The 230,686-nt window shown below is 35.9% G+C and carries 225 protein-coding genes, 7 tRNA genes, 5 pseudogenes and 1 other annotated feature (2 of these 238 only partly in view); of the genes and pseudogenes, 79 read left to right on the top strand and 158 right to left on the bottom strand.

Translation table 11 applies throughout. The annotated features are described in order from the left end of the window. The 13 genes and pseudogenes from BQ5367_RS10055 to BQ5367_RS10005 all read right to left on the bottom strand — a co-directional run. Window positions 1-1,301 carry the 5' portion of a heavy metal translocating P-type ATPase gene (locus BQ5367_RS10055; RefSeq protein ID WP_071442372.1) on the bottom strand. Its footprint begins 1,240 nt before the window's first position, so only the first 1,301 of its 2,541 coding nucleotides appear in the window; it begins with the start codon at window positions 1,299-1,301; the stop codon falls past the left edge of the window. Between the two features lie 76 nt (window positions 1,302-1,377). Next, window positions 1,378-1,593 carry a GrpB family protein gene (locus BQ5367_RS13990; RefSeq protein ID WP_268874453.1) on the bottom strand — a complete coding sequence of 72 codons (216 nt, stop codon included), beginning with the start codon at window positions 1,591-1,593 and terminating at the stop codon, window positions 1,378-1,380. Continuing rightward, window positions 1,544-1,951, bottom strand: a complete 408-nt coding sequence (locus BQ5367_RS10050; protein ID WP_268874452.1) for a GrpB family protein — start codon at window positions 1,949-1,951, stop codon at window positions 1,544-1,546. Before BQ5367_RS10050 ends, BQ5367_RS13990 begins: the two co-directional genes overlap by 50 nt. 9 nt (window positions 1,952-1,960) lie before the next feature. After that, the gene (locus BQ5367_RS10045) at window positions 1,961-2,437 is read right to left on the bottom strand and encodes an NUDIX hydrolase (protein WP_071442371.1); all 477 of its coding nucleotides are present in this window, start codon (window positions 2,435-2,437) and stop codon (window positions 1,961-1,963) included. 71 nt (window positions 2,438-2,508) lie between these two features. Beyond that, entirely contained in the window at window positions 2,509-3,933 is a 1,425-nt protein-coding gene (locus BQ5367_RS10040) for a 6-phospho-beta-glucosidase (RefSeq protein ID WP_071442370.1), read from the bottom strand. A 196-nt stretch (window positions 3,934-4,129) separates the two neighbouring features. After that, window positions 4,130-4,558, bottom strand: a complete 429-nt coding sequence (locus BQ5367_RS10035; protein ID WP_071442369.1) for a VOC family protein — start codon at window positions 4,556-4,558, stop codon at window positions 4,130-4,132. A gap of 20 nt (window positions 4,559-4,578) precedes the next feature. Further along, window positions 4,579-4,719: a hypothetical protein gene (locus tag BQ5367_RS13540; protein ID WP_154667091.1), complete on the bottom strand. Its 141-nt coding sequence runs from the start codon at window positions 4,717-4,719 to the stop codon at window positions 4,579-4,581. 79 nt (window positions 4,720-4,798) lie between these two features. After that, complete coding sequence (locus BQ5367_RS10030; protein ID WP_071442368.1) at window positions 4,799-5,083, bottom strand: hypothetical protein; 285 nt, start codon at window positions 5,081-5,083, stop codon at window positions 4,799-4,801. A 120-nt stretch (window positions 5,084-5,203) separates the two neighbouring features. Further along, a complete protein-coding gene (locus BQ5367_RS10025; RefSeq protein WP_071442367.1) occupies window positions 5,204-5,941 on the bottom strand; it encodes a sugar isomerase domain-containing protein in 738 nt (245 codons plus the stop codon). A gap of 12 nt (window positions 5,942-5,953) precedes the next feature. Further along, window positions 5,954-6,589: a DJ-1/PfpI family protein gene (locus BQ5367_RS10020; RefSeq protein WP_071442366.1), complete on the bottom strand. Its 636-nt coding sequence runs from the start codon at window positions 6,587-6,589 to the stop codon at window positions 5,954-5,956. Between the two features lie 9 nt (window positions 6,590-6,598). Further along, window positions 6,599-7,267, bottom strand: coding sequence for an MmcQ/YjbR family DNA-binding protein (locus BQ5367_RS10015; RefSeq protein ID WP_071442365.1), 669 nt, complete (start codon window positions 7,265-7,267; stop codon window positions 6,599-6,601). 17 nt (window positions 7,268-7,284) lie between these two features. Then, window positions 7,285-7,587 (bottom strand): DUF1905 domain-containing protein, encoded by a 303-nt coding sequence (locus tag BQ5367_RS10010; protein WP_071442364.1) that lies wholly within the window; start codon window positions 7,585-7,587, stop codon window positions 7,285-7,287. Further along, window positions 7,580-7,894 (bottom strand): annotated as a pseudogene (locus BQ5367_RS10005) (DUF2200 domain-containing protein); the annotation flags it as partial. The gene BQ5367_RS10010 and the pseudogene BQ5367_RS10005, both read right to left, overlap by 8 nt. 258 nt (window positions 7,895-8,152) lie before the next feature. Between BQ5367_RS10005 and BQ5367_RS10000 the strand changes: the two are divergent. Continuing rightward, window positions 8,153-10,270: a peptidoglycan-binding domain-containing protein gene (locus BQ5367_RS10000; RefSeq protein ID WP_071442363.1), complete on the top strand. Its 2,118-nt coding sequence runs from the start codon at window positions 8,153-8,155 to the stop codon at window positions 10,268-10,270. Window positions 10,271-10,294: 24 nt separating this feature from the next. On the opposite strand, the gene BQ5367_RS09995 is transcribed toward BQ5367_RS10000, so the two are convergent. Then, the gene (locus tag BQ5367_RS09995) at window positions 10,295-11,749 is read right to left on the bottom strand and encodes a DUF2779 domain-containing protein (protein WP_071442362.1); all 1,455 of its coding nucleotides are present in this window, start codon (window positions 11,747-11,749) and stop codon (window positions 10,295-10,297) included. Window positions 11,750-11,787: 38 nt separating this feature from the next. Then, window positions 11,788-12,732 carry a helix-turn-helix transcriptional regulator gene (locus BQ5367_RS09990; RefSeq protein ID WP_071442361.1) on the bottom strand — a complete coding sequence of 315 codons (945 nt, stop codon included), beginning with the start codon at window positions 12,730-12,732 and terminating at the stop codon, window positions 11,788-11,790. Between the two features lie 139 nt (window positions 12,733-12,871). Between BQ5367_RS09990 and BQ5367_RS09985 the strand changes: the two genes are divergently transcribed. Continuing rightward, a complete protein-coding gene (locus BQ5367_RS09985) occupies window positions 12,872-13,681 on the top strand; it encodes a putative ABC transporter permease (RefSeq protein ID WP_071442360.1) in 810 nt (269 codons plus the stop codon). Between the two features lie 20 nt (window positions 13,682-13,701). On the opposite strand, the gene BQ5367_RS09980 is transcribed toward BQ5367_RS09985, so the two are convergent. Next, the gene (locus BQ5367_RS09980; protein ID WP_071442359.1) at window positions 13,702-14,865 is read right to left on the bottom strand and encodes a helix-turn-helix domain-containing protein; all 1,164 of its coding nucleotides are present in this window, start codon (window positions 14,863-14,865) and stop codon (window positions 13,702-13,704) included. Window positions 14,866-14,989: 124 nt separating this feature from the next. After that, window positions 14,990-15,454, bottom strand: coding sequence for a methylated-DNA--[protein]-cysteine S-methyltransferase (locus BQ5367_RS09975; protein ID WP_071442358.1), 465 nt, complete (start codon window positions 15,452-15,454; stop codon window positions 14,990-14,992). Between the two features lie 204 nt (window positions 15,455-15,658). Here BQ5367_RS09975 and BQ5367_RS09970 point away from each other — a divergent pair. From BQ5367_RS09970 to BQ5367_RS09945, 6 genes are all read left to right on the top strand, one after another. After that, window positions 15,659-15,749: transfer RNA gene (locus tag BQ5367_RS09970), tRNA-Ser, on the top strand. Between the two features lie 18 nt (window positions 15,750-15,767). After that, window positions 15,768-15,843 (top strand) — tRNA-Asp (locus BQ5367_RS09965). A 1-nt stretch (window position 15,844) separates the two neighbouring features. Continuing rightward, window positions 15,845-15,918: transfer RNA gene (locus BQ5367_RS09960), tRNA-Gly, on the top strand. Window positions 15,919-16,083: 165 nt separating this feature from the next. Beyond that, a complete protein-coding gene (locus BQ5367_RS09955; RefSeq protein WP_071442357.1) occupies window positions 16,084-16,662 on the top strand; it encodes a helix-turn-helix domain-containing protein in 579 nt (192 codons plus the stop codon). A gap of 31 nt (window positions 16,663-16,693) precedes the next feature. Continuing rightward, window positions 16,694-16,924 carry a hypothetical protein gene (locus BQ5367_RS09950; protein WP_071442356.1) on the top strand — a complete coding sequence of 77 codons (231 nt, stop codon included), beginning with the start codon at window positions 16,694-16,696 and terminating at the stop codon, window positions 16,922-16,924. 334 nt (window positions 16,925-17,258) lie between these two features. Further along, entirely contained in the window at window positions 17,259-17,693 is a 435-nt protein-coding gene (locus tag BQ5367_RS09945) for a hypothetical protein (RefSeq protein ID WP_143052388.1), read from the top strand. A 170-nt stretch (window positions 17,694-17,863) separates the two neighbouring features. On the opposite strand, the gene BQ5367_RS09940 is transcribed toward BQ5367_RS09945, so the two are convergent. From BQ5367_RS09940 to cdaA, 8 genes are all read right to left on the bottom strand, one after another. After that, window positions 17,864-18,865 (bottom strand): ABC transporter permease subunit, encoded by a 1,002-nt coding sequence (locus BQ5367_RS09940; protein ID WP_071442354.1) that lies wholly within the window; start codon window positions 18,863-18,865, stop codon window positions 17,864-17,866. A gap of 12 nt (window positions 18,866-18,877) precedes the next feature. Next, window positions 18,878-20,386 (bottom strand): sugar ABC transporter ATP-binding protein, encoded by a 1,509-nt coding sequence (locus tag BQ5367_RS09935; RefSeq protein ID WP_071442353.1) that lies wholly within the window; start codon window positions 20,384-20,386, stop codon window positions 18,878-18,880. A 57-nt stretch (window positions 20,387-20,443) separates the two neighbouring features. Next, on the bottom strand, window positions 20,444-21,442 hold the full coding sequence (locus tag BQ5367_RS09930; protein ID WP_071442352.1) for a galactose ABC transporter substrate-binding protein: 999 nt from the start codon (window positions 21,440-21,442) through the stop codon (window positions 20,444-20,446). A gap of 129 nt (window positions 21,443-21,571) precedes the next feature. Then, window positions 21,572-22,549 (bottom strand): aldose epimerase family protein, encoded by a 978-nt coding sequence (locus tag BQ5367_RS09925; RefSeq protein WP_071442351.1) that lies wholly within the window; start codon window positions 22,547-22,549, stop codon window positions 21,572-21,574. Next, complete coding sequence (locus BQ5367_RS09920; RefSeq protein WP_083383234.1) at window positions 22,536-24,239, bottom strand: glycoside hydrolase family 2 protein; 1,704 nt, start codon at window positions 24,237-24,239, stop codon at window positions 22,536-22,538. Before BQ5367_RS09920 ends, BQ5367_RS09925 begins: the two co-directional genes overlap by 14 nt. A gap of 58 nt (window positions 24,240-24,297) precedes the next feature. Next, window positions 24,298-25,632, bottom strand: a complete 1,335-nt coding sequence (gene glmM, locus BQ5367_RS09915) for a phosphoglucosamine mutase (protein ID WP_071442350.1) — start codon at window positions 25,630-25,632, stop codon at window positions 24,298-24,300. Window positions 25,633-25,641: 9 nt separating this feature from the next. After that, on the bottom strand, window positions 25,642-27,018 hold the full coding sequence (locus BQ5367_RS09910) for a CdaR family protein (protein ID WP_071442349.1): 1,377 nt from the start codon (window positions 27,016-27,018) through the stop codon (window positions 25,642-25,644). Further along, window positions 27,018-28,229, bottom strand: coding sequence for a diadenylate cyclase CdaA (cdaA, locus tag BQ5367_RS09905; protein WP_071442348.1), 1,212 nt, complete (start codon window positions 28,227-28,229; stop codon window positions 27,018-27,020). Before cdaA ends, BQ5367_RS09910 begins: the two co-directional genes overlap by 1 nt. 185 nt (window positions 28,230-28,414) lie before the next feature. On the opposite strand from cdaA, the gene BQ5367_RS09900 reads away from it, so the two are divergent. From BQ5367_RS09900 to BQ5367_RS09885, 4 genes are all read left to right on the top strand, one after another. Beyond that, a complete protein-coding gene (locus BQ5367_RS09900; protein WP_071442347.1) occupies window positions 28,415-29,377 on the top strand; it encodes a zinc dependent phospholipase C family protein in 963 nt (320 codons plus the stop codon). Next, entirely contained in the window at window positions 29,364-30,299 is a 936-nt protein-coding gene (locus tag BQ5367_RS09895; RefSeq protein WP_071442346.1) for a dipeptidase, read from the top strand. The genes BQ5367_RS09900 and BQ5367_RS09895 overlap by 14 nt, the downstream gene beginning before the upstream one ends. A 104-nt stretch (window positions 30,300-30,403) precedes the next feature. Then, window positions 30,404-30,925, top strand: a complete 522-nt coding sequence (hpf, locus tag BQ5367_RS09890; protein WP_071442345.1) for a ribosome hibernation-promoting factor, HPF/YfiA family — start codon at window positions 30,404-30,406, stop codon at window positions 30,923-30,925. Window positions 30,926-31,017: 92 nt separating this feature from the next. Beyond that, window positions 31,018-32,343, top strand: coding sequence for a DUF308 domain-containing protein (locus tag BQ5367_RS09885; RefSeq protein ID WP_071442344.1), 1,326 nt, complete (start codon window positions 31,018-31,020; stop codon window positions 32,341-32,343). Window positions 32,344-32,398: 55 nt separating this feature from the next. On the opposite strand, the gene BQ5367_RS09880 is transcribed toward BQ5367_RS09885, so the two are convergent. The 4 genes from BQ5367_RS09880 to parE all read right to left on the bottom strand — a co-directional run bounded on the left by BQ5367_RS09880 (window position 32,399) and on the right by parE (window position 38,279). Further along, window positions 32,399-33,562: an AI-2E family transporter gene (locus BQ5367_RS09880; protein ID WP_071442343.1), complete on the bottom strand. Its 1,164-nt coding sequence runs from the start codon at window positions 33,560-33,562 to the stop codon at window positions 32,399-32,401. 4 nt (window positions 33,563-33,566) lie between these two features. Then, window positions 33,567-33,809 (bottom strand): hypothetical protein, encoded by a 243-nt coding sequence (locus tag BQ5367_RS09875; protein WP_071442342.1) that lies wholly within the window; start codon window positions 33,807-33,809, stop codon window positions 33,567-33,569. 80 nt (window positions 33,810-33,889) lie between these two features. Further along, window positions 33,890-36,355, bottom strand: a complete 2,466-nt coding sequence (gene parC / locus BQ5367_RS09870) for a DNA topoisomerase IV subunit A (RefSeq protein WP_071442341.1) — start codon at window positions 36,353-36,355, stop codon at window positions 33,890-33,892. Then, window positions 36,348-38,279 carry a DNA topoisomerase IV subunit B gene (gene parE, locus BQ5367_RS09865; protein ID WP_071442340.1) on the bottom strand — a complete coding sequence of 644 codons (1,932 nt, stop codon included), beginning with the start codon at window positions 38,277-38,279 and terminating at the stop codon, window positions 36,348-36,350. Before parE ends, parC begins: the two co-directional genes overlap by 8 nt. A gap of 97 nt (window positions 38,280-38,376) precedes the next feature. On the opposite strand from parE, the gene plsY reads away from it, so the two are divergent. Together plsY and bilS are read left to right on the top strand one after the other, a co-directional pair. Next, window positions 38,377-38,976 (top strand): glycerol-3-phosphate 1-O-acyltransferase PlsY, encoded by a 600-nt coding sequence (gene plsY / locus BQ5367_RS09860; RefSeq protein WP_071442339.1) that lies wholly within the window; start codon window positions 38,377-38,379, stop codon window positions 38,974-38,976. Between the two features lie 13 nt (window positions 38,977-38,989). Then, entirely contained in the window at window positions 38,990-39,499 is a 510-nt protein-coding gene (gene bilS, locus BQ5367_RS09855) for a flavodoxin family protein BilS (protein ID WP_071442338.1), read from the top strand. A 66-nt stretch (window positions 39,500-39,565) separates the two neighbouring features. On the opposite strand, the gene BQ5367_RS09850 is transcribed toward bilS, so the two are convergent. The 12 genes from BQ5367_RS09850 to BQ5367_RS09795 all read right to left on the bottom strand — a co-directional run bounded on the left by BQ5367_RS09850 (window position 39,566) and on the right by BQ5367_RS09795 (window position 52,901). Further along, window positions 39,566-39,784 carry a YneF family protein gene (locus tag BQ5367_RS09850; RefSeq protein ID WP_071442337.1) on the bottom strand — a complete coding sequence of 73 codons (219 nt, stop codon included), beginning with the start codon at window positions 39,782-39,784 and terminating at the stop codon, window positions 39,566-39,568. A 21-nt stretch (window positions 39,785-39,805) separates the two neighbouring features. Continuing rightward, window positions 39,806-40,180: a hypothetical protein gene (locus tag BQ5367_RS09845; RefSeq protein ID WP_071442336.1), complete on the bottom strand. Its 375-nt coding sequence runs from the start codon at window positions 40,178-40,180 to the stop codon at window positions 39,806-39,808. Between the two features lie 56 nt (window positions 40,181-40,236). Then, window positions 40,237-41,418 carry a SpoIIE family protein phosphatase gene (locus BQ5367_RS09840; RefSeq protein ID WP_071442335.1) on the bottom strand — a complete coding sequence of 394 codons (1,182 nt, stop codon included), beginning with the start codon at window positions 41,416-41,418 and terminating at the stop codon, window positions 40,237-40,239. Beyond that, on the bottom strand, window positions 41,411-43,087 hold the full coding sequence (locus BQ5367_RS09835; RefSeq protein ID WP_071442334.1) for a [Fe-Fe] hydrogenase large subunit C-terminal domain-containing protein: 1,677 nt from the start codon (window positions 43,085-43,087) through the stop codon (window positions 41,411-41,413). The genes BQ5367_RS09840 and BQ5367_RS09835 overlap by 8 nt, the downstream gene beginning before the upstream one ends. Further along, window positions 43,084-43,326 carry a (2Fe-2S) ferredoxin domain-containing protein gene (locus BQ5367_RS09830; protein ID WP_071442333.1) on the bottom strand — a complete coding sequence of 81 codons (243 nt, stop codon included), beginning with the start codon at window positions 43,324-43,326 and terminating at the stop codon, window positions 43,084-43,086. Before BQ5367_RS09830 ends, BQ5367_RS09835 begins: the two co-directional genes overlap by 4 nt. Before the next feature lie 11 nt (window positions 43,327-43,337). After that, window positions 43,338-44,795, bottom strand: a complete 1,458-nt coding sequence (locus BQ5367_RS09825) for a monomeric [FeFe] hydrogenase (RefSeq protein ID WP_071442332.1) — start codon at window positions 44,793-44,795, stop codon at window positions 43,338-43,340. 174 nt (window positions 44,796-44,969) lie between these two features. Beyond that, the gene (locus BQ5367_RS09820) at window positions 44,970-47,219 is read right to left on the bottom strand and encodes an InlB B-repeat-containing protein (protein WP_071442331.1); all 2,250 of its coding nucleotides are present in this window, start codon (window positions 47,217-47,219) and stop codon (window positions 44,970-44,972) included. Window positions 47,220-47,407: 188 nt separating this feature from the next. After that, window positions 47,408-49,051, bottom strand: coding sequence for an IS1634 family transposase (locus BQ5367_RS09815; protein WP_071440588.1), 1,644 nt, complete (start codon window positions 49,049-49,051; stop codon window positions 47,408-47,410). A gap of 152 nt (window positions 49,052-49,203) precedes the next feature. Continuing rightward, window positions 49,204-50,847, bottom strand: a complete 1,644-nt coding sequence (locus tag BQ5367_RS09810; RefSeq protein ID WP_071442330.1) for an IS1634 family transposase — start codon at window positions 50,845-50,847, stop codon at window positions 49,204-49,206. A 222-nt stretch (window positions 50,848-51,069) separates the two neighbouring features. Then, window positions 51,070-51,549 (bottom strand): DNA-deoxyinosine glycosylase, encoded by a 480-nt coding sequence (locus BQ5367_RS09805; RefSeq protein ID WP_071442329.1) that lies wholly within the window; start codon window positions 51,547-51,549, stop codon window positions 51,070-51,072. 14 nt (window positions 51,550-51,563) lie between these two features. Next, the gene (locus BQ5367_RS09800) at window positions 51,564-52,457 is read right to left on the bottom strand and encodes an SPFH domain-containing protein (RefSeq protein WP_071442328.1); all 894 of its coding nucleotides are present in this window, start codon (window positions 52,455-52,457) and stop codon (window positions 51,564-51,566) included. A 12-nt stretch (window positions 52,458-52,469) separates the two neighbouring features. Beyond that, window positions 52,470-52,901, bottom strand: coding sequence for an NfeD family protein (locus tag BQ5367_RS09795; RefSeq protein WP_071442327.1), 432 nt, complete (start codon window positions 52,899-52,901; stop codon window positions 52,470-52,472). Window positions 52,902-53,025: 124 nt separating this feature from the next. On the opposite strand from BQ5367_RS09795, the gene BQ5367_RS09790 reads away from it, so the two are divergent. Beyond that, window positions 53,026-53,973 carry a diacylglycerol/lipid kinase family protein gene (locus tag BQ5367_RS09790; RefSeq protein WP_071442326.1) on the top strand — a complete coding sequence of 316 codons (948 nt, stop codon included), beginning with the start codon at window positions 53,026-53,028 and terminating at the stop codon, window positions 53,971-53,973. Window positions 53,974-54,003: 30 nt separating this feature from the next. On the opposite strand, the gene BQ5367_RS09785 is transcribed toward BQ5367_RS09790, so the two are convergent. Both BQ5367_RS09785 and BQ5367_RS09780 read right to left on the bottom strand, forming a co-directional pair. Next, entirely contained in the window at window positions 54,004-54,792 is a 789-nt protein-coding gene (locus tag BQ5367_RS09785) for an alpha/beta hydrolase (protein ID WP_071442325.1), read from the bottom strand. After that, entirely contained in the window at window positions 54,789-55,049 is a 261-nt protein-coding gene (locus tag BQ5367_RS09780) for a glutaredoxin family protein (RefSeq protein ID WP_071442881.1), read from the bottom strand. The genes BQ5367_RS09785 and BQ5367_RS09780 overlap by 4 nt, the downstream gene beginning before the upstream one ends. Window positions 55,050-55,256: 207 nt before the next feature. Between BQ5367_RS09780 and BQ5367_RS09775 the strand changes: the two genes are divergently transcribed. The 5 genes from BQ5367_RS09775 to BQ5367_RS09755 all read left to right on the top strand — a co-directional run bounded on the left by BQ5367_RS09775 (window position 55,257) and on the right by BQ5367_RS09755 (window position 60,305). After that, complete coding sequence (locus BQ5367_RS09775) at window positions 55,257-56,594, top strand: TrkH family potassium uptake protein (protein WP_071442324.1); 1,338 nt, start codon at window positions 55,257-55,259, stop codon at window positions 56,592-56,594. Between the two features lie 16 nt (window positions 56,595-56,610). Beyond that, a complete protein-coding gene (locus BQ5367_RS09770) occupies window positions 56,611-57,261 on the top strand; it encodes a potassium channel family protein (protein WP_071442323.1) in 651 nt (216 codons plus the stop codon). A gap of 28 nt (window positions 57,262-57,289) precedes the next feature. Then, on the top strand, window positions 57,290-57,553 hold the full coding sequence (locus BQ5367_RS09765) for a hypothetical protein (RefSeq protein ID WP_083383232.1): 264 nt from the start codon (window positions 57,290-57,292) through the stop codon (window positions 57,551-57,553). Window positions 57,554-57,634: 81 nt separating this feature from the next. Beyond that, the gene (locus tag BQ5367_RS09760) at window positions 57,635-59,611 is read left to right on the top strand and encodes a DUF4118 domain-containing protein (RefSeq protein ID WP_235858762.1); all 1,977 of its coding nucleotides are present in this window, start codon (window positions 57,635-57,637) and stop codon (window positions 59,609-59,611) included. Continuing rightward, a complete protein-coding gene (locus BQ5367_RS09755; protein WP_071442322.1) occupies window positions 59,604-60,305 on the top strand; it encodes a response regulator in 702 nt (233 codons plus the stop codon). Before BQ5367_RS09760 ends, BQ5367_RS09755 begins: the two co-directional genes overlap by 8 nt. A 63-nt stretch (window positions 60,306-60,368) precedes the next feature. Here the strand turns inward: BQ5367_RS09755 and BQ5367_RS09750 are convergent, their stop codons facing one another. Genes BQ5367_RS09750 through BQ5367_RS09715 form a run of 8 tightly spaced genes read right to left on the bottom strand, consistent with a single transcriptional unit; the run spans window position 60,369 to window position 66,352 of the window. Continuing rightward, entirely contained in the window at window positions 60,369-60,893 is a 525-nt protein-coding gene (locus BQ5367_RS09750; RefSeq protein ID WP_071442321.1) for a peptidoglycan-binding domain-containing protein, read from the bottom strand. A 50-nt stretch (window positions 60,894-60,943) separates the two neighbouring features. Next, window positions 60,944-61,474 (bottom strand): hypothetical protein, encoded by a 531-nt coding sequence (locus BQ5367_RS09745; RefSeq protein ID WP_071442320.1) that lies wholly within the window; start codon window positions 61,472-61,474, stop codon window positions 60,944-60,946. Between the two features lies 1 nt (window position 61,475). After that, window positions 61,476-61,814, bottom strand: a complete 339-nt coding sequence (rbfA, locus tag BQ5367_RS09740; protein ID WP_071442319.1) for a 30S ribosome-binding factor RbfA — start codon at window positions 61,812-61,814, stop codon at window positions 61,476-61,478. Beyond that, the gene (gene infB, locus BQ5367_RS09735; protein WP_071442318.1) at window positions 61,814-63,646 is read right to left on the bottom strand and encodes a translation initiation factor IF-2; all 1,833 of its coding nucleotides are present in this window, start codon (window positions 63,644-63,646) and stop codon (window positions 61,814-61,816) included. Before infB ends, rbfA begins: the two co-directional genes overlap by 1 nt. A 9-nt stretch (window positions 63,647-63,655) precedes the next feature. Continuing rightward, the gene (locus tag BQ5367_RS09730; protein WP_071442317.1) at window positions 63,656-63,952 is read right to left on the bottom strand and encodes a L7Ae/L30e/S12e/Gadd45 family ribosomal protein; all 297 of its coding nucleotides are present in this window, start codon (window positions 63,950-63,952) and stop codon (window positions 63,656-63,658) included. After that, window positions 63,945-64,202, bottom strand: a complete 258-nt coding sequence (rnpM, locus tag BQ5367_RS09725) for an RNase P modulator RnpM (RefSeq protein WP_071442316.1) — start codon at window positions 64,200-64,202, stop codon at window positions 63,945-63,947. Before rnpM ends, BQ5367_RS09730 begins: the two co-directional genes overlap by 8 nt. A gap of 7 nt (window positions 64,203-64,209) precedes the next feature. Beyond that, on the bottom strand, window positions 64,210-65,865 hold the full coding sequence (gene nusA, locus BQ5367_RS09720; protein ID WP_071442315.1) for a transcription termination factor NusA: 1,656 nt from the start codon (window positions 65,863-65,865) through the stop codon (window positions 64,210-64,212). A gap of 19 nt (window positions 65,866-65,884) precedes the next feature. Then, the gene (locus tag BQ5367_RS09715) at window positions 65,885-66,352 is read right to left on the bottom strand and encodes a ribosome maturation factor RimP (protein WP_071442314.1); all 468 of its coding nucleotides are present in this window, start codon (window positions 66,350-66,352) and stop codon (window positions 65,885-65,887) included. A 266-nt stretch (window positions 66,353-66,618) separates the two neighbouring features. On the opposite strand from BQ5367_RS09715, the gene nrdI reads away from it, so the two are divergent. Together nrdI and BQ5367_RS09705 are read left to right on the top strand one after the other, a co-directional pair. Next, complete coding sequence (nrdI, locus tag BQ5367_RS09710) at window positions 66,619-66,966, top strand: class Ib ribonucleoside-diphosphate reductase assembly flavoprotein NrdI (protein ID WP_071442313.1); 348 nt, start codon at window positions 66,619-66,621, stop codon at window positions 66,964-66,966. Window positions 66,967-66,975: 9 nt separating this feature from the next. Beyond that, the gene (locus BQ5367_RS09705; protein ID WP_071442312.1) at window positions 66,976-67,557 is read left to right on the top strand and encodes a DUF3793 family protein; all 582 of its coding nucleotides are present in this window, start codon (window positions 66,976-66,978) and stop codon (window positions 67,555-67,557) included. A 71-nt stretch (window positions 67,558-67,628) separates the two neighbouring features. On the opposite strand, the gene BQ5367_RS09700 is transcribed toward BQ5367_RS09705, so the two are convergent. From BQ5367_RS09700 to BQ5367_RS09655, 11 genes are all read right to left on the bottom strand, one after another. After that, entirely contained in the window at window positions 67,629-67,817 is a 189-nt protein-coding gene (locus BQ5367_RS09700; RefSeq protein ID WP_071442311.1) for a hypothetical protein, read from the bottom strand. Between the two features lie 5 nt (window positions 67,818-67,822). Continuing rightward, a complete protein-coding gene (locus BQ5367_RS09695; protein WP_071442310.1) occupies window positions 67,823-68,410 on the bottom strand; it encodes an ISAs1 family transposase in 588 nt (195 codons plus the stop codon). A gap of 7 nt (window positions 68,411-68,417) precedes the next feature. After that, complete coding sequence (locus BQ5367_RS09690) at window positions 68,418-68,972, bottom strand: hypothetical protein (protein ID WP_071442309.1); 555 nt, start codon at window positions 68,970-68,972, stop codon at window positions 68,418-68,420. Between the two features lie 170 nt (window positions 68,973-69,142). After that, complete coding sequence (locus tag BQ5367_RS09685; RefSeq protein ID WP_083383230.1) at window positions 69,143-69,793, bottom strand: AEC family transporter; 651 nt, start codon at window positions 69,791-69,793, stop codon at window positions 69,143-69,145. A gap of 33 nt (window positions 69,794-69,826) precedes the next feature. Continuing rightward, window positions 69,827-70,078 (bottom strand): AEC family transporter, encoded by a 252-nt coding sequence (locus BQ5367_RS13280; RefSeq protein WP_083383229.1) that lies wholly within the window; start codon window positions 70,076-70,078, stop codon window positions 69,827-69,829. Window positions 70,079-70,139: 61 nt separating this feature from the next. Beyond that, the gene (locus tag BQ5367_RS09680; protein ID WP_071442308.1) at window positions 70,140-71,306 is read right to left on the bottom strand and encodes an iron-containing alcohol dehydrogenase; all 1,167 of its coding nucleotides are present in this window, start codon (window positions 71,304-71,306) and stop codon (window positions 70,140-70,142) included. Window positions 71,307-71,358: 52 nt separating this feature from the next. Beyond that, the gene (locus tag BQ5367_RS09675; protein ID WP_071442307.1) at window positions 71,359-72,405 is read right to left on the bottom strand and encodes a hypothetical protein; all 1,047 of its coding nucleotides are present in this window, start codon (window positions 72,403-72,405) and stop codon (window positions 71,359-71,361) included. Then, the gene (locus BQ5367_RS09670; RefSeq protein WP_071442306.1) at window positions 72,405-73,847 is read right to left on the bottom strand and encodes a glycoside hydrolase family 1 protein; all 1,443 of its coding nucleotides are present in this window, start codon (window positions 73,845-73,847) and stop codon (window positions 72,405-72,407) included. The genes BQ5367_RS09675 and BQ5367_RS09670 overlap by 1 nt, the downstream gene beginning before the upstream one ends. A gap of 103 nt (window positions 73,848-73,950) precedes the next feature. After that, window positions 73,951-75,255, bottom strand: a complete 1,305-nt coding sequence (locus BQ5367_RS09665) for a PTS sugar transporter subunit IIC (RefSeq protein ID WP_071442305.1) — start codon at window positions 75,253-75,255, stop codon at window positions 73,951-73,953. Window positions 75,256-75,268: 13 nt separating this feature from the next. Further along, complete coding sequence (locus BQ5367_RS09660) at window positions 75,269-75,577, bottom strand: PTS sugar transporter subunit IIB (RefSeq protein ID WP_071442304.1); 309 nt, start codon at window positions 75,575-75,577, stop codon at window positions 75,269-75,271. Continuing rightward, the gene (locus BQ5367_RS09655; protein ID WP_071442303.1) at window positions 75,571-75,882 is read right to left on the bottom strand and encodes a PTS lactose/cellobiose transporter subunit IIA; all 312 of its coding nucleotides are present in this window, start codon (window positions 75,880-75,882) and stop codon (window positions 75,571-75,573) included. The genes BQ5367_RS09660 and BQ5367_RS09655 overlap by 7 nt, the downstream gene beginning before the upstream one ends. A 166-nt stretch (window positions 75,883-76,048) precedes the next feature. On the opposite strand from BQ5367_RS09655, the gene BQ5367_RS09650 reads away from it, so the two are divergent. Further along, a complete protein-coding gene (locus tag BQ5367_RS09650) occupies window positions 76,049-77,956 on the top strand; it encodes a BglG family transcription antiterminator (RefSeq protein ID WP_071442302.1) in 1,908 nt (635 codons plus the stop codon). A gap of 149 nt (window positions 77,957-78,105) precedes the next feature. Here BQ5367_RS09650 and istB read toward each other — a convergent pair whose 3' ends face one another. The 3 genes and pseudogenes from istB to BQ5367_RS14025 all read right to left on the bottom strand — a co-directional run. Beyond that, window positions 78,106-78,855, bottom strand: a complete 750-nt coding sequence (istB, locus tag BQ5367_RS09645; protein WP_071442301.1) for an IS21-like element helper ATPase IstB — start codon at window positions 78,853-78,855, stop codon at window positions 78,106-78,108. Further along, window positions 78,842-79,150 carry a Mu transposase domain-containing protein gene (locus BQ5367_RS14030; RefSeq protein ID WP_408033458.1) on the bottom strand — a complete coding sequence of 103 codons (309 nt, stop codon included), beginning with the start codon at window positions 79,148-79,150 and terminating at the stop codon, window positions 78,842-78,844. Before BQ5367_RS14030 ends, istB begins: the two co-directional genes overlap by 14 nt. Before the next feature lie 87 nt (window positions 79,151-79,237). Further along, window positions 79,238-79,522 (bottom strand): annotated as a pseudogene (locus tag BQ5367_RS14025) (IS21 family transposase); the annotation flags it as partial. A 37-nt stretch (window positions 79,523-79,559) separates the two neighbouring features. Here BQ5367_RS14025 and BQ5367_RS09635 point away from each other — a divergent pair. Beyond that, window positions 79,560-79,847 (top strand): annotated as a pseudogene (locus BQ5367_RS09635) (transposase); the annotation flags it as partial. 26 nt (window positions 79,848-79,873) lie between these two features. After that, window positions 79,874-80,122: a hypothetical protein gene (locus BQ5367_RS09630; protein WP_143052387.1), complete on the top strand. Its 249-nt coding sequence runs from the start codon at window positions 79,874-79,876 to the stop codon at window positions 80,120-80,122. A gap of 124 nt (window positions 80,123-80,246) precedes the next feature. Here the strand turns inward: BQ5367_RS09630 and BQ5367_RS09625 are convergent, their stop codons facing one another. From BQ5367_RS09625 to BQ5367_RS09595, 7 genes are read right to left on the bottom strand one after another with little or no spacing between them, the layout of a single operon-like run. Next, entirely contained in the window at window positions 80,247-81,518 is a 1,272-nt protein-coding gene (locus BQ5367_RS09625; RefSeq protein WP_071442298.1) for a glucose-6-phosphate isomerase, read from the bottom strand. Beyond that, entirely contained in the window at window positions 81,505-81,873 is a 369-nt protein-coding gene (locus BQ5367_RS09620; protein ID WP_071442297.1) for a CvfD/Ygs/GSP13 family RNA-binding post-transcriptional regulator, read from the bottom strand. Before BQ5367_RS09620 ends, BQ5367_RS09625 begins: the two co-directional genes overlap by 14 nt. A gap of 37 nt (window positions 81,874-81,910) precedes the next feature. Continuing rightward, window positions 81,911-82,450, bottom strand: coding sequence for a phosphodiesterase (gene yfcE, locus BQ5367_RS09615; protein WP_071442296.1), 540 nt, complete (start codon window positions 82,448-82,450; stop codon window positions 81,911-81,913). Further along, the gene (locus BQ5367_RS09610) at window positions 82,447-83,133 is read right to left on the bottom strand and encodes a YjjG family noncanonical pyrimidine nucleotidase (RefSeq protein ID WP_071442295.1); all 687 of its coding nucleotides are present in this window, start codon (window positions 83,131-83,133) and stop codon (window positions 82,447-82,449) included. Before BQ5367_RS09610 ends, yfcE begins: the two co-directional genes overlap by 4 nt. Continuing rightward, window positions 83,130-83,606: a pantetheine-phosphate adenylyltransferase gene (coaD, locus tag BQ5367_RS09605; RefSeq protein ID WP_202615295.1), complete on the bottom strand. Its 477-nt coding sequence runs from the start codon at window positions 83,604-83,606 to the stop codon at window positions 83,130-83,132. Before coaD ends, BQ5367_RS09610 begins: the two co-directional genes overlap by 4 nt. Further along, window positions 83,575-84,150, bottom strand: a complete 576-nt coding sequence (rsmD, locus tag BQ5367_RS09600; RefSeq protein ID WP_071442294.1) for a 16S rRNA (guanine(966)-N(2))-methyltransferase RsmD — start codon at window positions 84,148-84,150, stop codon at window positions 83,575-83,577. Before rsmD ends, coaD begins: the two co-directional genes overlap by 32 nt. Further along, window positions 84,147-85,343: an FtsW/RodA/SpoVE family cell cycle protein gene (locus BQ5367_RS09595; protein WP_071442293.1), complete on the bottom strand. Its 1,197-nt coding sequence runs from the start codon at window positions 85,341-85,343 to the stop codon at window positions 84,147-84,149. The genes rsmD and BQ5367_RS09595 overlap by 4 nt, the downstream gene beginning before the upstream one ends. A 108-nt stretch (window positions 85,344-85,451) precedes the next feature. Here BQ5367_RS09595 and def point away from each other — a divergent pair, with 108 nt between their 5' ends. From def to BQ5367_RS09575, 4 genes are all read left to right on the top strand, one after another. After that, on the top strand, window positions 85,452-86,012 hold the full coding sequence (def, locus tag BQ5367_RS09590) for a peptide deformylase (protein ID WP_071442292.1): 561 nt from the start codon (window positions 85,452-85,454) through the stop codon (window positions 86,010-86,012). A gap of 77 nt (window positions 86,013-86,089) precedes the next feature. Next, window positions 86,090-87,889, top strand: a complete 1,800-nt coding sequence (rnjA, locus tag BQ5367_RS09585) for a ribonuclease J1 (RefSeq protein ID WP_071442291.1) — start codon at window positions 86,090-86,092, stop codon at window positions 87,887-87,889. 61 nt (window positions 87,890-87,950) lie between these two features. After that, window positions 87,951-88,811, top strand: a complete 861-nt coding sequence (locus tag BQ5367_RS09580; RefSeq protein WP_071442290.1) for a metallophosphoesterase — start codon at window positions 87,951-87,953, stop codon at window positions 88,809-88,811. After that, a complete protein-coding gene (locus BQ5367_RS09575) occupies window positions 88,811-89,230 on the top strand; it encodes a PPC domain-containing DNA-binding protein (protein WP_071442289.1) in 420 nt (139 codons plus the stop codon). The genes BQ5367_RS09580 and BQ5367_RS09575 overlap by 1 nt, the downstream gene beginning before the upstream one ends. A gap of 45 nt (window positions 89,231-89,275) precedes the next feature. Here the strand turns inward: BQ5367_RS09575 and BQ5367_RS09570 are convergent, their stop codons facing one another. The 5 genes from BQ5367_RS09570 to BQ5367_RS09555 form a co-directional block, all read right to left on the bottom strand. Next, on the bottom strand, window positions 89,276-91,108 hold the full coding sequence (locus BQ5367_RS09570) for a hypothetical protein (RefSeq protein WP_071442288.1): 1,833 nt from the start codon (window positions 91,106-91,108) through the stop codon (window positions 89,276-89,278). A gap of 96 nt (window positions 91,109-91,204) precedes the next feature. Further along, window positions 91,205-91,330, bottom strand: a complete 126-nt coding sequence (locus BQ5367_RS13985) for an adhesin (RefSeq protein WP_143052386.1) — start codon at window positions 91,328-91,330, stop codon at window positions 91,205-91,207. Window positions 91,331-91,423: 93 nt separating this feature from the next. Further along, window positions 91,424-91,888 (bottom strand): GNAT family N-acetyltransferase, encoded by a 465-nt coding sequence (locus tag BQ5367_RS09565; protein ID WP_071442287.1) that lies wholly within the window; start codon window positions 91,886-91,888, stop codon window positions 91,424-91,426. Window positions 91,889-91,896: 8 nt separating this feature from the next. Then, window positions 91,897-92,481, bottom strand: coding sequence for an HAD family hydrolase (locus BQ5367_RS09560; RefSeq protein WP_071442286.1), 585 nt, complete (start codon window positions 92,479-92,481; stop codon window positions 91,897-91,899). 1 nt (window position 92,482) lies between these two features. Beyond that, entirely contained in the window at window positions 92,483-93,877 is a 1,395-nt protein-coding gene (locus tag BQ5367_RS09555; RefSeq protein WP_071442285.1) for a class I SAM-dependent methyltransferase, read from the bottom strand. Between the two features lie 153 nt (window positions 93,878-94,030). Here BQ5367_RS09555 and BQ5367_RS09550 point away from each other — a divergent pair, with 153 nt between their 5' ends. Beyond that, window positions 94,031-95,491, top strand: a complete 1,461-nt coding sequence (locus tag BQ5367_RS09550) for a hypothetical protein (RefSeq protein ID WP_071442284.1) — start codon at window positions 94,031-94,033, stop codon at window positions 95,489-95,491. Between the two features lie 19 nt (window positions 95,492-95,510). Here the strand turns inward: BQ5367_RS09550 and BQ5367_RS09545 are convergent, their stop codons facing one another. The 5 genes from BQ5367_RS09545 to BQ5367_RS09525 form a co-directional block, all read right to left on the bottom strand. Beyond that, on the bottom strand, window positions 95,511-96,398 hold the full coding sequence (locus BQ5367_RS09545) for a beta-propeller fold lactonase family protein (RefSeq protein ID WP_071442283.1): 888 nt from the start codon (window positions 96,396-96,398) through the stop codon (window positions 95,511-95,513). Between the two features lie 7 nt (window positions 96,399-96,405). After that, window positions 96,406-99,537 (bottom strand): ABC transporter permease, encoded by a 3,132-nt coding sequence (locus tag BQ5367_RS09540; RefSeq protein WP_071442282.1) that lies wholly within the window; start codon window positions 99,535-99,537, stop codon window positions 96,406-96,408. After that, the gene (locus BQ5367_RS09535; protein WP_071442281.1) at window positions 99,537-100,241 is read right to left on the bottom strand and encodes an ABC transporter ATP-binding protein; all 705 of its coding nucleotides are present in this window, start codon (window positions 100,239-100,241) and stop codon (window positions 99,537-99,539) included. The genes BQ5367_RS09540 and BQ5367_RS09535 overlap by 1 nt, the downstream gene beginning before the upstream one ends. 80 nt (window positions 100,242-100,321) lie before the next feature. Beyond that, window positions 100,322-100,663, bottom strand: a complete 342-nt coding sequence (locus tag BQ5367_RS09530; RefSeq protein ID WP_071442280.1) for an AzlD domain-containing protein — start codon at window positions 100,661-100,663, stop codon at window positions 100,322-100,324. Next, window positions 100,663-101,364 carry an AzlC family ABC transporter permease gene (locus BQ5367_RS09525; RefSeq protein WP_071442279.1) on the bottom strand — a complete coding sequence of 234 codons (702 nt, stop codon included), beginning with the start codon at window positions 101,362-101,364 and terminating at the stop codon, window positions 100,663-100,665. Before BQ5367_RS09525 ends, BQ5367_RS09530 begins: the two co-directional genes overlap by 1 nt. A gap of 98 nt (window positions 101,365-101,462) precedes the next feature. On the opposite strand from BQ5367_RS09525, the gene BQ5367_RS09520 reads away from it, so the two are divergent. After that, window positions 101,463-102,128 carry a response regulator transcription factor gene (locus tag BQ5367_RS09520; protein ID WP_071442278.1) on the top strand — a complete coding sequence of 222 codons (666 nt, stop codon included), beginning with the start codon at window positions 101,463-101,465 and terminating at the stop codon, window positions 102,126-102,128. A gap of 52 nt (window positions 102,129-102,180) precedes the next feature. Beyond that, a complete protein-coding gene (locus BQ5367_RS09515; RefSeq protein ID WP_083383228.1) occupies window positions 102,181-103,530 on the top strand; it encodes a sensor histidine kinase in 1,350 nt (449 codons plus the stop codon). On the opposite strand, the gene BQ5367_RS09510 is transcribed toward BQ5367_RS09515, so the two are convergent. Continuing rightward, window positions 103,525-104,940 (bottom strand): sensor histidine kinase, encoded by a 1,416-nt coding sequence (locus tag BQ5367_RS09510; RefSeq protein WP_071442276.1) that lies wholly within the window; start codon window positions 104,938-104,940, stop codon window positions 103,525-103,527. The two genes, BQ5367_RS09515 and BQ5367_RS09510, sit on opposite strands and share 6 nt — an antisense overlap. Window position 104,941: 1 nt before the next feature. Further along, a complete protein-coding gene (locus BQ5367_RS09505; protein WP_071442275.1) occupies window positions 104,942-105,601 on the bottom strand; it encodes a response regulator transcription factor in 660 nt (219 codons plus the stop codon). 190 nt (window positions 105,602-105,791) lie between these two features. On the opposite strand from BQ5367_RS09505, the gene BQ5367_RS09500 reads away from it, so the two are divergent. The 4 genes from BQ5367_RS09500 (at window position 105,792) to BQ5367_RS09485 (ending at window position 108,134) form a co-directional block, all read left to right on the top strand. Beyond that, window positions 105,792-106,511 (top strand): amino acid kinase family protein, encoded by a 720-nt coding sequence (locus BQ5367_RS09500; protein WP_071442274.1) that lies wholly within the window; start codon window positions 105,792-105,794, stop codon window positions 106,509-106,511. A 47-nt stretch (window positions 106,512-106,558) separates the two neighbouring features. Beyond that, complete coding sequence (locus BQ5367_RS09495; RefSeq protein WP_071442273.1) at window positions 106,559-106,747, top strand: hypothetical protein; 189 nt, start codon at window positions 106,559-106,561, stop codon at window positions 106,745-106,747. 65 nt (window positions 106,748-106,812) lie between these two features. Beyond that, window positions 106,813-107,802, top strand: coding sequence for a LolA family protein (locus BQ5367_RS09490; protein ID WP_071442272.1), 990 nt, complete (start codon window positions 106,813-106,815; stop codon window positions 107,800-107,802). After that, complete coding sequence (locus BQ5367_RS09485; protein ID WP_071442271.1) at window positions 107,802-108,134, top strand: type II toxin-antitoxin system PemK/MazF family toxin; 333 nt, start codon at window positions 107,802-107,804, stop codon at window positions 108,132-108,134. The genes BQ5367_RS09490 and BQ5367_RS09485 overlap by 1 nt, the downstream gene beginning before the upstream one ends. Before the next feature lie 69 nt (window positions 108,135-108,203). Here the strand turns inward: BQ5367_RS09485 and BQ5367_RS09480 are convergent. From BQ5367_RS09480 to BQ5367_RS13975, 6 genes are all read right to left on the bottom strand, one after another. Further along, window positions 108,204-108,279, bottom strand: a tRNA-Asp gene (locus BQ5367_RS09480). 83 nt (window positions 108,280-108,362) lie between these two features. Beyond that, window positions 108,363-108,605: an RDAC family protein gene (locus BQ5367_RS09475; protein WP_071442270.1), complete on the bottom strand. Its 243-nt coding sequence runs from the start codon at window positions 108,603-108,605 to the stop codon at window positions 108,363-108,365. Further along, window positions 108,605-109,810 carry an FprA family A-type flavoprotein gene (locus BQ5367_RS09470; protein WP_071442269.1) on the bottom strand — a complete coding sequence of 402 codons (1,206 nt, stop codon included), beginning with the start codon at window positions 109,808-109,810 and terminating at the stop codon, window positions 108,605-108,607. Before BQ5367_RS09470 ends, BQ5367_RS09475 begins: the two co-directional genes overlap by 1 nt. Window positions 109,811-109,882: 72 nt before the next feature. Continuing rightward, window positions 109,883-110,986 carry an Mbeg1-like protein gene (locus BQ5367_RS09465; RefSeq protein ID WP_071442268.1) on the bottom strand — a complete coding sequence of 368 codons (1,104 nt, stop codon included), beginning with the start codon at window positions 110,984-110,986 and terminating at the stop codon, window positions 109,883-109,885. Between the two features lie 168 nt (window positions 110,987-111,154). Continuing rightward, a complete protein-coding gene (locus BQ5367_RS13980; RefSeq protein ID WP_202615294.1) occupies window positions 111,155-111,436 on the bottom strand; it encodes a response regulator in 282 nt (93 codons plus the stop codon). Continuing rightward, window positions 111,408-111,623 carry a response regulator transcription factor gene (locus BQ5367_RS13975; RefSeq protein ID WP_202615293.1) on the bottom strand — a complete coding sequence of 72 codons (216 nt, stop codon included), beginning with the start codon at window positions 111,621-111,623 and terminating at the stop codon, window positions 111,408-111,410. Before BQ5367_RS13975 ends, BQ5367_RS13980 begins: the two co-directional genes overlap by 29 nt. A gap of 232 nt (window positions 111,624-111,855) precedes the next feature. On the opposite strand from BQ5367_RS13975, the gene BQ5367_RS09455 reads away from it, so the two are divergent. Next, a tRNA-Arg gene (locus BQ5367_RS09455) sits at window positions 111,856-111,932 on the top strand. Between the two features lie 66 nt (window positions 111,933-111,998). Here BQ5367_RS09455 and BQ5367_RS09450 read toward each other — a convergent pair. Next, window positions 111,999-114,191 carry a leucine-rich repeat domain-containing protein gene (locus BQ5367_RS09450; RefSeq protein ID WP_071442267.1) on the bottom strand — a complete coding sequence of 731 codons (2,193 nt, stop codon included), beginning with the start codon at window positions 114,189-114,191 and terminating at the stop codon, window positions 111,999-112,001. A gap of 484 nt (window positions 114,192-114,675) precedes the next feature. Here BQ5367_RS09450 and BQ5367_RS09445 point away from each other — a divergent pair, with 484 nt between their 5' ends. After that, the gene (locus tag BQ5367_RS09445) at window positions 114,676-115,716 is read left to right on the top strand and encodes a hypothetical protein (protein ID WP_071442266.1); all 1,041 of its coding nucleotides are present in this window, start codon (window positions 114,676-114,678) and stop codon (window positions 115,714-115,716) included. 213 nt (window positions 115,717-115,929) lie between these two features. Then, window positions 115,930-117,111: a hypothetical protein gene (locus BQ5367_RS09440; RefSeq protein ID WP_071442265.1), complete on the top strand. Its 1,182-nt coding sequence runs from the start codon at window positions 115,930-115,932 to the stop codon at window positions 117,109-117,111. Between the two features lie 112 nt (window positions 117,112-117,223). Here BQ5367_RS09440 and BQ5367_RS09435 read toward each other — a convergent pair whose 3' ends face one another. The 3 genes from BQ5367_RS09435 to BQ5367_RS09425 all read right to left on the bottom strand — a co-directional run bounded on the left by BQ5367_RS09435 (window position 117,224) and on the right by BQ5367_RS09425 (window position 120,583). Beyond that, the gene (locus BQ5367_RS09435) at window positions 117,224-118,525 is read right to left on the bottom strand and encodes an MATE family efflux transporter (protein ID WP_071442264.1); all 1,302 of its coding nucleotides are present in this window, start codon (window positions 118,523-118,525) and stop codon (window positions 117,224-117,226) included. 65 nt (window positions 118,526-118,590) lie between these two features. Further along, entirely contained in the window at window positions 118,591-119,982 is a 1,392-nt protein-coding gene (locus BQ5367_RS09430; protein WP_071442263.1) for an alanine/glycine:cation symporter family protein, read from the bottom strand. Window positions 119,983-120,295: 313 nt separating this feature from the next. Further along, on the bottom strand, window positions 120,296-120,583 hold the full coding sequence (locus tag BQ5367_RS09425) for a hypothetical protein (RefSeq protein ID WP_071442262.1): 288 nt from the start codon (window positions 120,581-120,583) through the stop codon (window positions 120,296-120,298). Window positions 120,584-120,828: 245 nt separating this feature from the next. Here BQ5367_RS09425 and BQ5367_RS09420 point away from each other — a divergent pair, with 245 nt between their 5' ends. Beyond that, a complete protein-coding gene (locus BQ5367_RS09420) occupies window positions 120,829-121,074 on the top strand; it encodes a hypothetical protein (RefSeq protein ID WP_071442261.1) in 246 nt (81 codons plus the stop codon). 17 nt (window positions 121,075-121,091) lie between these two features. Next, window positions 121,092-121,556 carry an HAD family hydrolase gene (locus BQ5367_RS09415; RefSeq protein ID WP_071442260.1) on the top strand — a complete coding sequence of 155 codons (465 nt, stop codon included), beginning with the start codon at window positions 121,092-121,094 and terminating at the stop codon, window positions 121,554-121,556. A gap of 478 nt (window positions 121,557-122,034) precedes the next feature. Here BQ5367_RS09415 and BQ5367_RS13130 read toward each other — a convergent pair. After that, window positions 122,035-122,196, bottom strand: a pseudogene (locus tag BQ5367_RS13130) (hypothetical protein); the annotation flags it as partial. Between the two features lie 268 nt (window positions 122,197-122,464). Between BQ5367_RS13130 and BQ5367_RS09410 the strand changes: the two are divergent. The 4 genes from BQ5367_RS09410 (at window position 122,465) to BQ5367_RS09395 (ending at window position 124,477) form a co-directional block, all read left to right on the top strand. Beyond that, complete coding sequence (locus BQ5367_RS09410) at window positions 122,465-123,079, top strand: CPBP family intramembrane glutamic endopeptidase (RefSeq protein WP_202615291.1); 615 nt, start codon at window positions 122,465-122,467, stop codon at window positions 123,077-123,079. 12 nt (window positions 123,080-123,091) lie between these two features. Continuing rightward, the gene (locus BQ5367_RS09405; protein ID WP_071442259.1) at window positions 123,092-123,310 is read left to right on the top strand and encodes a hypothetical protein; all 219 of its coding nucleotides are present in this window, start codon (window positions 123,092-123,094) and stop codon (window positions 123,308-123,310) included. 389 nt (window positions 123,311-123,699) lie between these two features. Further along, window positions 123,700-124,239 (top strand): GrpB family protein, encoded by a 540-nt coding sequence (locus BQ5367_RS09400; protein ID WP_071442258.1) that lies wholly within the window; start codon window positions 123,700-123,702, stop codon window positions 124,237-124,239. A gap of 19 nt (window positions 124,240-124,258) precedes the next feature. Beyond that, entirely contained in the window at window positions 124,259-124,477 is a 219-nt protein-coding gene (locus BQ5367_RS09395; protein WP_071442257.1) for a nucleic acid-binding protein, read from the top strand. A 14-nt stretch (window positions 124,478-124,491) separates the two neighbouring features. Here the strand turns inward: BQ5367_RS09395 and BQ5367_RS09390 are convergent, their stop codons facing one another. The 5 genes from BQ5367_RS09390 to BQ5367_RS09370 all read right to left on the bottom strand — a co-directional run bounded on the left by BQ5367_RS09390 (window position 124,492) and on the right by BQ5367_RS09370 (window position 128,448). After that, on the bottom strand, window positions 124,492-124,971 hold the full coding sequence (locus tag BQ5367_RS09390; protein ID WP_143052384.1) for a hypothetical protein: 480 nt from the start codon (window positions 124,969-124,971) through the stop codon (window positions 124,492-124,494). A 77-nt stretch (window positions 124,972-125,048) separates the two neighbouring features. After that, window positions 125,049-125,531, bottom strand: coding sequence for a hypothetical protein (locus BQ5367_RS09385; RefSeq protein WP_004612617.1), 483 nt, complete (start codon window positions 125,529-125,531; stop codon window positions 125,049-125,051). A 334-nt stretch (window positions 125,532-125,865) separates the two neighbouring features. After that, complete coding sequence (locus BQ5367_RS09380; RefSeq protein ID WP_161940487.1) at window positions 125,866-127,029, bottom strand: DUF4825 domain-containing protein; 1,164 nt, start codon at window positions 127,027-127,029, stop codon at window positions 125,866-125,868. Window positions 127,030-127,406: 377 nt separating this feature from the next. Beyond that, a tRNA-Arg gene (locus tag BQ5367_RS09375) sits at window positions 127,407-127,481 on the bottom strand. Window positions 127,482-127,629: 148 nt separating this feature from the next. After that, on the bottom strand, window positions 127,630-128,448 hold the full coding sequence (locus BQ5367_RS09370) for a MerR family transcriptional regulator (RefSeq protein WP_071442254.1): 819 nt from the start codon (window positions 128,446-128,448) through the stop codon (window positions 127,630-127,632). 83 nt (window positions 128,449-128,531) lie between these two features. Here BQ5367_RS09370 and BQ5367_RS09365 point away from each other — a divergent pair, with 83 nt between their 5' ends. The 3 genes from BQ5367_RS09365 (at window position 128,532) to BQ5367_RS09355 (ending at window position 132,505) form a co-directional block, all read left to right on the top strand. Then, window positions 128,532-130,262 (top strand): ABC transporter ATP-binding protein, encoded by a 1,731-nt coding sequence (locus tag BQ5367_RS09365; protein ID WP_071442253.1) that lies wholly within the window; start codon window positions 128,532-128,534, stop codon window positions 130,260-130,262. Then, entirely contained in the window at window positions 130,255-132,036 is a 1,782-nt protein-coding gene (locus BQ5367_RS09360) for an ABC transporter ATP-binding protein (RefSeq protein ID WP_071442252.1), read from the top strand. Before BQ5367_RS09365 ends, BQ5367_RS09360 begins: the two co-directional genes overlap by 8 nt. 383 nt (window positions 132,037-132,419) lie before the next feature. After that, window positions 132,420-132,505 (top strand) — tRNA-Leu (locus tag BQ5367_RS09355). A 291-nt stretch (window positions 132,506-132,796) separates the two neighbouring features. Here the strand turns inward: BQ5367_RS09355 and BQ5367_RS09350 are convergent. The 7 genes from BQ5367_RS09350 to BQ5367_RS09325 form a co-directional block, all read right to left on the bottom strand. Next, complete coding sequence (locus BQ5367_RS09350; protein WP_071442251.1) at window positions 132,797-133,585, bottom strand: hypothetical protein; 789 nt, start codon at window positions 133,583-133,585, stop codon at window positions 132,797-132,799. Further along, window positions 133,575-134,321, bottom strand: a complete 747-nt coding sequence (locus BQ5367_RS09345; RefSeq protein WP_071442250.1) for a hypothetical protein — start codon at window positions 134,319-134,321, stop codon at window positions 133,575-133,577. Before BQ5367_RS09345 ends, BQ5367_RS09350 begins: the two co-directional genes overlap by 11 nt. A gap of 396 nt (window positions 134,322-134,717) precedes the next feature. Beyond that, window positions 134,718-136,454, bottom strand: a complete 1,737-nt coding sequence (locus tag BQ5367_RS09340; RefSeq protein ID WP_071442249.1) for an Ig-like domain-containing protein — start codon at window positions 136,452-136,454, stop codon at window positions 134,718-134,720. Window positions 136,455-136,502: 48 nt separating this feature from the next. Continuing rightward, window positions 136,503-136,685: a hypothetical protein gene (locus tag BQ5367_RS13400; RefSeq protein WP_071442248.1), complete on the bottom strand. Its 183-nt coding sequence runs from the start codon at window positions 136,683-136,685 to the stop codon at window positions 136,503-136,505. A gap of 93 nt (window positions 136,686-136,778) precedes the next feature. Further along, window positions 136,779-136,940, bottom strand: a complete 162-nt coding sequence (locus BQ5367_RS13535; RefSeq protein WP_154667090.1) for a hypothetical protein — start codon at window positions 136,938-136,940, stop codon at window positions 136,779-136,781. Between the two features lie 24 nt (window positions 136,941-136,964). Then, window positions 136,965-137,414, bottom strand: coding sequence for a GNAT family N-acetyltransferase (locus BQ5367_RS09330; protein ID WP_143052382.1), 450 nt, complete (start codon window positions 137,412-137,414; stop codon window positions 136,965-136,967). An 83-nt stretch (window positions 137,415-137,497) separates the two neighbouring features. Further along, window positions 137,498-138,835 carry an MATE family efflux transporter gene (locus tag BQ5367_RS09325; protein ID WP_071442247.1) on the bottom strand — a complete coding sequence of 446 codons (1,338 nt, stop codon included), beginning with the start codon at window positions 138,833-138,835 and terminating at the stop codon, window positions 137,498-137,500. A gap of 155 nt (window positions 138,836-138,990) precedes the next feature. On the opposite strand from BQ5367_RS09325, the gene BQ5367_RS09320 reads away from it, so the two are divergent. After that, window positions 138,991-139,449 carry an Lrp/AsnC family transcriptional regulator gene (locus BQ5367_RS09320; protein WP_071442246.1) on the top strand — a complete coding sequence of 153 codons (459 nt, stop codon included), beginning with the start codon at window positions 138,991-138,993 and terminating at the stop codon, window positions 139,447-139,449. A 33-nt stretch (window positions 139,450-139,482) separates the two neighbouring features. Here BQ5367_RS09320 and BQ5367_RS09315 read toward each other — a convergent pair whose 3' ends face one another. Next, window positions 139,483-140,034, bottom strand: coding sequence for a hypothetical protein (locus BQ5367_RS09315; protein WP_071442245.1), 552 nt, complete (start codon window positions 140,032-140,034; stop codon window positions 139,483-139,485). Window positions 140,035-140,199: 165 nt separating this feature from the next. On the opposite strand from BQ5367_RS09315, the gene BQ5367_RS09310 reads away from it, so the two are divergent. Continuing rightward, window positions 140,200-143,427 (top strand): ABC transporter ATP-binding protein/permease, encoded by a 3,228-nt coding sequence (locus BQ5367_RS09310; protein WP_071442244.1) that lies wholly within the window; start codon window positions 140,200-140,202, stop codon window positions 143,425-143,427. Between the two features lie 55 nt (window positions 143,428-143,482). Here the strand turns inward: BQ5367_RS09310 and leuS are convergent, their stop codons facing one another. The 4 genes from leuS to BQ5367_RS09290 all read right to left on the bottom strand — a co-directional run bounded on the left by leuS (window position 143,483) and on the right by BQ5367_RS09290 (window position 150,817). Beyond that, complete coding sequence (gene leuS / locus BQ5367_RS09305; protein WP_071442243.1) at window positions 143,483-145,879, bottom strand: leucine--tRNA ligase; 2,397 nt, start codon at window positions 145,877-145,879, stop codon at window positions 143,483-143,485. Between the two features lie 32 nt (window positions 145,880-145,911). Beyond that, window positions 145,912-146,083, bottom strand: a binding site (T-box leader). 94 nt (window positions 146,084-146,177) lie between these two features. Beyond that, a complete protein-coding gene (locus tag BQ5367_RS09300; RefSeq protein ID WP_071442242.1) occupies window positions 146,178-146,945 on the bottom strand; it encodes a DUF6612 family protein in 768 nt (255 codons plus the stop codon). Between the two features lie 141 nt (window positions 146,946-147,086). Further along, on the bottom strand, window positions 147,087-148,406 hold the full coding sequence (locus BQ5367_RS09295) for an ArsB/NhaD family transporter (RefSeq protein ID WP_071442241.1): 1,320 nt from the start codon (window positions 148,404-148,406) through the stop codon (window positions 147,087-147,089). Between the two features lie 140 nt (window positions 148,407-148,546). Then, on the bottom strand, window positions 148,547-150,817 hold the full coding sequence (locus BQ5367_RS09290; protein ID WP_071442240.1) for an InlB B-repeat-containing protein: 2,271 nt from the start codon (window positions 150,815-150,817) through the stop codon (window positions 148,547-148,549). A 301-nt stretch (window positions 150,818-151,118) separates the two neighbouring features. Here BQ5367_RS09290 and BQ5367_RS09285 point away from each other — a divergent pair, with 301 nt between their 5' ends. Continuing rightward, window positions 151,119-151,607 carry an MGMT family protein gene (locus tag BQ5367_RS09285; RefSeq protein WP_071442239.1) on the top strand — a complete coding sequence of 163 codons (489 nt, stop codon included), beginning with the start codon at window positions 151,119-151,121 and terminating at the stop codon, window positions 151,605-151,607. A 42-nt stretch (window positions 151,608-151,649) separates the two neighbouring features. On the opposite strand, the gene dnaJ is transcribed toward BQ5367_RS09285, so the two are convergent. From dnaJ to BQ5367_RS09230, 11 genes are all read right to left on the bottom strand, one after another. Continuing rightward, window positions 151,650-152,750: a molecular chaperone DnaJ gene (dnaJ, locus tag BQ5367_RS09280; protein WP_071442238.1), complete on the bottom strand. Its 1,101-nt coding sequence runs from the start codon at window positions 152,748-152,750 to the stop codon at window positions 151,650-151,652. Between the two features lie 55 nt (window positions 152,751-152,805). Further along, entirely contained in the window at window positions 152,806-154,614 is a 1,809-nt protein-coding gene (gene dnaK / locus BQ5367_RS09275; RefSeq protein WP_071442237.1) for a molecular chaperone DnaK, read from the bottom strand. A gap of 14 nt (window positions 154,615-154,628) precedes the next feature. Further along, window positions 154,629-155,189 (bottom strand): nucleotide exchange factor GrpE, encoded by a 561-nt coding sequence (grpE, locus tag BQ5367_RS09270; RefSeq protein WP_408033455.1) that lies wholly within the window; start codon window positions 155,187-155,189, stop codon window positions 154,629-154,631. Beyond that, window positions 155,182-156,198, bottom strand: coding sequence for a heat-inducible transcriptional repressor HrcA (gene hrcA / locus BQ5367_RS09265; RefSeq protein ID WP_071442235.1), 1,017 nt, complete (start codon window positions 156,196-156,198; stop codon window positions 155,182-155,184). The genes grpE and hrcA overlap by 8 nt, the downstream gene beginning before the upstream one ends. 130 nt (window positions 156,199-156,328) lie before the next feature. Beyond that, window positions 156,329-156,595, bottom strand: a complete 267-nt coding sequence (locus BQ5367_RS09260) for a winged helix-turn-helix transcriptional regulator (protein ID WP_328586481.1) — start codon at window positions 156,593-156,595, stop codon at window positions 156,329-156,331. Between the two features lie 302 nt (window positions 156,596-156,897). Further along, complete coding sequence (locus BQ5367_RS09255; RefSeq protein WP_071442234.1) at window positions 156,898-157,371, bottom strand: GNAT family N-acetyltransferase; 474 nt, start codon at window positions 157,369-157,371, stop codon at window positions 156,898-156,900. Between the two features lie 4 nt (window positions 157,372-157,375). Beyond that, window positions 157,376-158,479, bottom strand: a complete 1,104-nt coding sequence (locus BQ5367_RS13275; protein ID WP_083383224.1) for a GNAT family N-acetyltransferase — start codon at window positions 158,477-158,479, stop codon at window positions 157,376-157,378. 8 nt (window positions 158,480-158,487) lie between these two features. Next, window positions 158,488-159,444, bottom strand: a complete 957-nt coding sequence (locus tag BQ5367_RS13850; RefSeq protein ID WP_235858759.1) for a GNAT family N-acetyltransferase — start codon at window positions 159,442-159,444, stop codon at window positions 158,488-158,490. A gap of 49 nt (window positions 159,445-159,493) precedes the next feature. Continuing rightward, the gene (locus BQ5367_RS09240) at window positions 159,494-160,504 is read right to left on the bottom strand and encodes a DUF3592 domain-containing protein (protein ID WP_071442233.1); all 1,011 of its coding nucleotides are present in this window, start codon (window positions 160,502-160,504) and stop codon (window positions 159,494-159,496) included. Between the two features lie 115 nt (window positions 160,505-160,619). Continuing rightward, window positions 160,620-161,609, bottom strand: a complete 990-nt coding sequence (locus BQ5367_RS09235) for an alpha/beta hydrolase (protein ID WP_071442232.1) — start codon at window positions 161,607-161,609, stop codon at window positions 160,620-160,622. A gap of 1 nt (window position 161,610) precedes the next feature. Then, window positions 161,611-162,060, bottom strand: a complete 450-nt coding sequence (locus BQ5367_RS09230) for a MerR family transcriptional regulator (RefSeq protein ID WP_071442231.1) — start codon at window positions 162,058-162,060, stop codon at window positions 161,611-161,613. Between the two features lie 194 nt (window positions 162,061-162,254). Between BQ5367_RS09230 and BQ5367_RS09225 the strand changes: the two genes are divergently transcribed. Continuing rightward, a complete protein-coding gene (locus tag BQ5367_RS09225) occupies window positions 162,255-162,572 on the top strand; it encodes a hypothetical protein (protein WP_143052380.1) in 318 nt (105 codons plus the stop codon). Between the two features lie 121 nt (window positions 162,573-162,693). Here the strand turns inward: BQ5367_RS09225 and BQ5367_RS09220 are convergent, their stop codons facing one another. Then, on the bottom strand, window positions 162,694-163,227 hold the full coding sequence (locus BQ5367_RS09220) for a GNAT family N-acetyltransferase (protein WP_071442230.1): 534 nt from the start codon (window positions 163,225-163,227) through the stop codon (window positions 162,694-162,696). A 299-nt stretch (window positions 163,228-163,526) separates the two neighbouring features. On the opposite strand from BQ5367_RS09220, the gene BQ5367_RS09215 reads away from it, so the two are divergent. From BQ5367_RS09215 to BQ5367_RS09200, 4 genes are all read left to right on the top strand, one after another. Continuing rightward, complete coding sequence (locus BQ5367_RS09215; RefSeq protein WP_071440703.1) at window positions 163,527-164,711, top strand: IS110 family RNA-guided transposase; 1,185 nt, start codon at window positions 163,527-163,529, stop codon at window positions 164,709-164,711. Between the two features lie 343 nt (window positions 164,712-165,054). Further along, complete coding sequence (gene pgeF, locus BQ5367_RS09210) at window positions 165,055-165,825, top strand: peptidoglycan editing factor PgeF (protein WP_071442229.1); 771 nt, start codon at window positions 165,055-165,057, stop codon at window positions 165,823-165,825. A 4-nt stretch (window positions 165,826-165,829) separates the two neighbouring features. Next, on the top strand, window positions 165,830-166,324 hold the full coding sequence (locus BQ5367_RS09205; protein ID WP_071442228.1) for a flavin reductase family protein: 495 nt from the start codon (window positions 165,830-165,832) through the stop codon (window positions 166,322-166,324). Between the two features lie 301 nt (window positions 166,325-166,625). Beyond that, a complete protein-coding gene (locus tag BQ5367_RS09200; RefSeq protein WP_071442227.1) occupies window positions 166,626-167,141 on the top strand; it encodes a PD-(D/E)XK nuclease family transposase in 516 nt (171 codons plus the stop codon). 217 nt (window positions 167,142-167,358) lie between these two features. Here the strand turns inward: BQ5367_RS09200 and BQ5367_RS09195 are convergent, their stop codons facing one another. The 3 genes from BQ5367_RS09195 to BQ5367_RS09185 all read right to left on the bottom strand — a co-directional run bounded on the left by BQ5367_RS09195 (window position 167,359) and on the right by BQ5367_RS09185 (window position 176,820). Then, on the bottom strand, window positions 167,359-168,018 hold the full coding sequence (locus tag BQ5367_RS09195; RefSeq protein ID WP_071442226.1) for a DNA alkylation repair protein: 660 nt from the start codon (window positions 168,016-168,018) through the stop codon (window positions 167,359-167,361). 156 nt (window positions 168,019-168,174) lie between these two features. Beyond that, complete coding sequence (locus tag BQ5367_RS09190) at window positions 168,175-172,398, bottom strand: immunoglobulin domain-containing protein (protein WP_071442225.1); 4,224 nt, start codon at window positions 172,396-172,398, stop codon at window positions 168,175-168,177. Window positions 172,399-172,743: 345 nt separating this feature from the next. Continuing rightward, entirely contained in the window at window positions 172,744-176,820 is a 4,077-nt protein-coding gene (locus BQ5367_RS09185) for an immunoglobulin-like domain-containing protein (protein ID WP_071442224.1), read from the bottom strand. A gap of 180 nt (window positions 176,821-177,000) precedes the next feature. Here BQ5367_RS09185 and BQ5367_RS09180 point away from each other — a divergent pair, with 180 nt between their 5' ends. Then, window positions 177,001-178,452: a transposase gene (locus tag BQ5367_RS09180; protein ID WP_071441052.1), complete on the top strand. Its 1,452-nt coding sequence runs from the start codon at window positions 177,001-177,003 to the stop codon at window positions 178,450-178,452. 185 nt (window positions 178,453-178,637) lie between these two features. Here the strand turns inward: BQ5367_RS09180 and BQ5367_RS13530 are convergent, their stop codons facing one another. Further along, on the bottom strand, window positions 178,638-178,808 hold the full coding sequence (locus BQ5367_RS13530; protein ID WP_154667089.1) for a hypothetical protein: 171 nt from the start codon (window positions 178,806-178,808) through the stop codon (window positions 178,638-178,640). A 288-nt stretch (window positions 178,809-179,096) separates the two neighbouring features. Beyond that, a complete protein-coding gene (locus BQ5367_RS09170; RefSeq protein ID WP_071442223.1) occupies window positions 179,097-179,762 on the bottom strand; it encodes an ATP-binding protein in 666 nt (221 codons plus the stop codon). A gap of 75 nt (window positions 179,763-179,837) precedes the next feature. Here BQ5367_RS09170 and BQ5367_RS09165 point away from each other — a divergent pair, with 75 nt between their 5' ends. Then, a complete protein-coding gene (locus BQ5367_RS09165) occupies window positions 179,838-180,464 on the top strand; it encodes a Crp/Fnr family transcriptional regulator (protein ID WP_071442222.1) in 627 nt (208 codons plus the stop codon). On the opposite strand, the gene deoD is transcribed toward BQ5367_RS09165, so the two are convergent. Beyond that, on the bottom strand, window positions 180,461-181,168 hold the full coding sequence (gene deoD, locus BQ5367_RS09160) for a purine-nucleoside phosphorylase (protein WP_071442221.1): 708 nt from the start codon (window positions 181,166-181,168) through the stop codon (window positions 180,461-180,463). The two genes, BQ5367_RS09165 and deoD, sit on opposite strands and share 4 nt — an antisense overlap. Before the next feature lie 69 nt (window positions 181,169-181,237). Here deoD and BQ5367_RS09155 point away from each other — a divergent pair, with 69 nt between their 5' ends. Beyond that, the gene (locus BQ5367_RS09155; RefSeq protein WP_071442220.1) at window positions 181,238-181,621 is read left to right on the top strand and encodes an HD domain-containing protein; all 384 of its coding nucleotides are present in this window, start codon (window positions 181,238-181,240) and stop codon (window positions 181,619-181,621) included. A gap of 20 nt (window positions 181,622-181,641) precedes the next feature. Here BQ5367_RS09155 and BQ5367_RS09150 read toward each other — a convergent pair whose 3' ends face one another. The 3 genes from BQ5367_RS09150 to BQ5367_RS09140 are packed head-to-tail and all read right to left on the bottom strand — an operon-like array spanning window position 181,642 to window position 184,980. Next, window positions 181,642-182,754 carry a D-alanine--D-alanine ligase family protein gene (locus BQ5367_RS09150; protein ID WP_071442219.1) on the bottom strand — a complete coding sequence of 371 codons (1,113 nt, stop codon included), beginning with the start codon at window positions 182,752-182,754 and terminating at the stop codon, window positions 181,642-181,644. A gap of 19 nt (window positions 182,755-182,773) precedes the next feature. Next, window positions 182,774-184,300, bottom strand: coding sequence for a Mur ligase family protein (locus BQ5367_RS09145; RefSeq protein WP_071442218.1), 1,527 nt, complete (start codon window positions 184,298-184,300; stop codon window positions 182,774-182,776). Then, entirely contained in the window at window positions 184,297-184,980 is a 684-nt protein-coding gene (locus BQ5367_RS09140; protein ID WP_071442217.1) for an alpha/beta fold hydrolase, read from the bottom strand. The genes BQ5367_RS09145 and BQ5367_RS09140 overlap by 4 nt, the downstream gene beginning before the upstream one ends. Window positions 184,981-185,138: 158 nt before the next feature. Here BQ5367_RS09140 and BQ5367_RS09135 point away from each other — a divergent pair, with 158 nt between their 5' ends. Next, the gene (locus tag BQ5367_RS09135; protein WP_143052380.1) at window positions 185,139-185,456 is read left to right on the top strand and encodes a hypothetical protein; all 318 of its coding nucleotides are present in this window, start codon (window positions 185,139-185,141) and stop codon (window positions 185,454-185,456) included. Window positions 185,457-185,609: 153 nt separating this feature from the next. On the opposite strand, the gene BQ5367_RS09130 is transcribed toward BQ5367_RS09135, so the two are convergent. The 3 genes from BQ5367_RS09130 to BQ5367_RS09120 form a co-directional block, all read right to left on the bottom strand. Beyond that, window positions 185,610-188,231 (bottom strand): right-handed parallel beta-helix repeat-containing protein, encoded by a 2,622-nt coding sequence (locus BQ5367_RS09130; protein ID WP_071442215.1) that lies wholly within the window; start codon window positions 188,229-188,231, stop codon window positions 185,610-185,612. A 212-nt stretch (window positions 188,232-188,443) separates the two neighbouring features. After that, window positions 188,444-188,806 carry a heavy-metal-associated domain-containing protein gene (locus BQ5367_RS09125; RefSeq protein ID WP_071442214.1) on the bottom strand — a complete coding sequence of 121 codons (363 nt, stop codon included), beginning with the start codon at window positions 188,804-188,806 and terminating at the stop codon, window positions 188,444-188,446. Between the two features lie 294 nt (window positions 188,807-189,100). Then, a complete protein-coding gene (locus BQ5367_RS09120) occupies window positions 189,101-189,556 on the bottom strand; it encodes a GNAT family N-acetyltransferase (protein ID WP_074022015.1) in 456 nt (151 codons plus the stop codon). 104 nt (window positions 189,557-189,660) lie between these two features. Between BQ5367_RS09120 and BQ5367_RS09115 the strand changes: the two genes are divergently transcribed. The 12 genes from BQ5367_RS09115 to BQ5367_RS13840 all read left to right on the top strand — a co-directional run bounded on the left by BQ5367_RS09115 (window position 189,661) and on the right by BQ5367_RS13840 (window position 198,343). After that, window positions 189,661-189,960, top strand: coding sequence for a DUF6809 family protein (locus BQ5367_RS09115; protein WP_071442212.1), 300 nt, complete (start codon window positions 189,661-189,663; stop codon window positions 189,958-189,960). Window positions 189,961-189,965: 5 nt separating this feature from the next. Further along, window positions 189,966-190,148: a hypothetical protein gene (locus BQ5367_RS09110; RefSeq protein WP_071442211.1), complete on the top strand. Its 183-nt coding sequence runs from the start codon at window positions 189,966-189,968 to the stop codon at window positions 190,146-190,148. Window positions 190,149-190,150: 2 nt separating this feature from the next. Then, entirely contained in the window at window positions 190,151-190,531 is a 381-nt protein-coding gene (locus BQ5367_RS09105; RefSeq protein ID WP_071442210.1) for a TnpV protein, read from the top strand. A gap of 581 nt (window positions 190,532-191,112) precedes the next feature. Next, a complete protein-coding gene (locus BQ5367_RS13590) occupies window positions 191,113-191,271 on the top strand; it encodes a hypothetical protein (protein WP_161940486.1) in 159 nt (52 codons plus the stop codon). A 13-nt stretch (window positions 191,272-191,284) separates the two neighbouring features. Continuing rightward, a complete protein-coding gene (locus BQ5367_RS09100; RefSeq protein WP_071442209.1) occupies window positions 191,285-193,951 on the top strand; it encodes a GLUG motif-containing protein in 2,667 nt (888 codons plus the stop codon). Between the two features lie 684 nt (window positions 193,952-194,635). Next, the gene (locus BQ5367_RS09095; RefSeq protein WP_071442208.1) at window positions 194,636-194,929 is read left to right on the top strand and encodes a DUF6290 family protein; all 294 of its coding nucleotides are present in this window, start codon (window positions 194,636-194,638) and stop codon (window positions 194,927-194,929) included. Next, on the top strand, window positions 194,929-196,287 hold the full coding sequence (locus tag BQ5367_RS09090; protein WP_071442207.1) for a relaxase/mobilization nuclease domain-containing protein: 1,359 nt from the start codon (window positions 194,929-194,931) through the stop codon (window positions 196,285-196,287). Before BQ5367_RS09095 ends, BQ5367_RS09090 begins: the two co-directional genes overlap by 1 nt. Continuing rightward, window positions 196,284-196,541 carry a transposon-encoded TnpW family protein gene (locus BQ5367_RS09085; protein ID WP_071442206.1) on the top strand — a complete coding sequence of 86 codons (258 nt, stop codon included), beginning with the start codon at window positions 196,284-196,286 and terminating at the stop codon, window positions 196,539-196,541. Before BQ5367_RS09090 ends, BQ5367_RS09085 begins: the two co-directional genes overlap by 4 nt. 105 nt (window positions 196,542-196,646) lie before the next feature. Beyond that, window positions 196,647-197,783 carry a recombinase family protein gene (locus BQ5367_RS09080; protein ID WP_235858758.1) on the top strand — a complete coding sequence of 379 codons (1,137 nt, stop codon included), beginning with the start codon at window positions 196,647-196,649 and terminating at the stop codon, window positions 197,781-197,783. Between the two features lie 15 nt (window positions 197,784-197,798). After that, a complete protein-coding gene (locus BQ5367_RS13970) occupies window positions 197,799-197,933 on the top strand; it encodes a hypothetical protein (protein WP_268874451.1) in 135 nt (44 codons plus the stop codon). Between the two features lie 102 nt (window positions 197,934-198,035). Continuing rightward, the gene (locus BQ5367_RS13845; RefSeq protein WP_235858785.1) at window positions 198,036-198,254 is read left to right on the top strand and encodes a hypothetical protein; all 219 of its coding nucleotides are present in this window, start codon (window positions 198,036-198,038) and stop codon (window positions 198,252-198,254) included. Beyond that, entirely contained in the window at window positions 198,176-198,343 is a 168-nt protein-coding gene (locus BQ5367_RS13840; protein ID WP_328586472.1) for a DUF4368 domain-containing protein, read from the top strand. Before BQ5367_RS13845 ends, BQ5367_RS13840 begins: the two co-directional genes overlap by 79 nt. A gap of 93 nt (window positions 198,344-198,436) precedes the next feature. Here the strand turns inward: BQ5367_RS13840 and BQ5367_RS09075 are convergent, their stop codons facing one another. Genes BQ5367_RS09075 through BQ5367_RS09050 form a run of 6 tightly spaced genes read right to left on the bottom strand, consistent with a single transcriptional unit; the run spans window position 198,437 to window position 205,198 of the window. Then, entirely contained in the window at window positions 198,437-200,020 is a 1,584-nt protein-coding gene (locus tag BQ5367_RS09075) for an ABC transporter substrate-binding protein (RefSeq protein ID WP_071442205.1), read from the bottom strand. A gap of 4 nt (window positions 200,021-200,024) precedes the next feature. Continuing rightward, complete coding sequence (locus BQ5367_RS09070; RefSeq protein ID WP_071442204.1) at window positions 200,025-201,404, bottom strand: M14 family zinc carboxypeptidase; 1,380 nt, start codon at window positions 201,402-201,404, stop codon at window positions 200,025-200,027. Next, a complete protein-coding gene (locus BQ5367_RS09065; RefSeq protein ID WP_071442203.1) occupies window positions 201,404-202,402 on the bottom strand; it encodes an oligopeptide/dipeptide ABC transporter ATP-binding protein in 999 nt (332 codons plus the stop codon). The genes BQ5367_RS09070 and BQ5367_RS09065 overlap by 1 nt, the downstream gene beginning before the upstream one ends. Continuing rightward, on the bottom strand, window positions 202,395-203,369 hold the full coding sequence (locus BQ5367_RS09060) for an ABC transporter ATP-binding protein (RefSeq protein WP_202615290.1): 975 nt from the start codon (window positions 203,367-203,369) through the stop codon (window positions 202,395-202,397). Before BQ5367_RS09060 ends, BQ5367_RS09065 begins: the two co-directional genes overlap by 8 nt. A gap of 10 nt (window positions 203,370-203,379) precedes the next feature. After that, window positions 203,380-204,222 (bottom strand): ABC transporter permease, encoded by an 843-nt coding sequence (locus tag BQ5367_RS09055; RefSeq protein ID WP_071442201.1) that lies wholly within the window; start codon window positions 204,220-204,222, stop codon window positions 203,380-203,382. Between the two features lie 10 nt (window positions 204,223-204,232). Next, complete coding sequence (locus BQ5367_RS09050) at window positions 204,233-205,198, bottom strand: ABC transporter permease (protein WP_071442200.1); 966 nt, start codon at window positions 205,196-205,198, stop codon at window positions 204,233-204,235. A gap of 182 nt (window positions 205,199-205,380) precedes the next feature. On the opposite strand from BQ5367_RS09050, the gene BQ5367_RS09045 reads away from it, so the two are divergent. The 7 genes from BQ5367_RS09045 to BQ5367_RS09015 all read left to right on the top strand — a co-directional run bounded on the left by BQ5367_RS09045 (window position 205,381) and on the right by BQ5367_RS09015 (window position 213,989). Further along, complete coding sequence (locus tag BQ5367_RS09045; RefSeq protein WP_071442199.1) at window positions 205,381-207,357, top strand: prolyl oligopeptidase family serine peptidase; 1,977 nt, start codon at window positions 205,381-205,383, stop codon at window positions 207,355-207,357. Window positions 207,358-207,365: 8 nt separating this feature from the next. Next, window positions 207,366-208,757: a M14 family zinc carboxypeptidase gene (locus tag BQ5367_RS09040; RefSeq protein ID WP_071442198.1), complete on the top strand. Its 1,392-nt coding sequence runs from the start codon at window positions 207,366-207,368 to the stop codon at window positions 208,755-208,757. Next, window positions 208,747-210,117, top strand: coding sequence for a M14 family zinc carboxypeptidase (locus tag BQ5367_RS09035; protein ID WP_071442197.1), 1,371 nt, complete (start codon window positions 208,747-208,749; stop codon window positions 210,115-210,117). Before BQ5367_RS09040 ends, BQ5367_RS09035 begins: the two co-directional genes overlap by 11 nt. 12 nt (window positions 210,118-210,129) lie before the next feature. Continuing rightward, entirely contained in the window at window positions 210,130-211,281 is a 1,152-nt protein-coding gene (locus BQ5367_RS09030) for an amidohydrolase family protein (RefSeq protein ID WP_071442196.1), read from the top strand. Continuing rightward, a complete protein-coding gene (locus BQ5367_RS09025) occupies window positions 211,269-212,423 on the top strand; it encodes an amidohydrolase family protein (protein ID WP_071442195.1) in 1,155 nt (384 codons plus the stop codon). Before BQ5367_RS09030 ends, BQ5367_RS09025 begins: the two co-directional genes overlap by 13 nt. 218 nt (window positions 212,424-212,641) lie before the next feature. Then, on the top strand, window positions 212,642-213,190 hold the full coding sequence (locus BQ5367_RS09020) for a hypothetical protein (RefSeq protein ID WP_071442194.1): 549 nt from the start codon (window positions 212,642-212,644) through the stop codon (window positions 213,188-213,190). Next, the gene (locus BQ5367_RS09015; RefSeq protein WP_083383219.1) at window positions 213,150-213,989 is read left to right on the top strand and encodes an IS200/IS605 family accessory protein TnpB-related protein; all 840 of its coding nucleotides are present in this window, start codon (window positions 213,150-213,152) and stop codon (window positions 213,987-213,989) included. The genes BQ5367_RS09020 and BQ5367_RS09015 overlap by 41 nt, the downstream gene beginning before the upstream one ends. Before the next feature lie 283 nt (window positions 213,990-214,272). Here the strand turns inward: BQ5367_RS09015 and BQ5367_RS09010 are convergent, their stop codons facing one another. The 16 genes and pseudogenes from BQ5367_RS09010 to BQ5367_RS08935 all read right to left on the bottom strand — a co-directional run. Further along, window positions 214,273-216,129 (bottom strand): ABC transporter ATP-binding protein, encoded by a 1,857-nt coding sequence (locus tag BQ5367_RS09010; protein ID WP_071442192.1) that lies wholly within the window; start codon window positions 216,127-216,129, stop codon window positions 214,273-214,275. After that, window positions 216,122-217,852, bottom strand: a complete 1,731-nt coding sequence (locus BQ5367_RS09005) for an ABC transporter ATP-binding protein (protein ID WP_071442191.1) — start codon at window positions 217,850-217,852, stop codon at window positions 216,122-216,124. The genes BQ5367_RS09010 and BQ5367_RS09005 overlap by 8 nt, the downstream gene beginning before the upstream one ends. 15 nt (window positions 217,853-217,867) lie before the next feature. Further along, window positions 217,868-218,296: a MarR family winged helix-turn-helix transcriptional regulator gene (locus BQ5367_RS09000; RefSeq protein ID WP_071442190.1), complete on the bottom strand. Its 429-nt coding sequence runs from the start codon at window positions 218,294-218,296 to the stop codon at window positions 217,868-217,870. 71 nt (window positions 218,297-218,367) lie between these two features. Beyond that, a complete protein-coding gene (locus tag BQ5367_RS08995; RefSeq protein WP_071442189.1) occupies window positions 218,368-218,925 on the bottom strand; it encodes a sugar O-acetyltransferase in 558 nt (185 codons plus the stop codon). 51 nt (window positions 218,926-218,976) lie between these two features. After that, window positions 218,977-220,131 carry a DUF349 domain-containing protein gene (locus BQ5367_RS08990; protein ID WP_071442188.1) on the bottom strand — a complete coding sequence of 385 codons (1,155 nt, stop codon included), beginning with the start codon at window positions 220,129-220,131 and terminating at the stop codon, window positions 218,977-218,979. Between the two features lie 336 nt (window positions 220,132-220,467). Then, window positions 220,468-221,415: a hypothetical protein gene (locus tag BQ5367_RS08985; protein WP_071442187.1), complete on the bottom strand. Its 948-nt coding sequence runs from the start codon at window positions 221,413-221,415 to the stop codon at window positions 220,468-220,470. Between the two features lie 208 nt (window positions 221,416-221,623). Continuing rightward, window positions 221,624-223,095, bottom strand: a pseudogene (locus tag BQ5367_RS08980) (family 1 glycosylhydrolase). Between the two features lie 27 nt (window positions 223,096-223,122). Then, window positions 223,123-223,590, bottom strand: coding sequence for a PTS transporter subunit EIIC (locus BQ5367_RS08975; protein WP_161940485.1), 468 nt, complete (start codon window positions 223,588-223,590; stop codon window positions 223,123-223,125). Window positions 223,591-223,741: 151 nt separating this feature from the next. Continuing rightward, the gene (locus tag BQ5367_RS08970; RefSeq protein ID WP_071442185.1) at window positions 223,742-224,491 is read right to left on the bottom strand and encodes an N-acetylmuramoyl-L-alanine amidase; all 750 of its coding nucleotides are present in this window, start codon (window positions 224,489-224,491) and stop codon (window positions 223,742-223,744) included. A gap of 443 nt (window positions 224,492-224,934) precedes the next feature. Then, entirely contained in the window at window positions 224,935-225,501 is a 567-nt protein-coding gene (locus tag BQ5367_RS08965; protein ID WP_071442184.1) for a hypothetical protein, read from the bottom strand. A gap of 297 nt (window positions 225,502-225,798) precedes the next feature. Continuing rightward, complete coding sequence (locus BQ5367_RS08960) at window positions 225,799-226,275, bottom strand: hypothetical protein (protein ID WP_071442183.1); 477 nt, start codon at window positions 226,273-226,275, stop codon at window positions 225,799-225,801. Window positions 226,276-226,310: 35 nt separating this feature from the next. Beyond that, entirely contained in the window at window positions 226,311-227,261 is a 951-nt protein-coding gene (locus tag BQ5367_RS08955) for a hypothetical protein (protein ID WP_071442182.1), read from the bottom strand. Between the two features lie 9 nt (window positions 227,262-227,270). Next, complete coding sequence (locus tag BQ5367_RS08950) at window positions 227,271-228,863, bottom strand: MBOAT family O-acyltransferase (RefSeq protein ID WP_071442181.1); 1,593 nt, start codon at window positions 228,861-228,863, stop codon at window positions 227,271-227,273. Between the two features lies 1 nt (window position 228,864). Next, on the bottom strand, window positions 228,865-229,092 hold the full coding sequence (locus BQ5367_RS08945) for a phosphopantetheine-binding protein (protein ID WP_071442180.1): 228 nt from the start codon (window positions 229,090-229,092) through the stop codon (window positions 228,865-228,867). 2 nt (window positions 229,093-229,094) lie between these two features. After that, window positions 229,095-230,276, bottom strand: a complete 1,182-nt coding sequence (locus BQ5367_RS08940; protein ID WP_071442179.1) for a diaminopimelate decarboxylase family protein — start codon at window positions 230,274-230,276, stop codon at window positions 229,095-229,097. Then, window positions 230,273-230,686: the 3' end of an amino acid adenylation domain-containing protein gene (locus BQ5367_RS08935; protein ID WP_071442178.1), read on the bottom strand. 1,092 nt of this gene lie beyond the right edge of the window; only the last 414 of its 1,506 coding nucleotides appear in the window; its start codon lies off the right edge, out of view — the gene reads right to left on this strand; its stop codon occupies window positions 230,273-230,275. Before BQ5367_RS08935 ends, BQ5367_RS08940 begins: the two co-directional genes overlap by 4 nt.

Genomic DNA, 230,686 nt, shown 5'->3' with positions numbered 1-230,686 from the left:
ACCTTGTGGGCATGTTCCAATGCTTCACTGGACTTGATCAAAATACCATTAGAAGCTCCCTTACCCATGCCAACCATAATCGCTACCGGTGTTGCCAATCCTAAGGCACATGGACAGGAAATGACTAAAACACTGATTGCAATCGATAATGCAAATTCAAATGTCTGTCCAACAGCCATCCATACGATAAAACTGATCAAAGAAATGATAATCACTACCGGTACGAAGATTCCTGAAATCTGATCAGTAAGTTTCGCAATCGGTGCCTTTGATGAACTCGCTTCTTCTACCAGCTTGATCATTTGAGCCAATGTTGTCTCACTGCCAACCTTGGTTGCTTCAAATTTCACCGTTCCTTCCAGATTGATCGTTGCACAAGTCAAACGATCCCCATTTCCTTTCGCAACCGGCATGCTTTCACCGGTGATGGCACTTTCATCAAAACTAGAATTTCCCTCAATGACAACACCATCTACAGGTACGCTCATGCCAGGCTTTAGTACGATAATATCGCCAACCTTCACCTCTTCAATAGGCACACTGATTTCTTGACCATCTTTAAAAAGAATGGCTTCTTTCGCAGAAAGAGACATCAGCTTTTGAATGGCTTCGCTCGTCTTTCCTTTTGATTTAGTTTCTAAGTATTTACCTAAGGTAATCAGCGTTAAGATCATCGCTGCACCTTCAAAGTAGAGTTCCATATGATATCTCTCTACAATAGCCATATCCATATGTCCAAGCCCATAACCTAACATATAGATTGCATAGATACCATAGACAAATGAAGCACCTGAACCAATGGCAATCAGTGAATCCATGTTTGGCGAACGATGGAAAAGTGCCTTAAAACCATTGATAAAATATTTCTGATTGATAATCAATACCGGTAAACATAACAGAAACTGTGTAAATGCGAAAATAAGTGCATTTTCATGTCCCAAAAGAATAGACGGAAGCGGCAAGCCCACCATATGTCCCATTGATATATAAAATAGTGGAAGCATAAAGATTAAAGAAGCAATAAAACGTTTCTTCATACCCTCAGCCTCATCTTCTTTAATCACTTCTGATTTCTTTACACTATTTGAAGCGTTAGGCAAAGTAGCACCATAACCCGCTTTTACGACACAATCAATAATTTTCTGATCATCCAGCTTGCTTTCATCATAATTTACCTGCATATGATTTGTCAGCAAATTAACACTGACCTGTTCGACTCCATCAAGCTGTGAGACGCTTTTTTCGATCCTTGAGGAACATGCGGCACAGCTCATCCCCTGAACATCAAAATCTTGTTTCATACGTTCCCTCCTAACACCCCCATAGGGTGTCTATATTGTAACGCCCCTCTTATGATCTGTCAAATCATTTGATTCATTAATTATTCTTTTTTGCTTCTTCTAAAGCCTGATCCATGATTTTTGCCACGACTTCACTTTTCGCATCAGCATAATTCTGCACATATTTCCATTTCATCTGTGCCAGTTTCTTTTTTGTTTCTTCATAAAGCATTCTTGCCTCTGGATGAGCACGCAAATAATTTCTAAAAAATAAGATATTTATCAATTTCTTTCGAACCTTTTGAAAAAACATGTAAATTAATATCTGTATCCGGTCCTTTAAACATATGATGATTTTCAAAATCAGGCTCTTTGATCCTTAAAACATAACCCTGCTGACATAAAGCCTCCACATAATCTTCTTGCCCTGCATCTTCTACGACAAGCAGGATATCAATGATCGGCTTTGCACTTAAACCAGCAACGGAAGTTGAACCAATATGTTCGATCATCAACGCTTTATCTTTTAAAATTTGTGAGATTCTTTTTTTCTCTTTTTCAAATAAAATAGGCCATTGTTTATCATACCCTACTAAAAGAATTTTCTGATTGTGTTCCTTTTGACCACTTACAATACATTTTTCAATATATTCATCACTTAAAACTGACATAATATCCCCCTACTCATATTCACATAATATTTCCAAATGCTCCGGCAAATGAAATATTTTTTCCTTTAGAAATGACGGATATAAATATTCTTGACTAACTCTATCAAAACTGATCCATTCAAATCTGAAAAGATGTTCATGATCTTTAGAAATAAACGTATTATCTGTAAACAGGCCATCATTTTTAGAAATATCCACCAGATAATAAAGACACAATTCATGAAAATGCTCATGAGTAATATCTTCTTCAAAAAAACTTTGATTCAGCCATAGAGGGCGAATGATTTCACCATCAATTCCCAATTCTTCTTTTAATTCTCTCAAAACAGCCGTTTCAGCTGTCTCATTCATCTTGACTCTGCCGCCTGGAACATAAAAATATGAAGATCCTTCATCTTTCATCATCAACACTTTTTGCTCATGGATCATAATGGCTCCAACCCGATAATTAAACCTTCCCTCTTTTGTTTTAAATGAAATATCCATCTTTCTATCCTCCTTTTCTATAATTATATTAAAACAAAAAGAGTGCCGCAACACTCTTTACATTTGATCTTTTAATCTAAATCTTTACCATTAGAAGCAATCACTTTTTTATACCACTCAAAACTCTTTTTCTTGCTTCTTCTTAAGCTTCCCTTTCCTTCATCATCTTTATCTACATAGATAAATCCATATCGCTTACTCATCTCTCCCGTGCTTGCACTTACTAAGTCGATCGGTCCCCATGTCGTATAGCCTAACAGTTCAACTCCATCAATCTCAATCGCATCCTTCATCGCTTTGATATGTTCTCTTAGATATTCAATACGATAATCATCTTCCACATATCCGCTCTCATCTGCCTCATCTTTCGCTCCTAATCCATTCTCTACAATAAATAATGGCTTCTGATAGCGATCATATAAGTCATTCATCGTTATTCTTAATCCCATCGGATCGATCTGCCAGCCCCATTCACTCGCTTTTAAATATGGATTCTTTACTGACTCGAAAATATTTCCTGCTGTCTTCTCACTTTCATATTGATAAGCTGATACTCTTGAAGAATAATAGCTAAATGAAATAAAATCTACTGTATTCTCCTTTAAAATTTCTTGATCATTTTCTTTATATGGTATTTCAAAACCATTTCTTTCAAACTCTTTTAACGCATAATTTGGATAAGCTCCTCTTGACTGTACATCAATGAAGAAATAGTTTTTATGATTATCCTTTAAAGCAGCAAGCACATCTTCCGGCCTGCATGAATACGGATAATAGGAACCTGCTGCCAGCATACAGCCAATCTTGTTTTCAGGATCAATCTTATGACCAATCTTGGTCGCCCATGCACTTGCAACTAATTCATGATGAGCTGCTGTATATAGTGTCTGATAACGATCTTCACCTTCTTCAAAACAGATTCCTGCTCCCATAAAAGGTGCATGAATGAGCATATTGATCTCATTGAAAGTCAGCCAATACTTTACTAACCCTTTATAACGAGTAAATAAGACAGTAACGAGATTTTTATAAAAATCAATCATCTTTCGATTACGCCATCCTCCATATTCTTTGATCAGATGCATCGGACAGTCAAAATGAGTGATCGTTACTAAAGGTTCAATGCCATATTTATGACATTCCTTAAACAGAGCCTCATAAAATTTCAAGCCTTCTTCATTGGGTTCTTCTTCATCACCCTTAGGGAAAATTCTTGACCAGGCAATCGATAAGCGATAAGTTTTAAAACCCATTTCACCAAACAGCGCAATATCTTCCTTAAAGTGATGATACATATCGATAGCTTCTTTTGCAGGATAATAAAATCCTTCTTCAAAATCAAACATCTGTCTTTCACCACTGGCAACCTTCCATCTCTCACTGCCATGAGGAATCACATCGACATTGGCAAGACCTCTTCCGCCTTCATCATAAGCACCTTCACACTGATTGGCAGCGGTTGCACCTCCCCATAAAAAATTTTTTGGAAAGCTCATTTTAATTCCTCCTCATCTATTTCTCTACATCTTATGCTTTTTTTAACCATTCATTTCTATTATTCTTTAAATAAAGATCGCCTTGTTTTCTCATTTAATTACAATATTTATTCCTAAAACACTTATGTACAAATATCTATAATAAAACTAAATAAAAGATTTCCTGTAATCAGATATATGATGAAATACTCTTTCATTATCCATCATATGGACCACTGATTTCAATAATGTTACCATCCGGATCTATTAGATTAAAATAATAATATGGCATATGAACATTGACATATAAAATTTCAGAAACTTCGCCAATATTCAATTTTTTTATTCTTTCATATTCCTCTTTTAAATCATCTGTTTCAAAATTAAATATTACCATATTATTCATCTTTTTCTCTTCTGGCTTATAAAAGTCATCTAAATAAGCCTGATTAAAATGAATATGACCACCTTTTTCAATTAGCTTTTCATCGTATTTCTTATTGTATATCGATATAGAATTACCACAATGAAACGTAATCCAACGATCATCATTACAATAAAAAGGATCCTGCTGAAGTAATGCTTTATAGAAAGCTAAAGATTTTTCCATATCAGAAACACATATATAAGTCGTACCTAGCTTCATTTTTCTCCTCAATAACTTCTTTATGACTCAAGCAAAACTTTTACTAATGAAAGCTTTTTTCTTTTCGCATAAAATGCCGCTTTGATCAATCCTTCACATTCCTCACTTTTAACTTCAAAAATATTGACAGTCTCCCCATCAGCACTTTCCTGTTTTACCAAACTATTCTTTTTTCCCAGAATAAACAGATTGATTTCTTCTTCTAATTGAATCTCCCAGACTTTAGTTTCTTTAGGTAAATCAACACATTTTAATAAATATTCCGCATCTTTTTTTCACTTTTTCACAAAAAGGAGAAGATAAGATCTTTTCTTCATGATAAGAGTGAGCACATTTAATTAGATATTCATCAAGATGCGAAATATCAAGACCCACTTTTTTATATACATCTCCCATAAAATCAATCAAAAAATCATCTTTTACGATTTCATACATCAAAGCTTCATATTGATCGAGTTCATCAAGAGTCACCTTTTCTTTTTTTAAATCAAAACGTAGAATAATATTTCCTCCATAATAAGGCAAAACAATATATTCCTCATAAGAAACGACACCCTTTGTTTTCTCATAAATCTCTTGACTTATTTTTTTTTGATATTTCCTAGCAATTCATCACTTAGACAATACATCACTGTTTCTCCCTAATTATAAAATATCTACTCTTCCTTTATATTTTTTAATATATTCTGCATTAACGGCATCACCACGATCAAGATTACCGCTAACCCAAATTGGCGGATCGATTCCTTCATCTGCCAGATTTTGAATCGCCTGTCCCATGATGCCAATCAATAGACTCATTGCCACTACCGTAGAAGTTGAACAGAATTTCTCACTGACACGTTCGTCTTCAAGTACTGCATCTCCTTTAACACCACATATATCTAAGACAATATCACTGACATCTTTCAATAATTTTCCACTTGAATGACGAGAGGTTACTTGAGTCGAATAACCAAGCGAAGTAACACAGATAACTTTCATTCCCTTTTCTTTAGCTGCCAATGCCATATCGATACCTGCCGCATTACGTCCGGATACAGACACGATGATCATTGTATCGGCTGTTGAAGTCTGCATCGTATCTAAAACAGAGGCGGCCACGCCTTCACATCTTTCCATCACTTGTGAAAGACGTACCTTTGGATAGATATTATACTGAGGTATCATAATAGCATTAATCGGTACTAAACCACCTGTACGGAAACAAAGTTCCTCCCCAAACATCTGAGAATGGCCACAGCCAAAAACATGAACCAGTCCATCATGACGCACGGTATCACTAATTATACGTGCACACGCTTCTATCTTTTCCTCCTGTTGAAGCGCTTGATCCAATTGATCTTTCATGATCTGTGCAAATTCAATATATCTTTTTTTCATAATTCCTCCATCTTATTGAATATAACTCATATATTCTTTCACAAATTCTTTAAAATTCTCTTCACCCATCTCAAAGATTAATTCTTCTTCCGTATATTCCTTCGTAATACCATTAAATAAACCATTTTTACACTCATCAATGCCTAAAGTTCGAATCACTTCACAAGCAAATTCCCGATATGCGAAACCAATAGCCGTAATCACATTTTTATCTTTCACGATTGGCTGATGAATCATCTTTTCATAAGGAATAAAGTCTAAATATCTTGCGATTTCATCCCACATGCCACTTGTGAAATGAACCTCATCCAAAAGCCCGGCTTTCGCTAAAAGCATCGGCGAAGATGAAATACTCGCAATCAGAATATCTTTTCCTTTCAATGAACGCAAAAATGAAATATTTCGCTCATCAAACAAAGCTGGCAGGGGATCATAGATGCCTGGCAGTATCAAGCAGCCGTATTCATCATTAAATTCATCAAAAGTCTTATTCGCAACAACTTGAAAATTATCCTCTGTCTTAATCATGTTTTGAGTAGACGCAAATACATCTACATCAATATCAAAATATACCTTTAAACCATCCGTTAAACAAGAAATTTCCTGCATAGAAAAATAAGGATATATCATGATACCAATTTTTTTCATACCATCACCTCACTTACATGATAATCGATAACTATCATCAACAAAAGCCAAGATCTTTTCAATCTCTATGCTTCCATCAAGCAAGATCGTAATCCAATGTTTTTTGTTCATATGATAGCCTGCGAATATCTTTTGATCATCAATTAGCCCGGCAATACTTTCCTGATGAACTCTTACATCAATGATTTCACTGATTTCATCACTCTCCATTCCTAGTTTTCTTTTAGAAACTTTCATCAAAATACCATACCATTTTTGATTATTTTTATTTCTCCAAATCGCATTATCCGGAAATTTCTTCCACAGAAATTCTAACTCATCTCCATACTTCTCTTTCACATAGTGAATAACTTCTTTTGCCTGTTTTGTTTTAAACACATCCGGATCTGTACAAGAATCAACCATATCCATCAATATCTTTTCATATTCATCTTTGATCCTTCCGACAAAATCACCGCCAGCATCACTAATATCAGCTAAGACATATTCTTCATTATCTAAAACATCGATTACTTTAGAATACTGTAAATTTTCAGATAAGTATATGATCACCTTAAAAGCTCCATCACAAATCTTTTTTTCATAACAATATGCACCATCTTTTATCATAAAACCAAATTTTAGAAGCTTTTCCTCATCTATCGCTTTATTTACAAAATACTGTTCAAGCCTTCTCATATCAATTTCTCTTTTACTTATTCCAGATCAATTCGTACCTGTTCACTGACACATACCCATACCTTGTCATTGGGCTGTTTATGTATTTTATTTCGAATATCTTTACGAATTCCAATGATATAACAGATAGAGCCATCTGCATTTTTTACTCCCATGTTTACGATACTGCCATGATAGGGTTCACCATCAAAAGTAACATAGACCTTAACTCTTCCTTTCCCAAATTCTTTACGAATATCATATGGGAAACGCACATAGGCACCACCTTTTTCAGGAACAGCTTCGATTACTGCTTCAAATTCATAGATTTTATCATTCATCTTTTTTCCTCAAGATCTTTTCCATAGGTTTGCCCTTTGCCAGTTCATCTACCAGTTTATCTAAGTAGCGGATTTCTTTCATCAGACCTTCTTCCATCTTTTCCACACGTACACCACAAATACTGCCGCTAATCAATGCCCTATCAGGATTTAATACAGGTGCATTTCTAAAAAAATCGCCATAACTTACATCATTTTCTAAAGCATTTACGATATCCTCTTCACTATAACCGCATAGCCAGTGAATGATATGATCTACTTCTTGTCTGGTTCGTCCTTTCCTCTCTGCTTTCGCAACCAGCAAAGGATATACTTTTGAAGTTCTTTACAATTCCCATACTGACGTCCTATCTTTTCAGCATTCTTTAGATATTCCTCTACTTTATCAGACATAAATATCATTCCTTTACATACACCCTTGTGTGAACATTTTCATGTTTTCATTGTATCTTTTTATCATAAAAATATCAATATGGTCAAAATTATTTGATGGTTTATTTCTCTTATCTGGGCATTTGCCTACTATTTTTTTTGTTTGAAGAATAGGCTATTATAGGAGGTATTTATGCCAACAGGAACATTACAGATTTTTACCAGTCTTGCTGAAGAAGCATTGGCACTCAGCAATGTGATTGTCCGTATCTTTAAAGAAGAAGATGGTGTTATTATATTCGAAAAGTATTATATTACAGATATTGAGGGACAGAGTCCTGTGATTACTCTTGAAACTAAAAATAGAGATTTATCTTTAGAAGAAAATAATTCATTGCGTCCTTATGAAATTTATAGTGTTGAATTGTTTCTTGAAGGATATCTAAGCGAATTGATTCAAGGTGTTCAAATATTTGCTGATGAGTCAAGCGTGATCAATATAAATATGATTCCTGATATATTAGTCAATTATGAAACAGAAGTAGAAACCATTCCTGATCATCATCTATTGACCAATTATGGCGGAAATAACGTTTCTCAGTCACCAACCCGGATTCAGGGTGGCAATAGTGAGCAGGATTATAAAATGGATGAAGAAAATTATCTTACAACTCCTGAAAGAATCATGTTTGTTCAAAAAGGAGTTGTCATTCCTCGTCAGATTCGTGTTCATTTAGGAAGGCCTACGGCTAAAGCAGAAGATATCACCGTTGATTTTATCTATTATATCAAAAATGTATGCTCTTCCGAGATATACCCTACATGGCCAAAAGAATCTCTATTAGCCAATATCCATGCCCAGGTTTCATTAGCTTTGAATCGTGTTTACACAGAATGGTATCGTTCAAAGGGATATGATTTTGATATTACAAATAATACGGCTTTTGACCAGGCATTTGTAAAAAACCGTAATATTTTTGATAGCATTTCAGTACTTGTTGATGATGTGTTTAATCAGTTTTTAAGAAAAAGAAATTATGCAGAACCTTTTTATGCAGAATATTGTGATGGCAAAATTGCACAGTGTCCGGGAATGAAACAGTGGGGTACTTTGACTTTGGCAAATGATGGCTTAAGTGCTATTCAAATTCTACAATTTTATTATGGAGATGATGTACGTCTGGTTTCATCGGATCGCATTGAAGATGTCAAAGGATCTTATCCAGGAACACCTCTAAGATTAGGCTCACAAGGTCCGGATGTTTATCTGCTTCAACAGCAGCTTAATGCTATTGCTGTGAATTATCCGCTCATCACACCTATTTATCCAGTAGATGGTATATTTGGAACAATGACAGAAAATGCTGTTCGTATTTTTCAAAAGCAGTTCAATCTGACACAAGATGGAGTTGTTGGAAAGAGTACATGGTATAAGATCAATTATATTTATGTTGCTGTTAGAAAACTAGCGGAGCTGAGCAGCATTGGACGAGTTGAAAATGAACGTAGCGGTGAGTGGCCACAGGTCATTTTAAAATATGGAGATCGGGATCTTTATGTCCAGCAGATTCAATTTTATCTTAATACGATTGCCGCTTATAATAACGCTATATCGCCAATTTCGAATATTGATAGTTTTTTTGGGACTCAAACATTAAATGCTGTTCGCTCCTTTCAGAAGTTTTATGGACTGACAGTAGATGGTATTGTTGGTGAAACAACATGGAATCGTATCTTTTCAATTTATTCAGATATGGTCAATTCTACTAATCCTCCTAATCAGGCACCTGTATATCCGGGAATTGCTATTGGATTAGGTGCAAGCGGACAGGATGTATTAAATATCCAAGAAGCATTAAATACTGTAGGTATGGAATATCCTTCTATACCTATATTAGTAGAAGATGGTATTTTTGGCATTCGGACAAGCGAGGCCGTTGTTCGCTTTCAAGAACTTTTTGGCCTTGATGCTGATGGAGTTGTTGGACCAAACACATGGAATGCTTTGTTTGAAGCTCAGAATAAAATTATTAATGGTGATGCTTCTTCACCTGCATTTCCACCATATCCTGGTACTCCTTTACGTTTAAATTCAAGGGGTGATGATGTTGCTCTGATTCAAAATCGTCTTAATTTTATTTCTATTTATTATCAGAATATCCCTAATGTTACAGCTGATGGTATTTTTGGTGTACGTACCCAGCAAAGCGTCATCGCTTTTCAAAAAATGCTGGGTCTTGATCCTGATGGCATCGTTGGAGCGCAGACTTGGAATAGGATCAATGAAATATTTAATGAATTAAACGGTTAAAAAAAGAATGGTTTCTGACCATTCTTACATAGTTTCTGATATCTTATCTTTAAGAAAATGAAATAGCACATATTCTGCATAAGTATCCATGCCACAATATTCAAATAATGCCTTTTTTACTTCTTCTGCATGGGTAGCCTCTAATTCCTGATATTTCTTAACTGCTAATAGTCCCTGATTGATCTCAAGTTCATCATAACTTAAGTCAGAAAATAAAGATAACAGTTTTTTTAGATTATATTCACCCGCCATTCGGGTATCATAAATCAGCCCGCTTGAAAAAGGTAATGCCAAATCGACCATTCTCTCCCAGACAGAACGCAGTTGTTCTTCATACTGGCTAAATTGTTTCGCTAGCTGTTGAAGACGCAAAGCTTCAGCTCCCTGTGCATTGAACACAAGAATTGTTCCTTCTTTAGGAATCTTAGAAAGCAAATCTTCAATAAATGCAATTCGGCAATCACCATCGCCGATAAATTGTTCATGACGAAGTTTTTGTCCTTTTTCCTCAATATGCATCGAATATTGAAATACAAGTACATCGTATGGCTTCATTCCTTTATAAGGCGGATAAGCAAATGTCTGCCATTCAAAATCAAGATAGGTAATCGGATAACTGACTTTATCTACCCAAGTCTTTAAAGCCATTTTATCAATAAATAAACCTCTTTTCTTAGCGGCCATAACTTGTGCATACTGAATTCTAGTAGCTTCAATCTCATCACCATGTACCATGGCCATATCTGTGATCCCCATTTCTTCACATTCGTATTTTTTTGAAGACTGTACCAGATTTAAAATTGATGTATCATGCTGATTATCTGGAAAACATTCCTTAAAATATTCACATTTATAATGTGAAGTACAGATTGAACTGCGTTTTTTCTGAACCTGACTCATGTTGGGAAGTGTTTCGATAGCATCTAATATCTTATCCAGATCACGGCGCTGCTGTTCAATCAATTCACTTGCTTTACCACATTTTTTATTTTTGTCATTGTAAAACTCATCACTCAATGTCAGACACTCAAAAACATTCAATTCATCATCTCTTGTATATTGAGCGTTGATATGAATCAAATATATTTCATCGACATGCATCTTATTTTTAGCCATAACCTCAATTAAATCAGCTGCTTTCTGTGCTTCAGAAACTTTTGGATAACATTGTGAATATATCAAATATAATATATTTTTATGATCTTTTCTCACAAAACACGGTATTTTAACACGTAAATCACGATATGCTATACGTGCTTCTAATAAAGGCTGATTTTTTTCATATGCCTCAAGCGCTAATAAAGGATCATCATTTCTTTTTCCCCTAAATACATTTTCTAATCCTAAATATTCAGCCGCTAATTGAAATATATCATATTGAATCGTTGCAAATGAAAAAAAAGGTAAACTGTTTTGTTTTGAATACCAAAAGTATTTATCACATCTTGTAAACTTTCTTAAATCAGATTCATGAAGCATATAATCACCTTTTTCTATTATACATGAGTTTTCTTTTACTACAAATAGTTTTGCGCCATTTTCCTGATTTCTTCTTTCATTTCCTCTTTTAATCCTAAAGGAGATAAAATCACACAGCTGCTTCCTAAAGAACAAAGAAACTGCATTGCCTTCATTTTCCCTTCGAAAAGAGTTTTCACATGCAAGACTCTGTCTGAATCATATTTCATCGTTGGATTAACCCCCATTTCAGCTTCTGCATATAAAACGGCATTTTCTCCATAAATCAAAAACTCTGCTTCAATCGGTTCATCTTTCATTAAACCGCTTTTCCCAAGATAAGCATTCACATTGAAATCAAGATCACGAGTAAAATGCTTCTTTAATATTTTCATATTCTGCATACGTACCTTTGAAAATTTATAAGTTCTAAAATCATGTTTTTGAGGACAATAGCCAAGACAATAATAAGCCCCTTGAATATTTAAAACTTCATAAGGACATATTTCTACTTTTTGATATGATCTAGCGCGCAAAGAACGATATTCAAATGAAATGGCACAACTATCTTTTTTAGCTTGTTCACAGAGTTGGATCATCTTTTGTATTTCTTTATCTAAAAAATGATTTCTTCCTCGATAGACCACATCACTTTGATGATGGTTAAACACTAGGGATGACTGAATCTTTTCAAAAGACTGACGATACATTTCCATTGATAAAAAATCATGATGATTCTTTAAAAATGAATAAGCATCATTCATCGCCTGTTTTTCTTCCTCGCTCAGCTGGATCATAGATAAAGAGGCCTTATCTAATAATCGATAACCACCATATCTGCCTTTTGTCGTTTCAATCATATAACCGGCAATTTCTAATTCTTTCTTAAATTCAGCAATATTTCTAGGATTGGTTTCCAGTCGCTCAGCTAATTCTTTTTTAGTAACAAAATCATGAGCATTTAGAATCTGAAGCATTTTGATACACAATGCACTGCGGTTCATCCATATCCTCCTTTATATCGACATTATTTATGTTAATTAAAACATAAGCCGCTTACAAATTCAATTGATACACGATTTTAAGAACACTTTTTACAAAAAAAGATTGCTATTTTAAGTCATTTCAACCATAATAATATTCATGGACACTATAACTGTAATTAATTATTTTTTATATCTGATGATATATAGCTTTCTTGGATGGGCATGTGAATCTGCCTATATTTCAATTGGAAGAAAAAAACTCGTCAATTCCGGATTTATGCATGGACCCTTTTGTCCTATCTATGGATTCGGTGCCCTTTTTGTTATCTTGCTGATTTCACGGCTCGAAACGAATCCTCTATTAGTATTTTTATTGGGGATCATTATCACTTCAGTCATCGAATATTTTACTTCATGGCTATTAGAAATGCTTTTTCATGTAATGTGGTGGGATTATTCTCAACGGAAATTTAACATTAATGGACGTGTCTGCCTGCGCAATTCATTTCTTTTTGGATGTCTGTCCATTTTTGTTATCTATTTTTTACATCCTATGGTAATTACTTTTGTAGAGAACCTTTCGATATCTCTACGTCAATTACTGGCTATCGTTTTATTCCTTTATTTAATTACGGATGTTGTTTTATCTGCATTGCAGCTGATTTCTTTCAAACAGCAGCTATCTATGTTTGAATCCAAGCTTGAAGAAGTCAAAAGGATCCTTGCTTCCCAAATTCCAGATTTTAACTTTAATGTGAAAGAAAAAATTGAAAGTTTCCTAGAAAATACTCCTGAACTTGATGATTTAAAAAAACAGGTCAATCAGCATTATCAATCACTTCGTGAAAGTACAAGACAGGCACGTTTGCGAAACAGCTTTCCTTCTTTAAAGCTTTCTAATAAAAAACAGTTGCGAGACCTGGGTGAATATTTTAGAAAACAGTATGATAATTTTTCTCAAAAATAAAAAAGTGCACTGCACTTTTTTTATTTCATAAACGAAAGCAATTCCATCAGCTCATCATTCATCTTCCTGCTGAGATAATATCTGATAAGCGCATTCTTTGTCTCTGTATTCATAAATGCATAGAAATCACTTAAATCATCTTCTCTTTTCTCTTCGATATATCTTTCTACAAGCTCCTCTATCATATCCTCTTCCATATAATGTCCATAATCCGATATTTCATCGTACTCCATGGTTTCTATCGCCCATCTCAGCAGCTCTCTTCTCTGCACTGAATTAAAAAAAGGTATGATCTCGTCCAGATCGGTTTCTTCCTTTTGCGATGTGATCCAGGATACGATCCGTGACTTCTCTTCCGAATTGAAAAACGGCAGATATTCCTCCAGATCAAATTCATTTAATTCTCCTTCTGTCAGAAAGTCAATCACGAGCTTTTTCCCTTCATGATTGATAAACGGCAGAAACTCTTCCATGTTTTCCAGTATTTTCTGACGGTCTTCTTTCTCAAGATACGATTCAAGCAGACGGTTGATCTGAACCTTATTTAAAAACGGCAGCATCTCGCTGATATCCAGCCTTGTCATGTCGCTTTCTATGATCAGATCAAGGATCTTGTCCTTGCTCTCGCTATTGCATATCGGAAGCAGTTCCAGCAGCTGGTCGAATACTTTTTCATCTACATTCCCGATCGAATCGATCATGTCGCTGATCGTATCGGAATCAAAGTACTCGTAGGCGTTTCTGGAAAAGGATTCCAGCTTGATCTTCCTTCTGTTCAGTACCTTGTGGATCTTTTTAGGCTTCATAAAGGGAGCCAGATTCTCAAAAGCACTGGCAAAGGCATCATTCAGTTCCTTGTTGATATAGCTGGTCAGATCTTCTGAAAAACGCCCGGGATCAAACTTCTCTGTTTCATAAGGCTCGTCCTGTGTCGCTTCTTCCACGATCTCCTTGGCCTGCTCGACCTCTTCCTCTTTCATTTCAAAGCTGCCCCGCAATAGCTGGTCGATCGAAATATGGTAAAGATCGGCAATCTGTGGCAATAGGGCAATATCCGGAAGCGATTCATCTCTTTCCCATTTGCTGACAGCCTGATAGCTGACGCCCAGGATATCGGCTACTTCGCTTTGGGTCATGTTATTGGCTTTTCTCAGATCAGCAATGGTTTTTCCTATCTTGTTCATCTTTTATCTCCTCCCTTGTCTGGACACCTATATCGTAAATACAAAAGTCCTTTTTGCCAATAACCTGTTAGTTGAAAAGAGGTATTCAACTAATAGTTGAACAAAAAGCTCCTAAAATTAGGAGCTATAGACTTTCTAATACACTTTTTTCATAATCTAAAAGAACTTGTTTTTTAAAAATTCCTCCGGCATAACCCACCATTTTATTATTAGAACCAATAACACGATGGCAGGGAATCAAGATCATAAGCTTATTTTTATTGTTGGCCATACCAACAGCTCTTACTGCTTTTGGATGATCTACTTTTTGTGCAATATCCTTATAAGTACAAGTCTGCCCATAAGGAATCTGAAGCAAAGCATTCCAAACTTTAAGCTGAAAAGAAGTACCTTTCAGTTTTAGTGGCAAATCAAACGCTAAGCGTTTTCCCATAAAATATTCTTTTAGCTGTTTCTTTACTTCTGCTGACAAAGAACTTTCACATGCTTTTTCATCAATTTCATCCACAAATTCGCACTCTAAAACATATTCATCATCACATACGATCTTGATGAGTCCAATTAACGATTTATAATAATCTACATACATTCTATACACCTTCTGCAGATATTATAATACATAAATAAGATTTCTGCATCATTATATTTAACTTTTATATTCCATTTTTTTCCTTTTTTTACCATTTTATATCTTCTTTCGTCTTTTTAGATATTTTTATTTTTATTTAAATTTTATCTTGTCAAATGAAATGGTTTATGGTATTATACTTAAGCATGAACGAGTTCAAGCACTGCAGAAGTACTCAAGTGGTTGAAGAGGTGCCCCTGCTAAGGGTATAGGCCGGGAAACTGGTGCGAGGGTTCAAATCCCTCCTTCTGCGCCATTTCAAATTCATGCAAATGGTCTAGTGGTGTAGTGGTTAACATGCCTCCCTGTCACGGAGGAGATCGTGGGTTCGAGTCCCATCTAGACCGCCATGCAGATGTAGTTTAATGGTAGAACACAACCTTGCCAAGGTTGATACGGGGGTTCGATTCCCCTCATCTGCTCCATGTGTCAAATAAGTCCGAGAAATCGGGCTTTTTTTTATTTCTGAGAAAATTTTGAGAGCAAATGATAAAATTTTTATTAAAAAATAACTAACTGGACACAAATTCAACACAAATGTCCTGTATTTTTTTTAAATATTATGTTTCAATATAAGCGAGGAGAAACATATGAATCAGGAAAAATTAGGATTGCTCATCAGAAAAAAACGAGTTGAAAAAGGATTGACACAGGAACAGCTGGCCAGTCATCTTGGTGTCAGCCCTAAAACGATTTCAAGATGGGAAAGAAGCTTAAATATTCCGGATGTTTCCATGCTTGAAAGCCTGTCTTTAGAATTAGGAATCAGTGTAAAGGATTTGATCGTCGGAGAGGAAACTGTCGTACAGGATATAGACCCTTCTATCTTGACAATTCTTTATATGCAGAAAGAAGAAATCTTCAAAATTACAAAAAAGAAAAAAATCGTTTTGATATGTCTCATGATTTCTCTGATTCTTTTTTTGGATATTTCATATGGTTATTTCTCAACAAGCCTTTCGTGGCAGATCAGCGAAGGAATATTTTTCCCAAAAGGAATTGTTTGCACACTTATTTTTGGAACAGATACTACTTCAAATTATCAGGGACTTTTACTCACTCAGATGTTCTATCTGTTTCTTTCAACATTAGCTGTTAATGTTTTGTTGATCTTGCTGTATGTTTATTTGTCTTATATTCAACTAAAGAAAAGCATGAAAATAGATTAATTAAATAAAAAGAACAAAAGGAATGTAAATTATGAAAAAAAGATTGTTCATCATCACCTTGCCCATCTGTATACTAACCTTAATTTTTGGAATTAGCTTTTACATTGAAAATTCAAATAATCAGATTTTTTCTGAAGAAACCCAGGAATGGTTAAAATGGTATGAATCATTATCATATAAAGAACAAAAAGCTATTTCATACATGCCAAAAGAACTAATAGATGCAATGAAGAATGGTTACAAATATAAATTAAACGAATAACAAAGAGTGAGTGTTATATTATACATATTTGAGAATATTATAAATTGCTGAAAGAGAAGATAGAGTAATGTTTATGAAAAGGGAAAATTTTATGAAAGAGATTATTAAATTGATTATAACGGCCAACAGCCATTATAAGGAAAGTAAAAACATACTGAAAGAGGTAAGGATTCAAAGAAAGATTGTCTAGCAGAGGTAAGAACAATGGGAAATGTGAATAAAAAATATATTTTAGAATTTATTGTCTTTATCTTACTTATTATATTTTATACAGTTTTCTTTACAGGAACAAAAAAAACAGCCTTCAGGTCTGACAATAGATCAAATCAATGATATGTATCATACTTCTTTTCCTGATTCTATAAAAACAACTTCAACAGGAGAAATAATAGACAAATCTTTATTTCATAAAAAAGAATCAGTTCATGAAGTAGTTTTAGTTACAGATTATTATTTTTGTGAATTTGAAATGACAAAAGGTGACAAGACATTTTCATCGCCAAAAAATGAATATTTAAAACATGAATTTGAAATAAAAGTAGAAGATATTCCTATCAAAGTAAAACAGTATAACTATGCTAGACTAAATAATGAGAGCATCTATAAACCTACTTATATCTTAACTTTTGAATATCAAGATACTTTCTTCTATATAACCATCCGTTCTATGGATGACTCTTTGTTCACATATGAACAGAATGAAGCCATCAAACCAGAAGAATTAAACTATCTGAAAGATTTGATCAGGGATAACGTGCTTGGAATATAACAGCTTCATTTATAAGTGTTATCATCATAAACTACTGATAAGATAATAACATATACTGAATAGAAAATGTCTTAGTTTAATTTTGATCACAGAAAGTAATGTTGAAAATAGCGGTATATTATTCCGCTATTTTTTGAAAATTCAAATTGATAATGATCTGAAATATAATTTTATTTTTTTGCAAGATATTTTCTAATATCTAAAGCTACAGCTATGATAATTACTGCTCCTTGGACAATAAACTGATAGGAAGTATCAATTTTAAGAAACTGCATCGAAGTCTTTAAAAGTTCAAATACTAATACTCCTAAAAGAATTCCTGATACTTTTCCTACTCCTCCTGTTGTTGAAACGCCACCAATAGTACAGGCGGCAATTGCTTCCAATTCATAGCTCAACCCTAGATTGACCGAAGCTCCACCTGATTTAGCGGCTAATAAAAAACCCGCAATACCATACATAATTCCCGCAACAGTATAGATTTTAATCTTGGATAAGGTAACATTGACACCCGATACTTCTGCAGCATTTTCATTGCCACCGATGGCATACATGTACTTTCCATAACGTGTTTTATTGTAGAGAAACCAGAAAAGGATCCCTAATATGATCCCAATCAGAAAGAGATACTTAAAGCTGAATCCGCCGATTGAGAATAGTTCTCCGGTCGCTAGTGAGGTATAATCTTTCCGAAGTCCACCAATTGGATCAGCACCCGAATAAACAAGGTTGATCCCATAAACGATCGTCTGCATTCCTAAAGTTGCCAGAAATGGCGGTACCTTTAAAATTGAAATAACCATGCCATTCAGCAGTCCAAAGAAAGCCGTCGCTAATATAACTAGGATCAATACTGCTAGTAGTGGATATTGCTGCAAGCCTGGAAAGAAGCGATCAGCATAATCGGCTCTTTGAAGAAAGGTACAGGCAATGACACCACCCAATCCCACCATTCTTCCTGCAGAAAGATCTGTTCCTTTTGTAATCAGACAGCTGCTGACGCCCAAGGCGATAATAAAACGAGGCACTACATTGGTCATGATATTATTGAAATTTGGCCCGCTTAAGAATCCGGCCTGCGTCATTCCAACATAAAATACCAAAAGGATCAAAAGCAAAGTAATAGCATTATTACTCATAAAATGGATGATTCTCTTTTTTTCAATATTCATCTTTCTACTCCCTTACATATATTTTGTTGCTAGTGTCATAATGTTTTCCTGTGTAGCCACAGCTGCATCGATCAAACCGGTATTTTTCCCTTCACACATGACCATGATTCGATCACTCATACCAATCAGTTCACTCATCTCGCTTGAAATCATAATGATCGATTTCCCTTGTGATACCAAATCTTCCATAATCGTATAGATTTCATATTTAGCGCCAACATCGATTCCTCTTGTTGGTTCATCTAGGATCAGAATATCAGGACCATTTGCCAGCCAGCGGCTTATAATGACCTTCTGCTGATTCCCTCCTGAAAGGTTTTGAATGAGTGATTTAGAAGAAGGTGCTTTAATGCTCATCTTTTCAATACTTTCATGAACTACTTCATTCAGACTTTTTTTATTTAATATGGTTTTTAAGATCAAATGATGATCTAAAGAGGCAACTGTAACATTATCAAAAATAGAAAGAACTCCAAAAATACCCATAGCTCTGCGATCCTCACTCAATAAAGCTATACCTTTAGAAATCGCATCACGTGGACGCTTTATTTTTAAAACCTTATCTTTATAAATGATCTTACCACTTGAGATAGCTCTCATTCCAAAGATCCCCTCCATAAGTTCACTTCGTTGTGCTCCCACTAAACCGCCAATACCAAATATTTCTCCTTTTCTTAATTCAAAAGAAATGTTTTGAAAAGATTTGGGATCCGTTGAGGATAGATCTTCTACCTGAAGAATATTTCCTTGTGGTTTACTTTTTCGCTGTGGATAACGATTTGTCAGTTCTCGGTCTACCATTTTTTGAATGATCATATCAGTAGTTAGCTCTGAAGATGACCAGCTGCCCACATAAGTGCCATCTCGCATGATAGTTACTTCATCAGATATTTTTAAAATTTCTTCGATCTTATGTGATATATATATAATTGAGGTGCCTTTTTCTTTTAATCTCTGAATCATATCAAATAAAGCATTGACCTCATGTTCACTTAAAGATGATGTAGGTTCGTCCATGATCACAATTTTGGCTCTACATGAGATTGCTTTCGCAATTTCAATTGATTGACGCTGAGAAACCGATAAATCTGCTAACCTTGTTTTAGGAGATAATTTCAGATTGATCTCAGATAGAAGTTTTTCTGTATCTTCCATCATTTTCTTATGATCGATCATTTTCAAATAAGCCCTTTTTTTCATTGGATATCTTCCACAAAAGATATTTTCCGCTATATTACGTTCAGGTATCGATTGTAGTTCCTGATGAACCATGGCGATTCCTAATGATAATGCTTCCTGAGTATCTTTAATATTTACATGTTCATTTTCAAGCAATACTTCGCCACTATCTATCTTATAGATACCGAAAAGACATTTCATCAAAGTAGATTTTCCTGCTCCATTTTCTCCCATTAAAGCATGAACGCTGCCTTTTTTTATTTTCAGGGATACACGATCAAGCGCTTGAACACCAGGAAAGCTTTTACTTATTTCTTTCATTTCTAATAGAATTTCACTCATACTGGCTCCTTTTCACAAAATTAGGTGTGCTCTTGCACACCTAATTATCTTTTGATACTACTTAAACTGTGAAGCATTCTTAGGAGTTACCTTCACATAATCTACCCAGTAATAAGCGGATAGCTTTTCACCATTAACAGCGGATACTGCTGCATCTACAGCTTTATGCGCCTGTGTAATATGATCATTTAATACAGTACCGGTCATCATATCTGTTGAAACTAAGTCAACAGCTTCCGCAAGTGCGTCAACACCCACAAGATAAATATCCTTGCCTACGGTTCTTCCAGCTGCTGTAATTGCCTGTGCTGCACCTAATGCCATCGCATCATTGTTACAGAAAACGGCTTCGATTTTATCACCATACTGTGTCAATGCATTCGCAACGATTTCCTGACCTTTAGCCTGATCCCAGTCACCACGCTGCTCATCTAATTTTTCAACTTTATTCCCACTAACTTCCTGATACTGTTCAATCGAATACTGTGTACGATATTTCGCATCTACATTTTCCGGATCACCAACAACCATCACATATTGAAGGAGGCCATCACCATTCAGATCCCCTTTATTATCAAGCTCTGCAACCAGTTCACCCTGCATTTTGCCGGACTGGCGAGCATCTGCACCAACATAGCTGATCATTCCTTCATATTTTTTCATATCTTCTTCACTAGGCTCACGATTGATAAAAATACAAGGCGTTTCAGCCGCTTCGCATTTATCAATAATTGTTGCTGCTGAAGTAGACTGAACCAGATTTATAATCAAAACATCATAATCCTGAGCAATAAAATTGTCGATCTGATTGGTCTGCTCAGCCATGTCATTCTTACCGTCCTGAACGGTCACATTGTAAGTCACTTCATCCGTATTCAAACTCTTAAAATACTTTTCAATTTCCTGACGGTACAACGTCATAAAATTATCATCAAACTTGTAAATCGACACGCCGACATTCACGGTTTTCTTTTCATCTGCTGGTTCTGCATTTGTACAGGCAGTTAATCCAACAACCATCATCAGACATGCAAACAAAGATAATATCTTTTTCATGTTTTCCTCCTGGATTATATCCGTGCCTACTATACCACGAGAAGAAAGCGTTTACAATGATTAGAAATTTAATTTCTTTCTGATGTTTAGGTTAATCATACATAAATATCATGAATATCTTTTATTTAATTAAGATAACTCTTTTAACGTATATTTTATAAAATGTTTCATTGGCTGATTTGCTAATAAAATAGGTTGAAATACATGTTCATAATTAATTGCATTTGGATAATACTGACACTCAAAACAAATACCTGCATATTTCTGATAACATTGATTCTTTTTACCTTTTAACGTACCATCTAAATGATTGGCAGTATATAGATGCATGTCCGGAAGATCACTTGTTACTTCTAAAAGCAAATGATCATTTTTCAACATTGCCATCTTCTTCATATCAAAATTCTCAAATACATAATTATGATCATAGCCATCCACATGATAACCATCCCTTTTTAGACACTCTTTTATCTGATGAAATTCTTGAAAATCAAATACTGTTCCTTTCACATTTATTATTTTTTCTGTTGCTAGTGAATTTTCATCATTTAATGCAACACGATCCGTATTGATCTGCAATTCATGAGAAAGTATATCACCCTCTCCATTTAAATTAAAATAAGAATGATTCGTAATATTCATGATCGTATCTTGATCACTGATTCCTTTAAATGTATAAACAAGAGAATGATTTTCAAGACGATATTCTACTTCCAGTTTTAAATTGCCAGGATATCCCTCTTCATGATCTTTTGAAAAATAAGTTAAAAGAACTTTATTTCCCTCTTGTTTCGCATCAAAGATCTTAAATGAGAAATTCTGAATTCCTCCATGTAAAGAATGGGGTGCACTATTTTTACTTAAATGATATTCTTTCCCATTTAAGATAAAATGGCCATTTGCAATGCGATTAGCACAACGGCCAACAGTGGCACCCATATAAGAGCCTTGCTGATCTAAATAACCTTCATAAGAGTCAAATCCCAATACGATATCAACCCCACTTTTCTTATCAGCAAAAGATACAAGGGTTGCTCCCATATTCATGATCACAGCAGAAATATATTCATTTTCTAATGTGTAATAACAGATATTATTTTTCATCATCTTTTAGCCTTTCATTGATTTTCTTCATCACTTCAGTCTGAATTTTAATGGTTTTTCGATCATAACTGACAAGACCGTTCACTTCACTTTCAACATCACTCAATTGAGTATAAACACAGGCAGATAACCCTAATCTTTTAGCTGGAATGATCTGTTTTTCATAGAGCTGAACCAGATTTTCTTCTAGCTCTTTTTGACTTTCCATACGCTTATAACCAAAACTCTTTTTCACATCGTTTATGGCCCACTGATAGCCTCCAAATTCACTTAAAATAACACATCTTCCCAGTGTATCCTTTTTAAACTTATATGGTTTAAAATAAACATGCCAGCTTTTAAAATCACCCATTTTCTGATCATGCCAGCCGCTTGTAGGATCGATCACTCTTGTAGGATCCCATTTCTGAACAAGCATCAAAGCTTTTGAACTGTCAAACTGTCCCCATCCTTCATTGAAAATGACCCACATTGAAATACTGACACAGTTATACAAGTGATCGATCATGCCTTTTAGCTGTTCCAAGAAGCGTTTACGTTCATGTTCATCCTTTCTGCCAAAAAGTCTATAATGAGAATCTTTAAAATGAATATTGGTGATCAAAGGAGAACTAATCGTTAAAAGATTATAGTGAGATCCTCCATTTATCATATCCTGCCAGACAAGCATTCCTAAACGATCACAATGATAATACCAACGTAACGGTTCGATCTTAATATGCTTACGCAACATATTAAAACCCATTGATTTTGCTAATTGGATATCATCGATCATCATCTGATCATCTTTCCAGCTCATCAGCCCTTCACTGTTATATCCCTGATCCAGTAATCCGCTTTGAAAATAGGGTCTATTATTAAGAAAAAGACGCATGACGCCCTCATGATCTTTCATCACACTAAATTTACGCATACCAAAATAAGAAGTGACATGATCTTCTTTAAAGGTAACATCCAAATCATAAAGATAAGGGTTTTCAGGTGTCCATGGATGCATTTCATCCAAATGCAAATGAAGTGCAGCATTGCTTTCACCTTTAATACTTTGTTTGCCACATGAAATACATACCTTCCCTGAAGTATTTGTCTTTACAAAAATTTCAACATACTTCTCATCAAAATATGGAGTAATTTTAAGTGATTCAATATAATCAACAGGAACACTTTCTAGCCAAACGCTCTGCCAGATACCACTTTGGGCAGAATACCAAATTCCTTTTGGATGCAAAGATTGTTTTCCTCTTAATTGAGCACCACTATCACTAGGATCATGAATCACCATACAAATATGATTTACTTCTTTTAAAACATTTGTGATATCAAGAACAATTGGCAAATAACCACATTCACTCTCACCTGCTAAATGATCATTGATCCAGATCTTGCTTTGCCCATCTACCGCATCAAAATGAAGTAGTACTCTGCCAATATTAAATCCATCCGGGATCTCAAAATCTTTTTCCATCATCAAAGTTTCATTTGGTTTTAAAACTTCTCGATTTCCACCTAATTTTGATTCTATTGAAAAAGGAACGATCACTTTCCCATTTTCATTTCTTTTTTCACCATAAATCGAAAAATTCCATTCACCATTTAAACATAGATAACTCTCTCTTTTCATTTGTGGACGTGGATATTCACTGCATGGAAGCTGGTTCATATTATCAACTCGCTTTCTACTTTGATTATACATCAATTCCTTAAGAAAAAGTTATTAAAAAAAGCAATGTTGCTTCACATTGCTTTTCTCTTTATAGTCCTTTTTCCTTTACAAAATCAATTACTCGATAAACATAATCATGACAAAGCTCATCACTCTTTGCCTCAACCATGACTCTTAACAAAGGTTCTGTTCCACTTGGGCGAACTAAGATACGTCCTTCATTTCCTAATTCATTTGCGACTTCATCAATCACTTGATTAACTTCAGGATCTTTTAATACAGCTTCTTTATCCTTCACACGCAAATTTACCAGTAACTGTGGATAGATGAATAAATCCTCTCCCAGCTTCTTTAAAGAAGCCTTTTCATCGATCATCACCGCTAACAGCTGCAATGCAGTAAACAAGCCGTCACCGGTATTTTCATAATCTTTAAAAATGATATGTCCTGACTGTTCTCCACCAATTTTGTAATCATTGGCTTCCATGCTTTCAAAAACATATTTATCGCCAACCGCCGTCTGTACAGAATAAATACCATTTTTCTCAAAAGACTTATACAATCCAAGATTAGCCATCACAGTTGTCACAACTGCATTATCTTTCAACTTTCCTTTCGCAAGCATATATTTACCACAGATATGCAAGATATAGTCACCATTGATCAAATTACCTTCTTCATCCACGGCAATCAAGCGATCAGCATCACCATCAAAGGCAAACCCTACATCATAATTTCCTTCCTTCATCAGCTGTTGAAGCTCTTCAGGATGTGTTGATCCACAGTGATCATTAATATTAATTCCATTTGGTTCACTATGAATGACCTCTAAGGTTGCTCCCATTTCATTTAAACATTCCTGAGCAGTTGTCGTAGCACTACCGTTTGCTAAATCTAAGGCAATCTTCATGCCACTCAAATCCAGTGGATTCATTTCCCGCAGCCATGAAATATAAAGCTGTAGACCATCCTCAAAGTTTAAAACTTTACCAATCTTATCTTCAGTTGCATAAGGAAGTTCTTCATCTGATTCAAAATAAAGCTCAATTGCTTCTTCTACTTCAGGGTCCATTTTCTTCCCTTCACCATTAAATAACTTTATACCATTATCATAATATGGATTGTGAGAAGCACTAACCATAATACCACAATCGAAATTTTCTTTTCTGATCAAATACGAAACACTTGGTGTAGGACAAACTCCCAAAAGATAAACCGTAGCCCCACTGGCACTAGCACCTGCAGCCAAAGCCATTTCATACATACTGCTCGACTGACGAGTATCTTTACCAATCAAAATTCTTGCATGACGATTTTTTCCATAGTAATAGCCTAAATAACGTCCTATCTTCAGTGCATAATCTAAACGCAACGTATCATTGGCTTTTCCTCTGTATCCATCTGTACCAAAATATTTTCCCATTGTATCCTCCTATTTTGAAACATTCAATCTTACGCTTTGACGATCACTTTCAAAGGTCAGCATATTGTTGTTACCTTCAATATGAAGAGGCAATTCAACCACTCCGCTGCTATCCTCTGACAGTTCTGAAAAATCGATATATGCCTCAATACCAGAAACATCAAAACTATCAATCATCTCCTGAGTTCCGGTAATTGTCACACTAACAGTAGCACTTTCATCTTCACTGATCGTTGCTTTCCAATCACCACGATTACGATAAGTGATTTCAATATCATTCACAACTGTCTGTGTTTTATCTCCTAATACAACTGTAATGCTCACCACACTTGGATCTTTGCCACGCACTCCGCTAGGAAGATTGATTGGCATCGTCACAACATTGGTTTCATTAGTAAGATCATAGACAGGCAATTGAATCTCTATTTGATCAATCGTATCTAAAACATCTTGCGGACCATTGATCGTTACACTTGAATGGGTCAAAGAAATAGAAGCTATTGCTTTATCATTCGGTATTTCACCATTTGGTATCACCACGATCGGAACTTCTTTACTTGGCGTTGTCACACTTACTGTTGCTTTGATTGATTCTGGAACGATATCCACTTCCATACGATTACCATTTTGATCATAAGCCACCAATGGCGCATCTACCGTAAAATCACCAGTAATATTCGATACATCAATCAATGCATTAACAACTGAGATCTGATCGATTGTCTGTTGTGATGCACGTACGATCACAGTATCATTTTCAAATTCAGGCGTACCCAAAGCATAAATGTCATCCATTTTATTTGTATTAATAAACTGATAGCCAACAGTAAATTCCATTGATATCTTTTTCGTAATCGTCACTGTTACCTGATTTGGAACAATCGTTGCTCTTGTATTGCCGCTTAACCCTAAAGCTTGTAGTTCAACCGTATGGGTTCCTTCTGTTAATCCGCTCAAATCTGCAACAATGGTCTGCTTATCAGCAGTAGCCAATGAAATATCTGCCATTTCACCTGTTAAGATCACATCGACCGTTTCCGGTAAACCACTGACTTCATACACTGAATCATTGACTTCTACGCTCAATGGAATATCCTGAAATTCCTTACTATTTGACATTGAAGACGTAACACTGGAAATGCTGTAAGATGAATTCACTGATACATACAATAATACTGCCAAAAGCAAAGCAATTTCCTTTGAAAAACGACGATTAAATAATAATCTGTCAAACCAATTTGAAAACCAGCGGAAAGCTTTCACAAAGAAATTACCAAAATTCATATAAGAACGTGTAATCTTTTCACTTTGAGAGGCAATGGTCTTTGCCAGTTCCACTTTCTTTTCATCAATATTCGATGTTTTTTGTTTCTTTGGCTTAGCCATTACTCATTCCCTCCTTCACTATTACTATTTTCCTGAATCTGCTCCATCAAAGAATCCAGTTTATCTTCATCGGAAAGAGTTTTATCCTGTACATCATTCTTTTCTTCAGTTTTTATTTCTTCCTGTTTGATCTCTTCCTTTTTTCTTCTGCCACGTCTTTTCGGCTTTTCTTCTAATGCCTCAAAAACGATTTCTTCAGCAACTTCTTTTCCAGGTTTATTATTCGCTCTTGCTGCTTGTTTCTTATACGTTGACTTAACATCGCTTTCTTCATTTTCTTCCTTTTTGTCATCTACTTTGACCTTGGAATATTTCTTAGCATTCTTCAAAAGATAAGCTGTAATTCGTGGCCCTTTATGAGAACTTTTTTCATGACCATATTCAAATTCGATCTCATCATCTTTCTGCTGTGAAACTTTTTGATCAGATACGACATTTTCCTGTAAACAAATAGCCTGAAGCAGATACTCACGTAATTTTTCTTCATCAACTACAGTCAGTCTTCCACCTTCAGCAATCGATATCTTACCGGTTTCTTCACTTACGACAATACTGATGGAATCTGTAATTTCACTAATACCGATAGCAGCTCGGTGACGGGCTCCATAACTGGATGGAAAATCAAAAGTCGTTGGCGGAAAATAAGCACTTGCACAAGCAATCTTATCTCCTTGAATAATGACAGCTCCATCATGCAACGGTGTTCCCGGAACAAAAATCGAACATAAAAGTTCGCTTGTAACAATCGAATTCATCTTTGTTCCTGTTTTAATATAGTCAGTTAGTGAGTGTCCCTGTTCCAATGTGATCAAAGCACCTGTCTGTGTCTTTGAAAGCTCGCCGGCAGCCTTTACCAGCTCATCCACCAGATACTCACGTTCATTGCTTGTCAGCGTTGAAATTCTAGAAAGCACATTTGTCTTACCTATCTTTTCAAGAATACTTCTGATTTCTGGTGAGAACAAAATGATCAAGGCTAATGGTCCCCAATTCACAAACATATTTGCCAGCACTGACATCGTTCTTAAATTAAATAAATTTGCGATAGCCTGAATAATAATGACAAAAACAATTCCCTTAAATATTTGAATCGTACGTGAATTATTGCGTACAATTTTTAGTACATAATAGAAGACGACCCATGTACAACAGATATCTACGACAGCATTGAATATCTGAAGTAATGTTGATGGATTGAATATATTTAACATACGAAACTCCTTTCGCTTTTTATTATAACACATCCCTCACTTCTCAAAAACCCTTTTTTGCTTCTCTATCCATAATCATTTTTTTATATTGACACCATATACATCAAATCACCCTTTTAATGATAAAAGGACATTCCATGTCATAACCATAATTCTATGTTATAATTGAGAAAAAGGAGGATTCTATGCCAAATATTATTACTCACGGTTTATTTGCGAAAGCCGTTTATGATGAAATCAGTGATCAAAAGCTCAAAGAAATCATAAAAGAATTTCCAAGAGAATATATTATAGGAAGCAATGGTCCTGACTTTCTCTTTTTCTATAAGTTTTTTCAAAAAAAATATGCACCTGTACGTGAATTAGGAAGCAAGGTTCACGCAGGTCATGTAAATGAATTCTATGATCTTGCTTTTGACTTAATTCAAAATGAAAAAGATGCAACCCTTCAGAAAGCAATGATCTCTTATGTTGCAGGTCACCTATGTCATTGGGCCTTAGACTCTCGTGCCCATCCTTATATCTTTTATAAAACAGGTTCTTACAGCGGTTTATCAGCAAGTATGCATCATCGCTTTGAATCCATGATGGATGCCATGATGCTGATGAAAATACGTCACGAAACAATCAAAACTTTCAAATTCTATTTATTAGCGAAACAAAGTCCTTATAGCGTTCAAGCTGTTGCGGCTATTTATGTTCCTATCATAGAGACTGTGTTCCATGAAAAAATAACTGCCAAAGAAATAAAAGATGCTTTAGATGACTGGTACAGCCTTCAAAACTGGCTTTATGATCCAAAAGGTGTTAAGACTCGTCTATTAAAAGCTTATGAAAAGAAAGCAGGACGACCATGGCTTTTTAGCGGCAATGTCGTACCTTATAAGATTGATAAGACTTATGATGTCTTGAATGAGAAAAAAGAAGTCTGGTGTCATCCAACCGATGAAACAAAAATCAGTCATGAATCGTTTATGGAGATTTTTGATCGTGCAAAAAAAGATGTTTTAAATATCTTTGAACATCATAGTGAAAAAGAATTCGTATTATCACAGATTGGTAATGCCTCATATGATACACAGGAAAGTGAGCCGAAAGAAATGAAACATTTTAATCTGATTTATGGAGATATGTATGAGAATCTTTGATTTACATGCGGATATTGGTTCTGATGTTTTAAATCAGCATCATCTTGGAAAAGACAATGTCTTATTGACCAGACATAGTGATAAATGTCTTAAAGGTGAAGTCAGTGCAATTGCAATGGCATCATTTTTCAGCGGTAAAGAAACGTATGAAGAAATGCAGGAAATGATCTTAACGCTAGAAAATGAACTTGAGCACCAGAATGTATGGCAAAGAGTTCTTTCTGGCAATGACTTAAAAAGCGATCGTCCTTTAGCTTTAATGAGCGTTGAAGGAATGTGTGGTATTAAAGAAAACGAATGTGAAGCGATTGAATGGATGTATAAGCATGGTATTCGTTTAGCAAGTCTTTGCTGGAATGAAGAAAATGCATTAGCAAGCGGGGTAAAGGGCAATCCTGACCATGGATTGAGTGAAATGGGTCGCAATGTTATTTCAAAAATGGATCAATTGCATATGGTCATTGATGTTTCTCATGCGAATGAAAAGACCTTTTGGGATATTTTAGACTGTTCCAAAGGTTTCGTTATCGCTACTCATTCGAATGCCTACACCCTGTGTAATCATCCTCGTAATTTAAAAGATGAACAGATTCGTGCCATAGCTGCAAAAGGCGGGCTTATTGGTATGAACAGCTGTGCTTATTTTATTGACCATGATCTGACAAAGGTCAATGTAGATGCACTTGCTAAGCATGCCGCTTACATTAAAAATCTTGTAGGTATCGATCATCTCGCATGCGGTTTTGATTTTATGGATTTTTTTGGTGAAGAAGATGCTGATTATATTATTAATGATATGAAAGATGCTTCTTATGCCCAAAATTTCATTCAGGCATTAAAAAACAATCACTTTAGTGATTGTGAAATTAAAAAAATTGCTTATCAGAATGTTATTGATCGCTTTTCTCAATATCTTAGATAATAAACCCGTTAGCATCTATATTATACCATAATTTCACAAAAATAATAGACTATTTATCTGATTAGAATCCCGTATAATGTAGATATAGAGAAGGAGGGATTTTAATGAAAGTCCAAATCTATGGGAAAAATATTACAATTACACAAGGGATGCAGGAAAAAGTTGAGAACAAGCTAAAATTTCTCGATAAATATCTCATCATTGATGAAAATCTGACTGCAAATGTGGTAGTTAAGATACATCCTAATGATGTGAAAGTCGAGATTACTATACCAACAAAACTTGCTGTTCTGCGTGCAGAAGTTACACATAAAGACTTCTATGCTGCAGTTGATCTGGCAATCGATAAGCTTGAAGATCAGATTCGTAGACAGAAAACCCGTCTGGAAAGAAAGCATAAAGATAAACTTGCTTTATCATTTTTAGAAAATGAAAGTGAAAAAGAGGAAGATGTCTATGTAAGAACAAAATCTATTTCTGTTGTGGAAATGGATCTGGAAGAAGCTATTATGCGTATGGAAATGTTAGGACATGATTTCTTCATTTATCGAGATGACGAAACACATGAGATCAACGTTGTCTATGCTAGACATGATGGCGGATATGGATGTATTGAAGTTGAATAAAAAGCGGAGAAATCCGCTTTTTATTTATACAAAACCCTTAGAATGAAAAGGAACGATAGACAAGTTAAAAAAGATAGACTATAATATAGCCTATGGTTCAATTAAGTAAAGGATCTCAGCGTTTATTTGATATTGCGACAACCTTTCTATCCGGGGTTGTTACTTTTGCATTAGGTATTTTTATACTTACTGCTACACCAAATGATTATTACCGTTTCATCTATTTAACGGCTTCTATTTTGACCTTTATTGGTTTTTTTCATATATGGAAAGGATGGCGTAAGAAAAGCGAAAGAAAAGATCATTTTTTTAGAGCAATCGTAGAAATCATACTTGGTATATTTATTGTATCATTCCCAAATCTGCCACTCAATATGCTTTCACTCATCGTGGCAATTTACCTTCTTCTTTCTTCATTGATTTATCTCATTAACTATTTCATTCTGAAACAGCAGCATACAAGAGATAAATCTCTTGCATTGTCTATCATATCACTGATAGCCGGATGTTTTTTTATGATTTCATTTATTTATGACTGGGATGCTTCTGTTTATCTCATCGCTGGATACTTTATGATCTGGGGTGGAAGCATGATGCTGAATGCTCTTACTGATTTATTTTTTAAAAATGCGAATAATCCTAAGATCCGTGTCTGTTTACCTGCCATCATTGACTGTTTTATTCCAAACATGTGGCTCAATCGTGTTAATCGTTATTACCGTGATCAGCCAAATGAACCATTAGCTGAAGGATGGATCAATCAAAGCCATGATTTTGAAATATTTATTCACGCTTCACACAATGGATTTAATACTTTAGGACATGCTGATTTTATGTTTGATGGAACACTTTATTCTTATGGAAATTATGATGGTAAAAGCGAGAAGTTTTTTTCCATGATCGGTGATGGTGTTCTCTTTAAAACCAAAGATCGGGATGCCTACATTCGCTTTTGTCTGAAAAGATGTCATAAAACACTTTTTGTCTTTGGCTTAAAATTAAGTGAAGAACAAAAAGAAAGCGTTCGTGAACAGTTACATCATTTAGATGAAACAATCATCCCTTGGGATCCCGAATTTATTCACCATCCCTTAAAGAAAAATTCTCCTAGCATTGATCTTCATGTTCATCAAATTTACAATGAAGCAAAAGGTATCCTTTATAAATTTAAAAGCGGTCCTTTTAAAACATATTATGTTTTTGGAAACAATTGTGTACGCTTTGTAGATGATATCATTGGAAAAAATGTAGATATCGTAAAAATGGTGGGAATCATAACACCTGGAACTTATTTAGACTATCTCGAAGGTGAATTTAAGCGAGCTTCCAGTAATGTTGTCAGCAAAGAAATCTATAGTATCCATAACTATGATATTGGTGAAGATGATGATAATGACCCTTATAAAGAGTTCGAATAAAAAGATTAGTCATATTGAACTAATCTTTTTTGTATACATTTAATAATATTTTTCTTTAAACTATTTCCTGTTTTGAATCTTTTTCTTTTTTCGCAATACGCTCATATACCCAATCACGGAATAAGTCATATAAAATACTTGTAATAGGGATGAACAGCAGCATACCAAATAATCCCATCAGACTTCCTCCTACAGAGAAAGCAATCAGCACATACATTGGAGGTAAGCCGATTCTATTTCCCATGATATGAGGATAAATCAGATTGCCATCGATCTGTTGGATAATTACCATCATAAAAAGGAAGAACAGCGCTTGATATGGTGAAACAATTAACTGAATCAAAGTTCCGACAACAAGTGCGATCATGCTGCCAAACATCGGTATGAATGAACAAAGCGCAGCAATGACACCAACAACTGAAGAATAAGACAGCCCAAAAATCCAGCAGCAAGACCCCACGAGTGTCCCCAGTACAACTGCTTCTAATCCCTGACCACTTACAAAATTAGTAAATGTATCAAAAGACAATGCCAAAACACGTTCAACCTGTTGTTGTCTTCTTTCAGACAATACCGCTTTCATCACTAATCTTAGCTGTAAAGAAAGTTTTTCTTTTTGAATCAATAAATAAGTCGCAAAGATAAAAGAAATAAAGAATGAGAACAGGGTTCCAGCAAATGAAGATACTATATTGAATGCATTTGAAATCAGATCACTTGCAGAGCGGCTAAGAAAATTTGTCACCTGTCTAAACATGGCCTCATAATCTATATTAAGTGATTCAATAAAACGAACAGCATCCTCATTATCTGCAAGCAGTTTTTCAAAAAACTGCTGTGCCTGTGGTATGAAGATACTTAGTTGTTCCACGATCGCAATAATCGCCTCTACAAAGCGGGGAACTAATAAAAAGGCTACCACAAACAACACAAAAAGAACAATAATAATGGTAAGTACTAAACATATCGGACGTTTGAATGAACGGCCTTTTTTTGTTTGGAAAGATACATTTTTAAACAGTTTTAATTCTAGCTGACGCAGTACGACATTAAGAATAAAGGCAATGATACCTCCAACGATAAATGGATATGTAATAGAAAGGATCACATCAACCGTATTCATGATCACATCCATATGAAAAACAGCAGCTGTCAATAAAACTGTAAATGTTATAATAAATAAAATACGTCTTGTTTCATGATTTTTTAAGAAATTCATAGAGTTACCTCAAAATTTCATAGCATGCTAAAAGCTTGCTTTTTAACGATGCATTTTCAGATACCTTTACTGTTTTCACATCTTTTCTATTTTTTAAACGCACAGCCTGTTTTTCAGCACGATATAAAGGATGATTCTCCAGATCGTTTTTCATCATTTTCATCTCTTTATATTCTTTTATTACCCAAATGCAGCCAATAGCTGCAGCTGAGATAAGTACACATCCTGCTATGACACGTTTGTTCATACTATCACTTCCTTATTTTAATTATAAACCATTTCACTCTATATTTCCATGAGAAAAGAAAAAACTGCTCGATGAGCAGTTTAATCGAATAAAGAAGTCTGATTAATTTCAGATGATGTTTCCTCTTGTATATTTTCTTTTTTCTCAATTTTCAATACTTCATGAATCTGTTTTTGAATATAGAATGGCTGGTGAACCTTGATGGCCGATGAAAAAGTAGCTTCTTTACTCATCAAAGCAATATCTCTGCCATGAAGCTTTTCAGATTTATCCTGCATCAGCATGATTTCATCATTATTTTCACAGCCAAATCCATAACGAAGAACTGCAGGATTTGATTTTACTTTCTTAGCGATCAGATCTCCTCTGACAGGGCGCCCTGTAAGAGCAATATCGCTCGTTTTAAGTCTTTTCATAGCACCGTTTTGAGTAACACAGACCATGTGTGTCGCAGATGTATTGACAACAGCAACACAATCATCATTTTTCATGGCAATGATGCCCTTACCTCTACAAGAAGTTGGTGTGATCACCTCTACCGGATAACGTGCGCTATAACAATTTGAAGAGAGTACGATGATTTCATCATCATCACTAACAATACAGCTATCTACAATTTGATCTTCTTCTTTCAATCCCATTAATTGCATCGTTTTATTGTTGCGTGATACTTCCAGATCTGCAATCATCGTACGTTTGATCATTCCCATGCGAGACAATGTCACAAGCGATGCACCGGTATCAAAATCTTTTAATATATATGCTGAAACGATTTTTTCTTCAGAAGTCAAACTGATGCAGCTATTAAGGTGTGAACCAATATCTTTCCATTTTGCTTCATCAATTTCATAGATTCGGCAATAGCCATATGTGCCTTTGCTCGTCACAAACATCAAAGTATCCAATGTATTAACTTCTTTGACACCAATTAGCTCATCACCTGTTTTTAGACCCGTCATAGCATCATTAGATGAATTATAAGAGCGCATTGATACTCGTTTCACATAACCATCTTTAGAAACAGAAAGCATCACTTGTTCACTATTCACCATAGCCGTCCTATCAATCACAATTTCTTCGATCTGATCTTCAATCTTCGTAAGACGAGAAGAACCAAAATCTTTTTTCACTTGCTTACATTCTTCAATAATGACCTTTTTCATGATACGTGGATTATTTAGAATATCATTTAATTCTTCCATCTTATTCACAAGTTCTGAAAATTCATTTTTTAATTGAACGACATCCGTATTTGATAAGCGATATAACTGCAAAGTAACAATAGCTTCTGCCTGTGCTTCACTAAATTCAAAACGATTTATTAGCTTTTCTTTAGAATCAGCTTTCCCATTAGATGAACGAATGATGGCAATTACTTCGTCTAATACAGACATAGCTCGTATAAGACCTTCTAGAATGTGACACCTTTTCTCCGTTTTATCAAGATCATAACGGCATCGGCGTGTCACAACATCCTTACGATGATTGATAAAGGCATCTAGCATTGCCGCTAATCCCATCTGCATAGGGCGTTTATTAACAATTGCTACAACATTATAGTTAAAATAAACCTGAAGATCTGTATTTTTATATAAATAATTTAAAATCAATTGACTATTAGCTTCTTTTTTTAAATCAATACAGATACGCAAACCATTTCGATCTGATTCATCACGAACATCCAAAATACCTTCAATTGATTTATTCAAACGAATTTCATCTATTTTTTTTACTAGATTACTTTTGATAACATCATAAGGAATTTCATGCACAATGATCTGCTGATTCGTCTTCGTCTGTACTATTTCACACTTACTACGAACAACAACTCTTCCTTTACCGCTTGTAAAAGCTTCTTTGATTCCTTCAATTCCCTGCACGATACCACCCGTAGGAAAATCAGGCCCCTGTACAAACTCCATCAATTCATCCAATGAACATTCAGGATACTGTATACGATAAATGGTCGCATCTAATACTTCTCCCAAATTATGTGGCGGAATATTGGTCGCATATCCTGCGGCAATTCCGCTGATTCCATTGACTAAAAGATTTGGATATTGTGCAGGAAGTACCGTGGGTTCCATTTCTTCATCATCAAAATTCGGTGCAAATTCAACCGTATCCTTATCAATATCTGCCAGCATATATTGGCTGATAGGCGAAAGACGAGCTTCCGTATATCGCATGGCTGCTGGTGGATCATCATCCATAGAACCATTATTACCATGCATGTCAATCAAAGTTTCTCTTGTCTTCCATGTCTGTGACATACGAACCATCGCATCATAAACAGAGATATCTCCATGCGGATGATATTTACCAATGACATCACCGACGATTCGTGCTGATTTTTTATAAGGCTTATTATGAGTAATACCCAACATATTCATCGAATGAAGAATACGCCTTTGAACCGGCTTCAAACCATCTCTGGCATCTGGCAGAGCACGATCCTGAATAATATATTTCGAGTATCTTCCAAAACGATCCCCCATAATTTCTTCAAGAGGAGCCGTAATGATATGTTCACTCTGCTTATCCATTTATTTCCTCCTTGTAATCATCTTCCAATGTAAATGATACGTTTTCTTCGATCCATTCACGACGTACATCTGCACGATCGCCCATCAAAACACTGACACGTTTTTCCGCAAACATGCCATCTTCAATACTGACACGAATCAGGGTACGTGTATTCGGATTCATCGTTGTTTCCCACAGCTGGGAAGCATTCATTTCACCAAGTCCTTTATAACGCTGAATTTCATAGCCTCGGCCCATTTTATGTTTCAGCTCATTCAGCTCTTCATCATTCCAGGCATAAGCAATCTCTTTCCCCTTTTGAATCTTATATAAAGGCGGTAAAGCAATATAGATCATGCCCTCTTCGATGGCTTTGCGCATATACCGATAAAAGAAAGTCAATAAAAGACATTGGATATGTGCCCCATCTGTATCGGCATCGGTCATGATGATTATTTTTCCATAAGCACTATCCTCAGGTGAGAAATCAGCTCCTACACCCGCTCCTAGTGCATGAATGATCGTATTAAGTTCCTCATTTTTTTCAATACTGGCAATGCTTGCTTTTTCTGTATTCAGTACTTTTCCTCGAAGCGGTAAAATTGCCTGATATTTGCTGTCTCTGCCCTGCTTGGCACTTCCTCCCGCTGAATCACCCTCGACTAGATATAATTCTTTTTTAGAAGCATCTCTGCTCTGTGCTGCCGCCAGTTTACCGCTTAATATCTTTTCACTTTTTCCTTTAGATTTTCCTTTGCGGGATTCCTCACGAGCCTTACGAGCCGCTTCTCTTGCTAAAGAAGCACGCTGCATTTTTTTAATTAAGGAAACGGCCAAATCTTTATTTTCTTCTAAAAAATATGTCAGTTTTTCACTCACAACATTTTCAACAGCACTCTTAGCTTCCATCGTTCCTAACTTGCCTTTGGTCTGCCCTTCGAACTGAAGCAAACTCTCCGGAATACCTAAAGATAATACGACTGTTAATCCTTCACGAACATCGCTACCCTCAAAATTTTTATCTTTTTCTTTTAAAAGTCCGTTTTTACGGGCATATTCATTAAAGACTTTTGTAAAGGCACTGCGACAGCCCACTTCATGCGTACCGCCATCTCTTGTGCGAACCATATTAACAAAAGAAAACATATTTTCCTGGTACTCGTCTGTATATTGAAATGCACAATCAATCTGAATGCCATTGCTCATACTTGAAAAAGAGTATGGCATATGTAAAGTGGCTTTATCTTCATGCAGGTATTCTATAAAAGCTTCCAGACCATTTTCAAAATGATAAACTTCTTCTCTTTTACTCTCACCACGTTCATCGCTAACGATCATTTTCAAGCCTTTTAAAAGAAAAGCATTTTCTCTGGCACGTTCACAAATCGTTGAATATGAAAAATGTGTTGTTGAAAAAATTCTCTTATCAGGAAGAAAAGTAACCTTTGAACCTGTTTTATTTGTTTTTCCTAATTCTTTTAGCTTACTGACTTTCTTACCGCCATCACTAAAATTCATCTGATATATTTTACCATCTCTATGAATGATTACTTCTACCCATTCACTCAATGCATTCACAACGCTGGCACCTACTCCATGCAAACCTCCGCTTGTCTTGTAGCCTCCAGCTTCTGAGAATTTACCACCAGCATGTAAAATTGTAAAAATGACCTGTAGCGTCGATACTCCTTGCGCATGCATTTCTACTGGCATTCCTCTTCCTTCGTCTTCCACACTGACACTGCCATCTTTATGCAGCGTGATCTTAATTGTATCACCATTGCCATTCAGTGCCTCATCAATGGAATTATCCACAATTTCCCACACTAAATGGTGAAGTCCCCGCGAGTCTGTACTTCCAATATACATTCCGGGACGCTTGCGAACCGCTTCAAGTCCGTCAAGCACCTGTATACTTGATGCATCATAGGCTTTTGGACACATAAAAAACACCTCTCTAACCTGATTATTATAACATAGATTTCTAAAAATTAGTTTGTCATTTTAATGAAAAATGATACAATAGAAAAGGGGTGATGCAATGATTTACTTCTTATCAGTTTTATTTGGATATTTATTGGGATCCATTCCCTTTGCCTTAGTAATCGGAAAGGTTTTCTATCACACCGATATACGCCAGTTTGGGTCAGGCAATTTAGGAGGAACCAATGCCGGAAGAGTCTTAGGTAAAAAAGCCGGCATCAGCGTGATTATATTAGATGCATTAAAAGCTTTTATCCCTGTTGGTATCGTATCAATTTATTCCCAAAATGCTTCTATATGGTGCGGACTTGCAGTATGCGTAGGACATTGCTTTCCGATATTTGCTCATTTTAAGGGTGGAAAAGCGGCTGCCAGCATGTTTGGTTTTCTACTAGCCATTGCAATTTTCACAACTCACAACTGGCTATGCTTTGTATTACCTTTAGCTGCCTTCCTTATTACTTTGTTTATTTCTAAAATGGTTTCTCTGTCTAGCATGGTTGCAGCAGTTGCCAGCACGATTTCGCTGCTTATCATTCAGGCTTCTGCCTTGGTACTTACTGCCAGTGTCTTATTAGATATTCTCATTATTTATCGTCATATTCCGAATATTCAAAGAATCAGAAATCATACAGAAAATAAAGTTAAATGGCTTTAAAAAGGAGTTCAATATGAAAATAGCTATCATTTATGTCAGTAAGACAAAAAATACCGAGATAATTGCCAAGGCAATTTATGAACAGCTAAAAGATAAAGATATCGTCTATTTCGGTTCACCTAAACAAGAAACGATTGAAGCTGATCTTTATATTATTGGTTCATGGACAGATAAAGGAAATGCAGATAGCAAGATCCTTGATTCTATTCAAAAGTTAAAAAATAAAAAAATTGCCTATTTTGGAACAGCTGGTTATGGAAAAGACGAGAAATATTATCAGACTTTGTTTTCGAGAGTAAAAGAGCACATTGATGATTCAAATCAAATATTAGGATATTTTTTCTGTCAAGGAAAAATGCCCTTACAGGTAAAAGACAGATATGTTCAAATGATGAGAGAACATCCAGATGATGCAAGATTAAAAGTTAGTATTGAAAATTTTGATGAAGCTCTTGATCATCCTAATGATGATGATCGTAATCATGCAAAAGAATGGATTTCTTTAATAGTTAATAAAATCTAATCTAAATCCCATCTGAAATCTAAACAGATGGGATTTTATATATTAAGAAAAAAGACCTTTCGGTCTTTATCTTGCTTGTTCCATTGATTTCATGATCTGACGAATCTGTGCTTCTGATGGTTTTCTTCCCATCTGCAAGAACATTGCACGAATCATTTTTTCATTGATTGGAGGATGTTCTTTTAGCTGTTTGATAAAATATCTTCTGGTGAAATAGAATCCTAAACCTCCACCAATAACCAAACCAATCAATGTATACAGAATAGATGTCCAAATATCTCCCATAATACACCTCCGTTACCTATCTTATTTTACACAATTTTCTATGACTTTACAAGTCTTTATCCATACCACTTTACCGCTCTCATCCATACAGCACCAGATACGATGCACTCTTTTCATATAATCAAATAAAATATTTGTATAAATATCATCTGTTTCTATCTTATGTTTATAAAAAGCAAGCCAATGATTTTTATAATATATTTTATTTTCAAATATTTCTAAATATTCCTTTGTATAAAAATGAAGACACTTAGAAATCATTTCATAACTCACAAAAGAATATAAGAAAACATCTCTTTGTTCTTCACTCATTTCAAAAAGTAAAAATAAAGCTTTTTCTTTTCCTAAAAAAATGCCCATAGTGGTTTCACTACAGGCGATACATGTATAACTCATTCAATCACCCATCTCTATTTTAAAAAATAGAGATGAAAGATTTTGTCATGTTTTGCTTATATTTGCTCGTATGTAACAATTTTTCCTAATTTCTTCAGTTCATCACCAATTTTTTCTACCGTTCTTATCTTTTTACCTAATGAAATCGGTGAATAGTTAATCGAAGCATGAGCAATATTGTCAGCTTTTCCTTGGATAAAATGGATAGCAGAACAATCACAAATCAGCATATGAGTAAGAAGAAATGCACCATCTCCTTTTTCACCATCCATAAAGTTATTAAGATATTCTCTAGAAGCGTTACATTCCCTTAAATACTCTAATACTTTTTTTAAAGTAATAGCACCTTCAGTCACAAGATCAATGCCATCAATAAAAGCAATAGGCGGAATATCTCCAAGAAAATCCAATGCATCCGGCATACGAATTTCTTCATTTAAAACACGTGCAACCATCTGTGAAGTACTACCACCACAAACAATCTTCTTTCCAGTAGCCTTCATCAGCTTCATTACGACATCATTGTCATCTTCTTTGCTAGCTGGTGGCCCTACTACTACGATGCTTTGTTTAGGTGGCAGCATCTTAACAACAGCGACCGTTGAATCATCTCCAGGCAATCCTTGATAAAGATCATTTACAGCTAAAAGCAAATTCATACATGTTTTACGAGCTGTATCTGCTGAACGATGCATTGTTTCAATATGTTGTACGATTTCTTTATGATCCCATCCTAAATTTAAAATGCTTCCAATCCCCGCATGAACAATACCATCGGAGAAAAAAATGATACGGTCATTAGGTTCACATGTAAAACTGCAAGTTTTTACTTTTTTATCCTGCTGATAAAGTATTTCTTTTTCAAGTTTTAACTCCCTGCCATTTCTTAAAACGATAGCTTCCGGACCATCATATTCTGCCATAAATACACGTCCGTCATAAAAAACCTGACAAACCGTAAAGGTTGAGTAAGCAACCTTACGCTCACTGCATACTGGCAATGTATTGATGATCGTTTCAATGGCATCACTTAATTCTGCACCTTCATTCAACATTGTCGCAATAATTTCACTCGTTAGTGTTGCTAGCACATTGGCTTTTACACCACTTCCTAGACCATCGCTTAAAACAACGATGCAGCTTTTTTCATTACGTAAGATCTTAACTTTATCTCCACATAACTCTTCATTCTTTTTATTTAAAGAAGCATAATAGGTTTCAACATGTACCTTATCCATTCAGATCATCTCCATCAATTGCCTTATTAAGCTTTGTCAGCACGACTTTCGTCTCAGCTGTCGTCTCACCTAATAAGGATGCGATTTCTTGAACAACACGCATTTGTTTATCAATGACCTTTTGTGTAGATTCTATTGTTTCCTTACGCAACTTCTTCATTTTCTTTTCCTGCTCACGCTGATTGGTCAGATCCATCAGAATCAGTACATATGACTGTTCATCACCTAAAGGCAGTGCGGCAATATTGCAAACCTTTTCACCACCATGAATTTCTTCCACCATATAAGAAACATCCTGAACCTTTCGATGAAGAATATCCATCAGCTGCTCACTAGGTAAAATTGCTTCTATTTCAAAGCCCTTAACACTATAATTTTGAATACCTAAAAGCCGAACGGCACTTGGATTGATTTCTTTGATCTTATTGTCAGAATCAAGCACGATAATACCATTTGGCGAATGCTGAATGACAAGATTAGAAACTGATTGCGCATTTTCCAAAGCATATGGCAGACAATGCTTAGGATCGCTTTTGCCCTCTAATACAGCAATGGCTTTTGCACGGCATGTATCATATCCACAAGCTCCACAATCCAGTCGTTTCGAACGATCAGCTTTTCCCATACTGCAAAGTACTTCATGAATCTGATACTCAGAGAAAACAGGTTTTTTTACAGATTTATCTTTAAACTGTGCTGACGTAAATTCAGCCTTATCTGCTTTTATCTTAGTTCCGTTCTCATATTCACTGATTCTGCTTTGTGCAAGCCATTCGTTATCCTTATAAGCTAATAAATAAGGGCCACCTAAACAGCCACCTTCACAAGCATTTAATTCAAAAAAATATCCGTTTAAATGTCCATTCTTAATCGATTCTAAAACAGCCCGGCATCTTCTGATACCATCAACAGCCAGACTCTTATATCCATTAAAATCATCGATCGTTTTAATGATTCCACCACTAATAGGATAAATTCGCGCAATATTTTCCTCCTCATCCATTTCATATGAAATAGACTCATTACTATTCATGATCCATTCATCCATATCCGGCATTGAAATTACTGCATCCACTGCATCACTAAAACGCTCATCCATCACTTCATGCTGCTTCGCAATACATGGAGATAAGAAAACAATCTTAGCATTTGGATATTTCTTTTTCAACATTCTTCCATGTACGATCATCGGCGAAGCTACCGGTGCTAGACAAGATACTAGTTCCGGATATTCTTTTTCAATCATCTCAACAACTGTTGGACAGCAGGTTTCAATGATATTATTCATCTTTTTTTCATGCATCAATGCACCATACTGTGCTGAAACAACAGAAGCTCCTCTAGCTGTTTCTTCAACCGCACTAAACCCAAGCTTATATAGATTTTGCTTTAATTTTGCATAGTTATCCCAAATCACCTGATAACTTGGAGCAATAGAAATGACAACTTCTTCTTTCGCAGATAACCAGCTTTTCACAAGATCAAGATCACTTCTGATTTCTTTCGCCGACTGTGGACAGCATAAATAACAATTTCCACAATGAATACATTCTTCTTCTACAATATAAGGATGATTATTCTCAAAACGGATTGATTTTGTCGGACAATTGCGTACACACTTTAAACAACTTTTACAGTTATATTCAACAAGTGTAATTAAAGGCTTCATAGAGAATTTAATTCAATTTCAATTAAATCAATAGCGTTGGAAAGTGTGACACCTTCTAGAAGTTTGCCATCAACTCGAACTCCCAGTCCTTTTGCACATTGTCCCATACAGAAAGCACCCTTCAATTGAACTTTATCCTCAAGATGATTATCTTCAAGATATTTCTTAAGTTTCTCCACCAGTTCATTGCTTCCTTTCACAAAGCAGCTGCTTCCAACGCAGATTTCAATAGTATGCATAATTTTCCCTCCTATCGATGCATATTAACCTGACTAAAATCAACCTCTTCAAGAACAGATTGAATGGTCTTATCTTTAATGGCAGCATTTTCTTTTGCCATTAACTGCTTCACCTTTACCGGCGACTCTATAGTCGCAGGACCACTGACACAGCCGCCAACACAAGCCATGCCTTCTAAAATATCTTCATTAAATCTGCCAAGCTTCATCAGCAATAGATTCATCTTACATTCAGCAGCACCATCTGCATATTTGCTCGTCACTGCTTCCAGATTATTTTCTTTTAAAGATTCAGAAACTGCCTTGCTGACACCACCACCAACAGCAAAATTCTTACCATGGATACTAGCTATATTTTTATCGCTCGGTTCAAGATTTTCTACCGCAATCTCTTTCGCAATGATCATAGCTGCAATCTCTTCAAATGTTAAGACATAATCAACAACTGACCAATCATTCAAAGCTTCATTCTTTTTCGCTACACAAGGGCCAATAAAGGCAATCTTGCAATCCTGTTTACTTTTAATTTGACGGGCAATTGCCTCCATTGGTGAAACTACTTTGCTGACATTCTTTTCATAAACGGTTGGAAAATGAATACGGGCCATATTTACAAACGCTGGACAGCAGGAAGTTGTCATCTTAATACCTTCTGCTTTATGTTTCAACAGCTCTTTAGCTTCAAAATCAGCTACCGCATCAGCACCTACCGCTGCTTCATAAACATCTGCAAAACCTACTTCTAAAATTGCAGTTAAAATCTGTGGCAAAGTTGCCTGTCCCATCTGTCCTTGAATAGATGGCGCAACAATAGCTACTACTTTTTCTCCACGGCGAAGATCATCTGTTACCTGAGTCATAAATGAAATATCTTCAATTGCTCCAAATGGGCAACCAGCCTGACAAGCACCACAGCTAATACAGTTTTCCTCATTAATGACACACAAATCATTTTCATCCATCGAAATAGCATTTACCGGACAAGAGCGAACACATGGACGCTCGCTTTGAACGATCGCATTAAATGGACATGCTTTTACGCAAGCACCGCATGATTTACATTTATCATAATCAATATAGGCTTTGTCGCTACCCATTTTCATCGCATCAAACTTACAAGAAGCCTGACAGCTTTTAGCCATACATTTGCGACAGTTATCTGTTACCATGATCTTATGAATACTGCAGCCGTCACAAGCAGCTTCCAAAACATGAACGATCTGTTTAGGAGAATAGTTATCTTTTCTTATTGTATTTGGCTTTTTTCCTAATGCCAAACGGGTTCTTTCTCTTATAATTTCTCTTTCCTTATACACGCAGCATCTGAAATCTGCATGATTAGTGGGGATCAGGAAAGTTGCAATCTCATCAACCGTATCTTCATTGATCTTTCCCTCGAATGAGCGTCTTGCAACTTCTCTCAGAACATCAAATTTAAATTGACGTGCTTCATGTGTAAATAAACTCATATTCTATTTTCCTCTCTTTAAATCATGATAATTATATCACAATTCATCCTTATATAAATATCAACTTTTAAAATTATAAGAAAAAAGGTGAGATATGAACCTAGAAAGTCAAATCAACTTTTTAAAGATTCAAAATATCTTCTCACCTTTTCTTATTAACTGTTTTTTATATCTTTATTTGTTCAAACTTCTCTTTTTCGCTAATACAAGCAGAATCATACCACTTAACACGAACATCATACCATAACAAGCAACAAAGCTCATACCATTCGTATTTGGTGTTTCAGTTGTATTATCATCTGCTGGCTTTTCAGGATCAACAGGAACATTATTCTTTTCAAATTTAGCTGTCAATTCTAAATCACTCGTTACCGGTGTACTGAAATCATATTCCTCATCTCCAAGATACCATCCAATAAATGTATAGCCTTCCTTTTTTGGATCAGCTGGTTTTACAGCTGTCTTTCCATGTTCTACTTCCTGGCTTTCTACACCATCACTGAATGATACTGTATATTTTGTTACTTCATATTTAGCAGTTAATGTAATATCAGCTGTTACTGGAGTATTGAAATCATATTCTTTATCTCCATTAAACCATCCAACAAATGTATAACCTTCTTTGACTGGAGCTTCTAGAGCCTCAGCTAATCCGTTTTCTTTTACAAGCACATCTTTTTCTTCATTATCAATAACAAATGTTACTGTATGGAAAACACCTACTTCACCAGTATCAGGATTTACCTGTAAATTAGAGTTTTCAGGAAAATACTGAGTTACACTATTATCAGCAACACCATCAGAAAGATAAGTACCACCTTTTATATTAATTAATTCATCACCTGTGAATGTGAAGTAATTTAAAACAGTAATTCCATTACTATTAAACGTACCACCGCTAATCGTTAACTCCCCTAAATTATTTTTAGAAGAGTTCATAGAAGAAGCACCATTCAAAATACAGTTTTCCGCATCAGTTTCAAAATATCCACCTTCAATCGTAGCTTTATTCCAATTCAAAACTGCTGCCTGAGTCGTATTTGTGAAGTTTCCATCTTTAATTGTAAGAACACCACCGTCATCATTCTTAACAGTATTTAGGCCCCCAACAAATTCACCACCATTGATATTTAATGAAGGATTTGCCTCATTTACACTTGGATTATGTCCATTTCTTGTATTAGAACTATTATAACTGTAATATCCATTTTCAATCATACTACTGAAGCTTCCAGTATTTTTAACAGTTACGCCTTTATTGATCGTCATAGTACCATGATTACAAATCGTATACCAGCTATTACCACCACTGATATCAGCACTTTCACCACTCTCAGATGTACGATCATAAGTACCGCCATTTAATGTAACATTTCCATTATTGAATACTGCAGCTCTTCCATTGCTCTTATTATCAACAGTTCCTTCTCCAATAACTTTTAAAGTTGCACCCTTTTCCACAGTAATCGTATCGGATGTTACATTTGTTAATGTTTGTCCATTAAGATCTAACGTTACAGTTGCACCTGCAGGAATTACAACATCTTTTTGAACATCTTCGTTAAGTTTTACAGTCACATTTGCCTGATCAGCATAATATATTTCATCTAATGGTACAGAGAAAGTACCTCCGGAAACATTTCCTTCTACAGGGACTATTTCGTAACCATCATCAATTACTTTATCAAACGTTCCTGCTGAAATATCTAAGACAACAGCCCCTTCATTGCCATTTCTATTTGTTGGATATCTTTCAACTTGTACAACTCCAACCTTTACATTTGGAGAATCTACTGTTAATCTAGCATCAAAATTAGTATAATGTGCATTATAAACATCATTCGTAATAGCAAACTTTACATCACCATAAAAAGGAACTGGTGCTGTTGGTACTTCAGTATTACCTTTTAATGTCAAATCACCACGATTGTTGATAGTTCCCTCAACCTTATTTCCAGGAACAACTTTAATATTATCCAAAATCATTGTACCATAATTAACCAACATGAATTTCACATATCCACCGGCATCATTCAACATATCATTACTAGTAATGGTACCGTTTTTAATTTCGATTTTGCTATAAGATAATACTCTTAACCCATTTGTTTCTGTTCCTGTCGAACCTACCGCAGGCCCTAATGTTAGGGTATGTCCATTTAAATCCAGGATAACATTCTTTAATTCTACTCCTGATTTTCCAATATCAATTCCTGCATTTGTATCTTCAAGCAAGGTAATTGTTGTAGGAGTTTCAGGTGCTTGATGCGTTGAAAAAGATGTAGATTCTACTGCATCAACAGCATCTTCTAATGTTGCATACTCAACATTGCCTATTTTTGCTACATTGGTAGCCGCTTTCACTGGTATCATTAATGCGAACGCCATTACCAGAGAAAGAAAAGCTAAAGCAAACTTTTTCATATTTCCTCCTTGCGTATGATTTATGCTTTCGAATCAAAATATAGATATTATCATTCATCTGAAATAATAAAATACAAATGAATAATACTATATTTCTATCTATATTTATTATACTATTGGTGATTTAAAAAATCTAGTTTATTTCGTCAACTTCTCAAAAAATTATACATCTATATAAAATGGATATGTTAATTATTAACTAACATATCCATTTGTTCATTTACAAACTTCCTGTATTCTTCTTCTGTTGCTCCCAGTGCCTTTAATATCTTCTTTTGCTTATTTGTCAGTCGATATCTTATATGATATTTCTCATCCGCTAATTTAGTTACTCCCAGCCGTTCATAATCTTTCAATACTTTCGGTACTGTGTACTCTTTTCTATTCGTTTTATACAATTCCTTTAATGACTGATAAATCTCATTCCTGATAATCAATGCTATGAATGATACGAACACTTTGCTTTCAAGTTTCTCTTCCGAATGTACTCTGAATACATCATTCCCTAAATATGTCTTTTCCATCCTGAATATCTTTTCCACCGCATCCCTATCCCGATATGTTTCCAGCGCTTCTTCTGCACTCATCTTTTTTGACGTCACTATCGCAAAATATCCCGCTTTATTTATCAGCTTCATGATTTCGTTATCTTTTCTTTGATAATTCATGAAGTATCCATTCTCATCAAATCCCAATCGATAATATTTCTCATAGCTTTTCACATCTTCTGCTTTCTTTATCTTTTTCTCTTTCTTCTTCTCTAACTCCTCATCCATCTTATTGAATCTGTTATTGATCGTAATCTTTTCTTTTTCCGCTTCTATTCCATTATAATATACATGCACATATTCTTTTTTTCCTGTATTGAATAAATCCTTCTCTACTGTCATCCCGTACAGTTCGTATCCCTGCATATAATTTGAATATCCGTTCTTTAATACTGCTCCTGCTTCTTCTGCCGCTTCCTGTATGAACTTTGCATTCCCCTTCGTCATCAGTATATAGTCATAATTATGCTTTTCGAAATACCTTATATTCCGTAATGAAAAATATCCCCTGTCCAGTATGAATCCTATTTCCCTGCATCCGTACTGCCGGGCTCTCTCCACCATCTTTTCACATTCCGTATTGTCGATGATGCTTCCCGGAAACAATTCATAGAATAAAGGCACCTGATCCGTCTGATTATATCCTATTGATAAATTCACTTGCGGTAATTCATCACGATCCTTCGCATGTCCGTATTCTGCCAATTCAAGATTTCCTGCAGCACTGTTCATATTCGTCGAATCATAAGCTATATAGATTTGCTTCTCAACATGCATATGTACCCACGATCTGATGAACAAATCGATATCCTTTACTTTTATTTTTTTAAACAGTCTTCCTATCGCATTATCATCGAAGTTCTCTGCACTGAACAATGTGTGATTATATCCATAGTCTTCAAAATACTGCATTACGTTATTTTCGCTCATCATCATATATGTCGCTATATCCAGGATCTTGTCCGAATCATCTTTGAAAATCGTCTCCAGCAGTTCTTTTAATCCATTCCCAGCACTTATCTTGTCCGCCACAAAATGAGGTCCCGCAATAACGAAGTCTGCTTTATCTCCGGGTTCATTCTGTTCATATGGAAATATTTCAAAATAGTTCCTGTTTGGAATCAGCTTTCCTTCTTCGTTAAGTTTTCCAATAGCTACTCTTACTGGTCTGGTTTGTTTTAATTCTGGCGAATATTTAACCCTTTGTGTCAAGTACACATAACTGCCACTTCTGCCTTTTATGATGACTGTTCTTTCAGGTAAATCCACAGGATTTTGATGCATAAAATCATCCTTTCTATAGATGTATATTTATACATCTATTATATCATACTCTTTCCGAACAGAAAAGCTCAAATACGCTTATTTTATCACCTATTTGAGCTATTNTATCGTCAACTTCTCAAAAAATTATACATCTATATAAAATGGATATGTTAATTATTAACTAACATATCCATTTGTTCATTTACAAACTTCCTGTATTCTTCTTCTGTTGCTCCCAGTGCCTTTAATATCTTCTTTTGCTTATTTGTCAGTCGATATCTTATATGATATTTCTCATCCGCTAATTTAGTTACTCCCAGCCGTTCATAATCTTTCAATACTTTCGGTACTGTGTACTCTTTTCTATTCGTTTTATACAATTCCTTTAATGACTGATAAATCTCATTCCTGATAATCAATGCTATGAATGATACGAACACTTTGCTTTCAAGTTTCTCTTCCGAATGTACTCTGAATACATCATTCCCTAAATATGTCTTTTCCATCCTGAATATCTTTTCCACCGCATCCCTATCCCGATATGTTTCCAGCGCTTCTTCTGCACTCATCTTTTTTGACGTCACTATCGCAAAATATCCCGCTTTATTTATCAGCTTCATGATTTCGTTATCTTTTCTTTGATAATTCATGAAGTATCCATTCTCATCAAATCCCAATCGATAATATTTCTCATAGCTTTTCACATCTTCTGTTTTCTTTATCTTTTTCTCTTTCTTCTTCTCTAACTCCTCATCCATCTTATTGAATCTGTTATTGATCGTAATCTTTTCTTTCTCCGCTTCTATTCCATTATAATATACATGCACATATTCTTTTTTTCCTGTATTGAATAAATCCTTCTCTACTGTCATCCCGTACAGTTCGTATCCCTGCATATAATTTGAATATCCGTTCTTTAATACTGCTCCTGCTTCTTCTGCCGCTTCCTGTATGAACTTTGCATTCCCCTTCGTCATCAGTATATAGTCATAATTATGCTTTTCGAAATACCTTATATTCCGTAATGAAAAATATCCCCTGTCCAGTATGAATCCTATTTCCCTGCATCCGTACTGCCGGGCTCTCTCCACCATCTTTTCACATTCCGTATTGTCGATGATGCTTCCCGGAAACAATTCATAGAATAAAGGCACCTGATCCGTCTGATTATATCCTATTGATAAATTCACTTGCGGTAATTCATCACGATCCTTCGCATGTCCGTATTCTGCCAATTCAAGATTTCCTGCAGCACTGTTCATATTCGTCGAATCATAAGCTATATAGATTTGCTTCTCAACATGCATATGTACCCACGATCTGATGAACAAATCGATATCCTTTACTTTTATTTTTTTAAACAGTCTTCCTATCGCATTATCATCGAAGTTCTCTGCACTGAACAATGTGTGATTATATCCATAGTCTTCAAAATACTGCATTACGTTATTTTCGCTCATCATCATATATGTCGCTATATCCAGGATCTTGTCCGAATCATCTTTGAAAATCGTCTCCAGCAGTTCTTTTAATCCATTCCCAGCACTTATCTTGTCCGCCACAAAATGAGGTCCCGCAATAACGAAGTCTGCTTTATCTCCGGGTTCATTCTGTTCATATGGAAATATTTCAAAATAGTTCCTGTTTGGAATCAGCTTTCCTTCTTCGTTAAGTTTTCCAATAGCTACTCTTACTGGTCTGGTTTGTTTTAATTCTGGCGAATATTTAACCCTTTGTGTCAAGTACACATAACTGCCACTTCTGCCTTTTATGATGACTGTTCTTTCAGGTAAATCCACAGGATTTTGATGCATAAAATCATCCTTTCTATAGATGTATATTTATACATCTATTATATCATACTCTTTCCGAACAGAAAAGCTCAAATACGCTTATTTTATCACCTATTTGAGCTATTTATATTTTTTCTTTTTTATAGATGTATAAAACTAAATTAAGTTAACGTTATTTTACAGTTGATCATAAAAACTGTCTGAATCGTTAATTATAAAAAAACAGCAATTGCTATCTTTATTTTATTCTTTAATTTGTTTCCACTTTTCAATCAGCTTATCTAATGAGTAAGCCGCATTCGCCGGACTTGTAGAAGGAAGAGGAATACATGAAATCTTTGTTTTATCTAAAACATATTTATTATAGTATTCCTGTGCTTTTTTCCCATTTACGTATATTTTTTCAACAGCAGATTCATCAATGATCTTTTTTATATCATTAAGTTTGATATTTCTAATTGATGCGTCACTAGATCCTTCAATTTCACAGCTTTCAATCACATCCCACAAAGCAATATGATTTTTATGAAGAAACTGTTTTTTAGATTCGATATCCGTAAAATGAATATCATAAAGTTTTTCTAATACTTTCCAAAAACGATTTTGCGGATGTCCATAATAAAAATGATTTTCTCTTGACTTAACAGAGGGAAAAGAACCTAATATAAGAATTTTAGAGCTATGGTCATAAACAGGCTCTATTTCATGATAGACTCTATCCATAAGTAAAAAGTGACTTATTTCGTCACTTCTTTAGCACTGGCTAAAAGACCTGCCAGATTTTGAATTTCACTTGGAATGATCAATTTCGTAGCCTGTCCGTCAGCTACCTTCTGTAAAGCCTCTAAAGTTTTAAGTTTCAATACTTCATCCGAGATATTTGCCTGACTTAAAACAGTTAATGAATCTGCATAAGCTTTCTGCACCAGTGCAATTGCTTCTGCTTCACCTTGTGCTTCACGAATTTTCTGTTCTTTTACTGCGTCTGCACGTAAAATTGCTGATTCCTTTTCACCTTCCGCAATTAAGATTTCACTACGTTTACGTCCCTCTGCCTGTAAGATAGCTTCACGTCTTTCACGTTCTGCCTTCATTTGTTTTTCCATAGCATCTTGAATTTCACGTGGCGGCAGGATATTCTTCAATTCAACACGATTGACCTTAATTCCCCATTTATCTGTAGCTTCATCAAGAATCGCTCTCATCTGTGTATTGATCAAATCACGTGACGTCAATGTACCATCAAGATCTAAGTCACCAATAATATTACGCAGTGTCGTTGCAGTCAAATTTTCAACAGCCATCATCGGATTTGTGACACCATATGTATAAAGCTTAGAATCTGTTACCTGAAAATAAACTACCGTATCGATCTGCATCGTAACATTATCTTTCGTAATTACAGCTTGCGGATCAAAATCAACTACATGCTCCTTTAAAGATATATTCATAGCAACACGGTCAATAAATGGCACCAAAAAATGGACCCCTGTTCCCCATGTCTTATAGTAAGCTCCCAATCTTTCAATCACAACGCTCTTGCTCTGATTAACGATTCTTACATGACACGCTACAAATATGATCGCAAAAACTAAAATCGCAATAATAAATACCCATGTTCCAATTCTCATATTACTTATCTCCTACGCCTTTCTAACTAGACATTTTACTCCTTCAATTCTTTCTACGATGACTTTTTCACCTTTGTGATAACATCCTCCATCCAGACTTTTAGCCGCCCAATCCATATCATTGACTAATACTCGTCCTTCGAGTGAGTTTTCATCAAAATCTTTCGTTACAAGAGCAAGCTGTCCAACATTTGAATCAGCATTAGTTGGTATCGCTTCTCCTTTAACCAGTCGTTTGACCATTGGGCGAAAAGCAATAAGTGTCAATAATGAAAGAATCACAAATACGATTCCCTGAGCCTCTTCATTAGCACCAAAAAGTGAACAAATCAAAGCTCCGATGCTTCCAATTAAAAACCATATAGAAACGAATTGCTGAGTAAAGGCTTCAAGTAGTGTGAACAACACACATGCCACTATCCAAAACAACAATGCCTGATTCATCTACCTCGCCTCCTGAAATAATTATAACTAAATAAATCAAGATTAAAACACTTATGACAAATTTGTAACTGAACTCTTCCTTCCTAACACTATTTCAGTTATACTATTGCTGTGAGGTATATTTATGCAACATATATTTATTATCAATCCAAAAGCAGGAAAAAGCGATGCGACAAAGTTGATTTCTAAAATTGTCCATCAATTATTTATGGACAAGGAAATTGAGGGTACTTATCGTATCGAAAGAACGCTTTCTCCAAAAGATACACGAAAGATAGCACAAAAATATGCTCAAAGTGCTGAAAAAGTGATTCTTTATGCTTGTGGTGGGGATGGTACTCTTAATGATGTTCTTAACGGCTGTATGGGCTATGAAAATGTTGTTTTAGCACATCTGCCTATCGGTACCGGCAATGACTTCATCAAATTTTTTGGTTCAAATGCAAAAAAAGATTTTATGAATCTTAAAGAATTGATGAATGGTCAAATATGTGAAGTTGATGTATTGAAAGTCAATGATTATTACTCAATTAATATTGCCAATATTGGTCTTGACGCCATGATTGCCTTTAATGCCAATAAATTTAAACGTATTCCTTTTGTTAAAGGAAAAGGAGCTTACCAGATATCCCTTGCCTATTCTTTTTTCACATCTCTTCGTCATCATATGCGAATCATCGTTGATGGCAAGGAAGAAAAAGAAAGCTGTTTTTCTTTTGTCGTATGTGCCAATGCTTCTTATTATGGGGGAAGCTATTGTGCCGCTCCATATGCAAATATCCAGGATGGTTACATGGAAGTCGTTTTAATTCCTAAAATATCACGTCTAAAGATTCTACAATTAATGAAAATATATGAACAGGGACAACATTTAGATGGAACTCATGATGATATCGTTCATTATTATAAAGCAAAAAAAATAGAAATTTATGCAGAAAGTCCGCTAGCTGTCTGCCTTGAGGGTGAAGAAGCAATTATGCATAACCCTATTATTGAAATTGCAGACCAAAAAATAAAACTGCTGGTTCCAAAAAAATATGCTATTCACGGACAGATTCTTCAAAACAATTAAAAAGATGAAAAGCATTTACATTTACACTTTTCATCTTTTTTTATCATACACTTCATTCAGCCATTGAATGATTTCTTGACTAACTATTTTAAAATAATCATATCCATGAGTCAAAACATTAAAAACATGATCACATTCATCCATATAAATGACCCTGGAATTAGGATGAGCACTCGCATCAACGCTCATTCTTGAATAATTAGGATCTACGATTGTATCATGAAGCCCATGTATAGCAAGCGTTGGCAGATTTTTTTTTGAATAAATATCCAATACATCTGTATTCAACACATCCTCAAACCATTCCAAAGAAAGTCGAACAGAAGCCTTAAACCCTGGATCATACCATACATAACCATTTTCTTTCGCATATTCATAGTCTTCTTTATGAATCATTATCCGCATATTAGCGGCAGGTGCAAGTGCGATCACAGAACTGACATCCTCATTAGCACTTAAAAAAGCAATCGCTGCTCCCTGACTCCATCCTAATAGACAGATTTCATCATAACCCAGCTTTTTCGCATATTCAATGATTTCATTTGTGTCACTAATGGCACTTTTATATGTATAGTGAATATAATCCACATCACTGCTGCCACAGCCAACAAAATCAAAACGAATGGATGCATATCCATGGTCTGCAAGCTGGCGGCTTAAATATACATAAGCATTACCTGCCTCATTCATATCTGAACAGGTACCATGCAATAAAATAATACACACCTTCTTTTGCTTTTGAAAAGGTTTCGTTACGATCATATGTATATCATAGCCATTATGACTGTGTAAACTTTCTTTAAAACAGACAACGCTCATGAAATCGCCTCTTCTAATACCGCTTGAATGCTTTCTTTTGATGGAACGCCTTCATGAATTTTCTGGTTATTGACAAAAAAGGCTGGCACATACCAGTAATCGTAACCCCGTGTCTTTGCTTCGTCTTTAACTTCATCAATGACTTCGATCTCAACATTTCGATAAAGCATGTTTTCTTGTTTGAGCTCGTCAATATATTCAAATGCCTTTCGGCAGTGTGGACAGTGTTCCAGTACCATCATCTTCACATGTTTCATGATCATCACCCAGCTATAGTATATCTCAAATAATCTATTAAATAAAATAAAATGCAAAAAGATTAAATCTACTGAAAAAAGCATTTTATGATTCTCTTTTTTTATCTATTCATACCATCTTTATACAATCTTAATACGAAGAACAATCTGTTTACACTTTCTTAAAATCAGGGGCAATATAATAAGGGTGTGCAAAGGAGTGACACTATGACAGAACTAGCACATAAAAAAAGATGTCTGACTTCATTTCAGATTATTATTTTGGGATTTGCGGCAGTCGTTTTGCTGGGAGCACTGCTACTCATGTTACCAGTTTCCTCTAAAGATGGTGTAGTAACCCCCTTTAACGAAGCGTTGTTTACTTCCACCTCTGCTGTCTGTGTAACAGGACTTGTCGTGCAGGATACAGGAAGCTATTGGTCTTCATTTGGTCAAAGCATCATTATTACGCTGATCCAGATAGGAGGATTAGGTGTTGTAACGATTGCTATAGCCTTTACATTGCTTTCTGGAAAGAAAATATCGTTAAAACAGCGCAGCACGATGCAGGAAGCAATTTCAGCACCTAAGGTCGGTGGCATTGTCCGGCTTACCGGTTTTATCTTGAAAGCCACTTTTATGATTGAACTGATAGGAGCTCTTATCATGATGCCTGCCTTTTGCAGGGACTATGGGATAAAAGGTATCTGGATGGCAGTCTTTCACTCTATCTCTGCTTTCTGTAATGCAGGCTTTGATATTTTAGGCCGTGCCGATTCATTATACCCTTCACTGACAGCCTATGTGGGAAGTCCTTCAATCAATATTGCAATCATGCTTTTGATTGTAATAGGTGGTATTGGTTTTCTTACATGGGAAGATATAACAAAAAATAAATTTCATTTCAAGCGCTATCGCATGCAAAGCAAAGTAATTCTTATTACTACTGCTTTATTGATTTTTATTCCGGCTATATTCTTTTATTTTAATGAATTTATGGATATGCCTGCCGGTGAACGTATCTTAAGCTCTTTCTTTCAATCGATTACCCCACGTACTGCTGGATTCAATACGGTCAATCTTTCAGCCATGAGTGGAGCTGCCCAGGCAATCATGATCATTCTTATGCTGATTGGAGGTTCACCTGGATCAACTGCTGGTGGTATGAAGACGACTACTTTTGCAGTCATGATGTCGAATGCCATTGCCATTTTTAGACGTAAAGAAGATGCACAGTTTTTTGGCCGTCGTATTGAAGGAGGCGTCATTAAAAATGCCGCTACTATTTTCATGATGTATCTTACTCTTTTCTTTGTAGGCGGATTAATCATCAGCGTAGTTGAAGATTTACCATTAAGCGCTTGTCTTTATGAAACAGCCTCAGCTATCGGAACAGTAGGTCTTACTTTGGGTATTACCCCTGAATTAGGTATCTTATCTCAATGTATCCTGATCTCTCTTATGTTTATTGGCAGAGTAGGCGGTCTTACATTAATTTATGCGGCACTTTCAAACACAAACAAACACCTTTCCAAGCTGCCGCAGGAAAGGATCACTGTAGGTTAATTAGGAGGAAAATATTATGACAAAATCAATTTTACTTATCGGACTTGGAAGATTTGGAAGACATATCGCAACAACACTTAATGAATTAGGGCATGAAGTTATGGCCATTGATCATAATGAGGAAAGAATCAATGATATCTTGCCTTATGTTACAAGTGCTCAGATTGGTGACAGTACAAATGAAGAATTTCTTGAATCTTTAGGAATCAGTAATTATGATGTGTGTATTGTTGCTATTGCCAATGATTTTCAAAGTTCATTAGAAACTACATCGCTATTAAAAGAAATGGGGGCTAAACTGGTCGTATCCCGTGCAGAACGTGATGTTCAGGCAAAATTTTTATTACGCAATGGTGCTGATGAAGTTGTTTATCCGGAAAAACAGGTGGCAAAGTGGGCGGCTATCCGCTACAGTGCCGATCATCTTCTTAACTACATTGAGCTTGATGACACACATTCAATCTTTGAAGTGTCACCGCCAGCTTCATGGATCGGTAAAAGTATCGGACAGATCGATATTCGTAAAAGATATAATATCAACATCATGGCAGTAAAGGAAAATGGCAAAATGAATATGTCAATTACTCCTGAAACGATTCTGACTAAAGATGTTACGATGCTTGTACTTGGTGAATATAAAGCATTACAAAAATGTTTCCATATATAATTTTTTAAATTTTTAGGTGGTGAGCAACATGAAAGAAGCCATATTGATTTTGGCATTGTTAATGGTATTTATCTTCGTTTATTTTCTTATGAGAAAGCTTGACGTTTTTTTAAATGAAAACCGAACTTCTATTGAAAATGAATCTGAAAAGAAAGAGCCCTCTTTTGTAATGCTTACAGATGAGCTTTCAGACGAAGAAATCACCTCAGAGGTTCGTCGTTTTCGCTCTAAGCACCGAAAAACAAAAATTTTTCTTTATGAAAGTACCGATACAGAGCATGATGAATTATAAATTTACAGAATCTTTAGAATAAGTAGATTATTTTATAAATCTGTGGTATATAATTAGCTTGTGATCGTGAGGTGTGATTGTGTGATAAACCCGTTTGATGAAAAAATTCATGAACATATTCTTGTATGTCTTTCTTCTTCACCCTCAAACGCTAAAATCGTACGTACCGCAGCAAAAATGGCGGATGCTTTCGGTGCCTCTTTTACAGCACTCTATGTACAGACACCTTATGCTGATAAGATGTCGGATGTTGATAAAAAAAGATTACAAAGCAATATACGCCTTGCAGAACAGCAAAATGCTCATATCGTTACAGTATATGGTGAAGATATTTCCTATCAGATTGGTGAATTTGCAAGAATTTCAAGGGTAACGAAAATCGTACTTGGCCGTAGCAGTGTTACCCGCCGACATTTTTGGAGCAAGCCATCTCTTAGTGAAAGACTGACAGAAATCCTTCCGAATCTTGATATTTATATTATTCCTGATTCAACACTTAATACTCGTTATAAAGTCAAAAAAACAATATCGCAATCAATTATTCCCACTAAACAGGATTTGCTTATCACAACAATCATTTTAGGAATTGTTACTTTAATAGGATTTTTGTTTTTACGTTTTGGCTTCACTGAATCAAATACGATACCTGTATATATCTTAGGAGTTCTATTGGTTTCATTATTTACAAAAGGATATATTTGTAGTTTTGTAAGTTCTGTATTAAGTGTCATGCTGTTTAATTTTTTTCTCATAGAACCTAAGATGACCTTTCATGCTTATGATTCCGGCTATCCTGTTACTTTTATGATCATGCTTGCCACTTCGATCATAACGGGCACATTGGCTTCAAAGCTTAAAGATCATGCAAAGCTGTCTGCTCAGACAGCATTCAGAACAAAAGTTTTATTTGATACAAGTCAGCTGCTTCAAAAAGCTCAGGATGATCATGATATTATCAATATCACCGCCAGTCAGCTCATGAAGCTTCTTGACCGGGATATCGTTGCTTATCCAGAAATCAATGGAAAGCTTTCAAAAGGCTATTTCTTTTGTGTTTTGCCTGATACCTCTGCCGACTCTTTCTTTTCTGAAAAAGAAAAAAATGTTGCGGAATGGGTATTTGCGAATAAAAAAAGAGCCGGAGCTACGACAGCAGTATATAATGATGCGAAATGCCTTTATTTAGCTATCCGCATTAGTGATAAAGTATATGGAGTCATTGGCATTCGTATCACTGATGAACCGCTTGACTCTTTTGAAAATAATATTTTGCTCTCGATTCTTGATGAATGTGCATTAGCCATTGATAACAGTCATAATGCGAAAGAAAAAGAAAGAACAGCTGTACTCGCTAAAAATGAACAGCTTCGTGCAAATCTTCTGCGAGCTATCTCTCATGATCTTCGTACGCCGCTAACTTCAATTTCCGGTAATGCAAGTAATCTTTTATCAAATTATGATAAATTGGATGATGAAACAAGGCTTCAGATTTTTAATGATATTTATGATGATTCTCAATGGCTTATCAGCCTTGTGGAAAATTTACTATCTGTTACTCGTATTGAAGAAGGAAGGATGAACTTTAATATGTCTCCACAGCTCATGGATGAGATCATTGATGAAGCAATGAAACATCTCAACCGTAAAAGCTGTGAACATGACATCTCTGTTGAATATCAGGATGAGTTGATGTTAGCTAAAATAGATGCTAAACTTATTATGCAAGTGATTATCAACCTTGTAGACAATGCGATCAAATATACACCAGCAGGATCGAAAATCAAGGTTACAGCTGAAAAGAAAAGCGATTGGATTTATATCAGTATTGCCGATAATGGGACAGGTATTCCCGACAACATAAAAGAGCGTGTATTTGAAATGTTCTTTACCGGTAATAATAAGATTGCTGACAGCCTTCGAAGTCTTGGTCTTGGCCTGCCACTTTGCAAATCAATTATCAATGCTCATGGTGGTGAGATCACACTGACAGATAATGAGCCACATGGTTGTATTTTCACATTTACATTACCATCATGCGAGGTGAATTTCAATGAATAAAACACTGATCTTAGTCGTAGAAGATGATGCTCCTATACGTAATCTTATCACGACAACATTAAAGACTCATGACTATAAATATATTGTAGCTGCGAATGGAGAAAATGCCATCATGGAAGCATCTTCTTATAATCCTGATATCGTATTGCTGGATTTAGGTCTTCCAGATATTGATGGTGTTGAAGTGATCAGACGTATCCGTAGCTGGTCAAATATGCCAATCATCGTCATTAGCGCCCGAAGTGAAGATAGCGATAAGATTGAAGCATTAGATGAAGGAGCTGATGATTATCTGACAAAACCTTTTTCTGTTGAAGAACTGCTTGCAAGATTACGTGTTACTCAGCGACGTCTGGCTATCATGGATGCTTCCTCAACATCTAATGAAGCTATTTTTACCAATGGTCATCTTAAAATTGATTTTGCAGCAGGATGTGCCTATCTTGATAATGAAGAACTACATCTTACACCGATTGAATATAAGCTTCTCTGTCTCATGGCTAAAAATATCGGTAAAGTGCTGACACATACATATATTACCCAGAAAATATGGGGCAGCAGCTGGGAAAATGATGTCACTTCTCTACGAGTATTTATGGCAACATTAAGAAAAAAAATAGAATCAAAACCAAATTCTCCACAATATATACAGACACATATTGGTGTCGGATATCGAATGATGAAAGTCGAATAACACCATATAAAGCATTAGCAATACAGCTGATGCTTTTTTATTATAAAAGAACCCTCTCGGGTTCTATTTGCTAGGAGCTGGGGCTGGCTGATTTCTTTCATTCACAATATCATCCCAAGTTGCTTTTCCAATAGCACCATCAATAGGTAATCCCTTAAGATATTGATATTGTTGAACTGCCATACGTGTTGCATTACCATATTCACCATCTACTTTTACGCTTTTTAAACATGGATTCTTAGCTGCAAATTCATTCAAATATTCCTGCATTTTAAATACAGCTATACCATAATCACCTAAATATAAATAATATGAAACACTGGCAACAGGAATATTGGTTACTACATTGAGTCTTTTCAGCAATTCAAAGATTCCATCCCATGTAGCATTTCCAATGACACCATCTGGATTCATTCTCATATATGACTGAATTTCTCTAACAGCAGTCTGAGTTCTTGGACCATAAATGCCATCTGGCGTAAGCCTTGTTGTAATATAACCTGCATCTACAAACATATTTAAATAAGCCTGAATCTTATTCACTGCTATTCCTTTATCTCCGAGTCTTAAAACATATCTTGTGTACATTTTCTTGTCCTTTCAAACTAAAGTATGTGGAAATGAAAAAAGCGAATAGGCTAATGCCCATCCGCAAATACTTTATCATCTTCATCTAGAAATTCATATACTGCAGCATATTGCTTTTTCTTAAAAGAAGCTAATGTTTTCTTTGAACCATATGTCTGAAAGAATATCGATATAAGATTCATCAAAATAAATCCTACAATAAAAGCATCAAAATTACCATTTCCTATGATCAGCCAGAATAATACAAGTACCAGCACGCCAAATAAAAGAGATAATGGCAAAAGCCGAATACGTGTCTTTTCAATGGCTTCTTCCATGAAACTGCTTCTAGCATCCATAAAATCTTTAACTTTAAAAGGAAGATCAAAATGATTTTTTTCATTCAGCTCATAGCATTTTAAAACACAATAAGTCATCGCATCTTCTTTATTTCTATCTAAATAGTAGCGAGACATGATCCAGTAAACATAAAACAAATCTTCTTCACTTTCTATAGAATTCTGACATGAAAGCACTTCTTCTTTTGTAATACCTTTCCCTTGAAGAATTTTTTCTTGAATATTCGCTATATTCTGATTCATCTTACACCTGCTTCAGATCATTTAATATTTTATCGATCTTGTTTCCTTGTTCTAATGAATGATCAATTTCAAAAATCAGCTCTGGTGTCTTGCGAATCGTTAAACGCTTTGCCAGAGCACTGCGAATAAAACCTTTTGACTGATTCAAGGCTTTTAAGCCAGCAGCAGCTCTTTCTTCCTTGCCCAAGAATGAAACAAATATTTTCGCATATGAATTATCATTTGTTACTTGTACATCCGTAATTGTAATAAAACCAACTTTAGGATTTTTTAGTTCAAATTGAATAATTTCAGATACCGCTTTTTGGACAATATGATTCATCTTGTCATTTTTTGTCATTAGACCACCTCTACCTGCTGGTCTTCATATGCTTCTACGATATCATTTTCCTTGATATCATTAAAGTTTTCAATCGTTAAACCACATTCATAACCGCTTGCAACTTCCTTGGCATCATTCTGGAATCTCTTCAATGAATTCAGATTTCCTTCATAAACTACGATACCATCACGAATTAAACGAACCTTGCAGCCCTTACGGATACAGCCATCTGTAACCATACAACCGGCAATCGTACCCACCTTGCTGACCTTGAATGTCTGACGAACTTCTGCCTGACCAATAATAACTTCTTCATAAACCGGTGCCAGCATACCTTTCATAGCTGCTTCCATTTCTTCAAGTACCTTGTAAATGATATTATGAAGACGGATCTCAACCTTAACTTCTTCTGCTTTCTTTCTTACATTAGCACTAGGACGGACATTAAATCCAATAACGATTGCATTTGAAGCATTCGCTAAATCAATATCACTTTCTGTAATAGCACCTGCTGTTGAACGAATGACGTTTACACGAACACCCTCAACATCAATCTTTTCTAAAGAAGCCTTTACTGCTTCAGCACTTCCCTGAACATCTGCTTTGATGATAACATTGATCGATTGAATATTTCCTTCTTCGATCTGACGTGCTAAGTCATCTAATGTCAAAGCACTTGTTGCATTACGATCATGATCGATCTTGTTTTGTAAGCGTGTTTCCGCAATATGACGGGCTTTCTTTTCATTTTCAAATACTTTGAAAACATCACCGGCTTCCGGTACATCGTTCAAACCAATAATTTCCACCGGACTTGATGGACCGGCACTCTTGATTTCACGTCCATGATCATCCACCATTTTACGAACACGTCCTAAAGCACTTCCAACAACAACGATATCACTCGTATGAAGCGTTCCTTTTTGAACTAACAGTGTTGCTACAGGACCTCTTCCTTTATCTAATTTAGCTTCAATAACCGTACCTGTTGCCAAACGATTTGGATTTGCACGATAATCTTCAACCTCTGCCAAAATCAAGATGCTTTCCAGAAGTTCATTGACACCTGTTCCTACTTTAGCGGAAATCTTGCAGAACATCGTATCACCACCCCATTCTTCAGGCATGACACCATTATCCGCCAGTTCTCCATAGATGCGATCCAAATTAATATCTGGTTTGTCGATCTTGTTTACTGCAATAATAATTGGGGCTCCGGCCGCTTTAGCGTGATCGATGGCCTCCTTTGTCTGAGGCATGACACCGTCATCAGCTGCCACCACAATAACGACGATATCAGTAATTTGAGCTCCTCTGGCACGCATTGCCGTAAAAGCCTCGTGTCCTGGAGTATCTAAGAAAGTGATCTTCTTTCCTTTAACACTTACCTGATAAGCACCAATGTGCTGTGTAATACCACCAAATTCACCTGCTGTTACTCTTGACTTACGAATCGTATCCAAAAGTGTAGTCTTACCATGATCAACATGACCCATGATCGTAACAACCGGAGGACGTGGAAGCAATGAAGCCTCGTCATCATCATTTTCCCTTAGTTCTTCTTCAAGGTCACTCTCATCAACGACAACTTCTTTTGTTACTTTTACGTTGAATTCCATACATAACAGCTCTACCGTATCATCATCTAACTGTGAGTTGATCGTTACCATGTTTCCAAGCATAAATAATACTTTGATCAATTCACTTGAATTGCGGTGAAGCTTTTCAGCTAATTCTCCAACCGTAATCGGAGACGAATAAGTAATCTCAGTCACTTCCACCCTTTTTTCTCTTGGTGTAAAAGTCTTTTTCTGATTTTTCTTATTTTTGTTTGTGTTGGCTTTTGCCATCAATATCACCTAGCCTTTCCAGCATTTCATAATACTTTTTTTTAATCCTTCATCACAGATACCCACAGCCATTCGGTTTGTTTTTCCAATTGCCTGATTTAGCTTCATTGAGCTATCTATCATTATTAGATCAACACCATAAAAGCTGCATTTATCTGAATATCTCTTTTTCGTATTCTCACTTGCATCCTCACTAACGATCACAAGTGATACTTTTCTTTTGCGAATGGCCTCCAGCAGTTCCTCACCACTGACAACTTTTCTAGCACGCATCGCAAGACCTATCAGACTATAGATCCTATCCATTCATAAACTCCTTTAATTCTTCATATAAAGAATCATCAATTTCGCATTCTAACGCTCTTGCTAAAGCCTTTTTCTTTTTCGCAAGCTCAATGATCGATGGATCTTTTTTCAAATAAGCACCACGACCATTGGTTCTTCCTGTGCGGTCGATGACCACCTTTCCTTCAGGTGTGCGAACAACTCGAACCAGTTCTTTTTTTGGAAACTGCTCCTGTGTGACCACACATTTACGCATCGGTATTTTTCTCATAAATCACCTAATCATAATATTCATCGAACTCATCAAAGTCGATGTCATCATTGATCCAGTCATTCTCTCTTTCTTCAGCTTCACGTTTTGCGATTTCTTCTAATTCTTCTTCAGAATAAATCGGCTTCATCTCATAATCCTTTTTCAGATCAAAAGTTGGTTTACGAAGGATTTCTTCTTCTTCATTCTTTTCTTTATTTTTCTTTTTCTTAGGCGCCGGTGCCTGTGGCTTTGAAGTTACACCAGCAATTGATTCAAATTTAGATACATACTCCTGCTTGCTTGCAAGATCAATACCCTCTTTTGCCTTCTTTTCCTTAGCAATACGAGCCGCTCTTTCCAGATTAGTTTCTTCTCTTTCCTTGGCAGGCTCTTCTTCAATTTTCTCAACAGGTGCTTCAGCTTCTTTTTCTTCAGCTGTGACAGTGTCAATAGCCTCATCTTCATGAATATCATCATATTCAATTTCTTCAAAGAGCTCTTCATCAAATTCATCACTATTTTCAGAAGCTTTTCTTTCTTCAAAGTATTTCTGCTGTTCCAAAGCACGTTTTTCAGCTAAACGAGCCTGTAATTCTTCCTGCTGTTTCGCATAAATGGCACGATAATCAATACCCATCGCTTCAACTTCACTTTCAGCTTTGATATCAATTTTAGAATTTGTCAGTTTTACTGCCAAGCGGGCATTCTTTCCTTTTTTGCCAATAGCTAATGACAACTGAGAATCAGAAACTACTACCAGCAAGCCTTTCTTTTCAGGATTTGGAATGACAGCCAGGATCTGTGCCGGTGAAAGAGCATTTTTGATCAATTCGCTGACATCTTCGCTCCATTCAAAAATATCAATTTTTTCACCATGAAGTTCATCAATGATCACTTGTACACGGCTTCCTCTTGGCCCAATGCAGGCACCAATTGGATCAACATTTTCATTTTTAGAATAAACAGCCATCTTACATCTTTCACCAGGTTCACGTGCAATTTCTTTGATTTCTACGATTCCCTGATAGATTTCTGGTACTTCTTTTTCAAAAAGTCTTCTTACCAGATTGGCATCTGCACGGCTGACCAATACCTGTGCACCCTTTGTTTCCTTATTTACTTCACTGATAACAACACGAATACGCTGACCTTCTTTATAAACTTCACCTGGAATCTGGGCAACTCTAGGCATCAATGCCAGTGTCTTGCCAATATTTACAACACAGAATTTTTCTTCCACTGATTCGATCGTACCTACGACCATATCTTGCAGTTTATCGATATATTCATCATAAACCGCCTGTTTCTCAGCTTCTTTAATTTTCTGGCGTAAAACGTTTTTAGCAAGTATGACTGCAGCACGTCCAAAATCCGCAATATTGATTTCATTTGTAGAAATCGTATCGCCAATCTGTGCATCTGCTTTTAATTCTTTGGCTTCTTCTAAAGAGATTTCAAATTCATCATCTTCAACATTTTCCACTACTGTTTTTTGACGGAAAACCTTGATTTCACCATCATGTTCGTTAACTTCCACTTCTACAAGAGCATCCGGCATTTCCACATGCTTGCGGTATGCCTTCGTGAGAGCTTCTTTCAGTGCTGATGTAACGACTTCAACACTCAGTGAGCGATCTTCTTCGATCGCTTGCATCGCTTTCATTAAATCTTTCAGTTTCATCTTTCAATTACCTCGTTTACTAAATTTTTACTGCAAGACGAATCAGAGAACAATCATCGATATTCACTTTGATCTGCCTTTTGAACGTCTTGTCCATATACTCAATACAGCAGCAGTTATCTTCCACACTGATCAAAGTTCCTTTAACTTCATCCAGTTTTCCGATCGTCTTTTTGAATTTCGCATATACATACTTGCCAACTGCATTTTTAATTTCCTGAACATTTCTTAGCTTACGTTCAGCACCCGGTGAACAAACTTCCAGCATATACTCAAAGCTGATCACATCCATTTCATCAAGCTTGGCACCAATCACTTCAGCTACACTGGCACAAAGATCCACGTCTACGCTGCCATCTTCTCTTTCAATGGCAATCTGCAGGATCTTGTGTTTACCTTCATGTGTCCAAGTAATGTCATACAATTTTACTTGCATTTCTTCAAGTAGTGGCAATATGCCTTCTCTGATTTTTGCTTCCTGATCCATCTTATCTCCTTTTCTAACAAAATGAAAGTGGACTCTCGTCCACTCGTTTCTTTACAGTGATATATTAGCATAGATCTTAGTTGTTTTCAAGCGATTTCATCTATTTTCAAAGTCTTTCTCGTGCATATTTCTTCTCACATATAGATAAAAAGCAAGCATGATCATATATATGTTATCTATAGCTAACTTTTTATCTTGACACAAATCGTACCCCATGTTATCCTAAACATAAAGTTAGCTTTAGCTAATTTTAAAGGAGGAAAATCATGAAAGTTGTTTATGCATCCAGGACAGGCAATGTCGAATCTATTGTAAACCGTTTAGGAGCTGATGCTCTAAAGATTGAATCAGGTAACGAAACTTGTTCAGAAGACTATGTACTTTTCACTTATACGGATGGCTATGGTGATATACCAAGCGAAGTTGAAGACTTTCTTTCAGCTAACAGCGATCATCTAAAGGGTGTTGTTGTCAGTGGCGATACAGGATATGGTGAAGCTTATTGTCAGGCCGGCGACAAAATCAGTGAAATGTATGGTGTAGAATGTCTTTATAAAGTTGAAAATGACGGAACGGATGAAGATATCGAAATAATAAGTAATCTTTTAAAATAGCTTTCATCTATGCCTAAAAACACTTTAACTTTTCAAGAAAAACTTGCCTTATACAGTGCTCCAACACTGATAGGCATGAAAACCGCTAGTCTTTTCAGAATTCAAAAAAAAGATATTCCTGATTATAAAGAATGTTTGCATTATTATAATCAGCATTTTAATGAGTATGGCATTCAAATTTGCATCTTACATGAAAATAAGACCAGTGTTCTGATCTATATCTATGAACATACAAGTCTTAATCATATTCTATCAAATCCTCTTGTTTGGAATATTCTCAAGCAGTTTGATTATCCAAATCAGGATTTGACAAAAGCTTTAAATCATCTGCGCAACCGTCTTTTAGAAAATGAATTTCCACATGAAATAGGTTTTTTTCTTGGTTATCCGCTCCACGATGTCATTAGCTTTATGGATAAAAAAAGTAAATGTAAACTTATTGGTCATTGGAAAGTATACGGTAATGTGAAAAATACCCAGAAAACATTTCAAAAGTTTGAATGTTGTACCAAAATGGTTCACAAAAAAATCTCTAATGGTGAATCTATCTTTCAGCTTGTAGAAAGATCATTAGATAAAGCACCCAGCTAAAAAACTCCTTGAAGGAGTTTTTTTCATAAAGTGGGTTTCTAAAATTTAATTTATAGAGTCACTAATATTTTTTATTTCATCATTTTAGCGTAATGATCATACTCATCTTCAGAAATATTCAATAACTTCATTGCTTCATGCAAGTCAACCTTCATGTTCTCCATCAGTGAACTTAACGAAAGAAATAATCCCTGCTCCATTCCCTGAGCAATTCCTTTCTCTGTGCCCATCTTCTCTACATAATCTCCATAGTCACACATGCTTTTTACCTCTCTTTTACCGGAAGTACAAAATGACCGCCTTTCTGTTTTATTTTTTTTATGATAGACCGCTGTGTACCTATCGCATCAATAGTTATTACTCTATCCTTTATGTCTATATAATCCAGCACTTTCATGATTCCCGTCATTTCATTCTCTTTATGATCGACCTTCAGCTGCATTAATACCATCCTGGACGCTTCTTCAATCACATTCACAATATATGGAGTTCTCCCGTTTCTGTTCTTCATGGCTGCTGCCAGTATCCCTTTTCCGTCAATGATCAGCTGTTTCCCGTATGTATCGGTCAGACTGCCAAACCAGTCACAGATGGCATAGATCATCTGCATATTGTCCAGCTTCCTCATGATCCTCGAAAATGTGTCATGGGACGGGATTCCATTTTCCAGACTGATATAGTTTTTCAATTCGCTTTCCTGTTTTTTTAAACAATGCACCATATTTGTGAAATCATTCTTTCCGGTCAGAAAACCTATGATGGCAAGGAGAAGGATCTTTACCAGAGAATGTTTCTTTCCTCTGCTGTCTCTCGGATCGGGGATCGTGGACAGAATCCCGGCCAGAGACGCCACTGCTCTGTTACCCTTCTTCACCGCCTAGGCTTATATGATATTTCTTGATGATTAATTTATGTTTATCATTTATTTTAGAAACGGCCTCTCTGTCTTCGAAACAAAGCAGATAGATTGTTTTCAGTTCGGCCAGTTCATCCAGGGATACGCCTATCTCATCTTCAAGCTTTTTTGTCTGCAGCGATAATCTTGCGGATATGCTTTTAAATTCATAATTTCTCAACAGATAGGAATCAGGTGAATGTTCCTTTATGATAAGATAGAGAACATCCTGCCAGTCTTCTTTCAGATCGTTTTTCCATTTTGATGTGCATAATTCGCAAAGAGCTTTAGAAAAACCGTATTCAAAAACTTCAATATTCTCCAAAGAAACTTTTTTTCTGCTTTTTCGAACGACTCCATTAGGAGTAATAAGACCGATATAAGTATCGACAGCCTGTGGATACTTCTTGCCTGGAACCCTTCTGGAAGAATGCTGATACAGATAATAAGAATTGCCAACTTTTTTAATAGCAGTACCTTTCGTTCTGAATTTTTTAACCCATTCAGGATAATTCATCATATCACCTCTTTCTGTATATGTATATTATACAATACATATAGAAAATATTAAAGAGATTTTCGTATATCTTTTCATCCCCTTATCACATACAAAAATATCGTATTTCTACGATATTCTTTCACTAAACTAAAATTTTATGCAATTGCCCTGAGTTTTCATTACCCGTTTATCTATACAACAAACGATACGATCAGCACATAAGCAATAAGCGTCACGATCATATAAAGTGAAAGGTAGGTTGATAAAAAGCTCTCATCCGTTTCATCCTTAAATAAGGGCTGTACTTGAAGCTGATTCGCAAAACCTGTCGGACATGAAAAATATACCAAAACAGCTATCATAAAATATCTATTTTCCATCAAATGAGGAAACAAGAAGAAAATACCCAAGACGATCATAACGCTTGTCACGATACGAATAAGAGATAATCGTAAGATAGGCATCAACATTGAAAATTTTAAGCTTAGCTCATACCCCATTGAAAATAAAATCAATCCTGTCAAAGAAACGGTTGCCATCGAAACCGTATCTGTATAAATCGTTAAGACATTGATTTTATCCAATAATGAATATACACCCATGAAGTTTAATATAAGGCCGAAAACCAGTGCCAAGACAAAGGAATTTGTTAATATTTTCTTTATAATTTCTGATGAAGAAGCGTTTTTGGCTGACTCTTTTGATACAAGTATCGGAATCAGCACAAAGCCAATGATGATACCAGCCATATCAAAAGTAATCGTATTGATGGCATATCCCTCGCCTACGATTGATGTATATAGAGGCAAAGCTACACTGCCGCCTTCCACTGTCCATAACATATAGGGCACTATTTTGGAATAACGTTCACTGATTCATTTGCTGCATAATTTACCTATCACAAAAGCAGCGCACCATGCCAATAATGCATATAAAATCACTAAAAACAATGATGGCTGGATATCAGAGGTAAAAATTGCATTAAATACGACGATAGGCAAAACAATACTGAATAATACCTTCTTTACCCCTTCTTTTTGATCAGGACTGATCCAATGATACCTTCTCGATAAAAATCCCAGTAAAAGCATAAAAAATACAGGGATTATAGTTTCCAACACTTTCATGACATACCTCCTTTTTAAATAATATGGGGTACCCTCACATCAGGAAACCCCATTGATTCATTCACAGACTATTTTTATAAATCTGTATCAGTTCTTCTTTGCTGAGCTTGTGATATCCGGCATCATTGATCGGCGTATTATCAGCTAACTCTTCGATCATATCCTCGCTGATGCCTACCTCTTTGATGCTCATCGCAACGCCTAATTCAATCATCCAATCTTTTAAACGATTTAAACCTTCCTCAGCAATTTGCTCATTTGTTTTATTGCCTGGATCAACACCCCAGACATTTACGGCAAACCGAGCAAATTTAGGCGGATAATATTTAGCCATCAAACGATAATATGGAATGGAAATACATGATAATGTCATCCCATGAGTAGCATCCGTAAAAGCAGCAATTGCCTGACCCATCATATGGACCTCCCAATCACCTGTTTTTCCCATCGCAATCAAATTATTCAAGGCCCATGTGGCTGCCCACATCAGATTCGAACGTGCTTCATAATTTGTAAGATCACCCTTAGCAACCTTTGCATTTCGAATTACCGATCGCATCAGACCTTCTGCGATATCATCTGATACATTATCATCTTCATTGGAAAAATATTGTTCCATGATATGTGACATAATATCAAAAGTACCGGAAGCAAACTGATAATAAGATACAGAATATGTATATTCCGGATTCATGATCGCAAACTTAGGATAGGCATCCTTTCCAAATTTGTAACCGATCTTTTGTTTCGTTTCATGATTGGTTATCGTACCATTATCATTCATTTCTGAACCAGTGCCCACCATCGTTAAGATACAGCCAACCGGAATCACTTGATTCGTACACTCTTCCCTTCCAATATAAAACTTCTCCCAAGGATCACCGTTACAGTAAGCACTGCCGGCAACGGCCTTAGCATAATCAATTACCGATCCGCCACCCACAGCCAACAGCAAATCCGTCTTATTCTCTTTGACAACTTCAATACCTTCATAGACCTTCTGAATCGTAGGATTCGGCATGACACCGCTTATCTCACTAATTGATTTACCCGCCTGTTTCAAAATTGAAACGACTTCATCATACAAACCTATTTTTTTAATAGAATTTTTGCCATAGACCAGAGTTACATTTTGTCCATAGTTTTTTAATTCCGGTAACAGATGTTGAATCGCTTCTTTACCAAAATATATTTTCGTTGGATTAAAATATTCAAAATTACCTAACATAATTGCTCCCTTCTATTCTAAATAGAGGATGATCTTCATATCATCATTTAAATTAATAGACATTAAAACCCAATTCCTTTAATTGCTTTTCATAACAATCCTGAACCTCATTAAATGACATATACTCCCTATGCTGATATGGTAATGAACCTTCATACCAAGGGCCGACGACTTCTGCCTGTCCAACTTTTTCAAAGCGTGGATAACCCAGAAAGCCTTTTGTTCCCCACTTGCCTGTCATATGAATTTCTTTTCCGGCAAAACGGAACACAATTTCTTTATAGATACAAGTAGAATCATTTAGATATGGGATGCGATAAAAGTCTGCTTCAACCTCAACTTCATCAGCATACACCGGCTCTTCACCTTCCAGATGATAATAGGCCCATACCTTTCCATCAGCAATGATATCAATGACAGCTTCTTCCATACGGCCATCTTCCCGGATACCGATCAATTCATTATTCATATTGACGCTGCCATATTCCATAGAAAAACCAACATTTTTTTCCTTTTGAATCGTATAAGAATGAGAGCATCGGCCAACACCATGAATAGGTTTTCCTTCAAATTCTCCTGTAAATTTTGCCGCCTGATAAATCACACATGCATTAGGCCATGCATTAAAATGATCGATAACTGCCATAGGATAATATTCAAAATTCAACTGTAATATATCCGATTCCTTAACAAACGCATGATCGGTATAATATACAATCTCCATCTTACCATCCAAGGAACTACATCCATAAGCCGGTGGATCATCTGCTATCTTATGATAAGGAACGATCGCATCGTTCTTGCACGGAGCAGCCAACTGATAGGTATAACCCCCTTTTTGATAATCCAAGGGTCCATCTCCCAATTTAGAAATACCCACGAATCTATTTTTGTCCGGATCTAAATGGCGATAATAAAAGTAAGGCTGATCATCTACAAAAAACTGGCAGAATACAGGATTTAACGATAAGGAGCAATATCCATCACGTTCATTATGAAAGACATCCGGTTCCATCTTTAGATAATCCTCTTTAAAGGATGTAAATTCTGTATAAGGCGGGTATGTGGCATTACTTTTAAATACGATCTTATTTGCCATTAGGAAAGATCATCCCCATTCGTTTTGATTACCTTCTGATACCAATAAAAGCTATCCTTTCTGAAACGATCAAACGAACCATTTCCATAATCATCTGAATCAACATAAACAAAGCCATATCTTTTCTTCATTTCACCCGTTCCTGCTGATGTCAGATCAATACAGCCCCACATCGTATAACCAATCAAATCAACACCATCTTCAATTGCATCGCTCATGGCTTTGATATGTTCACGAAGATAGGCAATTCGGTATGGATCATGCACCGTACCATCTTCTTCAAGCTTATCATAAGCACCGATACCATTTTCAACGACCATAATCGGGATATTATATCTTCCATACAATACATTTAATAAATAACGCAAGCCGGTAGGATCAATGGCCCAGCCCCAGTCATTGCTTTTCAGGTATGGATTTTTTACACCGCCTAACATACTTTCAGATTTCTGTACGGAATCATCTGAGGTTAATACTAATGTCTGATAATAGGATAATGAAAAGAAATCAACTGTACCCTCTTTTAAAATCTGTCTGTCTTCTTCTGTAATATCAAGCGTCACTCCGCGATCCTGCCAATATTTTTCGGCAAAGAACGGATATTCTCCACGCACCTGAACATCTCCGCAATAATAAGTATCTGATTGCCAGTTTCTTTCTGCTTTAAAAACATCCTCCGGATTACATGAATACGGATAGGCAGGATTCATTGCAATCATATTGCCAATCTTAAATTCAGGATTAATCTCATGACCAATTTTTACTGCCCATGCTCCGGCAACAAGCTGGTTATGAAGTCCCTGAAGACGAACCTGAGGATCATCGACCTGATGTACATAATCTTTGGTTCCTTCATTTCTGACACCTAATACGAGATAATTGCCAATTCCATTATCCCAAGTAGCAAGATTGATTTCATTAAATGTCAGCCAATATTTTACCTTGTCCTTATATCTTGTAAATACCGTCGTAGCAAAACGTTTGAAACAATCAATAGCTCTACGATCCGCAAAACCGTTAAATTCATTCGTCATTGCAAGCGGGATTTCATAATGAGATAAAGTTACCAGTGGTTCAATTCCATACTTGCGACATTCATCAAATACCGCATCATAGAATTTCAAACCTTCTTCATTTGGTTCACTTTCCATACCTGTCGGATAGATTCTTGTCCATGCAATCGACATTCTATATACTTTAAAACCCATTTCAGCCATCAGGGCAATATCTTCTTTATAATGATGATAGAAATCACTTGCAATTCGATTTGGATAATACAGGCCTTCTTCTGTATCCTTGGTTATTCTTCTCGGCTGGGTATGAGAACCATTGGAAAAGACATCATCAATGCTTAATCCTTTTCCACCTACATCATAAGCTCCCTCAAACTGATTAGCGGCAGTAGCACCGCCCCATAAAAAATCTTTTGGAAATTTTGACATTTTTCTTCTCCTCTTCTTTTTTATAACAAAGGGATATCTGATATTTATGAATCATAAGCAGGTATCCCTTAACAAGCTCTAAACCTTCATCAATAATTTCTTATTATGCTTCAGCCTTTTCAGCTGCGTTTTCCTTTTCAAACAATTGTCTGTCATATGCCCGAACGAATGGCAGCCAGATCAGCGCATTAACAACGAGCATAACGATATGGCAGATCACAGCGGCTACAGGAGTCGTACTTGCTAAAGCTGAATTTAACAGCGGTGGTGTCGTCCAAGGAAGAACCAAACCACTGAATCTTCCAACCAAACCTGTGACAATCGCAACATACCAGCATGTTACATTCCAGAAGGTCGACAAGACCATCGGAATGATCATCAATGGATTAAACATACAAGGAAAACCAAATAGAATTGGTTCACCGATACCAAAGATTGCCGGAATAAAGCCTACTTTGGAAACCTGTTTAATTTGTTTTGATTTACAGAAGAACAATCCTAACAGACAAGGAATCAATAAGGATGCCTGTCCTCCCGGATCCATGATCATATTAAATTCATATTCAATAATATTTGGAAGTGTTTCCCCTGCCTGCAAAGCAGCTAAGTTTGCAGCACTTGCCGCAAGCGTCAATGGCTGAACAACACCCATGATCGTATTCGCATGCAAGCCTGGCCATAAGATTGCCGAAGCAATACACATGATGATGGCATATCCCCCATAAGACAAACCAATATTCGTAAGTGGTGCCTGTAACATAGCATAAACAAATCCGGCAAAGGTGACATAAGAAGTACCACTGAAAATTACATCGATCACACCTGCAATCACACATAAAATAATTGCAGGAACTAATATTGCAAAACCTTCTTCAACAAACTTTGGAACACTATTTGGCATTCTTATGAGAACCTTATGTTGAATAAGGAATTTAACTCCTAATGGAACCAGACAGCCTACAAGCATTGCTGTGATTAAATTAGAGGTTCCCACCGCATTCGCACTGATATTTCCATCTGTTAATGGTGAAACGATGAAGAAAACAGCAGCAGTCACAGGAATCGTAACGATATTTTGTTTTAAATTGATCCTGTTGCCATAGAAATAAGAAAGCAATAAAACCACCCATAATGAATATGCTCCTGATGTTAAAGTATTAATTTTGGTCAAAACACTCACTAATCCGGGAACCGAATTGATCCATGATTGCCAGGGACCGATATCAATACATAAAAACATGACAGCAAATGAACCAATAATGATCAAAGGCATCGTTGCCTGCATTGTTTCAGCAATAGCAGCAATCACATTATTTGCCTGTAATTTTTCTCCGATTGGAACAAGCCATTTTGATATTCCATCCGTTAGTGAATCCAGAAAACCTTTCTTTTTTACATCTGTAGACATTTTTACCTCCTTTTCAAGCTTTCACTTCGTTTAAAATCAGATTCAAGACATTTTCCCCATTCATCATGCCATAGTCCAAAGGTTCAATGACAATGATCGGCGTCTTTTTATCATCTAACAATTTTACGATTACATCTTTTTGATAACGCAGCTGCGGTCCTAATAAGATTACATCTGCATTTCCAACAACATTTTTCGCATCAGCAATGGAATACGCATTAATGACCATTTCAATATTTCTTGTATCCGCAGCCTTCCTGATGTTTTCTGCAAGCATACCCGTGCTTGCTCCAAATTGACAAAGTAATACTACATTTAGCATTTTTTAATCTCCTCTTTTAATTCAACAAACAATTCAGCCATGGTGATCAAAGTTTCCGCTACTGATAAATGATTTGATGCATGTACTACTAAAAGATTGATTTTAAGATTCTCATCTCTAGCTCCCAAAGCAATCAGATCCGTATGGTATCGATGTGCTTTTAAGGCCGACTCTTTTGCTTTTTCCAATTTTTCGGCAGCTTCATTAAACTTGAATTCTCTGGCTAATCCCACGCACTCCATCGCCAAGCTTTGGGCGTCCCCTGCATACGCGATAATATTTGCGGCAATTTGATTGATATCCAAATCATTACCTCCTTTCTAACCAAGCTAGCTTTTCTTTACGCTTACATTGTACATATTTCCTCATAAATATTCTTTCCACGCATTTGCACAAGGGTGTGCAAATCAATGCATTTTTATAAAAATAAGCATATACTATAATAACTATGTCAAAAGAGGTGCGATTAATATGGAAAAGAAGTATGAGATCTTAAAATACCTTCTCAATCAGACCACCCCTGTAAGCAGCAGCGTCATACAGGAAGTTTTTGGCATCTCCAGAAGAAGCATCATAAACTATACAAAGCAATTAAATGAAGAATTCGGAAATATCATAAAATCATCTAATTTGGGCTATGAGATCATCAACAAAGAAAAGGTTTCTACCATATTTAATGACATTTCAGACACTTCATTCTTTGACAGCTATGAAAAAAGAAGCAAATATATTCTAGAAAAGCTTCTTTTAAATAAAGAAGATGTAACCGTTGAAGATTTTATGAATGATCTCTATATTTCTGAATCTACCTTTAATAAAGATTTAGCGCGTTTACGAGCAGAATTGAAAAACAGTGATCTCTATATCAATACTAAAAACGGACGGCTTTTTATCGTAGGTGAAGTTAGAAAAAAACATAAATATCTTTTATCGTTACTAAATAAAGAATTGGTGGATTCGATGTTTTCAATCGTTTCTCTACAAAATTTCTTTGAAAAAGCAGATATTCAGAAAATAAGATCGGTCATCTTAAATAATTTAGAAAAAAATGATTATAAGCTTGATGACTACTCGATCCTAAACTATGTCCTTCATCTTGCCATTTGTATTGAAACAAGTCAAACGAACAATCCTATATCATTTTCCAGATCTGTCGATCTGCCTTTTGATACTCATTTTCAAAAGATCATCGTATCTATATATGAAGATCTAAAAAAGGAATATCCTGATTCTAACTTTACCTTGGATCAGATATTCGATGCTTCTGTTTTAATGTCGACACGAGCTACTTCGTCTAAAATGACAAATCTGACATTGGATGAAATTGATAATTATGTCGGTAAAGAAATTAAAGATTTGCTTATAACGATTATTCATAACGTATATAGCAATTACGGCATTGACCTTAATAACGATGATTTTATCGTAAGATTTGCTTTTCATATCAAAAATCTTCTGATTCGCCTTCATGAAAATATGCAAATCAGCTCAAACAACTTTATCAGCATAAAAAATGATTATCCGTTTCTTTATATGATTGCTGTTTACATATCTTCGCTCATATCACAAACAGCACATTGCGATTTACCCGAAAATGAAATATCTTATATTGCCCTTCATTTAGGTGTGCTTATGGAAACAGAAAGGCAGAACATTCAACATGTGAATTGTGAAATTGTTATTTACGATTATCATGATTTAGGTAAAAACATATTTGATAAGATATCTGCCAATGTGAATAATATTCATCTTACCGATATCGTATCTTCATATGAAGACATTGATAAATCAACCGATTTGATCCTAACTACTTTAGAAACAAATCCTGCTATTCACATCCGTCAGGTTCATATCAATGTCTTACCAACAAAAAAAGATATTGAAAATGTTGCTAATGCTGTAAGAAAAATTCAAGAAGAGCTCCAAGAAGAAGAATTTGCGAAAAAAATCAAACAATTCTTTAAAGAAGAACTAATGTTTTTCAATATAGATTTTTCATCCGGCAATCATGCCATCAGCTACATATGTGATGAAATGGAGAAGCTTGGTTATGTCAACTCTGATTTTAAAGAAGATATATACAGACATGAAAAAGAATTACCCACAGAATATAACAATATCGCCATTCCTCACCCTTTAAGTGACAGTGATGTTCATATCCATCAATCTGCCATTGCTGTCTGGATCAATAAGAAGCCCGTTAAATGGGTGAATAATGAAGTGAATTTTATATTCATGATTTCTCTTCGCCCAGAAGATCGATCATTATTTTTAGATATTTTTAATGTTATTACAACTGCTATGACAAATAAAAAGATAACGGAAGAACTGCTTGATTGTAATAACTTTGCTGATTTTATACGTTTAATCTATAAATAAACGTTGTTTACATAAATAAAAACCCTGTAATATAGGATCACTTCCTAATTACAGGGTTCATTTTAAACATTTTTATTTTACATGAATTTCCATCCAATTGGTAATTTCTTCTAATCTTCGATTTTGATCATATAAGAATGTACATTTTTTTAATTTTCCTGTTCCTCATAATAGTCCTTAAGTCTGTATGATCTACCAGTTATATGGACAACATGTGCATGATGCAATACTCGATCTAGTATTGCGTTTGCTATTACCGGGTCCATAAATACATCATCCCAATTTGAAAAGTTTATATTCGTCGTAATGATTGTGCTCTTCTTTTCATAGCGTTTGTCTATAAGCTGAAAAAACAGTTTCGAATCCTCTCTGTCTATAGGTAAATATCCTAGTTCATCTATTATAAGAAGTGAATAGCTTGAAAAATGCTTCAGTCTGTTTTCAAGTCTGTTTTCCAGCTTGGCCTTCTTTAACTGTGCGATGAGATCATGGCATTTTATGAAATAGGTGGACATTCTTTTTTTGGCTACGGATATCCCTATCGATGTTGCCAGGTGTGTTTTACCTACACCGCTGCTGCCAAGAAATATGATATTTTCTTTTTCATGGATGAACCTGTGGCTGAAAAAATCCATGATCTGCGCTTTATTTATATTTTCCTGAAAGTCAAAATCAAATTCACCAATTTCCTTGTGATGTGGAAAAGCTCCTGTTTTGACCATTGTTTTAATCAGCTTAGCTTCCTTCTGGTCGATTTCATAATTTGTCAGCTTGATCAGCCCCTGTTCAAATGAAAGATTATTCCTTGTAATGAAATCGGCAGTTTCGCTTAGATGGTTAATGATTTCATTCAGTTTTAGATATTCCAGGTTCTGTATAAGTTGTTCATGTTCTGTCATTTTTGAATCTTGCTCCTATATTTTCCAGATTTTCTTTTGCTATCTTTGATATTTTATCTCTATCATGAGGCAGTGTCATTGACAATATGTTTTCATAGTGCTCTCTATGATAGTTCATTTTTTTATGAGAAATAAGATGTACAGTTACAAGTTCCATGTTATAATGCAGGTGTAGCTGATTATCGTAGACCTGCAACTGTAATTGTTTTCCAATATATTCTGGTGGTACAGAATACATCTTTGATTTATAGGTGATCATCGAAGATTTATTAACCTTTACAGCTGTTGTTTCGATGCTATACTGCTTTCTTACGGACTGTGGTGGTAACGGCCCTAGGAAAGCTTTTTCATTTTCCAGATCAAGTATCGGGATCCCCTGATAACTCTCGTGAAAGGCAGTATTTTCCCTGTTGTTGATTTCTTTCAGTTTCATGGACAGTTCATCATACGACAGTTCTCCACTGTACGCCAGCAGTTCATCAAGTATCTTCATTGGAGATTCTACTTTCGCTTTAGTATTGGGTCTTCCCGCGATACAGGGGTGTACTGTGAATCCGTAATCCTGTGAGAACTGATAGAATTTATTGTTGATTTTTCCTTTACTGTAGGCTGTTCTTGGTTCATCCATGACTGTTTTCATGTTATCTGTAACGACGGTTTCTGGTACTGGTACTTTTTCTTGACATAGTACCAGGTATGATCCCCATGAAGGCGGAGATACGGTGCATGTTACTGAAAATGTTCTTGTATTCATAGGAAAACTGATTCAGCATATCATGCCTGCCCATTTCAAAAGCATTCGCTATGCAGGAATCTATGCGGCAAGGGATCATAAATACAGAGAAATGAAGAAACGCTACAAACAGAAACAGAAAATGGACAGCTTTATTCACCGCTTCAGAAATACGATCATTCAGGATTTCAGACGAGATCCGCTGAAATGTTCATGCGGGAGAGTCATGGAATTTGTCGAGGTCTTTATCTTCGGATGATACAGGATGGAAAGGAGCTGATTGCGATGATAAAGAAAGATAAAAAATTATTTGACGAAATGGATCTTATAGCCAGGGACGAATTTGTAAGGTGCAAGTGTCTTGCATGCGGACACGAGCAGAAGATTCCCTCATGGCTGATTGCGGAGATCAGCGAAATGAATGAAGAATGCGGTCTGGGTGATCATTTCTCATCGGCGTGCTGCAAATGTGAAGACGGTGAAGTTGTAACGATGGATTACTACAATAAAGTCAAGAAGAATAGAAAGCTTTAAAAAAACATTCTATCTATTCCTATTTTTAATGCACCCTTTTATATCGGGGTGCTTTTTTAACCTTTCCCTCCCTAAATTTGAAATTTCCTAATATATAAAAAAATGGGCTTTCACCCATTTTCATTTATTCCTTTCCCAAAAGCTTAAACATATTCTTCTTATAAACTTCTACACCTGGCTGATTAAATGGATTTTGTTCATTCAAATAAGTCGTCATAGCAATCGCTCTAAAGAAGAAATAAGCCATATAACCAAAACTATGAGCACTCATATCTGGAACAGTAATTTCAAGATTAGGAACATGACCTGTTTCTACATGAGCCTGTAATGTTCCAAGACAAGCCATCTGATTGATCCAGTGAAGTGATTTTCCAGCAAGATAATTCATATTATCTAAATTTTCACTATCACTTGGGAAAGTGATATCTAATGTAGGCTTTTCTACTTTGACCACTGTTTCAAACAAGCATTTACGTCCTTCCTGAATAAATTGACCCATAGAATGAAGATCCGTTGAGAAATTTACTGAACAAGGTAATAGCCCTGTTCCATTTTTTCCTTCACTTTCTCCAAATAACTGCTTCCACCATTCTGCTACCATTGCCATCTGTGTTTCATAAGAAACAAACATTTCCGCAACTTTTCCCTGATGTTCAAGGATACGGCGGCACACAGCATAACGATAAGCAATATTTTTATTCAAATCAGCCGTATCAAAATCTTTATAAGCTTCAGCACAGCCATCCATCAATGACTGAATGTCAATACCTGCAACCGCAATTGGCAAAAGTCCTACAGGTGTGATTACCGAGAATCTTCCACCAATATCATCAGGAATAACAAAAGTTTCATAGCCTTCCTTATCGGCCATCGACTTTAATGTTCCCTTATGCGCATCCGTTGTTGCATAAATATATTCATGGACCTTTTCACCATATTTTTTTGTCATATACTGTTTGATCAGACGGAAAGCTACGCTTGTTTCTGTCGTCGTTCCTGATTTAGAAATTACGTTGCAGACAACTTCTTTTCCCTCAATATGTTTCAACACTTGGGCAACATAAGTCGAAGAGAATGTATTTCCTATAAAAATGATTTCTGGTTTAGCATCATTATAAACTCCATTCACCATTTCAATTACTGCTCTGGCTCCTAAATAAGAACCACCGATACCACAAACAAGGAATACTTCACATTTTTCACGGATTTCTTTCGCCGCTTTCAAAATACGTGCAAACTCTTCCTTATCATAGCAGTTTGGCCATTCTACCCAGCCAACAAAATCATTTCCTAAACCTGTTTTATTCATCAGCTGATCATGATACTTGCTGACAGCAGGCTGATAACCCATAATATCTTCCTGTAAAAATGCATGTTCGCTACTAAATTTCAACATTCTGCTCCTCCTTATTCTGCTGTTGAATCCACTCATCTAAATGTTCTTGCAGAGTCTTAAACCCAATGACCATCTTCGGAACTTTAGGCTCTCTTGAACTCTTACGGTGGGATCTGTTGGACTGCAATGCCTTGAGTGATAGACGGCATTGATTTAAAAGTGGATCATAATCCAGAATCTTCACACGAACCCTTTCCCCAACATGGAGAAATTGAGCAACATCCTTCACATATCCCTTCGATATTTCTGAAATGTGGATCAAACCTTTTTCTCCGGAATCAAGCTGGACAAAAGCTCCATAAGGCTGTATGCCGCTAATGACTCCTTCTCTAACTTCACCAACCTTAGAATGCATGATCCACCTCCAAACTATTCATATTATATCACAATCTTTATTTGATTTTATAAGAGTTGACAATATTTTTATCTAAATCATAGATCGTAAATTCATCATTTTCCAATACAGCATAACTTGGCACGCTCTCCATCTTTGGAAGGGAGATACTTCCTGGATTAAGATAAAGTAATCCATTCATTTTTTCAGCAACCGGAATATGAATATGTCCAAAAAGCACCGCATCATCCTCTTTGATCCATTTCAAATTTTCATCATAAAGATGTCCATGCGTCATAAAAATCTTATAGCCATCAAAAGGTAACATCTGATAGTCCGCAGTTATTGGAAACTCCAGCACCATCTGATCCACTTCACCATCACAATTGCCTCGTACCGCAATGATTTTATCTTTTCTTTCATTTAACATCGCTGCTACTTTTTTAGGTTCATAGTTTGCTGGCAGATCATTTCGTGGACCATGATATAGAATATCCCCTAAAACAAGTAAATAATCCCCATCCTCATCAAATTGCTTCAATACCTTTTCAAGATTTGCACTACTGCCATGAATATCGGACACAATATAATATTTCACTTAAATTCCTCCCATCTATCAATTATTGAAGAAAGCCGATCAATTTCATGATCTGGTATAACATTCAAATCATTGATGATATGTTTTGGATTGAACCAGACACTAATACATCCGCTTTTTACTGCTCCTTTCATATCTGCACTCAATGAATCACCGATAAAAAGCACTTCTTCCGGGGAAACATTCGCTGTCTTAAAAATCGCATCAAAAAAGCCTTGATGAGGTTTTGCATGACCCACTTCTTCAGATATAAAAATATATTTAAAATATTTATCGATTCCTGATTTTTCAATCCGCCGATGCTGAGTCGTAGCTGTTCCATTTGAAGCAATGGCCAATTCTGCTTTCTTTGAACACCACTTTAGAACTCTTTCACTGTCTTCTAATAAAATAGCCTGTTCAGAAAGCATTTTAGGAAATAATGCATTTACTTTCTCAATATCAAAATCAAGCTGACTTTCCTTTTTCAATTCTTCAAAACGAATTCTCTGTAAAGCATATCTTTCAACTTCGCCCTTTTCAAGTTTTTTCCATAATGCACCATTGATTTTTTTATAAAGAAGATAGTCATCATGACTGGCTTCAACATTTTCTTCTTTCATCGTTTCATAAAAGGCAATCTCTTCTCCTTTATGGAAATCCATCAAAGTATCATCTAAATCAAAACAAACTAACTTAATCATAGAAACTTCTCCTCTAATTTTCCTTCCACATACTTGCTGACAAAACAGCTTAAATTTCCATGGTGCATTGCAATTTCTTTAACCGTTGAGCTAGATACGAAAGAATACTCCGGTTTACTTAAAAGAAACAATGTTTCAATTTCTTTTTCAAGCATCATATTGGCTGTTCCTATCGATACCTCATACTCATAGTCACTTGTGGCACGAATACCTCTTACCATAGCATTCACACCTAATTTTTTAGCCATATGAATTGTTAATCCATTACCAGCCAAGACCTTCACATTTTTTAAATGAGATGTTTCTTTTTCAATCATTTCAATACGCTCTTCTTCACTAAATAATGGTTTCTTAGCTGCATTTTTCATAATAACGACATACACTTCATCAAATAGCCTGCTACATCGTTCAATGACATCAAGATGTCCTTTTGTTACCGGATCAAAGGTTCCCGGAATCATTGCTTTTTTCATATCCATTCCTTTCATAATAACTGATTTTGGTAATACCATAATAAGCCTTCTTATAACACCTTAAATCAGCAATTTCTTCTTTAAATTCATCTTCTTTTCGACTTTCAACGATCAAAATACCTTCTTCGCTCAAAAGTTTTCTTTTCGCAATCATCGTCATCAGTTTTTCATTCTGCTGCTTCGCATAAGGGGGATCTAAATAAATCAGATCATATTCGCCTTTCAATTCATCCAAATGTGCCATCACATCTTTTTGATGAAGATGATATTGATTTTCAAGCTTAAAACGTTTTACGTTTGCCTTTATGCAGGCACAAGCCTTGCTGTCAATTTCAAAACCATCAACTTCATCTATACCTCTAGAAAGTGCTTCAAAACCAATATTACCGCTTCCTGCATAACAATCAAGCATCTTTCCCCCATAGAAATAAGGTCCTATGGAAGAAAATACCGCTTCTTTGACACGATCTGCCGTCGGCCTAGTCTTTTCACCTTCTATCGTTTCAATTTTCAATGACCGCAGTTTCCCGGCAATAATTCTCATACGCCTGCCCTCTCGCGATTTTCCCGAGCGATTGCTGCCTGAGCAATTCCAATGGCACTACAAATGCTGACAAGCGAACTGGCACCTGAAGAAATAAATAATAACGGAATACCGGTCAATGGAATCAGACCCGTAACACCCCCTACATTAAAGACAAAGTGAATGAAAAGATACATCGCTGTTCCGATATATAAAATTTTATAACCTTCTCTTTTAGACATTAACGCATATTTAAATAAACGATAGATCAAAACACCATATCCGCCTAAAATCACAAGAAAACCTAAAATACCAAATTCTTCAACAGTTATTGCCAAAATGTAATCAGTACTTGCCGCTGGCAGGTATTGCATTTTCTGAACAGACTGTCCAAAACCAACGCCCAGCCAGCCGCCACTGGCAAAAGCATAGAGCGAGTTGATCAGCTGAAGACCCGAATTATATTCATCCAGCCATGGATTTGCGGCCATCTTAAAACGATTGATGATATAATTACTAATAGGCAATTTCTCCAAAAGAGAGATACCGGCATCACTTGCTAAAAAAATGACTGCCAGACCTCCAAAAATCAAAAAGCCTCCAACAAATTTCTGGAATTTTTTAAGACTTGGATGAGAAGGAACCAAAAGACAAACGGCACAGATCAGGGATATAACGATGAGTGAACCTGTATCATTCTGCAGGAATATCACAATAACAGCAATCATATAAAAAGAAAGCGGAATTTTAACGATACTCCAGCAGTCCAGCTTTCTTTTACGCACTCTTTCAATAATGCAGGCCATTACTACGATCATAAAGACTTTCATAAATTCACTTGGCTGCAAGGTTATCTGTCCAAGACCAGGAATGCTTAAACGAATCCAGCTTTTTGCTCCTCCGGCTGCTTCAAAAAACAAACAGGCAACCAGCATGATAACGATTGCAAAACCAACGGGACGTATCCATTTCATCGCTCTTTCCATCGTAAAATAATTTGCGAAAAAAACCATTGCGAAATAAGCCACGAGCACAAACAATGCCTGTTTTACAATTGTTCGAATGACAACGGTATCATTAGTCGTGCCGCCTGAGATCGTTTCTCCGACACTTGTAGATGCGACCATCAAAGTTCCCAGCACGATCAAAATTATGACGCTGGCATGAATAAGCCGATCATATTTTTTTGGCATGTTGAATTTTATCTTTCGCATCAAATCGCCTCCAGATTCATTTTACACAATTTTATAAATGAATGGAAGAAAAAGATTCTTTTCAAGTGCACTAAAATATTATAAAATAGAAAGACAGAGGTGAATAATATGTTTTTTAAAGCAGAAGAAATCATTAAAGATAGTGATCATCTGATTCGTGAAAAATCTAAACCGGTAGAATTACCGTTAAGTGAAGAAGATAAAAAATTGGCCTTAAAATTATTAAGCCATGTGAAATGTTCACAAGACCCAAAATTAAGTGAAAAAGAAAATATACGACCGGCTGTTGGTATTGCCGCTGTTCAAGTCGGTGTTTTAAAACAGCTTCTTGGCGTTTGCATTCCAATGGGAGAAGATCAAGAAGATGTGGAATTGGCACTAGCCAATCCCAAGATCATTTCCAGTTCTGTGCAGATGGCTTACTTAAAAGAAGGTGAAGGATGCCTATCTGTCGAAGATGAGCATGCCGGTTATGTGCCACGCAGCGCACGCATAAAGATACGAGCATATGATTGTATTCAAGATAAAGAGGTTATTTTTAGACTTTCAGGTTATCCGGCAATTGTTTTACAGCATGAAATCGATCATTTCAGCGGTATTCTTTTCTATGATCATATCAATCCAATAAATCCTTGGCAGCCAGTTGAGGACGCTATCGTTCTTGAATAAAAAAATGCAAAAGCTACATTTTTTTGTTTTGATATGTTATACTAAGAGTAATCAAGTGCTAGTGAAAGGAGATATTCATGAAACAATATGAAAAAACGGCACTAAGAGAAAGCGGGAAAAATACTTATAATAGAGTCTCACCTAAAAAAACAGATACGTTAGTATTTGCTTTGGGCGGTTTGGGCGAAGTTGGTAAAAATATGTACTGCATTGAGCATGAAGATGAGATACTCATTATTGATGCTGGTGTACGTTTTCCTGAAGAAAGCTTGCTTGGTGTTGATTATGTTATACCTGATTACAATTATTTAGTCAGAAACCGATATAAAAGAAAAGTTCTTTTAATTACTCATGGTCATGAAGACCATATTGGAGGAATTCCTTTTCTGTTGAAAACGGTAGATATCGAAGCGATTTATGCGCCACGCTTTGCAGTTGCGCTGATCAATCGTAAATTAGAAGAAAGAAGAATGCTGAAACGCTGCAAGATCATTGAAATCAATGAGGATAGCGTTGTAAATACAAAACATTTCCGTTGTGGTTTTTTCAATACCACTCATTCCATTCCAGATTCTTTGGGAATTATTGTTAATACACCTAATGGACGCATCGTTACGACGGGTGATTTTAAATTTGATCTGACACCTGTGGGTACCAATTCAGATTATCAGAAGATGGCTTATTTAGGAGCTACGGGTGTTTCACTACTTATGAGTGATTCAACCAATTCCGGTATTGAAGATTTTTCTATTTCTGAAAAGAAAGTATCTGAGGCCATTTATGAAATCTTTAAGAAAACTCAGGGACGTTTGATCGTCGCAACATTTGCCAGCAACGTTCATCGTGTGGAACAGATCTTGTCTTGTGCAGTAGCTTGTGGACGTAAGGTCTGCATCTTTGGAAGAAGTATGGAAAATGTGGTAACGATTGCTCGTAAATTAGGATGGATCAAAGTACCTGACAGTTATTTCCTCACACCTGAGGAGTTAAACCATACACCTGAAGATAAGATATGTATTATTTGTACAGGAAGTCAGGGTGAGCCTTTAGCGGCTCTCAGCCGTATTGCTCAAGGAACACATCGTTATATCAAGCTCATGCCAAATGATACGATCGTATTCTCAAGCAATCCGATTCCAGGCAATGGATCAAGTGTCAACCATGTCATTAATAAATTATTTAGAGCAGGAGCAAATGTGCTAACCAACTCTATCTTCAATAACCTGCATACGACAGGACATGCATCTCAGGAAGAACAGAAGCTTATGTTACAGCTGATCAAGCCAAAATATTTCATGCCTGTACATGGTGAATATAAAATGCTGCGTCAGCATAAGCAAACAGCCATTCAGACAGGAATTCCAGAAGATAAGATCTTTACCTGTGCTAATGGTGATGTATTGATCCTACGTAATGAAGAAGTCTTTGAAACAAGCTATCGTATTCCAGCAGATGATATTTATGTCGATGGAAATGATATCAGTGGTTTGAGTACCGCTGTATTAAAAGATAGAAAGATCCTGGCAGATAATGGAATGTGTTCTGTTATCGTATGCATCGATTCCAGAACAAACTCTATTCTATGCCGTCCTGTAATCGTATCACGTGGCTTTGTATTTATCAAAGATTCACAATCACTTTTAAAAGAAGCAGAAGTAGTAGTCTATAATGCATTAAAAGAAAAAATGCAATCAAAGATTACTTTCAATGATATTAAAAACACGATTCGTGGATCATTAGAGCCTTTCCTTTACAACAAGACTCACCGTAATCCAATCGTAATTCCGGTCATTCTAAATTCAAAGGAAGCCATGGCTCAGATGCAGCAGGCACGTGCTGCAAAAGCAACTCATGCCACTCACAAGAAGGAAGCTTAAACCTCCTTCTTTTTTCTAAAAAAAACTTAACAGATATCATGAAAGATTGTAAAATAGAAATATGAAAAAATTCTTGAAAGTTCTAGCGGTTTTATTTTTGATAGTAGCTTTGATCATAGCCTTTATCTTTTATGGCACAACAGTCAGTGTTACAAATGTTACGATCGTCAATCAAACGATTGAAAGCAGTAAGATCAGTGAAGAAACAAGCAATCTAAAAATTGCTTTTATCAGCGATATTCATTATAACCATTTCATGAATTATGAACGTTTAGAAAATATGATTGAAAAAATCAATGCCAATAAACCGGATATTATTCTATTTGGCGGTGATTTATTTGATGATCCTTCAACATATCCGCCAACTGAAGAATCACAGCAGGAATTGATCACACTTTTAAAATCTTTGCAAGCAGATTTAGGAAAATTTGCTGTTTTAGGTGAAGAGGATCATGATCCTGTTGTCAGTGATCTTGTTGAAAATCTTTTATATCAGGCTGATTTTGAATTATTGACAAATGAACATCTGCTAATTACAAAAAACAATGCTACAGCTGTAAACCTAATTGGCATTGATTCACAGATAGGTGGAAATCCAGATATATCCCTTGCTTTTGAAAATGTTGATACAAGTGCTTATACAATCGTTTTAACACATGCTCCGGATATTGTAAATGAATTGCCCCTTAGCAACATTGATCTTGTTCTTGCAGGGCATTCTCATGGTGGACAAATTGCTTTGCCATTTATTGGAGCCCTTCAAAAAAAGGAAGGTGCCAGTGTATATTCCAATGGTGAATATACTATCAATCAAACCAAGCTGATCGTTTCAAATGGGCTTGGAACTACAGAAAGCGACATCAGGATCTTTGCGGATCCTCAATGTCATATGATTCGCTTAACAGCAATAGGAGGTAAATGATGGAATCAAGAAAATTCAACAACAAAATTGTCGTAAGACTGGATAAGGGAGAAGAAGTAATTGCTTCCTTAACTGAAATCGTAAAGCAGTATGATATCAAACTTGGAAATGTTCAGGCATTAGGAGCTACAAATCATGTAAAAGTAGGTCTTTTCAACATTGAAGAAAAGAAGTACTATTCCAGAGAATTAGATCAGGATATGGAGATTACATCTTTGATTGGTAATATTACTAGAAAAGATGGTGAAGTATATCTGCATTTGCATATCAATGTAGCTGATGGTAATCAGAATGTCTATGGAGGGCATTTAAATGAATGCATTATTTCCGCAACATGTGAAATGTTCATTGATGTCATTGATGGTGAAGTAGATCGTGTATTCGATGAAAACATTGGATTAAACTTATTTAAATTTTAAGAGTTTCCTAATAAGAAGCGCCCTGTTAATCACAGAGCGCTTTTTTTAATGATTATATTTCTTTTTGTAATCGTAAGCAACAAAGCTTATCAGACTCATTGCAGCACCTATCATGACCATGATCCATAATATGATAGAACTATGATCACTTGTTGATGGTGTCTGTGTATCTGCTGGTTTTACTTCCAATCCGGAAATCGCATCCAGTATAGCCTGTGCCATCGCATCGACTTCTTTTTGATGTGTGATATCAAGACCTTCTACAACAGATGCCAAAGCTTCTTCTACAGCTGTAAAATCTTTATATTGTTCTGAATCTAAAGCTTCTGCCTTTGCAATCGCATCATTGACGGCCGTATAATCTGCATCTTTATATTCTAAAGCACCAACGGCATCCTCTATAGCTTTAGCCATGGCATCTACCTCTTCCTGTTGAGTGATATCTAAATCAGAAACTACGGCAGCTAATGACTTTTCTACACCTGAAAAATCTTTATACAATGTCTTGTCCAAGCTATTTGTCTTTTCAATGGCTTCATTGACAGACGTATAATCTGCATCTTTGTATTCAAGAGCAGTAATGGCGTCCTCTATGGCCTGAGCCATCGCATCGACTTCTTTCTGCTCATCCAAACTCATATTTTCATCTATACTAATAAGCAAATTATTCAAAGCATTCACAGTTTCATCCGTATATAATGACAAATCTGTAGGAACTTTTTCTTTAGCAGCATCTACAGCTGAATAATCAGCACGAATTAAAGATGTTTGAGTTGCGTAAACTGGATATCCGTTTATTCCTAAAGCCCACAAATCTGGAGTCTGTGCTTTTGCGTTAAGTTCTTGGATTACATCTTCAGAAAAAAGCGTTACTGAATGTCCACATAAATTTTCATCAAAATTTGGATCAGCAGTTGCTTCACCTATACTCCAATCGACCACAAGCCGAACAACGCCAGTTTTTCCATCATCTGGCCAGATACAGTTTTCTACTTGTCCATACTCATCCAATGCTCCGATATGAAGAGCATTTTCTGCGGCTTCTTCAGGGACTATTAATGTACCATAAGAAACACATCCACTGATTAATACTACATTCCCATTAAAAGAAAGTGCTGCGCCAATAATTCCTGACGTTGAAGTAGTATTGTTCGCTACCTCAATCATTCCACCAAAGTAACAATCCATGATTTTTGCACCATTGGAAGCATTTTCCCACTGACCAATCAAGCCACCAACCATTGCTGGCAGATCTTCATTTACCACCGTTACTTTTACAGTTGACCAGCAATTTTGCAAAACTGAATTTCCTTTTGCAGAACCGATAAAACCTCCAATACAAGGCACATCAGAAGCTGTGACATCTGCTTTCAATACTCCAGATGTGCCACAGTTCTTTATTTCACTATTCTGTGTCCACCCAGCCAGAACACCTTGATAAAAGCTGTTATTAGTTGATAGCATATTTACATTCGCATTTTCAATAATAAGATTTTCCACAACCGCATTTTGCAGATACTCAAAAAATCCACTCTGGCCTGAATCTAATGCAACATACATATTTTTCACTTTATGATCATTACCATTAAAATTGCCCATAAACATGGCGATTGGTGTCCATTCAATATTATCAAGGTCTACATCTGTTGTTAAATTTAAAGATATTCCCTGAAATGTATTTCCTTCAGCGGCCAGTTTTGACAAACCTGCCAAAGCTTCAGCAGAATCAATTTCATAAGTTGTTTCTGTACCAGTATACCACGAAGTATCTGCCGTTCCATCCCACACATCTGCTGTTTCATTCGCTTTTATGCCCATTGGTGCTAATCCTGCTACCAGACATAATGCCATCAGTAAACTTAAAACTTTGTTTTTCATTTTAGCTCCTTTCCAAAATACAGAAAAAAAGCGCACTTATCCTAATGGACAAAATACGCTTGTATCTTTTTAGAGTTTGACTTGTGAAAAAATAAGCTAACTTGCTTGCTTGCTTGCTTGCTTGCTTGCTTGCTTGCTTGCTTGCTTGCTTGCTTGCTTGCTTGCTTGCTTGCTTGCTTGCTTGCTTGCTTGCTTGCTTAGAATTGTCGCAATTTCTACCATCCTTGTCAAGCTCCTTTCTGCATTTTTCTATGATTTTAATTTATCACAAAACGAAAGAAATGACAATAAAGTTATAGTTAAAAATTCACTCATTTAATCTTTTTTTACCATTCGATAAAACTCACCTTTACCAATGCCGCTAACTTGTTCAAAAGAGTTTCCATCAATGACAAATCCTGCTTTTTCATAGCATCGTATCGCTCTTTTATTCCATGATCTGACTTCTAAATATAAAGGCTTTTCTTTATATAAGCTTTTCGCAATCTTTGAAACATAATGTAATATTTCAGTGCCATAGCCTTGATTGCAATATAATGGGTTTACACCCAAACCAATAAAAACTTCTTTTTCTTCCTCAAGAATATTTGCAAATCCAACAAGCTGCTGATCATCATAAAAAGAATAAAAATTATTCACATGAGCCGGGTTCGCCAGTCCGCTTTTTTTCTCTTTCATTGCTTCATAAGACTCTAAATTATAAATTTCATATTCCTTTTCATATTTCCAATCACAGATGATTTTTTTCTCCTCTTCATTCATGATATGATATTTCAACATATATTCTCCTAACCTAAAACAGCCTTTTTAATATCATCTAAATTCTGATGATATACCATTGCTTCGATACCACACTCTTTTGCCGCTTCTACATTACATGATTTATCATCTATGAAAAAACATTCCTCTGCTTTTAATTGATATTTATCTAAAAGATAATAATATATTGCTTTATCTGGTTTAGAAAGCTGAATGCTTCCTGAATAAACAGCTCCATCAAACAGATCTGTAAAGGAATATGTATAGGCATATTCCTCAAATATAACAGGTGCATTCGATAGAATATATAAATGATATCCCCCTTTTTTTAGTTCATATACCCATTGTTGCATTTCTTCAATATCATCAAGCATTAAATACCATTGACTAAAAAATAAATGAATGGCATCTTCATCTTTTTGATCAGCTAAAGATAAAGCTTTTCCAATATAATCCTCATAACTGATCATACCTTTATCCAAAGCTTCCCAATCATAAAAGATAGCTTCTTTCATTTTTTCATCATAATAAGGCGTACACTTTTTCAATAATTGATCTGTATCAAAAACAGAAAGAACATTTCCAAAATCGAAAATGATATTTTTATATTTCATATTACTTAAACCCAATAGCACTTATTGTCAATGTTGAAAAAAAGAAATCCGGTTTCATAAACTTTTCTTCTAACTCATCTAACATTTCCTGCATTTTCATATGATTTTCCTGATAAAGAGGATTATCTGGATCTTTATTTAAAGTTCTTAAGGTATAGCTCAAACGGAAATCAAAGTAATAATGAAAAAAATCTTCTCTTTCTTCAAAAGTCATATGAGTCGTATCGTCCACTTGATATCTCATCTGAATATCTTTATATCCTAAAGAACATAGCATTGTATAGAACTTTCTTCCATGAAAACGATCGGATACATTCTCAAAAGAAATTGTTTCTTTTAATATTTTTTCCACAAGTCCACCATCATCATAAGCCAACATAGCTCCATCATCAACACCACGGATAATGATAGCTCCTCCTCGATTTAAATACTTTCTCAGTTTCATAAGAATACGCTGAGGATTTTTTAAGTGATGAAGGGTCAGAGCACTAAATATCACATCAAAACCTTCGATTTCGTGTTCATCCATAATTGCTTGTATTCTGTCATCGAAATCTTTTGCTTCTAAGTCTAACTGATGATAATAAAAATGTCCATGATCTTCCTGAGAAATTTTTTCAATAAGTTTTCCATTAAAATCAACGCCAATCACCATGTCAAAAGGATATTCTTTTTTAAATCTCAATTCCGTTACATAGCCGTCAGCACAGCCAATATCTAAGCCAATTAATCCTTGTTTCTTATCCATTCTATTTAATACATATTCAAAACACTGTGCATCAAATTCTTCACTATAACTCGACTGCAGCTTTAAACGTCTTTTTTCACGTACGCTTGAAGAATCATAATCTGAATTAACTTTTTCCTTTACTTTATCATAGATGCTGACTTCCTGTTTCTTTTCTTCTCCATTTAAGGATGTAAAAGCTTTTTCAATACCTCGATCCATTTCTTTATATCCAATAAAGCTTAACCAGTTTGTCAAAGCATCATAAGCAAGATTAGCTTCAGCCTTTGTACACATTTGATTTGCCTGATCATGAGTCAAACGGTTTCTCAAATCAACGATATAATCTAATGAAATGGATCGGATGATCCCCATATTTGATTGCGTATATTTTCCCCATCTTTCTAAAAGACGACTGCGATTGAATAAGCCCACTAATTCACCAAAACCAAATTTTGTATAGCTCTTGTTTCGGTTTCCTATTTTTTCTTCACTTTCAAGCAAAACAGTGCGATCTTCTATAGGAAGATCTGCCAAAGCCTGACGATAAACTTTTTTTAGTATTTCTTCTAAAAGCGCACAACTTTCTTTTACAGCTGAGTCATAATAGCCTAGCGCAATAAAATGTTCAATTTTGTCTAACTGGTCAGCACGTATAAAATCCTGCATATTCTCTCCTCCTTCGTCTATGTTTCTTTTATTTTATCATACTTCTTTTTAGATGTTTCTTTATTTTTTTAATTATTATCAAATATCATAAAAATATTTTCACATTTAAATGATGTGCGTTATAATTATAATATATAAAAATGGAGAAATATTATGTGTACTGTAAAAAAACATCATTCATGGATCATATATCCTCTTTTAGCAAATTACGAACAAAGCGTTGATTCAATAAAAAAGGCAACGTATTTAAATCACAAAAATAAGACATTGCCTGTTTTTGAAGAAACAGGCATAAAAACTCAAGATCTTAGAAAAGGTCTTCGCAGGCTTCTTAGCAAAGAAGATCATAATGCTAAGATCGGTCACGTTTTTTCATTAAAAAAACGTGATCTCTTTCAGTTGCCGCCACGTCCTAATGATTCATTGTATTTCTATGCCCGTACAGTAGAAAAACCTTTTGAAATTTATTTAAAAGATATGCGAATCGTTTTATTTGAAAGCGGCGTTGTTTTTTTAATGATGCGAGTCGATGCTAAAGACGAATGTTCTTTAGATACTTGCATGAATCTTATGTATTACCTATGTGAACCGAAAGATGCTAAAAACTATCTGGAAATCCCAAAGAAAATATGGAATGCAGAAACAAAAAGCACTACCTATTCTTTCCAAAAAATATCTCTCCAGCAATTTATTTCGCAGTTTATTTCTTATTTAGAAGGAGATATTGAATTAGGTCTTTATATTCAGGATACTTTACATCGAAAACCTATTATTTATTCTTATCTTATTACTGATCAGCATCCACAAAGTCATGACCTTCAAAATCTCGCAAGAAATTACCATTCAGCTTATCAATTAAACAATCAATCTGATCATGGGAATAATATTCTGCAGGTTTTTTCTAATCAATACTGGTGTGCTTCTATCAATGGTCTTTGTTCATTAACTGTTGAATCACATATAGAAAGAACAGATCGTTTTTTTGATCAAGGATTTGAATATAAATGGGAAAGTGATTATTTCTTTTTATTTTTAAATGCATTACATCAAAAACGTTCTCTAATCTATCTTCTTAATGAAATACGTCAATATAATTATCCTTTTAATGATTATGATATGATTGAAAATAAGCTGATTGAGTTTCAAAAAACAAATGAACTTTTCTCTTTATTTTTATTAAGATGCTTTTTTGATGTACCAAGTTCTGTTGAACATGTTAATCAAGTCTATAATCTGATAGAAAGAGCATTTAATATTAGTGAATATGAAAATGAATTCCGATCTAAATTTCAAAGCCTTATTGCCTATTATGATACAATTACAAATCGTAAAAAACAAATCGAGGAGAAGCAAAAAGAAATAAAAAAGAAGTATGTTCAAATTTATGTAGGTATCTTAGGAACACTTGTTAGTATCCTAACCATCTATGCTTCCCTCATCCCTATATTAGAATATTGGATAGGAGAAACAGCCAGCCTTGCTTCCATACCTTCCCTGATCTTGATTGTAATACTGATCATTCCTGTTATTACTGTCGCTGTAAATATTATAAATCAGCTCCAGGAAATTAAAGAAAACAAAGAAAGTATTGAAAAGCTAAAAAAATTATTATAAAAGGAAGCAAATGCTTCCTTTACTTTATACATACGATTTTATCGTATGCCACACTCTGAATAACCTCACCTATATACTGTCGCTGATCCAGCTGCAGCTTTTCTACCAGACAGCTTCCCTGATAACCAATAATCAAAAAGTTATCAAAAAGCTGAAAATCTCTAGGCTGTGAACCATTTAAATGAATACACTGAGCTTCTTTCCATTCCTTTTCATAGACAAAATGCTTAAGAAGATCCTGGCCTCTTGTCGAAGTATAAAGATGCTTTTCATCAGTACTTAAACGAATTGCGGCACCTGTTGTTGTCATTTCATTTTCTTTGATAGAAAATGTTTTTTCTATTTCTCCTTGATCATTCATAATGAATAATTCATTACTTAATTCACTTAATACCATAAGAGTTTTTTCATCTTTAGTATGCACCATATGACGTGGCCCGCTGCCTTTTGGGAATTCAATTGCATAAAGGAAATGAAAATCATAGTCATAGAAACAAATCAAATCCAACCCTAAACATACAACTGCAAATTTTTCTTTAAAAAAATCCACGTAATGACATTTGCTTCCTTGAGGATAATTAAGCTCATGCAGAAATATAAGATGCTCATCAAATATCTGAACACAGGCATCATGATAATAAGCACAATAGATACGATTCTTATATTTTTGAATAAAACATCCCGGCTTTTTATCAAATAAAAGTGAAGCTTTTTCGTTTCCATCATGATCAAAGACGGCAATACCGCCTCTGTCATCTCTTTTTAAAATCGTATAAATATACTGTTCATCAACATCAAAATAACTTGTTCCTTCATCATCACAAATCTGATGATGAAACGTCATATCATCATTTAACTGATAAATACCGCAATTCTTCTGAGCCGCATAGCCTCCAATATATATCATAACACTCCTATTCTACTGATTTTAAAGATTCAACCATAGGAATCTTTTTCAGTTTATAATGCATGACACGAGCAACGATCCATGAGAAAAACATCGTCATTATCAGTGAAATCAAATATGATTTAAGTTCGATCGTACGTCCAAACATTACATTATCAAGTTCTGCCAAAGCCATGATCAGACGATGTAATCCCATACCTAATGCTAATCCTGCCAAAGAACCGATAAGACTTAAAAGCAAATTCTCACGGAAGACATAGTTGCTGACTTCTCTATCATAGAATCCAAGTACTTTTAGTGTCGCAATCTCTCGAACACGTTCTGAAATGTTCACATTAGTCAAATTATACAGCACCACAAAGGCAAGCAAACCTGCAGAAATCACAAGAACAACCACCACAATTGAAAGTGAAGATATCATATTCTCAAATGATTCCGCACTGCCACGATAAAATACAATACTTTCTATACCATCAATACCAGTAAGTGCACTTCCCAAAGCACTGTCATTTTCTTCATTACTTTCATCCATACGAATTAATAATTGCGTCGGCTTGGCACTTAATCCAAATGTGTTTTTATACGTATCGCCATTCATGATAACTATATGACCTACATAATTTTCAAAAATGCCATCAACAGTAAATTCTACTGAAGTTCCATCAGAAGTACATCTAAAAGTACTGCCAACTTTTAATCCCATATCATTTGCCATCTTTTCACTGACAAGTACACCACTTTCCGGCATTTCAACTGTTGCGTGAGTTCTTCGGTCACGAAGTACATGAAAATCCTGATAAGCTTCTTCATCATCTACAATGATCAGATCGACCGATTGATCCTTATTTTTGATATTCGCACTGCCACTTTGCTGGGCAATCAAGATCGTTTCATCTACATGATCCAATTCATTGATCGTGTTAATGATTTCTTCTTTTTCAACAACATTCTTATCCTCATCAATTAAAACACTGACTTGATATTTTTGAAGTTCTTCATACTGATTTGAAACGATGCCGCTGATCGAATCCTGAATACCAAAACCTGCTACCAGCAATGCAGTACAGCCGCTAATACCAATGACCGTCATAAAGAAACGCTTCTTATATCTGAATAAATTTCTAAAGGTTACCTTACGGGTAAAAGAAAGTCGTTTCCAAATAAAAGTAACTCTTTCAAGGAAAATACGTTTTCCATTGGAAGGTGCTTTTGGACGCATCAACAAGGCTGGTGTTTCTCTTAATTCTTTATAAACAGCAAACCATGTTGCAATTAATACGATGGCTATACAACCGGCACTTGCCATTAAAGCAAGATCCCAATAGAAAGTGAAATGGGCATCTGGCAATGTATACATCATATTCCATAAATGTGTAATCAGTGTCGGGAAAACCGCAAAACCTACCAAAACACCAACAACACATCCACAAACACTAGAAATAAAAGCATAGCTTAAGTAACGTAAGGCAATGGCGCTTTTTGAATAACCTAAAGCTTTAAAAGTACCAATGACACTACGCTGTTCATCCACCATACGTGTCATTGTTGTCAAACAGATTAAAGCAGCCACAAGAAAGAAAAACAATGGAAATATTTTCGCAATTGAATCCATACGATCCGCACTGCTTCCATAATCCATATAAGAATAATGTGACTGACGATCCAATACGATCCATTCACCCTCTGACATATTTTCAATGTCACTTTTAGCTTTATCTAACTGTTCCTGTGCATCTGTCAGCTGTTCCTGTGCAATTCTACGGTTATTCTCAAGTTCTTGAACACCATTCTCATAATCAATCCTGCCTTGAGCTACCTGTTCTTCCCCCTGAGCAATCTGTTCCTCGTAGCTCGCCAGCTGCTGATTTAATTCTTCTTTCATTGAAGCAATACTCTCTTCCTGAGCCGTTATAGCTGCTTCTAGCTGTTCACGGGTCGCATCGCTTGTCGCAATTTCAATCATCAGTTCCAGCGACTGCTGACGCATTCGTAAATCAAAATAATCTTCATTGGTCAGCACTTTATCCTCTTCAGGCAACGCATCGATCTGCTGATTCACTTCATCTAACATCTTCTGCATTTCTTGTACCTGAGCATTGCTTTCGCCCATTGATAATTGGGCTTTTAGTAATTCTAACTGTGTTTGGGCGCTTTCCAGCTGCGCCTCTCCCTGTGTCTTAATCAATTCAATCGCTGATTTCATATCTTTTATGCGATTTTCATTGTAAAGCAGCTCTTCATAGCCTGCCTGCAGCTGTTTTTCAGCTTCATTCAGCTGATTTTCAACTTCCTGCTTCTGCTGATTAAATTCATCTTCACTTTTCTGATATTCTTCTAACGCCTGAGCTTTGATATCTTCTGTACGCAATGATGCCCGCTCTTTTCCTAACTGTTCGATGCGATTCATGACCGGATTGATCACTTCATCAAAATAAGCCTCATCATAAGAATTATATTCTTTAGCCCCATCTACAGTAATATAAACTTCAGTATAGATATCACTCTTAAAGTTCTCATCTAAAGTAAGCAGAAAACCGTCCAGTGAACCATCTCCTATACTACTGCTTCCTTTCTGATAAGAAAGATAATAAGGAATCTTGACCTTCCCGACAACGGTTAGCTCTGTATAGTTCAAAGTATCTTCAAGCGGATCATCCGTCCCGCTTGAAAGCTGAATGACATCTCCTACTTGAGGACCTTCAGCCATGATCTGACCTTCCTCTACGACGCATTCATCCGGTGATTCAGGAAGTCTTCCTTCAACTAAAACTGCCTGATTGATATAATCTTTATTTGACTCGCTCATATCTTCTGGAAGCGTCATGATCTTATAAACATATTCTGTCGTGTCCATCATGAAAACAGCATCTACGCTATTTGTTGCATGTACACCTTCGATGCCTTCAATCTTACGCAGCTCATCAATGTCCTCATCTACAAACCCTAGAGTTGAATAAACCTGAATATCCTGTAAATTATACTCATCGAAATAAGCGTCAGCTGTTTCTTTCATCAACGGCGCTGATGCCTTCACCCCAGCAAAAAAGGCAACACCGATAGCTACAATGGCAAAGATGGAAAAGAACCTGCCAAAGCTTTTTCTTATTTCTCGTAAAATATCTAAATATATTTTCTTCATTACCACTCAATACTTTCTACTGGTACTGGGTTTTCATTGATGGTAATACTGTCAATCTTACCACTTTTCACACGAATAACCTTATCTCCCATTGGTGTCAAAGCCAAATTATGGGTAATGACGATTACCGTCATATTGTTTTTACGACAAGTATCCTGTAACAGTTTTAAAATCTGTTTCCCTGTATTATAATCTAAGGCTCCTGTCGGTTCATCACAAAGCAAAAGCTTTGGATTTTTCGCTAAGGCTCTGGCAATGGCCACACGCTGCTGTTCACCACCCGATAGCTGTGCCGGAAAATTATCTTTTCTTTCAAGCAGACCTACGCTCTTAATCGTTTCAGTAATATCCAGCGGATCATCACAGATTTCACAAGCCAGCTCTACATTTTCAGTAACGGTAAGATTTTGCACAAGGTTATAGAACTGAAAAACAAACCCAATATCATGACGCCGATAAGTTGTCAGTCTTTTCGCATCATAAGAAGCAATATCTTCTCCATCTACATAAATCGTACCACTGGTTGGCGAATCCATTCCACCTAAGATATTCAAAATGGTCGACTTGCCGGCACCGCTGGCTCCGGCAATAACGACAAACTCTCCTTTTTTGATCTGAAAGTTAACACCATCCAATGCAGGAATATCTACTTCACCGACATGATATATCTTCTTTACATCATTGAATTCAATAAATTCACTCATAAACGCCTCCATTTAGCCTTATGTCTATAAACGCCATTTCATTCATTCTATATATATTTTATTTTAACACATATTTGTTCTTAAAATATGAAAAAATAATGGGAAGTTGATGTGAAGAGAGAAATTAACAGCTCTACTGCCAAAGCGCTCACTACCGCAGCACAGGCCACCTCCACTAAAGAGCGTGATTTCCATCCTAAAAAAATAGCTGTCACACTGCCTGCAAGAGAAGAGAAAACATTTTGTGTGCAAGTAAAGATAGCTGGAAATGTCATGCATGATAAAACGACACAAGGGATATACTCCATAAAGCTTTGAACATAAATATTGGTTATTTTCTTTTTAAATAAAACTAATGGTAAAAGGCGGATCAGATAGGTCACAACTGCCATCACGGCAACACTTAACAAAATTTCTTTCATTACATTTCCTCCTGTTTCCTAATAGGAAAGAAAAAAGCCATAAAAGCACTGACAGCAACACTGACAAAAATGATCATCCAGCCCTGTGAAATTTGAATCACTGACTGATAGGTCATCAGACAACTGCAGATCGTCGCTAAAACGACAGCAAGACGCTTCTTTTTATCCTGTTTTGCTGCCGGAAGGATGATTGCGACAAACATACCGTATAATGCAATATTCATCACATTCGATATACTTGCCGGTAATATGGATGAAAACAGAGCACCTAAAACGCTCCCCAGAGTCCATCCAACAAAAGCCGGACTTAAAATTCCCATAAAATAAGCAAGCGTTATTGGCTTTGTCCGAGTCAAAGATACCGCAAAAATCTCATCTGTAACTCCAAAAGCCATGATACAGCGTTCAAATGTGCTCATCTTTTCATCTAAACGCTGAGAAAGAGAAAGCGACATCAAAGCATATCGTAAATTAATCACTAGCGTTGTCAACGCCATTTCCGCATAACTGGCTTGTAATACAATCAGATTTAATCCGGCAAACTGACCAGCACTTGTCATATTTGTCGCAGATATCAAAAAAGCCATCCATACTGGTAATGAAGCATTTTTCACCATCATTCCAAAAGCAAAACTGACACATAGATAACCAATGCCGATGGGAATACCTAATTTAAATCCTTCTTTATAATCTTCATTCATAAAATCACCATTAAAGATTATAACATTTATTGAACTTTTTTTATTGTTTTCAGAAAAAATTCACAATGTTGTGTTAAACTAAACAATGAGGTGATATCATGCCAAAAATATTAATTGTTGATGATGAAGAAAAAATCCGTGGGCTTATAAAAAAATATGCCTTATATGAACATATGGAAGCAGATGAAGCCAGCAATGGTTATGAAGCTATTGAGGCTGTTCAAAAGAATCAGTATGACTGTATCATCATGGACATCATGATGCCCTTTTGTGATGGCTATACAGCAACCAGACGTATCCGAGAATTTTCAAATACACCGATCTTAATGCTATCTGCAAAAGGAGAAGAATATGATCGTATCCATGGCTTTGAAATGGACATCGATGATTATGTCGTTAAACCTTTTAGTATGCAAGAGCTGATGATGCGTATCAAAGCTATTTTAAAAAGAACTCAGAATAATCAGACAGATACATTTATCTATAAAGGACTTGTCATTAATTATTCTGCCCATACTGTTGACATTGATGGTGAAAGAGCTCATCTATCACCAAAAGAATATGATCTGTTAACTTATCTGATTAAAAATAAAAATATTGCTCTTTCTCGTGAACAATGTATTTCTGTTGTTTGGGGCTATGATTTTTTTGGGGATGATCGTACGTTAGATACGCATATCAAAACACTGCGTAAAAATCTTAAAGAATATGCTGACTGTATCGTTACTGTCAGAGGGGTAGGTTATCGTTTTGAAACTGAATAGGAAATCCATTCGCTTTAAAATCCCCTTTTATCTATTTATTTTTGTTATCGTAATGTTACTTTTATTATGGGTCATGGAGATTTTTCTTTTAGATTCTATTTATAAAAAGACAAAAACAGATGCCATCCTAGATGCCGGCAATTATATTTCTTCAAAAATTACCGATCCAAATATCAGTGAATATATCGATCAGCTGGCAGTTACCAACGATGCCTGTATCGTTGTAGCTGATGATAACGGAAGCTTTCTTTATCGAAGCAATTCTTCTACTTCAAGTCAATGCATTCGAGAAATATCCGATAAAGACCGTTTCATGGAAAGAATTTCTTCCGCATATGAAAACAATAATACTTATGTAGAAGAAGTACAAGCAACAGAATATATCGATTTAGGTATTCCCATACCTATACGATCTTACAATGAGATTCAATATACTCACATCATCCAAGAAGAAAGTAATTATTTTCTATTTATGAACTCAACGATATCACCAATCAATGCCACTGTAGATACATTAAAAACGATCTTAACGATTGTTACAGTGATCATGTGTATCATTGCGATCCTTCTAGGACTTTATATATCTAGAAAAATTATTACTCCGATTCAGCAATTAAATGTAAGTGCTAAAAATCTAGGAAAAGAAAATATTCATTTCAGTGGAAAAGGATATCTTGAAATAGAAGAACTAAGTTCTACATTAAATCAGGCCAATGAAGATCTTCATCAGGTTGAAAAATTAAGAAATGAACTGATCAGCAATATCTCTCATGACTTGCGTACACCTCTTACGATGATCAGCGGTTATGCGGAAATGATGCGTGATCTTCCTGATGAAAATAACGAAGAAAATCTTAATATCATTATTAATGAAACAAAATATCTTACCCGTCTGGTCAATGATGTACTGGATCTTTCTAAATTGCAGGCAGGCGCTCAGAAACTTGAAGAAAAAGAATTTGATCTGACTCAATTGCTGCTTGAGATGATCGACCGTGTTCGTTCTCTAAGTGATATTCAAATTGATTTTATTTATGATGGACATCTCCATGTTATTGCAGATGAGATGAAAATATCACAAGTATTCTATAACATTTTAAGCAATGCACTTCATTATACAAAAGAAAAAGTCATCGTCCGTCAGATTTTAAACAATGACATCATTCGTATTGAAATCCAAGACTTTGGCGATGGTATCGAAGAAAGTGAAATTGATAAGATATGGCAGTGCTACTATCGCTCCACGAATCATTCCCGCCAGGTCAGTGGCAGTGGTTTAGGTCTTTACATCTGTAAACAAATTCTTGATCTTCATCATGCAAACTATGGTGTAACAAGCAAACTGCATGAAGGAAGTACCTTCTATTTTGAATTAAACGTAAAAAAAGACGTGCACTCATAATGATGAGGACACGCCTTTTCTATTTTCATTTCTTTGTTTTCTGCGGGATTCCCGGCCTTCTTTTTTATGTTCACGATAAATTCTAAAAATTACACCATCCGGAACATTTTCACCACTAACGATATAACCATTTGCGGAAGTTACTTTATGAACAATTGATAAACCAATTCCAAATTGTCCTCCCTGACCCTTTTCAAACGGTTTAAACAGAGATGCCAGTCTTTCTTCAGAAATCTGTGAGCCATTATTATAAACACTCACTTCATCTTCATCAACTGTGATCTTAACATAATCCTTTGCATAACGCAGAGCATTATCCATAATATTCTCAATCGTAATTCGCCATGGCTCATAGCTTCCATAAAAATAAGCATCCTTTAGATCCGTATCAATCTGAATATCAGAACGAATCATGATAAGTGCCTGAAGCACTTCTTCCACCACTTCTTTCATATTTGTTTCTTTTTCGCCAGTATTTTGTGAAACCAGATATTCTACCCGATTCAGATACAGAAGAGAATATACTTTCTTTTCCAGACGCTCAGCATTTTTAATGATCACATCTACGCTCTTTTCCAATGTATCATATGGATAAACCCCATCTTTAATACTTTCACCATAGCTCTTGATTGTCGCAATCGGTGTTTTTAAATCATGAGAGATATTATGAATCATTTCTTCCTTGACTCTCTCCTGACGTAAAAGTTCCTGACGCATACTGATGATCGCTTCCGCAAGTTCACCAATTTCATCATTGCGATTCACTTTCAGTTCCGCATCCTCACCTAGCTTGACCTTTTCGATATAATTACGTATCTGATTCAATGGATGGATCAATGAAGCCATCCAAATCATCAATACCACAAAAAACAAGCCCACAACAAAGACCGTGATATTTACAACGGTACTCAATAATGTTTCCCTGTAATTCATACGATATTCATGTGTTACGACCGTTACAAAGGCAAAATCATCACTTAATATGTTGATTGCATAATAAGCTTTATTTTCGCCATTTTCATATGTATAATGATCCACCTGTTTCTGAAGCGCTGTCTGCTTTCTCATATTTTCAGAAATCTGGATCGATAGATTAGGCATGGCATTAATTTTTTCACTGGCAGTTGAAAAATTTCCCTCATCCGTATAAAAAATATTATACATCATCGATGTTTCATCTGTTTGTAAGTCCATAATGATCTCTGGATCAATATTACCACGATACATATTGGTAATCATTTCCTGTGAACGATCGATCACCGTATTCATCTGTTCACGGACAAAATCATCCACCTTGCCGCTCAAAAACACAAAGAAAAAGGAGGCAAAAAAAGTGATGAAAACAAAGATCAGCATAAAAAGCTGTTGAGACAAAGAAAGATTCTTTATCCACTCTCTTAAGCGATCCATATTATCCTAGACGATATCCATATCCATAAATCGTATGAATATGAAGCTTCGGAAGCTTTTTACGCAGACGGCGCAGTGTATCATCAACCACACGATCACTTCCAAAATAATTATCTTCCCAGACAAGTTCCAAGATCTTTTCTCTTGAAAAAGCCATTCCTTTATTACGGATAAACATCATCAGCAAATCAAATTCCTTCGTTGTCAGATCAATTTCCTGATCATTATCAAAGACTTTACGCTGTTCTTCATCCAACTCATAAGAATCAATCTGAATACGTGTATTTTCAGTCTTATATGTTCTTTTAATGACATTATTAACACGAAGTACCAATTCCTTAGGAGAAAAAGGTTTCGTAATATAATCATCACTTCCCTTTTCTAAACCGATGATACGATCAAATTCCTTATCACGGGCGGACATGAAAATAACCGGAATATCTTTCCCCTGCAAACGGATCTCTTCAATCAGATCAAATCCTGATTTATCATCTAGCATGATGTCTAAGATCCATAAATGAACATCATCATCTACCGTGTGCATGCTTGCTTGTTCATATGTATAATAGCTTCTGACTTCATATCCTTCTTTTTCCAGATAACGTTTCACTAATTCATTTAAATCTTTTTCATCTTCAACAACACAAATCACTTTTTTCATATTTTCACTTCCTTTATTCTATTGTATCAAAATAATGTGAAAGAATCATGAAATTTTAATATTTTTATACATTTTTTATCTCTTCTTTTCCAATTTATATTTCCTGCTTTTATCAAAATAAAAATAAGCATATGTTCACCAGCCCATTCCTCTTCATGAAACTTTCATAACCTAAAGTGTGGGTGAAATCATGACATGTAAGATATGCAAATTTGGCGGCACTTCCATCTCAAATGATGAAAGATGTCAATATGCTTTAAATATTGTGAAAAAAATGAGTCATACAAGCAAAGTTGTCGTAGTCATTTCAGCAATGGGCAGAAAAGGCGATCCTTATGCGACTGATACGCTAAGTGAACTGGGAAATGCCTATTTAAGCGAGCAGGAAAAAGCACGTCTTTTAAGTATGGGGGAACTTGTCAGCAGCATTTCCTTTTGCGCTAAATTAAGAGAAATGGGTTTAAATGCTTATGCATTAAGCTTTCGGGAAAGCGGGATCATTAGTGATGATAACTATGAATGTGCCAATGTCATCAAATTAGACAACAGTGAGATCAGCAAACTGTTAGAAGCCTATGATATTCTTATCGTATGTGGTTTTGTCGCAATGAATGGTCTTGGAGAAATTACCACTTTGGGAAGAGGCGGCAGTGATTATACAACGGTACTGGTGGCAAAGATGCTGGAAATAAATGAAGTTGAAATCTATACTGATGTTGACGGCATCTATGACAGTGATCCTAAAAAAAATATCCATGCAAAGCGTTATCAGGAAATCACCTATCATCATATGCTTTCTCTTCGTTGCCGAGTCCTTCATGATCAATGTGTTGAATATGCACGTAAAAACAAAATTCGCATTCATCTTAAAGGAACATTCTCCAATGAGGATGGTACAATCGTGTCTTAACGTTTATCTTTTTAGGTTTTTGTTGTATAATAATAGCGGAGGTTAACATGAAAAGGATTCTATTGTTTAGAAAGCTGGATGAAGCGGATAAGCAAAAGATTGAGTCTTTAATGGAAAATGAGCCAATCAAATATGAAATCTCTCTTGCCAGCAAGTCGATGTCTCTTGACGGTGGTAACGATGAACTGGCTTATGTTAAACGTCTTTTGCTGAGTCATCAGTTTGAAATTCTCTAAATTACCGGTAACGGTAATTTTTTTATTTTTCTTTCATAAAATAGAATGACTAAGGAGACCCATTTATGAAAAAGAAATATATTTTAATTGGTGCAGGAGCACTCATCATTATCGTCTGTCTTTTCCTCTTTCGTCCATCCTCCTTTACAAAAAAGGCTGATCAAGTATTCAATGATCTGAATTCCTATACGTTAAAAGGCGAAATGGAAATCAACAAAGGAGAAGATATTAAGAATTATCTGGTAGAAATCAATTTCAAAAAGGGAGAAAATGATCAATATTTCAAAGTTTCTCTATTTGATAAAAACCTCAATCAGGAACAAATATTATTAAGAAATAAGGAAGGCGTTTTTGTCATTACGCCCAGTCTTAATCAGATTTTTAAATTTGAAGGCGAGTGGCCACTCAATTCACCAAAACCTTATCTGATCCAAACGATGTATGACATCATCAAACAAGAAGATAGCATCAGTGAAAAAACCAAAGATGGAACACTTATCAAAAGTAAAGTGAATTATCCAAACAACAAAACTTATAAAACCCAGGAAATTTTATTTGATAAAGATTCCAAGCCTATCAGCGTGCATATCTATGATGATGAAAATACGTTACAGCTGCAAATTCTTTTCTCAAGCGTCGACTACAACAATGATATCAAAGATGAAATCTTTGATTCTCCAAAAACACTTGATAACACCGTATCCTCTTCCATTCTGACAGAAACCGATCTTCCTTTATATCCAGTCAGTATCTATGACAGTCAGCTTGTCAACAGCTCTACTTATGAAGTCAATGGGGAAACACGTCATATTCTGGAATATGATGGAGAGCATTCATTTACAGTCGTACAAACGCTCAAAAAAGCTCAAGGAGATACCCAGACCGTATTCAAATCCGGAGAAATGATCGATACGATTGAGATGGTTGGCTTTTATGATGGAGGAAGCTGTCTAGGATATTATCAGAACCTGGAAATGAATATTTATTCGCAGACATTAAGTGTTGATGAAATGATGAGTGTCATGAGCTCACTGCAAGTCGCTGTCATGAAATAATGATTGAAAGAGGCGATGTCTATTATGCCGATCTAGCAGGAGGTATCGGCAGTGAACAAAAAGGAATTCGTCCAGTGGTCATTGTTCAAAATAATATGGGAAATAAACATTCAACAACCTTGATCATTGTTCCCATATCAAAAAAACTGAATAAACCTCCCTTGCCAACCCATGTCATTTTTCAAAGTGAACAACTTGATTATATCTCAATGATATTATGTGAACAGCTTCGAACGATTGACAAGAAACGTTTAAAAAGCAAGATTACGCATCTGGATGAAAGTGTTATGTCATTTGTTGATCAGGCATTAAAAATATCTTTAAATATATAACAAAAGGTGCAATTTGCACCTTTTTACGATAAAAAAACTATGCCATAGCATAGTAATTTATATAAAAAATGGCGGTCTAGATGGGACTCGAACCCACGATCTCCTCCGTGACAGGGAGGCATGTTAACCACTACACCACTAGACCATTTTTAAACTGCTTTATTATGATACACTAAATGTGTATAATTGGCAAGTTTTTTTTGAATTTTTTGCCTAGCAGTTTAATTTTTATTTTAATAATGACTCTACACTCAAGGACAGATCATCTGACAGATGAACCTTCAGCCATTTTTCTTTGAAATAATCATTCATGATCGCTTCTAGCTGTTTTCGTTCAACAGTTTCCCCTTCACAGATAAGATAAGCACCACAAGAAGAGCATCCGCCAAATAAATGTATAGAATAGTCAATTTCCTTCTTTTTAAACAGCTGATTGATATCAAAAATATGACTAAAATTAATTTCAGCCATTAATTTTCACCCATACTTTGAACAAGTGCGTCCGCAAAAGCTTCTATTTCTTTTTGCTGAGCCTCTTTTAAAGAAGAAGTCATCGTCACTTTTTCTTCTAATACATGCATGTTTTTCATACCTTCAAAGAACTCTTTCATCTGTTTGCCTGCCGTACAAGCCCAGCTGCCATTTTCTATGAGCCCTACTGTACGATTCTGCAGGTTATGTGCTTTCAGATCATGAAGAAGGTGTTCCATATTAACAAATATACCGCTATTATATGTTATAGATGCCATAACTAGGTGAGAGCATCTAAATGCTTCTGATACAAGATAAGATGGATGTGTCTTACTGACATCATAAACTTTAATATTGCTTACACCTCTTAATGAAAGATCATTTGCCAATACATTTGCGGCATTTTCAGTATTGCCATATACTGATCCATAAACGATCATGACGCCCTTTTCTTCTGGCTCATAGCTTGCCCATTTCTGATATTTTTCAACATACCAGCCAATATCACTGCGATGCAGCGGTCCGTGTAAAGGAGCAATCAGCTGAATATCAAGTGTTGAAGCTTTCTTTAATACATTTAATACCTGCGGTCCATATTTTCCAACGATATTGGTGTAATAACGTCTTGCTTCACTTAACCATTCATTTTTAAAATTCACTTCATCATCAAATAGATTTCCATTCATCGTTCCAAAAGAACCAAAAGCATCAGCCGAAAATAAAATCTTATCAGTTTCATCATATGTCATCATGACTTCAGGCCAATGTACCATCGGTGCACTAATAAACTTCAAAGTATGACGACCGATATTTAACGTATCATTTTCTTTCACTTCCAGGTAATTATCTAAATTCAGCTCAAAAAAATGATTCAGCATTTTTTTAATCTGTGCATTCCCCACTATCTTTAAAGCAGGATATCTTTGCAGAAGATTCGCTGCCATTGAACAGTGATCTGGCTCCATGTGCTGAATTACAAGATAATCCAAAGTTTCATTTCCTAAAACACATTCAATATTTTCTAAAAACTGCTGACCAATTGAACGATCTACCGTATCCATCAGCACTTTTTTCTCATCCATGATCAAATATGAATTATAAGTAATGCCATTAGGGATTGGATATACATTTTCAAATAATTCAAGTCTGCGGTCACATCCGCCAACATAATAAATATCTTCATTCACTTTTCTTACACAATGCATAATTATCCTCCAACTTTTCCTTCAAAGCGTCTTTATTATAATCACTTCACTGTTTGATTTCAATACTTATGACTATTTAAACGGTAATATTTCACTCACATCCCAGATTACTTTCAACATATCAACCAATACTTTTTTACTTCTGCTATCTAATGCATTTATTTCTCGAATTGCCAGGATTCCTTTTGATAAGTCTAATTTTGTCAGATCACTAAGCGTATGAATATTTAATTTCTCAAATACATTAAATAAAGAAGCTACCAGTTCTTCACGCTGTCGTGGTGTGTATTCATCTAACATGCTATTTAATTTGGCAGCAGCTTTTTCACTTCCTAATGTCATATCCTCCTGATAAACAAAATGATGTGCTGTAACATGCCAGCTAAAAGCATCGTGTTGTAAAAGACCACTTTGATCACTCTTTATTATGCTGACTTTCTCCAAATGTGCAAACAATCGTCCAAAAACGCTCCCATTTGGTATATATGTATGAATCAAAGGAAGAATTCTTTGAAAAGAAGGCTGCTGCCACATTTCTTCATGAAATCCAGGACCGTCAAAATTATCAACCCGTTTCATTTTTTTCTGAATTTCTTCAGCAGCCGCTGCTGCCGCATACATCGCTAAATTCCCTCCTTTAGAATGCCCGCCAATATAAAGAATATCCCTTTTTAAAAGCTTGTTTAAAAAAGAAGTATCGCTATCAAGCCGATGAATATATTCTACTGCCCGATGCTGGGATGGAACCTCATCACGATAAGTCATAGCAAAATCTTCTTTCCAGCCCACAATCGTATCGTCAGTTCCTCGAAATGCCACATACTTCCACTCTTTATGACAAAATGTTACAGCCGCAAACTGAACCTCTTTTTGTTCATCCACCTCATTGATATAATTGCTCATCACAAGCTCTCCAAAACGTTTTGTATTAGCAGCTTCTTTTAATAATTCATAACTGCGATTTGTCAGCAATACCCTATTTTTTAATGTTTCTTCATCATATTTCTCAAAAAAACAATCAGCAGTTTCTTTTAATGTCTTATTCTCTTTTTCAGAAAGAATACCATCATAATTCTCATAAGCAAGAATACTTAAAATCAAAGAATCAATTTCATTTAATTTTCTTTCTTCAAAACTAAGATCTCCTCGCCATGCTATATAATCAAGTAAATTCATATTATCACGTCCTACATTTAATTTTATAGAATTTAAATGAGAAGTCAATGACTGTTACAACTATATTCATTCATCTAATAACTCTTGTATTTTCTCATTGCTGATAATAAATATCTAATACTGAAAAAATATGTTTTTCTACAAACTTTTTCATACTTTCTTTTTTCATTATAAGCATTTATAACTAAAGTAAATGAAACAACAATAATTCCTATGATCCACATCAGCATATAACTCAAGATTACCGACCTTTAACTTTCTTGACATCACAATATTGGCTCTTCGTAATAAAGCTCGAACCCGAAGTAAAAGCTCATCTAATTCTATCGGTTTGACCATATAATCATCGATTCCTAATCGAAAACCTTTCTGTTTTGAAGAAAGATCATCTTTAGCTGACATAAATAAAATAGGAATGGTTTTATTGATACGGCGAACAGATTTTCGCAAATTCAAAACCATCGATTTCTGGCATCATAATATCTGAAACAATTAAATCATACATATTATTATACATGGCATCATAAGCACTGGAAGCATTCAGACAGCCATGAACTTCAAAACCACTATCATTTAAATAAAAACATACGATTTTATTCAAATTAATATCATCTTCCACCACTAATATTTTGATCATTACTATTACCTCCTCTTTTTTGATTAACATCAATTAAAAAATAAGGCAAGAGAATTTCTCTTTGAATTATTTTATATTGAACGCATTTCTATAATATTATAGAAATGTTTCAGAATTGTTAAATCTGTATAAAAATATAACACCATTGAATCAATTTCTGTAACACCATTACTATAAAAGCAAAAAAATATGGTGTTATCGTATAAATTTTATGATATAATTTTAAAGCGATGTGTTAGTAGCTCAACTGGATAGAGCATCAGATTCCGGTTCTGGGGGTTGCGGGTTCAAGTCCTGTCTAGCACGCCATGAATAAAAAAAGCGGTGTCATCGACATCGCTTTTTCATTTAATGAACCTTGATAAATTTATTTATTTAAAATGTTTCTTTATTCTTTCTTTCCTTAAGAATAAATCCTGCCATAACAGCTATGATTCCTGATAAGAACCAGAAGCCAATATTCGCTGTATCACTTGTTTGAGGTGTCTCTGGATTTACAGGCGTTTCAGGCGTTTCAGGTTTCTCAGGGGTTTCCGGTGTTTGAGGCACATCTAATTTTGGAATTTCTACTAAATCTTTTTCATGTCCGCATACGTTGCATTCCTGATGCTGATAGCCAGTTTCTGTTTCTGTTGCTTCTTTATCAATGACCCATACATAGGTATGTGCCGTTACATCTGTCTTTGTTTTACATTCTGTGCATTCATGCCAATGATTTGTATCATCGGATAACCATGCTGTTCCATATGAATGAGGTAAGACATCAACATTTTCTAAAACTCTTGTCTGTTTTTCTGCCCAATCACTTGTAAATGTTGCTGAATAAGTCGTTTTCCCTTTTGTCGTACAAGTTGCCGGTGTCGTAATTTCACTGACTACTTCAACTGTTTCAGTTTCTACATGATTTTCATCCTCTAAGCAAATGCGTGTTGCTGTGACACTCTTGCCATCTTCTGACCAGTCATACACTGGTGTTCCCCATTCATGCTGATGTTCTTCAAAAGTCCATTGACCACGAGCATATACCACATGATCTACAACACTGATCTGCCATCCAGAGAATGTCCAGATTCCTTCTTTACCATCCTTTTCTCCTTTAATTACCGTAGAATCAGTATAAGTCGTATCAATTGACGCTTTAGCTTCATCAAGACTGTCATATATCGTTGAATCTGTTGGCAAAGATATACCTTCTGGTGCTTCTTGCTGCCAGTCATACTGAATGGTATATTCTTCCTTCGCTTTGACATATATACGTAGTCTTACTTGTCCAATTTTCACATCACCGTTTGATAGCGGAATGTCATATCTTGTTTTAACCGTGACCACATCATCACTAATGTTACTAATCGTAATTTGATTTGTCACTGGATCATAGCTTGCTTTAATATTGCCAACGTATCCATTGCCTTGTGTTACTTCCGCATTTTCAAAGGATATCGGCTGACCATGAATATCCTTATAAGGATTTTCAATAACAATTTTCTCATCTTCAATTATTATAGGACTACTGTCACTTCCATAATAAACCGTTTCTGTGAATGGAAAGGATTCGTTTCCCTCAGCATGTCGAATCGAATCACTTGTTAAGTATGGCAAATCTTTGATAAAAGAAAAATCTGTAACCTGATTATCTCCCAGTCCCAAAATCTTTAGATTTTTCAGTCTTTTAAGATTGTCCATATTTTTGATTTCATTTCCATATAATGACAAGGTTTCTATCTGAGAAGGCAAGTGATCACAAAAATCTGTCTTCGTAAGATCATTGATATTTAATACAAGTGTTTTAAGCTGTGTTAATGTAGAAAACATCTCTGTATCTTCATCTGTGATCCCGCAATATGGCATGTGTAGGTCTGTCAGATTGATAAGCGAAGAAATAGTTTCTTTATAATCTGAACGGTTTTCATCTGTGATTTCGATCTTTTCAATATCCAAATAACTTAATGAAGTATATCCTTTCAGTGAAGCAATATCTCTGATCTCATCTGAACTTTCAAGATCTAAAATCGTAAGATTTTTTAATTCAAAATTACTTAAAGCAGAAATATCACTTAACGCATTACATCTAGATGCATCTAACTCTATCAGATTTGGGAAATTTTCATAAGATAATCCATCTAAAGAAGTAAGATTATTTGAATAGTGAATATCAAGATTTTTAAGTAAAGGCTTTTCTCCCAATATTGAAAGGTCACTCAAATGATCATTATTATCAACCGTAAGTCTTTCCAGATTTTTTAAATCTGTCAATTCATCTAAATCAGTCACATCTCCACTCACTCTTAAAGTTTTAAGATTGACAGCATAATGAAGTCCCTCTAAACTTTTAACATCGTTATCAATATACAAATAATCAACACTTTTCATTTCTTCTACAGTAATATCGGTATCAGCTGGTCGAGTATCATCGATCTTAGCATTCAATAATTCTTTTAATTTAGCATCTGGAATATTGACGATATCCGTATATGGTGTTGGTTCAGTGGCAAAAACACCTAGTGCTGTGAAATTAAGGACTAGTGCAATCGCTAAAAATAGATTTAAGGCTCTTTTTCTCAATTTCATATTTTTCTCCTGTTATCAATAAATCAACTCTATCTTTAACTAGATTCTAGCTTTAAAATTAGTACTTGTCAATGTATTCACAAATTTTTTACTAAGATTTTATTTAAATTTGAGAATGTTTTCTTTTTATCCAATTGAAGTAAATAATGATGCATATTCTTTATGTTTTCCCTTCTTACATACAAGATAATAGATGAGCATTGCTTACTCGTCAGAAATTAAAACATTGATTCGTCCTGCCCCCACTTCGATATATTTTTCTGCCAGATCTGTACGAGTAAAGACGTTTCAGACAAATATTAAAATTAAAACGATCACTTTGTATCAAAACAGAAAATCAGATATTTTCTCAGTATTTTTTTAAATTATTCTCTTATTATTTTTTTATCAATCATAATAATGTGTATAGAAATTACAAATAAATCAGTTGAAAAAACCAAAAAAAGTGCTATATATATTTTGTATAAAAAGGAGGTATTTTGAAATGGAAACATACAAAGTAATTATTTGGGGCTTTGGTATGGTAGGAAAATCAGCCCTTAAAATCATTGATCAAAGAGAACAGTTAGAACTCGTTGGCGTCATTGATGTTGATCCTAAAAAGGTTGGACAGGATGCGGGAACTTTAGCTGGTTTAAAGGAAACAGGTGTCATCGTAAGTGATAATATTGAAGAAGTATTGTCATTAGATGCAGATGTCGTTATGTATTATTGCCCAACCAAATGGGACAAAGGAAACATTTCTCGAACTGGCGTAACTGGAAATGTTGATGATATTTGTCTTGCATTAAGTCATAAGAAAAATGTATTAACAACATTGCCAGTTTTCTATTCTAAAAAGAATGCTCCAGAATATTATGAAAGAATTGATAAAGTTGCTAAAGAAAATGGTGTAACCTTTACACAACAGGGAATCTATCCAGGATTATATACCCCTTATTTACCAACCGTATTAGGAAGCTTAAATAGAGAAATCGAATCGGTAGTTGTCTATGGTGGAGAAAATGATGAAACAAATAAAGCTCCTTGGGTATCTATTTTTGGATTTGGTAAAGATCCTGAAGGAGTAGACATCAGTGCTGTTACAAGTAATGTATTTACCTATTATGCTCCTACTGTCATTGAAATTGCTGAACGATTAGGCTTAGAATACGATGAATTTGTATGTACAAGTGAAACGATTTTAGCTGATAAAGAAACCAACTCCCAGTTTGGTGTCATTAAACCAGGAACGATCGGAGCACATATGTTATTAATGAGCTGTAAAAAAGACGGTAAAGAAGTAACAGGTTTCCATTTCCTTCACAAAGCTATTGATACGATTCTTGATGATTATCCGATTGAACAGCGAATCGAGATCAAAGGCAGACCGAATGTAACTGTTAAAATTGATGGACTCTTCGATCATGAGGAACCATTCTTAACAAGTGCTGCTCCTAATATCAATCTGATTGCTTCTGTCGTGAAAGCTGAGCCAGGATATAAAGATGCCTTAGATATCCCATTTGGATACGTTCCTAGATAATAAATATCCATGACAAGCAAGATGTGCAAATCATTGAAACTGATAACAATGTGGTCATAAAGCACAAGAAACAGTAAAATCATGAGCGCATCTTTTTTATTAACCAGACTAAATCTTCGTAATAATGCCTCATTGAATCAATCATCACTTGTAGTTTCTATTGTAAAGGTAAGTATTTTGCTATAAAACAAATATAGAAAGGATACATATCATATGAAAAGGAAAAAATTATTTACTTTGCTGCTAACTGCACTTTTATTTTCAGCTGCTGGTTGTGGTGGAAATAATGAAGAAACACCACCAGATCATCAACAGGAAGATAATGTTACTACTGGTAATTTTGAAACAGAAGATGTAAAACTGATCAATGAGTTGTATGATGAAGAAGACCTTGAACTAATCAATGCAATACAAGGACATATCACTCATTTAGATCATGGAGGAACCTTCCCTGTCCTTGTTGCGAATAACAAATTTTATTTTGAAGATTATGGATCTTTAAAAGAGATGGAGACTCTTCCTGAAGAACCTGACGACATCTTATATTTTGATAATATGGAAATTGGAGAGAATCTTTTATATTTTAAAGATAATACAGTCAGCCTTTATCCTATTAATGACGAATATGGAATTCAATTTAGTAACATTGAATTTAATAAAGATACTGATTTTGTTGCGGAAATCGGACTTAGCTCATATTTTATGATCGTCCGTAAAGTAAGTGATGGATATAATATACAGTATTATGAAATGAATGAAGAAACGGAAGAATTTGAATTAAATAATGAAGCCATGATAGAAGAAATAACGACTTCTGATTATACACCTCTAGATGTAAAAGAAATCGTTGTACTTCCTAGTTATCAATATGGTTACTGTATTTATGTCATCACAAATAATAATGAGGCATATTGGATAGACACTATCAATCACAGAGGAAGCATGACAGCCTTATCATCCGCTCCATACTTCACAAATGTAAGTCGTATCTTTGCTCCTGCTGATGTAGGAAATTATTTGACACTTCCAGTTTATAGTAAAATCGATGATTCCTCTGCTCTTTATTCAGGAGCACCAGGTGCTGATTTATTTGAAACAAGCGATAACTTTGAAATATCTTTCCTAATACCGGAAGGGCATACTACTGATGAGGTAGAAGATATTATTCGAGTTTCTGAACGTTTAGTATTTGTATTTGATAATGGAGATGTCTATACGATCGATGAACTTGAAGAAGAGGAAAAAACTTCTTATGAAATGGAAAAATTAGAGGATGTTTCTCAGTTAAATAAAGAGGATAAGATTCTTGATATGGCTGGCGCATCTACAATGGATGATAATCTCTACATCTTAATGAGTGATGGTAATTTATATTATCAAAGTTTAGATGAATAACTAGAAAAGAGGGTTTCAAATGCCCTCTTTTTTATATAAAAAGTCAAATAAACCTTTATAGGTATATTTGACATATCGATAGAAATTATATTCAACGAATATAATAAACTTATCAGTTCTTATTTACTTGTGTTTGTTTAGAAACATGTACAGATAAAACAAGACTCATCACTAAGATTGAAAACTGTGAAAGCGGTGTTGCCAGCCATGTTCCTAAAATGCCCCAAATAAGAGGTAAGATACAGACATAAACTAATAAAAATAAAGGTTCACAATAAATTAAAAGATAGGCATACAAATTTTTTTCTGTAGCATAAAAATATGATAATGTTGTTCGTGATATGCCGACAAATAAAAAACCAATTAAAAAGATAATAAAATCTTGCGCAAATAATATAACAACTTCTTCTGATGCCCCAAACAGATAGCCAATCTGATAACGAAAAGCATAACCCAATCCAATACATAAAGCAGCCGTCACTGTTGATGCGATATAGGCTAAATTCCGTATTTTTTGACTTTCATACAATTCATTTCTTCCGTAATGAAGACTAATCAATGGCTGAGCCCCATCACTCACTCCTTGAAGTAATAATAAAACTACACAAACTGCATAGCTGATGATCGCATATTCACTGACAGCCACATTCCCGCCTGTAACAATGGCACTCTTGTTAATAAAGATAAGTGTTAGATTAGGAATAAACGTTAGACCAAATGGTGAGATAGCTGATGTAAAGATCTTTGTTACTTGATATTTCCAATCAGCATTCCATTTCGCAAATAAATGCTGACGACGACGATAAAAGAAGAATATACAACAGATCATCGTCACTCCCTGCCCTAAAACCGTTGCAACAGCGGCTCCTTTCATTCCCATAGAATAGACCCAGACAAGCAGATAATCTAAAATAATATTGGTAACAAATCCACCAATCATGGCTAACATAGCTTGTACAGAACCATTCATATTTCGAATAAAAGGAACTAAGCCGGTTGCCATAATCTGAAAAAATGCACCTAACAAAATATAATGCAAATATTCTTTACCATAACTTAATAAAAGTCCTTCAGCTCCAAATAATTTTAAAATGGGTTCATTAAAAGGGATAAATACGATCATAACCAAAATCGTTATACTAATCAGACAACCTACTGAAATCCAAAAGTAACGATTCCTTGACTGGATCTGTCTGGCACCATCATAGATTGCATATTGAATTGCTCCACCCATTCCAATACCCGTTCCAATAGCTAAAATAAATGCTGTCACAGGATATGCGATATTAATGGCTGCCAGTCCTTGATCACCTAATGTATTACCAACGAAGAATCCATCAACGATTGCATACACACCTGAAAGGGCAAAGGCCAGCATGGAAGGAATCACATATCGAAAAAATGTTTTTGTCATTGTAAACCTCCATTAAATCCAGAAAGTAGTATATCAAATTTAAGTCTTTTTTCAAAGAGGATCTTTTACCAGCAATCTGTATGATCGATCCCACAATTTTTTGCCTCGAACACTGGATCTTTTCCCTCTTTCTTTTGTTTTTCATAATCACGTAAAACACGCAATGCAATTGGATGCAAGAACAGGATTACCACAATATTGACTAGTGCCATCAATCCCATCAGCAGATCCGCAATATTCCAGATAAAATCAAAGTCTGCCTGGGCTCCAAAATATACGGATAAGATAACAGCTATTCGAAAGACCATGAGCAATTTTTTATTTTCACTAATAAATTTTAAATTTGATTCCGCATAACTATAGTTACCAATCAGTGAACTAAATGCAAACAAGAAGATCGAGATCGTGATAAAATGAATGCCCCATTCTCCTAATTCTGAAGAAACAGCCATTTGTACATATGGCATTCCACTGAGGGAAGGATCTGCTTTTTCATAAACCAGCAACATAAAAGCTGTTGTAGTACAGATCAATAATGTATCAATAAAAACAGATAACGTTTGTACCATTCCTTGTTTGGCCGGATGCGTCACATCCGCTGTTGCACCAGCATTAGGTGCTGATCCCATACCGGCTTCATTGGAAAAAAGACCACGTTTCATGCCATACATCACACAAGAACCAGCAAATCCTCCAGCAATTGCCTGAAAATCAAACGCCTGTCGGAATACTTCTTGTAAGGCAATAAACAATCGATCAAAATTCATAAAAGAAATATATAGTCCAACTAAGATATACAATAAAGCCATGAGCGGAACTAAATACGATGTAATGATACCAATACGATGAATCCCGCCAAAAATGACCCAGCCTGTAAGAACCGCTAAAACAAGACCTACCATGATCGGAAATACAATAGCACTTAAAATGTCATTCGCATAATAGTTCACAGCACTGCTCACATTGTATGCTTGTAATGCATTGAAACCAAAAGCAAAACAAAGGATCAATAAAACAGCAAAGATAATTCCTAATTTTCGCATTCCAAGTGCTTTTTGAATATAATACGCTGGTCCTCCACGAAACTGTTCACCATCTTTTACCTTATAAATTTGTGCAAGTGTACTTTCCACAAAAGCCGAAGCTCCACCAATGATAGCTAATAGCCACATCCAAACAATTGAGCCAGGACCTCCTGTAGCAATGGCTGTTGCGACACCAGCAATATTCCCTGTCCCTACTCGTGAGGCTGTTGAAATCATCAAGGCCTGAAATGAAGAGGTACTATTTTTACTCTTCCCTTTTTCACTTAACAAGCGAATGCCTTCAGGCAATAAGCGAATCTGCACACATCGGCTTCTGATCGTAAACCAGACACCAGCAGCAACAAGCAAAATAATCAAGATATATCCATATAACATATCATTCAAACTAGCAATATATTCATTTAAATTCATCTTTTCACTCCTAAAAATAATATGGGCCTCATTGTATCAAAAATTTCATACAATCACAAATTTGTTATTTTTCTAGCAAATTCTATATTTATAAGTTTCACTCTATCAATAAGTATCCGTCGATTTATCAATCTGATACCAATTGAATAATCAATTTTACCTGTTAAGCTTATCCCTTGTTGCTTGTATATTTACTAATTGATCATTATTTATATTTTAAAAGCACAAATCATATTTGACCTGTGCCTATTTTAGTTAATTTTTTAATCATACAATAGATTGACTTAAAGAAATAGTACTCTATACTATAATTTTAATCCTCTAATCGTGCCCCACACTTATGGCAAATACCTTGCGATGACCATTTGAAATTTAATAGTCTTTTACAATGTGGACATCGTAAAAAAATAAATGCATACACAAGGTCACCAATAGCAAGAATGCCTCCTACATAAATCATGATTCTACGAATCAAATTAAAAAAAGGAACATAGGATCCAATAAATATTTCCAATACTAAGGGAATAAAGGATAGAATAGTTATTCCCAATAGCACTAAACCAATAACATTATGTATTCTTCTTACTTTCTCTGGTTTCATTACACTTTCCCCTTTCATACAACAAGCTGGTTTCCATTTTTATAATAGTTCATAGTCGTAAAAACCAATATCGTAATGCTGTATAATATATGTAAAAAATCATAAGTATCAAATTGATAATTGTTAAATACTATCTTTCGATTTAAAACAGCTATCTAAAGATTTTATAGATAAAACATGATAAAATATGTGCGTAAAATGTCAGAATAATCTATTCTGAAAATTTGACTATATGGAGATAGACTATGAAAAGACCGAAGATGATCATATTTGATGCTGGAAAAACTTTGATAAATTATTTGCCCAAAATCGATGATAAAGAAATGTTGTATCTTTCTACAATAGATGCAATCGAAAAATTAATGCCCTATATTACTTCAAATCCTAATCATTATGATGCACAAGATATTAATAGATTGACTAATGAAATTTTGAAGAATATTCTAAATGCAGAAAAGCATATTTTGAAATCAACAATCAAGTTATATTAAAAACAGTATTTGATTATTTGAATATAAAATTATCAATTCCCTTCTCCCAAGCTGAAAAGATTATTTGGAACCATTCTGCAAGCATTATTGCTGTTGAAGGTGTTTTAGAACTATTAGATTCTTTAAAATGTCTTGGAATAAGAAGTGCAGTAATCAGTAATCTTGATTTTAGTGGTTATTTATTAGAAGAAATGTTAAATGAACTATTTCCAAATAATGAATTTGAATTTGTTATTGCATCCAGTGATTACGGAATAAGAAAACCACAAAAGTTAATATTTGAGATTGGAATCGTTAAAAGCGGATTAGCTGCAGAAGATATTTGGTATGTTGGTGATAAACCGGCAGTTGATGGATCAGGTAGTAAATCAGCAGGAATGATACCAATTATTTTTAAGAGCAGCAAAAATCAATATAATGATATTTCAAAAGATATGATAATGATTGATGATTATAAAGAATTAATTGATATAAAAATATAGGATAAATCTGATAACAAAATTCCTATTTATATAGTTAATGGTACAGATCCCATTGTATGATTCATAATGATTGTACAATGGGATTTTTTATGCTTATTTAATTTTAACTTTTTTGGTGATTAATAATTTAATTAAAATATCATCTACTGCACCAGTATAGTACCCTTGACGTATTAGATGATTCTTTAAAGCAATCAAACTTTTAATAATCAATTCATATTCATCACTAGTTAAAATTAGTGATACTTCTTTTCAGACATATTTCCTTGTAGTTTTATATGCTGAAAGATATGGTAAAAAGACTATTTTTCTAAAATACCCTTTTTATTAGCAAAATCCTAAAATTCTTAGATATTTCTATTAGTTGCTAATCAATGATGTGATGATTTTAAATGTTCCTTTAACTTCGAAAAAAATAAAAATCGTCATCTTTGACGATATTCGTTTTAAAAACATTTAATTTTAATCTTGTACTGATTCAAAAAGAATATGCATAAAATTCTTCACCTTTAGAAAGCTCACTCATCAGTTTTAGCATAGCATGGATCTTTTCGTATTCCTCCATCTCGATAATGACATATCGACCTCTACCATTCTTAGTCAAAAATACAGGATCTCCAACCACGATATCTTTTAATACTTCGGCATAATTTCTGAATTATATTAAAAACGTATCGTAAATATTACCATTATATATAGTATATAGGATATAGAAAGCGTGTAGTGGATATGTTAAAATAAAAGTAATTAGATAATACTTACTGATTTTTTATATTAAATAAATATGGTTATCCCATAAATAGTGAATAAATGAACAAAATTTATGTAAATCATTAATAGCCAAAGAAGATTTAATATGATACAGAAAATACAGTATAAGCACTATATTGCAGAAAGGATACGATTTTATGAGTGTTATGTTAGTAAATAAAATAATAAGCAGCATTATGCAAATAATCTTATTTTCTTTAATTCCCCTAATATGGTGGTTAATAACTGCAAGAAAAAAAGAATCATTTTTTAAATGGATAGGATTAAAAAAAATAGAAAAAGAAAATAAAAAAAGTTCAGCAGTCAATATGTTAGTAATAGCGATAGGTTATCTTATCGTGTCATTTATTACAATTTATTTAATTAAAGATATTGAAACTGCAACATCTGAATTTGATGGAATGGGAATAAATGCATTATTGCCTGCCCTTATTTATGCAATTTTCAATACATCATTACCGGAAGAAATATTATTTAGAGGTTTTTTATTAAAAAGAATTGCCAATCAATTTGGTTATATGACTGCCAATATCATTCAAAGCATGATATTTGGATTATTACACGGTTTAATGTTTTTTAATGTATTAGGAGCTGTAAAAACAATAATTATAATATTCTTTACAGGAATGATCGCATTTGCTATGGGATATATAAATGAGAAAAAAGCTAATGGGTCAATTTTACCTAGTTGGTTTATACACGCACTTTCAAATATATTTGCTTCCATTGTAGCAATGTTCTCTTTGATATAGGAGGTAATTAAAATGTTAATTGTTGGAATAATTATAAGTATCATTGCAATTTTATTAGCAATATTCCCGAAATTCTTTTTGAATTTGAAATCACCAGATACTGCTTTTTTGCAAACAAAAAAACTTCAAAATAATAAAAAAGTAATTTTAGCAGCAAGAATATGGGGAATCATATTTTTTATAATTGGAATATGCTTGATAATAATAGCGACAAGGATATTTTCAGTTTAAAACTAAAAGAGATAAGAAGCGCAGATGCTTATCACAGACATATGGAAAAAGCGTAAGCATCAGTTCAATGAAAATACATAGAAACTAGCACCGTACTTATTTTCCTACATATGAATATGTGGTTGAAGATGAGGTCATCCAAATCAATTTTGGCACAAATGTTGACAATATAAAAGAGGCAATCAAGTAAAGATTTGGTATGATAAAAACGATTCAGAGTTTACCTATATAGACGGTTACAAAGAAGATATGGTTTCCTCTGTAGTCTGTTTGATATTAGGAAGCATAACTGTACTATGTGGTCTGCTGGATTTCTTGTGTGGCTTGGATAAATAAAATAGAATTTAAAAAGATATTCAACGGCTGATAATCATGCTGAGGAAAATATTATGATAGGTTTAAAAAGAGGAACAGTGGAATTATTGCCCCATCAAAAAGAATGGGAAGAAGAAGCTAAAAATAAAATCGAGTTGCTGAAACAGCTTTTAGGAAATACTGCTATTGATATTCAACATGTTGGAAGTTCAGCTATATTTTCTATCCATGCAAAACCCATTATTGATCTTGCTGTTGCAGTAAATGAATTAAAAGATGTATTACCTTATGTAGAAATACTACAAAAACATGACATTATTTATCGTGGCGAAATACTTGCTGGAGAAGTATTTTTTGTAATAGGAAATGAAGAAATAAGAACACATCACATTCATGTCGTGAAATGGAATGGAAAAGAATGGAATAATTACATTAACTTTCGAAATTATTTGAATACATACCCTGAAAAAGCGATGCTATATGACAGTCACAAACAAAGACTAGCACAAAAGTTTTCAAATGATAGAAAAAGTTATACAAAAAGTAAAGAAACAATGATTCAACAGTTACTATTAGAAGCAAATAATTGGAACATGTTTGATAATAACGATTAGATAATAAATGGAGGTAACTATGAGAAAATGTATAAGATGTAATACAGAGATGGTTGAAGATCTAGATATTAAAGTTGAGGGAGGAGCATACGGAATTAAAATTACACAGCAAGGTCTTTTCAAAGATAACTTAGGTAAGCTCAAATGTGCAGTTTGTCCGAAATGTGGTTTTGCTGAAACTTATATTCAAGATACATCTAAAATTAAAAAATTAACATTAAATAACAAAGAAAAGTAATTAAATTAGGATTTTCAAACCATCTTACTCATTATTAAAGCAATAATTAAAGCAATTATTGCAAATCCAACTATGGTTCCCAGCCATTTAACTATTTTCATTTTTGTAGGAATATAAGGTTTTAATTCTTCTGTATTGGGTATATCCCACGCTTTTGTATGTTCTACCCAATACCAGTCAACAAAAAATCTATCAAATAGTCCCATTATATACATTATTAATAAACTTTGAATAAAAATATCTCCAAACTCTCTTGCACCATTTATATAGCAAACCATCAATGGCACAAGAATAAAACAAGGCAAGTATAAAACTATAATTGATATAATGGTTTGTTTCTTTATTTCTTTTTGAGTAGTATATCCTAATTTTATTGCTTTTTCTTGAACATTCTTTTCGTAAAACACAGTAAATTTTTCAGGACCATTTGCTATACCAATAACACAAAACATTAAAAGTATAAAACATAATACTATACCTTCCATTAGTAACATTAGAATTAACATTAAAATCAACTCGCTTTCAAATTCTAATTTTCTGCTCTACAACTTCGGATTTACTTATACTATTCCTATAAAAGTGTCAATATATATCCGTCTATCAGAGCAATTAGCAGATACATAATAAAGGCTCTGATAAACGCTTCTATATGCTTTTTCGGATTTTGATACAATTCCTTTTCTGGTATTTTTCTTAAACGAACACGCTTTGTATTCCGCCACCATAAAAGGTCTACAATAAATAAGTCAAAGATATTCAATCCCTGTCCTATAATACTTAAACAAAGAAAATTATGTGTGAAGCCATTTTCTTTGATAAACAACCCTAATATAAATAGTACGAACAGAAATAACAGAAAATTGGATATAAATGTAACCACTTTGTTGCTTTCCTTAAATTTTCCTTGATATTCTGCAATACTCTTTATTCGATTTTGCACTTCATCTGGATAAGATGAATAGCTTTTTAAATTTTTGTTATCTGTACCTGTTCCCCAAAAACATATTAGAAAAAACGCGATACATAAAATTACGGTTTCGATTATTATAATCATTCTGTTTCACTCCAAATTCCAATTTACTCGCATCTATCGAATAGATTATAACATAAAATTATGTACGATTTATGAACATCATATGTAATTTGATAACTAGTATTTGATGATGCTAAATATTCTTATATGTGATTATTCAATAGAGTTAATGATCAAATAGGAATAGTCGAACGATAATACTATCACCTCATCAATTAGCTGATAAATGGTCAAGGTTCGAATAAAGAAAAAACCGAAAACCTCGATAAATAAAGGCTTTCGGTAATACTCAATGGCGTCCATAAGAGGATTTGAACCTCCGACCCCACGCTTAGGAGCGACAGTTCTGACAGCTTCAATCTACTTTAAATAATTTGATGATATTTGATACAAACATATTATCGTTTATTTTGTGATCAACATACTGATGAAATTTGTAAGTATCAATGATGTCTTCATTAAAAATAGTATTATAATTCGGATAGTTTTCTTCGATTGCATTACGAGTGATTGAATAGCTGCTTCCGCTGAAATTGAATGTGATATATTCAAGATTCTCTATCAACGTAAACAAAGAGACAGAATTATATACCAACGCTCTTTCTGTATATAGATCATCATTATCGTACCAATCTGTAAAATGATAATCGATAGTTAAACCGCAGTTTTTAGAGTCAATTTCAAATACATACCCATATTCCGCAAGAGGTAAAGCTCCAATAAGATTACCTGTGTTGCTGTTGTTACCAATGTATTTGTTTTGATATTGCAATAAATTCTCAATCGCGCTTATTTCTTGATTAAATGGGCTTGTAGGCACTGTATCAATATCGTATTGTTTTTTAGAATCTACATAATAATACTCGTTTGGTGTATCCGCATTGATGCGATACACATTATAAAATGGATTGCTATATTCGATGAGCTTGCTGCTGCCATTAAAAATCGTTATTGTCTTGTATCTATAAATTGGCGCACGTTTAAACTGTGTTACCCCAATATAGTCTGCCACAAAGAAGATGCCCAAAAGCAAAACAAACGCACAAATAGAGATTAATGCCTTTTTCAATAAAGAGAACTTTAATTCTCTAAAAATACCTGTGGCAATCATAAATAAACCGGCTAGTGAGAATAATGATCCCCAACTGCTTTCGGAGGGAAATATAGCAAAAGCACAAATACAGAATAAAATACCTACGCCCATAATAAATACAGATATGTTTTTATGTTCATTCTTGATCTTCTTATTAGAATAGTCGATAGTGCTAATGAGATTTTGTTCAGAATATTCAATAGCTTTATCTTCAGTTATTTCTTCTCCAGCTAGTAGCTCATTCAAAGAAATTTCCAATTCTTTGCTAAGCGGTTCTAATAATGACAAATCAGGCATATAATTACCATTTTCCCACCGGGATATTGTCTTGTTACTTACGCCCAGCTTTTCACCTAACTGTTCTTGTGTTAATCCTTTTTTCTTACGGTTTTTTGCAATGAATGCGCCTATCTTTTTGCTGTCCATAATATCAGCTCCTTTCAAGAAAAACATTAATCTTCCACATATAAATTTAACACCCCACAAATAGCGAATCACAAATTTTAGTATAGCTTTGTCTCAATGACCAAATAGGAAAACTCGAACTATAGTACTCTCGCCTTGTCAATTAGCTGGAAAATCAAAGGAAAAATACTTCGATTAGCTAGAAGGGCATTTTGATTAGCTAGAAAAGTAATTTTTTGCTAATTTTGATTAGCTGACCACTCAACTAAGAAGTATTTGTATATCTGTCAACCAATCACAAAATCAGCTGATTTTTCCAAGCGAAGCATCTGGAGGCTGATTAAGAAGTGAATAAAGAAAAAACCGAAAACCAGATAAAGGCTTTCGGTAATCTTCAATGGCCTCCTCAGTAGGAATCGAACCTACAACTAATCCTTAGGAGGGACTTGTTATATCCATTTAACTATGAGGAGAAGGGTGTGATTGATATGCCTGGATAACAGTATATTGACAGAAGGCGTTTCAATCATTTCAATGAACACAAGTATTATACTCTATTTTTTGAATGAAGTGAAGAAGTAAATGAGAGGATCAATAATCAGAAGGATTTTAGATGAAAAATTAATCAGGATCCATTTCCATACGAATATAAGTGACATACTGATCATGATCTCTCTGAGCAATTTCCGCAATCAGATATTCTTCATAAGCATACATACCTAGTTTCAATTGATGTAATGCTGCATAATCAATCATTTTTTGATAGGTTTGACCAATCGTATCATAATTACCTTTATGCCAGCCACACAGATATTTTCCCTTCTTACGAATATATGTATTTTGATCAAATTGTTGATCGATGATCATAAATAAATAAGAAAAATCTAAATAATCTTGATTTTTGATCTTATCGATTTTCAACATACAACCCACCGCTTCTTGAGTGAAAACATGATTTTCACGACAAAAATGAGCATACTCCTCCATAAATGAAGCAAAGTTTTTACTAGAAGAATTTTCAAGATCATTGCTGCAAAGCAAAATTTCTTCAGGATATTCTCTGATACAAATTTCCTCCTCTTCATGGGTCACCGCAAACAAAGTGCTCTCTTTCATTGATTTCATCATCTTTTTTAATGAGAGCAACTGTTGAATCTCATGATCGACTTCTTCAAACTTTTCATCGAGGAGCTTAAGAAATAAATGAGGATCACGTTGCTGAAGAAAGGATTGAATATCTTTTAATGACATACCCATTTTCTTTAAATTGAGGATGGCAGAAAAGGTATCAAATTGGTGATATGAATAATAACGATATCCATGCTCATTAACATAGATCGGTTGAAATAAACCAATATCGTCATAATGAAACAAAACATGTTTTGGAATACCGCAAATCTTGGCAAATTGACCAGCAGTTAAATATTTTTCTTTTTTCATCACAATTCCCCCTTGACTATCAAGTTACTTTATAGTTTATGATAAAAGAGTTTGTACAATTCGTCAAGAAAGGATGTGAAAGTTTGAAACTTATTTTTAAATATTTAAAACGTTATAAAAAATTATTTTTGATCAATGTTATTTCAGCATTTGGATTTGTGCTTGTAGAACTGGGAATTCCAACGATCATTGCCGATATGATTGATGTTGGGGTTCAAAATGCTGATACAAATTATTTAATCCAAATGGGATTGATCATGGCAATGATTTCTATTATCGGAGTCAGTATGACGGTCTTACTAGGTTATTGCTGCGCAAATATCTCAACAGCGATTACACGTGATATTCGAAATGATATTTTTGCTCATGCACAAACATTTACAGCTTACGAATTCAATCAATTTGGAATTTCATCGATGATTACAAGAACGAATAACGATGCCTTTCAAATTCAAATGTTTGTAAATGTCTTATTACGAACTGCGCTTATGACACCAATCATGTTTATTGCGAGTTTTTTTATGACTGCAAAAGCATCATTACCTTTAAGTGGGATTATTGCCGCAACAATTCCTTTAATCGTTTTAGGGGTGATACTTGTTGCGAAAATGAGTCAGCCAATTTCTGAAAAGCAGCAATCGATGCTTGATCGATTGAATCGTATCTCACGTGAAAACTTAAGTGGAATTCGTGTCATTCGAGCGTTTGATAACGATGCATATGAACAACAGCGTTTTGATGAAACCAATGAACAATTCACCGCTCAATCAAAGAAATTATTTAAGATCATGATGATGACATCACCTATTTTCTTCATGCTCATGAATATTGCGGGTCTATGTATTTATTGGGTAGCTTCTTTATTGATTCAAAATGGTCAGCTCTCGTTGGGACAACTTGTAGCCTTCATGGATTATTTGTTCCATGCGATGTTTTCAATCATGCTATTCTGTACTGTGTTTATGATGTATCCACGTGCAGCTGTCAGTGCAAAACGTATTCAGGAAGTCTTAGATACAAAACCATTGATTCAAAATGAAGGAAACATGAGTGGAAATGAACAGGACGGAACGATTACCTTCGATCATGTGACTTTCGTCTATCCAGATGGTGAAGAACCCGTCTTAAAAGATGTCTGTTTTACTGCGAAGAAAGGGGAAACGATTGCATTTATCGGAAGTACGGGTTCTGGAAAAAGTACCCTTGTTAACTTAATTCCTCGTTTTTATGATGTCAGCGAAGGGGCGATTCGTATCAATGGTATCGATATCCGCAATTATGATGTGATGGACTTACGATCTCATTTAGGAGTTATTCCTCAAAAAGCATTTTTATTCCACGGAACGATTGCGGACAATATCCGCTTTGGAAAACCTGATGCGACTAAGGAAGAAATCGAACATGCTGCCAAAGTTGCCCAAGCTTATTCTTTTATCATGGAAAAAGAACATGGCTTTGATGAAGAAATTACGGAAAGTGCAACCAATATTTCAGGGGGACAAAAACAACGACTCTCCATTGCTCGTGCTTTAGTAAGAAAACCTGAAATCTATATTTTTGATGATTCTTTCTCAGCCCTTGATTTTAAGACAGATGCGACATTACGTCATGAATTGAAAAAAGAAACTAAAGATTCAATCGTGATCGTTGTTGCTCAACGTATTTCTACGATCATGGATGCTGATCAGATCATTGTGCTAAACGAAGGAAATGTGATTGGTCATGGAACCCATAAAGAATTGTTGAAAAACTGTCAAATTTATCGTGAGATTGCATTATCTCAATTAAGTGAGGAGGAATTGTCTCATGAATAAGAAATTAGCGTCGATTACGAAAACGATTTCTGGAATCAGACCTTTTATCGCTCCTTATAAATGGCAGTTTATTGGAGCTATTGTCATGGTCATACTAAGTGTCGTAGCCATGGTTTCAGCACCAAGTGTTGAAGGTATGATCACTACTCAATTAGCAAATGACATAGCACTTGCGGAAAGCTTAGGCAGTTTACAGATTCATTTTGATGCAATTATCAGGATCATGGTGATTTTGGCTTTAATTTATCTTGTGAAAACACTCTCCCAAGTCTTTGCAATCACCTGGTTAACCAATGCAATCCAGCATGCAATGCGTGATTTACGAAATGCATTACAAAATAAAATACGTCGATTACCCGTTCGTTATTTTGATAATCACCCCTTTGGTGATGTATTAAGCCGTATCACCAATGATGTGGATGCGATCAGTAATGCTCTCCAGCAAAGTTTCGTCAATGTGGTCAGTGGTATCCTAACGATTACCTTAGCGCTTATCATGATGATCCGCATTTCACCTTTAATGGCATTGATTGCTTTTATGATCATTCCCTTATCGCTTTTGATTACGATTTTTATTGTTACTCGTTCACAAAAACGATTCCAGGCGCAACAAGATGCCCTTGGTGCCTTAAATGGAGCAATCACAGAAATGTATACGGGATACAATGAAATCTTGTTATTCAACAAACAAGAAGATTCAATTAAAAAGTTCAAAAAGCTCAATGATCATTTACGTAACAATGCATGCAAAGCTCAATTTATTTCAAGTACAATTGGACCTTTAAATTCATTAGTTACGTATTTAACGATCGGAACAGTTGCTGTTGTAGGAACTTTCCAGATTCTAGCAGGTAATATTACCGTTGGAAATTTGCAAGCATTTGTTCGTTATATCTGGCAGGTCAACGATCCTCTTTCTCAGATTTCTTCGCTTTCATCTCAAATTCAAGCGGCCTTTGCTGCCATGGAACGTGTGATAGATATTTTAAATGAAGAGGAAGAAATACCTGAACTAAATCCGCCAAAACACATCAAAGATATGAAAGGAAATATTTCATTTAATCATGTACGATTTGGTTATGGTGAAACCGATTTGATGAAAGATCTCAATATTGAAGTCAAAAGCGGTCAGATGGTGGCAATTGTTGGACCAACAGGTGCAGGTAAAACAACTTTGATCAACTTGCTATTACGTTTCTATGATGTACGTGGTGGAAGCATTTGTATTGATGGTGTAGATATTCGAGAAATGAAACGTGGAGAACTTCGTAGCATGTTTGGAATGGTTCTTCAAGATACATGGTTATTTTCAGGAAGCATCTATGATAATATTCGTTATGGCCGCTTAAATGCACGTAAAGATGAAATCATTGCGGCGGCAAAAATGGCTAATGTTCACCACTTTATCCGAACATTACCAGACGGTTATCATTCATTGGTCAATGAAGAAGCAAATAACATTTCGCAAGGTGAAAAACAGTTGTTAACGATTGCACGTGCTATTTTAAAAGATCCAAAGATCTTGATCTTAGATGAAGCAACCTCTTCTGTTGATACACGTTTGGAAAAAATGATCCAGGAAGCGATGCACCGTGTCATGGAAGGAAGAACAAGCTTTGTGATTGCACATCGTTTATCAACGATTCGTAATGCAGATTTAATTTTAGTCATGAACCATGGTGATATCATTGAACAAGGAACTCATGAAGAATTGCTAGCTAAAAAAGGCTTTTATGAAAAACTGTATAATTCACAGTTTGCGGATGCTGAATAATTTAAGATTATAGACAATTAAGAGTGAATATGATAACATACGATTCCCAAATAAATAGAAACCCCAGTGTTGCCTCACTGGGGTTTCATTTGGAGTGAGTGTCATAGCCTCTTAATGTTTAGTTATTCTGATATACAAAAACAGTCAAACAAAAGCATTCTTTTACAATCATCGTATATTCTTCTCCCTTTTTTTATGCCGCCTACTCTTATATATCCACAAAAAGATATTTTTCTCAAAAATAATAAAAGAATTTTGTTTTTATCATTATCTTATTACACTTCACTTTAAATTTTTGTTGGTAAATAGTAACTCAAAAAAATATAATTTCTAAAAAATCTCTTTACTTATTTTATAAAAATGAGTAATATATATAAGTACCTGCGGACGTGGTGGAATGGTAGACACGCTACTTTGAGGGGGTAGTGAGTGTATGCTCGTGTGAGTTCAAATCTCATCGTCCGCACCATTGGGAAATCTGTTCGAACAGCACGAACTTTTGATATAGGAATCAATCAGAAATGATTGATTTTTTCATTTATATAAAAACTATGACTTTGTATTATCGTTATTGTATCGATTTTATTCAATCATTTTATATTATCTATTATTTAAAATTTATATTTTAATTCATTTCCACTATATCAAGGATGGAAATATTATTACCTTTCCAATTCCTGTATTGACAACAACAAAAATATCTCCATCAAATTTTATCATAAAGACACTTATTTCTCTTAAAAAGTACTCATAAACAAAATCAACTGACAACCTTTGTAGTGATATCTGTTACAATTCCGAACAAACTATCTTTCCCTGGAATGATGCTAATATCTATATATTTTCCTGGGATCATATACTGCAACATCTTATCATTTACATATAGAGTACGACTCATAACACTGTCTCCTGCTATATTATCTGTAATACGCACAATCACTTCCGCTTCCTGATCTCCAGCTTCTTTTTTTCCGGTCAGCCGAAAACTTTCCAGTAGTGCCTTTTTAATCACACTGTTTCTGGCAAGTTCCATTCGCTGATCATAGGATAATTCCTCCGGATGCCTTTGACATTGATAACGGGCGATAAGCTCGTCTATCAATGCAATATCAGGGGCATTATCACCTATGGCATGAGAACAATTTTCCGGATCATAACGAATAGAAATCACCTCTCCGGGAGCAAGCATGGAAATTTGTATTAACGGTATGTTTTCTGTTACAGTAGTTTGAAAAAAAGTTCCATCTTTTGTTAAAGCATCCAGCACGAAACAAAATTCCGGGTTTTCGTTGATATATCTTCCCGTCTGTTTCATAGAGCGAATGACTCCTATTGTCTTTGCAGTATAGATATCATTTTGATACTGTTCTTGTTTCTTTTGACGTCTGTTGTATAAATTAAAGGATATAATTCCAGGCAGAATCACCATCACGAATATTAGCAAGACAATTATCAATACTGCCAGTATAGTCACTATTACTACTAATACTTGGGGAGTCTGTAAAATATAATTAACAAGCCAATCAAAAAATTCTCCATTATTGTTCATGATAAACTGCCTTCCTTAGACCAGATGCTACAGCAGTATCCAATGCGAAAGCAAAAAGATTTTCTTTGCCTGGAACGATGTACACATCCACATATCGCCCATTGATCAAATACTCCAATGCATCATTTGTCACATATAAGGTTCGTGCAATCGTAGGATCCTCTAGCCCCCCTTCTGATAGCTGAATAACAGCTTCTGCTTCCCAGTCCCCAGCTTCTTGCCTGCCAGTCAGCCGAAAGCTTTTCAACAAAACTTTTTTCATCACACCATTTTTCAATAAATCCATTCGTTGTACATAAGAAAGATCCTCCGGATGCTTCTGGCACTGATAGCGCACTACAAGTTCTTCAGCCAAGGATTGATCCGGATTATCATCCCACACAGCCTGGCTCCGGTTTTCTGAATTATATCGGATTGGGATCGCCATGCCAGGAATCATAGTCGCTATCTTTGTCAAAGGAATAATTTTCTGAACACTGGTCTGAAACACTGTTCCGTCCTTTGCTAAAGCATCTAATTCAAAAAGAAGCTGAGGGTTTTCATTGACATATATTCCAGTCTGCTGTTTAGTACGAATAAATCCCACGGTCTGTACTGTACAGTCTTTTTTTCTGACTTGGCCTTTCCTCATTCCGTGCATTACAAATAAAATGGAAATGACAACCATCAGGATAGTAAGCGCTGTGATAATCCAACTGATATAATGCGAGTATGTCCCTTCATAATTTACTCCCATAAAATACACACCTTCCATTGATATTTTAATTATATCTCGATCATTACCTAACTTCTATCATGAGCAAGTTAAGACTACATAAATTTTCAGTAAAATAGGAAGTTGCATATAAACATTAACTATTTTCAAGTGTTTTATCTTATTCTTACCACATTTTTATCACTTTCATATATCACTTTTTTCTAAAAGTTATCAATCATAAAAAAAGCCTAATAAAAGCAATATAATAGCTATAACAAAGACTGCTTGTTCGAACAAATACCTCTAGCATCAGTTACTAACAAAAATTACAGACATATGATAGATAAAAAGTTATCAAAGTAAAAAATAAACTCTTTTAAAAAGGCATAAACCCAAAATTTTATTTGAAGTTTATGCCTATTAGATAAGTTTTACTCACCCGATTTTTTTATATTTTCTTTTTAAAACAAATAGAAGTAAAGCACTTGCAGACAATAAGCTTACATAAACTCCTACTATACCGGTATCACTTGTTTCTGGTGTTTGAACTTCTGTATCTTCTAATACAGGTATTTCTACTGCCTCTTTCACATGTCCGCAGATACTACATTCTTCATGTTTCAGACCTGTTTCTGTAGCTGTTGCTTCTTTATCCGTTACCCACGCATATGTATGCACCGCTTCATTTATTTTTTCACCACATTCACAGGTATTCCAATGACTTGTTTCATCAGAATGCCAGCCTGATCCATCGGCAGTATGCTCCGTCAGCTTTGGAATAATAAGATCCTTTAATGTAAACTCATTTCTTCCGGCACCATCTTTAAAGTATTTATCACAATATTCACAATACCAGTAAGCAATATTCCCATCTTCTAAATGAGTAGCATCTTTAGCTTCGACATATTTCATATCGTGTCTTACTTCATAAGTTACTTCAAAGCGGGCATGATCTCTATAATTACCATCTTCACTTGTATAAGTGATAAAGCCTTTTAAGGTCGATCTTGTTTCAGCACTTAGACCATCTTTTAGTTTGATCGATACTTTAGCTTCTTCATTTGGTTTTAAAGTATTCTTATCAAGAGTGATGATAAGCCAAGGATTTGCTCCATGATCTTCTAAAAGGATTGTTTGATTGCCAGTATTTTTAATGGTTATATACTCTGGATCTTGCGGATCATAACCTTCCTTAACAGTAGGCAAGGTTATTTTAGAAGGAGTAACTGATACAGAATATACTTTATTTACTACGGTTATTTCACAAGTAGCTTTGATATTTGGATCAATTGTCGATGTAGCAGTGATTGTTGTTTTTCCCTCTTTAGTGGCAGATACCAAACCATTTGTATCAACTGTTGCCACTTCCTCATTTGATGATGCGTAAGTCACTGTTTTTTCATCATCAGGTATATCAGAGGGTTCATAATTAATTTGAGATTGGTAATCATCTCCGACATTCAGTTCTTTATTAGCATCAACAAAAGCAATTGAGTTAAGTTCGATCTTCTTGCCCCATGAGTCATTGTTTGAATGATTATATAAAGTTACATTTGATATAGGACTACTGCCTTCGGCAAGTTTTGCTTCATCGGTTACATATACAGTACCACCAGACGCAATCGCATATGTACCAGTTAATTTGATTGAGCCATTACCGCCGATCTTATATGTAGAACCCGCTGGTACATTCAGTGCATTTCTTCCTTGCCAAGTACCTCCTACTGATATCTCATTTTCACCTATGAGTGTCATATTGACATTTATTTGATTGAATTTACTGTGATTCCATGTAGAAAAATAATAAGCGTCATTATTCAAAATCTTAAAATTATTCAAAGTTATGTTCAGCGTAACCGGCTCTGGTAAATTTCGCAAGTTGTCATTGAAATTTACCGAAAAATCACCATCCATTATATTCCCGTTTGTTGTAAAGATCACTTCGTCATCAGCATCAACAACTGTTTCATTTGGCTCTCCGGTAGCAAATCTAACGATCACGTCTTCGCCACTATCATTTAAGAAGAATTCTACGTCAGGATGGGCACTAGAGATGGTGATCGTTATTTGATTGCCATTTTTGACAATAGTGTTACCACCATCGGCGCTTACTGGCGTCATTAACCCAAATACCATTAATACAGAAATAAACGATGTAAATAGCTTTCTCATTTTGTCTCCTTTCTTTCTACTTACTTAAAATATGCCAATTGCTTCTCATTAATGAAGAAAAGCTATACTTATACCTGACTTCAGGCAAAATATAGTTTTTAAATTTAGATAGTTCGTTATGAAAAAAGGCGTAATTACACTCTTGCTTGCTTGCTTGCTTGCTTGCTTGCTTGCTTGCTTGCTTGCTTGCTTGCTTGCTTGCTTGCTTGGAATTGTCGCAGCCTTCTTCATATCTGTCAAGCTCCTTTCTGATTTTTTTTCTATATCTTTAATTTATCATACTGATTTTTATTTTACAAGTAAAATTTTTTATGATAAGGATCATCAGCTCTTATGAATCGATTTTCCTATCCATCCGCCTATTAAGACACATACAAATGAAATTACTGCCGAGACAGCACTTTTTGTGAAATAAACGCAAATACCTGTAAGAAAGGCACCAGCCACAGCACCCATTAAAAATCCTATATCCTCATAATTTTTCATATGAACTTTGATCTTTTCCTTTTCTTATTTTTCTAATTTCATATATAGAACAGGATAAGGATTTCCCTGATCATCTAATTCATTTCTTTGATAAACCTTAAATCCCATATGTTCATAAAAACCTTTGGCTTGTGGATTTTGTTCATTCACTGCTAACTCATGGACATGATACTGTTCAATCCCATAATTTAATAACCGCTTCCCCAAGCCTTTTCCTCTTTCACTATTTTTAATAAACAGCATTTCAAGCTTTCCATCTTCAATTCCCATAAATGCAAGAGGATTTTTGTTTTCATCCGATGCAATGATCAGATGACCAATTTCTGATAATCCCATCGGAACATATTTTTTAATATTCTGTATTTCTTCATCTGAAAGAAACAGATGCGTTGCTCTTACAGAATCTTCCCATACTTCTAACAAAGCATTAATTAAATCATCATTCTTATCTTGTACTTCATATATATTTATCATATTTTCCCTCCGTATTTATAAAGCATTATATTTAAAACATTGCTATTATATCATAAATATTTCGATAACTTATTAAATAATCTTTATAAATAAAGCCTTTTTCTATGAATAAAATAATAAATGATACCTAAAACATCTGCCAAAAGCCAGCCAATAGGCACGGACCACCAGATGCCTATGACACCAATCTGAGGAATTGCTGAAAGTATATAAGCTAATAAAACACGTACGCCTAATGATACAATAGTCAGTATAACTGACATACCGGGTCTTGCTAAAGCACGATATAGACCATATAAAAGAAAGAGGATACCGATCATAAAATAGAAAACACCTTCGATATGTAAATACTGCATTCCAATAGCAATCACCTCTGCTCCTTCGCTCGCATCAATAAAAAGACTCATTAACGGTTTCGCAAAAATAACGACACATAAAGAAATCGCTAAGCTGAAAGCAACAGAAATAAAAGCTGCTGCTTTGATTCCTTTTTTGATACGATCACTTTTCTTGGCACCATAGTTTTGGGCAATAAAAACAGAAAATGCATTTCCAAAATCTTGAACCGGCAGGTACGCAAAAGCATCAATTTTTACGGCTGCCGCAAAAGCTGCCATAACTGTCGTTCCAAAGCTATTCACAAGTCCCTGTACTGCTAAGATTCCTAAATTCATAATTGACTGCTGTAAACAAGTTAAAGAAGAAAAATTTGTAATTCTGCGAATATTCTCTATTTTCAGCTTCACTTCTTTATCTTTTTGAAAAAGCTTTGGAAATTTAATACGGGTATATAAGGCAATACCGATGCCTGAAACATATTGTGAAATTACTGTAGCTTCGGCAGCTCCTGCCACACCTCGTTTCAGTCCTACGACAAACCACAAATCCAAAACAATATTTAAAATAGCAGATATTGCTAAAAAGATAAGAGGAACCACTGAATTTCCTAAAGAACGTAACAAAGAAGCAAAAAAATTATATAAAAAGATACCAATCATACCTGCAAAGATAACAATCAGATATTCACGCATCAGCCCACTCAGGTTAGCAGGTGTACGTAAAACCCAAATAATCCAGTCAATACCGGCAAATATAAGAATATTTAATACAATTGTAACAATACTTAAAAGAACAAAGGATGCAAGAATATCTTCTTTTAATCCTTGTTCATCCTTTTTTCCATAACGAATTGAAAAGACAGTACCGCTTCCCATCGAAAGTCCTAAAAGAATTGAAGTAAGAAAGGTCATCAAAGAGAAAGCTGAGCCTACAGCGGCTAATGCATTTTCTCCCAAATATTTCCCTACAATAAGCGTATCCGCTATATTGTAGCACTGCTGAAGCAGATCACCTAAGATCATCGGAATCGCAAAACAAAGCATTGTTTTTACGATGGGACCTTTTGTTAATTCATTTTCCATTGAAATATCACCAGATTTCCTTTCGTAAGTTTTTTATTAACAATCGTAATATATTATAGCTTTTTCTATAAACATATGTCAATATTATCTTTGCCTTATTATTGACGTCTTATTTTCTAGACTATATAATTATCAAAAAGAGAGGTGTATCTTTCATGTTTTTAAATGGACTTGACGAAACGGATCAAAAGATTGTCCAGCTTTTAATTCAAAATGCCCGTATGTCTTATTCTGAAATTGGAGCGCAAATCGGTATTTCACGCGTCGCTGTTAAAATGCGCGTCCAAGCCCTTGAACAAAAAGGAATCATTGAAGAATATACAACCATTATCAATCCTCAAAAAATTAGCGGGGCTGTTTCCTGCTACTTTGAAATTGAGACAAAACCGGATGCCTTAATGGAAGTTGCACAAATTTTGAATAACAATGATATTATTACCCAGATTTATCGTGTGACCGGTAAAAGTAAGCTCCATGTTCATGCAGTTGCTTCTTCTGGAGAAGAAATGGAAAACCTCATTTATAATACAATTGATAAGCTGCCCGGAATCATTGAATGTAGCAGCAATATGATCCTTTCTAGAATCAAAGATATCAAAGGACTAAGATTATAAAAAAATCCATGAGCTATGAAGCTTTTGGATTTTTTACAATAAAATTTGAATCAGCAGATCAATGACCCATGTTCCAATACCACAAAGAAAAGTAAGCCAGAACACCCATTTTTGATCACAATATCTTTCTACATAAGAAAATTTAGGACGATGAGGATCATAAAAGACATCGATTTCACTGTTTAATGGATATAATTCTTCCATAGGATTTTTATAAATACCTACAAAAGTATTCGTATGACGTTTGATGATCAGCCTCTGTTTCTCATCAGCTTCAACTTCCAATTCATTTTTATGAAAAGGAGTTGTTACATTTTTTACGATATATGCTTTAAATATCGGTCCTTTTACTTGATACTCTTTTCCATCCACCCAATAATTTACAATAGGTAAATGAACACCACTTCCCTTGCTTCCATATCTGGCCATTGTATATCCAGTTACGATTCCCTTTGTTTTTTTATTACATCTTTTATCTTGAATCAGATACTTATAAAAAAGGGTAAAGGAAAGGAAAATTAAAACAAAACCTCCTAATAATAAAAATATTCCAAATACTAGTTTTATCATTTCATGTTCGCTCATATTTTCTCCTTTAATGAATAAAATTATCGACATATCTATTTTATACAAATTAACGGTTTTATTCAAACTATGATTCTTTTTAATTTTAGATAAAGGTATACTATGATATAATATGTTGGATTATTTTGATCATCATGAGGGTGAACATATGCAAGGAGTGAGTACATGCTTCAGATCAAAAATATTTATAAGGAATATAAAACCGGTAATTTAGTTCAAAAAGCATTAGATGGAGTGTCTTTTAACCTTCGTGATAATGAATTTGTGGCTGTTTTAGGCCCTAGTGGTTCCGGTAAGACAACGATGTTGAATATTATTGGCGGTTTAGACCGTTATGACAGTGGTGATTTGATCATTAATGGTATTTCTACTAAAAACTATAAAGATAAAGATTGGGACAGCTATCGTAATCATACGATAGGCTTTGTTTTTCAAAGCTATAATCTGATTCCTCATCAAAGTGTTCTGTCAAATGTAGAACTTGCTTTAACAATATCTGGAATTTCTAAAAACGAAAGACGGAAACGTGCATTGCAGGCTCTGGATGAAGTTGGTTTAAAAGAGCAGTCCCACAAAAAGCCAAACCAGCTATCAGGAGGTCAGATGCAGCGTGTTGCCATTGCTAGAGCTCTTGTCAATGATCCAGATATTCTTTTGGCTGATGAACCGACAGGAGCTTTAGATAGCGATACGAGCATTCAGGTCATGGATTTATTAAAAGAAGTGGCAAAAGATCGTCTGGTCGTAATGGTAACACATAATCCTGAATTAGCTGAAGCTTATGCTACACGTATCATTAAACTTCGTGATGGTAAGATCTTATCTGACAGCAATCCATTTGCAGTTGATGAAAGTTCGCTAGAGAAACCTCAGCATAAAAATATGGGTAAATCATCCATGTCACTTCTGACAGCCCTGGCTTTAAGTTTTAATAACCTAAAAACAAAAAAAGGAAGAACTTTGCTGACTTCATTTGCCGGCTCGATTGGAATTATTGGAATCTCTTTGATTTTGTCTCTTTCAAATGGCGTCAGCACATATATCAGCAATATTGAGGAAGAAACTCTTTCTGAATATCCTTTAGAACTTCAAAGCAGCAGTTTTGATATGACTACTATGTTCTCAAATGCTTCCAGTCAAATTGATGAAGAGCAACAGGGTGAAATAAAAGTAAATGAAATGCTGACAAATATATTTTCAAAAGTAGGTTCTAATGATCTTGCTTCTTTAAAAAGATATCTTGAGGAAGATGAAAGTGGCATTGATGAGTATGTCAAAGCTATCGAATATGAATACAATATTGTCCCTCAGATATACAGCATCAACGATGGAAAAATAAGACAAGTCAATCCAGATAGCTCATTTGCAGCCTTAGGATTTTCTTCAACGAATACATCTAACAGTATGGTAGCTTCAATGACTAGTACGGATGTCTTTGCTGCCATGCCGGCGAATACCGATTTATTTGCAGATCAATATGATATGAAAGCCGGACATTGGCCTCAAAACTATAATGAGTGTGTGCTTGTTCTTAGTTCAAGAGGAAGTATCAGTGATTTTCTTCTTTATACATTAGGACTTCGTGATTATGATGATTTAGATGCGATGATTCGTCAGTTTGCCGCAAATGAAAACGTAACCGTACCGGAAAATACGACAGCATATGATTATGACGATATCCTTGGTTTAACTTTTAAGTTGATCAATGCTTATGATCAATATCAATATGATGAAGAATATCAGATATGGGTTGATAAGTCTGATGATGACGCTTATATGAAAGAAGTCGTTGAAAAGGGTGAAGATCTGACAATTGTCGGTATCGTTCAGCCAAAAGAAGGTACAACGGCAGCTATGCTGACAAGTGGTATCTATTATCCTGCTTCCCTGACCAGTCATTTAATTGAAGAAGCTGCCAATAGTCCAATTGTTCAAAGTCAGCTGGCATCTCCACAAATTGATGTATTCACCGGCAATGTCTTTGGTGAAGAAAGTGAAACTTCCTTTGATCTCTCTTCCATATTTTCAATCAATACGGATGTGCTGCAATCTGCCTTTATTATTGATGAAAGCAGAATCAATATTGATATGACCAGCTTAAATGAAGCTCTTGCAAATATCACTCTGCCATCTTTTGATTTAAGTCAGATCTTATCACAGATAGAATTTGATCTACCTGAAGATGCTTTGCAGGGTACAATGGAAATGATCATAACTGATTTTCAAAACTATCTTCTTGAAAACACAGATATTGCTTCCTTCCCTCAGCAATTTGAAGAATATCTCTCATCTCAACAAGTTATTGAAAAAATACAGCATGCTATTGAAGGCTTTATTGAAGAAAACGGTAGTATTAATATCACATCTGAACAACTACAAAGTCTTTTTATGGAAATACTGGAAGATTATCAAAAATATGCCAGTGCTAATGATATGTTTGATATTACTCAGTTAGATCAATATTTCTCTGATTATATTCATTCTGAAGAAACAAAGCAAATGCTTTCTTCTGAGTTAAGTACACTTCTTCAGGAAAGCGGTATTGAAGCACAGTTTGCAGCGGCTATGCAGCAGGCAGTCAATGAAGCTATGGCTTCACTTTCAACCACGATCCAGCAGGAAATGACAAATATGATGACACAGCTAAGTTCATCTATGGCTGATGCGATCCTTTTTGATGCTGATGTCTTTGCTGATGCGATTGAGATAAAAATGAGTGAAAATGATTTAGCACAGCTTCTTTCTTCAATGTCAACCAGAGAGAATGTTTCTTATGAAAATAATCTTCAAAAGTTAGGTTATGCAGATATAGATAATCCTTACAGTATCAATATCTATCCTAAAGATTTTGAAAGTAAAGAAGAAGTATTAGGGATCTTAGATCAATACAACACAAACATGGAAATGGCTGGTAAAGAAGATCAGGTAGTTACTTATATGGATTTAGTAGGCACTCTTATGACTTCAGTTACAGACATTATCAATGTTATCAGTTATGTTTTGATTGCTTTTGTTGCCATATCTCTAGTAGTTTCTTCCATCATGATTGGCGTCATAACTTATATCAGTGTATTAGAACGTAAGAAAGAAATTGGTATCCTACGTGCTATTGGTGCTTCTAAACGCAATATTTCACAGGTATTCAATGCCGAAACTTTCATTATCGGTCTATGTGCAGGACTGATGGGTATCCTCATTACCCTGCTCTTGCTGATTCCTGGAAATCAGATCATTCATTCTATTGCCGGTCAAGAAAATATCAATGCGATACTGCCTGTAGGCGCTGCGATCATTCTAGTTCTTCTCAGTGTAGTGCTCACATTAATTGGAGGTTTAATACCTTCAAGAAAGGCCGCTAAAGAAGATCCAGTCATTGCTTTAAGAACAGATTAATTTAAAAGCAGGTTTTCCATTTTGGATCAAACCTGCTTTTTTTATGCAATTATTACTATGCAACAATATTAACAATTTTACCTTTAATGACAATAAACTTACGAATTTCTTTGCCTTCAATCTGAGCCTGAACCGTTTTCAATGCGAGAGCATTTTCTTTAATTTCCTCTTCACTTGCATCCTTTTTAACTTTAATGGTTCCTCTCAGCTTTCCATTGACCTGTACAGCAATTTCTACACTGTCCTCCACTAAGAAAGATTCATCGTAAGCTGGCCAGCTTTCATAAGTAATACTTTCATGATGTCCTAAATGTTCCCAGATTTCTTCTCCAAGATGAGGAGCAAAACAAGATAGCATCTTTACAAAGCCTTCCGCATATTCACGATACAGCGTATCAGCTTTATAAGCATCATTGATGAAGATCATCATCTGTGAAATAGCTGTATTTAAATTTAAGCTTTCAATATCCTTTGTGACCTTTTTAACTGTGTAATGATAGCTCTTATCAAGAACATGATCATTTGTATCAGTAATACGATCCATTTCAACAATCAGACGATATACACGTTCCAGCCATCTTCTTGAGCCTTCAACACCCTGTTCGCTCCAAGGTTTGCTAGCTTCTAAAGGTCCCATGAACATTTCATAAAGTCTTAAAGTATCAGCACCATATTTTTCTACGACATCATTTGGGTTTACAACAAATTCAGGATAACGTTTTCCCATCTTAATACCATTGGCACCTAAGATATATCCTTGATGAACCAGCTTTTTAAATGGTTCTTTTGTTGGTACCAATCCTTTGTCATAAAGATAGTTGTTCCACATTCTTGAATAAAGAAGATGACCTACCGCATGTTCAGGACCACCAATATACAAATCTACTGGCATCCAGTGTTTCAACAGTTCATAATCAGCAAAAGCTTCATCATTATGCGGATCGATATAACGCAAGAAGTACCAGCTGCTTCCAGCACTTCCAGGCATCGTACTCGTTTCACGTTTTCCCTTAACACCATTGATTTCGACATTGACCCAGTCTGTTGCCTTTTCAAGAGGACTTGCACCACTTTTTCCTGGGGAATAATCTTCTAGTTCAGGAAGGATCAAAGGTAATTCATCATCGCTTAACGCAACCATATCGCCATTTTCAAGATGGACGATAGGAATTGGTTCACCCCAATAACGCTGACGGGCAAAGATCCATTCACGTAAACGATAATTCACATGTTTGCTTCCACAATGATGTTCTTCTAGCCATGCAAGCATTTTATCAATCGCATCTTGCTTATTCAAACCATCTAAGAATTCAGAATTCATATGAATTCCATCTTCTTCATGGGCATGTTCACTGATATCACCACCTGCAAGTACCTGGATGATTTCTAAACCAAATTTTTTCGCAAAATCATAATCACGCTGATCATGAGCCGGTACGGCCATGATCGCCCCTGTTCCATAAGTTGCCAATACATAATCACTGATCCAAATCGGTATCTTCTTTCCATTTACAGGATTGATTGCATATGCCCCTGTAAAGACACCTGTTTTCTCTTTATTCAATTCTGTTCTTTCTAAATCTGACTTACCAGCACAGACCTTCTTATAAGACTCTACATTCGCTCTACATTCATCTGTAGTGATCACATCAATAAGACGATGCTCAGGAGCTAAAACACAGTAAGTCGCCCCAAAAAGCGTATCACAGCGTGTAGTAAAAACAGTAAAGCTTTCATCATGACCATCCACTTTAAAATCTACATGAGCCCCAATTGATTTGCCAATCCAGTTACGCTGCATCTCTTTGGTTGATTCCGGCCAGTCAATTTCATCCAGCCCTTCCAAAAGACGTTCTGCATACTGAACAATATCAATGACCCATTGACGCATGTTTTTACGAACAACAGGATAACCGCCTCTTTCACTCTTGCCATCTACGATCTCATCATTCGCCAATACTGTTCCTAATTCTTCACACCAGTTCACTGGCATTTCAACACATTTCGCAAGACCATCATTAAATAACTGTTTAAAGATCCACTGTGTCCATTTATAAAAAGATGGATCACAGGTAGATACTTCTTTTGTCCAGTCATAGCTAAAACCAAGCATCTTCAACTGCTGGGTAAAAGTTTCAATATTTTTCTTCGTAAATCCATCTGGATGATTTCCTGTCTGAATTGCATATTGCTCTGCCGGCAATCCAAAACTATCAAATCCCATCGGATGCAAAACATTATAACCCTGCATCCTTTTCATTCGACAAACAATATCCGTTGCTGTATAACCTTCCGGATGTCCCGCATGCAAACCTACTCCTGATGGATAAGGAAACATATCTAAAGCATAAAACTTAGGTTTTGAAAAATCATGAACATCCGTATAAAATGTCTGATGCTTATCCCAGTATTGCTGCCATTTTGATTCCATCTTCTTATGATCAAATCCCATAACTCTCCTCCTAATAAATAAAAAAAGCACCCTCTAAGGACGCTTAGCGTGGTACCACCTTAGTTCACCAAAAGTGCACTCAATATCCATAACGCTGGATTAGCAGGCTCCTTAGCAAGTTCATCCATTGCCATGACTGATTTCCACCGTCCATCAGCTCTCTATCCATAACGCCGGATTACTACTCTAATTCATCGCCATTTACCTATTAAGAATATCAATTTTCAACTTTCTTGTCAACAGCCTAGAAAAAGATTCGTCTTTTTTGACGAATCTTCATTCAAATATAATATCATCCTCAATATTCTACTGATTCATATTCACTAGGATCAACCATTTCCACAGTTGTAGAATCAAAATTACTTAATTTTACACTTGCAGTAAAAGAAACTTTGACACCCTGATCTTCAGCTGTAAAACCAAACGACTCACTTTCAATATATCCATCTTCGTTAAGAATAATAGTAAATGAATCAAAAGTTAAAGAAGATAAGGCCGCCAGTGTTTCTTCATCCAAAGTAGATCCTTCAAGATTTCCTAACGTATCCATCAATTGTGTCAGTTCTTCCTGTGTTGGCTCAATCGTAACAACTGTTTTATCACCATCTTTAGTAGCCTTCATATTTTTAAATTCAGCACTCACTTCACCAACATCAGTCATCTGCTGTGCTTCAGAAACATCCATGGTCATCATCGTCTTCGAACCATCAACGTTTGTATAAACAGTTCCATCATAATATGTCTGTTCCGTTGATACATTGCTTCCAAACATAGAAGTTTCCACATTCATATGATACATCAGATCATCCTGCATTCCTGCCATCTGTACCGTCATTTGGATAGGCATATCTAATGAATAACCTTCAGAATCAGTACCACTCATTTCCATGTTAATCGAAATATCCATATCCATGCTCAATGAATCTAATTTTTTCATCTTTTCGTTAGCATTTTCTAGCAATGTTTTAGGATCTTCAGCTGGTTCTGAATGATTACAAGCTGCTAATGAAAATGATAGCATGATCGCAGCTGTAGCACATAGCAAATTTTTTATTGTCTTTTTCATATTGTCCCTTTCCGCTCATAGTTGAGCTTATCCTTGATTTTATTATATCATTGAATAATTACATCGACAAGATTTACAAAAACAATGACAATTCTGTAATAAAAGACCGTTTCATCCAAAACGGCCTTTATTTTAAACTTTTTACATTCCCCATACAAGCCAGATATAAATATAGCCAGCAAGTACGGCAGCAAGAGTAAAAGGAACACCGATACGCAAGAAATCACGAGTACTTACCGATTCCCCATTCTTACGTAAAATGCCGATAGCAGCAATATTGGCCGAAGCTCCAATAGGGGTTAAATTTCCACCCAAAGTAGCTCCAGTAAGTAAACCAAAATAGAATACATAAGGTGCCATCCCCGCTCCGCCATTCATCAAAGCAGCAATTGAAGAAACCACTGGCAGCATAGTTGCGACATATGGAATATTATCAATAAATGCTGAAAGAATAACCGAAGCAAAAACAATCAAAGTATAGAGAAGAAATGCATTATCACCAGAAACTTGATAGAAAAGGCTGGCAACCGCATCAATTACACCGGCTTTTGTGATACCTTCAATTACAATAAAGATACCAAACAGCAATAACAGCGTATCCTTATCTAAATCTCTAAGAACCATCTTGACAGGCTCAAAATTACTCTTTTTCACACAAGCCCGAATAACTCCGATCACACATAATGCAAAGCAGATCAATCCGCTTCTTAAATTATAAAAAGTCATTAAGCTGGCATTTGCTGGCTCTTGTAAGAAAGACGCACCTATTAATAGTCCAACTGTAGCAATCATTAAAAATGATGGAAAATAATCTTCGACCTTGGTCTCTACCTTAGCGCTGACTTTCTGATTTTCATTACGAAATAAATACAATAAAACAACAACCGAAGCCAAAGCACCTAACTGCACACCCCAGAAAATACCTGGTTTACCTAACATCCAAAAGAAATCAAGAAATGTCATACCAGCATATCCGCCTAAAAGAATACTCGTCGTATCCCCCACAAGCGTTGCAGCTCCCTGAAGATTACTTGAAACTGCAATGGCAATTAATACAGGAACAGGGGATATTTTTAACTTTCTTGAAATAGCCAAACCAATAGGTGCTACCATCAAAACAGTTGCGACATTGTCAACAAAAGCGCTGATAATTCCGGCAAATAAAGCCAAAGAAGTTACTGCCCATTTCACATCAGGAACTTTTGAAATCAGTATTTCTGCCAAACGGGCAGGCATTTTGCTTTCTACAAACAAGGTAACAGTTCCCATCGTACCGCCAATCATTAAAAGCACATTATAATCAACGGCACCCAAAGCATCTAAAAAACTCATATCATACATGCCTATGATTCCCAGAATCACAAATACTGATGCTGATGTTAATGCAATCCATGGACGATATTTTTGAAAGGCAAGCATCAAAGCATACGTTACAAGAAAAATAATCAATGCGAAAATCATATATCCTCCTATTATAATTTCTTTACTAAAGTAACCCTATTATAACATCACCCTTTTTCGCTATCAATGTAATCTTTAAGAGTTTATTCACAAATAAAAACATGAGCCTTCGCCAGAAGACCCATGTCCTAATTCAATACTTATTTCACAGATGCTTTTTTTCTTGCAAAGAAAATTCCCGCACAAGCAATCAGCATCAATCCATAATAGAAATACATACTTGTATCACCTGTATTCGGTGTCTGAGGTGTTTCAGTTGTATTATCATCTACTGGTTTTTCAGGATCAACAGGAACATTATTCTTTTCAAACTTAGCTGTCAATTCTAAATCACTCGTTACCGGAGTGCTGAAATCATATTCTTTATCTCCATTAAACCATCCAATAAATGTATAGCCTTCCTTTTTTGGATCAGCTGGTTTTACAGCTGTCTTTCCATGTTCTACTTCCTGACTTTCTACACCATCACTGAATGATACCGTATATTTTGTTACTTCATACTTAGCAGTCAACGTAATATCGGCTGTTACCGGAGTATTGAAATCATATTCTTTATCTCCATTAAACCATCCAACAAATGTATAACCTTCTTTTTCAGGATCATCAGGTTTTACAGCCGTCTTTCCATAATCAACGCTTTGTGCTGGCGCATCATCACCAAAAGATACAGTAAAAGCAATTGGTTTCCACTGTGCATAAAGATCAACACGGACGCCACCATTTCCATTATCATTTAATGCTATTGTTTCACCAGCTTTATAGCTTTCGCCACTTCCGTCAGCCTTCGTATTCCAGCCTTCAAAAGTATAACCTATACGTGTTGGCTGTGAAGCAGCAACTACGATTTCATTTGCATTTGTGAAATTATTTGTTGGTCCACCTTCACCACCATTAGCATCATAGTAAACGGAGTTAGCGGTTTTCATGATTTTTACTTTTTGACTTGCACTAGCAGAAGCAGATTTCTCTGTAACAATAACATTACTGCCATCTTTCTGAGCAGCTGTAACAGTAACACTGTACGTACCACTATCACTTACATTACCAGCAAGTCTAAGTGTTTTATCATTTTCACCCTCAATTTTTACACCATCTTTAAACCATTCATATGTATAATCAAAATCATTATACTCTGTAACTTCAGCTGTAAGAATACGTGTTGAATTTTTTGGATAATAGAACTGATAATTATCACCAATCTCTGTAGCTTCAGTTGTTAATATAATTTCCACAGAAGGTGCAAGCACCTTACGTGCCATGATCAAAGATAAAGAATCCTCAGTTTCAACAACTTTGCTCTTACCGCCTTTTACATAAAATTCACCTATTTGACCGTTATCATATAAATACCAGCCATCCTGGCTATATCCACTTAACGGTGAAGATGGGAAACTATAACGTTCACCATATTGAACAGTTGCCGGATCAATCGTATCACCGCCATTGGCATTAAAAGCAATGGTAACATCATTCATCTTAAGCCACTGAGCAGTTAAGACATCATCACCTTCAACTTTTGTTTTATCTTCAGTCAAATTATTATTCTGGCTTGTCCATCCGTTAAACTTATATCCAATGCGTGTTGGATCGTTACCAAAAACACTAAATGGTGTTCCAGCACCTGAACTTTCTAGAATGTGTACTTCTTTATCTGCGAAAATAGTTCCATTTAAGCCATCTTTAAAGGTTATATCATATTCCCTGTTAAAAATCAGTTGTGAGCGAACACCACCTGGATAATATGTACTATCTAAAATCCATCCTCCAAAAGTAGCTTGTAAATTTCCTGAAGAAGAACTTCCTTTATAATTTAATCTATTTATAAAATGAATTGTTAAATTTTCCTCAGGTGTTTTATCACTATTGAAAACATATGTATGACCATATTTTTCAGTCACTTTTTCCTCATAAGGCTTTATATCCGTAATAGTAACGGAAGCTGTCATACATCCTCTTTCTTCATTCCAAACAGTTTCATTGACCGTAAAGGTATCAGCAATCAAAGTGAAATCACGTAAATCAAAACCACCATACTGACGGAATTCGTCAGTTGCACGAATGGTTGCATGAACTGCTGTAGCGGCATCCAAATGATTTGGCATTTTCACCCAGCGAGCACTAAATGTACGATTTTTCGTAACCGTTTCTTTTGTCTGCTCACCGTTTTTATACGTTGCATTCCAAGTGGTGAAAACCCAGCCATCCCGTGTCGGTGTACCCTCAAAAGCAGGAACAAGATCACCAGCATTTACTGTATAAACCTGATCCGGGAAATACTTCTCAGAAGAGCTCCCATCCGTGTACGTTACTGTATACGTTTCTACGGCACGTACTGTTGGTACAAAACCAATAAACATAAAGCATGTAATGATTGAGACAAGTACTTTCTTCAAAAACCTACTGTATTTCATATAATTTTCTCCTTTTCTTTTACAGTTTCAGCATTTTAATATCTTGTCCTGCCTACTCCCATAGTAACATCTAACCGCATACATTACAACCATAATTTCCCATTAAATTTTAAGTAATTTTTATGTTTAGACTATATCATTTTATCAATCTCCTTTATTCTTACATCTATATCATAATTTCATCATGTAAAAGCATAAAAACTTATAAGTAAATTTAAAGTAATAAAGATACAAATTTTCTTATAGTCTCATTGCATGGAAACATTTCAATCTCTATAATAAAAATAGGAGGTGTCATAATATGGCAAATGAAAATAAAAAAGATTTTAATGCGATGTTACATAATAATAAAGATATGCCTAAAATACAGATTATTTCAGACAAAACTTCCATCGAGAAATATGGCGGAGAAAAAATGTTTTTTGCACCACCCATTGTTTATGATGAAATCATGAAAACTGTACCTTATGGAAAAGTCATAACAGTAGGTATTATTCGAGATTATCTAGCAAAAATGAATCATGCTGATTTCACAGACCCTATAACAGCAGGAATCTTTGTTTCTATTGCAGCATGGGCAAGCTACCAGCGTTCAGAAAATAAAACACCTTATTGGCGGACATTAAAGGCAAATGGAGAACTAAATGCAAAATATCCTGGCGGTATTGAAGCACAAAAAGAAAAGCTAGAATCAGAGGGACATACAATCATTCAAAAAGGGCGTAAGAATATCAGATATTATGTAAAAGACTATCAGAATTTCTTATCTAAATTAACCACCGTGAATTAACGGTGGTTATCTTTAAAAAAAACGCCTGAATGAAATCAGACGTTAAATATTAAATGATTTTTTGAACTTATCGAAAGCAGATTCTCTTTCTTTAGAATCACGTAGTTTTTCATATAACTTATGCTCTTCTCTTGAAAGTTTTGTTGGAATTTCAATACGAACTTCTACATACTGATCTCCCTGGGCACGAGGTCCTTTCACACCTTTACCACGTAGTCTAAATTGCGTTCCATGCTGTGTTCCAGCTGGAATCGTCAATTCTACATCACCATATACGGTTGGAACATCTACTTTACATCCAAGTGTTGCATCTACAGCACTGATAGGTATACTGATACGAATATCATTACCATCTCGAACAAAATTAGGATGACGATTTACTAAAATTTCAATATATAAATCTCCGTTAGGTCCACCATTGATGCCTCTTTCACCCTTGCCGCTAACTCTGATCTGTTGACCAGACTGAATACCAGCAGGAATCTTGATTTCCAGCTTTACACGCTTATGCTCATAGCCTCGTCCATGACATTTTGGACATTTGTGCAAAATTTTCTTTCCGCTTCCATTACATTCCGGACATACGCTGGATGACATAAATACTCCAAAAGGCGTACGATTCTGTGATTGAACTTGTCCTGTTCCATTACATCTGGAACAGCTTTGAATATCACTTTTACTTCTTGCACCGCTTCCTAAACATTCACTACACTGCTCATCAACTTCAATCGTAATTTCTTCTGTTTTACCAAAGATTGCCTCCATGAAGCCAATACGCATTTGCATGAAACGGTCGTTCCCTTTTCTTGGTCCATTTGAAGAACGTCTCTGACTTGCACCACCAAAAAATGAACCGAAAATATCATTAATATCCCCAAAGTCACTGAATCCACCAGTAAAGCCTCCTTGACCAAAGGCACCATCCATACCAGCATGACCAAACTGATCATAGTTTGCTTTCTTCTGAGGATCGCTTAATACTTCATAAGCTTCATTGATTTCCTTGAATTTCTCTTCTGCATCTGCTGCTTTATTCACATCGGGATGATATTTTTTCGCCATTTGACGATAAGCTTTTTTTATTTCAGCATCTGTAGCTCCTTTTTGAAGCCCCAGAACTTCATAATAATCTCTTTTTGCCATTCTTTCCCACCTTTCAGCAGTGAAATTCTAGCATAGCTAGAATTTCTTTTCAATATTAATTCTTTTCAGTGAAATCTGCATCAACAACATTATCATCATTGTTGTTTGACTGTTGAGCGTTTCCGCTTGCACCTTGCTGCTGATACATCTGTTCAGAAGCCATCTGAGCTGCCTTTTCCAAAGCATCCAGCTTTGTCTTTACAGCTTCCATATCGTTGTCATCCAAAGCTTTCTGCAATTCATCACGAAGTCTTAGAGTCTCTTCTTTCTGTTTTGCATCGATCTTATCACCAGCATCAGCTAATGTAGAGTCGATCTGATTGATGAAGGCTTCTGCCTTATTTCTCAATTCAGCTTCTTCACGACGTTTTTCATCTTCATTCTTGTGTTCTTCAGCCTCTTTTACCATTCTTTCAATTTCTTCATCACTTAATCCTGAAGAGTTTGAAATTGTGATAGACTGTTTCTTATTTGTACCTTTATCCAATGCAGATACGTGAACGATACCGTTAACGTCGATATCGAATGTAACTTCGATCTGTGGAATACCTCTTCTTGCAGGAGCAATACCATCCAGCTTAAACAATCCTAATGTCTTGTTGTCATTTGCCATTGGTCTTTCACCCTGAAGTACATGGATATCTACTGCAGGCTGGTTATCAGCAGCTGTTGAGAAAATCTGTGATTTACTTGTAGGAATTGTTGTATTACGTGGAATCAATACTGTCATGACACCACCCATCGTTTCAATACCTAATGACAATGGTGTAACATCCAGCAATAAGACATCTTTTACATCACCAGAGATAACTCCACCCTGAATAGCAGCCCCTACGGCAACTGCTTCATCTGGGTTAACAGATTTATTTGGTTCTTTTCCTAATTCATTCTTAACAGCTTCCTGTACAGCTGGAATACGTGTAGAACCACCAACTAACAATACCTGATGAATATCATTCTTTGTTAATCCGGCATCCTTTAATGCATTACGTACCGGTGTGATCGTACGTTCAACTAATGACTTTGTCATTTCATCAAATTTAGCACGAGTTAATGTAGCTTCAAAGTGTAATGGTCCGTTAGCACCAGCAGAGATGAATGGCAATGAGATCTGTGTCTGAACCGTTCCACTCAAATCTTTCTTTGCTTTTTCAGCAGCTTCCTTCAAACGCTGCATAGCCATCTTATCACTTGACAAGTCAATACCATTTTCCTTCTTGAATGTATCGATCATCCAGTTAACGATAACATTATCGAAGTCATCACCACCTAAGTGAGTATCACCAGAAGTTGACAATACTTCAAATGTACCATCAGCTAATTCAAGGATAGAAACATCGAATGTTCCTCCACCTAAGTCATATACTAAAACCTTCTGTTCACGATCACTGCTCTTATCCAAACCATAAGCCAATGCTGCTGCTGTTGGTTCGTTAATAATACGTTCTACTTCCAAACCAGCAATCTTACCAGCATCTTTTGTAGCCTGACGCTGAGCATCATTAAAGTAAGCAGGAACTGTAATAACAGCTTTTGTTACTGGCTCTCCCAGATAACCTTCAGCATATGTTTTCAGATACTGAAGAATCATAGCACTGATTTCCTGCGGTGTATATTCTTTTCCTTCCAAAGTTACTTTCTGGTTTGTACCCATCAAACGTTTGATAGATGATACTGTATCCTTATTTGTAACAACCTGACGTTTAGCTGCATCACCCACAATTCTTTCGCCATTTTTAAACGCTACAACTGAAGGTGTTGTACGGTTTCCTTCAGGGTTTGTGATAACCTTGCAGTCACTGCCATCCATAACAGCAACACATGAGTTGGTTGTACCTAAATCAATTCCAATAATCTTTGACATATCTTTTCTCCTCCTTATTCGCTTACCTTTACAAGTGCAGGACGTAAAATACGATCCTTTAACATATATCCTTTCTGAAGAACTTCAATGACGATCCCACTTTCTACGCCTTCCTTGGCCTCCTGCATGATTGCATGGTGGTAATTCGCATCAAATTCTTTATTCAAACAGTCAATTTCAACAATTCCCTGCTTCTTCAAAACTTCTACAAGCTGTGCATAGATCATTTCAAATCCTTTAGCATAGTTTTTCAACTCTTCAGAATCAGTATTTACCTGAAGGGCTCTTTCCAGATTATCGATGATCGGAAGAACTTCTTTTCCAAAATCCTGGAGCTTATATTTATTGCTCTTCTCAAATTCGTTCTGAAGTCGTCTTTTTGTATTCTCCGTATCAGCATAAGCCTTATAGAAAGCATTTTTACTTTCAGCAAGTTCTGCTTTTAGATTTTCAATTTCTTCCTTTAGCTTATCTGTTTCACTTTCCGCATTTTTCGTACTTTCTGTATCTTCAACAGCTTCAGCAACAATTTCTTCCTTTTCATTTCCATCTTTTTTCTTTTTCTTATCAGTCATCATTAAACATCTCCTCGATTCGTCTGCTGACATATTCCATCAGCGCCACCACTTCATTATATGGCATACGAGTCGGTCCTACGATCATCAGCTGACCTTCCTCATCACCATGGATTTTAAATTTACTGGCAACTACGCTTACGTCATCCGTATCTAAAAGTTTGACATTGTCTTTTCCAATACGAACAACAGTACCCGTATTTTCCTCAGCTATCTGACGCCACAGGGAACTGTCCTCAAGCATACTCATCATTTTCTTTAACTTTTCAATGTCCGCAAATTCCGGCTGATACAGCATATTGCTTTGTCCACTGAAATAAACCTGATCACTGGCAAATTTCACAAATGCATTGACAAAAGCCTCAAACAGCATTTCATGACGCTGTACTTTTGCCGCCAGCAAAGGCTGAATTTCTACCATTCGATCAACCACTTCATTCAACGGTACGCCTACCAAATTTTCATTCAACAGATTACAGCAGGTCGTCAAATCATTCATACTGACACTTTCTGAAAACTGGAAAGTCTTATTCTCAGTATGTCCGTGATTGGTGACAAAAATCGCCACCGCACTTTTTTCATTTAACGGAATCAGTGTGATATGCTGTAGTGCCTGATATCTGGCATCCGGCCCTAAAGCAACAGATGTAAGATTTGTCATCTGCGAAAGTATATCACAGCTTTGACGAACAACCTCCTCCATACTTGAATTGCGGGCATCAAAAATCGTTTGTAACGCATTCATCATCTTTGGTTCAATATGCTTTACCATCAGATGATCGACATAATAACGATAACCCTTGGTTGATGGTACTCGTCCGCTAGAAGTATGTGTTTTCTCTAGCAAGCCCATTTCCTCTAGAGCAGCCATTTCATTTCTAAGAGTTGCCGAAGAAACATGAAAGTCCAGTAAATTCATCAGCGTGTGACTTCCCACTGGTTCAGCTGTTCGAGTGAACTCTTCTACAATGGTCTTAAACACTTTAGTTTGACGTTCAGTAAGTTCCATAAGCCACTCCTTCCTAGCACTCTAAATCTCTTGCTGCTAATAGAATAGCACAACCAGTTAGCACTGTCAACACTTTAGTGCTAAAAAATAAAAAATTTCAATATTTCTTCACAAAATAAAACCGCATTTTCTACACACGGTTCTTTTCACCCCAGATGCACATTTCATCTAATACTTTCATAAGTGAAGACCCTCGTTCACTTAATGAATATTCTACCTTCGGAGGAATTTGAGAGTAAACTTTTCTATAAATCAATCCATCTTTTTCTAATTCTTTTAAATTTTGACTCAATGTCTTATCTGATATTTTTTTCAAATATCGTTGCAATTCATTAAAACGCACTGGTTGAAATTCCATAAGACAATATAAAATCACCATCTTATATTTTCCATTAATTCAAGATAGAGTATAACTAAATCCTGCATCTTCAAAATTTGCCTCTTCAATATATTTCTTGATCATACTTACCTTTATAATAGTACCTTACCAAAAAACAGGTACTTGCCTTTCTTTCACCATTGATTATAATGAAATTACCAGCATGCAGCATATGGATTCAGAGTATTAGGTGAAATCGTAAATGTAGTAGCTTAATCAATTTCAAAGCGGCTATTATGCCATCGGTGAAAAGGCTGGACAGGCATGGCAATCGGGTGTTAAATTTATGAAAAAAAGTCTCAGCTCGAGACTTTTATTTTTTATAGTTTTTCATATTGATTGATATCGATCCATATTCCAATATCTCTCATTTCTGAGTGTGCAACACTTTTATAAAAACGTTGCGCCTCATCATTAGAAGCCGTTAACGCAATCAGTGTATCCACCCCCTTACACTTCCATCTTTGAATCAATGCCATCAATAAGTTCTGTGCTACCTGTTGATGACGATGACTTTTCAATACACAGATCCAGTCCAGATATGCCTTTTTAGAACCATCAAAATGTGAGGCAATCATCGTAGAATCAATACGGCCGACAACATGCCCATCCACATAAGCCAGTAATGAAATTGATGTTTGAAATGCAGGATCATCAAATGACTTTTCAACTGATTGAACATAAGCCTCATCAATTTCCCAGCCCCAGACATCTTCCTCTTCTCGAAGTCTTTTTTCAAAAGCTAAAACATCACCCATTCTATCTTTTATATATTCTTTGATTTCTATCTTCATCTTTTTATCTCCAATTCTTTTCCATAATGATATAACTTGAAAAATCATTTGGTATTTCTAAACCTGTTTTTAGAAAGCCATTCTTTGTCCAAAAAGCTTCACTCTGTGGATTTCCCTTTGCATAAGCCAATCTAACTTTTTCAAAATCCTTTTCTTTTAAATAAGCAAATGCTTCATCAATGATCTGAGTTCCTATTCCTTTTCCCTGATAATCACGATTCATCATAAAGAAACCAATAAAAGCAGTCTTTTCTTTTGGATAGTCAAGAATAAGATCCATAAAAGCCACAAGTATTTCACCTTCAAAAAAACCAATATAATACTTATCTTTATATTCTTTACGTGGCGGTAATGCTTTTATATCATCTTCAATACTTTCTTTAGTAACAAAAGGTGGATGATATTCATAAAATAAAGGATTTTCCTTACATAGATCATAAATCTGATCAATATTCTCTTTTTCAAGCCTTCTTACTTCATAATGACTGGATAATTTCTGAATATCCAATTGAATCGCTTTTTGAGCCCACAAAGGATAAGCCTCAAAACAATAGGTCTTCCCCTGATATGGAAAAGAAAGCCTGCATGAAAAAAGCATCGGTGAAGCTACATCCGCCCTTGAACCATATTTATGATCACCCACAAGAGGAAATCCACGACTTGCAAACTGTACACGAATCTGATGACTTCTACCCGTATACAGTCTTACCCTTACCAATGATTGATCTTTTTCTATGGTTAAACGTTTATATTCCAATTTGGCTTGTTTAACACCCTTACGCATTTTCTTAACGACAAAAACTTTATTCTTTCTAGAATCTTTAAAAAGATAATCTTCCCAAACATCCCATTCAGTTGGTTTGCCATGCACCATTGCCACATATTCTTTGACCATTTCATTATTTTGAATCATCTTTGAAAATAAAGCCGCACTCTTTGAATGACGAGCATAAACCATGATACCACCAACATTTAAGTCTAACCGATGCAAAGGATAGATATCTCCTCCAAGCTGCTCTTTAAGGATTTCCACAACCTGTTTTTCTGAATCAAGTCCTACTGGCTTGATACATACGACTATATTTTTATCCTGATACAGTACTTCCATAATTACTCCTAAAACATCAATTTCTCCATGACATAATTTGTCAATAAGATTTTTTTTCTTTCTACTTGCTGTTTTTTTATGATATGATATCCTCTTTTTTCAAAAAAAGGTCTTGCGGTAATTGAAGCATGAACAACAATTTTTGGAACATGCACGGAACGTTCAAGCCGCTGACACAAAAGGGTCGCTATTTTTTGATGCTGATAATCTTTGTGGACATATAATCGATCCAGATATCCGCTAGGATCAATATCACCAAAACCTACAATTTTTCCATCTTTTAATGCAACATAACTGATATGTTTCAAAAAAGACTGATTCCATTTTTCCAAATCTATTTTACCATCTGCCCAGGCGTCCAGCTGTTCTTGAGTATAATCCTTCGCATTTACCGTATGCACACATTCATAAAACAACACTGCAACATCAGTAAGATCTTCTTCACGATAAAGGCGTATCATGACATGATTTGCTTTTTGAATGATCTCATCAGCAATCATAGAAAGCGATTTATGACTCGTATCAATCTTGATCGTAGAAAGTTTTTCATACAAAGGCAAACGTTCAAGACTTCTTTCTAGAATATCTTCACTCCTTTTACCCTCTTCAATATCTTTTTCTAATCTTTCTTTCAAACATGATTCATCAGCTATTAATGAATAAGAGCATACATCACAATCTCTAATATCCAGCTTTTTAATGATCATATCTATTATTGACTGCTCATGCATGACCCAGCAAAACAATATATGCTCATAAGCTGAACAATGAATAAAATTATTTAATAGATAAACGATATTATCAATGACCATCGTTTTCGTTTCTTCATTCACAACAAAAGGAAAACTGTCCCAACACCAGTCACCATCAAGAAAAACACAATTCGATAATTCTTTTTTTAAATACTGACATACAGATGTCTTGCCAACACCCATTGTCCCGCCAATTAAATATATTTTTTTCATATTTTTATTATATCATTGTAATAAATATAAAACCATTGATTAATCTATCTTATTGTTTTCTGTTTACAAATAAGCTTTTCACCAAAAGAAGACCTCCTACGATCACAAATAAAACAGGAATAAAGATCCAAAGCCCCATTGTATGGAACATTTCAACTAGAGATCCAGCTGTTCCTATCTGCATAACAAAAACACCTATTCCTATAATTAAAAAGACGGCTCCAACATATGTTCCCATAAAATCAAATTTAAGATGATCAAGATATCCCATATCACTTAAAAATGCAAACACGAATACCAAAGAAACTAATGTGAAAAAAGCACCTATGAATACTAATGCACGATTGCCACTTGTTCCTGAAAGAACTGCTTCTTGAGGATTTTCTGGATTATACCGTACTTCTCTTTTACTATTATACGATGGAATAGAACCTGTTCCATAATTAGTTTGAACCTGATAAGTCACGCCTTCTACCTCATAACGATAGATCAGTGAATAGGTTGTCCCATCTTCATCACTATCATAGATTTCATAATCATAAAAAGTACCTTCTATTGGAACATAGGTTCTTGTAATGATACTTTGTTCATAAACATCTTTGATTCCAAAAAAGAACATAAATATACCAATCACAAAGCATAAACCTACTAAAAGACCCCCTATGAGCAATCGAGGATCGAAATTTGACGTTTTCACCTCATCTTTACGCTTGAAAAATTTTCGATAAATCTGATAAATGATCATGATCCAAAAAGGAATCGTAATGATCAGATTAAAAAGATTGCCATTTCGAATACTTAGATAACTCCAATAAACAATAATGATAAAAAAGTAGATATAGTAGATCATTTTATATGATTTACTACATAGATCTGCCCATTTCTGTTTATGATTCATCAGTAAGATATTTTTTAATAGAATGATGACCACATTCATTGCGAAAGGAATTAAAATGACCTTCATTAATAAATTTTCTGATTTTATGATAATATTAAATAAAAGAATTGCGGAAATAGATGAAATCATTATCTGTTGAATATAATATGCTTTTTTTCTCATTTTAAGCTTCCTCATTTTTTTATTATATCAAACTTGCTTAGGAATAAGAAGATATACAAGCATAATAAATAAGACTGAAACAGAATTTATCCTGATTCAGTCTTATATTTATACTTTATTTTAAATATTCTCTAAAAAACTTTTCTATTTTATCAAATGGAATGATATCCAGCTGATCATATAAATCCGTATGTACAGCATTAGGAAGAATCATTAATTCTTTATTATCCGTATAAGGATTATCTTTGATCATGTTGGCATACGCATCTTTACTGAAATAACAGGAGTGTGCTTTTTCACCATGGATGAGCAATACTGCACTGCGGATTTCATTACTATATTGAAGAATCGGCTGATTTAAAAAAGACATGCAGCCAATGACATTCCATCCGCCATTTGAATTCAATGAACGAGGATGATAGCCTCTATCTGTTTTATAGTAAGCATGATAATCTTTCACAAAGAAAGGTACATCTGCTGGAAGCGGATCAGCAACACCGCCACCTAAAGCATAACTATCATTTATATAGTCTTTCACTCTTTGAGCATTCAAGACTTTCTTTTTTTCATATCGGGCATCAGCCGTATTTTCCGCATCAAAATATCCTTGAGCATTCACACGACTCATATCATACATCGTAGAAGTCACAGTTGCTTTAATGCGGGTATCTAGCGCTGCTGCATTAAGTGCCATGCCTCCCCAGCCACATATTCCTACGATACCCATTCTTTCTGGATCAACATTTTTTTGAACTGAAAGAAAATCGACTGCTGCCTGGAAATCTTCCGTATTGATGTCCGGTGAAGCCATATAACGTGGAATTCCTCCGCTTTCACCTGTAAAAGACGGATCAAAGGCTATTGTTATAAAACCTCTTTCTGCCAATGTCTGAGCATATAATCCACTTGCCTGCTCCTTAACCGCTCCAAAAGGTCCACAAACAGCAATAGCACTTAACCTTCCCTGTATTTCTTTTGGTTCATACATATCAGCTGCTAATGTGATACCATAACGGTTATGAAAGGTTACTTTATGATGATTTACTTTATCACTCTTAGGGAATGTCTTATCCCATTCCATTGTTAATTTTAATTGTTCCTGCATTTTATTCATCCTCTTTCTTATAATCTTTAGGAATTTCATCAATTTCCAGCGTTGGCATTTCCGCCGAGATATTTTCCACGACCTTCTCAGTTCCAGCCTCTAGCGCTGTTTTATAATACCATTCTTTATATTCAAATTCTTTATAACAAGTCTGCAGCTCTTTGATCTGATTTTCGATATTTCTTTTTTGTTCCAAAATCATCTCATATCTTTTTTGTAGGGTAGCATCACCCTGTTGAGCCAATATTACATATTCCTTGATCTTTTTAACCGGCATATGAATATTTTTCATACAATTCAGCACTCTAAGCCACTTAAAATCTTTATCTTCAAAAACTCTTTTTCCATTTACCCGTCTGATATTTGGAAGTAACCCTTCAGAATCATAATAACGCAAGGTCGATGTTTTAACTTTCATCATATCAGCTACTTCCTGAATAGAATATGACATATGATCTCCTCCTCGTCTTTTATTAGCATTATACAAGTTAAAGTAAACTTTAAGTCAAGTACAAGAAAATGATTTTGTAACCAAAATCATATGCAAATAAGCAACCCCCTATCTGCATACCCACCTGCCTTTCTAGCGGCGTGGTTCCACCGGCACCTTCACATCTCCTTCTTTTGCTTTCCGCTGAAATGTTCATGCGGGAGAGTCATGGAATTCGTCGAGGTCTTTATCTTCGGATGATACAGGATGGAAAGGAGCTGATTGCGATGATAAAGAAAGATAAAAAATTATTTGACGAAATGGATCTTATAGCCAGGGACGAATTTGTAAGGTGCAAGTGTCTTGCATGCGGACACGAGCAGAAGATTCCCTCATGGCTGATTGCGGAGATCAGCGAAATGAATGAAGAATGCGGTCTGGATGATCATTTCTCATCGGCGTGTTACAAATGCGAAGATGGTGAAGTTGTAACGATGGATTATTACAATAAAGTCAAGAATAGAGAGCAGTAAAAAACGTTCTATCTATTCCTGTTTTTAATGCGCCCTTTTATATCGGGGTGCTTTTTTGACCTTCTCCCCCTAAATTTGAAATTTCCTAATATATAAAAAAATAAATCAGCATGATACTGATTTACTTATAATCATCTTTTAAAAGCTCCATGAGAATGATATCGTGATATTCACCTAAGTGATATAGTGCTTTATGCCAGCGTCCACATTCTACAAATCCTGCTTTTTTATAAACATTAACAGCATGTGCATTAAAGCCAAACACTTCCAGATGAATGGCATTAAAACGCTGAGTATCAAAAATATAATCACATAATAATTTAATTGCTTCACTGCCATACCCTTTATGACGATACTGTTCACCAAGATAAATCCCCATCGTTACATGAAGTTCATGTGAAGCTATATTAAATAAAGAAATATGACCCATAAAAGAGTTATCTTCTAAAGAAACGATTGAAAATACAAACGGGCCTTCATTCCACCGGCTCATCATATCACTGATTTTATCTTTTCCCATAAGGCTTCCATAAAAACCATTAAAATAGGCAATATCTCGATCCTCATTCAGCCATCTGGTCATGATTTCTGCTTCATTTTCAATATCCATTGGAGAAAGATATAGATGCTGGCCTACTATTTTTTTATAATACATAAGATTCCTGGTATATTATAAATGACTCATTTAATAGTCATTTACAGTATACTTTTCCTTTCTATCAACCCTTTAAACCGTGGTTGATTACGGTTTTGTTAATCTGTAAAATTGAATAATGTGAATGTGGATTTGTATTATTCCTTGTGGCTTGACTACTTTAAGGAGGTTCTTACCACACCTTATTCCTAAATAATGATGAGTTAGATGAGTCTTTGAATTCGTATTTTGAACCAGGTTTTGTGGTTTAAGTGTTGTGGATACCATTTTCACGTATTTTAAAGAAAGGATTTTATATCATGAAATTAGTTGGAATCGACATTGGAAAGAATAAACACTTCTTTTGTATCATGGATAAAGATACCGGAGAACTTATCGTTCACCCTGCTTCTTTCTCTAATGATAAACATGGCTTTGATCTGCTTATTCAAAATCTTAAACCTTACTCTAAAAAATCTATCTTAATTGGTATGGAAGATACCGGACACTATCATTTTGCTTTGTTGAGATTTCTTCTGGATAGAAACTTCTCCGTTGCTCTTATCAATCCTACAACCACTGATTTTTCCCGTAAAATGCAAGGTGGTATTACCAAAAATGATAAGCTCGACACTTTGACTATTTGTGATGTCCTGGATACTCCAGAACGTAAAAAGCAGTATCGTATCACGAAAGTTAACAGCTTCGATCTTTATGAACAGAAACAGTTAACCAGACATCATCATAATCTGAAGGAAGAGCTCAATGTCTACTCAAACCGCCTGCAAAGGTGTATTGATATTGTATTCCCTGAATTCAACAGTCTGTTTGATTCCAAATATAGCCGTGTATATATGGCGGTGCTTAAAACTTTTGGCAGTGCTGAAGCTATCGCTAATGCTGATATAAGAAGGATTCGTCGATGCTTTGAATACAAAGGCAGAGGAAGACGTATTTCTTTAACCCCTGAAATGCTTAAGGATCGTGCAAAATCCTCTGTTGGAATTCCTTCATCAGCAGACGTTATTCAGATCAGACATCTGGTCGATCAAATAGAATTGATCCATGAGCAAATTACTGAAATAGATAAAAAAATAGAAGAGTTCTCGCTCAAGACAAACTCTCCTATCCTCTCCATACCAGGAATTTCTCATTTCTCTGGTACTTCTATTTTAGCGGAATTAGGAGATATAAGCAACTATTCTAATGCAAGAAAAATCATAAAGGCTGCAGGGGTGGCCCCTTACCATTACGAATCAAGTCAGTTTGCTGCACAGCATACAGCTATTGCCAAGAAAGGATCAAAGTATCTTCGAAAGACCTTGTATCAGATCATACTGACAGTTATTCGATGCAATCCTGTATTCAAGGAATACTATCAGCTTAAGATCTCTCAAGGCAAGGGACATCGCTGTGCTCAAGGACACTGTGTAAGAAAGCTGCTTAGAGTTATCTATCATTTAGTCACTACGAATCAGCCATTTAATCCTGATTTGTTAAGATAAATAATTAACTTCAAACAAATTTTAGAAATTCCCTTCATCAAGGTTGTTTTCATCATGCCCAAAAAGTACAAATCACTATTCACTTTTCAAAGAACAGCTCCAGCTAACATACAAAACTAGAAATTTTATATTTTCAAACTTTTTCATCTAATTCTCTTGATTTTTATATAGTTAGCTCCTTGATTCTTTCTCTCATTATAACATGTTTTACAGTCTGATTACGTAGCTTTTTAATCAACATGATTGCTTTTTCTCATAAAACCCGTATAATAATAGTATTAGATGTTTTAGGCATCATTGGGTACTATTTCCATATAATAATAGATAATGAAAGGTGATTTTTATGAAAAAATATATTATTGTCAGAGACAATGCACAGTATATCGCTGGAACTACGTTAAAGGTAGCTTCTCAGCCAGAAGCTTTTAACATGGCTTTACATGTATGCAAATCAGAAGAAGCGGTCTTGATCAACCGCGCACGTTTTGCAAAGGATTTAAATATTGATTTGAATCGATGTGTCTTTTCTAAGCAGACACATTCCGATCATATCAAAGAAGTAACGAAAGATGATTTAGGTAAAGGTGTCTTTGACTATGCCAGTGCTATTGAAGATACCGATGCGTTATACACAAAAGAAAAAGGTGTATGTCTGGGGGTTTTTCATGCAGACTGTGTGCCAGTACTGATTGCTGATCCAATTAAAGAAATTGTTTGTGCGATCCATGCCGGATGGCAGGGAACGGTGAAAGAAATAACAGCTAAATCCATTGCTTATTTAAAAGAACATGAAGGTGTAAATCCTGAAAACTTAAAAGTATACATCGGTGCCAGTATTACTCAAAGTAATTTTGAGGTAGGTATGGATGTCATTGAAAAAGTAAGAGCAATGAGCTTTGATACATCATCAACCTATTATTTCAATGAAACAACACAGAAAGGTTTCGTTGATAATAAAGAATTAAATCGTTTGCAGTGTTTAAATGAAGGCGTACCAATGAAAAATATTACAGTTGATAAAAACTGTACATATTCAAATGCGGAAAATTTCTTCTCTTTTAGAAGAGATAAAGATTGTGGCCGCCATATGTCATTCATTATGCTGAAAGGATAAGAAAATGAAAGAAATCAACGCCTCTGAAATCAGTAAAAACATGATTCAAATGATCAAAAAAGATTGGATGTTAGTAGGAGCTGGTGAAGATAAGTTTAATATGATGACAGCTTCATGGGGAATGATCGGACATCTTTGGAATAAGGATGTCATGAATGTTTATATTCGTCCTCAGCGTTATACTTATGAGTTCATGGAAACCAATGATACTTTTAGCTGTTCTTTCTTTGATGATAGTTATCGGGATGCCTTAAAACTATGTGGCAGTAAATCCGGAAGGGACATCGATAAAGCAGAGGCTTGTGGTTTTACAACAAATTTTATCGAACATGCGCCGGTATTTGATCAGACTGTATGCACGATCATTTGCCGTAAGATAGCCGTCTATGATATTGATCCAAGTCAGTTCATAGATGCTAGCATTGATAAAAATTATCCTTTAAAAGATTATCATCGTGTTTATACAGGTGAGATCATAAAAGTATTGGTAAAAGACTAAACAGCGATTGATGTCGCTGTTTTTTGTGAGAAATGATTAACCATTATAAAAACAAACGCTCTTTTCAAACAAATCGTTGATATATACATAAGTAAGGAAATTTAGATTTCTTTTGTCTTTATGAAAAAGTAAAGAATATTCATTATTTAGCAATCACAATAAATACTTTAAGTTTATGGTAAATATTAATGCAAAAGCTTTGGCATATAATGATCAACAGTATTCTTGAAAAGAATAAATTGTTTTTATGAATTTTGGGAAATTTGCCGATTTGATGGATATATAAAAGTAGGAGGTGTGTATGAGCAATCTCAACAAGCAGTATGACACATTTTGTAAACAGATCCTCGCTCGCCCTATCTTTCTCGCATATATCCTTAAACGCTGTATTCATGAATTCAGTAATGTCGATGTCTTTATCATTGCCAGCAAGTGTATCCATGACATCTCTGTCAATCAGAAAGAAGTTCATCGTCTTTCACCTTTCATTACCCAGTTTGAAGAGGATACTCTGGAAGAAGGAAAAGCTGTCTTTGATATCTTCTTTATGGCACATCTGCCTAAGCGTGATCAGGATATCGACTTCTACATCAATATCGAAATTCAGGATGACTTCTATCCCGGCTATCCTTTATCGGCAAGAGGAGTCTACTATGGCAGCCGTATGCTTTCCATGCAGTATGAGGATCAGATCAGAGGTTCCCGTTATGAAAATCTCAAGAAGGTCTATTCGATCTGGGTCTGCCTCAATCCTCCCAAGGAAGAAAGAGGCAGCATAACGGAAATCTCGCTGGACAAAAAGGTCCATGTTGGCTAGAAGAATAATGATATGAGTGTGGAAGAAGTATTTGATATGATGCAGATACCAGCAAAAGAGAGGGAAGAATATCTTACATATCTTAATAATATTTCAAAATGAAGAATATCAAAAAAACAAAGCAGCTACATATTAGACGCTTTGTTTTTTAGAAAATTTAAAACACTTTTTTTTCATCAAAAAATAATCAATTTTTGTATCATTACTAATTAAAAGACTAGATATACTTACTTGCTTCTTTAATACTTAATTTATTCATTTGATCCATATATTTATGAATAAATCCCCTTACCCAATCAGGATTTGTTTTAGAATAATCTCTTAAAGACCAGCCAATGGCTTTATTGATAAAAAACTCATCACTATCAAAATTATTAATTATAATTTTTTCTAATAATTCTTTATTTGTTTTCTCTTTTCTACATAATTGATGATCAATCGCTATTCTTCTTATCCAGAAATCATCATCTTTTGACCATTCTATCATCAAAGCATCCACTCTTTGATCTCTTAATCCGATTTCTCCGATTACACTATCTAAAAAATCAATGGTATCCCACCATGGTTTAGTTTGCGCATACTGTTTTATTTTTGGAATATCTTCATAAGTTAAAATATTATTCATCGTAATTAAATAGTCACAAACAAAATACTGAAATTCTCTATGTTCATCTTCATAACATTGATCAAGTAAATTCCAATCAATTTTTTTCTGTTTCTTTTCTTCTTTGAAAAAATCTTTATAGATAGCCTTTCTTATTGGAGTTGGAATTCCATAAAAGCTAAATAAATTTCTCATATATTTTGACATCAATAAGGCATTTTCTTTATCTTCCATTGATTCAAATCTTATTTTTATTTCCAAATACTTATCCATAACACACCTCTGTAAATTAGATTTTCTATCTCAATTATAACATTGCCTTATCATATTGTCTTTCCTATTTCATCATAAGAATTTTAACCTATCTTTCATTCTTACATAAAATATAACATTAACGTCCTGCATTTATTCGCAGGACGTTATTATTCTTTATCTTTTAGCTGTCTTTCTTTTATATATATAAGTACTCAACAGTACAGCACCTGTCACAAGTAATAATCCCAACCACAAGAAGATATAACTATCATCATTTGTATTTGGAGTTTCCGTATCCTCTGTTGGCTTATCTGGATCACCTGTTGCCGGTATTTCAACAGATGCTTTCTCATGACCGCAAACTGTACATTCTTCATGTTTCAGACCAGCTTCTGTAGCTGTAGCTTCTTTATCAATGACCCATGTGTATATATGTTCAGCTACATCTTTTTTATCATTGCACTCACTACATTCATGCCAATGACTTGTATCATCAGATACCCATGAATCTGAATAACTATGTCCTGTTGGATCTGTATAATTGGCTACATAAGTATCACCACAAATATCACAAGTATAGGTTGTATAACCTTTTTCTGTACAAGTTGGAGCGGTAACATTTGGAACATAAACATGATCCTCTACTGTAAATTCAAGAACTGCACTTTCAACTTCCGCAGAAGTTTTTTGGCCATCACTTGCTTTAACTTTTACCATATAGTTTCCACTCTCTGAAACTGTCAATGTACTCTTTGTTTCACCTTCAAGAACAACACCATCCTTATACCACTGATAAGTATATGTCAAATTATCTAATTCATGGGTAGCCTTTGCCTCTAATACAGAAGTTTGACCTTCATGAACATTCGTTGATGTTGTTTCAATGGATACAGTTGGTACATTCAATGACCAAATAGCAACAAGACGTGTAGTGTTCTTACTTACTTGATCATTTTCCATATCCCATACATCATCAGTTCCTCTTTCTTTCCATCCTGAAAGAGTATAACCTGTCTTGCTAGGAGTTGGAACATCATCACCATCAATCGTTTCACCCAGCACTACTCCATGGCGATATTCTCTATATTCCGTTTTTTCATCTTCATCATAGAAATAAACAATACTTGCTTCTGCCCAATTTAAATTCTGACCATCTACAACAAATCCATCAAATAAAGAACCCGAAATAAAATTATCACGATTTGGAGTTAGTCCATCTGCATAATTAACAGCTGGAATGTCATATAAAATATTACTTCTACTTATTTCAATCGGATTTACCGGGTTAAATTCATCTGTAACATAAATGACATAGCCATCCTCATAATCATTTTGATAGAATATATCACCATCTATTTGTGGCTGACCGCTTAACTCTAATCTTGGATATAAGATGCTGCCTTCATATCCGAATATAGTAATTGCATGCCCCATATTCTCTTCCGTAGAAACATTATCTTTGATTGTACCACCAGAAATCTTCGCTGTAACATCTCCATCATAAGCATATGTAAATATTCCTGCCCCTGTTATTGATGCAGTATTATCTGTAATAGATCCACTCTTCATTTCAAAAACAGCTAAATTGTTTAAATTTCCATATACATAGACACCGCCACCATATGTTTCGGCAGCATTATTACAAATCGTAGCTCCATCTAAAATAGTTGTACCATTTAGTGTTACGATACCTGCTCCTTGTCCAGCCGTATTGTTTTTAATTTCACCACTAGTAAGATTAACCATTCCTGAAGAATTAAAAATACCTGCACCCCAAACATCATCATGGTTACCAGAAATTTCACCGCCACTCATATTCAGATAGCTTCTATTTCCTACAAAAACTGCACTCTTATTGTTGTTAACAAGCTTTGCTCCTTCTTGAATATTGACTGTCGCACCATTTGTAACAATAACAAGAAAACTAGTACCCTCTATCTTCTTACCATCAATCGTTGTATTTGAAATTGTTAATACAGTATCACTTCCTGTTACAGTTAAAAGAGTTCCTTTATAATTACTTTCACGTTCAATATTTACACCATCTAACATCAATGATGAATCAATTGTTACTCCACCACAAATGTAGATCGTTCCACTTTCATCTACTAAATTTAAGGCATGTTCCAGCGTCCTGACAGCATGATCACGATCTTCACCACTATTTGTATCATTACCATTTAAACCATTCACATATACACTTGCCTTACGGGCAATCGTAAATGTTTCATCATTATTTTCAACAACACCTAATCCAGGGTAGATAAAATCAGGATTAGGATTATTTGAATAAGTTCCACCTTTAAGAACGATATTCTTTTCCCCAGTGGCACTACTATCCTCAAGCATCTGTACAGCTAAACCTTTTTCACTTGTAAAAGTACCATTATCTACATTAACCTGAATATCTCGATCATAATTTCCTTCAACATAGATTGCAGCACCCGTATCATTTACACCACTGTTAATTCCTGCTGTAGGATTCCGTCTTTCTCCAGTACCTATAATTTCAGCGTTATTAGTAATATTTACAGTTCCGCCTTTTATTGCTACAGCCGTTGTGCCTGTCACTTTCGTTCCATCAATCGTTAAAGTACTATCAGCTGCTGGGAAATAAATACCAATCATATCATTTGCAATTACTGAACCGCCTTTTAAATTGATATTGATTCCAGTGCTCACACCGTTACAAACAATACCATAATCTTCATTTGATGTACTATTTGCTATCAAATCAACATTTTCAAGGTTAAGTGTTACATTATTAAAATAAGTTACATTGCCACCTGGAGCACCTCCAGCAGGAATCCCCACTTCTGCTCCTGTGCCATCATTATTGATCATCACACCGTTTTTAATCGTCAATTCTGCATCGTTTGTATTTACACGAATGACAGAAATTCCATCGCTTGTAACTGTATGTCCATTTAAATCCAATGTTAAACTTATATTTTCTGCACTTAGTGAAATACCACCTTGATAATCATTTAATAATACGGCTGTATGATTTATATCATTTTCTGCTGCCTGTGTGAAACTTCCATGAATATATTGTTTTCCATCTGAATGATTAGATAAGAAGCCACCAACCGTAATATAAGAAGCAACTTTTTCATTATATTCTATATATGCACTTGTACCAAGTTCAATAAGCGTATTTTCACTATTTGATACAAGTTCAATATTTTCAGCTAATAAAACTGGCATTGCCTTTAAACTATTACCTGAACGTGCATATAAAGGAATATTTGCGCTAATACGAGAAATAGTACTTGAAGAATTACGAACAGTCACTCCAAGCTCTCCTTGTGCATCACCAGAATTCGAAGTAATCTCTAATCCATATCCATCCGTTGTACTATTAGTAATATTATGTCCATTTAGATCAATGATAGCATGATTTACAGTTACTTTAACATTTTGAGTTCCATTGTAATCTTTTAGAAGTACTAATACTTCACCATCTTTTAACTCTGCGGCAGCTTTAACAAGTGAGCCATAATATGTATCACCAATCATAGCCACAGCATTTTCTTGAGTTAATTGTGATACTTCCCAGTGACCATCTACTTCAGCACACATCATTCCAGCTGGTAAAACACCAGACACATCCTGTTCAAACCAACCATCCAAAACAAAACCGCTTCCTACAGAACCAGTTATTTTTCCAAATGTTCCGCTATACAATAAAATTGCCGCATCTTCTTTAGAGGAATTGATGCTGCTTACATATACTTTGCTAGCTTCTTCTGTTGTTTGTTTACTTCCAGCTGGTTTCGCTCCTACAATAACAGTTGAAGCAGATGCACTGGCTTTTATTCCATAAGAACCTTCTATTCTGCCTTCTATTACTTCAGCTTTGCCGCTACCCATAACATATAATACCCAAGTAGCATTACTATGAGTCTGTCTTGCGGTACCACCACTCATTATAAAATAATCACCATTTTGTATTCTAACAACAGCATTTCTGTATCCAGTGCCTTCCAATGTACCACTTTCAAATTTCACTGTATCAGCGCCACCGCCATTCATATCAATAATATAATTTGTACCTGTTAATTTTCCATTATCACCACTATCTTTAATAGTCACAGTGATAGGATTTTCCTGTGTACCTTGAATTTTAAATGAATAATTTCCCATTGTAATTGTCTGACCATTTAAATCCACTGTCACATCCTTATTGATCGTAATATGAGCAGTTAAGTCAAAACTAGCAGTGAGCTGAATCGTTTCACCTTCATTTAAATCATTTAATGCTTCTACTAGTGCTGATTCACTATCAACAGCATAAATACTATCATCCTGTCCATGAATCATCTGTGGAACATTCATAAATATCATCAATGTTGCTAATAAACAAGATAACCATTTTTTGAAATCCCACTTTTTCATAATTGCTTCCCTCCTTTTTTATGAATAAAAATACAGAAAACGCAGATTATCCGCTATAAAAACGAACAACCTGCGCTCTTTGCTTGACATGATGAATAGGACGACCATGTGATCATTAAATGATGAGTTATCTTTTTTATCATATGTCAAGCTCCTTTCTGAATTTTTAGTATATACTTATATTAGCATAAACACTATAATTTTCAAGGCGTTTCCTTACTTTTATATAAATTCAAAATTGATTTTTATTATTATATTTATCATTCATTTATAACGTTATAATTTAGTTAAGATCATTATTTTAAATTACATTATAAAAAGCAACGAATTGTTGCTTTTTATATATCATTTATTTAAATGATCTCTTTCTCTTTTAATTAGAAGTAAACCAGCAATTGTGATAGATAATACTACTGCAAATGAATATAAAACAATTTGTGAATGATCGCTTGTTTTTACAGAGCCATCATCTTTTGAATCATCATCGATTGTATCACCATCATCAATAGGAAGATTATCCTCTTCATTATCTTCATTATCAGTTGGAGGTGTTATCTCTTCTTTTTCTTTTACGATAACTTGAATTGTTTTTTCTGCTGTCTTACCTAAAGAATCACTTACCTGATACGTCACATAATAAGTTCCCGGTACTGTTGTAGATACAGTATTTTCAATCACTTGAATTGCTGTAGTCAGATCCTGATCCTCTGTATCAGTTGCATAAACTCCTTCCATTGGATCAAAAGAGTCACCCACTGTTAATAGCTGATCTTCTGCATAAATAACAGGTGCATCATTCTTATAATATACGTTAACAACCAAATCTTCAGATACAATACCCGATAATTGATCTGTATCGATTGAATCAAAGTGATATCCGGAAATAGCTACATTCACTGCTTCTGCAATATCATAAAAATCACCATTTGTTAATTCAACAACATAAGAAGGTTGAATTAGTTCATTAAGATCTTTGTCTACATATTGAACAGTAATTGTAGAAGATCCTGTTTCTTCACTCCATACTAAAGCAAATGGAGAGAATCCAGAACGAGGAATTGAGAATCTGATACCAAATTCAGTTGGTTCAAATTCAATTGTTTCAAGTTCACAATTACGTATCGCTTCTTCAACATCTGCTTGTCCACTGATTCCATATTCACGGTGAAGATCTTTGTAATGAACAAGTGAGAAGTCAGTTGTTTCATCAGTTCCTTCAGGATATGGTAAATACACTGTTGTTCCACTACTTGCGGAAACCCAGGCATTTCCATTATAAGCATCAACTAAATCTAAGTAATGGAAATCAAAATGAACGAATGTACCTAATTCATCTTGAATTTGTAGATATTCTTTTGCTTTTTCTTCCATCAATTCTTGACGGTTATCATTTTCATCTTCTAATAACAACGAATCATCCAATAATTGAATACCCGAAATATCTGAAACTGTTCTGGAACTATCGTTATTTATATAGAATCTTGGATTACTGCCATTTGCCATAGCTGTCGCATGTTCTACTTTTGAAGTTATTTCATCTTCTGTTACCAATGGATGAATAATTGTTCCTGAAATCGCTCCTTTTTTATCAGAAATATGGCGCACTATAACTGTACCGCCTTCATCACTTAGAGTCACGATATTACCATTGATAAGTACATCTTCATCTTTAAGACCATTCTTCCAGGAAAGGGTAGCAGTATATTCTCCAGCTTGTCTGTCATCAGTAACTACTTTACCATCTTCATCCGTATATGTAACTTCAAGATGATCCATCAATTGATCAATTAAACGTCCATCATCAGTAGACATTGCTTGTCCTTTGATTGTCAAAGATTTAAGTTCACCACTATAATTAACATCAACAGAATTAACAATTGTGAAATCTGGAAATCCACCATTATCATATGTTTCATCACCTTGTCCGCCACCTGTATAGATGGTAATATCATCAGGTACTAAAGTGTATTCATTATTATTGAAAAGCATTACTGCATAAGCTTGATTTTCTGTAAGATTCTTAAGAGTGATAGGAATCTGAGTAACATTTTCAACTTCTTCAATTGTCACATCAGCATTTTCTTGAGGTGTACCATCATCATTGACAGGCATATATACTACATATAATCCTGCTTTTCCTGGTGTTGATAACGGATCAAATTCAAAAGAAAACTCTGTTGCTGATGGCTGGATCCAAAGAGCACTAGATCCTACTTTAGACCATCCAGCATATCGTTCGTTGACTTCCTTTTCAAGTGCTGCTACCACTTGTGATGTAGCACGTCCTAAATTGACATCTGCATATCCTTCTGAAAGGATCACAGTTCCGGCACTTACATAAATTCCTCGTGTATCACCAAGAACATTTGAACTTATATGCGTATATTCATAACCACTTTTTCCATCACGTTCAGCTACGGCATAACCACCTGATGCAGAAATTTGATAATTGCCACTGCCATTTCCAGATATTGTTCCACCATTTAGTTCGACAAGTGATTCACCTGCAACAGTATAAGATATGCCAACTCCACCATTATCGGCAACAGTCCCGCCATTCATGATAAATGTAACGCCTCTCCAGTCAGCTTTTCCACTCACTTGTACACCATAACTAGAATTACGAGAAATTTCTCCACCATTCATAATTACTAATGAGCTATTATTCACACGAATTCCTAAACCAGTATTATCAATGATATGTGCTGTTGATTCAATCGTACATTCTGGAGTTCCACCGCCTTGGTTAGCCATATAAATGATAGCATTAGTAAGAAAACCTAACCTTAAGGATTTATTTTTTTGAATGGTGCCTCGAATGACATAATGTGAACCATTATTCGAATAGATTAATCCACCTGCATTACTTGTCTGGCAATTTTCAATCACTCCATTTTCACCTAATTCAATTAAACCATACCAGGAACGATATAACCAGGATTCACCAGAATTACAATCAGAAATAGTACCATCAAAAAAAATTTTATGTTTATAATCCTGACCTAAATCATCAAAATGTACTACCGGTATTCCATCAACCTTCGAAATGTATGATCCTTTATCCGCAGTAAAATTACAGTATTGTGACCAAATAGCACTATTATTACCACTGAATTTACCAGTAACATTATTGATTTTACCCGTACTCGTTAATGTAGCTTCACCACCAGAACGTAAATGGACAGCAATTCCATTTTGTCCCTGCCATGCTGCATCAGTTCCAGTAATATTTTGGATCGTTCCACCGATAGTTGCAGTTCCACCATCAACATAAACAGCTCTACCGTTCATTGCTGCTCCATCAGAACCACCAATGATACCACCCTTCATATTGAGTGTGCCACCCTGTAACCATAAAGCACCAGCGGGTCCAAAACTTCCACTTGTACCTTTTTCTCGAGTAATTGTTTTGTCATCTATGATCTGACTGCCTTCTTCCATCACTAGTACACCACTAGCTAAACGTACAGCAGACATACCACCATAATTTTTAAGTATTGCGCCATTACCTAATGTAATCGTTGCAACACCATTATAAGTTGCTATGATACCATCTTGAACGATGTCTGTATTTGGAACTTCTTTACTGCCCACTGTAGTATGTCCATCACCTTCTGAATCTGCTTGAACAAAATAACTGCCTTCTTTTTTACCAGCATCATCAAGAATAATATGAGTTAATGTTAATGATGCCGTATTTGGCCCATCTGTACTATCTACTTCTATTAATGCAGGATTATACGTAGAACGTGCAGCATCTTGAACCTGAGCAAAATCATCTCCACGTGTTAACGTATATGGTCCTCCATTACCACTTGTAATCGTAAGATCTTTCCCATAATAACGTGCAGTACTGTTCATTGTTAAGTCAGACATAACATAAATCGTTGCACCATCACTTGCTTTTTTAACAGCATAAGATAATGTTGCAAAAGGTGTACCTTGTGATCCATCTCCTGTTGTATCATCCCCATTTGCTGATACATACACAACATCAAGTGAGTCATCAGGCACTTCAACGGCATTAGATGGTACTTCTGCGACAGGAACATTAGACGGCACTTCTGTTTCTGTGATTTCAGTAACTTCAACTGAAACTGTTTCATATAAGATTTCTGATGTTTCTTCATCAATATATTCAATGTCAAACTCATAATTTCCATTATCGGTTACATCATAAGAATATTGGGTTAGATCATCTTTTACAATCATACCATCCGGCAAAGTAACCTGATTCACTTTCACCTGTTCATTTACATATAAAACAATAGTAACACTTGATTGATCTTTACTCAGTTTCTTATCAAACTGATAATCAACACTCTCTTGAACAGTGGCTAAAACACTTGGAGTTAAAGATGCTGTTATGCAACCAACTGCCATAAATATAACCAATAAAGCAATAAACAATTTTTTCTGCATTTTTTCCTCCTTTTCAAAAAAAGAGCGTGGTCGAAAACATTTTAACGGCTTGTTTACGCTCTTTTTTAATTGCCGTTTTTTTGAAATCCCCCCAACTTTTTTCACTTTTTGCTTGACAAATCGCCCTCGTTGCGGGCTCGCTTTGCTCGCCTTTCTGTAGTAAGTAGGTGGTGATCTTCAATGTTAATTTATTTCTCTTCGTCTCAAGATTACAAAGAATTTCTTAAGACAGAAAAGTCTTCTCTTTCAACTTCTGATCTTTTCAGACTTTCTTCTCCTAATTTTAAGTCTGCTATTCATAAGTTGTCTAAACTTGATGTCGACCTTGTCGCCGATATCATCTTTCCTTTATATTCTCCTTTGGGTCGTCCCGCTAACGATCCTGCTATCTATTTGCGTTCTGTCGTTTTGATGCTTCATCTTGGTTTTACTTCTCTTAAAAATTGGTGTTATGAAGTTCATCACGATAGGCTTCTTCAATATCTTATCGGTTCTTGGAATGTTCCTAACCATTCTTCTCATTACGATTTCATTAACCGTATCACTCATTCTTTTTCTCACCATAACGATCTTCTTCCTAAAGGCCTTTTTACGAATAAATCTAATTCTTCTAAACCTAAGAAAGGTGAAAAATTAATGAACTTCTCTAATGATGATACTTATTCTCTTTTCGATAATTACACTCATGATGGTTCTGTTTTTGACCGTGATCGTATGATTTATACTCTTCAATTACTTTTTAACGCTATTGCTGTCATTCCTTCTCATGACATGGGCTTTATTGATTCCTACAATCTTGTCTTTTCTGGTGATGGTTCTGCTTTTCATATTCATGCTTCTCCTTTTGGTCATCAAATCATTAAAGATGACAATATTTTAAACACTCATCGTTATAGCGCTAAAAACGCAGATTTTGGTTGGGACAGTGATCTTGGAATGTATTACTTCGGTTATACTCTCTATAACATTTCTTATCATAACCCTCTAATCCATACTGACCTTCCCGTCTTTATCGATTTAGAGAAAGCTTCTCGTCATGATGCTCTGTCTTCCATTTCCTCTACCGCTCGTTTCCTTGATATTAACCCTGAACTCTCTCCAAAATTCATGTGTTTCGATTCCGCAAGCGATTCTTCTGCCGTTTACCAATTTCTGCGTCACCATAATATTATCCCAATCATTGATTTCAATCAACGTAAATTGGGTAAAAATATTTATAAACACTTTGATTCTATTAGTGAAAACGGCAAACCAATTTGTGATTGTGGTGTTGAAATGTATCACTGTGGCTACGACTATCAAAGGCAAAGAAGAAAATTCCGTTGTCCTCTAAAAATGGGATTGATTGATTCTTGTCCACATGCAGATACATGTTCTCCTTCTCCATATGGTAGAACTGTTTACATTAACGATTCGCTTGATATGCGTCTTTTTGGCCCTGTTCCTTACAAAACAGATAAATGGAAAGAACTATACAAAAATAGAACTTGTACTGAGAGAATCAATAATAGAATTCTCAATGACTATCATCTTCATCAGATGAGAATTCGTGAAGACTCCAAAGCAGCTTTCTTTTCAATCTTTGCCGCCATCAATATTCATCTTGATGCTTGGATTAAAAATGAAACCTGATTTTCGCTAAATTTATTTTATTTCATTTGTGCACTTGTTTTTAGTGCGCTCATTTTTTTTATTTAACTTTTTTATTTAAAATCTCTTCTTTTTCTTTTCGATTAAGTACTACTTTTCGTCCTTACTCAAAAAATACACAGAAAAAGGCGTACCTGTCTCATTAGACAAAATACGCCTTATATTGATTACAATTTTGGCCGACTAAAAAATGCGCAGAACCAGCTGCTTGCTTGCTTGCTTGCTTGCTTGCTTGCTTGCTTGCTTGCTTGCTTGCTTGCTTGCTTGCTTGCTTGCTTGCTTGCTTGCTTGCTTGCTTGCTTGCTTGCTTGCTTAGAAATTGTCGCAGTTTCAGCCATTATTGTCAATCCCCTTTCTGCAATTTTTTCTATATATATATTAGCATAATTATCATAATTTTCAAAACTTTTTCATACTCAAATTTTTGGTCAAATTTAATTTACATTAACATAAAATACAATCCTCTAATATATTTATTCTATTCTTAACATTCATTACTCTCTTGCTTTCAGAAAGAACATCACAGTATGAAACAATGATTTTTGGGCTGATAAGATCATAATCAAATATATATTTCAACACTTTAAATCATTGTAAATAAAAGGCTAAGAATCAATTCCTAACCTTTATTCTATAATTTCACCATCTGCAGATATAGTAACGATTTGCCATGGAATCATCTTTCTGCTATTTCTTAAAGCTTCGATCACTGCATGTTCGATTCCACCACAACATGGTACTTCCATACGTACCACAGTCACACTTTTTATATCATTATTTTGAATAATAGCACTTAATTTCTTTGAATAATCGACATCATCTAACTTAGGACATCCAATTAAAGTAATATGATTTCTCATAAACTTTTGATGAAAATTACCATAAGCATAAGCTGAGCAATCAGCTGCTACCAAAAGACGTGCATCTTTAAAATAAGCTGCTTGAATCGGTGCCAATTTGATTTGAACCGGCCAGTTCCTTAATTCTCCATATATCTCCTCATGTTTTACAGATGCTTCTCTATGAATTGCTTTTGGTTGGGATCCTGGACATGAACATTGTTTTGATGCCAATACAGCGGTCTCATTGTAGGCTGGAGCTTCTCGCATTTCAAAGCTGATTGCATTCTGTGGACAGGCTGGCAAACAGTCTCCTAAACCATCACAATAATCTTCACGCATTAATTTTGCTTTACCATCAACTAAACCAATTGCTCCCTCATGACAGGCATCTACACATAAACCACAGCCATCACACTTTTCTTCATCAATCTTGATTATCTTTCTTAGCATATCATTACCTCCATGATTATTTTATATGATATGATAATAAAAATATGTTGTAATTACAACGAAAGGAAGTTTTTTATGAATTTAAATCAATGCCTATTATTTAAACAATATACACCAAATCAAATTACTATGCTTCTTCATGAAATCCACGCTTATAAAAAAACATATTCAAAAAATCATATCCTTGCTCATCCCCTTGATCATACTGATAAATTTGGCATTTTATTAAAAGGAAAGCTCCATATTAAACGCACAGATTATAATGGCAATCAAATTCTTTTAAGCGAAATCAGTGAAAATGATCTTTTCATGGAAACCTTTGCCCTTGCCCATGAGCCATTTCATGTGAGTGTCATCACCCAAAGCGAATGTGAAATTTTATGGATTCCTACAAACCATCTATTTTCAAATCAGATCGATAAAAGTTTTTTAATCAATCTTACACAGATCATGGCTCAAAAAAATTTATTTCTATCACAAAGAGTCAATCACCTATCTAAAAGAAAAGCAGAAGAAAAAATTCTTTCATTTCTCAATGACTATCAATTAAAAAATCAATCTTCTTCTTTTATGATTCCTTTTACACGCCAGCAGATGGCGGATTATCTAGGCATGGATCGCAGTGCTCTTTCTTTTGTCTTAACAAAACTGAAAAAGAAAAAGATTCTTGATTTTCACAAGAATCATTTTATCTTATATTAGCTAATGGCTGCTTCAAGTGCAATCTTCATCATGCTCGTAAAGCTTGTCTGTCTTTCCTCAGCTGTTGTTTCTTTATGAGTTACAAAAGAATCACTCACCGTAATCAGACATGCTGCATGTTTGCCTAATACTTTTGCATTGTGGAAAAGTGCAAAGCTTTCCATTTCCACAACATCACAGCCATGATTTTTATAGAAATCATCTGTGCTATCATCTTCATGATAGAAAACATCACTTGAATGAATTCTTCCTAAAGTTAAAGGAATATCCAGTTTCTTGGCAGCATCAATAATTTTCTGGTTCAGTTCAGGACTTGGTGTCTGAATATCTGACTCATCGCCACTCTGTACCTTTGCAAAGGTTGATTCGCTCCAGCAATCTTTTGCTAGAACTGTGTCAAAGAGATCTAATTCTGGTGAATAAGCACCAGCAGAACCGATACGAATAATATTTTCAACATCATAGAACTTATATAATTCATATGAATAAATACCGATACTTGGCATACCCATACCGCTTCCCATAACAGATACCTTCTTACCTTTATAAGTACCTGTGTATCCTAACATATTACGTACGGAGTTAAACTGTACAGGATTTTCTAAAAAGTTTTCCGCAATAAATTTGGCCCTCAGCGGATCTCCGGGCATTAAAACTGTTTTCGCAATTTCACCTGGTTTTGCGCTATTGTGTGGTGTTGACATCATTTGTCCTCCTTCTTAAATTCTACTTTCATTATACCTTTTTTTTATAAAAAATGATATACTTGAAGCATGAAAAGATTAGAAAGAGTCAAATCCGATATTTTCAAGCTATATGATACGATTGAAAATGATTTTAACCGTCAATTATGCCGTAATCATCATTTAAATGTTTATCATGAAATAGAAAAGCTTACAGACAATGAATGTCTGCATATCGCAGCACTTCTTCATGATATAGGCACCTATTTAGGATTTAAAGGTAAACATGCATTGACGAGTGCTAAGTTTGCGAAAGAATTTTTAGAAAAGTATCATTGTTTCAATGATGAAGAATTAAAGCTGATTTATGATGTGATTGCGTTACATAGCAATAAGGACAAGGTTGATTTTTATGAAGCTGAACTTTTAAAACAAGCGGATATGAATGCACATCACTTAGAAGATCTCTGGTAATATGTATGACAGCAAAGCTGTCATTTTTTTAAAAGATTTACATCCCATTTTCTTTTAAATATAAAAGAATCAATCTCTCTGATTTCTTTCATTTTCTTTAAATACTTTTCTTTAGCGCATCTTTTCATAATTTCAATCATTTCATGAGGTGTTATGATTCCCTTAAATAAGTAAACAGAATAAGAACCAGGAATAATATTAATTTCATTCATCATTAAATGATCACTATAAAGAAAATCAAAACGAACGACCCCGCTACATTCAAAGTCAATAAAGCTTTTTTTAGCTAATTCTTGAATTTCCTGGATAAGCGTTTTATCCAAATCAGCAGGACAAGTACGTGTTGCTGGTTTTTGTTTTACTAATGAGCCACCATATTTATCACTATAAGAATAATAGTCATGATCGATATGAATTTCTTCAATATGTGAAAGAATCTGTTCATGTTCATTACCAATCACTGCAATATTAAATTCCCGTACATTTTCTAGTTTTTTCTCAACAATTAATTTATTGTCAAAAGCAAATGATTCACATATCAATCGATCCATTCTTTCATCATCATACACACAATTGATGCCGATAGAACTGCCACCTTTTGCTGGTTTCACGATCCATGGTTTATCAATAGGAACTTCTTTTAAAAGGCTTAGATTATTTAAGATCATATCTTTATGAATGACGACTCCTTCATTATGTGGCACTTGAAATACTTGAAACATCCTTCTCATTAAATCTTTATCCATGAAAATAGCACAAGTAGCTAATGAACTTTGCGCATAAGGCAAATCTAAAAGTTCTAATAGTCCCTGAATGCTGCCATCTTCACCGCTAACACCATGCATCAAAGGAAATGCCATATCAATCATGATCTTTTGATTCCAGGCTCTTTTTACTTTTAGATATACATCCTGATAATTTTTCTCAAATGTTACTTCTTTGCATAAACGAAGATTTACATTGGCATAAAAATCAAAATCACGTAAACATTCTCCAATATAAAAACGATTTTCTTTACTTGTATAAACTAAGATCACTTCATCTTCTTTAAAATATTTGATCATCTGCAAAGCAGAAAGAATCGAAATTTCATGTTCTGTTGAGCTTCCGCCATAAATCAGTGCAATCTTCATAGAAACCTCCTACAATAACCTATGCCTTCTTTTCCGAAGCGTTCATTAAAATTTCAGGAATATCATTCTCTATTAACATCGTATCCCCCTCTTCAATCATCGCCCTCATCAAGATCAAAGCATCTTTCATCGTTACACAATAAGCAACATTTTCCATATCATAATGTACTTCTTTTAAGCCGGAAACAATATCACTGCATTCACCAATCAATACGATTTTCTCACAAAAAGCCATCTGCATACCAAAGAGTTTACTGTAATAGCCATGCAAGTCTCCTAAATCAATAAATCCAGGTGTCACGATCAAATGCCTTCCTGGCATCATTTTGAGCACCTCAAGAGAAATACGGGCACTCTCCGGATTTGAATTATAAGCATTATCAATACACATTCCCTTATAAAAAGGTTTTAATTCCATCCGATGTTCAATCGGCTTAGCACAAGCAATTGCCATTTGGATCAAAACAGGATCAACCTTTAAATAATGCCCTATTCCAATCGCAAAAAGACAATTCAAAATATTATGCTCACCTAAAAGAACCGTTGAAAAATGAACCAAATGATTTTCTAACATCACATCAAACTGACTTCCTAAATGATCACAGACAAGATTGACCGCTTTCAGTTGTGCTGCACTATGAAGTCCTACACGAGTCACTTCACATGCCAGATTCATTTCCTGCTCATGAAGATAAAAGTTATCAAAATTAAAAAATCCCATTCCCTGCTTTGGTAACGATTCTAACAGCTTCATCTTCTCATGAAGAATGTTCTCGATCGATTTAAAGGTAGAAAGATGTTGAGGACCTACTGCTGATACAATACCAATCACAGGTTCTACAAAAGTACAGAGATCTTCAATTTCATGCATATGATCAGCACCCATTTCACAGATAAAAACCTCTTGATCATTCATTTCTTCCAATATTGTTTTTGTGATCCCCATCTCATTATTATAAGAAGCCCTCGTTTTTAAACATAAATATTTCATTGATAATACATCATAAACAAGATTTTTAATACTTGTTTTCCCATAACTGCCTGTAATACCAATCTTAATTCCTTCAAATTGATCACATTTTTTCTTGGCTTTTAAAACATAACTTTTACGAATTGAAATTTCAATTGGGTCACAAATCCAAATATAAAGATAAAAAACAAAATGATGAAAAATCATCATAAATAACATAATTAACTGATTCAATACTTCCCAAATGATCAAAGATAAAGCCAAAAATAAAAAATCCAAAAAAACAATTAATAAAAAAAGCCGTATGATCCTCTTCGTTACCTTTAATTTATCTTGAAATATCTTTGTCTTTTTAATAGCTGCTGGCAGCATCATCAAAATAATCAAATAATAAAGAATAGCTACATCATAGATTTCAAGCAATATAACTCCAACAGATAATATAATCATCAATATCAAATCTTTGACCATGAGATCCATCGTATTCAAATAACGATCTTTTTGATAATGAATCTTCTGATAGAAACAAATATCATCTATACTTAACAAGTTCCAATAAATAAGAGCAGCAATCATAAATCAAGTCCCTCCAAAAACTCTTTAACAATAAAACAAAAACGGGCATATTCCTGATAATAAGCAAAATGATCACCATCTTTAAATACAATAAGACTGCTCTGTGATATCAGCTCATGCATTTTCTTTCCCATCCACAAAGGCGTTTCTTTATCATTTTTCCCCCATATAAGCAAAACAGGTACTTCAATCTTCTTCATTTCTTCACTTAGATCCTGATTCACAGCATCTATCAAAACTTTTCTTAAAAATCCTGAAGCTTTTTCATAATCATAACTGCCTTTCATTTTAAAGCCATTATGATGAAGATAGATACGTAATTTTTTTCTTAATGATAAAGGAGGCCGTATGCCGGCTGCTCCTGTCAGTATCATCGCTTTAACCGGATATTTTAAAGCATACTTAATAGCAATGCGGGCACCAAAGGAATGAGCGATGAATATCGGATCACAAATATTCTTTGATATAAGAAATGTATGCAATGCATCGACATAATCTTCAAATTTCTGATAATTTTCAATCTCATCGCTTTTCCCAAAACCAAACAAATCTAGATTAATACATTTATAATCATGAGAGAGTAATGCAGCATGAGGATTCATCATCTGCATATTAGCTCCCCATCCATGAAGAAATACAAGGGGCTGTTGATCGCCCGTAATAAAAGAATTGATATTCAATAGATCCCTCCACTATCATATTATGCAAGAAAATGATTTTGTAACCAAAATCATATGCAAATAAGCAACTCCCTATCTGCATACCCACCTGCCTTTCTAGCGGCGTGGTTCCACCGGCACCTTCACATCTCCTTCTTTTGCTTTCCGCTGAAATGTTCATGCGGGAGAGTCATGGAATTCGTCGAGGTCTTTATCTTCGGATGATACAGGATGGAAAGGAGCTGATTGCGATGATAAAGAAAGATAAAAAATTATTTGACGAAATGGATCTTATAGCCAGGGACGAATTTGTAAGGTGCAAGTGTCTTGCATGCGGACACGAGCAGAAGATTCCCTCATGGCTGATTGCGGAGATCAGCGAAATGAATGAAGAATGCGGTCTGGATGATCATTTCTCATCGGCGTGTTACAAATGCGAAGATGGTGAAGTTGTAACGATGGATTATTACAATAAAGTCAAGAATAGAGAGCAGTAAAAAACGTTCTATCTATTCCTCTTTTTAATGCGCCCTTTTATATCGGGGTGCTTTTTTGACCTTCTCCCCCTAAATTTGAAATTTCCTAATATAAAAAAAAGAGAAATTCATTTCTGAACTTCTCCTTTTTATCATTTCTTCATCTTAATACAATTATTTAGATAAAGCTCTCTTTTTGTTTAATACTACAAGAATTGCAAGACTTAGAACAGCCATCATTCCATAGCATCCAAGCAAGCTCATATCTGAAGTATTTGGAGTTTCTGTTGGTTTATCTTCAGTATCAGTATCTGGATCTGTCGGAACATTGCCACCAGCCTTAGTAACTGTAACTTTGATTTCTCTAGTTACACCGTTAGCATCTGCAACGATTACTGTTTCTCCTTCTTTAACAGCTGTAATCACACCATCTTTAACAGTTGCAACACTTTCATCCTTAGATGTCCATGTAATAGGAACTGGGTTACCATCATGATCTTTAGCCGTTGCTTTGACTGTTAACTTAGCACCTTCCTGTAATTCAACTTCAAGACTGTCAAGTTCAAATACATCTGTATCTGTATTCTTATCAGTCATATCAGCTGATACATAGTAAGTATCTAATGTATAATCAAAATCAGTATCTTCATTTGTAATCACTGTCTGAATATCTTCTACACCCCAGTAGTTATCTGAAAGATCAGCTTCACCTTCTACACCACCATCATAGAAACGAACAGCATATCTTCCATAAGTTGTATCATCTGGATATGAAACAAATGCATTTTCACTCAAATCAGCAATTGTTGAGCCATATTGGAAACGAACTCCATTTGATTTAATGAATGTATTACCTGTTACAGTAACATTATCAACACCACCAAAATAGACACCACTTAAAATATTTTCAAAAGTATTTCCTACATAAGAAATATTAGTAGAAGATGTTTCATCAGTATTTGCCCATACAGGATTATGATAACCACTGATTGTATAATTCTTAATGACATTATTTTCAACAAGCATACCATTGATACCTGCACCTGTAGTAATCGCTACTGTATAAGGAGCATTTCCTAATGTTTCTTCAAGAATCAATTCATTATCTTTGATAACTACATCTTTGTATTTACCCTGAAGATAAATTGTAGACGCATTTGTGTCAAGAGACACTACATTTGAAGCGCCATAGAAATGAATATTTTCAATCGTCAATCCTTCAAGTTCTTCATCTGTTGTGTTAACAGCAACGACACCAAATAATTCAGCGCCTTCTTCACCAACTAACTTAATGGCCTTATTTGAAATCTTAACTTCTTCTTCATGTCTGCCGCTAGAAACTACAACTGTTTCCCCATCTTTTGCAGCATCAACAGCAAGCTGAACACTCGAATACTTATCTTCACCAATTGTAGCAGCTACTTCACCATAAACACCGTTACCTAAATCTTCAAGACCAGTAACTGTTGAAGTTCCTGTACTATTGCTAACAAAAACAGGTAATTTTGTTGTATCACCACCGAATGTTACAACAGCGTTATCATCTACATTCAATGAAGCTTCCTGATCTCTTGCGTCAACATTGACAGCATACCAAGAATTAGCACCCGTAACAAATTCAACATCACCTTTTAATGTCACATCACTCTGATTTACGATCAAAGGTGCACCACTTTGTGCTGTTGTATGATCCAAAGTAACATTTTCAATAGTTAATGTCGTATCATAAACATCTAATACATGTTTTGCCAATTCATTAGTCTCTAAAGTAACATTCTCTAAAACAGCATTTTCTACCTTATCAAATTTCACAAGATTATTCTGTCCATATGAATTTGTATGGAATGTATCTGAAGCTGTAATTGTGTGTCCATTACCATTGATCGTCAGATTTTCTACAGGATTATCATCTTCTCCAACAAAATATAATCCTTCGTCTAATGTAATATCACTGGCTAATTCAATCGTAGTGTTATCTCTTACATCTTTTGCAATTTGTTGAGGAAGATTTGTTTTGTCATCAACCTTGATTGTCATGCTTTCAACATTGACATTACTTCCGCTAACTCCCGGATTCCAAGCATATCCATAAGTATCAGAATAATATCCAGCATAAGCATTATCGGTAAAATCAATCGTCAGATTTTTAACCGTTACATTACCTTCAGTAACTGTACCAGCACTTACCCATGCACTAAGAGTGACATTCTCCAAAACCGTATTTCCAGCATCTTTAGTATTAATATAAATAGAGCCACCAAATTTACCAGATTCGGATTCTAATGTTACTGTATCAACATCCTTAAGTGTCAGATCTTTTGCATTTACCAATTCAACAACCTTATTTGTACCATCATAATATGTGTTATAATTTGCCTTTAAGGTTACATTTTCAATGGTAACGCCGTTTCCACCAATTGTGACAAAATTCTGTCCGTTCCAATTACCTGTATTTGGATCATAATCACTTGTGATTGTTACATCACCTTCACCAACAATAGTAAGATTATTAGCTGTGATTGGGAATACAAAACCTGTTGCATTATTAATCTTAAGACTAGAATAAGTGTCTATCATGCCTTTTGTAAGAACATACTCTCCAGCTGAAAGCACCCAAGTCTGTCCATCTGCCCCGCCATCAGCCTGGCTAGCAATTGCTGCAGCAAGCTCTGTAGCATTACTGATCTCTACAACATTCTCATTTGTCGTAGTTGCCGTAACATTGGTAACATTCACAGTAGGAACACATACAGATGCTGCCAATGCTAAAGCTAAAAATAATTTAAGCCTTCTCATTTTTATCTCCTTCCCTATGCTTAATTGATCTAAATGAAGACTTTTACGTTCTCTAGTTTTATAATGGAAATGATTGGAAATGTAGCAATTTTCATCATAAAATCATAAATATTTGATTGATAGAAAATTTCTAGGTTTCCAGTCAAATTCTTACCATTTTTTTACATTTTTCGAAAAATGAAAAAAGCATCTGTATCATTTAATACAAATGCTTAATTAAAAGAAATCTTCTGAACCTGATAGCCGGCATCTTTGACTGCTTGACTTAAAGTATCTTCAGATATTTTATTTTTCATATGCACCTCCGCCATTCCATTATCAAGATGTACCTTTGCATATACGCCTTCTAAGGCATTTAAAGCATTTTCTACACGTACTTTACAATGCGAACAGGTCATACCATATATTTTTATTTTTGCTTCGAACGGATAGTGAGAGAGATTCTTATCTTTTATGCGTACTTTTTTAATCGGTTCACTTTCACCTCCGCAGCATCCGCTTTGTAGTTTTTTCATATAGCTCTTGATCGAATAAATACATATCATGATAATAATTAATATCAGAAAAACTTCCATGATGACTCCTCCTGAGTTAGTTTTAACTAACTTTATTATAATCCTACTTCCCTTCCTGTCAAGTCATTTTTATAAAGAAAAAGCTCTTCATAAGAAGAACTTTCATTTAATCGCAGTTATTGAATCTGTTCACTTAAATGCCTGGGTGTCCTTATCAATGCTGTTTCAAAAACACCCTTTTGGAGCGGATGATCCCCTATCAAAATCCTCAATCCAGATCAAGAACATATAAACGAACTTCTTCCATTCGATCACAATAGTCTGATAATTCTTTTCTGCGTGAACATTCTGTCTTTATGACCAACTCATCCACTCCATATATCTTCCCGGCATGTTGATGATCCAAAAAATGATCCGCCTTTCGAGATTCAATATAACAACGCAACCAATTATACTCTTCAATATTTTTAAATCCTTGTGATTGATACCAGCGATTGCCGCTTCATCCTGCTGAGTCCATACCTCACAATAATGAATACCTTTCTCTAAAAGCTTCTTCCTTGCTTCTTTCCATAAATCTAAAGCTATATGTCTGCGTCTGTATTGCGGCAATACCGCTAAATTCCAAATGACTGCCCCTCTATGAGATGAGGCAACGCATAATGTTTTTGGTTTCTTTTCAATCTCCACATCAATCAATCCAACGATCTTCTCATCTTCGCTTGCTACTAAACAAATCGCGTCATTTTCATACTTGACCCGTTTTGTCATCACATCATCATGATACGAGGTATCTAAAAAAGAGTACACGGCAAGGGAGACACTTCGTAAGGAAGTTGTCTCCCTTATGCTTTTGTAGTCAGCCAGTTTGATTGAATTAGTGGGATAATTGAATCGTAACGGAGGATTACATAATGAAAAACTTTATTGAAGAATTTTACTACGGAAACATCGAGCCGCAAGCGAGAAGCACAAAACAAAATAAGGCTGTTCAAAAACAAATGAAAATCCTGATGACGAATGAAGATTTTTTGACAACAGCGCTATCTGATAAAAACAAAAAGCAATTTCTCGACTATGTAAACGCTTGGAGCATTGTTAACGGAGAATCTAATTTAGACAGTTTTATTATGGGATTTCGCTTAGGAGCTAAATTTATGCTTGATACTTTCGTCACTTCCGAACCCCCTTTTGAAGATTTATTGAGGGAGTGACAGTGATGAAAGAAAAATATTACATAGTGCTTGAGGAATATGAGCGTAGAATGATTATTAACAGCCTGAACGAATTAAGAAACCGTTTGATTGCTGACGGAAGATACACAGAAGCAGTTGACGAAATTTTGCTTAAAATCATAAACGCAAAGAAAAAGAAGTTTAAAGTGATCTGCAAGGAGGCGTGATTATGCAAAAGAATATTTATAACGAGCAAACAGGTATCAGCTATACCTTACAAGGCGATTATTATCTTCCTGATCTCACATTACCCGCCCAAAAAGAAGAACGGCACATCGGCATATGGGGACAGCGGTATTTGCGGTATATCCGTGAGCATAAAAAGGCACTTTATACCAGCCTTTTAACAAGCGGCAAGCTGCAATCCTACCTTGCCGATGTTGAAGAACAGGCGCAGAGACTGTTTGACCGTCTTATGAAGCAGAGAGCAGAACTTGAAGGCATTACCGAAACACTGAAAGCCGGTAATCAGATGGAGTGGATACGCAGAATGAACGCCCTGCGGTCGGCGGTTACAGAAACCGTTAACGCCGAGGTGATCTTCGTATGAAAAGCGAAAGTATCGCCTTTACCTCACAGCAGAGGAACGGCGGTATCTTTTCAACGCACTGCTTGTCTGCCGCAACAAGCTGCTGAGCAGGTAAGAGATACAGGCCTTGTGGACAAGGTTATGATAAAGCTGCAAAAATGAGCCTGTAACGCTTTCTAACGCAAAAACGAGGGGCAAGGTACAAACACCTTGACCCTCAAAGTTCAGGCTCGGAAAACGGCTTAAAATCAGGCTTTTTTGACCTCTAAATGTCCACGCAGCAGGACGGACTGTTTCAGATGAAAGGTATGGATTGTCATGGCACAGTCTTTTTTTCTCGAAAACATATTGAAAATAAGCCGATTTTCTGATACAATATAGATGTATAATTATGTGAAGAGAGGGCTTGACAATGGATCAGAAAAGGAGGACAATGCTAACAGCCATCCGGCCGGCCATAATTCTGCCCTTTTTCCTGTCAAGAGCAAAGTTGCATATTCCTTCAAGGCGTATTCCGCCCGTTCTGAAACGGGCGGGGTGCGCCTGGTTTATTTGTCAGCCTTGTTGCCCTTGCAGCAAGGCGGTGAGGGGGGATAACAGTATTGTTTGTTGAAAATAATCCCGATATCCAAACGAAGCCCCAGCCGGTATGGATTGCAGTTCCTTGCCGCTGCTATCCGCAAAAAGAAAACCCATTATTTGGCGTTTGCGACCATGAAAAAATGCGTTTCGGTCAGGCAAATCAATGGAGCCCGGAATGAAGGAGGAAGTTTTATGAGGAAAAAATCATTTAAAAGCGCATTGACGGTATTGTTATCGCTCATGATGATACTTGTTATGTTTCCTGCAAATGCTTTTGCTATGGATGGGGAAGGCACAAAGGAAAATCCCTACGAAATCGCAGCAGCGGATGACCTTTACGAGTTTGCGACAAAAGTAAACGAAGGAGATAATACCGCCTGCGCCGTGCTGACGGCGGACATTACCCTAATCGACACGAACTGGACACCAATCGGAAATGACAGTAACCAATACAAAGGCACATTTGACGGCGACGGACACACCATTACAGGACTTAGTGTGGACATACAATCCGATAATACTATATACGCTGGATTATTCGGCTTTTTAGGCGAAGGCGGCACAATCAAAAATTTGGGCCTTGCGGACAGCAAAATCACTTGTTCAGGCAATCGTGTTTATGCCGGCGGCGTGTGCGGTTGGAATACTGGCACCATACAAAACTGCTACAACACAGGAGATGTCAGCGGAGAAGGCACACAATATGTTTTTGTCGGCGGTGTGTGCGGTTTGAATGATGGCACCATAGAAAACTGCTACAACACAGGAGATGTCAGTGGCACAAGCGAATACGGTTTTGTTTATGCCGGCGGTGTGTGCGGTTTGAATGATTACGGCACCATAGAAAACTGCTACAACACAGGAGATGTCAGTGGCACAGGCACACGCACAGACGCTTCTGGTCATGCCGGCGGTGTGTGCGGTTGTAATGATTACGGCACCATAGAAAACTGTTATAACACGGGAGAAGTCAGCGGCACAGGCACAAGCACAGACGGTGCTGGTTATGACGGCGGCGTGTGCGGTCGGAATACTGGCACCATAGAAAACTGCTACAACACAGGAGAAGTCAGCGGCATATATGGTTTTGTTTATGCCGGCGGCGTGTGCGGTGCTAATGGGAACAGCGCCACCATAATAAACTGCTACAACACAGGAGATGTCAGTGGCACAAGCTCATACGGTTTTGCTTATGCCGGCGGCGTGTGCGGTTTGAATGATTACGGCACCATAGAAAACTGTTATAACACGGGAGAAGTCAGCGGCACAGGCACAAGCACAGACGGTTCTGGTTATGCCGGCGGCGTGTGCGGTTGGAATACTGGCACCATAGAAAACTGCTATTTCCTTTTCGGAACAGGCGATAAAGCTGTAAGCATCAATAGCGGTACAGTTGATAATGTAGAAGAAAAAAGTGCGGAAGCGTTCGCCTCCGGCGAGGTGGCGTGGCTGCTGAACGAGCCGCAGACAGAGAAACCATGGGGGCAAGGCTCCAATGGCTTGCCCGTTTTAAAAGGCAATCTTCCCGATGGTGTAACTTCTTATGTGCCTGTCCGCATTACGATTGTTATGACGGATAATACACAAAAATCTTACTATTCGGCAAAGGGAAGCACATTTACAGAGTATCCCACCGGGTATGCGTTCTTCTTCAAAGATGGCGATACGAAAACATGGATCAGCAAGGGGACGCAGACCTATGACGCTGACGCCACAATCTATGCGGAAAACATGCCGCTGGAAAAAATCCAGGCGAAAGCCCCCACCTGCACGGAGGACGGAAACAGCGCGTACTGGTACTCTGCTGCCTTTGATAAGTATTTCAAAGATGAGAACGGTGTAAACGAAATCACCGCTGAAAGCACCGTGATTCCGGCCAAAGGCCATGGGGAGTCAGAAGTGAAAGGTGCAAAGGAAGCGACCTGCACAGAAGATGGCTACACCGGGGATAAAGTCTGCAAGGTATGCGGAGAAATCCTGGAAAGAGGAACTGTCATAGAAAAACTTGGCCATGTCTGGGGCGAACCGGAGTGGAACTGGTCAGAGGACGGAGCGAGCTGCAAGGTGACCTTTACCTGTCAAAACAATTCGGAACATAAGGAAAGCCCAAATGTAACCGTTACATCAGCAGTAAAAACGCCTGCAACCTGTACGGAAAGCGGCGTGACTACCTATACGGCAACGGTTGATTTTAACGGTAGTACCTACACGGATACGAAGGAGGCATCCGTCCCGGCCACCGGCCACAGCCTGATGAAAACAGACGCGAAAGCCCCCACCTGCACCGAGGACGGAAATATTGCGTATTGGTACTGCGAAACCTGCGATAAGTATTTCAGCGATGAAACCGCAGCAGAAGAAATCGGGCTTGCCGATACGGTGCTGGAAGCCACGGGCCACAGCTACGAAAACGGCAAATGCACAGCCTGCGGCGAAATTGACCCCGATTTCAAGGCGGTTATCATTGAGGGAGCAAACGGTAGCTGGCAGAAAGGTACGAAGGACGGACTTTCCTTTACTTCCAACGCCGCTTTTGCACATTTCCTTAAAGTTCAGGTTGACGGCAAAGACCTTGACGCCTCCGACTACGCCGTAAAAGAAGGAAGTACAATTGTAACCTTGAAAGCGGAATATCTGGAAACCCTGTCTGTCGGCAAACACACGCTGGCAATCGTTTCCGAAACAGGAACAGCCGAAACAGAGTTTACCATCAAGGCGGCAGCAGTTGCTGACGATACCGCTGTCCCCCAGACCGGCGCAGGCAGCAATGTCGCGCTTTGGATTGCGGTAATGCTGGCTGCGGGTACTGCCCTGACCGGCACCGTTCTTTACAGCCGCAAGAGAAAATACAGCAAATAATCAATGATGAAATCGTCCTGTGAAAACTTCACAGGACGATTTTTTGTATACAGCTTACGAGAAAAATCTTGACAAGCAAACATTTGTTCTATATAATATAAAGTGACAGTTTATATGTCCTACAACTGAATATATTTTCACAGATTTTATTGAGAGAACGGCTGCAAGCCGGACAACGCCAGCGGGTATGCAGACGATTACCATCGTCAAGAAAATACCGCCGCTTCCAGAACTGCCCTAAACTGTCGGCAGTGGTCAAGCGTAAATGACAGTTTCGACTTTGAATTACAAAGCCGGTTACATGAATGTGAAGCCACACCGCAAGGGATAGGTCTATCCTTTTTGCGGGTAGTTGGTACGCATTTGTGTGCCGGCTTTTTTGTTGCCCGAAAGCCGGTTACAACTTAATGACCGGCTGGATGGGATATGACTGTGCGACGACCTCTTTTTGATAGGAGCGAGCACAGCAACGCTGCGGTGAAACTCCGGGGCAGGGACAGAAAAACGACATTCAGGCAGACCGGCGAAAACAGGAGAGAAAGTGTGTCCACAACAGTAACGAGCATCGGATTTTGATACCCAAAATCCAAATCCACAGCCTAAAGGCGTGTGGACTAACTCAGGGGAAGCACCCCTGAATACCCCTTTACAAAGCCAAAAACACAAGAATGGAGATGATATATTTTGAGCAGGAAACAAAGTGATAAAAAGGTCATAACAGTAAGACTGAGCGAAGAAGAAAAACAAAAGCTTGAGCGTTGTGCTAACCTTTGCGGACTGTCGCAGTCCGAGTTCATAAGGCAGCTTTGTGCAGGCAAAACACCAAAAGCAAAGCCGCCACGGGAGTTTTGGGAACTGCTAAATTCCCTCTACTCAGTCCATAACGGTTTCAAGAAATGCGCAATATATGAGCCTTCCGCACTTGAAATTTGTAAAGAAATCGAGTATTTAATATTAGATTTGCAGGAGGTGGGATAATGGCTACAACTTCACTTTGGCATATCAAAGGCAGATTAAAAGACCTGATCGACTATGTAGAAAATCCCGAAAAGACCGTATCAAAAGATAAATGCTTGCAGGACTTCTACAATGTCTTTTCCTATGTCAGCCGACCCGAAGCTACTGAAAACGGAGAGTATGTTTCCGCCATTAACTGCTTAAAAGAGATTGCTTTGCGGCAGATGATACTCACCAAAAAACAATACGGAAAGGACGACGGATATATCGCTTGGCACGGGTATCAGAGCTTTAAGCCTGATGAGGTTACACCACAGCAGGCACACGAAATCGGATTGAAACTGGCAAAGGAAATGTGGGGCGATCGGTTTCAGATCATCGTCACTACCCACCTTGACAAAGACCATATTCATAATCACTTCGCCTTTAACTCCGTTTCTTTCCTTGACGGCGGAAAATACAACTACTCTAATTCTGAAAGGCAAAGGCTTCGTGATGTATCAGACCGAATCTGCCGGGAACACGGCTTGTCGGTTATCGAAAAACCGCATAAAGCACCATCAAGGCAAGTATGGCTGGATGAGAAAAGCGGAAAGCCGACACGCTACAATGTGTACCGGGAAGATGTAAAAGAAGCCATCAATTTCAGCCGCCGTCCCTACTATATGGAGGACTATCTCAGACGAAAAGGATATATCACCGACTTTACGGGAAAGCATTGGCAGATACGCCTGCCGCAGTATGAACACTTCACAAGGCTTGATACCCTTGATGAGAAATGGACGCCGGATCACTTTAAAAGAAATATGGGAGCATACGCAAGATACGGAAACCGCAGAGCAGAAATCACCTATCCACCTCAAATGCCGCAGGACTTGCGAAGCTGGTTTAAACCTTTCCAAAAGACAAGTCATATCTATCGTCTTTATCTGCACTACTGCTATCTGTTGGGCGTTCTACCGAAGAAAACAACTTATCGTCCTACAAGTCCTTATCTCAAAGAGGATCTGCGGAAGCTGGACGAGTTGTCCAATCAGGTACGGTATATGAGCAAATACGGAATCGAAACTCTTGAAGATCTATATGCCGACAGAGAAAAGCTGCAAGGAGAAATGGACAAGCTGACCGCTTACCGCACCAAGCTGCAAAACAAAATCCGCAGAGCCTTACCAGCCGAAAAAGAGATTTTGAGAGAAGAAAAAGCAAAGGTTACGGAACAGATTACTTCTCTGCGAAAGCGCTTGAAACTGAACAAAGGCATAGAGGATCGGTCGGTAAAAATTCAAGAAAAAACGGATCTTCTCTATGCCAATGAATACAGAGCGAAAGAAGAACAACAGCATAAAAAATCACAGCGAAAGGAGCGTGACGCACGATGATCTATATTGACGAAAATGGAAATCCAATTCAAGAAACTGATGAATTGCAGGAGGCAATTGATAATATTACCGATAAACTCGCCCAAATGACAAAGGAAGAACGGCTTGCTTGGTTTGAGCAGTCCATCTATCCCGAACCCTTAAAGTTTACGAATGAAATTGACGGTACGGTATATATCGTCAGAGCGTTTTTTGATGAAACTGCAAGCGAAAGCTTTGAAGAAAAGCTGCGAAGAATTATGATAAAGAGATGAGAAAAAATCAGGCTATCACTTTAAAGTGTTGAAGTTTAGCGGAAGATATGGTATGATAACAGTATCCTACAATTCATATCATATCTGGCTGTGGAAAGGAGAATTATGAGCAAACAGTCAGACCGGCAAGCTGCCGGTGCCAATTCGCTTGAAGTTTTAAGCAGAAACATAAAATATCTGCCCGAAACCAAGCAGAATATGAAAACAAGAAAGATAACTGCTCTCTACTGCCGTCTGTCCCGTGACGATGAACAAGACGGACTATCGGGCAGTATTAAAAATCAGAAGGCAATTCTAAAAAAGTATGCTGAGGACAACGGTTTTCGCAACATCGAATTTTATGTGGATGATGGGGTCAGCGGTACAACTTTTGATAGACCAGACTTTAACCGCATGATTGCAGATGTAGAGTCCGGTAGAATCGGAACGATTATTATCAAGGATATGTCCCGCTTCGGCAGGGATTACCTCAAAGTAGGCTATTACACAGAGATTATGTTTCCTGAAGCAGATGTACGATTCATTGCTATTAACAACGGTATTGATAGTGCAAACCAAGCAGACAGTGACTTTACACCGTTTCTTAACATTATTAATGAATGGTATGCTAAGGATACTAGCAAGAAAATCCGTGCTGTGTTCAAATCCAAGGGACAGTCCGGTAAGCCGCTCTGCACCAATCCGCCTTACGGTTATATTAAAGACCCTGAGGATAAGTTGCACTGGATTATAGATGAGAAAGCCGCCGAGGTGGTCAGAGATATTTTCCGACTGTGCATGGCTGGCTTTGGACCTACGCAGATAGCAAAGCAACTTGAAAAGCGATGCATTGATACACCTACGGTTCATCTTCGCAAAATGGGTATTAACACTCCAGCAAGACCGCCTGAAAACCCATATGCTTGGTCGGCTCGTACCGTAGCAGATATTCTGGCTAAAATGGAATATCTAGGTCACACAGTGAATTTCAAGACTTCTAAAAAGTCCTACAAAAGCAAAGTCAAGATAATGAACAATCCAGAAGATTGGCTGGTTTTCAAAAATACCCATGAAGCAATTATTGATAAGGGTACTTGGGAAACAGTGCAGAAAATCAGAGATGGCAAGCGAAGACCATCGCGATTAGGTGAAATGGGAATACTTTCTGGCATGATGTTTTGTGCCGACTGTGGGGCAAAGCTGTATCAGGTTAGAAGCAAGGGATGGACACACGATAAGGAATATTTCGTTAGTGCGACTTAGCGCAAGAAAAAGGGTATGTGCAGTTCACATCAGATACGCAATGTTGTAGTGGAACAGCTTTTGTTAGAAGACTTAAGACGTGTAACCTCCTTTGCCAAAGACCATGAACAGGAATTCATCCGTATAGTTATGAATAATTCAGAAAAGTAACTTGCCAAAGAACTCCGCCAAAGTCAAAAGGAATACGAACAAGCACAGACTCGCATTGCTGACATAGACAAAATCATTCGAAAGCTATATGAGGACAATGTGATGGGCAAAATTCCCGAAGAGCGTTTTTACAAGATGTCGGCTGAATATGAAGCCGAGCAGAAGGCTCTGGAAGAAAGGATAACTGAATTAAAACATACCATTGATACAGCAAATGAACATTCCCTCAATACCGACCGCTTTTGGCACTGGTTAAAAAGTACACAGAAATTACAGAATTGGATGCAGAGATTATTAGAGAGTTCATTGACAAAATTATAGTATTCAAGGCTGAAAAGATAGATGGCCGCAGAACCCAGCGGATTCAGATTTTCTATAACTGCATTGGCGCTATCGACTTACCAAAATAAACGAAAAAGCGGCATAGCCGAATATCAACGACTATGCCGAATTTTTAAGGAATTTATAATCCCTATCTGACCGCTCCTAACCGGTCTTTTCTTTTATTCTATTTCATCAAGCCATACATATGTCAGTTCAGAGAATCCTGCTTTATCTCTTGAACCGCCTTGTTCATCAGTGAACATCGGATGTCCATGTACATATGACTTATAAGCAGCGACATCCGCATAGTTGACCATCGTTACAAGTGGATTATCTCTTGCAAGGATTACCTGGATCTGTTTCATCAGATCGTTGATCTCATCCTGGTCGCTAGAACTTAATGCCTGTGCATACAGCTCTTCGATTTCAGGATCACTATAGAAGTTGACATTAACAGTTCCATCGGCTGTCCAGCGGCGGCCGGTACCTAATACATCCGGTCCTTGGAAACCGCTGACCATCGTAATTTCAAACTGCTGATTATTCCATACCTGTTCAGTCCAGATATTGTAATCAAGAACGCTTAATGTTGCTTTGATACCGATCTTATCCAGTTCAGCAATTACAACGGTAGCAGCATCTTCAAAGCCTTCAAAAATCGTTACTTCCGTTTCAAAATAATAACCATCAGCGTCTTTTGTATAACCGGCTTCTTCAAGAAGAGCCATTGCCCCATCAGGATCATAATCCGGCTGTTTCGCATCTTCATTAAGGGCATCAGTATAGATATCAGGAATATAGTAATCATTAGCTGGCTTATAACCGGCAAATGCTTTTTCACTGACTTCTTCACGATTGACACCCATCGCAACAGCCATACGAACATTAGCATCAGCAAAAGGTCCATCATTTAAATTAAAGGTAATATAGTATGGAGAGGGCCATACCTGAGTAACCCATGTATAATCACCATTAGCCTGCAATGATTCAATCTCACTTACCGGAATGCTTGTAGAAGCAATTTCATCAACTTCATTGTTCAGCCATGCCTGATACTGTGTATTGGTATCTGGAATGATCGTATAAATGACCTGATCCAGGTAGGCAACATCGCCCCAGTAATCATCATTACGTACAAGTCTTACATCTGTTCCTTTATTCCATTCTGAAAATTTGAATGGACCTGAACCGATCGGATTTTCATTAAAATCACTCGTTGTCCAATCCTGTCCTTCAAGAATATGCTGTGGTAAAACGAATGTTCCATACCATGCCAGATTTGACAAGAAAGAAGCATCCGGCTGAGACATCTTAAATACCAAAGTCGTATCATCTTCTGCAACGATCTCATCTACATAGGCAAATACATTCGCATTGGCATAGTTTTCCGCAACGATCGTATCGTACGTATATTTCGCATCAGCAGCCGTTACCGGTTCACCATCATGCCATGTTGCATTATCAACTAAATGGAAGGTATATGTCAAGGCATCCTCCGATACCTCCCATGTTTCGGCTAGATCAGGCAACACTTCATAATTGTTGTTCAGCTTCACGATACGGTTGAAAATATTCTGAGCCATATCATAATTGTAATCATCACTATAAGTATCCGGATTCAACGTATTCGGTTCACCGCTTACAGCAACGATATAGGTTCCGCCCTTATTTCCTTCAGTGCTAGTGCCCCCGCTATCATCACCACAGGCTGCCAATGAGCAAGCCATCATAAGAGCCAATCCTGCTTTCAGTAATTTTTTCATTGTTTCACCTCTCAATTCCTTTCTCTTTTATATAACTGGAAACGATCAAACCTGATTCCAGCTGGATACGCACTAGCGTTTGAATAGGAACAAATGAATACTCGATCGATTCAACGGCTCTAGCCTTCACCATCATTTTCTTTTCAAGCATCTCTGCTGTCTTTTTCAGCTGCTGTGCGACATCACCTTCATGACGTGTACATTCAAACTTTACACCTCGAACCAGAAGTCCCCAGATCAGCAAGGCATAGAAGCGGGTAATATCTAAAGAATCAAATGCCTCGCTTTCTTTACATGGTTCGTTAAATTTATCATCAGCTTCTACATGACGTACGCTTTCTTCATAAGAAGCTTTTCGATTTTTGATCATCATCTCTACCATTTTCGCAAAAGGATTATCATCACTGACATATTTCTGATAGAGCTGATAGCCTTCCGCAATCTCGTCATATTCATTAAGTTTGATCTGTTCACCCTTGATCAAAGCTTCTTTACGAGTAAATGGCATGATCTTATCACTCTCAATCTTTGGTGAATAGAAATATGGAAGCTCACCGACTAATGAAACCGTACCATATTTTGAAGCATAATCATTTGAAGAGGTACCACATTCAAATCTCTTGGACAGATCACTGTCCTTGTCTGCATATTTCTCTACATAATCATAATCTTCCTGAATACCGGTATTCTTAAAGATGGCTGGTGCAAAAGCAGTAATATATGGTGCTTCCGGCTCTCCTAAGGAAAGAGGCATCCCACGGCTTTGGGCAGCATGATAAAACTGATCCCACAATTCTGGAAGATCCTCTGTAATGTACCAGTAGGCACCGCCAAATCCGGCATTATGAAGAGAGTACATAAAATCAGGCTTCACTTCATCAATCAGCTTCATCAATGCCTTTGTTTCCGGCATTGGCCGATCAAACTTTAACTGTTTATATTCTATAGGAAATGTCCACTCCACCTGTTCATAACTTGTCGGACGAAAGAAATTACGAGCATAATTTGTCAGATTAAACGGGCCTTTGAACCATCCTTCATTCAATTTAGTACCATCAATATCGATACACTTGATCAAATACCACGTATAGCCACAATTTTCTCTGAATTCATCATCTTCACATAATGCCCTTGAGAAATATTCAAGCATCATTGCTCCCATAGGTTCATTTGGATGAGGACATCCAAACATGAGTGCTTTCTTTTCTCCATGACCGATTTTCATACAGTAAATCGGATGATCATTACGAGAATGACCGATGATCGTTAAATCAACAAGATCAGGATATTCTTCTTTAAGCTTTAATGTGCTCTGATCCATTTCATCAACGCTCATGAAAGCTTTATAATCCGGTACATTATCTAAGATTCGCTGATAATCCATCACTCATCCCCCTCCTTTACAAGATGACATGCAACCTGTACACCGTTTTTCTTTGTACGATACTGTGGATATTCTTTAAAACAGCGCTCACAGGCATGTTGACAGCGTGGTGCAAAGTAACATCCCGGTCCCGTATTGATCGGTGTCGGCGGTTCCCCTTCCAGCTTGATGACTTCTCTTTTTTCAAGCGGATCCAGTGAAGCACAATTGCTAATCAAAGCCTGTGTATATGGATGCGATGGATGATGAAGAATATCATCTGTCTTACCGATCTCAACGATCTTTCCTAAATACATAACGGCTACCCGGTCCGAAATATAACGGGTCGTTGCAATATCATGAGAAATGAAAACAAGTGCAGTATGATGTTCCTTTGTAAGTTTTTGAAGCATGCTGATGATATCGGCACGAATCGATACATCCAGCATAGATATCGGTTCATCGGCAACCAGAAAGGTCGGATTCAGCAACATGCTTCGCATGATTGAAATACGCTGCAGCTGTCCGCCTGAAAGTTCAAACGGAAAGCGATCCAGATAATCCTCAGCCGGATGAAGCCCTGCATCATTCAAGGTCTTGATGCATATTTCTAACTGCTCATCTGCATTCTTGCCGATCTTATGAAGTTTTAAAACGCTCATCAGGATCTTTCGAATCGTATGACGAGGATCAAACGTATCAAACGGATTTTGAAAAATGATCTGTGAAGAACGACGATATTTCAAACGATCCTTCATTAATAATTTTGAAGCTGCTTCACCATTTAAAAACACCTGACCGGAAGTCGGTTTCTCCAATGTTACCAAAAGCCGCCCCAGTGTTGATTTCCCGCAGCCGCTTTCACCGATGATACCCAAAATCTCTCCATCTTCAAGCGAAAATGAAACCCCATCAACAGCTTTTATCGTCTGCTTCGAGCTTTTCTGGCCATCATTTTTGATCACTTTTTTCTGTACATAATATTTCTTCAGGTTTTTAACTTCTAATGCCTTAGTCATGTACTTTACCCTCCTCTATCAAATGACAGCTTACGCTCCAGCGAGACTTGATGTCACGCTGTTTCGGTTTTTCCTTAAAACAGCGCTCGCTGGCATGAGGACAGCGTTCAGCAAAGACACAGCCCGGAAGCGGCTGTGAAAGATCCGGAAGGCTTCCTTCAATACCACGCAGATTTCCTCTTTCACCTTTAAAGCTGGGAAAAGAATTTAATAATCCCTGGGTATAAGGATGTTTCGGATCAAGCAGGACATCTTTAACATCCCCCTGTTCCATGATCTCCCCTGCATACAATACGACTACTCGTTTACAAGTCGAGGCAACAACCGAAACATCATGGGTGATCATGACACGTGCAATCTTCATCTTCTTTTCCAATTCCATGATCTCATTAAGAATCTGGCTCTGGGTTACGACATCCAAGGCCGTTGTAGCTTCATCCATGATCAATAGCTTTGGCGAGAAAATCAGCGCCAGCGCAATAGCCACACGCTGCATCATTCCACCACTGAGTTCATGCGGATAAGACATATATACACGATCCGAAAGATTAACGATCTTTAAAAGATCATAAATCCGCTTTTTTATATTTTCATCACTTTCATTTGGATAATGAACACGATAGATATCTTCCATCTGCTTTCCGATCCGATGGACCGGAGAGAGCGAATTCATTGACTTCTGAAAGATAACAGACATCGTTTTCCAGCGATATTCACGCAATTCATCAGGGGTCATCTTAAAAATATCTTTTCCTTCAAGCAAAGCTTCGCCTGATACTTCAATGATATTTTCCGGCAAAAGACGAAGGATGCCCATTGCCAAGGTCGATTTGCCGCTGCCGCTTTCACCAACGATACCAACTGATTCTTCTTCATTGATATCCAACGAGATATTACGGCAGGCCCATACCTTTTTTTCTCCGGTATTATAAGCAATATTGACATTTTTTATTTCCAAAAGAGACATAAGACACCTCCTACTTATTGGCATCCATCTTTGGACTTAATACACGATTGATACCATCACCGATCAAAAAGAAAGTTAAGACGATGATCACAACGCTCAAGCCTGAAAAGACAGAGACCCACCAGCAGCGTGGCATGACCAGCTTACCGGTATTGATGATCTGACCCAAAGAGAATACATTGGCATCACCAAGACCTAAAAAAGACAGGGATGCTTCTGTCAGGATGGCTCCTGAAATATTCATGGTCGTCTGTGCAATGATCGGAAAGATCCCATTTGGAATGACATGATGAATAAGAATATGCCATTTGCTTTCACCCATGGTGATTGCACTTTTTACAAAGGTACGCTCTTTGATTGAAATAGCCTGAGCACGCATCAGACGTGCATTGCTGACCCATGAAGTAACTCCGATAACGATCATGACATTTGTCATGCTGCTTCCAAATAAAGCAACAATCAGCAGGATCAGAAAGAACGTTGGCAGCATCATAAAGATATTCATGATCTCATTTAAGATCTTATCTAAGATACCGCCAAAATAACCGGCAATTCCTCCGACAAGCACACCAATCACGGCCGAGATCATTGCAGCAATGAAACCAATGATCAGTGAGGTACGAATTCCATATAAGATCATCGATAAGACATCACGCCCCAGATTATCCGTACCTAAAAGATATGTAGAAGAAGGTGCTGCCAAAAGGTCATCATTTAAATATTTTGGATCATAAGGTGCCAGCTGTTCTCCAAAAACTGCCAGAATGATCAAAATAGTCAAAAGACTCAAACCAATAATCATTTGTTTATTTCCCTTTAATCGATGAAAGAATTGTTGAATGCTTTTTTTCATGGTGTCCTCCTTACTCAATACGAATACGAGGATCGACTAATGCATAGACCAGATCCACGATAATCATTCCTATAGCTACACAGATCGATAAAATCAGATAAACACCGGATACGACCGGATAGTCACGTTTCGTAACAGAATCCAGTACCAGTCGTCCCATGCCCGGCCATGCAAACGTAATCTCGATCAAAGCGACACCGGTAATCATGTAAGCAAGCGTTATTCCAAAAACCGTTACCGTCGGGATGATCGCATTGCGCAATACATATTTATTAAAGATCTTCTTCTCTGACATTCCAGTAGCACGCAGCGTCGTAATAAAATCCTCGCTCATGACCTGAAGCACACTGCTTCGGGCAATTCTAAAGTAATAAGGAATATTCAATAATACCAGTGTGGTAACCGGCAGGATCATATGCCGGGCAACATCCAGATAATACCTTAAACCCGTATAGTTATTACGTAAGCTATACATTCCAGAAGTCGGCAGCCATCCTAAAAAATTGGCAAAGATCAATATCATGATCAGCCCCAGCCAAAAGCTTGGCGTCGAATCAAACAAATAAGAAAAACCGCAACAGATCTGATCGATCCACGTTCCTTTTTTTCGAGCGGCATAAACCCCTAGCAGCGTACCAATGACAACAGCAATCAAAGCGCCCGTCAATGCAACAAGCAAGGTTGGTCCCACACGTTCTAAGATCAATGAACTGACATCCCGGTTATTCACATAAGAAAAACCCAAATCACCCTGTAAAAGCTGCTGTAAATAAGCAATCAGCTGTTCAAAAATTGACTTATCTAGACCATAGCGAGTACGAATGGCCGCAATCGTAGCCGGATTCGGGTTATCTTTTCCAGCTAAAAGCGTCGCTGGATCACCAGGTGCAAGACGTATGATAACAAAGTTAAAGATAATGGAACAAAGAACTGTTAAAGCACCCGATCCCAGACGTTTTGCTACAAACTTCTTCATGTAAAACCCCTCCTGGTAAAATTTAAAATTATTATATTGTAATTCTGATATATTTTCAATCCCTTTTTACATTTTATTTCAATATCTTACATTCACTTCCATATATACCGCAATTTTCTTACATTGTTTTCTTTATTTTTCATTCTCCTGTGCTATAATATGGAAATAAGGAGGAATCTAAGATGAATTATCCAAAAGCAAAAGAATGCAATGAGCCATTTGTTTTTGACAATAAAAAACTTGATGATCCCTATCAATGGATGAGAGATGGCAAAAACAATGAGCTATTGCAGTGGGTAGCAAAAGAAAATACCCTCACTGATAACTTTTTTTCTAAACATCAAAAAGTATATCAAAAATATCTTAAACGCAATCGTGAGCGAAAATCTTTTCCTGCCTACAGCCATATCACCAAAAGTCCCCATGGCTATGTCATGACCAAACAGATCCTGGATAGCTATCAGATCATTGAAACCGATTTTCAATTCAACGAAAAAAGAAGCTTTGAAACACTTCTTTCAACTATTGAAAACACAACCTTTTTTAGTGGTGCCATTTGTCCGAATGATGAAAATATCGCTGTTTTCCATGGTCTTTGTGATGGATATGACCGTCCGAGCCTGTTTGTTTTTGATTTAGAAAAAAAGAAGCTGCTTTATCGTGCCGATGGCATCTTTTCCTATGTTTTCGAAGAGAGTGGCAAATGTCTGTTATATGGAGATGCTCAGGCAGATGTCGCTAATAAAACGACTCATACCTATCTGAAACGCTATGATATTGAAAAAGGTGAAGAAGAATGCCTTTTTGCCTATCCTGAAAATGCGATCATGATCGAAGGCTATTCTTCGAATGAGAAAAAAGAAGCTGTGGCAGTTGTGATGAGAGACTATTCGAATAATCTGATTTATTTTCAAACCGAAAAGGGCATGCAGCCTTACAGTATGCAAGCACAAGTCATCAATTACTGTGGCAAAGTCGCAAAAGGACAGATCTTATGCAGCTTTATTCATTCTGAATATGGACAGATCATCGTCTATGATCCTCAAGGAAAAACAGAAGAAGTGATATTTGAACAGGAAGGCATTTATATCAAAGAAGCTGTTGTCATCAATGAAAACATTTATGTATTGGCTGCCAAAGATGTCAGCAGCGTCGCTTATGTGATCAGCAATGATAAAATCAGTGAGATTTCTCTTCCTGAAGAATGTAATGTTAGTGTTGCCGGGCAAAGCAAAGAAGATGGCAAGGTCTTTGTCATGATCGAATCATTCAATCTCATTCCTCAGCTTTACGCCTTAAAAGATGATACATGTAAGCCGGTATTCAAAGAAAATAATCCGGCAGATCCAATGATTCAGATCGATAAGGTCTTCTATCCATCCAAGGATCAAACGATGATACCAGCCTATCTGGTATACCGGAAAGATGCCGTAAAGAACGGTAAGATGCCTACATTGATGTATGGATATGGAGGCTATAATCTTGCTATGCCTCCTTCTTATCATAATCCTTTCTGTGGCATTGATGTCGTTGACTGGGTCAATGATGGCGGTCTCTATGTTCAATGCTGTATCCGTGGTGGAAATGAATATGGTGAAAAATGGCATATTGACGGTTATCGGATGAAAAAGAAAAACTGTTTCTATGATTTTATCGGTATTGCTGAAGGAATTATCCGTGATGGCTGGACTTCTAAGAAACATATTGCGATCAACGGCGGAAGCAATGGCGGACTGCTGATGTGTGCCCTGCTGACGATGCGTCCGGATCTGTGGGGCTGTGTCGTGGCATCGGTACCACATACCGATATGATCAGCTTTGTTTTTGACGATCGTGGACCGATGTATATTACAGAATATGGCGATCCTCATGATGAAGAACAATTCAATTATTTTCTTACATATTCACCATTCCACAATATTCAAAAAACAGCCTATCCGGCAGTATATATACAAACAGGTGAATGTGACAACAACGTTCCGCCATATCATGGCAAAAAAATGGCTGCCCGTCTCCAGCAGTATAATACATCAGATCAGCCAATCCTGTTAAGAGTATTGGCCAAAGGAAGTCATGATCGGGGCAAGGGTGAAACCTATTTAAAAACAGTTTCTGAAATGCAGGCTTTCATAGAAATAGCCTTAAGACAAAATGATTGAGGTGAAAGATGGACATTGAAAAAATCTTATCATATATTCCAAAGATCGATGTTTTCATGACAGTAGACGAAATGGATAAAAGCACTTTTGAATTGAAAGAAAAATACCCAGATGTCGTTACTATAGAAAAAGCCGGTGAAAGCCGTCAGGGACATCCTTTGTATTGTTTAAAAATAGGAAATGGTCGAAAAAAAGCTTTGATGTACGGTTGTCCCCATCCAAATGAGCCTATTGGCTGCATGATGCTGGAACATTTCAGCTGGATCTTATGCGAACACAAAGAAGTTTTAGAAGAACTGGACACAACTTTTTATATGATCAAGGCAATCGATCCTGATGGTTTGAATATGAATAAAGGCTGGCTGAAAGGACCCTTTACCTATGCCAGCTACGCTTCAAATTTCTATCGTCCCGTATCGGATGCCCAGGTAGAATGGACATTCCCGATTGACTATAAAAATTATTCATTCCATGCACCCATCAATGAAACAAAGGTCCTGATGAAACTAATGGATGAAATCAAGCCGGACTTTGTTTATTCACTGCATAATTCAAGTTTTGGCGGCGTTTATTTCTATGTCAGCAAAAATGATCAAATGATTCTTTCCAAGCTTCCTCTGGCAGCAAAACGGGCTTCCCTGCCCTTAAATCTAGGTGAACCGGAATGTGCTTTTTCCAAAATATTCGCACCTGCTATCTATGAAATTTTAAGTGCTGTCCAATATTATGATTATTATGAAAAAACATTGCCTGGTGATCCCTGTGAAGCAATGATCTGTGGCGGCAGTTCTTTGGATTATATGAACAAAGTCAATCCGAATGCGTTTATCTTAATGTGTGAGGAGCCATATTTCTACTGTCCGGATAGCGCTGATGCAAGCCTGTGTGAAAACATGACACGAAAAGAAGCTATTTTAAAAGGATTTGAAATTCAACGTGAAGTTACTGATAAATTGCGTGAACTTGTTTCCGTCTTACAGAAATATGCTTCTTCTTCCTCTTTTTATATGCGTTCTTTACATATGTATACAGAAAGTCATGAACAGGAAGAAAATGCCCAGCGATCTCTTATGGACCAGCATCCTGAAGCATATGAACAATTAGCGACCAAAGCGAGCCGCTTTGATTCTCTTATTGCCAGAGGCTGGTATCCGTTATTAGCTTTCGGTATGGTCAAAGGATGTGTCTTAGAAACAATGAATGAACACGATTGGAATGAAGAAGAAAAAAAGGAACTACAGGATCTGATGACAAGTGCACAATCTTATATTGATGAAAAATGTGCCCGGATTGAAGCTCAAATGCCGTGTCAACCTATTGAAATACGTAAATTAGTCAGCGTACAGATGGAAAGTGCCATCATAGTCTTAGAAAATTTGGAGGTCAATTATGAAAATTGAAGAAGTATTAAATCTGATTCCTGAAATCAATGAATTCATGAGCGTTGATGAAATGGATGCCAGTACCTTTGCACTGGCTGAAAAATATCCTCAGCTCGTAAGTATCGATCAGATAGGTGAAAGCAGTGAGCATCATCCTATCTATCGTTTAAAAATTGGTGAAGGCAGCAAAAAAGCACTCATTTTTGGATGTCCGCATCCCAATGAACCGATCGGTGCCATGATGATCGAACATCTCTCACGTATCTTGTGTGAACATCCCTCACTGCTCGAAGAGCTTGATACGACCTTTCATTTCATCAAATGTGTCGATCCTGATGGTTTGAATTTGAATAAAGGATGGCTGAAAGGCCCTTTCAGCTATTATAATTACGCTACTCATTTCTATCGCCCAGCATCGATCCGGCAGGTCGAATGGACCTTCCCATTCCATTATAAAAACTATTCCTTTGACGATGCCCTGCCAGAAACAAAAGCCATCATGAAAGTAATCGACGAAGTAAAGCCGGACTTTTTATACAGTCTGCATAATTCAAGTTTTGGCGGTGTTTACTGGTACATTACCAAAGAAAAAAAAGAGATCATCGAGCGTCTTGGCGATGCCGCTAAACGTGTCGACCTGCCATTGAACCTTGGCGAGCCAGAAGTTCCTTACTGCAAGGTTTATAAAGAAGCAATCTATGAACTGCCGCAAAGCGGAGCAAGTTATGACTATCTGGAAGCGAACCTTGATAAAGACCCTGCAGAGGTGATGAAAGGCGGCGGATGTAGCGTTGATTATTTGGATACTGTACGTCCCGATGCTTATGGTCTAGTCTGTGAAATGCCTTATTTCTATTGTCCACAAAGCAATAATCTTGAACTATGTGACGATATGACACGTAAAGAAGCAATCTTAAAAGGTTTTGAAATTTCTGATCAATATCTGGATAAGCTGAAAAGCGCTGTCGCAATTCTCAAAAAATATGCCGATGCTGATTCCAACTGCATGTGTGCCTTATTGGAAAGATGCGAAAACAATCAGGATCATCGTCAGGCCCAGATTGCCCTTATGGAAACACAACATGATGAATATGAAGTGCCTTGCACCAAAGCCAGCAAGTTTGATAATCTGATCGGCACGCCATGGTACACGCTGATTGCCTTTGGCATGGTAATCACAGAAGCAAAACGGACATTAGAAAAAAATGACGATGAACCTATCAAGAAGGAATTAGAAACATTGATTGACGAGTGTGAACAGTACGTCAAAGAAGAATGTGATAAGATCAATGAAAAGGTACCATGTCAGCCAATCGAAGTGCGTAAGCTTGTCAGCGTACAGATGGAAAGTGCTTTGATTGCTTTAGGTATAGAATAGAAAGGAGTATTTATGTTTTGTATAAAAAATGCAACCATTCATGATGGCAAGGAACATGTTTTTAAAAAAGACATCCTTATTGATGGACATACAATTGTTTCCGTCAGTGAACACATTGATACAGAAAGTGAATATTTTGATGCACAGGGCATGCATGTCTTCCCCGGATTTATCGATCCGATGAGCAACTGGGGCATCTTAGGTCCCGGACGTGAGATTCGTGGCAATGCGGAAGATAATGACGAACACACCCATGTTTGTACCCCAGAGATGAATATCATCTATGCATTTAACGGACGTGGTATCCGTATCCAGCAGCTTGGGGCTTTTGGTATTACTGCCGTTGGCGTGGCCCCAAGCAATAATAATCTGTTTGGCGGCATGATGGGTGTCTTTGATGTCGATGGCATCAATCCATTCAAAATGTGCATCAAAGAAAAAGCAGGTTTAAAAGCCTGTGTGACCAGTGATGTCACAAAATTCTGGGGTGCGAAAAACATGATGCCTAGCACTCACATGGGTATCTTTCAGATGTTTAGCGAACAATTGCGCAATGCGAAAGAATATGATTCTTCTAAAGGACGTGATCCTAAAAAGGAAGCAATCCGGGAAATGCTGGATAAGAAAATGCCTTTGTTTGTAGTCGCTAAAAAACCGATGGAAGTTCATTCCCTCTTGCATATCTTAAAAGATTATGATGTCGATCTTGTTTTAGCGAGCGGATTTGGTCTTCAGGATTGTGAAGAAGAAATTTTGGAATATCGTCCGGCAATTATTTCTTCGGTCCGTGTTGATGGCTTTAATACCGATGCTGCTGATGGTGATAATGAATTTTTATATCAGTTATATAAGAAAGGCATTCAGGTATCTTTGGCAAGCAATGTTGATGGACGGATGTGTTCTCGTGAAGAGATGCTGTGGAATGGCATCGACATGTATAAGGCATGTCATGACAGTGAAGCAGTCATTACGATGATGACTTTCAATAATGCGAAAGCCTTGGGGGTTGATGATGTCACCGGTTCAATTGAAGAAGGAAAACGTGCTGATCTGGTCATTTACAGCGATCACCCATTGAAAACATATAAAGCTGAGGTCCTTTTGACCTTAAGCAATGGAAAAGCTGTATATCGCAAAGGAGATGAGATGAAATGCTTCATTTAAAAAATGCGAAAGTGTATACGATGAGCGATGCTCATGTTATCGATCATTGCGATATTCTGATTGAAAATGGCAAAATCAAAGAAGTCGGCCGTTCCCTTCATTCAAAGGATGCAGAGATCATCGATGTCAGCGGAAAGATCATCATTCCGGGAATCGTCGATGCCCATTCACATGTTGGTACCTTTAATGTCACTACCAATGATCAGAATGCCAATGATCTGACAGGACCTAATTCAAGTCAACTGGATATCTATTATGGAATTGATCCTGATTCAAAATCTTTTAAAGATTGCTGCCGTGACGGAATCACGACCAGTATCATTGCTCCCGGAAGCGGTAATGCCATCTGTGGACTCGTGCTGGCAATGAAATCAGCTGGTAAAACCTATGACCAGCGAATCGTCAAACGTCCATGCGCATTAAAAGCAGCCATGGGTGTCAATCCTAAGGGTGTCTATGGTCCCCGTGATCAGCTGCCGGTTTCTCGTTTAGGTATTTCTCAGCTTTTTATTGATTACTTTGAAAATGTCAAAGAATATATGAAAAAGAAAGAAGAGGCTAAAGGCGATCCTGAAAAGATGCCTCCTTATAATGAAGGTTATGAGCACGGCCAATGGGTATTGGAAAGAAAGATTCCTTTAAAGGTTCATGCTTATCAGCATGATATGATGTCACTTTTACGCTGGAAAGAAGAATATGGTTTTGATCTGACATTGGATCATGCTTTTGGTGCCAGTGATTTCTATGATGAAATTGCAGCCAGCGGAGCCGATGTGATCTGGGGACCGCTCTCTGGACCTTTGTTTGGAGGTGAAGGCTGCAAAGTCGATCCTGAGTGTGTGATTGAATTAGATAAACGTGGTGTTACCTGTGCTATCATGACTGATGGACCGGTACTCCATCCATATCTTATCATTACGCAGGCAGGAGAGGTCGTTCGCCATGGCGGCGACGTTGAAAGCGTATTGAAAATGATCACATTAAATCCTGCTAAGATTGCCCGAGCTGATGATCGCATTGGTTCAATTGAAGCAGGTAAAGATGCTGATCTGGTCGTTTTTGATAAAACACCTGCTTTAGACACTGATGCAAAGGTAGAAATGACCATGATCGATGGTGAGATCGTTTATCAGTCCAAATAACAAAAAGAGTCATTTTAGATATCTAAGATGACTCTTTTTTTATATATTAGGAAATTTCATTTTTGATTGATAGAAAGATGATGAAAGAAAATAAAAAAAGTTAAGTGTGATTTATGTTATGATAATATATATCATCAATTTGAAATTATAGTATCATTATAGTTATTAATATGATATAATATATGTACAAAACATCTCATTTCTGTCAAGGAGGCATCATGAAAGTCTTTTCTCTTTCCAACCGTTTCTATTACCGAGAATTCCCTGATCTGAAGAACACCGTTCTTCATGATCTTGATGTCTATAACCGTGTCCTTCATAAGGCCTATAAATGTCTTTACGATCGTGCCTATAAGGGAGCCTCGTTTAAGGACAGCGAGCTTCATCAGCTTCTTAAAAAGCAGTTTCATCTCAATGACTATATCCCTCTGTCTGCTGTCCATGAAGCCAAGGCCCTGCTAAAGGCTAATGCTGCCTTGAATAAAAAACTGATCCAGAAAACAGATAAAAGAATGAATAGGATCGGAATGAAGATCAGAGAAAAGGAAACGGAACTGGAAAAGGTCATCTGTGAAAAGGAAAAGATGATCCGGAAAACGAAACTGCATGGTACTGCAGAAAAGGACGATCTGTATGAAGCAACTGTGATCGATCCTAAAATAAAGAATCTGAAGAATCAGATCAAACTATTAAAGTATCGGTTAACAGGAGAAAAGCAGAAAAAGGATGCTGATCTGCGGAAGAAGGCAGGGAAAGTACGGCAATAATCTTTTCAAATATCATATCGATGAAGGGATTCTTGTCTACCGGGGAATCAGACAGGAAATAAGGATGCCGGTTGTTTTTCATCAGCACAGGGAGCATATAGAAAGAGCAGTAAGAATGAAGCACAATACTCCCGGGAAGGCCATTGCGTATGAGCTGTATGATCATGGAGAATATTTTATCATCAAAGCAATTGCTGAATATCCTGGCGAGCCGGTATTACCATCCGGCAGAGGAAGTATCGGAATGGATATCAACAGGGATCATATAGCGCTGGCAGAAACCGACAGAAAAGGGAATCTGGTAAAGGCATGGAGGATTCCATTGAAAGAAAGAGGAACAAGGAACCAGAGGGAATATGAAAGGTATGTGGCAGTGAAACGGATCGTAGAGGAATGTGCGGGCAAGAAAAAGAATCTGATCATGGAAGATTTAGAATTCGAGAGGAAGAAAGAAGAGAGCCTGTACAGGGACAGGAACTATAACCGGATGCTGGGAACATTTGCATATAAGAGGCTGGAGGAGAAGATCGAAAGGAAATGCATGGAAAAAGGAGTATATTTAAGGAAGGTGGATCCAAGGCACACAACGCAGATCGGGAAGCTGAAATATGCGAAGCGGCTAGGGCTAAGCATCCACCACAGTGCAGCGTATGTGATTGCAAGGAGGGGAGAAGGGTACCGGGAAAGGATACCGAACGAATATCATGAATACAGGGAATGGAAAGAAGTGATCAGGGATCTGGGGAAAGCGACATTGGAGGAATGTCAGAGAACTCCCTATTTATGCCTGTTCAGATAGAAAAGAAGCAGGACCCGGCAGTCATGCGATTCACTGGAAGATGGAAGCATGGCAAAGGGATGGAATCCTGCCAGAAAAAAATAATAAGCTGACACTGGAACATTTCGCCAATGCCTTACGCTTCAGAGAGGAGCAAAAGAAGGAGATGTGAAGGTGCCGGTGGAACCACGCCGCTAGAAAGGCAGGTGGGTATGCAGATAGGGAGTCGCTTATTTGCATATGATTTTGGTTACAAAATCATTTTCTTGTAAAAACCGGTAGACCCGAACTAATAAATCTTTTTTTATTCCAATTCAAACTGTCCGGTATAAAGCTGATAATATCTTCCTTTTTGTTCAAGCAGTTCTTCATGACTGCCTCTTTCTATGATTTTACCATGATCTAGTACCATAATGGCCGCTGAATTTCGAACAGTCGACAAACGGTGGGCAATAACAAACACGGTTCGATTCTCCATCAAACGATCCATACCTTTTTCAATCAGTTTTTCTGTTCGAGTATCAATCGAACTTGTTGCTTCATCTAAGATCAAAACCGGAGGATTAGCAATCGCAGCACGAGCAATCGCCAATAACTGCCGCTGTCCTTGTGAAAGATTTGCACCATCGCTTGTTAACATCGTATTATAGCCATTCGGCAATCGTTTGATAAAGCTGTGTGCATTCGCCAGTTTTGCAGCTGCAATGACTTCATCCATCGAAGCATCTAATTTTCCGTAACGAATATTATCGGCAATCGTTCCTGTAAATAAATGCGTATCCTGTAAAACGATAGAAATGGATTTTCGCAAATCTGCTTTCTTTATCAATCGTACATCAATACCATCATAGGTAATGCTTCCCTTTTGAACATCATAGAAACGATTGATCAGATTTGTAATTGTTGTCTTACCTGCGCCTGTACTGCCGACAAAAGCAATTTTTTGTCCTGGTTTCGCAAATAAGGATATCTTTTTTAAGATCATATGATCACTGTCGTAGCCAAATTCCACATCATGGAAACGCACATCTCCACGCAAAGGAATCAATTCATACGTATTGTCAGGACGTGGGTGTTTCCAGGCCCATTTGCCCGTATAATAGGAGCAGGCACTTAACTGCCCTTCTTTTTCTTCAACACAGGTCAAGGTTACTTTGCCTTCATCAATTTCTTCTTTTTCGGCCATCATCTCAAAAATTCTTTCAGCTCCGGCCATGGCAGCCAGCAAGAAATTTAATTGCTGCGTAAACTGATTGATTGGCAGAGCTGTCTGTCTTACAAATACTAAATAAGAAGAAAGACTTCCTAAATCGATCAAACCGCCAATGGCCATAAAGCCACCTACACAGGCAACGATCGCATAATTGATATAGGAAATACTGACAACGGTTGGAATTGTCTTGCCTGAATAACGCAAAGCTTTTACGGCTGCATCTAAAAGAACGTGGTTTCGTTTATCAAACTCTTCTAAATTCTTTTCTTCATGATTAAAGACTTTTACTACCTTGACACCATTGACCATTTCTTCAATAAAACCATTGAGATTTCCTAATGCCTTTTGTTGACGTTTAAAGTAATAACGACTACGACGGCTAAAATATTGAATTAAGAAATACATGAAAATCATACTGATCAAAACAATGACTGATAACTGCCAGTTTAATACAAAGATCAGGATCAGTGTTCCGGTGATCATCATAAAGCTTTGAATCAGGTTATCAAAGCAGTTATTCATAGCATCCTGAACGGTATCCAAATCATTGGTAAAACGGCTCATCAGATCACCATGCGCATTTGAATCAAAATATTTTAATGGCAGTTTCTGCATCTTATTGAACAGATCCTGGCGGATATCCTTAACAATTTTCTGAGCTGTATGAACCATCAGCTGTTTATAAATGGCTGTTGACAATGCCCCTAATGCATAAACAATTGCCATTAACATCACAAAACGAATAAAACCTTGAGCATCTAAGGCTAAAATATAATCATTGACTACCGTTCTGATTTGAAATGTTCCCCAAAGATTCACCCCTGTACTGATAATGACAAATATACCCACAACAAATAAAGAATACTTATAGTGTCCCATATATTGCAGGAAAGAGAGCAAAGTCTTTTTCATATCTTTAGGTTTAGCGGTTGTTATCTGTCTAGCCATGGAAACCAGCTCCTTCCATTTGTGAATAGTAAATATCCTGATAGATAGAATCTTCTTTCAATAATTGTTCATGAGTTCCTATCGCATGAATCCTGCCATCATCGATGATTACGATCTGATCTGCATTTTGAACCGAAGTAACCCTTTGTGCAATAATGATCTTTGTCGTATCTTTTAAAGAAGCTAATCCTTCTTGAATACTTGCTTCTGTTGCGGTATCTACTGCACTTGTTGAATCATCCAGAATAAGAACCTTCGGCTTTTTTAAAAGAGCTCTGGCAATACACAAACGCTGTTTCTGTCCTCCGGATACATTGACACCACCCTGATCGATCATCGTTTCATAACCATCAGGAAACTGTTGAACAAATTCATCGGCACAGGCAATACGACACGCCCATTTAATTTCATCATCACTGGCATTTTCATTTCCCCAGCAAAGGTTTTCCCGAATCGTACCACTGAAAAGTGTATTCTTCTGTAAGACCATGCCCACTGCATCACGAATATGTTCCACTGAATAATCTTTTACATTATGACCATCAACCAAAACCTCTCCCTTGCTGACATCATACAGACGAGGTATCAGTTGTACCAATGAAGTCTTAGCAGCCCCCGTTCCTCCGAGTATACCAATCGTAGATCCTGCAGGAATCGTCAAATTAATATCGCTTAAAACATATTCCTCTGCTTCTTCTTTATATTTAAAATATACATTTTTAAATTCTACACGCCCGCTTTGAACTTTCAATGAAAGATTGGATGAATCCTGGATATCAGGCACTTCATCTAAAACTTCGATGATACGTTCAGCACTGGCAATTGATCTTGTTATCATTAAAAATACATTTGAAATAAGCATCAAAGAATTTAAGATCTGTAAGACATAGCTTAAAAAGCCCGTCAGTTCTCCTACTTTCATTTCATTGGAAAAAATCATCTGACCGCCAAAATAAATGATGCAGACAATCGTTCCATACATGACAAACTGAAATAATGGCATATTCCAAACAGATGTACGGAATGACTTTTCACTATTTACTTTTAATGTTTCATTGATCTTAGAAAATTTATCTTCTTCATATTCTTCTCGCACATAAGCTTTTACAGCTCGAATAGCATTCATATTTTCTTGCACGACCGTATTTACCTGATCAATGCTTGATTGCATCAAACGATAAAGAGGTCCTACCTTATTTACAATGAAAAAAAGGCCAATACCAAGAATCGGTGTAGCAATCAAAAATACAGCTGCCAGCTTTGCATTAATGGTAAACGTTAAAAATAATGCCATTAAAAGCATGACAGGTGAACGAACGATCGGACGAATACTATTACAAATCGCATTTTGCAGGATCGTAATATCACTTGTTAATCGGGTAATGAGTGATGATCCTGAAAAATGATCGGTATTCTTGAAAGAAAAATTCTGAACTTTCATAAATTCCGCTCTTCTCAGTTCACTGCCAAAGCCCTGCCCAGCCATTGCAGCATACTTGGCATACATATTCCCTAATACTAAAGCAATAAGTGCACAAACAATCATGATGATTCCTCGATTGATAATATAAGCTGTATCACCATTCGCAACACCGATATCAATGATATCAGCCATCAGAAGTGGAATGATCAGTTCAAAGATCGTTTCTGCAATAACACAAAAACAACTAATGAATAAATACTTTCGATATTTATCCATATAAGGTATAAGACTTTTCAACATTCGCTAAACTCCCCCTTATCGTATATCTTTTCCAGTCAGATTCTCATACATCCGCTCTAAAAAATCCCAAAATAGTTTTTTTTCTTCATCACTAAATCCTTTTAATGATATGTTATCCACTTTTATACAGTGTTCATTCCATAAATCTAAAGCCTGCTGACCTTTTTCTGTAATCCGCAGCTGATAAGCTCGCTTATTTTCCGGATCGATCCGCCGATGAAGCATCTTTTTTTCTTCTAGCGAATTCAAGATCTTACTGACCGTAGCTGCTGATACATCACACTCTTCCGCAATTTCTTTCAGCATACACTCGCTATGAGCCGAGATGTATCGTAAAACTTTTGGCTGTCCTGGAGCAAGCTGAAATTGAAGCATGTCCTTTCGCATCCGATTACGTTGAGCATGAAACACCTTAAACATGAGCATATAAAAAGGTAATCTCATTTTTTCTCCTCCATTAGCATACTAATAATTAGCATACTAACTATAATCCTGTAAATTTTCTTTGTCAATATTTATAAAAGTTTTTTCATAATTTTTGCTGGCACACCTGCTGCCAACGAGTAGGCTTCTACATCATGAGTAATGACGCTTCCTGCCGCAATTACGCTACCTTTGCCAATCGTAACGCCTGGCAATATGACCACATTTGCACCGATCCAAACATCATCTTCAATATGAATCGGTAAAGCTTTTTCTAACCCCTGATTTCTTGATGAAGCATCTAGCGGATGCATCGCTGTATAAAACCCACAAGAAGGACCTATGAATACATGATCACCAATCACGATTTCTGCACCATCCATAAAATAACTATTGATATTGACAAAAACATCTTTTCCAAAACGAATATGCTGACCATAATCACACATAAAAGGACTCAAAAGTGTTAAATTTTGTGGTTCATACCCCAATAATTCATATAATATTTTATTTCTTTGTTGAAGATCACTTGGTTTTATTTGATTATATATAAAACACAAATCCATTGCTTTTTCTCTTTTTTTTATTAAAACTGCATCATTATTGGCATCATACCATTCACCTTGATTCATCTTTTCTTCTTCACTCATAGTTTTCAATTCCTTTCAATTCATAAGAAAAGCAGTCTAAGACTGCCTTAATTATTCTTCATTTAAAGCCTGATCCATTTCTGATAGCTGTTCTTCCAGCTCAGCAATAAAATCTTTTTTATCTTCAATACGCTCTACCATGTCATCATACTCACGCTGACTTAACAGACCCACTAACTCATCCTGCATACGTTTTACTTGTCTTTTCTGATTAGCAATCAAATCTTGTTTACGTCTGCGGTTTTCCATCATTCTCTGACGCCATTGCTGATGTTTCTGCTCATTCAACTCCTTCAAACCAGCAAAGTATTCATCCATCACAGCTCTAAATTCGCTCCAGATCTGATCTTCACGATCTTTTCCACAGAATCCAGCTGCTTTCCACTGCTGATTTAATTCTTTCATCTTATCCGTATTTTCCTTTGAGAAATCATTTTCTGCCAGAATCTCTTGTGCTTTTGCAATTAAAGCTTTTTTAGCAGCATAACTTTCTTTTTGTTGAGCATGAAGTTCCGTATAATGCTGATTTCTTCTTTCATAAAATTTTTGGCGGCTTTCATTAAATTCATTCCAAAGACGATCTTCATGGCCTCTGCCTGCACTTCCAGCAGCTTTCCACTGATCCATCAATTCTTTAAACTGATTGCTTGCTTTCTGCCATTCCACAGAATCTGCCAAAGCAGCAGCCTTTTCAATAAGTTCCTGCTTCACTTTACGAGCATCTTCAAAGCGACTCTTCATATCTTCAAAATACTGGTGCTTATCTTCAAAAAATTTCTGACGAATACCATTAAAAGTTTCCCATAAAGCATCATCTTCTTTGCCTGCAGACCCTGCAGCCTTCCACTGACGCATCAGCTCATTCATCTGTTCTGTTGTTTGATTCCAGTTTTCCGTAACAGCTAGCTGACGGGCTTTTTCTATTAAATCCTCTTTCACTTTTTTTACATTTTCAAAAACTTCACTGCGTTTCACATAAAGATCATCGATTGCTTTTTCAAAGTTTTCTTCCAGCTGATCTTCATATACAGATTCCCAATATGAAATGCGCTTCCATCTTCTCTTCAAATTAGAGATTTCACGGACAACAGCATTCCAGTCTGAAGAAACATCAAGATTTTTCACTTCTTCGATCAAAGCCTCACGCAGCTTGATATCAGCATCAAAATCCTTTTCTTCCATCACTTCATCTCGTTCGTTTACCATATTACTTCCTCCAGTTTGATAATTCACATAACTATATCTATTTTACCTTATTTAGTAAAAAAAATCACCCATAAAATGATGTTATTCAAAATTTATTTATTTTACATCACTTTTTTTACATAAAATCAGGATACAAATTGGAAAATATTGTCATTTTGTGAAATTTTTTATCAATAATTTGAAAATAAATTACAAAAAGGGCTATTGACTAGCCCTTAAACTTTTTTAATTTTCCTATTCATCACTGAAACTTCATAGCAATTTGATTCAACAAGTTCAAATTTATTTGCATATTTTTCTATCTCTTTTAGTCCGTTCTAACTCCACGATATCTATTTATTGAACCCTATCATTTTTCAACAATTCTAAATAATAAGTCTTCTTATCAGCAGGTATCTGCAAAGCATCCATCGCTTCATCAACACCCAGCTTCAAGGTCTTCATTAAGCTTTGAATAGCATTTAAAGTACTATTGATCCTTTCTTCTTCCTTGCCTTGTAATATTCCTCTCTGTAATCCCTGAGCAATCCCTTTCTGCAAGCCTTTCTCTGTGCCCATCTTCTCTACATAATCTCCATAGTCGCACATGCTTCTTACCTCCTTTGCCAGTCCGCCCTTAAGCCTTATATCGTACTTCTCTAATGCCTCATTCTTTGTTTCATAGTCCATCCCATTATCTGCCAATATCCTTAGGATGTTCATCGAAATATATTCGCTTTCCTTATACCCTAAGTATAGCACAAGGATCTGCTGCTTATCAAAATATTTTTCCTCCTCGCACGCATTCCCGATAATATGCTCCTCCACCATCCGGTAGCGGTTGATGCAGTTTTGCTTATGCTTGGGGGCATTGAACACGATCCAGATCGATACCACCTTCACGATATCGTCATACTGCGCATGGTCGAAGAACTCATTCACCTGCATCGATACATTGCGGGAATTGTAGTAGTTGGCTCTGCTTAAGACATGGCTTCTTCCTTTCAGTTCACCCTGTGCTTCCAGATTGATGATCATGGCGATCCTTCCTTTATTATGGGGCAGGGATGCATAGACAAGCGAATCGAAGACAACACTGACATCATCTTCATTGTTCTCATTGCGATGTCCAGAAATAAGATGCGTATGTAAAGGGACATCTCCTTGAGGCTCGATGCATTTCATGATTTCACCGATAGAGGAATTTGCATATTCATCAAGATTGTCCTTCATGATATAAGCAAGGATCAGCTTGTTCCTTAAGATATTCTTAAAATGCTGATCAAGTAAGATTTTCTGCTTCATAAAAGAGTACCTCCTACTCTTTTATATGCATTCAATCTTCATTTTTCCCAATTCCTATTAAAATTTTATCTTATTTTACTATTAACATATGATTTAATTAATCTTTGATATAACCACTATACATATCCAAAAAAGTTACAATCAAACGATGAAACATCTACTATAAAGATGAAAATGGAACCAATGGGTCCCATTTTCGTGTGAGGTCTTAATCTAAATCTTCACCATTAGAAGCAATGACTTTTTTATACCAGTAAAAAGAATCTTTGCGATAACGATCAAGCGTTCCTGATCCATCATCATTTTTATCTACATAAATAAATCCATAACGCTTCTTCATTTCACCTGTTGAAGAGCTTACTAAATCGATGCATCCCCAAGTTGTATATCCTATCACATCTACACCATCCTCAATTGCTTTCGCAATTGCTTTTATATGCTCTCTTAAGTAATTAATGCGATAACTATCATGAATTTTCCCATCTTTCTCCAGTATATCTATAGCACCTAGTCCATTTTCAACAATCATCAAAGGTTTATGGTATCGTTCGTAGTATTGATTCAATGAATAACGTAATCCATCAGGATCAATGCCCCAACCCCATTCACTATATTTTAAATATGGATTTCTAGGTCCTAGATTAAGATTACCACCAACTAAATCATCACATTTATGGCTAGTAGCACAACCAGATAAATAATAAGAATAAGTTACCATATTCACAGTGCCCTCTTTTAACTCTTTAATATCCTGTTCGCTCATATCCAATTCAACTCCATATTGATTCCAGATACGCTTAGCAAAATACGGATATTCGCCCTGACACATGGTATCGCAGCAATAATACACATTTTCCTGATTTTTTTCCATTGTTGCGAGCACATCCTTCGGATCACATGTCAACGGATAATTGCTTGGCCCTCCGCCAATCATACAGCCGACCACATAATTGGAATCAATTTCATGTGCTCTTTTTACGGCTCTGGCACTTGCTACCATTTGATAGTGAAGCAGCTGAAAATCTTTTTTGATCTTATCATGCGGGTAATTAGGTATGAGATTTTTCATCATAACAGCAGTGTTGATTTCGTTAAACGTCAGCCAGTATTTTACTAGACCTTTATATTCTCTAAAAATGACATCTGTATATTTATCAAAGAGTTCAATCATCTTACGATTATTCCAACCACCAAATTTCTCTTCTAAATATAAAGGAACGTCATAATGCTGAATCGTAACCAATGGTTCAATGTTATATTTCTTTAATTCTAAAAATACATTGCGATAAAAGTCCAATCCCTCCTGATTTGGTTCTTCTTCGATACCCTTAGGAAAGATACGTGTCCAGGCGATTGACATACGGAATACCTTAAAACCCATTTCCGCAAATAAAGCAATATCCTCTTTATATCGATGATAAAAATCAATGGCTTCATGATACGGATAATAATAACTATCTAAAACTGCCCTTTTAGCGCCTTCAGGCAGCTGATGAACACTTAATGCCTTGCCTGGTTTTCCATTCGCATCTACATAAGTGATATACCTTGGTTCAGTAAGCGTACCTGCTGTTTGCACATCACTGGCAGCTAAGCCTTTGCCACCTTCATTCCAGGCGCCTTCAGCTTGATTAGGGCAATAGCACCGCCCCATAAAAATTCTTTTGGAAACTTACTCATAATCAGCGATTACCCCCCCTATTAAATTCAATATTTATTATCTTCATCATCAGTTTCTTGCTCAACCATCTGTTTTTCATAAATTTTAAAGAAAGGATACCAAATGATCCAGCAAACAGGGAGCAACGCAATGGCAAAAACAACATTTTTCCAATCTAAAGTAGTCATAAATTGTAACATAAATACTGGCAGACTCGTTAAAATCATTACAGATGGCAAGGCAATCAGACCAGTACTATATGCTGCCCAATATAATAACGCACATACAACCGGACATAATACAAACGGAATCAGCATGATTGGATTATACATAATTAGAAATCCAAAGGTGACTGGTTCATTAATGTTGAAGATTGCTGCCGGAAGAGCTGCTTTTGATACTGTTTTAAGTGTCTTGGATTTTGAACGAATTCCCATCAACACAAGAGATAATATATTTCCTGCACCTCCTAAAGAATTATTACCGGCTATTAAGAAAAGTGCATTAAAAGCCAAATAATACATCTATATTCTTTATTTTTTTATCATATAGGATTATTAAATTTTGTGTAAATACATTAAAAGAACCCCAATGTTAACACTGGGATTCTATTTTATTTGAAGTTTATTCATATGTATTTTATCAGCCTTATTTTGATCTATCGATCTAGACAAGATGTGCCAGAATGGCTTCTCCTAATGCTTTTGCTATCTCGTATTGTCCATAAGCACTATTAAGATATACAAGATCATAACAATCACTAATAAAGCCTAATTCAAGTAATAGCGAAGAAATCGGGTTACGATCAACGACATAAAGCGAACCCATTTCATGCGTATTTTTTATACCACGATCCTGGGTATAATCTAATTCATTTAAAGCATTCTGAATAGAAGCAGCGAGTGATAGAATATCATCGTTTTGGCCATCTGTATATATTTCAAAGCCTCGGGCACCATCATTATATTCACTCGAATTCAAGTGAATAGAAAAGAAATAAGAAGCTGAGGCATTGATGCCTGTATCAATTCTTTTTTGAAGATCCGCTGTTGTATCAATCCATTCAACATTATCATCTGTTCTCGTATAAACTACCTGAACCCCTTTTTTGCTAAGGTATTCACCAAGCTCTAACGTAACAGCAAGATTGATATCTTTTTCATAGGAGCCATCTTCCCCCACGCTTCCGGAATCAACACCGCCATGACCGGCATCTAATACGATAATTTCAGATATTTCTGGCTCTGTTTTCCTTACATACGCCGTTGCCGTCTGGATTTGGGTTTCTTCAATCACTTCATTAGATTCCATCTTTGCATCCGTATCCGGTATCCACGCATGACTTAAAACCACTAAAACAGCAATGATTGAAATTTCAAGTTTCTGAGAGAATAATAATTTATTTCGATTCAGCATCATCTTCCTCCTTTAATTTACATATTACATGAAAATGAGCAGTCTTCATTCATTTCAGAATCTTTTCATTCGTTAGTTAATAGTATAAACGAGATTGCTGTCAATGTCTAATACTTATTTTCTATCCATTATCTTCAAGAGTCTTGTTATAGACTTCACTTGCACTAAAAGCTATTTGTTTTTGTTCTTTACTTAATTTCTTTCTCATAGTTTTACTCCTTTCTTAAATTATTTAAGTTTACATAGTTAATATGTAACTCTTTGTGCAAATAACAATTGCTTTACTTCTTAAATTTTACCATGATTAAATCAAAAACAAAATATGGTTTTATTGCCAGCAATAAAGTAATAATATTGGCTGATAATTTAAACAAATTCTAACCATGATTAAAGTAAAAAATCACCACTACATGAGAAGTAATGATGATTTTTCATTTTATAAATTATTCTTCATTATCTGCATAATGAATTTCCGTTGACGGAAGATATGAATAATATGATTCTATTTGGGGTGTTAGTGATAAAGGAGATAATGAATCTTCAAGTGGCAAATTTTCAATATCATCAGGAAACATTTCTCTGATTGATGGTTCAAATCTACTTCCATCCTCAGCAGTTACACATTTAATTACATTTTCATTCTCAAAAGTAAACTTATAAGGCATTGATGCTCCAGACCCCAATATAAGCTTGTTATCTTGAACATAGTATTCTTCATAAAGTATCCACATATAAACATATCTTTTTGTATCTTGTTTTTCTATTCCATACATTAAATAGTCCGTAAAAACTTGATAATCTTGTTTATCTTTATAATCACTTACCTTTTCTACATCATTAACAACATAATTAATGGCTTTGGTATATAAATACTCTTCACCTTCAACCCAATTGGTATTATTGATAGATATAATTGCAACAACACCTACTATTAAAACAAAAGAAATGATAAAAATTATAATCTGTTTTTTCTTTATATAGATACCCTCCTTTAATTTTATAAGTTCCACTAATATTATACTATAGTATCTACTTATTACTCAAATTTAAAATGTTTTTTATTTACATTATACATACTTAATCTCTTTTATTATAATCTCATCTCTAATATTGACCAATTAACACTTAGACATATGAACATATATGTCCACAAGGCTTTAAATGAAATGTAATGTTTTAAAATATAAAATACTATTCAATCTTCAAAAATGTTGAAATATAAGGATAAATTTTTTTATATATTTAGCAACTCACTTGTAGAGCAGGGTAAAAATATCTAAAGAACAAAGTCAATAGATATTTTTCAATTACTTCAAATCAAAATCATTTTTAAATGCTTTTAAAGCTTCATCAAAGCTCATATAAATATCAATTTTATTAGCTCTTAAACAGCCAACCAGATAAGAGTTAAAGCCTATCGGACAATCAACACCGCTCATTCCATTACGCTGTAAACGAATATCGTTAAATACAGGATACATACGAATTTCTTTTCCGCTCATCAGCTTTTCAATCGCATTTCCTAATTCTACATAAGTTCCTGCATCACCGCTAGCCAGCTCAAAAAAGAAAACATTTGCTTTACTGACATGCTCATAATCCGTTAAGAATATTTTTTCAGATGTCAATGGTTTCGTATTGTCTAATGGCAAATCAATCGGATTCGCCAGAAAATATTCCTGATGATTATTTTCCAGCAGTTCTTTCATTTTTCTTCCTTCAATTCTTCTTTGATGAATATCCGCTTCTGTAAACATCGGACCTGCATTATAAATATAGATCATAATTTCCTCCATTAGACTTATTATATCATATTTTACTAATTTTGAGCGATGATCGTTTGATATCTTTGATAAGATTCATTCCAGCTTTGATATTCTTTTTCTTGGCGATGATCCGATAAAGCATATTTTTCTTTTAAAAAGTGGGCCAGATATTTTGACACTTTAAAAGCACCATAATAATTCAAATGATCTCCTTTATCACGGGTATCTTGACTCCAATCAATCAAAATCTCCTTACTTAAAAGATTTAAGTCATAATAATCTAACTCATATTCATCTGCCAATAAACAAATGCCGTTATGACGTGCATAATTCCAATTTACTGTACTAGGTGTACTTACAAGAATAAATTTCGCATCATTTTCTTCACAAAGCTTCGCCATTTCTTTTACATACTGACGATTTAGTTCTGAAATTTCTGCAATCTTATCAGTTTTGCTCATATAATCCTGGGCATTCGTTCCTTCAATCTTATTACTATATTTGAAACCTTTTAAATCATCACGCCATGTATATTCAATCGAACCGCCAAAATCTACAGGCAAGATTGATTTCCAGCGATTATGATACTGAAAAATTGGAAATAGCTGATTAAAACCATTTTCAATCATTTTAACTGGTGAAAAATTTCTATAAATAGCATTTGTTTCTAAAATAACGATCTTAGGTTTTTGATTTTGTAAAGCCTGTTTCAAAAAATTCATAGATTCATACAATTGTTGAGCTGAAGTACCACAAACATAAGAAGTGATACCTGTTTCATTCCATATTGTCATTGGAGAAATAGAAGAATACGACTCACTGTCACCAAGCACTAAAACATCAATCGTATTATCATTCTCTCCTAATATTCCATTGGCATTCACATCCCTCATTCCAAATTCCATCGTATTATTCTTAGGAAATACTACTATAGAAGCAGTGCCCAAACATATCAATAATCCTGTCATAAAAAGAAAGGAACGCACAATATATTTTACTTTCATGATTTCCTCCTAAAAATTAGCATATATTGGATCTACTGGAACATATCCCGTTCCATAGGCACCAAAAACGACAATAAATAAAATCAGCATATAATACAAGCTCCATCTTAAGACAATAGGCTCTTTAGAAATATGTTCTCTGACCGATAAGCCCTTTTCTTTTATGATACTAATCACAAATACCGTCATAACTGCAATTACTACGATAATAAAATCCTGGCGATCCATGCCAATTGAAAAAACAGTCGAATCAGTAAATGAAACCAGTGAGAAATTGGTGCATATTTTTATAAACATATGAATACCAGCACGTAGCCCTTGCGCTCTAAAAAACAATTCTCCAATAACAACCAGGATGCCTGTCCTAACGATTTGAAAAAAGTGATATAGAATACTTTCTCTTTTTATTTTAAAATAAGAACATAATCGATTAGAAACAGGTTCTATCAAATTACCGCCTAAGATCAGCGTGAAATGATATAAACCAAAGAAAATATAATTCCATCCTGAACCATGCCAGAAACCATTCGCCAGCCAAACACAAAATAAGGCAATTGAACCACTCATAAGGGGACCATAATGATTTCCAAATTTCTTTCTGGCCCATGAAGTCATTTTTTTCAAAGGATCAGACATGGATAATGGATAAAAGATATAATCTTTAAACCAAAGGCCTAAAGAAATATGCCATCTCTGCCAGAATTCGGAAATTGTTTTTGAGAAAAAAGGCTGTCTGAAATTCTCCAAAATTTTAAAAGAGAATATCTCGCCACTTCCAATGACAATATCCATCGTACCTGAAAATTCCATATATAGCTGACAAGTATAAAGTAAAGCCCCAAAAGCAATCATACCGCCATCATAACTGTTATAGTCATGAAAAATCGTTTTAATAAAAAGATTTAAACGGTCAGCAATAACGATTTTTTTCATCAGCCCATAAAGAATACGCTGCATTCCATAAAGAAACTGATTCCACGATACTTTCCTACCTTCATACAACTGAATAGACATATCAGAATATCGGCAAATAGGGCCTTCAATAATTGTTAAGAAAAAACTCATATAAAGTGCCAGCTTTCCAAAATTCCATTCCGGCTTGATCTTTTCCCGATAAACATCTAAAAGATAAGATACTGCCTGTAAGGTATAAAAAGAAATACCGATGGGTAAAACAAATGAAGGAATTTGAATGGTTATAGGAAGATGTAATAAAGAGAATATAGATTGAATATTGATTCCTATAAAACCTGAATACTTCAAAACTGCCAATATGCCAATCAGGATCAAAACTCCTGCTGTAACAAGCTTTCGTTGCTTTTTCTGATAAAATATACGGATAGCTTTACGTTCTGAACGCTCTTTCTTTTCTAACAATTGATTCCGCTGCGACTGTATCTTTTCTAAATGTAAAGCTATAATATAAACGATACATGTTGCGGATATCAGATAAAGAATCAGTTTGCCGCTGATCAGCCAAAAAAACAAGTAGCTTGCAAGTAATAAAAGAAGCCAGCGATATTTCTTTGGCATCAAATTGTAAAAGATAAATACCGCCGGTAAAAATAAAGCAAGATATTCAATTGAAAAATAAGATGACATCTTAATTTTCCTCAAGACGCAAAATCATCGCCCAGATAGCATCAGCTGAATTGAAATTATCGGGTATGATCTCAACAGCAGGAACGGTAATATCAAATTCATCCTCAATTTCCGCCACAAGTGATAGAATCGACAAAGAATCTAATATATGATCCTTTACTAGCGTGACACAAGTTTTATAATCTACATCAGGTTGGATATCTTCTAAAATTGCATATAATCTTTCCATGTTCATTCTCCTTTCTTAGATGGCATATTTATTAAATCTGTACGAATAACTTCACGTATGCAGCTGAAGCTGCCATCTTCATCTATTTTAATCACTGCCGGTAAATCTCTGCTTAAAAATAGAGAAATTCCCTCTGTCATACAGTAAGCTCCGGTATTCTTAAAGATAAGCACATCGCCATACGTTAAATCTGCAACCGTGAGCTGTTTTACTAAAATATCATTAATTGTACAAAGTGAACCGCAAATATTCCAGGAATGACCCTTTGAACTATTTCTAGACGGATACATCTCATACTTTGGAAGCTTCATCGCCATGGATTGACCATAATAGACAAGATGATGAATGCCTCCGTCTACAATAGCATATCGCTGGTTTTTATTCATTTTCATATCAACGACTCTGGTTAGATAATAGCCACACGAAGCAGCAATGCTTCGGCCTAGTTCTAAAGTTATTACAGTTTTATAAGTCATGCTTTCCAATATATCTGAAAAACCTTTTAAAAATGCTTCTTCATCATAATCATCTGACTCAAAATATGAAATCGGAAAACCAGGACCAAATTCCAGTTCTTGAATCACAAATCCTGTCTTATCGCTTAAAGAAAGAAGAAAGTTATCCAAATAGCTGATTTCTCTTGCCAGTTTCTTTAATGATTTTTTTTGCGTTCCCGAAAAATACTGGATGCCTTTGATTTCAATATACGGAATGTTTGATGCATCCTGGATCAATTCAAATATTTCTTCTTCATTTAATCCAAATTGATTTCCACTGGTAAGCCTTAATAAAAGACTTATTGAAACATGATTTTGTTGGGCCGCTTCTTTTAACAGCTCATACTGTCTCATCGACTCTATAGTAAAAATACCCATTCCCTTTTTCTTTTTTATAAGTTCACGTATGACCTTGACATTTTTATATACACCTGAAAGAACGATCTTTGACATTGGCAGTTGCATGCTTTCACAGATTCTTAACTCACCTTCTGAACAGACTTCGAAACGATCGATATCATCGCATATCTCTTTTAAGATAAAAGTATTTGCCTTAACGGCATAACACAGGTCTGCATTTAAACATCTGCGTAAATAGGCGATTCTTTCTTTAAGAATATGAATATCAAATACATAAAGAGGTGTCTTATAATTTTGAAGAAGTTCTTGTATTACTTTTTCTTTCATGACAAATCCTTTCTATAAATTTTACGATCTATTTTACCATTCTTATTTAATTTCAATTCCTCTACCTTTTTTATCGTATTCGGTATCATATAGGCAGGAAGTTTTTCTCTCATCTGAATCATGAGCTTCTTTTTGTCACAGCTTCCCGTATAGTAAGCATATAGTCTTTTTTTCTTTTCATCATAAACACAAATACATCTATCGACTCCTGCGATCGAATCCATATTTTTTTCTATTTCTTCTAATTCGATACGATGTCCCATATGTTTAATTTGAAAATCTTTACGTCCACAAAAATATAGATTTCCATCCTCACCATATTTTCCTAAATCACCCGTCAGATAAACACGTTCATGATAATGATGATGCAGTGGGTTTTGAATAAACTTTTCAGCACTTTGTTTTTCATC

The sequence above is a fragment of the Traorella massiliensis genome (genome assembly GCF_900104665.1).
Classification (GTDB): domain Bacteria; phylum Bacillota_I; class Bacilli_A; order Erysipelotrichales; family Erysipelotrichaceae; genus Traorella; species Traorella massiliensis.
Note: the sequence above shows the minus strand (reverse complement) of the source record. Positions and strands in the feature narration are given on the sequence as shown.

What these genes read in the sequence shown, in the direction of transcription:
- BQ5367_RS13990 (WP_268874453.1), bottom strand. Translation starts at nt 1,593, where the DNA reads ATGTTTTTTCAAAAGGTTCGAAAGAAATTGATAAATATCTTATTTTTT.
- BQ5367_RS10050 (WP_268874452.1), bottom strand. Translation starts at nt 1,951, where the DNA reads ATGTCAGTTTTAAGTGATGAATATATTGAAAAATGTATTGTAAGTGGT.
- BQ5367_RS10045 (WP_071442371.1), bottom strand. Translation starts at nt 2,437, where the DNA reads ATGGATATTTCATTTAAAACAAAAGAGGGAAGGTTTAATTATCGGGTT.
- BQ5367_RS10040 (WP_071442370.1), bottom strand. Translation starts at nt 3,933, where the DNA reads ATGAGCTTTCCAAAAAATTTTTTATGGGGAGGTGCAACCGCTGCCAAT.
- BQ5367_RS10035 (WP_071442369.1), bottom strand. Translation starts at nt 4,558, where the DNA reads ATGAAGCTAGGTACGACTTATATATGTGTTTCTGATATGGAAAAATCT.
- BQ5367_RS10025 (WP_071442367.1), bottom strand. Translation starts at nt 5,941, where the DNA reads ATGAAAAAAAGATATATTGAATTTGCACAGATCATGAAAGATCAATTG.
- BQ5367_RS10020 (WP_071442366.1), bottom strand. Translation starts at nt 6,589, where the DNA reads ATGAAAAAAATTGGTATCATGATATATCCTTATTTTTCTATGCAGGAA.
- BQ5367_RS10015 (WP_071442365.1), bottom strand. Translation starts at nt 7,267, where the DNA reads ATGAGAAGGCTTGAACAGTATTTTGTAAATAAAGCGATAGATGAGGAA.
- BQ5367_RS10010 (WP_071442364.1), bottom strand. Translation starts at nt 7,587, where the DNA reads ATGAATGATAAAATCTATGAATTTGAAGCAGTAATCGAAGCTGTTCCT.
- BQ5367_RS10000 (WP_071442363.1), top strand. Translation starts at nt 8,153, where the DNA reads ATGCCAACAGGAACATTACAGATTTTTACCAGTCTTGCTGAAGAAGCA.
- BQ5367_RS09995 (WP_071442362.1), bottom strand. Translation starts at nt 11,749, where the DNA reads ATGCTTCATGAATCTGATTTAAGAAAGTTTACAAGATGTGATAAATAC.
- BQ5367_RS09990 (WP_071442361.1), bottom strand. Translation starts at nt 12,732, where the DNA reads ATGAACCGCAGTGCATTGTGTATCAAAATGCTTCAGATTCTAAATGCT.
- BQ5367_RS09985 (WP_071442360.1), top strand. Translation starts at nt 12,872, where the DNA reads ATGGACACTATAACTGTAATTAATTATTTTTTATATCTGATGATATAT.
- BQ5367_RS09980 (WP_071442359.1), bottom strand. Translation starts at nt 14,865, where the DNA reads ATGAACAAGATAGGAAAAACCATTGCTGATCTGAGAAAAGCCAATAAC.
- BQ5367_RS09975 (WP_071442358.1), bottom strand. Translation starts at nt 15,454, where the DNA reads ATGTATGTAGATTATTATAAATCGTTAATTGGACTCATCAAGATCGTA.
- BQ5367_RS09955 (WP_071442357.1), top strand. Translation starts at nt 16,084, where the DNA reads ATGAATCAGGAAAAATTAGGATTGCTCATCAGAAAAAAACGAGTTGAA.
- BQ5367_RS09950 (WP_071442356.1), top strand. Translation starts at nt 16,694, where the DNA reads ATGAAAAAAAGATTGTTCATCATCACCTTGCCCATCTGTATACTAACC.
- BQ5367_RS09945 (WP_143052388.1), top strand. Translation starts at nt 17,259, where the DNA reads ATGTATCATACTTCTTTTCCTGATTCTATAAAAACAACTTCAACAGGA.
- BQ5367_RS09940 (WP_071442354.1), bottom strand. Translation starts at nt 18,865, where the DNA reads ATGAATATTGAAAAAAAGAGAATCATCCATTTTATGAGTAATAATGCT.
- BQ5367_RS09935 (WP_071442353.1), bottom strand. Translation starts at nt 20,386, where the DNA reads ATGAGTGAAATTCTATTAGAAATGAAAGAAATAAGTAAAAGCTTTCCT.
- BQ5367_RS09930 (WP_071442352.1), bottom strand. Translation starts at nt 21,442, where the DNA reads ATGAAAAAGATATTATCTTTGTTTGCATGTCTGATGATGGTTGTTGGA.
- BQ5367_RS09925 (WP_071442351.1), bottom strand. Translation starts at nt 22,549, where the DNA reads ATGATGAAAAATAATATCTGTTATTACACATTAGAAAATGAATATATT.
- BQ5367_RS09920 (WP_083383234.1), bottom strand. Translation starts at nt 24,239, where the DNA reads ATGTATAATCAAAGTAGAAAGCGAGTTGATAATATGAACCAGCTTCCA.
- glmM (WP_071442350.1), bottom strand. Translation starts at nt 25,632, where the DNA reads ATGGGAAAATATTTTGGTACAGATGGATACAGAGGAAAAGCCAATGAT.
- BQ5367_RS09910 (WP_071442349.1), bottom strand. Translation starts at nt 27,018, where the DNA reads ATGGCTAAGCCAAAGAAACAAAAAACATCGAATATTGATGAAAAGAAA.
- cdaA (WP_071442348.1), bottom strand. Translation starts at nt 28,229, where the DNA reads ATGTTAAATATATTCAATCCATCAACATTACTTCAGATATTCAATGCT.
- BQ5367_RS09900 (WP_071442347.1), top strand. Translation starts at nt 28,415, where the DNA reads ATGCCAAATATTATTACTCACGGTTTATTTGCGAAAGCCGTTTATGAT.
- BQ5367_RS09895 (WP_071442346.1), top strand. Translation starts at nt 29,364, where the DNA reads ATGAGAATCTTTGATTTACATGCGGATATTGGTTCTGATGTTTTAAAT.
- hpf (WP_071442345.1), top strand. Translation starts at nt 30,404, where the DNA reads ATGAAAGTCCAAATCTATGGGAAAAATATTACAATTACACAAGGGATG.
- BQ5367_RS09885 (WP_071442344.1), top strand. Translation starts at nt 31,018, where the DNA reads ATGGTTCAATTAAGTAAAGGATCTCAGCGTTTATTTGATATTGCGACA.
- BQ5367_RS09880 (WP_071442343.1), bottom strand. Translation starts at nt 33,562, where the DNA reads ATGAATTTCTTAAAAAATCATGAAACAAGACGTATTTTATTTATTATA.
- BQ5367_RS09875 (WP_071442342.1), bottom strand. Translation starts at nt 33,809, where the DNA reads ATGAACAAACGTGTCATAGCAGGATGTGTACTTATCTCAGCTGCAGCT.
- parC (WP_071442341.1), bottom strand. Translation starts at nt 36,355, where the DNA reads ATGGATAAGCAGAGTGAACATATCATTACGGCTCCTCTTGAAGAAATT.
- parE (WP_071442340.1), bottom strand. Translation starts at nt 38,279, where the DNA reads ATGTGTCCAAAAGCCTATGATGCATCAAGTATACAGGTGCTTGACGGA.
- plsY (WP_071442339.1), top strand. Translation starts at nt 38,377, where the DNA reads ATGATTTACTTCTTATCAGTTTTATTTGGATATTTATTGGGATCCATT.
- bilS (WP_071442338.1), top strand. Translation starts at nt 38,990, where the DNA reads ATGAAAATAGCTATCATTTATGTCAGTAAGACAAAAAATACCGAGATA.
- BQ5367_RS09850 (WP_071442337.1), bottom strand. Translation starts at nt 39,784, where the DNA reads ATGGGAGATATTTGGACATCTATTCTGTATACATTGATTGGTTTGGTT.
- BQ5367_RS09845 (WP_071442336.1), bottom strand. Translation starts at nt 40,180, where the DNA reads ATGAGTTATACATGTATCGCCTGTAGTGAAACCACTATGGGCATTTTT.
- BQ5367_RS09840 (WP_071442335.1), bottom strand. Translation starts at nt 41,418, where the DNA reads ATGGATAAGGTACATGTTGAAACCTATTATGCTTCTTTAAATAAAAAG.
- BQ5367_RS09835 (WP_071442334.1), bottom strand. Translation starts at nt 43,087, where the DNA reads ATGAAGCCTTTAATTACACTTGTTGAATATAACTGTAAAAGTTGTTTA.
- BQ5367_RS09830 (WP_071442333.1), bottom strand. Translation starts at nt 43,326, where the DNA reads ATGCATACTATTGAAATCTGCGTTGGAAGCAGCTGCTTTGTGAAAGGA.
- BQ5367_RS09825 (WP_071442332.1), bottom strand. Translation starts at nt 44,795, where the DNA reads ATGAGTTTATTTACACATGAAGCACGTCAATTTAAATTTGATGTTCTG.
- BQ5367_RS09820 (WP_071442331.1), bottom strand. Translation starts at nt 47,219, where the DNA reads ATGAAAAAGTTTGCTTTAGCTTTTCTTTCTCTGGTAATGGCGTTCGCA.
- BQ5367_RS09815 (WP_071440588.1), bottom strand. Translation starts at nt 49,051, where the DNA reads ATGCATCAAAATCCTGTGGATTTACCTGAAAGAACAGTCATCATAAAA.
- BQ5367_RS09810 (WP_071442330.1), bottom strand. Translation starts at nt 50,847, where the DNA reads ATGCATCAAAATCCTGTGGATTTACCTGAAAGAACAGTCATCATAAAA.
- BQ5367_RS09805 (WP_071442329.1), bottom strand. Translation starts at nt 51,549, where the DNA reads ATGGATAGAGTCTATCATGAAATAGAGCCTGTTTATGACCATAGCTCT.
- BQ5367_RS09800 (WP_071442328.1), bottom strand. Translation starts at nt 52,457, where the DNA reads ATGAGAATTGGAACATGGGTATTTATTATTGCGATTTTAGTTTTTGCG.
- BQ5367_RS09795 (WP_071442327.1), bottom strand. Translation starts at nt 52,901, where the DNA reads ATGAATCAGGCATTGTTGTTTTGGATAGTGGCATGTGTGTTGTTCACA.
- BQ5367_RS09790 (WP_071442326.1), top strand. Translation starts at nt 53,026, where the DNA reads ATGCAACATATATTTATTATCAATCCAAAAGCAGGAAAAAGCGATGCG.
- BQ5367_RS09785 (WP_071442325.1), bottom strand. Translation starts at nt 54,792, where the DNA reads ATGAGCGTTGTCTGTTTTAAAGAAAGTTTACACAGTCATAATGGCTAT.
- BQ5367_RS09780 (WP_071442881.1), bottom strand. Translation starts at nt 55,049, where the DNA reads ATGAAACATGTGAAGATGATGGTACTGGAACACTGTCCACACTGCCGA.
- BQ5367_RS09775 (WP_071442324.1), top strand. Translation starts at nt 55,257, where the DNA reads ATGACAGAACTAGCACATAAAAAAAGATGTCTGACTTCATTTCAGATT.
- BQ5367_RS09770 (WP_071442323.1), top strand. Translation starts at nt 56,611, where the DNA reads ATGACAAAATCAATTTTACTTATCGGACTTGGAAGATTTGGAAGACAT.
- BQ5367_RS09765 (WP_083383232.1), top strand. Translation starts at nt 57,290, where the DNA reads ATGAAAGAAGCCATATTGATTTTGGCATTGTTAATGGTATTTATCTTC.
- BQ5367_RS09755 (WP_071442322.1), top strand. Translation starts at nt 59,604, where the DNA reads ATGAATAAAACACTGATCTTAGTCGTAGAAGATGATGCTCCTATACGT.
- BQ5367_RS09750 (WP_071442321.1), bottom strand. Translation starts at nt 60,893, where the DNA reads ATGTACACAAGATATGTTTTAAGACTCGGAGATAAAGGAATAGCAGTG.
- BQ5367_RS09745 (WP_071442320.1), bottom strand. Translation starts at nt 61,474, where the DNA reads ATGAATCAGAATATAGCGAATATTCAAGAAAAAATTCTTCAAGGGAAA.
- rbfA (WP_071442319.1), bottom strand. Translation starts at nt 61,814, where the DNA reads ATGACAAAAAATGACAAGATGAATCATATTGTCCAAAAAGCGGTATCT.
- infB (WP_071442318.1), bottom strand. Translation starts at nt 63,646, where the DNA reads ATGGCAAAAGCCAACACAAACAAAAATAAGAAAAATCAGAAAAAGACT.
- BQ5367_RS09730 (WP_071442317.1), bottom strand. Translation starts at nt 63,952, where the DNA reads ATGGATAGGATCTATAGTCTGATAGGTCTTGCGATGCGTGCTAGAAAA.
- rnpM (WP_071442316.1), bottom strand. Translation starts at nt 64,202, where the DNA reads ATGAGAAAAATACCGATGCGTAAATGTGTGGTCACACAGGAGCAGTTT.
- nusA (WP_071442315.1), bottom strand. Translation starts at nt 65,865, where the DNA reads ATGAAACTGAAAGATTTAATGAAAGCGATGCAAGCGATCGAAGAAGAT.
- BQ5367_RS09715 (WP_071442314.1), bottom strand. Translation starts at nt 66,352, where the DNA reads ATGGATCAGGAAGCAAAAATCAGAGAAGGCATATTGCCACTACTTGAA.
- nrdI (WP_071442313.1), top strand. Translation starts at nt 66,619, where the DNA reads ATGAAAGTTGTTTATGCATCCAGGACAGGCAATGTCGAATCTATTGTA.
- BQ5367_RS09705 (WP_071442312.1), top strand. Translation starts at nt 66,976, where the DNA reads ATGCCTAAAAACACTTTAACTTTTCAAGAAAAACTTGCCTTATACAGT.
- BQ5367_RS09700 (WP_071442311.1), bottom strand. Translation starts at nt 67,817, where the DNA reads ATGTGTGACTATGGAGATTATGTAGAGAAGATGGGCACAGAGAAAGGA.
- BQ5367_RS09690 (WP_071442309.1), bottom strand. Translation starts at nt 68,972, where the DNA reads ATGATGAATTATCCTGAATGGGTTAAAAAATTCAGAACGAAAGGTACT.
- BQ5367_RS09685 (WP_083383230.1), bottom strand. Translation starts at nt 69,793, where the DNA reads ATGTTATGGACAGTGGAAGGCGGCAGTGTAGCTTTGCCTCTATATACA.
- BQ5367_RS13280 (WP_083383229.1), bottom strand. Translation starts at nt 70,078, where the DNA reads ATGAAAGTGTTGGAAACTATAATCCCTGTATTTTTTATGCTTTTACTG.
- BQ5367_RS09680 (WP_071442308.1), bottom strand. Translation starts at nt 71,306, where the DNA reads ATGTTAGGTAATTTTGAATATTTTAATCCAACGAAAATATATTTTGGT.
- BQ5367_RS09675 (WP_071442307.1), bottom strand. Translation starts at nt 72,405, where the DNA reads ATGGCAAATAAGATCGTATTTAAAAGTAATGCCACATACCCGCCTTAT.
- BQ5367_RS09670 (WP_071442306.1), bottom strand. Translation starts at nt 73,847, where the DNA reads ATGTCAAAATTTCCAAAAGATTTTTTATGGGGCGGTGCTACTGCCGCT.
- BQ5367_RS09665 (WP_071442305.1), bottom strand. Translation starts at nt 75,255, where the DNA reads ATGTCTACAGATGTAAAAAAGAAAGGTTTTCTGGATTCACTAACGGAT.
- BQ5367_RS09660 (WP_071442304.1), bottom strand. Translation starts at nt 75,577, where the DNA reads ATGCTAAATGTAGTATTACTTTGTCAATTTGGAGCAAGCACGGGTATG.
- BQ5367_RS09650 (WP_071442302.1), top strand. Translation starts at nt 76,049, where the DNA reads ATGGAAAAGAAGTATGAGATCTTAAAATACCTTCTCAATCAGACCACC.
- istB (WP_071442301.1), bottom strand. Translation starts at nt 78,855, where the DNA reads ATGACAGAACATGAACAACTTATACAGAACCTGGAATATCTAAAACTG.
- BQ5367_RS09630 (WP_143052387.1), top strand. Translation starts at nt 79,874, where the DNA reads ATGATAAAGAAAGATAAAAAATTATTTGACGAAATGGATCTTATAGCC.
- BQ5367_RS09625 (WP_071442298.1), bottom strand. Translation starts at nt 81,518, where the DNA reads ATGTTGAAATTTAGTAGCGAACATGCATTTTTACAGGAAGATATTATG.
- BQ5367_RS09620 (WP_071442297.1), bottom strand. Translation starts at nt 81,873, where the DNA reads ATGCATTCTAAGGTTGGTGAAGTTAGAGAAGGAGTCATTAGCGGCATA.
- BQ5367_RS09610 (WP_071442295.1), bottom strand. Translation starts at nt 83,133, where the DNA reads ATGATTAAGTTAGTTTGTTTTGATTTAGATGATACTTTGATGGATTTC.
- coaD (WP_202615295.1), bottom strand. Translation starts at nt 83,606, where the DNA reads ATGAAAAAAGCAATGATTCCGGGAACCTTTGATCCGGTAACAAAAGGA.
- rsmD (WP_071442294.1), bottom strand. Translation starts at nt 84,150, where the DNA reads ATGAGAATTATTGCCGGGAAACTGCGGTCATTGAAAATTGAAACGATA.
- BQ5367_RS09595 (WP_071442293.1), bottom strand. Translation starts at nt 85,343, where the DNA reads ATGCGAAAGATAAAATTCAACATGCCAAAAAAATATGATCGGCTTATT.
- def (WP_071442292.1), top strand. Translation starts at nt 85,452, where the DNA reads ATGTTTTTTAAAGCAGAAGAAATCATTAAAGATAGTGATCATCTGATT.
- rnjA (WP_071442291.1), top strand. Translation starts at nt 86,090, where the DNA reads ATGAAACAATATGAAAAAACGGCACTAAGAGAAAGCGGGAAAAATACT.
- BQ5367_RS09580 (WP_071442290.1), top strand. Translation starts at nt 87,951, where the DNA reads ATGAAAAAATTCTTGAAAGTTCTAGCGGTTTTATTTTTGATAGTAGCT.
- BQ5367_RS09575 (WP_071442289.1), top strand. Translation starts at nt 88,811, where the DNA reads ATGGAATCAAGAAAATTCAACAACAAAATTGTCGTAAGACTGGATAAG.
- BQ5367_RS09570 (WP_071442288.1), bottom strand. Translation starts at nt 91,108, where the DNA reads ATGAAAAACAAAGTTTTAAGTTTACTGATGGCATTATGTCTGGTAGCA.
- BQ5367_RS13985 (WP_143052386.1), bottom strand. Translation starts at nt 91,330, where the DNA reads ATGGTAGAAATTGCGACAATTCTAAGCAAGCAAGCAAGCAAGCAAGCA.
- BQ5367_RS09565 (WP_071442287.1), bottom strand. Translation starts at nt 91,888, where the DNA reads ATGTTGAAATATCATATCATGAATGAAGAGGAGAAAAAAATCATCTGT.
- BQ5367_RS09560 (WP_071442286.1), bottom strand. Translation starts at nt 92,481, where the DNA reads ATGAAATATAAAAATATCATTTTCGATTTTGGAAATGTTCTTTCTGTT.
- BQ5367_RS09555 (WP_071442285.1), bottom strand. Translation starts at nt 93,877, where the DNA reads ATGCAGGATTTTATACGTGCTGACCAGTTAGACAAAATTGAACATTTT.
- BQ5367_RS09550 (WP_071442284.1), top strand. Translation starts at nt 94,031, where the DNA reads ATGTGTACTGTAAAAAAACATCATTCATGGATCATATATCCTCTTTTA.
- BQ5367_RS09545 (WP_071442283.1), bottom strand. Translation starts at nt 96,398, where the DNA reads ATGATATATATTGGAGGCTATGCGGCTCAGAAGAATTGCGGTATTTAT.
- BQ5367_RS09540 (WP_071442282.1), bottom strand. Translation starts at nt 99,537, where the DNA reads ATGAAGAAAATATATTTAGATATTTTACGAGAAATAAGAAAAAGCTTT.
- BQ5367_RS09535 (WP_071442281.1), bottom strand. Translation starts at nt 100,241, where the DNA reads ATGAGTGAATTTATTGAATTCAATGATGTAAAGAAGATATATCATGTC.
- BQ5367_RS09530 (WP_071442280.1), bottom strand. Translation starts at nt 100,663, where the DNA reads ATGAAAGAAATTTTGTTAAGTGTTGCCGTGATGGCAGTTGTGACCTAT.
- BQ5367_RS09525 (WP_071442279.1), bottom strand. Translation starts at nt 101,364, where the DNA reads ATGAATGAAGATTATAAAGAAGGATTTAAATTAGGTATTCCCATCGGC.
- BQ5367_RS09520 (WP_071442278.1), top strand. Translation starts at nt 101,463, where the DNA reads ATGCCAAAAATATTAATTGTTGATGATGAAGAAAAAATCCGTGGGCTT.
- BQ5367_RS09515 (WP_083383228.1), top strand. Translation starts at nt 102,181, where the DNA reads ATGTTACTTTTATTATGGGTCATGGAGATTTTTCTTTTAGATTCTATT.
- BQ5367_RS09510 (WP_071442276.1), bottom strand. Translation starts at nt 104,940, where the DNA reads ATGGATCGCTTAAGAGAGTGGATAAAGAATCTTTCTTTGTCTCAACAG.
- BQ5367_RS09505 (WP_071442275.1), bottom strand. Translation starts at nt 105,601, where the DNA reads ATGAAAAAAGTGATTTGTGTTGTTGAAGATGAAAAAGATTTAAATGAA.
- BQ5367_RS09500 (WP_071442274.1), top strand. Translation starts at nt 105,792, where the DNA reads ATGACATGTAAGATATGCAAATTTGGCGGCACTTCCATCTCAAATGAT.
- BQ5367_RS09495 (WP_071442273.1), top strand. Translation starts at nt 106,559, where the DNA reads ATGAAAAGGATTCTATTGTTTAGAAAGCTGGATGAAGCGGATAAGCAA.
- BQ5367_RS09490 (WP_071442272.1), top strand. Translation starts at nt 106,813, where the DNA reads ATGAAAAAGAAATATATTTTAATTGGTGCAGGAGCACTCATCATTATC.
- BQ5367_RS09485 (WP_071442271.1), top strand. Translation starts at nt 107,802, where the DNA reads ATGATTGAAAGAGGCGATGTCTATTATGCCGATCTAGCAGGAGGTATC.
- BQ5367_RS09475 (WP_071442270.1), bottom strand. Translation starts at nt 108,605, where the DNA reads ATGGCTGAAATTAATTTTAGTCATATTTTTGATATCAATCAGCTGTTT.
- BQ5367_RS09470 (WP_071442269.1), bottom strand. Translation starts at nt 109,810, where the DNA reads ATGCATTGTGTAAGAAAAGTGAATGAAGATATTTATTATGTTGGCGGA.
- BQ5367_RS09465 (WP_071442268.1), bottom strand. Translation starts at nt 110,986, where the DNA reads ATGAATTTACTTGATTATATAGCATGGCGAGGAGATCTTAGTTTTGAA.
- BQ5367_RS13975 (WP_202615293.1), bottom strand. Translation starts at nt 111,623, where the DNA reads ATGATCAAAATATTAGTGGTGGAAGATGATATTAATTTGAATAAAATC.
- BQ5367_RS09450 (WP_071442267.1), bottom strand. Translation starts at nt 114,191, where the DNA reads ATGAAATTGAGAAAAAGAGCCTTAAATCTATTTTTAGCGATTGCACTA.
- BQ5367_RS09445 (WP_071442266.1), top strand. Translation starts at nt 114,676, where the DNA reads ATGGAAACATACAAAGTAATTATTTGGGGCTTTGGTATGGTAGGAAAA.
- BQ5367_RS09440 (WP_071442265.1), top strand. Translation starts at nt 115,930, where the DNA reads ATGAAAAGGAAAAAATTATTTACTTTGCTGCTAACTGCACTTTTATTT.
- BQ5367_RS09435 (WP_071442264.1), bottom strand. Translation starts at nt 118,525, where the DNA reads ATGACAAAAACATTTTTTCGATATGTGATTCCTTCCATGCTGGCCTTT.
- BQ5367_RS09430 (WP_071442263.1), bottom strand. Translation starts at nt 119,982, where the DNA reads ATGAATTTAAATGAATATATTGCTAGTTTGAATGATATGTTATATGGA.
- BQ5367_RS09425 (WP_071442262.1), bottom strand. Translation starts at nt 120,583, where the DNA reads ATGAAACCAGAGAAAGTAAGAAGAATACATAATGTTATTGGTTTAGTG.
- BQ5367_RS09420 (WP_071442261.1), top strand. Translation starts at nt 120,829, where the DNA reads ATGAAAAGACCGAAGATGATCATATTTGATGCTGGAAAAACTTTGATA.
- BQ5367_RS09410 (WP_202615291.1), top strand. Translation starts at nt 122,465, where the DNA reads ATGAGTGTTATGTTAGTAAATAAAATAATAAGCAGCATTATGCAAATA.
- BQ5367_RS09405 (WP_071442259.1), top strand. Translation starts at nt 123,092, where the DNA reads ATGTTAATTGTTGGAATAATTATAAGTATCATTGCAATTTTATTAGCA.
- BQ5367_RS09400 (WP_071442258.1), top strand. Translation starts at nt 123,700, where the DNA reads ATGATAGGTTTAAAAAGAGGAACAGTGGAATTATTGCCCCATCAAAAA.
- BQ5367_RS09395 (WP_071442257.1), top strand. Translation starts at nt 124,259, where the DNA reads ATGAGAAAATGTATAAGATGTAATACAGAGATGGTTGAAGATCTAGAT.
- BQ5367_RS09390 (WP_143052384.1), bottom strand. Translation starts at nt 124,971, where the DNA reads ATGTTACTAATGGAAGGTATAGTATTATGTTTTATACTTTTAATGTTT.
- BQ5367_RS09385 (WP_004612617.1), bottom strand. Translation starts at nt 125,531, where the DNA reads ATGATTATAATAATCGAAACCGTAATTTTATGTATCGCGTTTTTTCTA.
- BQ5367_RS09380 (WP_161940487.1), bottom strand. Translation starts at nt 127,029, where the DNA reads ATGGACAGCAAAAAGATAGGCGCATTCATTGCAAAAAACCGTAAGAAA.
- BQ5367_RS09370 (WP_071442254.1), bottom strand. Translation starts at nt 128,448, where the DNA reads ATGAAAAAAGAAAAATATTTAACTGCTGGTCAATTTGCCAAGATTTGC.
- BQ5367_RS09360 (WP_071442252.1), top strand. Translation starts at nt 130,255, where the DNA reads ATGAATAAGAAATTAGCGTCGATTACGAAAACGATTTCTGGAATCAGA.
- BQ5367_RS09350 (WP_071442251.1), bottom strand. Translation starts at nt 133,585, where the DNA reads ATGAACAATAATGGAGAATTTTTTGATTGGCTTGTTAATTATATTTTA.
- BQ5367_RS09345 (WP_071442250.1), bottom strand. Translation starts at nt 134,321, where the DNA reads ATGGGAGTAAATTATGAAGGGACATACTCGCATTATATCAGTTGGATT.
- BQ5367_RS09340 (WP_071442249.1), bottom strand. Translation starts at nt 136,454, where the DNA reads ATGAGAAAGCTATTTACATCGTTTATTTCTGTATTAATGGTATTTGGG.
- BQ5367_RS13400 (WP_071442248.1), bottom strand. Translation starts at nt 136,685, where the DNA reads ATGAAGAAGGCTGCGACAATTCCAAGCAAGCAAGCAAGCAAGCAAGCA.
- BQ5367_RS13535 (WP_154667090.1), bottom strand. Translation starts at nt 136,940, where the DNA reads ATGAAAAATTATGAGGATATAGGATTTTTAATGGGTGCTGTGGCTGGT.
- BQ5367_RS09330 (WP_143052382.1), bottom strand. Translation starts at nt 137,414, where the DNA reads ATGATAAATATATATGAAGTACAAGATAAGAATGATGATTTAATTAAT.
- BQ5367_RS09325 (WP_071442247.1), bottom strand. Translation starts at nt 138,835, where the DNA reads ATGGAAAATGAATTAACAAAAGGTCCCATCGTAAAAACAATGCTTTGT.
- BQ5367_RS09320 (WP_071442246.1), top strand. Translation starts at nt 138,991, where the DNA reads ATGTTTTTAAATGGACTTGACGAAACGGATCAAAAGATTGTCCAGCTT.
- BQ5367_RS09315 (WP_071442245.1), bottom strand. Translation starts at nt 140,034, where the DNA reads ATGAGCGAACATGAAATGATAAAACTAGTATTTGGAATATTTTTATTA.
- BQ5367_RS09310 (WP_071442244.1), top strand. Translation starts at nt 140,200, where the DNA reads ATGCTTCAGATCAAAAATATTTATAAGGAATATAAAACCGGTAATTTA.
- leuS (WP_071442243.1), bottom strand. Translation starts at nt 145,879, where the DNA reads ATGGGATTTGATCATAAGAAGATGGAATCAAAATGGCAGCAATACTGG.
- BQ5367_RS09300 (WP_071442242.1), bottom strand. Translation starts at nt 146,945, where the DNA reads ATGAAAAAGACAATAAAAAATTTGCTATGTGCTACAGCTGCGATCATG.
- BQ5367_RS09295 (WP_071442241.1), bottom strand. Translation starts at nt 148,406, where the DNA reads ATGATTTTCGCATTGATTATTTTTCTTGTAACGTATGCTTTGATGCTT.
- BQ5367_RS09290 (WP_071442240.1), bottom strand. Translation starts at nt 150,817, where the DNA reads ATGAAATACAGTAGGTTTTTGAAGAAAGTACTTGTCTCAATCATTACA.
- BQ5367_RS09285 (WP_071442239.1), top strand. Translation starts at nt 151,119, where the DNA reads ATGGCAAATGAAAATAAAAAAGATTTTAATGCGATGTTACATAATAAT.
- dnaJ (WP_071442238.1), bottom strand. Translation starts at nt 152,750, where the DNA reads ATGGCAAAAAGAGATTATTATGAAGTTCTGGGGCTTCAAAAAGGAGCT.
- dnaK (WP_071442237.1), bottom strand. Translation starts at nt 154,614, where the DNA reads ATGTCAAAGATTATTGGAATTGATTTAGGTACAACCAACTCATGTGTT.
- grpE (WP_408033455.1), bottom strand. Translation starts at nt 155,189, where the DNA reads ATGACTGATAAGAAAAAGAAAAAAGATGGAAATGAAAAGGAAGAAATT.
- hrcA (WP_071442235.1), bottom strand. Translation starts at nt 156,198, where the DNA reads ATGGAACTTACTGAACGTCAAACTAAAGTGTTTAAGACCATTGTAGAA.
- BQ5367_RS09255 (WP_071442234.1), bottom strand. Translation starts at nt 157,371, where the DNA reads ATGAAGATAGAAATCAAAGAATATATAAAAGATAGAATGGGTGATGTT.
- BQ5367_RS13275 (WP_083383224.1), bottom strand. Translation starts at nt 158,479, where the DNA reads ATGGAAGTACTGTATCAGGATAAAAATATAGTCGTATGTATCAAGCCA.
- BQ5367_RS13850 (WP_235858759.1), bottom strand. Translation starts at nt 159,444, where the DNA reads ATGAAAAAAATATATTTAATTGGCGGGACAATGGGTGTTGGCAAGACA.
- BQ5367_RS09240 (WP_071442233.1), bottom strand. Translation starts at nt 160,504, where the DNA reads ATGAGAAAAAAAGCATATTATATTCAACAGATAATGATTTCATCTATT.
- BQ5367_RS09235 (WP_071442232.1), bottom strand. Translation starts at nt 161,609, where the DNA reads ATGCAGGAACAATTAAAATTAACAATGGAATGGGATAAGACATTCCCT.
- BQ5367_RS09230 (WP_071442231.1), bottom strand. Translation starts at nt 162,060, where the DNA reads ATGTCATATTCTATTCAGGAAGTAGCTGATATGATGAAAGTTAAAACA.
- BQ5367_RS09225 (WP_143052380.1), top strand. Translation starts at nt 162,255, where the DNA reads ATGCGGGAGAGTCATGGAATTCGTCGAGGTCTTTATCTTCGGATGATA.
- BQ5367_RS09220 (WP_071442230.1), bottom strand. Translation starts at nt 163,227, where the DNA reads ATGTATTATAAAAAAATAGTAGGCCAGCATCTATATCTTTCTCCAATG.
- BQ5367_RS09215 (WP_071440703.1), top strand. Translation starts at nt 163,527, where the DNA reads ATGAAATTAGTTGGAATCGACATTGGAAAGAATAAACACTTCTTTTGT.
- pgeF (WP_071442229.1), top strand. Translation starts at nt 165,055, where the DNA reads ATGAAAAAATATATTATTGTCAGAGACAATGCACAGTATATCGCTGGA.
- BQ5367_RS09205 (WP_071442228.1), top strand. Translation starts at nt 165,830, where the DNA reads ATGAAAGAAATCAACGCCTCTGAAATCAGTAAAAACATGATTCAAATG.
- BQ5367_RS09200 (WP_071442227.1), top strand. Translation starts at nt 166,626, where the DNA reads ATGAGCAATCTCAACAAGCAGTATGACACATTTTGTAAACAGATCCTC.
- BQ5367_RS09195 (WP_071442226.1), bottom strand. Translation starts at nt 168,018, where the DNA reads ATGGATAAGTATTTGGAAATAAAAATAAGATTTGAATCAATGGAAGAT.
- BQ5367_RS09190 (WP_071442225.1), bottom strand. Translation starts at nt 172,398, where the DNA reads ATGAAAAAGTGGGATTTCAAAAAATGGTTATCTTGTTTATTAGCAACA.
- BQ5367_RS09185 (WP_071442224.1), bottom strand. Translation starts at nt 176,820, where the DNA reads ATGCAGAAAAAATTGTTTATTGCTTTATTGGTTATATTTATGGCAGTT.
- BQ5367_RS09180 (WP_071441052.1), top strand. Translation starts at nt 177,001, where the DNA reads ATGTTAATTTATTTCTCTTCGTCTCAAGATTACAAAGAATTTCTTAAG.
- BQ5367_RS13530 (WP_154667089.1), bottom strand. Translation starts at nt 178,808, where the DNA reads ATGGCTGAAACTGCGACAATTTCTAAGCAAGCAAGCAAGCAAGCAAGC.
- BQ5367_RS09170 (WP_071442223.1), bottom strand. Translation starts at nt 179,762, where the DNA reads ATGCTAAGAAAGATAATCAAGATTGATGAAGAAAAGTGTGATGGCTGT.
- BQ5367_RS09165 (WP_071442222.1), top strand. Translation starts at nt 179,838, where the DNA reads ATGAATTTAAATCAATGCCTATTATTTAAACAATATACACCAAATCAA.
- deoD (WP_071442221.1), bottom strand. Translation starts at nt 181,168, where the DNA reads ATGTCAACACCACACAATAGCGCAAAACCAGGTGAAATTGCGAAAACA.
- BQ5367_RS09155 (WP_071442220.1), top strand. Translation starts at nt 181,238, where the DNA reads ATGAAAAGATTAGAAAGAGTCAAATCCGATATTTTCAAGCTATATGAT.
- BQ5367_RS09150 (WP_071442219.1), bottom strand. Translation starts at nt 182,754, where the DNA reads ATGAAGATTGCACTGATTTATGGCGGAAGCTCAACAGAACATGAAATT.
- BQ5367_RS09145 (WP_071442218.1), bottom strand. Translation starts at nt 184,300, where the DNA reads ATGATTGCTGCTCTTATTTATTGGAACTTGTTAAGTATAGATGATATT.
- BQ5367_RS09135 (WP_143052380.1), top strand. Translation starts at nt 185,139, where the DNA reads ATGCGGGAGAGTCATGGAATTCGTCGAGGTCTTTATCTTCGGATGATA.
- BQ5367_RS09130 (WP_071442215.1), bottom strand. Translation starts at nt 188,231, where the DNA reads ATGAGAAGGCTTAAATTATTTTTAGCTTTAGCATTGGCAGCATCTGTA.
- BQ5367_RS09125 (WP_071442214.1), bottom strand. Translation starts at nt 188,806, where the DNA reads ATGGAAGTTTTTCTGATATTAATTATTATCATGATATGTATTTATTCG.
- BQ5367_RS09115 (WP_071442212.1), top strand. Translation starts at nt 189,661, where the DNA reads ATGAAAAACTTTATTGAAGAATTTTACTACGGAAACATCGAGCCGCAA.
- BQ5367_RS09110 (WP_071442211.1), top strand. Translation starts at nt 189,966, where the DNA reads ATGAAAGAAAAATATTACATAGTGCTTGAGGAATATGAGCGTAGAATG.
- BQ5367_RS09105 (WP_071442210.1), top strand. Translation starts at nt 190,151, where the DNA reads ATGCAAAAGAATATTTATAACGAGCAAACAGGTATCAGCTATACCTTA.
- BQ5367_RS09100 (WP_071442209.1), top strand. Translation starts at nt 191,285, where the DNA reads ATGAGGAAAAAATCATTTAAAAGCGCATTGACGGTATTGTTATCGCTC.
- BQ5367_RS09090 (WP_071442207.1), top strand. Translation starts at nt 194,929, where the DNA reads ATGGCTACAACTTCACTTTGGCATATCAAAGGCAGATTAAAAGACCTG.
- BQ5367_RS09085 (WP_071442206.1), top strand. Translation starts at nt 196,284, where the DNA reads ATGATCTATATTGACGAAAATGGAAATCCAATTCAAGAAACTGATGAA.
- BQ5367_RS09080 (WP_235858758.1), top strand. Translation starts at nt 196,647, where the DNA reads ATGAGCAAACAGTCAGACCGGCAAGCTGCCGGTGCCAATTCGCTTGAA.
- BQ5367_RS13970 (WP_268874451.1), top strand. Translation starts at nt 197,799, where the DNA reads ATGTGCAGTTCACATCAGATACGCAATGTTGTAGTGGAACAGCTTTTG.
- BQ5367_RS13845 (WP_235858785.1), top strand. Translation starts at nt 198,036, where the DNA reads ATGGGCAAAATTCCCGAAGAGCGTTTTTACAAGATGTCGGCTGAATAT.
- BQ5367_RS09075 (WP_071442205.1), bottom strand. Translation starts at nt 200,020, where the DNA reads ATGAAAAAATTACTGAAAGCAGGATTGGCTCTTATGATGGCTTGCTCA.
- BQ5367_RS09070 (WP_071442204.1), bottom strand. Translation starts at nt 201,404, where the DNA reads ATGGATTATCAGCGAATCTTAGATAATGTACCGGATTATAAAGCTTTC.
- BQ5367_RS09065 (WP_071442203.1), bottom strand. Translation starts at nt 202,402, where the DNA reads ATGACTAAGGCATTAGAAGTTAAAAACCTGAAGAAATATTATGTACAG.
- BQ5367_RS09060 (WP_202615290.1), bottom strand. Translation starts at nt 203,369, where the DNA reads ATGTCTCTTTTGGAAATAAAAAATGTCAATATTGCTTATAATACCGGA.
- BQ5367_RS09055 (WP_071442201.1), bottom strand. Translation starts at nt 204,222, where the DNA reads ATGAAAAAAAGCATTCAACAATTCTTTCATCGATTAAAGGGAAATAAA.
- BQ5367_RS09050 (WP_071442200.1), bottom strand. Translation starts at nt 205,198, where the DNA reads ATGAAGAAGTTTGTAGCAAAACGTCTGGGATCGGGTGCTTTAACAGTT.
- BQ5367_RS09045 (WP_071442199.1), top strand. Translation starts at nt 205,381, where the DNA reads ATGAATTATCCAAAAGCAAAAGAATGCAATGAGCCATTTGTTTTTGAC.
- BQ5367_RS09040 (WP_071442198.1), top strand. Translation starts at nt 207,366, where the DNA reads ATGGACATTGAAAAAATCTTATCATATATTCCAAAGATCGATGTTTTC.
- BQ5367_RS09035 (WP_071442197.1), top strand. Translation starts at nt 208,747, where the DNA reads ATGAAAATTGAAGAAGTATTAAATCTGATTCCTGAAATCAATGAATTC.
- BQ5367_RS09030 (WP_071442196.1), top strand. Translation starts at nt 210,130, where the DNA reads ATGTTTTGTATAAAAAATGCAACCATTCATGATGGCAAGGAACATGTT.
- BQ5367_RS09025 (WP_071442195.1), top strand. Translation starts at nt 211,269, where the DNA reads ATGCTTCATTTAAAAAATGCGAAAGTGTATACGATGAGCGATGCTCAT.
- BQ5367_RS09020 (WP_071442194.1), top strand. Translation starts at nt 212,642, where the DNA reads ATGAAAGTCTTTTCTCTTTCCAACCGTTTCTATTACCGAGAATTCCCT.
- BQ5367_RS09015 (WP_083383219.1), top strand. Translation starts at nt 213,150, where the DNA reads ATGCTGATCTGCGGAAGAAGGCAGGGAAAGTACGGCAATAATCTTTTC.
- BQ5367_RS09010 (WP_071442192.1), bottom strand. Translation starts at nt 216,129, where the DNA reads ATGGCTAGACAGATAACAACCGCTAAACCTAAAGATATGAAAAAGACT.
- BQ5367_RS09005 (WP_071442191.1), bottom strand. Translation starts at nt 217,852, where the DNA reads ATGTTGAAAAGTCTTATACCTTATATGGATAAATATCGAAAGTATTTA.
- BQ5367_RS09000 (WP_071442190.1), bottom strand. Translation starts at nt 218,296, where the DNA reads ATGAGATTACCTTTTTATATGCTCATGTTTAAGGTGTTTCATGCTCAA.
- BQ5367_RS08995 (WP_071442189.1), bottom strand. Translation starts at nt 218,925, where the DNA reads ATGAGTGAAGAAGAAAAGATGAATCAAGGTGAATGGTATGATGCCAAT.
- BQ5367_RS08990 (WP_071442188.1), bottom strand. Translation starts at nt 220,131, where the DNA reads ATGGTAAACGAACGAGATGAAGTGATGGAAGAAAAGGATTTTGATGCT.
- BQ5367_RS08985 (WP_071442187.1), bottom strand. Translation starts at nt 221,415, where the DNA reads ATGAAGCAGAAAATCTTACTTGATCAGCATTTTAAGAATATCTTAAGG.
- BQ5367_RS08970 (WP_071442185.1), bottom strand. Translation starts at nt 224,491, where the DNA reads ATGCTGAATCGAAATAAATTATTATTCTCTCAGAAACTTGAAATTTCA.
- BQ5367_RS08960 (WP_071442183.1), bottom strand. Translation starts at nt 226,275, where the DNA reads ATGATCTATATTTATAATGCAGGTCCGATGTTTACAGAAGCGGATATT.
- BQ5367_RS08955 (WP_071442182.1), bottom strand. Translation starts at nt 227,261, where the DNA reads ATGAAAGTAAAATATATTGTGCGTTCCTTTCTTTTTATGACAGGATTA.
- BQ5367_RS08950 (WP_071442181.1), bottom strand. Translation starts at nt 228,863, where the DNA reads ATGTCATCTTATTTTTCAATTGAATATCTTGCTTTATTTTTACCGGCG.
- BQ5367_RS08945 (WP_071442180.1), bottom strand. Translation starts at nt 229,092, where the DNA reads ATGGAAAGATTATATGCAATTTTAGAAGATATCCAACCTGATGTAGAT.
- BQ5367_RS08940 (WP_071442179.1), bottom strand. Translation starts at nt 230,276, where the DNA reads ATGAAAGAAAAAGTAATACAAGAACTTCTTCAAAATTATAAGACACCT.